The 225,472-nt window shown below is 72.3% G+C and carries 204 protein-coding genes, 6 pseudogenes and 1 riboswitch (1 of these 211 only partly in view); of the genes and pseudogenes, 119 read left to right on the top strand and 91 right to left on the bottom strand.

Translation table 11 applies throughout. From position 1 onward, the window contains the following. On the bottom strand, positions 1–1,038 hold the 5' portion of the coding sequence (locus tag Srubr_RS27510; RefSeq protein WP_189993996.1) for an SWIM zinc finger family protein. It extends 318 nt beyond the left edge of the window; 1,038 of the gene's 1,356 nt are visible here — the first part of the coding sequence; the start codon lies at positions 1,036–1,038; its stop codon lies off the left edge, out of view. 132 nt (positions 1,039–1,170) lie between these two features. Between Srubr_RS27510 and Srubr_RS27505 the strand changes: the two genes are divergently transcribed. From Srubr_RS27505 to sucD, 5 genes are all read left to right on the top strand, one after another. Continuing rightward, a complete protein-coding gene (locus Srubr_RS27505; RefSeq protein ID WP_189993994.1) occupies positions 1,171–2,301 on the top strand; it encodes an ATP-binding protein in 1,131 nt (376 codons plus the stop codon). Next, positions 2,298–5,078 (top strand): DUF5682 family protein, encoded by a 2,781-nt coding sequence (locus Srubr_RS27500; protein WP_229926624.1) that lies wholly within the window; start codon positions 2,298–2,300, stop codon positions 5,076–5,078. The genes Srubr_RS27505 and Srubr_RS27500 overlap by 4 nt, the downstream gene beginning before the upstream one ends. Continuing rightward, entirely contained in the window at positions 5,075–6,298 is a 1,224-nt protein-coding gene (locus Srubr_RS27495; RefSeq protein ID WP_229926623.1) for a VWA domain-containing protein, read from the top strand. Before Srubr_RS27500 ends, Srubr_RS27495 begins: the two co-directional genes overlap by 4 nt. A gap of 323 nt (positions 6,299–6,621) precedes the next feature. Then, positions 6,622–7,797, top strand: coding sequence for an ADP-forming succinate--CoA ligase subunit beta (sucC, locus tag Srubr_RS27490; protein WP_030789386.1), 1,176 nt, complete (start codon positions 6,622–6,624; stop codon positions 7,795–7,797). 26 nt (positions 7,798–7,823) lie between these two features. Continuing rightward, a complete protein-coding gene (gene sucD / locus Srubr_RS27485; RefSeq protein WP_189993993.1) occupies positions 7,824–8,708 on the top strand; it encodes a succinate--CoA ligase subunit alpha in 885 nt (294 codons plus the stop codon). 156 nt (positions 8,709–8,864) lie between these two features. On the opposite strand, the gene Srubr_RS27480 is transcribed toward sucD, so the two are convergent. Further along, a complete protein-coding gene (locus Srubr_RS27480) occupies positions 8,865–9,659 on the bottom strand; it encodes an RNA polymerase sigma factor (protein ID WP_373313464.1) in 795 nt (264 codons plus the stop codon). A gap of 273 nt (positions 9,660–9,932) precedes the next feature. Here Srubr_RS27480 and Srubr_RS27475 point away from each other — a divergent pair, with 273 nt between their 5' ends. After that, the gene (locus tag Srubr_RS27475; protein WP_229926621.1) at positions 9,933–11,873 is read left to right on the top strand and encodes a cell division protein PerM; all 1,941 of its coding nucleotides are present in this window, start codon (positions 9,933–9,935) and stop codon (positions 11,871–11,873) included. 19 nt (positions 11,874–11,892) lie between these two features. Here Srubr_RS27475 and Srubr_RS27470 read toward each other — a convergent pair whose 3' ends face one another. Continuing rightward, positions 11,893–12,921 (bottom strand): hypothetical protein, encoded by a 1,029-nt coding sequence (locus Srubr_RS27470; RefSeq protein WP_189993989.1) that lies wholly within the window; start codon positions 12,919–12,921, stop codon positions 11,893–11,895. A 283-nt stretch (positions 12,922–13,204) separates the two neighbouring features. Here Srubr_RS27470 and purN point away from each other — a divergent pair, with 283 nt between their 5' ends. Beyond that, entirely contained in the window at positions 13,205–13,843 is a 639-nt protein-coding gene (purN, locus tag Srubr_RS27465; protein ID WP_189993987.1) for a phosphoribosylglycinamide formyltransferase, read from the top strand. After that, the gene (gene purH / locus Srubr_RS27460) at positions 13,840–15,405 is read left to right on the top strand and encodes a bifunctional phosphoribosylaminoimidazolecarboxamide formyltransferase/IMP cyclohydrolase (protein WP_189993985.1); all 1,566 of its coding nucleotides are present in this window, start codon (positions 13,840–13,842) and stop codon (positions 15,403–15,405) included. The genes purN and purH overlap by 4 nt, the downstream gene beginning before the upstream one ends. A 93-nt stretch (positions 15,406–15,498) precedes the next feature. On the opposite strand, the gene Srubr_RS27455 is transcribed toward purH, so the two are convergent. Further along, the gene (locus Srubr_RS27455; RefSeq protein WP_189993984.1) at positions 15,499–16,158 is read right to left on the bottom strand and encodes an RDD family protein; all 660 of its coding nucleotides are present in this window, start codon (positions 16,156–16,158) and stop codon (positions 15,499–15,501) included. 230 nt (positions 16,159–16,388) lie between these two features. Here Srubr_RS27455 and Srubr_RS27450 point away from each other — a divergent pair, with 230 nt between their 5' ends. From Srubr_RS27450 to Srubr_RS27435, 4 genes are all read left to right on the top strand, one after another. After that, entirely contained in the window at positions 16,389–17,243 is an 855-nt protein-coding gene (locus Srubr_RS27450; protein WP_189993982.1) for a bifunctional methylenetetrahydrofolate dehydrogenase/methenyltetrahydrofolate cyclohydrolase, read from the top strand. Then, positions 17,233–17,718 (top strand): DUF3017 domain-containing protein, encoded by a 486-nt coding sequence (locus tag Srubr_RS27445; protein WP_189993980.1) that lies wholly within the window; start codon positions 17,233–17,235, stop codon positions 17,716–17,718. The genes Srubr_RS27450 and Srubr_RS27445 overlap by 11 nt, the downstream gene beginning before the upstream one ends. Before the next feature lie 198 nt (positions 17,719–17,916). Then, positions 17,917–19,398, top strand: a complete 1,482-nt coding sequence (locus tag Srubr_RS27440) for a helix-turn-helix domain-containing protein (RefSeq protein ID WP_189993978.1) — start codon at positions 17,917–17,919, stop codon at positions 19,396–19,398. 325 nt (positions 19,399–19,723) lie between these two features. Further along, entirely contained in the window at positions 19,724–20,713 is a 990-nt protein-coding gene (locus tag Srubr_RS27435) for a malate dehydrogenase (RefSeq protein WP_189993976.1), read from the top strand. Between the two features lie 219 nt (positions 20,714–20,932). Here the strand turns inward: Srubr_RS27435 and Srubr_RS27430 are convergent, their stop codons facing one another. Further along, positions 20,933–21,754 (bottom strand): serine hydrolase domain-containing protein, encoded by an 822-nt coding sequence (locus tag Srubr_RS27430; protein WP_189993975.1) that lies wholly within the window; start codon positions 21,752–21,754, stop codon positions 20,933–20,935. Positions 21,755–21,870: 116 nt separating this feature from the next. Further along, a complete protein-coding gene (locus Srubr_RS27425) occupies positions 21,871–23,268 on the bottom strand; it encodes an MFS transporter (protein WP_189993973.1) in 1,398 nt (465 codons plus the stop codon). A gap of 100 nt (positions 23,269–23,368) precedes the next feature. Here Srubr_RS27425 and Srubr_RS27420 point away from each other — a divergent pair, with 100 nt between their 5' ends. The 6 genes from Srubr_RS27420 (at position 23,369) to Srubr_RS27395 (ending at position 31,941) form a co-directional block, all read left to right on the top strand. Beyond that, on the top strand, positions 23,369–24,286 hold the full coding sequence (locus Srubr_RS27420) for a LysR family transcriptional regulator (RefSeq protein ID WP_189993971.1): 918 nt from the start codon (positions 23,369–23,371) through the stop codon (positions 24,284–24,286). Positions 24,287–24,461: 175 nt separating this feature from the next. Beyond that, entirely contained in the window at positions 24,462–25,982 is a 1,521-nt protein-coding gene (locus tag Srubr_RS27415; RefSeq protein WP_189993969.1) for an aldehyde dehydrogenase family protein, read from the top strand. A gap of 149 nt (positions 25,983–26,131) precedes the next feature. Further along, entirely contained in the window at positions 26,132–27,667 is a 1,536-nt protein-coding gene (locus Srubr_RS27410; RefSeq protein WP_189993967.1) for a GMC family oxidoreductase, read from the top strand. Continuing rightward, positions 27,664–29,037 carry a quaternary amine ABC transporter ATP-binding protein gene (locus Srubr_RS27405; protein WP_229926620.1) on the top strand — a complete coding sequence of 458 codons (1,374 nt, stop codon included), beginning with the start codon at positions 27,664–27,666 and terminating at the stop codon, positions 29,035–29,037. Before Srubr_RS27410 ends, Srubr_RS27405 begins: the two co-directional genes overlap by 4 nt. After that, the gene (locus Srubr_RS27400; RefSeq protein ID WP_189993965.1) at positions 29,037–30,989 is read left to right on the top strand and encodes an ABC transporter permease; all 1,953 of its coding nucleotides are present in this window, start codon (positions 29,037–29,039) and stop codon (positions 30,987–30,989) included. The genes Srubr_RS27405 and Srubr_RS27400 overlap by 1 nt, the downstream gene beginning before the upstream one ends. Before the next feature lies 1 nt (position 30,990). Continuing rightward, entirely contained in the window at positions 30,991–31,941 is a 951-nt protein-coding gene (locus Srubr_RS27395; RefSeq protein ID WP_189993963.1) for an ABC transporter substrate-binding protein, read from the top strand. Positions 31,942–31,995: 54 nt separating this feature from the next. Here Srubr_RS27395 and Srubr_RS27390 read toward each other — a convergent pair whose 3' ends face one another. The 3 genes from Srubr_RS27390 to Srubr_RS27380 are packed head-to-tail and all read right to left on the bottom strand — an operon-like array spanning position 31,996 to position 33,649. Continuing rightward, positions 31,996–32,712, bottom strand: coding sequence for an isocitrate lyase/PEP mutase family protein (locus tag Srubr_RS27390; RefSeq protein ID WP_189993961.1), 717 nt, complete (start codon positions 32,710–32,712; stop codon positions 31,996–31,998). Further along, positions 32,709–33,152 (bottom strand): carboxymuconolactone decarboxylase family protein, encoded by a 444-nt coding sequence (locus tag Srubr_RS27385; RefSeq protein WP_229926619.1) that lies wholly within the window; start codon positions 33,150–33,152, stop codon positions 32,709–32,711. Before Srubr_RS27385 ends, Srubr_RS27390 begins: the two co-directional genes overlap by 4 nt. Next, the gene (locus Srubr_RS27380) at positions 33,149–33,649 is read right to left on the bottom strand and encodes a carboxymuconolactone decarboxylase family protein (protein ID WP_189993959.1); all 501 of its coding nucleotides are present in this window, start codon (positions 33,647–33,649) and stop codon (positions 33,149–33,151) included. The genes Srubr_RS27385 and Srubr_RS27380 overlap by 4 nt, the downstream gene beginning before the upstream one ends. 47 nt (positions 33,650–33,696) lie before the next feature. Here Srubr_RS27380 and pdxR point away from each other — a divergent pair, with 47 nt between their 5' ends. The 3 genes from pdxR to Srubr_RS27365 all read left to right on the top strand — a co-directional run bounded on the left by pdxR (position 33,697) and on the right by Srubr_RS27365 (position 36,810). Beyond that, positions 33,697–35,088 (top strand): MocR-like pyridoxine biosynthesis transcription factor PdxR, encoded by a 1,392-nt coding sequence (gene pdxR, locus Srubr_RS27375; RefSeq protein WP_189993957.1) that lies wholly within the window; start codon positions 33,697–33,699, stop codon positions 35,086–35,088. Between the two features lie 86 nt (positions 35,089–35,174). Beyond that, on the top strand, positions 35,175–35,612 hold the full coding sequence (locus Srubr_RS27370; RefSeq protein WP_189993955.1) for a hypothetical protein: 438 nt from the start codon (positions 35,175–35,177) through the stop codon (positions 35,610–35,612). A 13-nt stretch (positions 35,613–35,625) separates the two neighbouring features. Beyond that, positions 35,626–36,810: a glutathionylspermidine synthase family protein gene (locus tag Srubr_RS27365; protein ID WP_189993953.1), complete on the top strand. Its 1,185-nt coding sequence runs from the start codon at positions 35,626–35,628 to the stop codon at positions 36,808–36,810. Here Srubr_RS27365 and Srubr_RS27360 read toward each other — a convergent pair. After that, complete coding sequence (locus Srubr_RS27360; protein WP_189993951.1) at positions 36,807–37,379, bottom strand: TetR/AcrR family transcriptional regulator; 573 nt, start codon at positions 37,377–37,379, stop codon at positions 36,807–36,809. The genes Srubr_RS27365 and Srubr_RS27360 overlap by 4 nt on opposite strands. 102 nt (positions 37,380–37,481) lie before the next feature. Between Srubr_RS27360 and Srubr_RS27355 the strand changes: the two genes are divergently transcribed. Then, positions 37,482–37,943 (top strand): nuclear transport factor 2 family protein, encoded by a 462-nt coding sequence (locus Srubr_RS27355; protein ID WP_189993950.1) that lies wholly within the window; start codon positions 37,482–37,484, stop codon positions 37,941–37,943. Here the strand turns inward: Srubr_RS27355 and rocD are convergent, their stop codons facing one another. Continuing rightward, complete coding sequence (gene rocD, locus Srubr_RS27350) at positions 37,944–39,155, bottom strand: ornithine--oxo-acid transaminase (RefSeq protein WP_189993948.1); 1,212 nt, start codon at positions 39,153–39,155, stop codon at positions 37,944–37,946. It abuts the gene before it with no gap. Between the two features lie 100 nt (positions 39,156–39,255). Beyond that, positions 39,256–39,344, top strand: a riboswitch (ZMP/ZTP riboswitch). A gap of 32 nt (positions 39,345–39,376) precedes the next feature. Between rocD and Srubr_RS27345 the strand changes: the two genes are divergently transcribed. The 3 genes from Srubr_RS27345 to Srubr_RS27335 all read left to right on the top strand — a co-directional run bounded on the left by Srubr_RS27345 (position 39,377) and on the right by Srubr_RS27335 (position 42,676). Then, entirely contained in the window at positions 39,377–40,831 is a 1,455-nt protein-coding gene (locus Srubr_RS27345; protein ID WP_189993946.1) for a glycine hydroxymethyltransferase, read from the top strand. Between the two features lie 101 nt (positions 40,832–40,932). Next, the gene (gene trpS, locus Srubr_RS27340; protein ID WP_189993944.1) at positions 40,933–41,946 is read left to right on the top strand and encodes a tryptophan--tRNA ligase; all 1,014 of its coding nucleotides are present in this window, start codon (positions 40,933–40,935) and stop codon (positions 41,944–41,946) included. A 148-nt stretch (positions 41,947–42,094) separates the two neighbouring features. Continuing rightward, positions 42,095–42,676: a 2'-5' RNA ligase family protein gene (locus tag Srubr_RS27335; RefSeq protein WP_189993943.1), complete on the top strand. Its 582-nt coding sequence runs from the start codon at positions 42,095–42,097 to the stop codon at positions 42,674–42,676. Between the two features lie 18 nt (positions 42,677–42,694). Here Srubr_RS27335 and Srubr_RS27330 read toward each other — a convergent pair whose 3' ends face one another. Beyond that, positions 42,695–43,450, bottom strand: coding sequence for an SDR family NAD(P)-dependent oxidoreductase (locus Srubr_RS27330; RefSeq protein ID WP_189993941.1), 756 nt, complete (start codon positions 43,448–43,450; stop codon positions 42,695–42,697). Between the two features lie 85 nt (positions 43,451–43,535). Here Srubr_RS27330 and Srubr_RS27325 point away from each other — a divergent pair, with 85 nt between their 5' ends. Beyond that, positions 43,536–44,453, top strand: coding sequence for a YihY/virulence factor BrkB family protein (locus Srubr_RS27325; RefSeq protein WP_189993939.1), 918 nt, complete (start codon positions 43,536–43,538; stop codon positions 44,451–44,453). On the opposite strand, the gene Srubr_RS27320 is transcribed toward Srubr_RS27325, so the two are convergent. Beyond that, complete coding sequence (locus tag Srubr_RS27320) at positions 44,401–45,672, bottom strand: D-alanyl-D-alanine carboxypeptidase family protein (RefSeq protein ID WP_351327445.1); 1,272 nt, start codon at positions 45,670–45,672, stop codon at positions 44,401–44,403. The two genes, Srubr_RS27325 and Srubr_RS27320, sit on opposite strands and share 53 nt — an antisense overlap. On the opposite strand from Srubr_RS27320, the gene Srubr_RS27315 reads away from it, so the two are divergent. Next, positions 45,671–45,910, top strand: coding sequence for an SCO4848 family membrane protein (locus tag Srubr_RS27315; RefSeq protein WP_030641438.1), 240 nt, complete (start codon positions 45,671–45,673; stop codon positions 45,908–45,910). The two genes, Srubr_RS27320 and Srubr_RS27315, sit on opposite strands and share 2 nt — an antisense overlap. 70 nt (positions 45,911–45,980) lie before the next feature. On the opposite strand, the gene Srubr_RS27310 is transcribed toward Srubr_RS27315, so the two are convergent. The 10 genes from Srubr_RS27310 to Srubr_RS27265 all read right to left on the bottom strand — a co-directional run bounded on the left by Srubr_RS27310 (position 45,981) and on the right by Srubr_RS27265 (position 53,100). Next, on the bottom strand, positions 45,981–46,568 hold the full coding sequence (locus tag Srubr_RS27310) for a Uma2 family endonuclease (RefSeq protein WP_189993935.1): 588 nt from the start codon (positions 46,566–46,568) through the stop codon (positions 45,981–45,983). Positions 46,569–46,657: 89 nt separating this feature from the next. After that, the gene (locus Srubr_RS27305) at positions 46,658–47,404 is read right to left on the bottom strand and encodes a TetR/AcrR family transcriptional regulator (protein WP_189993932.1); all 747 of its coding nucleotides are present in this window, start codon (positions 47,402–47,404) and stop codon (positions 46,658–46,660) included. Positions 47,405–47,415: 11 nt separating this feature from the next. Further along, the gene (locus Srubr_RS27300; RefSeq protein ID WP_189993930.1) at positions 47,416–47,934 is read right to left on the bottom strand and encodes a DUF393 domain-containing protein; all 519 of its coding nucleotides are present in this window, start codon (positions 47,932–47,934) and stop codon (positions 47,416–47,418) included. Next, positions 47,931–48,338: a hypothetical protein gene (locus Srubr_RS27295; protein ID WP_189993928.1), complete on the bottom strand. Its 408-nt coding sequence runs from the start codon at positions 48,336–48,338 to the stop codon at positions 47,931–47,933. The genes Srubr_RS27300 and Srubr_RS27295 overlap by 4 nt, the downstream gene beginning before the upstream one ends. Positions 48,339–48,426: 88 nt before the next feature. Beyond that, positions 48,427–48,837, bottom strand: a complete 411-nt coding sequence (locus Srubr_RS27290) for a VOC family protein (protein WP_189993926.1) — start codon at positions 48,835–48,837, stop codon at positions 48,427–48,429. A gap of 112 nt (positions 48,838–48,949) precedes the next feature. Continuing rightward, positions 48,950–49,729, bottom strand: coding sequence for a succinate dehydrogenase iron-sulfur subunit (locus Srubr_RS27285; RefSeq protein WP_189993924.1), 780 nt, complete (start codon positions 49,727–49,729; stop codon positions 48,950–48,952). Next, positions 49,729–51,483 (bottom strand): succinate dehydrogenase flavoprotein subunit, encoded by a 1,755-nt coding sequence (sdhA, locus tag Srubr_RS27280; protein ID WP_189993922.1) that lies wholly within the window; start codon positions 51,481–51,483, stop codon positions 49,729–49,731. The genes Srubr_RS27285 and sdhA overlap by 1 nt, the downstream gene beginning before the upstream one ends. A 19-nt stretch (positions 51,484–51,502) precedes the next feature. Continuing rightward, complete coding sequence (locus Srubr_RS27275; protein WP_030789512.1) at positions 51,503–51,985, bottom strand: succinate dehydrogenase hydrophobic membrane anchor subunit; 483 nt, start codon at positions 51,983–51,985, stop codon at positions 51,503–51,505. Between the two features lie 5 nt (positions 51,986–51,990). Continuing rightward, positions 51,991–52,371, bottom strand: a complete 381-nt coding sequence (gene sdhC, locus Srubr_RS27270; protein ID WP_189993920.1) for a succinate dehydrogenase, cytochrome b556 subunit — start codon at positions 52,369–52,371, stop codon at positions 51,991–51,993. Positions 52,372–52,551: 180 nt separating this feature from the next. After that, entirely contained in the window at positions 52,552–53,100 is a 549-nt protein-coding gene (locus Srubr_RS27265; RefSeq protein WP_229926618.1) for a 2-oxo-4-hydroxy-4-carboxy-5-ureidoimidazoline decarboxylase, read from the bottom strand. Between the two features lie 221 nt (positions 53,101–53,321). Between Srubr_RS27265 and Srubr_RS27260 the strand changes: the two genes are divergently transcribed. The 4 genes from Srubr_RS27260 (at position 53,322) to Srubr_RS27245 (ending at position 57,336) form a co-directional block, all read left to right on the top strand. After that, on the top strand, positions 53,322–54,932 hold the full coding sequence (locus tag Srubr_RS27260) for a beta-N-acetylhexosaminidase (RefSeq protein ID WP_189993916.1): 1,611 nt from the start codon (positions 53,322–53,324) through the stop codon (positions 54,930–54,932). A gap of 204 nt (positions 54,933–55,136) precedes the next feature. Then, the gene (locus Srubr_RS27255; protein WP_189993914.1) at positions 55,137–55,853 is read left to right on the top strand and encodes a DUF4328 domain-containing protein; all 717 of its coding nucleotides are present in this window, start codon (positions 55,137–55,139) and stop codon (positions 55,851–55,853) included. A gap of 180 nt (positions 55,854–56,033) precedes the next feature. Next, positions 56,034–56,507 (top strand): hypothetical protein, encoded by a 474-nt coding sequence (locus Srubr_RS27250; protein WP_229926617.1) that lies wholly within the window; start codon positions 56,034–56,036, stop codon positions 56,505–56,507. A 214-nt stretch (positions 56,508–56,721) separates the two neighbouring features. Next, on the top strand, positions 56,722–57,336 hold the full coding sequence (locus Srubr_RS27245) for an RNA polymerase sigma factor (RefSeq protein WP_189993912.1): 615 nt from the start codon (positions 56,722–56,724) through the stop codon (positions 57,334–57,336). A gap of 220 nt (positions 57,337–57,556) precedes the next feature. On the opposite strand, the pseudogene Srubr_RS27240 reads toward Srubr_RS27245, so the two are convergent. Next, positions 57,557–57,712, bottom strand: a pseudogene (locus Srubr_RS27240) (MerR family transcriptional regulator); the annotation flags it as partial. Positions 57,713–57,980: 268 nt separating this feature from the next. Here Srubr_RS27240 and Srubr_RS27235 point away from each other — a divergent pair. Further along, positions 57,981–58,643 carry an RNA polymerase sigma factor gene (locus Srubr_RS27235; RefSeq protein ID WP_189993910.1) on the top strand — a complete coding sequence of 221 codons (663 nt, stop codon included), beginning with the start codon at positions 57,981–57,983 and terminating at the stop codon, positions 58,641–58,643. Continuing rightward, positions 58,643–59,833 (top strand): hypothetical protein, encoded by a 1,191-nt coding sequence (locus tag Srubr_RS27230; protein ID WP_189993908.1) that lies wholly within the window; start codon positions 58,643–58,645, stop codon positions 59,831–59,833. The genes Srubr_RS27235 and Srubr_RS27230 overlap by 1 nt, the downstream gene beginning before the upstream one ends. A 213-nt stretch (positions 59,834–60,046) precedes the next feature. Here Srubr_RS27230 and Srubr_RS27225 read toward each other — a convergent pair whose 3' ends face one another. After that, positions 60,047–60,946: a L,D-transpeptidase family protein gene (locus Srubr_RS27225; RefSeq protein ID WP_189993906.1), complete on the bottom strand. Its 900-nt coding sequence runs from the start codon at positions 60,944–60,946 to the stop codon at positions 60,047–60,049. A 191-nt stretch (positions 60,947–61,137) separates the two neighbouring features. Between Srubr_RS27225 and Srubr_RS27220 the strand changes: the two genes are divergently transcribed. Both Srubr_RS27220 and leuE read left to right on the top strand, forming a co-directional pair. Next, positions 61,138–62,718: an acyl-CoA mutase large subunit family protein gene (locus Srubr_RS27220; RefSeq protein WP_189993904.1), complete on the top strand. Its 1,581-nt coding sequence runs from the start codon at positions 61,138–61,140 to the stop codon at positions 62,716–62,718. A gap of 110 nt (positions 62,719–62,828) precedes the next feature. Then, positions 62,829–63,479 carry a leucine efflux protein LeuE gene (gene leuE, locus Srubr_RS27215; protein ID WP_189993902.1) on the top strand — a complete coding sequence of 217 codons (651 nt, stop codon included), beginning with the start codon at positions 62,829–62,831 and terminating at the stop codon, positions 63,477–63,479. Between the two features lie 2 nt (positions 63,480–63,481). Here the strand turns inward: leuE and Srubr_RS27210 are convergent, their stop codons facing one another. Further along, positions 63,482–64,858: an FAD-dependent monooxygenase gene (locus Srubr_RS27210; RefSeq protein WP_189993900.1), complete on the bottom strand. Its 1,377-nt coding sequence runs from the start codon at positions 64,856–64,858 to the stop codon at positions 63,482–63,484. A gap of 71 nt (positions 64,859–64,929) precedes the next feature. Between Srubr_RS27210 and Srubr_RS27205 the strand changes: the two genes are divergently transcribed. From Srubr_RS27205 to Srubr_RS27195, 3 genes are all read left to right on the top strand, one after another. Continuing rightward, the gene (locus tag Srubr_RS27205) at positions 64,930–65,580 is read left to right on the top strand and encodes a TetR/AcrR family transcriptional regulator C-terminal domain-containing protein (protein ID WP_189993898.1); all 651 of its coding nucleotides are present in this window, start codon (positions 64,930–64,932) and stop codon (positions 65,578–65,580) included. Between the two features lie 114 nt (positions 65,581–65,694). Then, positions 65,695–66,681, top strand: a complete 987-nt coding sequence (locus Srubr_RS27200) for a glycosyltransferase family 2 protein (protein WP_189993896.1) — start codon at positions 65,695–65,697, stop codon at positions 66,679–66,681. Then, a complete protein-coding gene (locus Srubr_RS27195) occupies positions 66,678–68,027 on the top strand; it encodes a polysialyltransferase family glycosyltransferase (protein ID WP_189993894.1) in 1,350 nt (449 codons plus the stop codon). Before Srubr_RS27200 ends, Srubr_RS27195 begins: the two co-directional genes overlap by 4 nt. A 25-nt stretch (positions 68,028–68,052) precedes the next feature. Here Srubr_RS27195 and Srubr_RS41030 read toward each other — a convergent pair. From Srubr_RS41030 to Srubr_RS27185, 3 genes and pseudogenes are all read right to left on the bottom strand, one after another. Continuing rightward, positions 68,053–69,189: pseudogene (locus tag Srubr_RS41030) on the bottom strand (acyltransferase family protein); the annotation flags it as partial. 189 nt (positions 69,190–69,378) lie between these two features. Continuing rightward, entirely contained in the window at positions 69,379–70,731 is a 1,353-nt protein-coding gene (locus Srubr_RS27190; protein WP_189993892.1) for a polysialyltransferase family glycosyltransferase, read from the bottom strand. Continuing rightward, entirely contained in the window at positions 70,731–71,711 is a 981-nt protein-coding gene (locus Srubr_RS27185; protein ID WP_189993890.1) for a glycosyltransferase family 2 protein, read from the bottom strand. Before Srubr_RS27185 ends, Srubr_RS27190 begins: the two co-directional genes overlap by 1 nt. 198 nt (positions 71,712–71,909) lie before the next feature. On the opposite strand from Srubr_RS27185, the gene Srubr_RS27180 reads away from it, so the two are divergent. The 16 genes from Srubr_RS27180 (at position 71,910) to Srubr_RS27100 (ending at position 90,221) form a co-directional block, all read left to right on the top strand. After that, a complete protein-coding gene (locus tag Srubr_RS27180) occupies positions 71,910–73,220 on the top strand; it encodes a DUF6716 putative glycosyltransferase (protein WP_189993888.1) in 1,311 nt (436 codons plus the stop codon). A gap of 23 nt (positions 73,221–73,243) precedes the next feature. After that, complete coding sequence (locus Srubr_RS27175) at positions 73,244–74,473, top strand: N-acylneuraminate cytidylyltransferase (RefSeq protein WP_189993886.1); 1,230 nt, start codon at positions 73,244–73,246, stop codon at positions 74,471–74,473. A 12-nt stretch (positions 74,474–74,485) separates the two neighbouring features. Next, positions 74,486–75,424 (top strand): N-acetylneuraminate synthase family protein, encoded by a 939-nt coding sequence (locus Srubr_RS27170; RefSeq protein ID WP_189993884.1) that lies wholly within the window; start codon positions 74,486–74,488, stop codon positions 75,422–75,424. A 545-nt stretch (positions 75,425–75,969) separates the two neighbouring features. Continuing rightward, a complete protein-coding gene (locus Srubr_RS27165) occupies positions 75,970–77,067 on the top strand; it encodes a hypothetical protein (RefSeq protein ID WP_189994526.1) in 1,098 nt (365 codons plus the stop codon). 423 nt (positions 77,068–77,490) lie between these two features. Then, positions 77,491–77,931, top strand: coding sequence for a hypothetical protein (locus tag Srubr_RS27155; RefSeq protein ID WP_189993881.1), 441 nt, complete (start codon positions 77,491–77,493; stop codon positions 77,929–77,931). Between the two features lie 9 nt (positions 77,932–77,940). Further along, positions 77,941–79,746: an alpha/beta hydrolase gene (locus tag Srubr_RS27150; protein WP_189993879.1), complete on the top strand. Its 1,806-nt coding sequence runs from the start codon at positions 77,941–77,943 to the stop codon at positions 79,744–79,746. 15 nt (positions 79,747–79,761) lie between these two features. Next, a complete protein-coding gene (locus tag Srubr_RS27145) occupies positions 79,762–80,292 on the top strand; it encodes a hypothetical protein (protein ID WP_189993877.1) in 531 nt (176 codons plus the stop codon). Positions 80,293–80,530: 238 nt separating this feature from the next. Continuing rightward, positions 80,531–81,766, top strand: coding sequence for an amidohydrolase (locus Srubr_RS27140; protein ID WP_189993875.1), 1,236 nt, complete (start codon positions 80,531–80,533; stop codon positions 81,764–81,766). A 423-nt stretch (positions 81,767–82,189) separates the two neighbouring features. Next, on the top strand, positions 82,190–83,239 hold the full coding sequence (locus Srubr_RS27135; protein WP_189993873.1) for a BMP family lipoprotein: 1,050 nt from the start codon (positions 82,190–82,192) through the stop codon (positions 83,237–83,239). A 196-nt stretch (positions 83,240–83,435) separates the two neighbouring features. Then, positions 83,436–84,962 carry an ABC transporter ATP-binding protein gene (locus Srubr_RS27130; RefSeq protein WP_189994522.1) on the top strand — a complete coding sequence of 509 codons (1,527 nt, stop codon included), beginning with the start codon at positions 83,436–83,438 and terminating at the stop codon, positions 84,960–84,962. Next, positions 84,959–86,086 (top strand): ABC transporter permease, encoded by a 1,128-nt coding sequence (locus tag Srubr_RS27125; RefSeq protein WP_189993871.1) that lies wholly within the window; start codon positions 84,959–84,961, stop codon positions 86,084–86,086. The genes Srubr_RS27130 and Srubr_RS27125 overlap by 4 nt, the downstream gene beginning before the upstream one ends. Beyond that, a complete protein-coding gene (locus Srubr_RS27120; protein WP_189993869.1) occupies positions 86,086–87,372 on the top strand; it encodes an ABC transporter permease in 1,287 nt (428 codons plus the stop codon). Before Srubr_RS27125 ends, Srubr_RS27120 begins: the two co-directional genes overlap by 1 nt. After that, the gene (locus Srubr_RS27115; RefSeq protein WP_189993867.1) at positions 87,369–87,773 is read left to right on the top strand and encodes a cytidine deaminase; all 405 of its coding nucleotides are present in this window, start codon (positions 87,369–87,371) and stop codon (positions 87,771–87,773) included. The genes Srubr_RS27120 and Srubr_RS27115 overlap by 4 nt, the downstream gene beginning before the upstream one ends. 72 nt (positions 87,774–87,845) lie before the next feature. Further along, positions 87,846–89,129, top strand: a complete 1,284-nt coding sequence (locus Srubr_RS27110) for a thymidine phosphorylase (protein ID WP_189993865.1) — start codon at positions 87,846–87,848, stop codon at positions 89,127–89,129. A gap of 95 nt (positions 89,130–89,224) precedes the next feature. Further along, on the top strand, positions 89,225–89,809 hold the full coding sequence (locus tag Srubr_RS27105; protein ID WP_189993863.1) for a Uma2 family endonuclease: 585 nt from the start codon (positions 89,225–89,227) through the stop codon (positions 89,807–89,809). A gap of 55 nt (positions 89,810–89,864) precedes the next feature. Then, entirely contained in the window at positions 89,865–90,221 is a 357-nt protein-coding gene (locus Srubr_RS27100; protein ID WP_189993861.1) for an STAS domain-containing protein, read from the top strand. Here Srubr_RS27100 and Srubr_RS27095 read toward each other — a convergent pair. Next, positions 90,105–91,118: a sigma-70 family RNA polymerase sigma factor gene (locus Srubr_RS27095; RefSeq protein WP_189993859.1), complete on the bottom strand. Its 1,014-nt coding sequence runs from the start codon at positions 91,116–91,118 to the stop codon at positions 90,105–90,107. The genes Srubr_RS27100 and Srubr_RS27095 overlap by 117 nt on opposite strands. 245 nt (positions 91,119–91,363) lie before the next feature. Next, complete coding sequence (locus tag Srubr_RS27090; RefSeq protein ID WP_189993857.1) at positions 91,364–92,686, bottom strand: MFS transporter; 1,323 nt, start codon at positions 92,684–92,686, stop codon at positions 91,364–91,366. A gap of 63 nt (positions 92,687–92,749) precedes the next feature. Here Srubr_RS27090 and Srubr_RS27085 point away from each other — a divergent pair, with 63 nt between their 5' ends. Then, the gene (locus Srubr_RS27085) at positions 92,750–93,700 is read left to right on the top strand and encodes a LysR family transcriptional regulator (protein WP_189993855.1); all 951 of its coding nucleotides are present in this window, start codon (positions 92,750–92,752) and stop codon (positions 93,698–93,700) included. A gap of 241 nt (positions 93,701–93,941) precedes the next feature. After that, entirely contained in the window at positions 93,942–94,295 is a 354-nt protein-coding gene (locus Srubr_RS27080) for a hypothetical protein (protein ID WP_189993853.1), read from the top strand. Between the two features lie 31 nt (positions 94,296–94,326). Here Srubr_RS27080 and Srubr_RS27075 read toward each other — a convergent pair whose 3' ends face one another. Further along, complete coding sequence (locus Srubr_RS27075) at positions 94,327–95,088, bottom strand: dienelactone hydrolase family protein (RefSeq protein ID WP_189993851.1); 762 nt, start codon at positions 95,086–95,088, stop codon at positions 94,327–94,329. A 96-nt stretch (positions 95,089–95,184) separates the two neighbouring features. Between Srubr_RS27075 and Srubr_RS27070 the strand changes: the two are divergent. Together Srubr_RS27070 and Srubr_RS27065 are read left to right on the top strand one after the other, a co-directional pair. Then, a pseudogene (locus Srubr_RS27070) lies at positions 95,185–95,337 on the top strand (adenosine deaminase); the annotation flags it as partial. A gap of 150 nt (positions 95,338–95,487) precedes the next feature. Continuing rightward, positions 95,488–95,871 carry an ATP-binding protein gene (locus Srubr_RS27065; protein ID WP_189993849.1) on the top strand — a complete coding sequence of 128 codons (384 nt, stop codon included), beginning with the start codon at positions 95,488–95,490 and terminating at the stop codon, positions 95,869–95,871. Positions 95,872–95,968: 97 nt separating this feature from the next. On the opposite strand, the gene Srubr_RS27060 is transcribed toward Srubr_RS27065, so the two are convergent. The 5 genes from Srubr_RS27060 to afsQ1 form a co-directional block, all read right to left on the bottom strand. Beyond that, the gene (locus Srubr_RS27060) at positions 95,969–96,169 is read right to left on the bottom strand and encodes a PspC domain-containing protein (RefSeq protein ID WP_189993847.1); all 201 of its coding nucleotides are present in this window, start codon (positions 96,167–96,169) and stop codon (positions 95,969–95,971) included. 110 nt (positions 96,170–96,279) lie between these two features. Continuing rightward, the gene (locus Srubr_RS27055; protein ID WP_189993845.1) at positions 96,280–96,846 is read right to left on the bottom strand and encodes a VanZ family protein; all 567 of its coding nucleotides are present in this window, start codon (positions 96,844–96,846) and stop codon (positions 96,280–96,282) included. A gap of 240 nt (positions 96,847–97,086) precedes the next feature. Beyond that, positions 97,087–97,686 carry a hypothetical protein gene (locus tag Srubr_RS27050; protein ID WP_189993843.1) on the bottom strand — a complete coding sequence of 200 codons (600 nt, stop codon included), beginning with the start codon at positions 97,684–97,686 and terminating at the stop codon, positions 97,087–97,089. Continuing rightward, positions 97,683–99,317, bottom strand: coding sequence for a sensor histidine kinase (locus tag Srubr_RS27045; RefSeq protein ID WP_373313460.1), 1,635 nt, complete (start codon positions 99,315–99,317; stop codon positions 97,683–97,685). The genes Srubr_RS27050 and Srubr_RS27045 overlap by 4 nt, the downstream gene beginning before the upstream one ends. Beyond that, a complete protein-coding gene (gene afsQ1, locus Srubr_RS27040; protein ID WP_106980762.1) occupies positions 99,314–99,991 on the bottom strand; it encodes a two-component system response regulator AfsQ1 in 678 nt (225 codons plus the stop codon). Before afsQ1 ends, Srubr_RS27045 begins: the two co-directional genes overlap by 4 nt. A 249-nt stretch (positions 99,992–100,240) precedes the next feature. On the opposite strand from afsQ1, the gene Srubr_RS27035 reads away from it, so the two are divergent. Beyond that, on the top strand, positions 100,241–100,978 hold the full coding sequence (locus Srubr_RS27035; protein WP_189993841.1) for a SigE family RNA polymerase sigma factor: 738 nt from the start codon (positions 100,241–100,243) through the stop codon (positions 100,976–100,978). A 193-nt stretch (positions 100,979–101,171) separates the two neighbouring features. Here the strand turns inward: Srubr_RS27035 and Srubr_RS27030 are convergent, their stop codons facing one another. After that, positions 101,172–101,807 carry a uridine kinase family protein gene (locus Srubr_RS27030; protein WP_229926615.1) on the bottom strand — a complete coding sequence of 212 codons (636 nt, stop codon included), beginning with the start codon at positions 101,805–101,807 and terminating at the stop codon, positions 101,172–101,174. A 126-nt stretch (positions 101,808–101,933) separates the two neighbouring features. Here Srubr_RS27030 and Srubr_RS27025 point away from each other — a divergent pair, with 126 nt between their 5' ends. Further along, entirely contained in the window at positions 101,934–102,335 is a 402-nt protein-coding gene (locus Srubr_RS27025) for a hypothetical protein (protein WP_189993839.1), read from the top strand. A gap of 90 nt (positions 102,336–102,425) precedes the next feature. On the opposite strand, the gene Srubr_RS27020 is transcribed toward Srubr_RS27025, so the two are convergent. Genes Srubr_RS27020 through deoC form a run of 3 tightly spaced genes read right to left on the bottom strand, consistent with a single transcriptional unit; the run spans position 102,426 to position 105,696 of the window. Continuing rightward, positions 102,426–103,310 (bottom strand): aldehyde dehydrogenase family protein, encoded by an 885-nt coding sequence (locus tag Srubr_RS27020; RefSeq protein WP_189993837.1) that lies wholly within the window; start codon positions 103,308–103,310, stop codon positions 102,426–102,428. After that, positions 103,303–104,733: an aldehyde dehydrogenase family protein gene (locus Srubr_RS27015; RefSeq protein WP_189993835.1), complete on the bottom strand. Its 1,431-nt coding sequence runs from the start codon at positions 104,731–104,733 to the stop codon at positions 103,303–103,305. Before Srubr_RS27015 ends, Srubr_RS27020 begins: the two co-directional genes overlap by 8 nt. 3 nt (positions 104,734–104,736) lie before the next feature. Continuing rightward, positions 104,737–105,696 (bottom strand): deoxyribose-phosphate aldolase, encoded by a 960-nt coding sequence (gene deoC, locus Srubr_RS27010; protein ID WP_030789653.1) that lies wholly within the window; start codon positions 105,694–105,696, stop codon positions 104,737–104,739. Between the two features lie 337 nt (positions 105,697–106,033). Between deoC and Srubr_RS27005 the strand changes: the two genes are divergently transcribed. Then, the gene (locus Srubr_RS27005) at positions 106,034–106,735 is read left to right on the top strand and encodes a PH domain-containing protein (RefSeq protein ID WP_189993833.1); all 702 of its coding nucleotides are present in this window, start codon (positions 106,034–106,036) and stop codon (positions 106,733–106,735) included. 84 nt (positions 106,736–106,819) lie between these two features. On the opposite strand, the gene Srubr_RS27000 is transcribed toward Srubr_RS27005, so the two are convergent. The 3 genes from Srubr_RS27000 to Srubr_RS26990 form a co-directional block, all read right to left on the bottom strand. Further along, a complete protein-coding gene (locus tag Srubr_RS27000; RefSeq protein WP_189993831.1) occupies positions 106,820–108,451 on the bottom strand; it encodes a phospho-sugar mutase in 1,632 nt (543 codons plus the stop codon). Between the two features lie 130 nt (positions 108,452–108,581). Next, a complete protein-coding gene (locus Srubr_RS26995) occupies positions 108,582–109,406 on the bottom strand; it encodes a purine-nucleoside phosphorylase (protein WP_189993829.1) in 825 nt (274 codons plus the stop codon). Positions 109,407–109,531: 125 nt separating this feature from the next. Then, complete coding sequence (locus Srubr_RS26990; protein WP_030789665.1) at positions 109,532–109,969, bottom strand: gamma-glutamylcyclotransferase; 438 nt, start codon at positions 109,967–109,969, stop codon at positions 109,532–109,534. A 96-nt stretch (positions 109,970–110,065) separates the two neighbouring features. On the opposite strand from Srubr_RS26990, the gene Srubr_RS26985 reads away from it, so the two are divergent. After that, positions 110,066–111,514 (top strand): NAD(P)H-quinone dehydrogenase, encoded by a 1,449-nt coding sequence (locus tag Srubr_RS26985; RefSeq protein WP_189993827.1) that lies wholly within the window; start codon positions 110,066–110,068, stop codon positions 111,512–111,514. Positions 111,515–111,681: 167 nt separating this feature from the next. Continuing rightward, a complete protein-coding gene (locus tag Srubr_RS26980; protein WP_455432503.1) occupies positions 111,682–112,626 on the top strand; it encodes a DeoR/GlpR family DNA-binding transcription regulator in 945 nt (314 codons plus the stop codon). A gap of 159 nt (positions 112,627–112,785) precedes the next feature. Here Srubr_RS26980 and Srubr_RS26975 read toward each other — a convergent pair whose 3' ends face one another. Next, positions 112,786–114,558 (bottom strand): acetyl/propionyl/methylcrotonyl-CoA carboxylase subunit alpha, encoded by a 1,773-nt coding sequence (locus Srubr_RS26975; protein ID WP_189993823.1) that lies wholly within the window; start codon positions 114,556–114,558, stop codon positions 112,786–112,788. A gap of 379 nt (positions 114,559–114,937) precedes the next feature. On the opposite strand from Srubr_RS26975, the gene Srubr_RS26970 reads away from it, so the two are divergent. Then, positions 114,938–115,525, top strand: a complete 588-nt coding sequence (locus Srubr_RS26970) for a hypothetical protein (protein ID WP_373313459.1) — start codon at positions 114,938–114,940, stop codon at positions 115,523–115,525. Here Srubr_RS26970 and Srubr_RS26965 read toward each other — a convergent pair. The 4 genes from Srubr_RS26965 to Srubr_RS26955 form a co-directional block, all read right to left on the bottom strand. Further along, positions 115,497–116,114: a Maf family protein gene (locus Srubr_RS26965; RefSeq protein WP_189993821.1), complete on the bottom strand. Its 618-nt coding sequence runs from the start codon at positions 116,112–116,114 to the stop codon at positions 115,497–115,499. The genes Srubr_RS26970 and Srubr_RS26965 overlap by 29 nt on opposite strands. Before the next feature lie 32 nt (positions 116,115–116,146). Continuing rightward, positions 116,147–116,275: a morphogenic membrane protein MmpB gene (gene mmpB, locus Srubr_RS41470; RefSeq protein ID WP_268257578.1), complete on the bottom strand. Its 129-nt coding sequence runs from the start codon at positions 116,273–116,275 to the stop codon at positions 116,147–116,149. A gap of 84 nt (positions 116,276–116,359) precedes the next feature. Further along, complete coding sequence (locus Srubr_RS26960) at positions 116,360–116,575, bottom strand: acyl-CoA carboxylase epsilon subunit (RefSeq protein ID WP_189993820.1); 216 nt, start codon at positions 116,573–116,575, stop codon at positions 116,360–116,362. A gap of 24 nt (positions 116,576–116,599) precedes the next feature. Beyond that, the gene (locus Srubr_RS26955) at positions 116,600–118,201 is read right to left on the bottom strand and encodes an acyl-CoA carboxylase subunit beta (RefSeq protein ID WP_189993818.1); all 1,602 of its coding nucleotides are present in this window, start codon (positions 118,199–118,201) and stop codon (positions 116,600–116,602) included. Positions 118,202–118,310: 109 nt separating this feature from the next. On the opposite strand from Srubr_RS26955, the gene Srubr_RS26950 reads away from it, so the two are divergent. From Srubr_RS26950 to hutH, 5 genes are all read left to right on the top strand, one after another. After that, positions 118,311–119,171: a biotin--[acetyl-CoA-carboxylase] ligase gene (locus tag Srubr_RS26950; protein WP_189993816.1), complete on the top strand. Its 861-nt coding sequence runs from the start codon at positions 118,311–118,313 to the stop codon at positions 119,169–119,171. A gap of 496 nt (positions 119,172–119,667) precedes the next feature. After that, positions 119,668–120,783, top strand: a complete 1,116-nt coding sequence (locus tag Srubr_RS26945; protein ID WP_189993814.1) for an adenylate/guanylate cyclase domain-containing protein — start codon at positions 119,668–119,670, stop codon at positions 120,781–120,783. Positions 120,784–121,496: 713 nt separating this feature from the next. Further along, a complete protein-coding gene (locus tag Srubr_RS26940) occupies positions 121,497–122,291 on the top strand; it encodes an enoyl-CoA hydratase/isomerase family protein (protein ID WP_189993812.1) in 795 nt (264 codons plus the stop codon). A 113-nt stretch (positions 122,292–122,404) separates the two neighbouring features. After that, positions 122,405–123,547 (top strand): GGDEF domain-containing protein, encoded by a 1,143-nt coding sequence (locus tag Srubr_RS26935; RefSeq protein ID WP_189993810.1) that lies wholly within the window; start codon positions 122,405–122,407, stop codon positions 123,545–123,547. A gap of 112 nt (positions 123,548–123,659) precedes the next feature. Beyond that, positions 123,660–125,198, top strand: coding sequence for a histidine ammonia-lyase (gene hutH, locus Srubr_RS26930; RefSeq protein WP_189994513.1), 1,539 nt, complete (start codon positions 123,660–123,662; stop codon positions 125,196–125,198). Positions 125,199–125,246: 48 nt separating this feature from the next. Here hutH and Srubr_RS26925 read toward each other — a convergent pair whose 3' ends face one another. Then, positions 125,247–126,041 (bottom strand): hypothetical protein, encoded by a 795-nt coding sequence (locus Srubr_RS26925; protein WP_229926612.1) that lies wholly within the window; start codon positions 126,039–126,041, stop codon positions 125,247–125,249. Positions 126,042–126,083: 42 nt separating this feature from the next. Then, positions 126,084–126,413 (bottom strand): LAETG motif-containing sortase-dependent surface protein, encoded by a 330-nt coding sequence (locus tag Srubr_RS26920; protein WP_189993808.1) that lies wholly within the window; start codon positions 126,411–126,413, stop codon positions 126,084–126,086. A gap of 109 nt (positions 126,414–126,522) precedes the next feature. Here Srubr_RS26920 and Srubr_RS26915 point away from each other — a divergent pair, with 109 nt between their 5' ends. The 3 genes from Srubr_RS26915 to Srubr_RS26905 all read left to right on the top strand — a co-directional run bounded on the left by Srubr_RS26915 (position 126,523) and on the right by Srubr_RS26905 (position 131,951). Continuing rightward, positions 126,523–126,867 (top strand): hypothetical protein, encoded by a 345-nt coding sequence (locus tag Srubr_RS26915; protein ID WP_189993806.1) that lies wholly within the window; start codon positions 126,523–126,525, stop codon positions 126,865–126,867. A gap of 230 nt (positions 126,868–127,097) precedes the next feature. Beyond that, complete coding sequence (locus Srubr_RS26910; protein WP_189993804.1) at positions 127,098–128,348, top strand: L,D-transpeptidase; 1,251 nt, start codon at positions 127,098–127,100, stop codon at positions 128,346–128,348. Positions 128,349–128,645: 297 nt separating this feature from the next. Further along, positions 128,646–131,951 carry a S8 family peptidase gene (locus Srubr_RS26905; protein ID WP_189994509.1) on the top strand — a complete coding sequence of 1,102 codons (3,306 nt, stop codon included), beginning with the start codon at positions 128,646–128,648 and terminating at the stop codon, positions 131,949–131,951. Positions 131,952–132,029: 78 nt separating this feature from the next. On the opposite strand, the gene Srubr_RS26900 is transcribed toward Srubr_RS26905, so the two are convergent. Then, the gene (locus Srubr_RS26900) at positions 132,030–132,941 is read right to left on the bottom strand and encodes a helix-turn-helix domain-containing protein (RefSeq protein ID WP_189993802.1); all 912 of its coding nucleotides are present in this window, start codon (positions 132,939–132,941) and stop codon (positions 132,030–132,032) included. 169 nt (positions 132,942–133,110) lie between these two features. Between Srubr_RS26900 and Srubr_RS26895 the strand changes: the two genes are divergently transcribed. Then, the gene (locus Srubr_RS26895) at positions 133,111–134,154 is read left to right on the top strand and encodes an NAD(P)-dependent alcohol dehydrogenase (RefSeq protein WP_189993800.1); all 1,044 of its coding nucleotides are present in this window, start codon (positions 133,111–133,113) and stop codon (positions 134,152–134,154) included. 150 nt (positions 134,155–134,304) lie between these two features. Here Srubr_RS26895 and Srubr_RS26890 read toward each other — a convergent pair whose 3' ends face one another. From Srubr_RS26890 to Srubr_RS26860, 8 genes and pseudogenes are all read right to left on the bottom strand, one after another. Beyond that, positions 134,305–135,030, bottom strand: coding sequence for a type 1 glutamine amidotransferase family protein (locus tag Srubr_RS26890; protein ID WP_189993798.1), 726 nt, complete (start codon positions 135,028–135,030; stop codon positions 134,305–134,307). Between the two features lie 92 nt (positions 135,031–135,122). Then, positions 135,123–135,408: pseudogene (locus tag Srubr_RS41025) on the bottom strand (transposase); the annotation flags it as partial. Positions 135,409–135,554: 146 nt separating this feature from the next. Continuing rightward, positions 135,555–136,961 carry a caspase family protein gene (locus Srubr_RS26885; protein WP_268257577.1) on the bottom strand — a complete coding sequence of 469 codons (1,407 nt, stop codon included), beginning with the start codon at positions 136,959–136,961 and terminating at the stop codon, positions 135,555–135,557. Continuing rightward, a complete protein-coding gene (locus Srubr_RS26880) occupies positions 136,948–137,313 on the bottom strand; it encodes an effector-associated constant component EACC1 (protein ID WP_189993794.1) in 366 nt (121 codons plus the stop codon). The genes Srubr_RS26885 and Srubr_RS26880 overlap by 14 nt, the downstream gene beginning before the upstream one ends. A 202-nt stretch (positions 137,314–137,515) precedes the next feature. Next, positions 137,516–138,181, bottom strand: a complete 666-nt coding sequence (gene msrA, locus Srubr_RS26875) for a peptide-methionine (S)-S-oxide reductase MsrA (RefSeq protein WP_189993792.1) — start codon at positions 138,179–138,181, stop codon at positions 137,516–137,518. 88 nt (positions 138,182–138,269) lie between these two features. Continuing rightward, the gene (locus Srubr_RS26870; protein WP_189993791.1) at positions 138,270–139,394 is read right to left on the bottom strand and encodes a hypothetical protein; all 1,125 of its coding nucleotides are present in this window, start codon (positions 139,392–139,394) and stop codon (positions 138,270–138,272) included. Between the two features lie 152 nt (positions 139,395–139,546). Further along, a complete protein-coding gene (locus Srubr_RS26865) occupies positions 139,547–141,178 on the bottom strand; it encodes a M48 family metalloprotease (protein ID WP_189993789.1) in 1,632 nt (543 codons plus the stop codon). Positions 141,179–141,558: 380 nt separating this feature from the next. After that, positions 141,559–142,677, bottom strand: a complete 1,119-nt coding sequence (locus tag Srubr_RS26860; protein WP_189993787.1) for a hypothetical protein — start codon at positions 142,675–142,677, stop codon at positions 141,559–141,561. 177 nt (positions 142,678–142,854) lie between these two features. Here Srubr_RS26860 and Srubr_RS26855 point away from each other — a divergent pair, with 177 nt between their 5' ends. Continuing rightward, positions 142,855–144,009, top strand: a complete 1,155-nt coding sequence (locus Srubr_RS26855) for a cystathionine gamma-synthase (RefSeq protein ID WP_189993785.1) — start codon at positions 142,855–142,857, stop codon at positions 144,007–144,009. 9 nt (positions 144,010–144,018) lie between these two features. Here Srubr_RS26855 and Srubr_RS26850 read toward each other — a convergent pair whose 3' ends face one another. The 3 genes from Srubr_RS26850 to Srubr_RS26840 all read right to left on the bottom strand — a co-directional run bounded on the left by Srubr_RS26850 (position 144,019) and on the right by Srubr_RS26840 (position 145,987). Next, entirely contained in the window at positions 144,019–144,267 is a 249-nt protein-coding gene (locus tag Srubr_RS26850) for a hypothetical protein (RefSeq protein ID WP_189993783.1), read from the bottom strand. Positions 144,268–144,877: 610 nt separating this feature from the next. Next, positions 144,878–145,381 carry a sigma factor-like helix-turn-helix DNA-binding protein gene (locus Srubr_RS26845; RefSeq protein ID WP_189993781.1) on the bottom strand — a complete coding sequence of 168 codons (504 nt, stop codon included), beginning with the start codon at positions 145,379–145,381 and terminating at the stop codon, positions 144,878–144,880. A gap of 99 nt (positions 145,382–145,480) precedes the next feature. Then, positions 145,481–145,987 carry a MarR family winged helix-turn-helix transcriptional regulator gene (locus tag Srubr_RS26840; RefSeq protein ID WP_189751292.1) on the bottom strand — a complete coding sequence of 169 codons (507 nt, stop codon included), beginning with the start codon at positions 145,985–145,987 and terminating at the stop codon, positions 145,481–145,483. A 161-nt stretch (positions 145,988–146,148) separates the two neighbouring features. Here Srubr_RS26840 and ilvA point away from each other — a divergent pair, with 161 nt between their 5' ends. From ilvA to Srubr_RS26825, 3 genes are all read left to right on the top strand, one after another. Further along, on the top strand, positions 146,149–147,378 hold the full coding sequence (ilvA, locus tag Srubr_RS26835) for a threonine ammonia-lyase (RefSeq protein ID WP_189993779.1): 1,230 nt from the start codon (positions 146,149–146,151) through the stop codon (positions 147,376–147,378). Positions 147,379–147,684: 306 nt separating this feature from the next. Then, the gene (locus Srubr_RS26830; RefSeq protein ID WP_189993777.1) at positions 147,685–148,722 is read left to right on the top strand and encodes an ATP-binding cassette domain-containing protein; all 1,038 of its coding nucleotides are present in this window, start codon (positions 147,685–147,687) and stop codon (positions 148,720–148,722) included. Continuing rightward, positions 148,719–149,576 (top strand): ABC transporter permease, encoded by an 858-nt coding sequence (locus tag Srubr_RS26825; protein WP_189993766.1) that lies wholly within the window; start codon positions 148,719–148,721, stop codon positions 149,574–149,576. Before Srubr_RS26830 ends, Srubr_RS26825 begins: the two co-directional genes overlap by 4 nt. A 108-nt stretch (positions 149,577–149,684) precedes the next feature. On the opposite strand, the gene greA is transcribed toward Srubr_RS26825, so the two are convergent. Together greA and Srubr_RS26815 are read right to left on the bottom strand one after the other, a co-directional pair. Beyond that, complete coding sequence (gene greA / locus Srubr_RS26820) at positions 149,685–150,182, bottom strand: transcription elongation factor GreA (RefSeq protein WP_189993764.1); 498 nt, start codon at positions 150,180–150,182, stop codon at positions 149,685–149,687. A 194-nt stretch (positions 150,183–150,376) separates the two neighbouring features. Further along, complete coding sequence (locus tag Srubr_RS26815) at positions 150,377–150,775, bottom strand: DUF4307 domain-containing protein (RefSeq protein WP_189993762.1); 399 nt, start codon at positions 150,773–150,775, stop codon at positions 150,377–150,379. Between the two features lie 124 nt (positions 150,776–150,899). Between Srubr_RS26815 and mca the strand changes: the two genes are divergently transcribed. The 3 genes from mca to Srubr_RS26800 all read left to right on the top strand — a co-directional run bounded on the left by mca (position 150,900) and on the right by Srubr_RS26800 (position 154,149). Continuing rightward, entirely contained in the window at positions 150,900–151,760 is an 861-nt protein-coding gene (gene mca, locus Srubr_RS26810) for a mycothiol conjugate amidase Mca (protein ID WP_189994507.1), read from the top strand. Further along, the gene (locus Srubr_RS26805; protein WP_181794606.1) at positions 151,753–151,995 is read left to right on the top strand and encodes a hypothetical protein; all 243 of its coding nucleotides are present in this window, start codon (positions 151,753–151,755) and stop codon (positions 151,993–151,995) included. Before mca ends, Srubr_RS26805 begins: the two co-directional genes overlap by 8 nt. 129 nt (positions 151,996–152,124) lie before the next feature. After that, positions 152,125–154,149: a thioredoxin domain-containing protein gene (locus tag Srubr_RS26800; protein ID WP_189993760.1), complete on the top strand. Its 2,025-nt coding sequence runs from the start codon at positions 152,125–152,127 to the stop codon at positions 154,147–154,149. A gap of 57 nt (positions 154,150–154,206) precedes the next feature. Here Srubr_RS26800 and Srubr_RS26795 read toward each other — a convergent pair whose 3' ends face one another. Further along, positions 154,207–154,941, bottom strand: coding sequence for a Mut7-C RNAse domain-containing protein (locus tag Srubr_RS26795; protein WP_189993758.1), 735 nt, complete (start codon positions 154,939–154,941; stop codon positions 154,207–154,209). A 59-nt stretch (positions 154,942–155,000) separates the two neighbouring features. Beyond that, entirely contained in the window at positions 155,001–155,714 is a 714-nt protein-coding gene (trhA, locus tag Srubr_RS26790; protein WP_189993756.1) for a PAQR family membrane homeostasis protein TrhA, read from the bottom strand. A gap of 289 nt (positions 155,715–156,003) precedes the next feature. Between trhA and Srubr_RS26785 the strand changes: the two genes are divergently transcribed. Next, positions 156,004–157,827 (top strand): phosphoenolpyruvate carboxykinase (GTP), encoded by a 1,824-nt coding sequence (locus Srubr_RS26785; RefSeq protein ID WP_189993746.1) that lies wholly within the window; start codon positions 156,004–156,006, stop codon positions 157,825–157,827. A 374-nt stretch (positions 157,828–158,201) separates the two neighbouring features. Beyond that, entirely contained in the window at positions 158,202–158,357 is a 156-nt protein-coding gene (locus Srubr_RS26780) for a hypothetical protein (RefSeq protein ID WP_189993744.1), read from the top strand. Between the two features lie 172 nt (positions 158,358–158,529). On the opposite strand, the gene Srubr_RS26775 is transcribed toward Srubr_RS26780, so the two are convergent. Continuing rightward, positions 158,530–158,946, bottom strand: a complete 417-nt coding sequence (locus tag Srubr_RS26775) for an SCO4983 family protein (protein WP_189993742.1) — start codon at positions 158,944–158,946, stop codon at positions 158,530–158,532. Positions 158,947–159,034: 88 nt separating this feature from the next. Next, complete coding sequence (locus Srubr_RS26770) at positions 159,035–160,246, bottom strand: pyridoxal phosphate-dependent aminotransferase (RefSeq protein WP_189993740.1); 1,212 nt, start codon at positions 160,244–160,246, stop codon at positions 159,035–159,037. A 124-nt stretch (positions 160,247–160,370) separates the two neighbouring features. On the opposite strand from Srubr_RS26770, the gene Srubr_RS26765 reads away from it, so the two are divergent. From Srubr_RS26765 to Srubr_RS26755, 3 genes are all read left to right on the top strand, one after another. Beyond that, positions 160,371–161,141, top strand: a complete 771-nt coding sequence (locus tag Srubr_RS26765; RefSeq protein WP_189993738.1) for a hypothetical protein — start codon at positions 160,371–160,373, stop codon at positions 161,139–161,141. A gap of 96 nt (positions 161,142–161,237) precedes the next feature. Continuing rightward, positions 161,238–161,846, top strand: a complete 609-nt coding sequence (locus tag Srubr_RS26760; protein WP_189993736.1) for a DUF1707 SHOCT-like domain-containing protein — start codon at positions 161,238–161,240, stop codon at positions 161,844–161,846. 386 nt (positions 161,847–162,232) lie between these two features. Then, positions 162,233–163,096, top strand: a complete 864-nt coding sequence (locus tag Srubr_RS26755) for a S1 family peptidase (RefSeq protein WP_189993734.1) — start codon at positions 162,233–162,235, stop codon at positions 163,094–163,096. 7 nt (positions 163,097–163,103) lie between these two features. On the opposite strand, the gene Srubr_RS26750 is transcribed toward Srubr_RS26755, so the two are convergent. Next, a complete protein-coding gene (locus Srubr_RS26750; RefSeq protein ID WP_189993732.1) occupies positions 163,104–164,714 on the bottom strand; it encodes an N-acyl-D-amino-acid deacylase family protein in 1,611 nt (536 codons plus the stop codon). Positions 164,715–164,723: 9 nt separating this feature from the next. Further along, positions 164,724–165,995: an amino acid deaminase gene (locus tag Srubr_RS26745; RefSeq protein WP_189993730.1), complete on the bottom strand. Its 1,272-nt coding sequence runs from the start codon at positions 165,993–165,995 to the stop codon at positions 164,724–164,726. A gap of 123 nt (positions 165,996–166,118) precedes the next feature. Between Srubr_RS26745 and Srubr_RS26740 the strand changes: the two genes are divergently transcribed. From Srubr_RS26740 to Srubr_RS26720, 5 genes are all read left to right on the top strand, one after another. Continuing rightward, positions 166,119–167,186, top strand: coding sequence for a sugar kinase (locus tag Srubr_RS26740; protein WP_268257580.1), 1,068 nt, complete (start codon positions 166,119–166,121; stop codon positions 167,184–167,186). Next, entirely contained in the window at positions 167,183–167,947 is a 765-nt protein-coding gene (locus Srubr_RS26735) for an IclR family transcriptional regulator (protein WP_189993728.1), read from the top strand. The genes Srubr_RS26740 and Srubr_RS26735 overlap by 4 nt, the downstream gene beginning before the upstream one ends. Then, positions 167,944–168,354 (top strand): RidA family protein, encoded by a 411-nt coding sequence (locus Srubr_RS26730; RefSeq protein ID WP_189993726.1) that lies wholly within the window; start codon positions 167,944–167,946, stop codon positions 168,352–168,354. The genes Srubr_RS26735 and Srubr_RS26730 overlap by 4 nt, the downstream gene beginning before the upstream one ends. Positions 168,355–168,474: 120 nt before the next feature. Continuing rightward, positions 168,475–169,953, top strand: a complete 1,479-nt coding sequence (locus Srubr_RS26725; protein ID WP_189993725.1) for a GntP family permease — start codon at positions 168,475–168,477, stop codon at positions 169,951–169,953. 65 nt (positions 169,954–170,018) lie between these two features. Then, the gene (locus Srubr_RS26720; protein ID WP_373313457.1) at positions 170,019–170,642 is read left to right on the top strand and encodes a hypothetical protein; all 624 of its coding nucleotides are present in this window, start codon (positions 170,019–170,021) and stop codon (positions 170,640–170,642) included. Positions 170,643–170,645: 3 nt separating this feature from the next. On the opposite strand, the pseudogene Srubr_RS26715 reads toward Srubr_RS26720, so the two are convergent. From Srubr_RS26715 to Srubr_RS26690, 7 genes and pseudogenes are all read right to left on the bottom strand, one after another. Next, positions 170,646–171,149, bottom strand: a pseudogene (locus Srubr_RS26715) (M14 family zinc carboxypeptidase); the annotation flags it as partial. A 24-nt stretch (positions 171,150–171,173) separates the two neighbouring features. Then, positions 171,174–171,530: pseudogene (locus Srubr_RS41020) on the bottom strand (Scr1 family TA system antitoxin-like transcriptional regulator); the annotation flags it as partial. Positions 171,531–171,587: 57 nt separating this feature from the next. Beyond that, positions 171,588–172,844: a DUF1266 domain-containing protein gene (locus Srubr_RS26710; RefSeq protein ID WP_189993723.1), complete on the bottom strand. Its 1,257-nt coding sequence runs from the start codon at positions 172,842–172,844 to the stop codon at positions 171,588–171,590. 629 nt (positions 172,845–173,473) lie between these two features. Next, positions 173,474–178,204 (bottom strand): putative T7SS-secreted protein, encoded by a 4,731-nt coding sequence (locus tag Srubr_RS26705; RefSeq protein WP_230426668.1) that lies wholly within the window; start codon positions 178,202–178,204, stop codon positions 173,474–173,476. After that, on the bottom strand, positions 178,204–178,854 hold the full coding sequence (locus Srubr_RS26700) for a hypothetical protein (protein ID WP_189997490.1): 651 nt from the start codon (positions 178,852–178,854) through the stop codon (positions 178,204–178,206). The genes Srubr_RS26705 and Srubr_RS26700 overlap by 1 nt, the downstream gene beginning before the upstream one ends. Beyond that, the gene (locus Srubr_RS26695) at positions 178,851–179,333 is read right to left on the bottom strand and encodes a hypothetical protein (protein WP_229926828.1); all 483 of its coding nucleotides are present in this window, start codon (positions 179,331–179,333) and stop codon (positions 178,851–178,853) included. Before Srubr_RS26695 ends, Srubr_RS26700 begins: the two co-directional genes overlap by 4 nt. A 140-nt stretch (positions 179,334–179,473) precedes the next feature. Further along, complete coding sequence (locus Srubr_RS26690; protein WP_189997489.1) at positions 179,474–181,192, bottom strand: chitinase; 1,719 nt, start codon at positions 181,190–181,192, stop codon at positions 179,474–179,476. Between the two features lie 247 nt (positions 181,193–181,439). Between Srubr_RS26690 and Srubr_RS26685 the strand changes: the two genes are divergently transcribed. From Srubr_RS26685 to Srubr_RS26610, 16 genes are all read left to right on the top strand, one after another. After that, the gene (locus tag Srubr_RS26685) at positions 181,440–182,363 is read left to right on the top strand and encodes a hypothetical protein (RefSeq protein ID WP_189997488.1); all 924 of its coding nucleotides are present in this window, start codon (positions 181,440–181,442) and stop codon (positions 182,361–182,363) included. A gap of 59 nt (positions 182,364–182,422) precedes the next feature. Further along, positions 182,423–183,127 (top strand): Flp pilus assembly protein CpaB, encoded by a 705-nt coding sequence (cpaB, locus tag Srubr_RS26680; protein ID WP_189997487.1) that lies wholly within the window; start codon positions 182,423–182,425, stop codon positions 183,125–183,127. 9 nt (positions 183,128–183,136) lie between these two features. Beyond that, complete coding sequence (locus Srubr_RS26675; protein ID WP_189997486.1) at positions 183,137–184,372, top strand: AAA family ATPase; 1,236 nt, start codon at positions 183,137–183,139, stop codon at positions 184,370–184,372. An 8-nt stretch (positions 184,373–184,380) separates the two neighbouring features. Further along, complete coding sequence (locus Srubr_RS26670; protein WP_189997485.1) at positions 184,381–184,761, top strand: TadE/TadG family type IV pilus assembly protein; 381 nt, start codon at positions 184,381–184,383, stop codon at positions 184,759–184,761. Between the two features lies 1 nt (position 184,762). Continuing rightward, positions 184,763–185,149, top strand: coding sequence for a TadE/TadG family type IV pilus assembly protein (locus tag Srubr_RS26665; RefSeq protein WP_373313587.1), 387 nt, complete (start codon positions 184,763–184,765; stop codon positions 185,147–185,149). A gap of 20 nt (positions 185,150–185,169) precedes the next feature. Then, a complete protein-coding gene (locus Srubr_RS26660) occupies positions 185,170–186,507 on the top strand; it encodes a CpaF family protein (protein ID WP_189997484.1) in 1,338 nt (445 codons plus the stop codon). A gap of 10 nt (positions 186,508–186,517) precedes the next feature. Beyond that, on the top strand, positions 186,518–187,462 hold the full coding sequence (locus tag Srubr_RS26655; protein WP_189997483.1) for a type II secretion system F family protein: 945 nt from the start codon (positions 186,518–186,520) through the stop codon (positions 187,460–187,462). A 12-nt stretch (positions 187,463–187,474) separates the two neighbouring features. Then, positions 187,475–188,362: a DUF5936 domain-containing protein gene (locus Srubr_RS26650; RefSeq protein WP_189997482.1), complete on the top strand. Its 888-nt coding sequence runs from the start codon at positions 187,475–187,477 to the stop codon at positions 188,360–188,362. A gap of 17 nt (positions 188,363–188,379) precedes the next feature. After that, the gene (locus tag Srubr_RS26645; protein WP_373313589.1) at positions 188,380–189,915 is read left to right on the top strand and encodes a sensor histidine kinase; all 1,536 of its coding nucleotides are present in this window, start codon (positions 188,380–188,382) and stop codon (positions 189,913–189,915) included. Positions 189,916–189,926: 11 nt separating this feature from the next. Beyond that, on the top strand, positions 189,927–190,691 hold the full coding sequence (locus Srubr_RS26640) for a response regulator (RefSeq protein WP_189997480.1): 765 nt from the start codon (positions 189,927–189,929) through the stop codon (positions 190,689–190,691). Positions 190,692–190,804: 113 nt separating this feature from the next. Continuing rightward, positions 190,805–191,002 carry a Flp family type IVb pilin gene (locus Srubr_RS26635; RefSeq protein WP_189997507.1) on the top strand — a complete coding sequence of 66 codons (198 nt, stop codon included), beginning with the start codon at positions 190,805–190,807 and terminating at the stop codon, positions 191,000–191,002. Next, positions 190,999–191,715, top strand: a complete 717-nt coding sequence (locus tag Srubr_RS26630; protein ID WP_189997506.1) for a pilus assembly protein TadG-related protein — start codon at positions 190,999–191,001, stop codon at positions 191,713–191,715. The genes Srubr_RS26635 and Srubr_RS26630 overlap by 4 nt, the downstream gene beginning before the upstream one ends. Positions 191,716–191,732: 17 nt before the next feature. Next, complete coding sequence (locus tag Srubr_RS26625) at positions 191,733–192,314, top strand: hypothetical protein (RefSeq protein WP_189997479.1); 582 nt, start codon at positions 191,733–191,735, stop codon at positions 192,312–192,314. 7 nt (positions 192,315–192,321) lie between these two features. Further along, complete coding sequence (locus Srubr_RS26620) at positions 192,322–192,945, top strand: OmpA family protein (RefSeq protein ID WP_189997478.1); 624 nt, start codon at positions 192,322–192,324, stop codon at positions 192,943–192,945. A 264-nt stretch (positions 192,946–193,209) separates the two neighbouring features. Next, positions 193,210–193,791 (top strand): TetR/AcrR family transcriptional regulator, encoded by a 582-nt coding sequence (locus Srubr_RS26615; protein ID WP_189997477.1) that lies wholly within the window; start codon positions 193,210–193,212, stop codon positions 193,789–193,791. Between the two features lie 48 nt (positions 193,792–193,839). Next, positions 193,840–194,709 carry an SDR family oxidoreductase gene (locus Srubr_RS26610; RefSeq protein WP_189997476.1) on the top strand — a complete coding sequence of 290 codons (870 nt, stop codon included), beginning with the start codon at positions 193,840–193,842 and terminating at the stop codon, positions 194,707–194,709. 319 nt (positions 194,710–195,028) lie between these two features. Here Srubr_RS26610 and Srubr_RS26605 read toward each other — a convergent pair whose 3' ends face one another. Further along, on the bottom strand, positions 195,029–195,424 hold the full coding sequence (locus tag Srubr_RS26605; RefSeq protein ID WP_189997475.1) for a DUF192 domain-containing protein: 396 nt from the start codon (positions 195,422–195,424) through the stop codon (positions 195,029–195,031). Positions 195,425–195,474: 50 nt separating this feature from the next. Between Srubr_RS26605 and Srubr_RS26600 the strand changes: the two genes are divergently transcribed. The 6 genes from Srubr_RS26600 to Srubr_RS26575 all read left to right on the top strand — a co-directional run bounded on the left by Srubr_RS26600 (position 195,475) and on the right by Srubr_RS26575 (position 203,329). Beyond that, complete coding sequence (locus tag Srubr_RS26600) at positions 195,475–196,383, top strand: LLM class flavin-dependent oxidoreductase (protein ID WP_268257593.1); 909 nt, start codon at positions 195,475–195,477, stop codon at positions 196,381–196,383. A 274-nt stretch (positions 196,384–196,657) separates the two neighbouring features. Beyond that, a complete protein-coding gene (locus tag Srubr_RS26595; protein ID WP_189997473.1) occupies positions 196,658–197,437 on the top strand; it encodes a class I SAM-dependent methyltransferase in 780 nt (259 codons plus the stop codon). A gap of 714 nt (positions 197,438–198,151) precedes the next feature. Further along, a complete protein-coding gene (locus Srubr_RS26590) occupies positions 198,152–198,925 on the top strand; it encodes an isoprenyl transferase (RefSeq protein WP_189997472.1) in 774 nt (257 codons plus the stop codon). Positions 198,926–199,274: 349 nt separating this feature from the next. Further along, positions 199,275–200,600: a PhoH family protein gene (locus Srubr_RS26585; RefSeq protein WP_189997471.1), complete on the top strand. Its 1,326-nt coding sequence runs from the start codon at positions 199,275–199,277 to the stop codon at positions 200,598–200,600. A gap of 400 nt (positions 200,601–201,000) precedes the next feature. Beyond that, the gene (locus Srubr_RS26580) at positions 201,001–201,726 is read left to right on the top strand and encodes an aggregation-promoting factor C-terminal-like domain-containing protein (protein ID WP_189997470.1); all 726 of its coding nucleotides are present in this window, start codon (positions 201,001–201,003) and stop codon (positions 201,724–201,726) included. Between the two features lie 151 nt (positions 201,727–201,877). Further along, positions 201,878–203,329: an AI-2E family transporter gene (locus Srubr_RS26575; RefSeq protein WP_229926827.1), complete on the top strand. Its 1,452-nt coding sequence runs from the start codon at positions 201,878–201,880 to the stop codon at positions 203,327–203,329. Between the two features lie 21 nt (positions 203,330–203,350). Here Srubr_RS26575 and Srubr_RS26570 read toward each other — a convergent pair whose 3' ends face one another. Both Srubr_RS26570 and Srubr_RS26565 read right to left on the bottom strand, forming a co-directional pair. Then, positions 203,351–203,884: an alkyl hydroperoxide reductase gene (locus Srubr_RS26570; RefSeq protein ID WP_189997469.1), complete on the bottom strand. Its 534-nt coding sequence runs from the start codon at positions 203,882–203,884 to the stop codon at positions 203,351–203,353. A 3-nt stretch (positions 203,885–203,887) separates the two neighbouring features. Beyond that, entirely contained in the window at positions 203,888–204,442 is a 555-nt protein-coding gene (locus Srubr_RS26565) for a peroxiredoxin (protein WP_189997468.1), read from the bottom strand. A 140-nt stretch (positions 204,443–204,582) separates the two neighbouring features. On the opposite strand from Srubr_RS26565, the gene Srubr_RS26560 reads away from it, so the two are divergent. Next, positions 204,583–205,530, top strand: a complete 948-nt coding sequence (locus tag Srubr_RS26560) for a LysR substrate-binding domain-containing protein (RefSeq protein WP_189997505.1) — start codon at positions 204,583–204,585, stop codon at positions 205,528–205,530. Positions 205,531–205,691: 161 nt separating this feature from the next. On the opposite strand, the gene Srubr_RS26555 is transcribed toward Srubr_RS26560, so the two are convergent. The 5 genes from Srubr_RS26555 to Srubr_RS26535 all read right to left on the bottom strand — a co-directional run bounded on the left by Srubr_RS26555 (position 205,692) and on the right by Srubr_RS26535 (position 210,613). Beyond that, complete coding sequence (locus Srubr_RS26555) at positions 205,692–208,025, bottom strand: ABC transporter permease (RefSeq protein WP_189997467.1); 2,334 nt, start codon at positions 208,023–208,025, stop codon at positions 205,692–205,694. Continuing rightward, positions 208,022–208,711: an ABC transporter ATP-binding protein gene (locus Srubr_RS26550; RefSeq protein ID WP_189997466.1), complete on the bottom strand. Its 690-nt coding sequence runs from the start codon at positions 208,709–208,711 to the stop codon at positions 208,022–208,024. The genes Srubr_RS26555 and Srubr_RS26550 overlap by 4 nt, the downstream gene beginning before the upstream one ends. Further along, positions 208,708–209,232 carry a PadR family transcriptional regulator gene (locus Srubr_RS26545; RefSeq protein WP_030616502.1) on the bottom strand — a complete coding sequence of 175 codons (525 nt, stop codon included), beginning with the start codon at positions 209,230–209,232 and terminating at the stop codon, positions 208,708–208,710. The genes Srubr_RS26550 and Srubr_RS26545 overlap by 4 nt, the downstream gene beginning before the upstream one ends. A 221-nt stretch (positions 209,233–209,453) precedes the next feature. Then, a complete protein-coding gene (locus Srubr_RS26540; protein WP_189997465.1) occupies positions 209,454–209,705 on the bottom strand; it encodes a type II toxin-antitoxin system antitoxin in 252 nt (83 codons plus the stop codon). After that, complete coding sequence (locus Srubr_RS26535; protein WP_189997464.1) at positions 209,702–210,613, bottom strand: SPFH domain-containing protein; 912 nt, start codon at positions 210,611–210,613, stop codon at positions 209,702–209,704. Before Srubr_RS26535 ends, Srubr_RS26540 begins: the two co-directional genes overlap by 4 nt. A gap of 216 nt (positions 210,614–210,829) precedes the next feature. Here Srubr_RS26535 and Srubr_RS26530 point away from each other — a divergent pair, with 216 nt between their 5' ends. Continuing rightward, positions 210,830–213,154 (top strand): transglycosylase domain-containing protein, encoded by a 2,325-nt coding sequence (locus Srubr_RS26530; protein WP_189997463.1) that lies wholly within the window; start codon positions 210,830–210,832, stop codon positions 213,152–213,154. A 69-nt stretch (positions 213,155–213,223) separates the two neighbouring features. Here Srubr_RS26530 and Srubr_RS26525 read toward each other — a convergent pair whose 3' ends face one another. From Srubr_RS26525 to Srubr_RS26515, 3 genes are all read right to left on the bottom strand, one after another. Beyond that, a complete protein-coding gene (locus Srubr_RS26525) occupies positions 213,224–215,326 on the bottom strand; it encodes a SpoIIE family protein phosphatase (RefSeq protein WP_189997462.1) in 2,103 nt (700 codons plus the stop codon). A gap of 268 nt (positions 215,327–215,594) precedes the next feature. After that, positions 215,595–216,284: a cytidylyl-2-hydroxypropylphosphonate hydrolase gene (fomD, locus tag Srubr_RS26520; protein ID WP_189997461.1), complete on the bottom strand. Its 690-nt coding sequence runs from the start codon at positions 216,282–216,284 to the stop codon at positions 215,595–215,597. Between the two features lie 82 nt (positions 216,285–216,366). Next, complete coding sequence (locus tag Srubr_RS26515; protein ID WP_189997460.1) at positions 216,367–217,764, bottom strand: class II fumarate hydratase; 1,398 nt, start codon at positions 217,762–217,764, stop codon at positions 216,367–216,369. Positions 217,765–217,867: 103 nt separating this feature from the next. Here Srubr_RS26515 and Srubr_RS26510 point away from each other — a divergent pair, with 103 nt between their 5' ends. Beyond that, positions 217,868–219,391, top strand: coding sequence for a ricin-type beta-trefoil lectin domain protein (locus tag Srubr_RS26510; RefSeq protein ID WP_189997459.1), 1,524 nt, complete (start codon positions 217,868–217,870; stop codon positions 219,389–219,391). Between the two features lie 54 nt (positions 219,392–219,445). On the opposite strand, the gene Srubr_RS26505 is transcribed toward Srubr_RS26510, so the two are convergent. After that, the gene (locus Srubr_RS26505; RefSeq protein ID WP_189997458.1) at positions 219,446–221,140 is read right to left on the bottom strand and encodes a fumarate hydratase; all 1,695 of its coding nucleotides are present in this window, start codon (positions 221,138–221,140) and stop codon (positions 219,446–219,448) included. A gap of 145 nt (positions 221,141–221,285) precedes the next feature. On the opposite strand from Srubr_RS26505, the gene Srubr_RS26500 reads away from it, so the two are divergent. Both Srubr_RS26500 and Srubr_RS26495 read left to right on the top strand, forming a co-directional pair. Next, positions 221,286–221,963: a DUF1707 SHOCT-like domain-containing protein gene (locus Srubr_RS26500; RefSeq protein WP_189997457.1), complete on the top strand. Its 678-nt coding sequence runs from the start codon at positions 221,286–221,288 to the stop codon at positions 221,961–221,963. Between the two features lie 176 nt (positions 221,964–222,139). Next, positions 222,140–222,514 carry a WhiB family transcriptional regulator gene (locus Srubr_RS26495; protein WP_189997456.1) on the top strand — a complete coding sequence of 125 codons (375 nt, stop codon included), beginning with the start codon at positions 222,140–222,142 and terminating at the stop codon, positions 222,512–222,514. Positions 222,515–222,577: 63 nt separating this feature from the next. On the opposite strand, the gene glpX is transcribed toward Srubr_RS26495, so the two are convergent. Next, complete coding sequence (gene glpX / locus Srubr_RS26490) at positions 222,578–223,612, bottom strand: class II fructose-bisphosphatase (protein WP_189997455.1); 1,035 nt, start codon at positions 223,610–223,612, stop codon at positions 222,578–222,580. A 127-nt stretch (positions 223,613–223,739) separates the two neighbouring features. Between glpX and Srubr_RS26485 the strand changes: the two genes are divergently transcribed. Both Srubr_RS26485 and Srubr_RS26480 read left to right on the top strand, forming a co-directional pair. Then, on the top strand, positions 223,740–224,267 hold the full coding sequence (locus tag Srubr_RS26485) for a DUF4245 domain-containing protein (RefSeq protein ID WP_189997454.1): 528 nt from the start codon (positions 223,740–223,742) through the stop codon (positions 224,265–224,267). Between the two features lie 83 nt (positions 224,268–224,350). Then, positions 224,351–225,427 (top strand): erythromycin esterase family protein, encoded by a 1,077-nt coding sequence (locus Srubr_RS26480; protein WP_189997453.1) that lies wholly within the window; start codon positions 224,351–224,353, stop codon positions 225,425–225,427. The last annotated feature ends 45 nt before the right edge of the window (positions 225,428–225,472 follow it).

Genomic DNA, 225,472 nt, shown 5'->3' with positions numbered 1-225,472 from the left:
GCGGAACGCGGCCGGCGCCGGCGCGGCGAACCGCTCGCCCAGGGCGGCCCGGGCCCGGCCCCCGCCCGGATATGTCGTCAGCTCCGCCTCCAGGGCCAGACCGACCGGCAGGGACAGCTCCGGACCCCGGCCCGCCGCGCCGTAGGACAGCAGCTGCCGGGTTTGGCCGGAGGCGGCGCCGTGCAGCCATATCCGGCGGGTCGTCAGTTTCGGGTCCACCACGTCGTACTGCGCGAGGACCAGCCAGCGGTCGCGCAGCGGCGGGCCGTCCGGCGTCGCGGGCAGGCCGATCCGGGAACGGACCGTGGCCGCGAGGGCGTCCGGCAGCCGGGTCCGGCGCAGCCAGCCCTGGTCGAGCAGGTGCAGCAGCGCGCACTCCTCCAGCAGCCGCGCCGGCCAGCCGGCGCCGGACGCCGGGACGGCCCCCAGCTCCCGGACGCGCGCGGCCAGGCCCGGCGCCTGGGCGTCGACCATGCGGGCCGCCGTCTCGTCCCACCATCCGTACCCCGCCTGCTCGGCCGCGGCCAGGCCGCCGCGCAGCAGGTCCGCCAGGCGCTGCTCCAGCTCGGTCGCGCCCGCCGTGACCCGCTCGGCCCGGCGCTCGGCCCGCCGCCGGGCCGCCTCCGGATCGGCGGGACCACCGGCCGAACCGCCCTCGGTCCCGGTCTTCTTGGCGTCCTCCCGGCCCCGCCGGCCCGCGAGCCACTGCCCGGCCCAGTCCGGCGGCCGCTCGCCGGCCGGCACCGCGTCCTCGTCGCCCGCCCACAGCAGGAGCAGGCCGAGCGCGTGCTTGCACGGGAACTTACGGCTCGGGCAACTGCACTTGAATCCCGGACCGGACGCGCCGGCCAGGTCCACCACCGTCTGGTACGGCCTGCTGCCACTGCCCTTGCACAGCCCCCACACCGTCCCCTCTCCGCTCCCGGTCCCGGACCACGGCCCGGCCACCCCGAGCTTGCTCCCCGCCCTGCGTGACGCGGCGTCAGGCGCCAGTGCCAGCACCTGCTCCGCGGTCCAGCGCACCCCCTGCTCAGTCATGCCACCGACGGTAGGCCCCGCCACTGACAATCGCCCCGGCGAGCGCGTTCGCGCAGGTCACAGCGATTGTCAGTGGCGTGGTGCACGGTGGATGCCAGAACCGAACCGGCCGAGCTGGAGGGGGCCTCAGCCATGACTGTGTCCGTGGAACCGACGACCACCACACCCCACCGCGACCAGACCGAGCAGGCGCTGCGACCGCACGCCGAACAGGCCTTCGCGGCCGAACTCGCCGCGCTCGCCGCGCAGGACGACCGCCCGCGCCCGGCCCGCTGGAAGCTGTCGCCGTGGGCGGTGGCGACCTATCTGCTCGGCGGCACCCTGCCGGACGGCACGGTGATCACACCCAAGTACGTCGGCCCGCGCCGCATCGTCGAGGTCGCCGTCACCACGCTCGCCACCGACCGCGCCCTGCTCCTGCTCGGCGTCCCCGGCACCGCCAAGACCTGGGTGTCCGAGCACCTGGCCGCCGCCGTCAGCGGGGACTCGACGCTGCTGGTGCAGGGCACCGCCGGCACCCCGGAGGAGGCCATCCGCTACGGCTGGAACTACGCGCGGCTCCTCGCCCACGGCCCGAGCCGTGACGCCCTCGTGCCCAGCCCCGTCATGCGGGCCATGGCCGAGGGCATGACGGCCCGGGTGGAGGAACTGACCCGGATCCCGGCCGACGTTCAGGACACGCTGATCACGATCCTGTCCGAGAAGACCCTGCCCATCCCCGAACTCGGCGAGGAGGTCCAGGCGGTCCGCGGCTTCAACCTCATCGCCACCGCCAACGACCGCGACCGCGGGGTCAACGACCTCTCCAGCGCCCTGCGCCGCCGCTTCAACACCGTCGTGCTGCCGCTGCCCGAGAGTGCCGACGCCGAGGTGGACATCGTCACCCGCCGGGTAGAACAGCTCGGCCGCTCACTGGACCTGCCGGCCGCGCCCGACGGCATCGAGGAGATCCGCCGGGTCGTCACCGTCTTCCGCGAGCTGCGCGACGGCGTCACGGCCGACGGCCGCACGAAACTCAAGTCCCCCAGCGGCACGCTGTCCACTGCGGAGGCCATCTCCGTCGTCACCAACGGCCTCGCCCTCGCCACCCACTTCGGCGACGGCGTGCTGCGCGCGGGCGATGTCGCCGCCGGCATCCTCGGCGCCGTCGTCCGCGACCCGGCGGCCGACCGGGTCGTCTGGCAGGAGTACCTGGAGACGGTCGTGCGCGAGCGCGAGGGCTGGACCGACTTCTACCGCGCCTGCCGGGAGGTGAGCGCGTGACCGGCGCCCGGGAGAGCACGGCCTATGACGCCGGGCCGCTGCTGCTGGGCGTACGGCACCACGGGCCCGGTTCCGCGCGCGCGGTGCGGGCCGCGCTCCAGGCCGCCCGGCCCGCCGTCGTCCTCATCGAGGGCCCGCCCGAGGCCGACCCGCTGATCCCGCTCGCCGCCGACCCCGGGCTGCGGCCCCCGGTCGCCCTGCTCGCGCACGCCGTGGACGAGCCCGGCCGCTCGGCGTTCTGGCCGTTCGCCGAGTTCAGCCCCGAGTGGGTGGCCATCCGCTGGGCCCTGGACCACGACGTCCCGGCCCGCTTCATCGACCTGCCGGCCACGCACACGCTGGCGTGGGCGGAGGAAGCGGGGGAATCCGGGGCCGATGGGGGTGTGGGGGGCGGCGGCGACCATCCGACCGATGCCGAGGACCATCCAACCGGTGCCGACGACCACGCGTCCCGTGCCGACGACCACGCGTCCCGTGCCGACGGCCAGGCAGCCCGTCCCGACGGCCACCCGTCCCGCGCCGACGGCCATCCGTCCGTTCCCGACGGTCACGCGTCTGGTCCTGAGGAGCAGGCGTCCGGTCCCGGCGGCCGTCCGTTCGGTACCGGCGACGCCGGGGAAGTCCGTGTCGATCCGCTCGCCGTGCTCGCCGAGGCGGCCGGGTACGACGATCCGGAGCGCTGGTGGGAGGACGTCGTCGAGCACCGGGGGCCGGGCGCCGACGACCCCTTCGCGCCGTTCACGGCGGTGGCGGAGGCCATGACGGCACTGCGCGAGCGGTACGGCGCCGGCGGGCACCGGGACCTCGTCCGCGAGGCGCACATGCGGGTGCGGCTGCGGGCGGCGCGCAAGGAGTTCGGGCACGCCGTGGCGGTGGTGTGCGGGGCCTGGCACGTACCCGCGCTGCGCGAGAGGACCACCGTCGCCGCCGACCGGGCCCTGCTCCGGGGCCTGCCCAAGGTCAAGACCGACATGACCTGGGTGCCGTGGACGCACCGCAGGCTCGCCCGGACCGGCGGGTACGGCGCGGGCATCGACTCGCCCGGCTGGTACGGGCACCTCTTCCGGGTTCCCGACCGGCCGGTGGAGCGGTGGCTGACCAAGGTGGCCGGACTGCTGCGCGAGGAGGACCGGATCGTGTCCTCCGCGCACGTCATCGAGGCCGTCAGGCTCGCGGAGACGCTGGCCGCGCTGCGCGGCCGCCCGCTGCCCGGCCTCGGCGAGACCACGGACGCCGTGCGCGCGGTGCTGTGCGAAGGCTCGGACGTGCCGCTGGCGCTGGTGCACGACCGGCTGGTGGTCGGGGACGTGCTGGGGGAGGTGCCCGAGTCGGCGCCCGCGGTGCCGTTGCAGCGGGACCTGGCCCGGCAGCAGCGCTCGCTGCGGCTCAAGCCCGAGGCGCTGGAGCGCGACCTGGAGCTGGACCTGCGCGGCGACACCGACGCCGGCCGCAGCAGGCTGCTGCACCGGCTGCGGCTGCTCGGCGTCGGCTGGGGCGAGCCGGCCCGGTCCCGGGGTGGTACCGGCACCTTCCGGGAGACCTGGCGGCTGCGCTGGGAACCGGAGCTGTCGGTGCGGGTCGCCGAGGCGGGCGTGTGGGGAACGACCGTACAGGCGGCGGCCCGGGCCAAGGCCGAGGCGGACGCGGCGGCGGCGCGCACCCTGGCCGACGTCACCGCGCTCGCCGAGCAGTGTCTGCTGGCGGGGCTGCCGGAGGCGCTGCCCGTGGTGATGCGGGTGCTCGCCGACCGGGCCGCCCTGGACACGGACGTCGGTCACCTGGCCCAGGCCCTGCCCGCCCTGGTCCGCTCGCTGCGCTACGGCGATGTGCGCGGTACCGACACCGGGGCGCTGGCCGAGGTCGCCGCGGGGCTCGCCGAGCGTGTCTTCGTCGGCCTGCCTCCGGCCTGCGCCGCCCTCGACGCGGACGCCGCGGAGGAGATGCGCGCCCATGTGGACGCCGTACACACGGCGGTGGGCCTGCTGACGGAGAGCCTGGCCGCGACGAGCGGGGAGGCCGGTGGCGCGTCCACCGGAGGCGGACGGTCCGGCGGCGCGGCCACCGGGGACGGGCCAGCGGACGGAAACGGTGGCGATCAAGACGCCGGTCAGGAGGAAGACGACCGGTCCCCCGGCAGGGGCGGCGCGGTTCCCGGGGGCGGGGGCGGGCCGGGGCGTGCGGTCGGTGGCGGGTTGCGGGAGCGCTGGCGGGGGGTGTTGCGGGCGTTGTCGTCGCGGGACACCGCGCCCGGTGTCATCCGGGGCCGGGCCGTACGGCTGTTGCTGGACGACGGCGCGTTGCCGCCCGAGGAGGCGGCCCGGTTGATGGGGCTCGCGTTGTCGCCGGGCACGCCGCCCGCCGCTGCCGCCGCCTGGATCGAGGGCTTCGCCGGCGGCGGGGGCGGACTGCTGCTGGTCCACGACGAGCGGCTGCTCGGCCTGCTCGACACCTGGCTGACCGGGGTGCCGGCGGACGCCTTCACCGACGTACTGCCCTTGCTGCGGCGCACCTTCGCGGCGTACGAGCCGGGAGTGCGCACAACCCTCGGCGAACTGGTCCGGCGCGGCCCCGGTGACCGTCCGGGCGGTGCCGCCCAGGCGGCGGTCCCCGGCTTCGCCGCCGAACCGGACACCGCGCGCGCCGACGCCGTGCTGCCCGTGCTGCGGCTGCTGCTCGGCCTGGTGGCGGACGACGGCCCGGACACGGCGGACCCGACGGTCACGACGGACCCGACGGAGACGACAGACCACGACAGCCTCGCGGGGGTGGGGACATGACGGACACGACGGCCGGACAGACGGCGGCACTGGTGCGGGCACCGGCATCGGCACCAGTACCAGTACCGGCGGCCGACCCGGCGCGGGAGCGGCTGCGGCGCTGGCGGCTGGTGCTCGGCGGGGACCAGGCCGACGGCACCGGATGCACGCTGTCCGGCCGGGACGCGGCGATGGACGGCGCGCTGGCCGCGCTCTACGGCAAGGGGGACAAGGCGCAGCCGGGGCGGGAGCGTTCGGCCGGGCTCGGCGCGTCGGCGCCGTCCGTGGCGCGCTGGCTCGGCGACATCCGCGACTACTTCCCGTCGTCCGTCGTCCAGGTCATGCAGCGCGACGCCATCGACCGGCTCGGCCTCGCCTCCCTGCTGCTGGAGCCGGAGATGCTCCAGGCGGTGGAGCCCGACGTGCACCTGGTCGGCACGCTGCTCTCGCTGCACAAGGCGATGCCCGAGACGACGCGGGAGACGGCCCGCGCGGTGGTGCGCAAGGTGGTCGAGGAACTGGAGAAGCGGCTCGCCACCCGCACTCGGGCCACCCTCACCGGCGCCCTGGACCGCAGCGCGCGCGTCCAGCGCCCGCGCCACCACGACATCGACTGGAACCGCACCATCGCGGCCAACCTCAAGCACTACCTGCCGGAGTACCGCACGGTCGTACCCGAGCGGCTGATCGGCTACGGGCGGGCCGCGCGGTCGGTGAGGAAGGAGGTCGTGCTCTGCGTCGACCAGTCCGGGTCGATGGCGGCGTCCGTGGTCTACGCGTCGGTGTTCGGCGCGGTCCTCGCCTCCATGCGGTCGATCAGCACCCGGCTCGTCGTCTTCGACACGGCGGTCGTCGACCTGACCGACCAGCTGGACGACCCCGTCGACGTGCTCTTCGGCACCCAGCTCGGCGGCGGCACCGACATCAACCGGGCGCTCGCCTACTGCCAGGAGCGGATCACCCGGCCGGCCGAGACCGTGGTCGTGCTGATCAGCGACCTGTACGAGGGCGGCATCCGCGACGAGATGCTCAAGCGGGTCGCCGCGATGAAGGCGTCCGGGGTGCGGTTCGTGGCGCTGCTCGCGCTGTCGGACGAGGGCGCGCCCGCGTACGACCGGGAGCACGCGGCGGCGCTCGCCGCGCTCGGCGCACCGGCCTTCGCCTGCACCCCCGACCTGTTCCCCGAGGTGATGGCGGCGGCCCTGGAGAAGCGCCCGCTGCCCATACCCGACCCGGCCTGACCCCGGACGGCCGCCCGCCCTCACCGGGCCCGTCCCCGCCCGGTGAGAGCGGGCGGACCGCGCAGACCACCCGTGGGCACGCAACCGCACCCATACGGCGGCACCCCGTGCCAGTGAACGCGGCATCATGTGACAGGTATCACCGCGCGTGTGTGACCCTCGATTTAGGGAGCCCCCTCAAGCGGCGATAACCTGCGAGACGGACATGCCGCGCGCTCGGACACCGTGTGCGCCTCCCTTGTGACAAGCGGACGTCACGTTGCCCTTCGCGGCACGCCCACGCATCCAACGAACCGCGAGATCACTGATAGGGACGGAAGCGCGTGGACCTGTTCGAGTACCAGGCGAGGGACCTCTTCGCCAAGCACGATGTACCGGTGCTGGCCGGTGAAGTCATCGACACGCCTGAGGCGGCGCGCGAGATCACCGAGCGGCTCGGCGGCAAGTCCGTCGTCAAGGCGCAGGTGAAGGTCGGTGGCCGCGGTAAGGCCGGTGGCGTGAAGCTGGCCGCCACCCCGGACGAGGCCGTTGCCCGTGCGACGGACATCCTCGGCATGGACATCAAGGGCCACACGGTCCACAAGGTCATGATCGCCGAGACCGCTCCGGAGATCCTCGAGGAGTACTACGTCTCCTTCCTCCTCGACCGCGCCAACCGCACCTTCCTCTCCATCGCGTCCGTCGAGGGCGGCATGGAGATCGAGGAGGTGGCGGCCACCCGCCCCGAGGCCGTCGCCAAGATCGCGATCGACGCCATCGACGGTGTGGACGAGGCCAAGGCCCGCGAGATCGTCGAGGCCGCCAAGTTCCCGGCCGAGGTCGCGGACAAGGTCGCGAACGTCCTGGTCAAGCTGTGGGACACCTTCATCAAGTCGGACGCCCTCCTGGTCGAGGTCAACCCGCTGGCCAAGGTCGCCTCCGGTGAGGTCATCGCCCTCGACGGCAAGGTGTCGCTGGACGACAACGCCGAGTTCCGCCACGACTGGGACGAGCTCCACGACAAGGCCGCCGCCAACCCGCTCGAGGCGGCCGCCAAGGAGAAGGGCCTCAACTACGTCAAGCTGGACGGCGAGGTCGGCATCATCGGCAACGGCGCCGGTCTCGTCATGAGCACCCTGGACGTCGTCGCGTACGCCGGTGAGAAGCACGGCGGCGTCAAGCCCGCCAACTTCCTGGACATCGGTGGCGGCGCCTCCGCCCAGGTCATGGCGAACGGCCTGGAGATCATCCTGGGCGACCCGGACGTGAAGTCCGTCTTCGTGAACGTCTTCGGTGGCATCACCGCCTGCGACGAGGTCGCCAACGGCATCGTGCAGGCCCTGAAGCTCCTGGAGGACCGCGGCGAGAAGGTCGAGAAGCCGCTCGTCGTCCGCCTCGACGGCAACAACGCCGAGCTGGGCCGGAAGATCCTCACGGACGCCAACCACCCGCTGGTGCAGCGCGTCGACACCATGGACGGCGCGGCCGACAAGGCCGCCGAGCTGGCCGCCGCCAAGTAAGTACGAGGACGAGGACTCAAACCACCATGGCTATCTGGCTCAACAAGGACAGCAAGGTCATCGTCCAGGGCATGACCGGCGCCACCGGCATGAAGCACACCAAGCTCATGCTCGGTGACGGAACGAACGTCGTGGGCGGCGTGAACCCGCGCAAGGCGGGTCAGACCGTGGACTTCGACGGCACCGAGGTACCCGTCTTCGGCACCGTCAAGGAGGCCATCGAGAAGACCGGCGCCAACGTCTCCGTCATCTTCGTGCCGGAGAAGTTCACCAAGGACGCGGTCGTCGAGGCCATCGACGCCGAGATCCCGCTGGCCGTCGTCATCACCGAGGGCATCGCCGTGCACGACACGGCCGCGTTCTGGGCGTACGCCGGCAAGAAGGGCAACAAGACCCGCATCATCGGCCCGAACTGCCCCGGCATCATCACCCCGGGCCAGTCGAACGTCGGCATCATCCCGGGCGACATCACCAAGCCGGGCCGCATCGGCCTGGTGTCGAAGTCCGGCACGCTGACCTACCAGATGATGTACGAGCTGCGCGACATCGGCTTCACCACCGCCGTCGGCATCGGTGGCGACCCGATCATCGGCACCACGCACATCGACGCCCTGGCCGCGTTCCAGGACGACCCCGAGACCGACCTCATCGTGATGATCGGTGAGATCGGCGGTGACGCCGAGGAGCGTGCCGCGGCGTTCATCAAGGAGAACGTGACGAAGCCGGTCGTCGGTTACGTCGCGGGCTTCACCGCGCCCGAGGGCAAGACCATGGGTCACGCCGGCGCCATCGTCTCCGGCTCCTCCGGCACCGCACAGGCCAAGAAGGAGGCCCTGGAGGCCGCCGGCGTCAAGGTCGGCAAGACCCCGACCGAGACGGCGAAGCTGGCCCGGGAGATCCTCTCGGCCTGACCGGCCCGGTCACTCGTCGGCAGGCCCGCCCCGTCGCCCGGGGCGGGCCTGCCGGCGTTTCAGCGCACGCACCGAAGGGGCCGCCAGGCCCGTACATCCGCCGCCCGGTCGTACAGCCGGATGCCCGGTCCGGCCGGACAGCCGGGTGGCCCGTGTTCACCGTGCCTCCGGAAACACCCTCTCCGGTCCGTTGGTCTCCGCTCGCCTCAGCTTCTCGCGCAGCTCCCGTTCCTCCCGCGACAGCGGGCCCATTCCGCTCACCGCGGGCACCCCCCGCACCGCCTGTGCCGGGGCGATCGGCGGTTCGTAGCGCGTCGGCGCCGTCCGCAGCGTGAGCGTCGTCGCGCCGACGATCGTCACCGTGAAGGCGATGGCCGCCCTGGTCCAGAAGACGTTCCGGCGCTCGGAGCCGGTGCGCACATGGGTCGGCCGGGCCGAGCCGAGCCGCTCGGCCGAGGCCAGTTCGAGCAGCCGGCGGTGGAGCGCGGCGGGATCGGCCAGCTCCGGCAGCCGCACGGCCACCGCCTCGCGCGCATGGGTCAGCCGGCTGGCGGCGGCCGGGGTGCTCGCCTCCGTCTCCGCCGCAGTCTCCGGCAGATCGAGCCCCACACCGTCGTACAGGACGAGCGTGCGCCGGTACGCCGGCGGCAGTGTGAGCAGCGCGTGCAGCAGTTCCCGGTCGGCCGGGTCGGCGGGCGGGGGCTCCGGGGACCGGTGGCGGGGGCGGAAGCGGTGCCAGGGGGAGAGCGCCCAGTCGTACGCCACCGCGCGCACCCAGCCGGCCGGATCCCGGTCCCGGGCCACGTCCGGCCAGCGCTGCCAGGCCAGCTGGAAGGCCCGTTCCACCGCCTCGCGGGCCAGTTCCCGGCGCCCGGTGAGCAGATAGGTCTGGCGTACGAGGGCGGGGGCGCAGAAGGCGTAGAGGGCGTCGAAGGCTTGATCGGGTGTCAACTGCCGTGACGGGTCGGACGGGACATCGGGCGACTCGGTCCGTCGGCCGGGTTCCGGGTCCGCGGCGCCGGGGGCCGTCCGCTCGTCGGGCTTCTGAACCTGCGTCAGCGGCCGGGACCGGCGCGGACGTCGGCGGCTGCCCGACGGTGGCGGGCCGGCAGGGTTCTGCGTCGTCACCATGCACCCTTTCGTACGAAAAAGAACATAAACACATATTGGGCGACACATCGGTGGTTCGCCTGTTACACCGGGAAAGCGCGTGTCGTTGGGAGCATGGCGTGCGTGATCCGGATGACCGTGCGCCCCTCGTCGTCACCCGCCCTCTCCCGGCTGCGCGACCGCTCGCCCGGACTCGCCGCGAGCCTGCTGGCCGGAGCCGTCGCGGCCGGCCTGGGCCTCGGCGCCACGGCGGTCCTCGTCATGGCGCTGTGGGTCAGCTCGCCGTACCCCGACAGCGGACCGGCCGGCGCGCTGCACGTCACCGCCGCCCTGTGGCTGCTGGGGCACGGGGTCGAACTGGTCCGCACCGACACCCTCTCCGGCACCCCCATGCCCGTCGGCATCACCCCGCTGCTGCTGCTCGCCTTGCCGGTGTGGCTGCTGTACCGGGCGGCGCGGGACGCCACCGACGCGCCCGCCGAACCGGACGGCCCGCCACCGGTGCCCGCGCGCACGGCGTGGACCGGCGTGGTCCTCGGCTATCTGGGCGTCGGCGTCGCCACGGCGCTGTACTGCTCCGGCGGCGAACTGCGCCCCCACTGGGGCTGGCTGACGGTATGTCTCCCGGCCGTGGTGGCGAGCGCGGCCGGTGCCGGGGTGTGGGCGGGCCACGGCTGCCCCGCCGAGCCCCTGTTGCGCGTGCTCGCGGTGGTGCCGGAACGGGTGCGGCGACCGGTGTTCGGCGCGGACGAGCGGGCCCGGCTGGGCGCGGCGGCACGGGCCGCCGGTGCCGCCACCGCCGTGCTGCTCGGCGGCGGCGCCCTGCTGGCCGGGGTGTCGCTGGTGTGGCACGGCGCGGCGGCGCGGACGTCGTTCCTCCAGCTGACGGAGGGCTGGACGGGCCGGTTCGCCGTGCTGCTGCTCGGCATCGCGCTGATCCCCAACGCCGCGGTGTGGGCCGCCTCCTACGCCCTCGGCCCCGGGTTCGCCCTCGGCGCCGGACACCTGGTCGACCCGTTCGCCTCCGACCCCGCCCCGCTGCTGCCGCCGTTCCCGCTGCTGGCCGCGGTGCCGGAACCGGGTGCCGGTACGCCGCAGCACTGGGTGGTGGGAGTCATCCCGGCGGTGGCCGGGATGACGGCGGGGTGGTTCGTGGCGCGGGCGGCGGTACGGCCGCCGGGACCCGGGGAGCCGGCCCGGGCCCGCTGGTCGGCCGGCCAGACCGCCGGGGTGGTGCTGCTGACGGGGGCGGTCTGCGCGGTGGCCGTAGCCCTGCTCACCGCGCTGGCCGGCGGCCCCCTGGGCGTTGCCACGCTGTCCCGCCTCGGCCCGCCGTGGCCGCGCGCCGGGGGAGCGGCCGGGCTCTGGACGCCGGTGTTCGCGCTGCCGGTGGCACTGATCTCCCGCGCCTGGCGGCTGCTGCGCGGCCGGCGTCCGGGGGCCGTCGGGGGACCGGCGAAGGGGGCGGGGAGTACGGCGCCGAAGGGGGGCCGAGGGGACAAGGACAGCGGCGAGGCGGTGGCCGCGGCGTCCCCCGGCCCGGCGAGGGCGGCCGAAGAGACGCCGGACCCGGGCGGGACGGCGGAAGCGGACCTTGGCCGGACGGCGGAAGCGCATCCGGGCACGGGCGCCACCGGGGCTCCCGCCCGGGCCGGTGCGGTGCCGGGGCCGGGCGGCCGTGGGGACGGCGCCGGTGCCGGATGGCGGGCCTGGGGCAGGAGGAAGGTTCCCGCGCAGGCGGAGGCCGCGGCCGAGGCCGCCGAGGAGGACCTCTACGACTTCCTCCCCGCCGAGGACCCGTTCCCCACGCCGTTCGGCGAGTCCCGCGCCGGTGACTGGCACGACGACGTGGCCCGCGCCTCCCGCTGGGCGGCCCTGAGGCGGGCCGCGTCAGGACCGGCGGCCACACCGGCCACCGACCCGCCGCTCGCCGGGCAGTCCGCCGGCGGGCAGTCATCTGCCGGACAGCCCCTCGCCGGGCAGCCGTCCGCCGACCCGGAGGGACCGGAGCCCCGCCCCGACTCCTTCGGGCGAGCGACCCCGGGCGAGAGGTGACCTCAGCCGTCCTGTGACCTCAGTCGTCCTGGTCGCCCAGTACGCCCCGCAGCTCGTTCGGCAGCAGGGTCTCGCAGGACTGCTTGGCCTCGTGGGTGAGGGCGTCGCCGACGCAGGTGTAGTAGTCGCGGTAGACCAGCTGCACCGTGAACGTGGAGGCCACCAGGACCAGCGCCAGGGACGCCGTGATCAGGCCGCCGACGGCCGCCGTCGTCTGCGGCCGGCCGGGCGGGGCCGCCGGGGCGTCCGGGGCCTGGGAGCGCGGCTTGGCGCGCAGCGCGCTGCTGCCCCAGTACAGGGACAGCGCGCCCAGCAGCAGCGCCACGTAGGGCCAGCTGAACAGGACGAAGAAGACGGACCACATGCCGGACAGCAGGGCGTACCGCGCGCGGCGCTGGGCCGGGTCGCTCGGGTCCCAGCGCATGCCGGGACCGGCCGGTCCGCCGGGCCCCTGCGGTCCGCCGCCGGGCCGCTGGCCGAAGCCGTCGGGGGAGCGGCCGGGCTGCCGGTCACTCCACTGACTGCCCCAGGGCGCCCCGCCCCCGGGACCCTGCCCCTGACCTGGGCCCTGCCCCTGACCGGGACCCTGACCCGCACCGGCCCCCGGCCACGGGGCGTACCCATGACCCTGGCCCTGCTGCCCCGCGCCGGGCCCCTGCCCCGGCCCGTACCCGGGTCCGCCCGCGCCTCCTGGATCTCCGGCATTTCCCGGATTCCCCGGGGTCCGGGGCCGCCAGGGCCGGTCCGGAGCGCCCTCCGGCGGCGGCGCGAACGGATTGTCGTCCTGCCGCTCGCCGCCCTGCCCGGAGCCACCGTGCCCCGAGCCGCCGGAACCGCCCCGTCCGGAGCCACCGTGCCCCGAGCCGCCGGAACCGCCCTGTGCGGTACCGCCCTGTCCGAAACCGCCCCGCCCGGAGCCGTCGCCCCCGCCTCCCGGCGTGTGGGCCGGCGGCGAGGACGGGCGCTCGCGCAGCAGTGCGGCGCCCCGCTCGCCTCCCCGGGCCGGGCGCGGCGGGAACGTGAGGTGTCGCAGGCTGCGATCGGGCATCAAAAGAGCGTCTTCCCCTAGGTGACTACGGCAGTTCCGTCGTGAGCTTCCTCTTCCGTGAACGCACCGCACGACGACCGCGTTCCCGAGGTTGCTCTTTCGTGATTCCCCGCGAACGCTACCGTCCGGCCGGACACCCGTCCCGGGGGGCCCGTCCGGAGTGCCGGTATCGTTGCTGACGGCCGGCCGCTTCGTAGACTTCCCCGTATCCGGGGGCGTGAAGCATTCGTACGACCGTACAAACCGGCCGAACACGGATCGCAACCCGAGAAAGGGCCCCATCGTGGCCGCCACCTCCGCCGGCCCGGCAGTCAAGCGCCTCGTCGTGCTGGTCTCCGGCTCCGGCACCAATCTGCAGGCGCTGCTGGACGAGATCGCCGCCGTCGGCCCCGAGGCGTACGGCGCACAGGTCGTGGCCGTGGGCGCCGACCGCGAAGGCATCGAGGGACTGGCCCGGGCCGAGCGCGCCGGCATCGCCACCTTCGTGCGGAAGGTCAAGGACTACGGCACCCGCGAGGAGTGGGACGCCGCCCTCGCCGCGGCCGTCGCCGCCCACGAGCCCGACCTCGTGGTCTCCGCCGGGTTCATGAAGATCGTCGGCAAGGAGTTCCTGGCCCGGTTCGGCGGACGTTTCGTCAACACCCACCCCGCCCTGCTCCCCAGTTTTCCCGGCGCCCACGGCGTCCGCGACGCGCTCGCGTACGGCGCCAAGGTGACCGGCTGCACCGTCCACTTCGTCGACGACGGCGTCGACACCGGCCCGATCATCGCCCAGGGCGTGGTCGAGATCCGCGACGAGGACGACGAGAGCGCGCTGCACGAGCGCATCAAGGAAGTCGAGCGAAGGCTGCTCGTAGAGGTCGTGGGACGGCTCGCCCGCCACGGCTATCGCATTGAGGGACGAAAGGTAGTTATCCAGTGACCGCCGAGAGCAACGCCAAGCGGGCCATCCGCCGTGCGCTTGTCAGCGTCTATGACAAGACCGGGCTCGAAGAGCTGGCCCGCGGGCTGCACGAGGCCGGTGTGGAGCTGGTCTCCACCGGCTCCACGGCCGGCCGGATCGCCGCCGCGGGCGTCCCCGTCACCAAGGTCGAGGAGCTGACCGGCTTCCCCGAGTGCCTGGACGGCCGGGTGAAGACCCTGCACCCCAAGGTGCACGCGGGCATCCTCGCCGACCTGCGCCTGGACAGCCACCGGGAGCAGCTCGCCGAGCTGGGCGTGGAGCCGTTCGACCTGGTCGTGGTGAACCTCTACCCGTTCCGCGAGACCGTCGACTCCGGCGCCTCGCCCGACGAGTGCGTGGAGCAGATCGACATCGGCGGCCCCTCGATGGTCCGCGCCGCCGCCAAGAACCACCCGTCCGTGGCCGTGGTCACCAGCCCGGAGCGGTACGCCGACGTCCTCGCCGCCGTCAAGGACGGCGGCTTCGACCTCGCCGCGCGCAAGCGGCTGGCCGCCGAGGCGTTCCGGCACACCGCGGAGTACGACCTCGCCGTCTCCTCCTGGTTCGCCGCGTCCTACGCCCCCGCCGACGACTCCCGCTTCCCGGACTTCACCGGCACCACCTACACACGCAAGGCCACCCTGCGCTACGGCGAGAACCCGCACCAGGACGCCGCCCTGTACGTGGACGGCACCGGCGGCCTCGCCGAGGCCGAGCAGCTGCACGGCAAGGAGATGTCGTACAACAACTACACGGACACGGACGCCGCCCGCCGTGCCGCGTACGACCACGACGAGCCCTGCGTCGCGATCATCAAGCACGCCAACCCCTGCGGCATCGCGGTCGGCGCGGACGTCGCCGAGGCGCACCGCAAGGCGCACGCCTGCGACCCGGTTTCCGCGTACGGCGGTGTGATCGCGGTGAACCGGCCGGTCAGCAAGGAGATGGCCGAGCAGGTCGCCGAGATCTTCACCGAGGTCATCGTGGCCCCGGACTACGAGGAGGGCGCGCTGGAGGCGCTCGCCAAGAAGAAGAACATCCGCGTGCTGAAGGCCCTGGGCGCCCCCGCCAACGCGGGCGAGGCCAAGCACATCGACGGCGGTGTGCTGCTCCAGATCACCGACCGGCTCCAGGCCGACGGCGACGACCCCGCCAACTGGACGCTGGCCAGCGGCGAGGCGCTGTCCGAGGCGGAGCTGAGGGAACTCGCCTTCGCCTGGAGGGCGTGCCGCGCGGTGAAGTCCAACGCGATCCTGCTCGCCAAGGACGGTGCCTCGGTCGGCGTCGGCATGGGCCAGGTCAACCGCGTCGACTCCTGCAAGCTGGCCGTCGAGCGCGCCGGTGAGGAGCGGGCCCGGGGCGCCTACGCGGCCTCCGACGCCTTCTTCCCCTTCCCCGACGGCCCGCAGATCCTGATCGACGCCGGCGTGCGGGCGATCGTCCAGCCGGGCGGCTCGATCCGTGACGAGCAGGTCGTGGAGGCCGCCAAGAAGGCGGGCGTGACCATGTACTTCACGGGCACGCGCCACTTCTTCCACTGATCCCCGCACCCGCCCCGCCGGGCGGGGGCGGGAGTGAGTACACGCGGAAGCCGTGCACCCTCAAGGGTGCACGGCTTCCGTGGGCGCGTGCGGTCAGTTCTGGATGACCATGGTGCTCGCGGCCTTGTCGTGCCAGCCCTGCTGGCGGCCGGACTTGTCCCAGAACGGGGACAGGTAGACGACCAACTGGCCGATTCCGCAGGCGAAGCTGCCCACGATGGGGATGATCCAGCGCAGGAACGACTTGCCCAGGCCCGGCTTCTGGCCGTTCTCGACCTTGACCACGCGGATGCCGACGGCCAGCTTGCCGAGGGTCGCGCCGCACAGGCCGGTCATCAGCCACTCGTAGACCAGGCCGATCACCGCCATGACACCGATGGCCGCGGCCAGGCCGCCGGCGATGCTCGAACCGGCGTCGTCCATGCAGGCCTCGTAGCCGATCGACGACGGGTCGCACTTCTCGGCCTCGCCGACCATGCCGGCGACACCCACCGCGATCAGGATGCCGTAGATCACGCCGAACACGACGGCGTCGATCAGACGGGCGCCGAAGCGGCGGCCCATCGAGGCCACGCGCGGGGCCGGGCCACCCGGGAAGCCCGGTGCCTGGGGATAGCCGTAACCGCCGTCCTGCGGCGGGAGGCCGGGTGCCTGCGGGTAGCCGTAACCGGGCTGGCCCTGCTGCGGGTAGCCGTAGGGCTGCTGGGGGTCCTGGGGCGGACCGAAACCGGGGTTGGGCGAGCCGTAACTCATGACGGATTTCCTCTGTTAACGCTTCGGGGACGGCGCGGAAGGCACGGAGGAACGTCAGGAACTGAGCGGCTTGCCCCCCACCAGACCGCGGTACTGCGCCGATCATCGTCCTGGCAAGAGTCGACATTTGTCCAGCCGGTGACCTCAGGTGTTGTGCAAGTGCAACATCAACGACCGAGACGTGACACCCGGATTGGAACCGGGGCCGGGTCATCCGCGAGGATGGGGGCATGACCGCCCAGATTCTCGATGGCAAGGCCACCGCAGCCGAGATCAAGTCCGATCTGACCGCCCGCGTGGCGGCGCTGAAGGAGAAGGGCGTCACGCCCGGCCTCGGCACGATCCTGGTCGGGGACGACCCCGGCAGCCAGAAGTACGTCGCCGGCAAGCACCGCGACTGCGCCCAGGTGGGCATCGCCTCCATCCAGCGCAAGCTGCCCGCCACGGCCACCCAGGAGGAGATCGAGGCGGTCGTCCGCGAGCTGAACGAGGACCCCGCCTGCACCGGCTACATCGTCCAGCTCCCGCTGCCCCGGGGCATCGACGAGAACCGCGTCCTGGAGCTGATGGACCCGGCGAAGGACGCCGACGGCCTGCACCCGATGAACCTCGGCCGGCTGGTCCTGAACGAGCCCGCCCCACTGCCCTGCACCCCCAACGGCATCCTCACCCTGCTGCGCCGCCACGGCGTGGAGATCAAGGGCGCCGAGGTCGTGGTCGTCGGCCGCGGTGTCACCATCGGCCGCCCGATGCCGCTGCTGCTCACCCGGCGCAGCGAGAACGCCACCGTCACCCAGTGCCACACCGGCACCCGCGACCTGTCCGCCCACCTCAAGCGCGCCGACATCGTCATCGCGGCGGCCGGCTCCCCGCACCTGATCCGCGCCGAGGACGTCAAGCCCGGCGCGGCCGTCCTGGACGTCGGCGTCTCCCGCAACGCCGAGGGCAAGATCGTCGGCGATGTCCACCCCGACGTGACCGAGGTGGCCGGCTGGATCTCCCCGAACCCCGGCGGTGTCGGCCCGATGACCCGGGCCCAGCTGCTGGTCAACGTGGTCGAGGCGGCGGAGCGCAGTGCCGGCTGAGAACGCCCGTGGGCACGCGGAACCCACCCCGCGGGAAAGGGGCGCCGGGCCGGGCCGCGCGCGCCGCTTCCCGCGCGGCGGCGCCGGGCGGATACCGCCCAGGAGATGGCGTACGAAGGACACCGCCCGGCCCGAGGGCGGCGGCCGGGCCGCGCCCGGCGACGCCCCGGCGCCCGCCCGGCAGTGGCCGCTGCTCGCGGTCGTCGGCCTGGTCGCCCTCGGCCTGCTGGTGACCGCGCTGGACGCGTTCCGCGCGGGCACGCTGATCATCGGTCTCGCGCTGCTGGGCGGCGCGGTGCTGCGCTGGCTGCTGCCCGACGTCGGCATGCTCGCCGTACGCTCCCGCTTCACGGACATCGCCACGTACGGTTTCCTGGGCCTGGTGATCGTCCTGCTGGCGCTGATGATCCAGCCCGACCCGCTGCTGAAGCTGCCCTTCCTGAAGGACATCCTGCACTTCACGCTCACCAAGTAGCGCCCGCCGTACGCCAGGTGGCCCGCGCCCCCCGCCCGGGAGCGCGGGCCACCTGCCGTATCCCCCCGTCCCCGCACGGCCGTCGGCCTTCGCGTGTGTGCGTCCGGCTCCGGGAACTGGGATCCTTGGTCAGCGCATCCCTGTGGGTGGCCGGGGTGCGCGGGATCGACAGCACGACCGGGGGAAGAGGGGGAACCCATGCCTCGATGGAAAGCCTTGCCGGACGATCTGGACCCGCAGATCAGGGAGTTCACCGACGAACTGCGGCAACTCGTGGACCGCAGCGGTCTGGGCATCGCGGCACTGGCCGACCGGACGGGCTACGGCGCGACGTCCTGGGAGCGTTACCTGGGCGGCCGGCTGCTGGCGCCCAAGGGCGCGGTCATCGCCCTCGCCGAGGTCACCGGCACCCCTACGGGCCCGCTGACCACCCTGTGGGAACTGGCCGAACGCGCCTGGCGCCAGGCGGAGTTGCGGGACGGCAGCACGTTGCAGGCACTGCGGATCGCGGAGGGCCAGAGCGACCGGAAGAGCGCCGGCCAGGGCGCCGGCGCGAGTCTCGGCAGGGGCGTGGGCCAGGCTGCCGGGAAGGGGGCCGGCGTCAGCGCCGGACAGGGTGTCGGCAAGGGGCTCGGCAAGGGCCCGGCGAAAGGTTTCGGGAAGGGCGGAGCCGGTACCGGCGTGGTGCCGGGGAGCGGCGGCCCCGGCTGGGTGAAGCCCGCCATCCCGGCCCAGCCGTCGGCCCGGGACGCCGACACCGGCGGGGGCGCGGCCGGCGGCGAGGGGTCCGGTGGGCGTACGGCCGGTGCCGACACGGGCACGCTCTCCCGGGACGGCTCCGGCTCCGGCGCGGTGAGCGGTGGCGGCTTGGGCGGGGGCACGGCCGGTGACGGCGGCTCCGGTGCGCGTACGGCCGACGGCGGCAAGGCCGGCGGCGCGGACAAACCCGTCAAGAACTCCTGGGGCGTGGCCGGTTACCGGGGTCCGTCCCCGGCGAGCGCCCGGCCGGGTGCCCGGTCCCCGGGCCGGCCGAACGCGGCCGCGGCCGCCACCCCGGCCCCGCCCGGTGCCGTCGGCGGCCCGGCCGGTCTCGACGCCACCCGCGCCCTGGACGCGCCGCCCGCCGGTGCCGTGCCCGGTCCCGCCCGTACTCCCGAGGGGCGCCCCGCGCCGGGGGAGCGGTGGTCCGCGCGCCGTCAGCAGGTGGTGATGTTCTTCGCGGGGCTGGTCGGCGTGCTCGCCCTCATCGGCGGGGTCTTCTACCTCACCCACCGCGACGGCGACGGCTCGGCCGCCGGGGCCAAGTCGCCCTCCCCGTCGGCCTCCGCCCCGGCCACCCCGCCGCCCGGCGTCAAGTGCGCCGGGTCCGCCTGCACCGGCAAGGACGCCGAGGCCATGGGGTGCGGCGGCGACCTGGTGTCCACCGCCAAGACCGCCACCGTAGGCACCACCACCCTGGAGGTCCGCTACAGCAAGGTGTGCGGCACCGTCTGGGGCCGGATCACCAGCGGCGAGCCGGGCGACAGCGTGCGGGTCACCGCGGGCAAGGAGCGGCAGACGGGCGACATCACCGCCGTGGGGGACACCATCGGGTACACCCCGATGGTCGCCGTACGGGACCCGGCCCAGGCCAGGGCGTGCGCCACGCTCGCGACGGGCCAGACCGGCTGTACGGAGTGAAAAATTCCGGTAGGCGCGCATAGACGGCCCGGATCCCGGGCACGCGGACCGTACCCCCACGGGAGTCCGGAACTCCGGCCCCCACCGGCGGCCGCCGTCGTCCCACCTCTCCCGGACGGCGGACGGCCGCCGTTCGTTCTCTCGTGCGCACCGCCGGCCAGGCGTTACGCCCCACTGGTCCCCTTGTGGGGTGAGCCACACGGCCCCGGGGGTCTCACATGCCGGATGCGCGATAGCCTGACCGCTGATCTCTCTTGATACCAAGAGATCGATCATCCGCCCGGGGCAGGGACGCCCCACCGCCAGCTGTCATACGGAGAACGCCATGACCCGCACTCCCGTGAACGTCACCGTCACCGGCGCGGCCGGCCAGATCGGTTACGCCCTGCTCTTCCGCATCGCCTCCGGCCAGCTGCTCGGCGCGGACGTGCCGGTCCGGCTGCGCCTCCTGGAGATCACCCCGGCGCTCAAGGCCGCCGAGGGCACCGCGATGGAGCTGGACGACTGCGCCTTCCCGCTCCTTCAGGGCATCGACATCACCGACGACCCGAACGTGGCGTTCGACGGCGCCAACGTGGCCCTGCTGGTGGGCGCCCGCCCGCGCACCAAGGGCATGGAGCGCGGTGACCTGCTGGAGGCCAACGGCGGCATCTTCAAGCCGCAGGGCAAGGCCATCAACGACCACGCGGCGGACGACATCAAGGTGCTCGTCGTCGGCAACCCGGCCAACACCAACGCGCTCATCGCGCAGGCCGCAGCGCCGGACGTCCCGGCCGAGCGCTTCACCGCGATGACCCGCCTGGACCACAACCGCGCGCTGACCCAGCTCGCGAAGAAGACGGGCAGCTCGGTCGCCGACATCAAGCGCCTGACCATCTGGGGCAACCACTCCGCCACCCAGTACCCGGACATCTTCCACGCCACGGTCGCCGGCAAGAACGCCGCCGAGGTCGTGAACGACGAGAAGTGGCTGGCCGACGACTTCATCCCGACCGTCGCCAAGCGCGGTGCCGCGATCATCGAGGCCCGGGGCGCCTCGTCGGCCGCCTCCGCCGCCAACGCCGCCATCGACCACGTGCACACCTGGGTCAACGGCACCGCCGAGGGCGACTGGACCTCCATGGGCATCCCGTCGGACGGCTCCTACGGCGTCCCGGAGGGCCTGATCTCCTCCTTCCCGGTCACCTGCAAGGACGGCAAGTACGAGATCGTCCAGGGCCTGGAGATCAACGAGTTCTCCCGCGCCCGCATCGACGCCTCCGTCAAGGAGCTGGCGGAGGAGCGCGAGGCGGTCCGCGGCCTCGGCCTCATCTGAGCGTCCGGATGTGACTCCGGCGGCCGGTGTGGGCTATAGTTGATCACACACCGGCCACCGGAACTCCCGGAAGCCGACTGTGCGTTGGTGGTCCAAGGAAAGACGCCCCGCTTCCTGCGGGGAGATGCAGGTGCAAGGCCTGCCCGGCGCTCCATACACGAAGCCCCTTCCGCTGCGGCGGGAGGGGCTTCGTGGTTCCCGGCCTCGCCGGTCGCGGCCCTACGCCCGCCTCAGCAGCGCGATCCCGGCCCGGTCGGTGTCGTCCGGCCGCCCGTTCAGCCGGTGCACCACGGCCCACCGCCCGTCCGCCATCGCCCCGGCGAACACGGACGCGTCCCGGGTCGCGCCGTTGTGCCAGGACAGCGGCCCCGCCGACTGCCACCCCGGGCCCGGCTCGCCCAGCCGCCGTTCCACCAGCAGGGCCACGACGAGCGCGGCCACCGCGCGCGGTGTCGCCCACAGGCCGCCCGCCGGGAGGATCGCCCCGTCCATCGTCCAGGGCCTGCGCCGCGTCCCCGGCAGCAGGCCGGGTGCCGTCAGCCGCCGCTCGGGGGCCGGGCGGACGGTCACCTCGGTGACGCCCGCCGGCCGCAGGACGTACTCCTCCAGCAGTTCCTCGTAGGCCGCCCCGCCCGCGGCGGCCAGGGCGGCACCGAGGACGGCGTACCCGAGGTTGGAGTACTCCTCGTCCCCCGGCGGGCGCACGGCGAGGGTGTCCAGGCCGCGCACCAGCCGCTCCAGCTCCGCGTGGCCGAAGGCCGCGTACGGGTCCCGGCGGCCGAGGCCGGGCGGCAGCCGGGGCAGTCCCGAGGTGTGCCGGGCCAGGTGCAGCAGGGTGATGCCGGTGCCGGGCGGGGCCGAAAGCCACCGCTCGACCGGGTCGCCGGGTGCGGCCACGCCCGCCTTTGCCAGCCGGGCCAGCAGGGTGCCGGTCAGCGCCTTGGTGAGGGAACCTATCTGTACGAAGCGGTCCACCGCGTGTCCGCCGCTCGCCCGGGGCGGGGCCGCGTCGGTCAGCACACAGGTCGGGATACGGCGCACGGCGGGTCCTCTCGGTCGGGTCCCGCATTGTGTGCCGCCACCCGGGAACCGACGGACGTTTCAGGCCACCGGCCGCGCGCCCCAGCGGATGCGTCGTCCGGTCGGCCGGAGCCTCCTCAGACCACCGGCTCCCGAGTCGCGGGGGCCGCCACGGCCGTGCGGGCCGGTCGGCCGGAGGAGCGGTGGCCGATGACGACCAGGGCCGTGACCGCCAGGACCGTCAGCCCCACCACCCGCAGCGCCGGGCCCATGCCGCTCGCGAAGTCGGCGTGGCCCGCCAGCGCGGTACCGGCGACGGCGACGCCGAGGGCGGCGCCGATCTCGCGGGCCGAGGTGCCGAGACCGGAGCCGAGGCCCGCCTGGTGCGCGGGCAGGGACACCACCACGCCCAGGGTGAGCGCCGGCATGGCCAGACCCGTGCCCGCCGAGATGACCAGCAGCCAGCAGGCGTACAGCGGGTAGGGGGTGTGGGCGTCCGCCGTGGACGCGGCCAGCAGGCCGAGGCCGATCAGCGCCAGCCCTGTGCCGACCACCGGACGCGGACGCGCCGACCAGCGGGCCGCGAACCTCGGGACCAGGGCCATGCCGACGATCAGCGGCACGATCGCGACCCCGGTCACGGCCGGGCCGTAGCCCTTGACCTGTTGCAGGTACTGCGAGTTGACGAAGAACAGCGCGAACAGGCCGAAGAAACCCGTGGCCAGGCCCAGCGTGGTCGCCCGCAGTCCGGCGGAGCGGAACACCCGAGGGTCGAACAGCGGGGCGCGCGAGCGCAGGGCGTGCCCGGTGAACGCGGCCAGCAGCAGGGCGCCCGCCGTGAACGCGGCCAGGATGCGCGCCGAGGTCCAGCCGTGGCCGGGCCCCTCGATGATGCCGAACAGCACCGCGACCAGACCCGCGGTGAGCAGCAGGGTGCCGGCCGGGTCCGGGCTGCCCTGCGCCGAGCGGGCGGTGCGCGGGGTGGTCACCGCCACCGCGGCGGCGAGCACGGCCGCCAGCGGCACCATCGCGGCGAACAGCGCCCGCCAGGACAGGTACTGGCCGGCCAGCCCGCCGCCCAGGTTGCCCGCCATGCCACCCAGCCCGATGGCCAGCGTCCAGGACGCCATCGCCCGGGCGCGGCGCTCCGGCCCGGCCAGGTGCACCAGGATCGACATCGTCGCCGGGGTGATCAGCGCGGCCCCGGCCCCGGACAGGCCCCGGCCCGCGATCAGCAGGGCCGGGCCGGGCGCCAGCGCGCTGGTCGCGGCGCCCGCGGCGAACAGGGCGAGGCCCGCGAGCAGCGCGCCCTTGCGGCCGTGGCGGTCACCGAGCGCGCCGGCCGGGACGAGCAGGCCCGCGAAGACGATGACGTAGGCGTCGACCGTCCACAGGACCTCGGTGTGCGAGGGGTGCAGGCCGGACGAACTCAGTTGCGGTATCAGCAGGTTGACGGCCGCGACCATGCTCTGCGCGACCAGGACACAGGCGCACAGGGTGAGCAGGACGGGGCGGGTCAGGGCGTGCGCGGGCACGGCTCCTCCCGGGAGCTGGTGGGTGGTGTGGGATGCGTCCTCACCGTAGGCTCGCCACCGTCATTACTTCCAGTGCAACCTTCGCAAGGAATACCTGCACATGACGCAATCCACCGACCTGGACCTGAACCTGCTGGTCGCGCTGGACGTGCTGCTGGAGGAGGAGAGCGTGCGGGGCGCCGCCCGTCGGCTGCACCTGTCCGAACCGGCCATGAGCCGCACCCTCGGCCGCATCCGCAAGGCGCTCGGCGACCCGGTGCTGGTCCGCGCCGGCCGCCGGATGGTGCCGACACCGCGCGCGCTCGCGGTACGCGCCGAGGTCGGCGCGGTGGTCGAGCGGGCCCGCGCCCTGTTCGCGCCGGGCCGGGACACCGACCTGCGCACGGTGACCCGCACCTTCACCGTCCTCGGCCACGACATGATCGCCGCCACCCACGGCGCCGTCCTCCTCGCCCGCGCCGCCCGCGAGGCCCCCGGCATCCGCCTGCGCTTTCTGAGCGAGAGCCACACGGACGCCCCGTACCTGCGGCAGGGCATCGCCGACCTGGAGGCCGGGGTGATCGACTCGGCCGCGCCCGAGGTGCATGTGGAGACCGTGCACGAGGACCGCATGCTCGGCGCCGTACGGGCCGGACACCCGCTGCTGGAGGGCGAGGTGACGCCCGAGCGGTTCGCCGGGACGGCGGGACATCTCGTCGTCTCCCGGCGCGGCAGACAGCGCGGCCCGGTCGACGACGCCCTGGCCGGACTCGGCCTCCAGCGCAGGGTGGTGGGCAGCGTCGGCAGCTACCCGGCCTCCCTGTTCGTGCTGCGCGACACCGACCTCATCGGGCTGATCCCCGAGTGGGGCCGCCCGCTGGCCGACGCCCTCGGACTGGTCGCCTTCGAGATCCCGCTGCCGCTGCCCACGATGACGGTGGGGTTCGCCTGGCACCCGCGCCACGACGCCGACCCGGCCCACGCCTGGCTGCGCGGCTGCGTACGGGAACTGCTGACGTCGGGGCCGGCGGGCGGGTAGTCGGCGCCGGCCTTCCGTTTTCTTCCGTTATCACCCCCGTTTTCCGTGACCCCGAGCACGTTCGGCCACGGATTCCGCATGCCGGGCCGGGGCCCTGGGCAGGCGGCGACGGTCCCTGAGCGTGACACGCGTGTGACACAGGGGTACCGAACAGGAACGGAAGGCAACACCGATCATGGCGGACAGAACGGAACGACAGCCCCAGGCCACCATCCACGCGGACGGCGCGTGGCTGGCAGCGGTCTCCGGCGCCACCCGGGAGATCCTCGACCCCGCGGACGCCCGGCCGTTCGCCGTGGTCGCCGAGGGTGACGAGCAGGACGCCGACCGCGCGGTGGCCGCCGCCCGCCGGGCCTTCGACCACGGCCCCTGGCCCGGCACCCCGGTCGCCGAACGCGCCGCGCTGCTGCGCCGCGTCGCCGACCTCCTCGTGCGCGACCGCGAGGAACTCGGCCTGCTGGAGAGCCGGGACGCGGGCAAGACCGTCGAGGAGGGCCGCGTCGACATCGACTGTGTCGCCGACGCCTTCCGGTACTTCGCCGACCTGGTCGCCGCCGAGGCCCCCGGCCGGGTGGTCGACGCGGGCTCGCCCGACATCCACAGCGTGGTCGTGCACGAACCGGTCGGCGTCTGCGCGCTGATCACCCCCTGGAACTACCCGCTGCTCCAGGGCAGTTGGAAGATCGCCCCGGCGCTCGCGGCCGGCAACACCTTCGTGGTCAAGCCCAGCGAGATCACCCCGATGACCACCATCGCGCTGATCGAGCTGCTCACCGAGGCCGGTCTGCCCGCCGGGGTGGCCAACCTCGTCACCGGCCCCGGACGCACCGTCGGCGCCCGGCTGGCCGAGCACCCCGATGTCGACCTGGTCTCCTTCACCGGCGGCCTGGCCAGCGGGACCAAGGTCGCCCAGGCCGCCGCCCCCACCGTCAAGAAGGTCGCCCTCGAACTCGGCGGCAAGAACCCCAACGTGGTCTTCGCCGACGCCTGCGCCACCGACGAGGGCTTCGACACCGCCGTGGACCAGGCCCTCAACGCGGCCTTCATCCACAGCGGCCAGGTCTGCTCGGCCGGCGCCCGGCTCATCGTCGAGGAGTCCGTCCGCGAGCGCTTCGTCGCCGAACTCGCCCGCCGCGCGCAGAAGATCCGGCTCGGCCGCGGCACGGCGGACGGTGTCGAGTGCGGTCCGCTCGTCTCCGAGCAGCAGCGCGCCAAGGTCGAGGCGTACGTCGCCTCCGCCCTTGCGGAGGGCGCCGTCCTGCGCTGCGGCGGCAAGCGGCCCGAACCGTCACCCGAGCGCCCCGCGACCGGCTGGTTCTACGAGCCCACCGTCCTCGACGCCTGCCACCGCGCGATGCGCGTCGTCCGCGAGGAGGTCTTCGGCCCGGTCCTCACCGTCGAGACCTTCCGCACCGAGGAGGAGGCCGTCCGCCTCGCCAACGACACCGAGTACGGCCTGGCCGGCGCGGTCTGGAGCGCGGACACCGCGAAGGCCCGCCGGGTGGCGTCCCGGCTGCGGCACGGCACCGTCTGGATCAACGACTTCCACCCCTATCTGCCGCAGGCGGAGTGGGGCGGCTTCGGCAGGAGCGGCACCGGCCGCGAGCTGGGCCCCGCCGGGCTCGCCGAGTACCGCGAGACCAAGCACGTCTACGAGAACCTCGCGCCGAAGCCGGTGCGCTGGTTCGCCGGCTGAGCCCCGGCTCACCGGCCGAGCCCCGGCTCACCGGCCGAGCCCTTCAGCCGACCGGCCGGCCCCCGTCAGCCCGTAGGCCGATCCCCTCGCCTCACCGGCTGGTCCTCCGTCAGCCCGCATCGAGTCCGAGTCCCTGGAGTAGTACCCCCATGTCCGACAGCACCCCCCACGTCTACGACTACGTCGTCATCGGCGGCGGGACGGCAGGCTCCGTCATCGCCTCCCGCCTCACCGAGAACCCGGATGTCACCGTCGCCGTCATCGAGGGCGGCCCGAGCGACGTCGGCCGCGACGACGTCCTCACCCTGCGCCGCTGGATGGGCCTGCTCGGCGGCGAACTCGACTACGACTACCCGACGGTGGAGCAGCCCCGCGGCAACTCCCACATCCGGCACAGCCGCGCCCGCGTCCTCGGCGGCTGCTCCTCGCACAACACCCTCATCTCCTTCAAGCCCCTGCCCTCCGACTGGGACGAGTGGGAGGCCGCCGGCGCCAAGGGGTGGGGCGCCGTCCCCATGGAGGCGTACTTCGCCCGCCTGAAGAACAACATCGTCTCCGTAGACGAGAAGGACCGGAACGCCATCGCCCGCGACTTCGTCGACGCCGCCCGGTCGGCGCTCGGGGTACCCCGCGTCGAGGGCTTCAACCGCGCACCGTTCACCGAGGGCGTCGGCTTCTTCGACCTCGCCTACCACCCCGAGAACAACAAGCGGTCCTCGGCGTCGGTGGCGTACCTCCACCCGGTGATGGACGAGCGGCCCAACCTGACGATCCTGCTGGAGACCTGGGCGTACAAACTCAAGCTGGACGGCACCCGCGCCGAGGGCGTGCACGTGCGCACCAAGGAGGGGGAGGAGCTGCTGATCCGGGCCCGCCAGGAAGTCGTGCTGTGCGCGGGCGCCGTCGACTCCCCGCGCCTGCTGCTGCACTCCGGCATCGGCCCCCGGGCCGACCTCGAAGCGCTCGGCATCCCCGTCGTGCACGACCTGCCGGGCGTCGGCGAGAACCTGCTCGACCACCCCGAGTCGGTCATCGTCTGGGAGACCCACGGCCCGATCCCGGAGAACTCGGCGATGGACTCCGACGCGGGCCTGTTCGTGCGCCGCGACCCGGAGCACGCCGGACCGGACCTGATGTTCCACTTCTACCAGATCCCGTTCACCGACAATCCGGAGCGACTCGGCTACGAGCGGCCGGAGTTCGGGGTCTCGATGACCCCCAACATCCCCAAGCCGAAGAGCCGCGGCCGGCTGTACCTGACCAGCGCCGACCCCGCCGTCAAGCCGGCCCTGGACTTCCGGTACTTCACCGACGAGGACGACTACGACGCCCGGACCCTGGTCGACGGCATCCGCATCGCCCGCGAGATCGCCAGGACCGAGCCGCTGGCCGGCTGGCTCAAGCGCGAGGTGTGCCCCGGCCCGGAGATCACCGGTGACGCCGAGCTGAGCGAGTACGCCCGCAAGGCGGCCCACACCGTCTACCACCCGGCTGGCACCTGCAAGATGGGCGCCGCCGACGACGAACTCGCCGTCGTGGACCCCGAGTTGCGGATCCGAGGGCTCGACGGCATCCGCATCGCCGACGCGTCCGTCTTCCCGGCCATGCCCGCCGTCAACCCGATGATCGGGGTGCTCATGGTCGGGGAGAAGGCCGTCGACCTGATCGGAGGTGACCTGCGATGACCCTCACCGTCCCCACCCGCAAGCCGCCCACCACCGCCGAGCCCGTCTTCTCGGTGTCCGGCCTGTGGAAGGTCTTCGGCCCGAAGCCCGAGCGCGTCCCCGCCGACCCGGAGCTCAGCGCCCTGGCCCCCGCCGAGCTGCGCTCCCGCACCGGCTGCACGGCCGCCGTCCGGGACGTCTCCTTCGACGTCCGCAAGGGCGAGGTCTTCGTCGTCATGGGCCTGTCCGGCTCCGGCAAGTCCACCCTGGTGCGCTGCCTGACCCGGCTGATCGAGCCGACGGCGGGCACCATCGCCATCGACGGCGAGGACGTCCGCGCGATGGACCGGGCCCGACTGCGCGAACTGCGCCGGCACCGGGCCGCGATGGTCTTCCAGCACTTCGGGCTGCTGCCGCACCGCACGGTCCTCGACAACGTCGCCTACGGCCTGGAGATCCAGGGCGTCGGCCGCTCCGAACGCCGCGAGCGCGCCGCCGAGTTCGTCGCCAAGGTCGGCCTGGCCGGCATGGAGAAGCGCCGCCCCGGCCAGCTGTCCGGCGGCCAGCGCCAGCGGGTGGGCCTGGCCCGGGCCCTGGTGGTGGACCCCGAGGTGCTGCTCTTCGACGAGCCGTTCAGCGCCCTGGACCCCCTCATCCGCCGGGACATGCAGGACGAGGTGGCCCGGCTGCACCGGGAGGAGGGCCGCACGATGGTCTTCATCACCCACGACCTGAGCGAGGCCCTGAAACTCGGCGACCGCATCGCCCTGATGCGCGACGGCCGCGTGGTGCAGCTCGGCACCCCCGAGGAGATCGTCGGCGCCCCGGCCGACGACTACGTCCGCGAGTTCGTCCGGGACGTCCCCCGCGAACAGGTCCTGACCTGCCGTACCGCCATGCGCCCGGCCTGCGCCGAGGACGCCGCGCACGGCCCGGCCCTGCGCCCCGAGGCCACGGTCGCCGAGGCCATCGAGGCGGTGGCCCGGGCGGGCGCCCCGGCCCGGGTGATGGACCAGGGCCGCTGCCTGGGCGTGATCGACCACGACCGGCTGCTGGGCGTCGTGGCGGGCGTCACCCCCGAAGCCCCGGCCGGAACCGCGCCGGCCGCCACGGCGGTGGGCGACGCTCCCGCCCCGGCCGGAACCAGCACGGCACCCGCCATGACGGCCGGCGACGCCCCCACCCCGGCCGCGGGCACTCGTACCGCAGGGAACGCCCCCGCCCCCGCCCCCGCCGCAGAATCCGCGCCCGCCACGCGCGAAACCGCACCCGGCGAACACCGGCCCGCACCGGGCGGACACCGGCCCGCACCGGGCGAACACCGGCCCGCACCCGGCGAGCGCCGCCCGGCGTCCGAGGCCCCGGCCGGCGGCACCCGGGAGGCCGTCTGATGGCAACGCTCAGCCTCCCGTCCGCCCGGACCAAGACCCCCCGCCTGCTCAGGAACCGGGCCGCCGCCAAACTCCTCCTGCTCGCCCTGCTGACCGCCGTCCTCCTCCCCGTGCTGAACCGCTGGGGCAACGGCACCTGGCCGCACGCCCTGACCGTCAGCCTGGACAAGCCCCTCGCCTCCGCCAGCGACTGGGTCATCGACAACCGGGACAGCCACCCCCTGTTCCTGTACTTCTTCGGCCACCTCAGCAACGCGGTCGTCATCGCCGTACGCGCCGTCTACCTCACCCTCCTCACGGCGGGCTGGGCCGGCGTCACGGTCTTCGGCGCCCTGCTCGCCTGGCGCCTCGCCGGTCTCCGCCTGGCCGCCGGCACGGCCCTCGCCTTCCTGGCCTGCGGGGCCCTCGGCATGTGGGTGCCGACCATGCAGACCCTCGCCCTGATGGTCGTGGCGGTCCTCGCCTCCGTCGCCGTCGGCGCGCTCCTCGGCCTCGCCGCGGGCCTCTCCGACCGGCTGGACCGCGCGCTGCGCCCGGTCCTGGACACCATGCAGGTGCTCCCGGCCTTCGCCTACCTCCTCCCCGTCGTCCTGGTCTTCGGCATCGGCGTGCCCGCGGCCGTCCTCGCCACCGTCGTCTACGCCGCCCCGCCGATGGCCCGCCTCACCGCGCTCGGCCTGCGCGGAGCCGACCCCGAAGTCCTGGAGGCCGTGGAGTCGCTCGGCGCGACCCGCCGCCAGCGGCTGCTGACCGCCCGCCTCCCGCTGGCCCGCCAAGAGCTGCTGCTCGGCCTCAACCAGACGATCATGATGGCGCTGTCCATGGCCGTCATCGCCGCCGTCATCGGCGCCGGCGGCCTCGGCGACCGCGTCTACCAGGCGCTGGCCTCGGTCGACGTCGGCGCGGCCCTCGCCGCCGGCATCCCCCTGGTGCTGCTCGCGATCGTGCTGGACCGGCTCACCTCAGCGGCGGGCGACGGCACCGCCCGCCCCCGGGCCGGTGGCCGGCCGAGGCTGATCGCCTGGGCCCTCACCCTGGCCGGCACCGTCGCCGCCGCCCTCGCCGCCCGGCTGCTCGGCGCCACCGAATGGCCCGCCGGCCGGACCCTGGACATCGCCGGGCCGGTCAACCGGGCCGTCGACTGGATGACCGATCACCTGTACTCCGGCGTCCCGGTCGTCGGCGGCACCGCCGACTGGGCGGGGCACTTCACCACCTGGGTCCTGGACCCGGTCCGCGCCGGACTGCAAGGGATGCCCTGGTGGTCGGTGCTGCTCGTGGTCGCCGCCCTGGCCTGGCCGATCGGCACCTGGCGCACCGCGCTGACCGCCGTCCTCGCCATGGCCGCGACCGGCGTGCTCGGCGTGTGGGAGCCGTCGCTCGACACCCTCTCCCAGGTGCTGGCCGCCGTCGCCGTCACCCTCGTCCTGGGCCTGGCCACCGGCATCGCCGCGGCCCGCAGCGCCCGCGTCGACCGCGCCCTGCGCCCGGTCCTGGACGTCTTCCAGACCATGCCGCAGTTCGTGTACCTGATCCCGGTCGTCGCCCTGTTCGGCGTCGGCCGCGCCCCCGCCGTCGCCGCGGCCGTCGTCTACGCCCTCCCGGCCGTCGTCCGGATCACCGCGCAGGGCCTGCGCCAGGTCGACGAGGCCGCGCTGGAGTCCGCGCGCTCGCTCGGCGCGACCGGACGGCAGCAGCTGTGGCAGGTGCAGCTCCCGCTGGCCCGGCGCGCGCTGCTGCTCGCCGTCAACCAGGGCGTGGTCCTGGTCCTCGCCGTCGTCATCATCGGCGGTCTGGTCGGCGGCGGCGCCCTCGGCTACGACGTCGCCTTCGGCCTCGCCCAGGGCGACCTGGCCACCGGCCTGGTGGCCGGCGCCGCCATCGTCTGCCTGGGCCTGATGCTCGACCGGGTGACCCAGCCGGCCCGGCACCGCGCGGGGAAGGGAGCCTGACATGCGCCGTACCGCGATCACGGCCGCCGTGGCCGCCCTGGCCCTGACCACCGGCTGCGGCGCCGCCGACATGACCAAGCAGGCCAGCCCGTTCGCCAACGCCCGGGGCGCGAAGACGGTCACCCTGTCCGTGCAGTCCTGGGTGGGCGCGCAGGCCGACGCCGCCGTCGCCCAGTACATCCTGGAGCACAAGCTCGGCTACCGCGTCGACACCGTCCAGGTCGACGAGGTGCCCGCCTGGGACGCGCTCAGCCAGGGCCGGGTCGACGCCCTGCTGGAGGACTGGGGCCACCCGGAGCAGGAGGAGCGCTACGTCCGCCGGAAGGGGACGGTCGTCTCCGGCGGCGGCCTCGGGGTGACCGGTCACATCGGCTGGTTCGTGCCGACGTACCTCGCGAAGCGGCACCCGGACGTCACCGACTGGCGGAACCTCGACAAGTACGCCCCGCTGTTCCGCACCGCGGAGAGCGGCGGCAAGGGACAGCTGATGGACGGCTCCCCGTCCTACGTCACCAACGACAAGGCCCTGGTGAAGAACCTGGGACTGGACTACCAGGTCGTCTTCGCCGGCTCCGAGGCCGCGCAGATCACCCAGATCAAACGGTTCGCCAAGGAGAAGAAGCCCTTCCTGACGTACTGGTACGCACCCCAGTGGCTGTTCGAGAAGGTGCCGATGACGGAGGTGAGGCTGCCGCCGCACAAGGAAGGCTGCGACGCGGACCCGGACAAGGTCGCCTGCGGCTACCCGCACACCCCGCTGAAGAAGTACCTCAACGCGGACTTCGCGAAGTCCGGCGGCGCGGCGGCGGCCTTCCTGAAGAAGTTCCGGTGGACCACCGAGGACCAGAACGAGGTGTCCCTGATGATCGCCGAACAGAAGCTCTCCCCGGCCGAGGCGGCGAAGAAGTGGGTGGACAGCCACCCGTCCGTGTGGAAGAAGTGGCTGTCCTGACCGGTCGCCCACGGCCCGCGGCGGCGGTCCTGGCCGGCTCCGCCGCGACAGGGCCTACGGCAGCAGCCCGGCCGCGATCTCCCGCAGCGCGGCCGTCGCCCGCCGCTGGAGACCCGGCCCGAACGTGACCCGGGTGGCCCCGAGTTCGCCGAGCTCGGCGGGCGCGGGGCCGTCCGGCCGGGCCAGCAGGTTCAGCGGGCCCTCGATCCCCGACCGCAGCAGCGGCACCACGTCCGCCGGGGCGAGGATCGGGTACACGCAGTCGGCGCCCGCCGCGCGGTACAGCGCGGCCCGCTCGATGGCCCGCTCCGGATCGCCGTCGCCGTGCGCGAACACGTCGACGCGGGCGTTGACGAACAGCCGGTCGGCGGCGGCCTCGCGCACCCCGGCGAGGAACTCGGCGTGCGCGTGCGGGTCCTTGAGGACACCCCCGTCCGAGTCCTCGAGGTTGCAGCCCACCGCACCGGCCTCCAGCAGCCGTTCGACCAGCTCCTTCGGCGCGAGCCCGTAGCCGCCCTCCACGTCCGCCGAGACCGGCACGTCCACCGCCCGCGCGATCCGGGCGACGGCCGCGAACATCTCGTCGGCCGGGGTCGCCCCGTCCTCGTACCCGAGGGAGGCGGCCACCCCGGCGCTCGGCGTGGCCAGCGCCGGGAACCCGGCCTCCGCGAAGACCCGCGCGGCGGCGGCGTCCCACGGACCGGGCAGCACCAGCGGGTCCCCCGGGGCGCGCCCCCGGTGCAGGGCCCGGAACTCCTCCGCCTTGCTCATGGCTGCCGGCCTCCCGGGGGCACACGGCGGCTGACCATCAGGCGGTTCCAGCCGTTGATGACGGTGATCAGGGCGATGAGGTGGGCGAGGGCCGCCTCGTCGAAGTGCTTGGCGGCGGCCTCGTACACCTCGTCGGGCACGAAGCCTTCCGTGAGCACGGTGACCGCCTCGGTCAGCGCCAGCGCGGCCCGCTCCCGCTCGCTGTAGAGGTCCTCGGTCTCCTCCCAGGCGCTGAGGAAGTGGATACGGTCCTCGGACTCCCCGTGTTTGCGGGCCAGGCCCAGGTGCATGTCGAGGCAGAACGCGCAGTGGTTGATCTGCGAGGCGCGGATCATCACCAGTTCGGCCAGGGCCGGGTCGCCGAGGCCCTTCTTGGCCGCCGCGCTGACCGCGGCCATCGCCTGGAAGACCTTCGGGTCCAGCAGCTGGGTACGGTTCACTTGTGCTGCCCCGGGTGGTAGTGGCCCGCGGGCGTCCGGGTGGACACGCCGAACCGGTTCCAGGCGTTGATCACGGCGATGGCGGCGATCAGCTGGGAGAGCTCGGCCTCGTCGAAGTGCTTGGCGGCCCGCTCGTAGACCTCGTCCGGCACGAATCCGTCCGTCAGCACGGTGATGGCGTCGGTCAGCTCCAGCGCCGCCAGCTCCTTCTCGGTGTAGAAGTGCCGGGACTCCTCCCACGCGCCGAGCTGGATGATCCGCTCCACGCTCTCGCCGGCCGCGAGGGCGTCCTTGGAGTGCATGTCGAGGCAGCGCGCGCAGTGGTTGACCTGGGAGGCACGGATCTTGACCAGCTCGCGCAGCCGGGGGTCCAGGCCCTGGTTGGCGACGGCGTCGAGCTGGATCATCGCCTTGTAGACCTCGGGCGCGTGCTGGGCCCAGCGCAGCCGCGCCGGCTCCTCGGGGGCGTAGGTGACGGGTTCTTCCTGAGTGCTCATGTCCTCGACCCTAGAACCGAGGCAGCCCAGGGGTATGGTCCATTCCCATGGCGGAATCCTGGGCCACTTTGGGCGTCGACCTGCATCTCGAACCGGCTCTCGCGGGGGGCCTGCGCCGGGGCCTGACCGACGCCCTGCGGGACGCGGTGCGCACCGGCCGGCTCGCCCCCGGCACCCGGCTGCCGTCCTCCCGGACCCTCGCCGCCGACCTCGGCATCGCCCGCAACACCGTCGCCGAGGCGTACGCCGACCTGGTCGCGGAGGGCTGGCTCACCGCCCGGCAGGGCTCCGGTACCCGGGTCGCGGACCGGGTGGTGGCCCCGCCGCCCGCCGCGGCCGGGCCGGGCCGCCGGGAGCCCGGCCGCCCCGCCCACAGCCTGGTCCCCGGCACCCCCGACCTCGCCGCGTTCCCGCGCGCCGAGTGGCTCAAGGCCGCCCGCCGGGCGCTGGCCACCGCCCCCTTGGACGCCCTCGGCTACGGCGACCCGCGCGGCCGGCGCGAGCTGCGCACCGCCCTCGCCGGATACCTCGCCCGGGTCCGGGGCGTGCGCGCCACCCCGGACACCGTCGTGATCACCGCCGGTACCTCGCACGCCCTGCGGGTCCTCGGCGCGATGCTGCGGGCGCGCGGGGCGGACACGGTCGCGGTGGAGTCCTACGGCCTCGACGTCCACTGGCGGCTGCTGCGCGCGGCGGGCCTGGCCACCCCCGCGCTGCCCTACGACGCGCTCGGCACCGACCCGCGCGCACCGGACGGCGCCGCGGCGGTCCTGCTCACCCCGGCCCACCAGTTCCCGACGGGCACCCCGCTGCACCCCGACCGGCGGGCCGCCGTCGTGGACTGGGCGCGGCGCACCGGCTCACTGGTGCTGGAGGACGACTACGACGGCGAGTTCCGCTACGACCGCCAGCCCGTCGGCGCCCTCCAGGGACTGGACCCCGACCGGGTGGTCTACCTGGGCACCGCCAGCAAGTCCCTCGCGCCCGGGCTGCGGCTGGGCTGGATGGTGCTGCCGCCGGCCCTGGCGGAGGAGGCGGTGGCGGCCAAGGGGCACACCGACACCTGCGGGTCGCTGGACCAGCTGACGCTGGCCGAGTTCCTCACCTCCGGCGCCTACGACCGGCACGTCCGCTCCGCCCGCCTGCGCTACCGGCGCCGTCGGGACGCCCTCGCCGCGGCCGTGGCGGACCGGGCGCCGTCGGTGCGGGTGACGGGCATCGCGGCCGGACTGCACGCGGTGCTGCGGCTTCCGCCGGGCCTGGAACAGCCGGTGGTCCAGGCGGCGGACCTCCAGGGCCTGGCCCTGCACGGCCTGACCTACTACCGCCACCCCGACGCCCCGGCCGACCCCTCGGACGCCCTGGTGGTCGGCTACGGCACCCCGTCGGACAGCGCGTGGACGGGCGCCCTGGAGGCACTGTGCCGGGTGCTGCCGTAGGGCGGCGCGGGCACCCCCGGTTGGGCGCGGGCGCGCCCTGTCTCTAGGCTGACCGCCGAACATCCGTCCGACGGGGGAGACACACCATGGCGCACAACCGGAAGCAACTGCGCTCCGGAACGGTCGTCCTGGGCGGCATGGGCCTGCTGGCCGCCGCCCTCACGGCCTGCTCGTCCGACCCGGACAAACGCTGTGTGGACCGCGACAGTTACGACGTCTCCAAGGGCTACAAGGTCGTCTCCGACAAGGACTGCAAGACGGCGAGCGGGAGCGGCGTCTCCTCCTCGGGCCGGAAGAAGCCCGTCAAGAAGGGCGCCAAGCGGCCGGTCGACGCCGCCTGGTACTACGACGGCAAGGAGAGGAACGGCTGGGTCGACGGCGGCTCCTTCACCAAGTCCGGTGGATCGGGCGGCGGTTCGGGAAGCTCGGGAGGCTCGTCGTACAACGACGGGACGAGCGCGGGAAGTCACGGCGGGGTCAGCCGCGGCGGCTTCGGCGGCGGCTCGGGCAGCTCCGGCGGCTGACCGGACGACGCGCATGGAACGCCGCACCACGACCCCCCGCCCCGGCTGGCAGCAGACCGTCGAGGCCCAGGGCCTGATCTACCCCCTCACCCGCCACCCCGACGACTCCCTGCGGCCGTACTGGGACGAGAGCGCCTACTACGTCTTCTCCCTGGAGGAGGTCGAGGCGCTGGAGGAGACCGTCGCGGAACTGCACCGCATGTGCCTCGCGGCGGCGGACCACATCGTGGCGGAGGACCGGCTGGCCGACCTCGGCATCACCGACGCGCGGGTGGCCGCCGCGGTCACCGAGTCCTGGCGCCGCCGGGCCGAACTGCCGTCCCTCTACGGCCGTTTCGACCTGCGCTACGACGGCACCGGCCCGGCGAAGCTGCTGGAGTACAACGCCGACACGCCCACCTCGCTGGTGGAGGCGGCCTCCCCGCAGTGGTTCTGGATGGAGGAACGTTTTCCCGGCGCCGACCAGTGGAACTCCCTGCACGAACGGCTGGTGGACGCCTGGCGCGCCCAGGCCGCGCTGCTGCCGCCCGGCGCCCCGCTGCACTTCGCGCACTCCGCCGCCGACGAACTCGGCGAGGACCTGATGACGGTGGCCTATCTGAAGGAGACGGCGGAGCAGGCCGGCCTCGCCACCGACTGGCTGGCCATGGAGGAGATCGGCTGGGACTCCCTCTCCGGCCGCTTCGTGGACAACCGGCTCCGCTTCATCCGGGGCATCTTCAAGCTCTACCCCTGGGAGTGGCTCACCACGGACGCCTTCGGTCCCCAGGTCCTGGACACCCTGGACAACGGCGGCGGCACCGGCAGCACCCTGTGGATCGAGCCCGCCTGGAAGATGCTGCTGAGCAACAAGGCCCTGCTGGCGATCCTCTGGGAGCTGTACCCCGGCCACCCCAGCCTCCTGCCCGCCTACCTCGACGGCCCCCGCGACCTGGCCACCACCACCGGCTACGTGGCGAAGCCCCTGCTGGGCCGCGAGGGCGCGGGCATCACGGTCCACGAGCCCGGCACCCCGCCGGCCCTCCGCGAGGACCCCTGCTGCTACCAGCAGTTGTCCCCCCTGCCCGCCTTCGACGGCAACCACGTCGTCCTCGGCACCTGGGTCGTCGCCGGTGAACCGGCGGGCCTCGGCATCCGCGAATCCACCGGCCTGATCACCGACGAGTACGCCCGCTTCCTGCCGCACGTGATCCTCTAGGCGCCCGCGCCCCCGAGCAGCGCCTCCACCGTCCTCCGCGCGTGCCCCGCCGCCGACGGGTCGCCCGTGATGCCCGCCGTGACGATGGCTCCCTCGGCCAGGAGGCAGACGGGTTCGGTGAGCGGGAGCCCCGTGGCCCGGACCCAGGACGCCAGTTGGCCGTGGAAGGCGCGCTTGTGGGCGCGCACCTCCCGCAGGACCGCCTCCGAGGTCGCGCCCAGTTCTCCGTGGGCGTTGATCCAGGCACAGCCGCGGAAGCCGGGCTCGGCGAACCACGCGGCGAGCCAGTCGAAGACCGCCAGCACCCTCTCGCGCGGGTCGGCGACGCGCTCCACGTGCGCGGCCAGGCTCTCCCGCCAGCGCCGGTCGCGCCGCCGGAGCACGGCGACGACCAGGTCCTCCTTGGTCGCGAACAGCCGGTAGATGCGCTTCAGGGGCAGCCCGGACGCCTCCCGGACCCGGTCCATGCCGACCGCCTGGATGCCGTGCGCGTAGAAGAGCGTCTCGGCGGTGTCCAGCAGGCTCTCGCGGTCCAGGCGGTCGCGTTCCTCGGTGGCGGGGGCGGGCATCCGGGCTCCTCATCTCCTTGACGTCGAGAACGGCCGTTCTCTACCTTAGCCGCAGCGCTGGAGAACGACCGTTCTCGACTGGCTCGCCACAAGGAGACCACCGTGCCCGAATCCCGCCCGCCCCACCCGCCGTTCACCCTGGAAACCGCCCGGCAGAAGGTCCAGGCCGCCGAGGACGCCTGGAACACCCGCGACCCCCACCGGGTGGCCCTCGCCTACACCGAGGACTCCGTCTGGCGCAACCGCGACCGGTTCCTCACCGGCCGCGAGGAGATCGTCGCCTTCCTCACCGAGAAGTGGCGCCGCGAACTGGACTACGCGCTGCGCAAAAGCCTGTGGAGCTTCCACGAGAACCGCATCGCCGTCCGCTTCCAGTACGAGTGCCGCGACACCGACGGCCAGTGGTGGCGCTCCTACGGCAACGAACTGTGGGAGTTCGACGAGTACGGCCTGATGCGCCGCCGCGAGGCGAGCATCGACGACGTGGCCATCGAGGAATCCGACCGGCGCGTCTTCGGACCCCGGCCCGCCGGCGAGCACGGCACCGACCTCCCGGTGCGCTGATCAGGCCCCGAGCAGCACCGCCCGCAACTGCTCGACGCCCCAGTCCAGATCCTCCTCGCCGATCACCAGCGGCGGAGCGATCCGGATCGTCGCCCCGTGGGTCTCCTTGACCAGGACCCCACGGGCCAGCAGCCGCTCGGCGACCTCCCGCCCGGTACCCACCGCGGGGGCGACGTCCACCCCGGCCCACAGCCCCCGCCCGCGCACCGCCGTCACCCGGCCCGTCCCGGCCAGCTCGCCCAGCAGCCGGTGCAGCCGCTCGCCCAGCCGGGCCGCCCGCTCCTGGTACTCCCCGGTCCGCAGCATCGCGATCACCTCCAGCGCCACCGCGCAGGCCAGCGGATTCCCGCCGAACGTCGACCCGTGCTCACCCGGCCGGAACACCCCGAGCACCGCCGCGCTCGACACCACCGCCGACACCGGCACGATCCCGCCGCCCAGCGCCTTGCCCAGCACGTACACATCCGGCACGACCCCCTCGTTCTCGCACGCGAAGGTCCGCCCGGTCCGGCCCAGCCCCGACTGGACCTCGTCGGCGACGAAGAGCACGTTCCGCTCCCGGGTCAGCTCCCGCACCCCCGCCAGATAACCGGCCGGCGGCACGATCACCCCCGACTCGCCCTGCACCGGCTCCAGCAGCACCGCCACCGTGTTCTCCGTCAGCGCCCCCCGCAGCGCGGTCAGGTCGCCGTACGGCACGATCTCGAACCCCGGCGTGTACGGCCCGAAGTCCGCCCGCGCTTCGGGATCCGTGGAGAAGCTGATGACGGTCGTCGTGCGGCCGTGGAAGTTGCCGCCCGCCACGACGATCTTCGCCATCTCCGCGGGCACCCCCTTCACCCGGTAGCCCCACTTCCGGGCCGTCTTGACCGCGCCCTCCACCGCCTCCGCGCCGGTGTTCGCCGGCAGCACCATCTCCATCCCGCACAGCTCCGCCAGCTCCGCGCAGAACGCCGCGAACCGGTCGTGGTGGAAGGCGCGGGAGGTCAGCGTCAGCCGCTCCAGCTGCCGCCGGGCCGCCTCCACCAGCCGGGGATGGCCGTGCCCGAAGTTCAGCGCCGAGTAACCGGCCAGCAGGTCCAGGTACCGCCGCCCCGACACATCCGTCAGCCACGCCCCCGCACCGGTGGCGAGCACCACCGGCAGCGGCGCGTAGGTGGGCGCGCAGTGCGCGTCGGCGAGGGCGATGAGGTCTTCTTCGGCAGCGGTCACGGACACTCCCGGCTCGGCCCGGATACGGCGATGTCCTCCTTCTTAACCCCGCTCGCATGGTGGACGCGGGATCTTCCGCCCGGCGCGCCCGGTAGGCTGACACCCGGGCCGTGACTGGCGCGCTGGGATGGGACAGACCATCAGGGAGCGGCCCGAGCGGTAAGAGTGCCGTGCGCCTGGGCCGAACGTGAACGCTGTACGCACACCGTCCGGAGGTCCCCATGCCCGAGAACGCCGCCCCCCTCTCCACCGAGTCCACCGCCTTCCGCGCGGCCCTCGACGTCATCCGCGCCGTGGAGCCGCGCGTCGCCGACGCCATCGGCCAGGAGGTCGCCGACCAGCGCGGGATGCTCAAGCTGATCGCGTCCGAGAACTACGCCTCCCCGGCGACCCTGCTCGCGATGGGGAACTGGTTCAGCGACAAGTACGCCGAGGGCACCATCGGCCGCCGCTTCTACGCCGGCTGCCGCAACGTCGACACCGTCGAGGCCCTCGCCGCCGAACACGCCCGCGAACTCTTCGGCGCCCGCCACGCCTACGTCCAGCCGCACTCCGGCATCGACGCCAACCTCGTCGCCTTCTGGGCCGTCCTCGCCGACCGCGTCGAGGTGCCCTTCCTGGAGAAGGCCGGCGCCCGCCAGGTCAACGACCTCACCGACGCCGACTGGGCCGAGCTGCGCCAGGCCTTCGGCAACCAGCGCATGCTCGGCATGTCCCTGGACGCCGGCGGCCACCTCACCCACGGCTTCCGCCCGAACATCTCCGGCAAGATGTTCGACCAGCGCTCCTACGGCACCGACCCGGCCACCGGCCTGATCGACTACGACGCCCTGCGCGCCCAAGCCCGCGAGTTCAAGCCGCTGATCATCGTCGCGGGCTACTCCGCGTACCCCCGGCTGGTGAACTTCCGGATCATGCGGGAGATCGCCGACGAGGTCGGCGCCACCCTCATGGTCGACATGGCCCACTTCGCCGGACTGGTCGCCGGCAAGGTGCTCACCGGCGACTTCGACCCGGTCCCGCACGCCCAGATCGTCACCACCACCACCCACAAGTCGCTGCGCGGCCCGCGCGGCGGCATGGTGCTGTGCGACGACTCCCTCAAGGACCAGGTGGACCGCGGCTGCCCGATGGTCCTCGGCGGCCCGCTCCCGCACGTCATGGCCGCCAAGGCCGTCGCCCTCGCCGAGGCCCGGCAGCCCGCCTTCCGGGACTACGCCCGGCGCATCGTGGACAACTCCCGCGCCCTCGCCGAGGGCCTGACGCGGCGCGGCGCCACCCTCGTCACCGGCGGCACCGACAACCACCTCAACCTGATCGACGTCGCCACCTCCTACGGCCTCACCGGCCGCCAGGCCGAGGCCGCCCTGCTCGACTCGGGCATCGTCACCAACCGCAACGCCATCCCGGCCGACCCGAACGGCGCCTGGTACACCTCCGGCATCCGCGTCGGCACCCCCGCGCTGACCACCCGCGGCCTCGGCACGGCCGAGATGGACGAGGTCGCGGCCCTCATCGACCGCGTCCTGACCACCACCGAGCCGGGCACCACCAAGTCCGGCGCCCCCTCCAAGGCGAGCCACGTCCTGGACGAGAAGGTCGCCGACGAGATCGCCCGCCGCGCCACGGACCTGGTGGCGGGCTTCCCCCTCTACCCGGAAGTAGACCTCGGCTGAACCGCCCCTGAAAGGGGCGCGGGGAACTGCGCGACCGGCCCCCACCGGCCCGCAGTTCCCCACACACCGAACCACCCCGTCTCTCTGCGACAATGAGGGGTATGGCTTCAGACCGACCTCGCGTGCTCTCCGGTATTCAGCCCACCGCCGGCTCGTTCCACCTCGGCAACTACCTCGGCGCCGTCCGCCAGTGGGTGGCCCTCCAGGAGTCCCACGACGCCTTCTACATGGTGGTCGACCTGCACGCGATCACGGTCCCGCAGGACCCGGCGGAACTGCGTGCCAACACCCGCCTGGCCGCGGCCCAGCTGCTGGCCGCCGGTCTGGACCCCGACCGCTGCACCCTCTTCGTGCAGAGCCACGTCCCCGAGCACGCCCAGCTGGCCTGGGTCATGAACTGCCTCACCGGCTTCGGCGAGGCCTCCCGCATGACCCAGTTCAAGGACAAGTCCGCCAAGCAGGGCGCCGACCGGGCCTCCGTCGGCCTGTTCACCTACCCGATCCTCCAGGTCGCGGACATCCTGCTGTACCAGGCCCACGAGGTGCCGGTCGGCGAGGACCAGCGCCAGCACATCGAGCTGACCCGGGACCTCGCCGAGCGCTTCAACGGCCGCTACGGCGACACCTTCACGATCCCGAAGCCGTACATCCTCAAGGAGACGGCGAAGATCTACGACCTCCAGGACCCGGCGGTCAAGATGAGCAAGTCGGCGTCCACGCCGAAGGGCCTGATCAACCTCCTGGACGAGCCGAAGACCACGGCCAAGAAGGTCAAGAGCGCCGTCACCGACACCGACACGGTGATCCGCTACGACGCCGAGAACAAGCCGGGCGTCTCCAACCTCCTCACCATCTACTCCACGCTCACCGGCAAGACCGTCGCCGAGCTGGAGCAGGAGTACGAGGGCAAGATGTACGGCGCGCTCAAGACCGACCTCGCCGAGGTCATGGTCGACTTCGTCACCCCGTTCCGCGAGCGCACCCACCAGTACCTGGACGACGCCGAGACGCTGGACTCGATCCTCGCCAAGGGCGCCGAGAAGGCGCGGACCGTCGCCGCCGAGACCCTCGCGCAGGCGTACGACCGCGTGGGCTTCCTCCCGGCCAAGCACTGAGGCGTACGACCGCACGGGCCCGCGCGGGCAGAGCGCTGCACATCACTTCCGCCGCGCCTGCCCACGGGGCACCCGTGGCCGTACAGTCGATGCCAACGGCCGGGCCCAGGCGGCCGAGACGACGACAGACGCGACGACAGGAGACGACGTGGGGACCGTAACGATCGGCGTGTCGATCGCGGTCCCGGAGCCTCACGGCAGCCTGCTCCAGGAGCGGCGCGCGGGCTTCGGCGACGCCGCGGCTCATGGCATCCCCACCCACGTCACCCTGCTGCCGCCGACCGAGGTGGACGAGGCCGACCTGCCCGCGGTCGACAAGCATCTGACCGAGGTCGCCGCGGCGGGCCGGCCGTTCCCGATGCGGCTGTCCGGCACCGGCACCTTCCGCCCGCTGTCGCCGGTGGTCTACGTCCGCGTGGTGGCGGGCGCCGAGGCGTGCACCCGGCTCCAGCAGCGGATCCGGGAGGCGTCCGGACCGGTGGCGCGTGAACTGCTCTTCCCGTACCACCCGCACGTCACCGTCGCGCACGGCATCGACGAGGCCGCGATGGACCGCGCCTTCGAGGAGCTGGCGGACTACGAGGCCGAGTGGCCGTGCACCGGCTTCGCGCTGTACGAACAGGGCGCCGACGGCGTCTGGCGCAAGCTGCGCGAGTACACGTTCGGGGGGCCGGTCGTACCGGTCCAGCCGGGGCACGCGCAGGTGTGCGCCCCGCGCGTCGCGCCGTGACGCGCCCCCGGCGGGGCGCTACAGCGGCAGGCGCCTGAACAGCGCCCGGGGCGCGTGCCGCAGGGCCGTCGTCAGCAGGCGGAGCGAGCCCGGCACCCACACCGTCTCCGCGCCGCGGCGCAGGCCCAGTTCGACGGCCGTGGCCACCGCCTCCGGGGTGGTGGCGAGCGGGGTGCGCGGGCGACCGGCCGTGGCGCGGGTGCGGACGAACCCGGGGCGTACGACCATGACCCGCGCGCCCGTCCCGTACAGGGCGTCCCCGAGACCCTGGGCGAACGCGTCCAGGCCGGCCTTGCTGGAGCCGTAGATGAAGTCGGCGCGGCGGGCGCGTTCGGCGGCGGCGGAGGACAGCACCACGAGCCACCCGTGGCCCTGGGTCTGCAGGGCGCGGCCCGCGACCAGCCCCGCCGAGACGGCCCCGGTGTAGTTGGTCTGGGCGACCTGGACCGCGCGGACCGGGTCCCGTTCGTCGTGCGCCTGGTCGCCGAGGATGCCGAAGGCGAGCAGCACCATGTCGACCGGCCCCTCGGCGAACACCTTGCCGAGGACGCCCTCGTGGGATTCGGGGGCGAGCGCGTCGAAGGCGACCGTGCGGACGTCCGCGCCCAGCGCCCGCAGGCTCCCGGCCGCGTTCTCCAGCGCGAGGGAGGGGCGCCCGGCCAGCCACACCGTGCGGGTGCGGCGGGCGATCAGTCGGCGCGCGGTGGCCAGCGCGATCTCGGACGTGCCGCCGAGGACGAGCAGGGACCGGGGCAGTTCGGAGGCATCCTTCATGACAGATGACCGTATCGCCCCCATATGACCGTTCCGGCGGCGAAACGCGGTGTTGACACCCCCGCGCAGCGGGCAGAGACGGATCATGGACTGGCTGAAGAGGCTGCCCGGCATCGGGCCGATCGTCACCCGCCTGACGATCACCCACGCGTGGCGGTGCTACGAACGGCTGGACCGGGTGAAATGGGCCCGGCTGGCCGCCGCCATGACGTTCGTCAGCTTCGTGGCGCTGTTCCCGCTGCTGACCGTGGCCGCCGCGGTCACCGCCGCCACCCTCAGCCCGGCCCGCCAGAAGACCGTCGAGGACCGGATCGCCGACCAGTTCCCGGGCCTGTCCGACCAGTTGGACCTCACCTCCCTGGTGCAGAACGCGGGCACCGTCGGCGTCATCGCGGGCGCGGCGCTGCTGTTCACGGGCATCGGCTGGGTCGGCCAGGTGCGGGACTGCCTGCGCGCGGTGTGGGAGCTGCCGGACCAGGGGGACAACCCGGTGCTGGCCAAGGTGAAGGACACCGTGATCCTGCTCGGTCTCGGCGGCGCCCTGCTGCTCACGCTCGCCGCCTCCACCCTCGCCTCGGCCGCCGTCGGGCTGGTGTCGAGGCAGTTCGGCCTGGACGAGCACGGCTGGGGCACCGCGCTGCTGCAGCTCGCCGCGTTCGCCGTCGCCGTGCTCGCCGACTTCCTGGTCCTGCTCTACGTCCTGACCCTGCTGCCCGGGGTCGAGCCGCCGCGCCGCCGCCTGCTGATCGCCGCCCTGCTCGGCGCGGTCGGCTTCGAGCTGCTGAAACTGCTGCTCAGCGGCTACGTACAGGGCGTTGCCGCGAAGAGCGTGTACGGCGCGTTCGGGGTCCCCGTCGCCCTGCTGCTGTGGATCAACTTCACCGCGAAACTCGTGCTGTTCTGTGCCGCCTGGACGGCGACGGGCAGCAAGGAGACCGAGGTCGCCGAGGTCAGGGACGGGACCGGCGGCGCATCAGGTCCGGCAGCGGCCACCGGCGGTTGACCAGGAACGCCCCGCCGCCGAGCAGTACCAGCAGCCCGCCCGCGATGGCCAGGGCGGTCCCGACGCCGCTGGAGCCGGAAACGGCGGGGGCGCTCGCCGTCGCCTTCGCCCCCGTCCCGCCGCCCGCGCCGGGCGACTGCCGGGGGCTCGCCCCGGAGGTGGAACCGGCCGTCGCGGCGCTCCGCGGCGGCACCAGCTCGCCCACCGGGTTCACCTTGCCGACCGCCTGGAAACCCCAGTCGAACAGCTTCGCGGTCTCCTTGTAGACCTCGTTGTGGTCGTGCTTCTCCGGGTTCATCACCGTGACCAGCAGCACCTTGCCGCCGCGCTCGGCCACCCCGGTGAAGGTGGCGCCCGCGTGGGTGGTGTTGCCGTTCTTCACGCCCGCGATGCCCGGGTAGACCGGCACGTCGCTGTCGCCGGCCAGCAGCCGGTTGGTGTTGCGGATCTCGGTCGCGCCGATCTTGGCGCTGACCGTCGAGCAGTAGTCGCGGAAGTCCTTCTTCTGCAGACCCGAGCGGGCGATCAACGTCAGGTCGTACGCCGAGGAGACCTGGCCCGGCGCGTCGTAGCCGTCGGGCGAGACCACCCGGGTGTCCAGCGCCTGGAGTTCCTCGGCGTGCTTCTGCATGTCCTCGACGGTCCGCCGCACCCCGCCGTTCATCGCGGACAGCACGTGCACCGCGTCGTTGCCCGACTTCAGGAACACCCCGAGCCACAGGTCGCGCACGGAGTAGGTGACCCCCTCCTTGATCCCCGCCAAGCTGGAGCCCTCGCCCATCCCCTTGAGGTCGGCCGGGGCCACCTTGTACCGGGTGTCCTTGGGGAACCGGGGCAGCACGGTGTCCGCGAACAGCATCTTCAGCGTGCTCGCCGGGGGCAGCGCCCAGTGCGCGTTGTGCGCGGCCAGGACCTGGCCCGACTCGGCGTCGGAGACGATCCACGACCGGGCGGTCAGCCCCTTGGGCAGCACCGGGACCCCGGGCGCCAGATTGACCTGCGTACCGGGCATGCCGAGCCGGGCGCCGCCGAGGGTGGACATCTGCGCCGGGGGCGTGGCCGTGGGGCTCGTGGTGGGGGAGGGGGCGGCGAGGGCGGCGGGCGCGGTGACGGAGAGGGAGAGCGCGGCGGCGGAGACGACCAGCAGGGACCGCCGGGGGAGCGTACCGGCCCCACCCCCGGCACGGACCCGGGCCCCGGACGGCGATACTGGACTCATGAAGCTCAGCCGCCCTGTCTCCTGGTTCCTGCTCGCCTTCGGGGTGTGGAGCTGGGTCATCTGGGTCACTTTCGTCAAGAATCTCGTCAAGGACAGCAGCGGGCTGGCCTTCGACGACGGTCACCCGACCGCGTACTTCTGGGTGCACCTGCTGCTGGCGGTCGTTTCCTTCGTATTGGGGACGGTCATCGGCGTCATCGGGTTGCGCGGACTGCGCGCACTGCGCCGAAACTCATAGCGGACACACGGAAACCCCCGCGTCCGGGTGAGGCGCGGGGGTGTTCGGGCTGGGGCCGACGGGCGGCGGGTCAGCTCTGGCCGGCTTGCAGGAGTCGGGTCACGTCCAGGGTGACCTTGCCGCCGACGGACTCGGGAAGTGTCACGAGTTCGCCGGGTGTGTGGATGCCGTGGCTCTGGTAACGGTCGGCCACCGGGCTGGTGAGGAGGTGGATACGCTGGTGGTGGCGATCGATGATGACGTAGACCGGGACACCGGCCCTGGCGTAGCAGGCGACCTTGTCGCGTAGATCCGTTCGCCAGTTGCTGGAGGTGACCTCCATGACCAGACGGAAGCAGACCGGGTCGTAGCAGATGTTCTCCACCAAGTGGTCGCGGTAGTCGTCATCGACCACCGACAGGTCGGGGATGACGTAGTCCTCCGGGCCGGTGGGCAGCCAGAGCCCGATTCCCGGGAGTGCTCTCACGAGACCCAGTTGCTGGAAGGGAGCCGCGAAGAGCATCAAGGCCTCGGAGTGCGGGCCGTCCGGCGCTGGGCTCACGAGAATCTGGCCTCCGATGATCTCGGCACGAAGACCCGGGAGACGCTCCATGATCTGGTTCGCCTCGGCGATCTGCGACCAGTCGTCGTGAGGCCGCTCGACAGCAGCTGCGGACATCGGGTGCCTCCTGTGGGCGGTGTCGAGAACAGCATCGTAGGCATCCGCGGCGCCGGACGTCCTGTCCCCGCGCCTTCACCCGAAAGTGATCACTCGTTCTCCCGCCCCCCGCGCCCCGGGTCCGGCAGGACCCTCGTCATGCCCGGCAGGAAGTCCGTGAACAGCTCGTGGACCTCCATGACCAGCGGCCGCAGCACCCGGAAGCGGGCCAGGGCCACCCCGCGCGCGGTCAGCCGGGCCCCGCGCCGGGCCAGCCGGTAGCTGCGCTCGCGGTCCTCCGTGCGGTCGAAGATCCAGTACAGCACCAGGCCCATCTGCGAGAGCCACATCAGCTCCGGCAGGACGTCCCGCAGTTCCGGGGCCACCTTGGCCTTGGAGCCGGCCAGTACCTCCCGGTGCACGCTGATGGCCTGCTCGCGGGCGTGCTCGCTCTCCGGGGAGAAGGGGCTGAGCGGGCTGTCGGGGTCGGCGGCGTTCTTGAAGAACTGCACCGCGAACTCGTGGTACGGCCGGGCGATGTCCAGCCAGGCGGTCAGCACCCCCGCGAGCCGCGCCTCCAGGTCGGTCTCCCGCTCCAGCACCGACCGGACCGCAGCCTGGTGCTCGGCGGCGATCCGGTCGTAGAAGCCCTGGATCAGGTGTTCCTTGCCCTCGAAGTAGTAGTAGGCGTTGCCGACGGAGACCCCGGCCTCCTTGGCGATGGCCCGCATGGTCGTCTTGTCGTAGCCGCGCTCCTGGAACATCCGCATCGCGGTCTGGAGGATCAGCGCGCGGGTCTGCTCGGACTTGCTGCTGTGGGGGCCGGCCGCCTCGGGGCCGTCGTTCTTCGCGGGCACGGTAGAAGAGCCTAACGACTGGCCGGGGCGGCCCCCGCCCGGGACGGCGGCGCGTAGGTCCAGCCGGTGAGCGGGTGATAGGACCAGCCGTCGGCCCGCTGGTGGACCCGCCCGCCCCACGGGGTGCCGGGCCGCCGCGGGCCCCGCCACTTCGCCGCGGTGAGGACGGCGTCGCGGGCCGCTGCGGCGCCGGCCGGGCCGGCGAGCCGGTGGGCGAGCGGGCGGTGCTCGCGCAGGGCCCACAGCAGGACGATCCAGGCGCTCGGGCCCCGGTAGACCTGCCCCGAGTCGCCGACCAGGGTGATCTCGTCCAGGGGGTCGCCGGGGCCGAGCCCGGGGAAGCGGGCGCGGGCCGCGGCCGAACCGGCCGGCAGCGGCTCCAGCGGCACCAGCCGGGGCCGGCGCGCCAGCCAGTCGCGCAGGTGGAGGCCCACGGCGGTCCGGTCGTCGTACAGGACGGTCAGCCCGCGGACCGGGGCCCCGGCGGGGTCCCGGTCCGGTGCGGTGGTCGTGGTGGTCACGCCGGTCACGCCCCGGCCCTCGGCGCGATCCACTCCTGCGGGCGGACCGGGGGCACCTGCTCCCGCTCCAGCATCCCGCGCCGGCGGATCCGGTTGAGGACGTACACGTTGCCCAGGTGCATCGCGCCGAGGACCAGCAGCACCACGCCCAGCTTGGTGGACAGGGCCTCGAAGATGCCGCGGGTGTCCTGGACCGTGTCGTCATCGCTCAGGTACAGCGCCACGAAGCCGAGGTTGACGAGGTAGAAGCCGACCACCAGGAGGTGGTTGACGGCGTCCGCGAGCCTCTCGTCGCCGCGCAGGACGTCGGCCAGGAAGATCCGTCCGTTGCGGCTGAGCGTGCGGGCCACCCAGACGGTCAGCGCGATGCTGACGACCAGGTAGATGACGTAGGCGATGACGGTGCGGTCCATGCCCCACCCCTTCTTGAACGCGTTCAAAACGCTGACGGGGATGACTGTAGACCTGTTTTTGAACGCGTTCAACCGGGGGGTGGGGGACTCAGCCCCTGCGGGCCAGGGCCGGGCGCTTGGTGTAGTCCGTGAAGCCCAGGAGGTTGCCCCAGGGGTCGGCGATCTCCACCGTCCAGCCGGTGACGCCCTGGGTGATCTCGTCCAGCGGCGGGATGCCGGCGGCGGCCAGCTCCCGCGCCGCCGCCCGCGCGTCCGGCACCTCCAGCCAGACCCGCGGCGAGGGCCAGTGCGGCGGCCGCCGGCCCAGCCCCTCCTCGGCGCGCAGCAGGATGCCGGGCGTCTCCGCGCCGACCTTCAGCAGCGCGATGCCGGCCTCGTCCAGCCGGAAGCCCACGGTGAACCCGGCCCGCTCGTAGAAGGCGACGGCCTCGCCGAGGTCGCCGACGGGGAGCAGCACGTTGTCGAAGCCGAGCAGTTCGTACGACTCTTCGTCTGACATGTCGTCAGATTAGGATCCCGGCACCCGGGAAGCGAGGAGCCCCACCGGACCGTACGCACAAGGGCCCCCGCTTCCCGGAGGAAGCGGGGGCCCTTGGCGGTGCCTCGGCAGGTCAGTAGCGGCGCGTGATGAGGGCGCGCTTGACTTCCTGGATGGCCTTGGTGACCTCGATACCGCGCGGGCAGGCGTCCGTGCAGTTGAAGGTCGTGCGGCAGCGCCACACGCCGTCGCGGTCGTTGAGGATCTCCAGGCGCTGCTCGCCCGCCTCGTCACGGCTGTCGAAGATGAAGCGGTGGGCGTTCACGATCGCGGCCGGGCCGAAGTACTGGCCGTCGTTCCAGAACACCGGGCAGGAGGAGGTGCAGGCCGCGCAGAGGATGCACTTCGTCGTGTCGTCGAAGCGCTCGCGGTCCTCCGGGGACTGGTAGCGCTCCCGGGTGGGCTCGTTCGTCTCGTTGACGACCAGGAACGGCATGACGTCCCGGTACGCCTGGAAGAACGGCTCCATGTCCACGACCAGGTCCTTCAGGACCGTCAGGCCCTTGATGGGCTCGATCGTGATCGGCTTCTCGGGGTTGATGTCCTTGATCAGCGTCTTGCAGGCAAGGCGGTTCTTGCCGTTGATCCGCATCGCGTCCGAGCCGCAGATGCCGTGCGCGCACGACCGGCGGAAGGTGAGGGTGCCGTCGATGTCCCACTTGATCTTGTGCAGACCGTCGAGGACCCGCTCCTTGGGGTCGATCTCCAGCTGGAAGTCTTCCCAGGTCGCCTCGGCCGAGACCTCCGGGTTGAACCGGCGGACGCGGAAGGTGACGGTGATGTAGGGGGAGTCGGCGAAACCGGGCTCGGGCCGGCCGGCCGCGTCCGCCTTGTCCAGAACAGGGGTAGCCATCAGTACTTACGCTCCATCGGCTGGTAGCGGGTCTGGACGACCGGCTTGTAGTCGAGACGGACGGTTTCCGAGCCGTCGGCGCCGACCTCGCGGTACGCCATGGTGTGGCGCATGAAGTTGACGTCGTCGCGGTTCGGGTAGTCCTCGCGGTAGTGACCGCCGCGGGACTCCTTGCGGGCGAGGGCCGAGACGGCCATGACCTCGGCCAGGTCGAGCAGGTTGCCCAGCTCGATCGCCTCAAGGAGGTCCGTGTTGAAACGCTTGCCCTTGTCCTGGATCGCCACGTTCTGGTAGCGCTCCCTGAGCTCGGCGATCTTCTCGACCGCCGTCTTGATCGTCTGCTCGGTGCGGAACACCATGACGTTGGCGTCCATGGTCTCCTGCAGCTCGCGGCGCAGCGTCGCCACCCGCTCGTTGCCGGTGGAGGTGCGCAGCCGCTCGATCTGCTCGACGACGAAGGACTCCGGGTTCTCCGGCAGCTCGACGTAGTCGGCCTTGGCCGAGTACTCGGCGGCGGCGATGCCCGCGCGGCGGCCGAAGACGTTGATGTCCAGCAGCGAGTTGGTGCCGAGCCGGTTGGCGCCGTGCACGGAGACACAGGCGACCTCGCCGGCCGCGTACAGGCCCGGGACGACCGTGGTGTTGTCCGCCAGGACCTCACCCTCGACGTTCGTCGGGATGCCGCCCATCGCGTAGTGCGCGGTCGGCTGGATCGGGATCGGGTCCGTGTACGGCTCGATGCCCAGGTAGGTCCGCGCGAACTCGGTGATGTCCGGCAGCTTGGCGTCCAGCTGCTCCGGCGGCAGGTGGGTCAGGTCCAGGTACACGTGGTCGCCCTCGGGACCGCAGCCGCGGCCCTCGCGGATCTCCGTGTAGATGGAGCGGGACACGACGTCACGGGACGCCAGGTCCTTCATGACGGGAGCGTACTTCTCCATGAAGCGCTCGCCGTCCTTGTTGCGCAGGATGCCGCCCTCGCCGCGGGCACCCTCGGTGAGCAGGATGCCCATGCGCCAGATGCCGGTCGGGTGGAACTGGAAGAACTCCATGTCCTCCAGCGGGAGCCCGCGCCGGTAGACCGCCGCCTGCCCGTCACCGGTCAGGGTGTGGGCGTTCGACGTCACCTTGAAGAACTTGCCGCAGCCGCCGGAGGCGTAGATGACGGCCTTCGCCTGGAAGATGTGGATCTCGCCGGTGGCCAGCTCGTACGCCACCACACCGGCGGACTTCTTGACGCCGTCGACCTCGGTGATCAGCTGGTCCAGGACGTAGAACTCGTTGAAGAACTCCACGCCCTCCTTGACGCAGTTCTGGTACAGCGTCTGGAGGATCATGTGGCCGGTGCGGTCCGCGGCGTAGCAGGACCGGCGGACCGGGGCCTCGCCGTGGTTGCGGGAGTGACCGCCGAAGCGGCGCTGGTCGATGGTGCCGTTCGGGGTCCGGTTGAACGGCAGGCCCATCTTCTCCAGGTCGAGGACGGCGTCGATGGCCTCCTTCGCCAGGATCTCGGCGGCGTCCTGGTCGACCAGGTAGTCACCGCCCTTGACCGTGTCGAAGGTGTGCCACTCCCAGTTGTCCTCCTCCACGTTGGCGAGCGCGGCGGCCATGCCGCCCTGCGCGGCGCCCGTGTGGGAGCGGGTGGGGTAGAGCTTGGTCAGGACCGCGGTGCGGCTGCGCTTCGTCGCCTCGATGGCGGCGCGCATGCCCGCGCCGCCGGCGCCGACGATGACGGTGTCGTACTTGTGGATCTTCATGATTCTCGCAGCCCCGTGCCTAGCGGATGTTCGGGTCGAAGGTGAAGATCACCAGCGTGCCCAGCAGGATGGTGAACACCGTGGCGGTGTAGAGCAGTGCCTTCAGCCACAACCGGCTGGTCGGCCGCTCGGCGTAGTCGTTGATGACCGTGCGCAGGCCGTTGGCGCCGTGCAGCATCGCCAGCCACAGCATCACCAGGTCCCAGACCTGCCAGAACGGCGACGCCCAGCGGCCGGCCACGAAGGCGAAGCCGATCTTGGAGACACCGCCGTCCAGCACCAGCTGGATCAGCAGGTGGCCGAGGACGAGGACGACCAGCACGATGCCGGACAGGCGCATGAACAGCCACGCCGCCAGCTCGAAGTTGCCCCGGGTCGACTTCGGGGTCTTCTTGGTGCGCTTGCGCGGGGCCTCGATCAGCGGCGCCGGGTGGTCGACGGTGTAGACGGGGGCGCCCTCCACGGGGCCGACTCCGGAAGCGGGGGTTTCAGTCGTGGACATCGGCGTCAGCTCCCAAAGAGTGCGCGGTACGCGTGGCCGAGGACCGGGTAGATCGCGCCGGCCATCAGGACGATCCAGACACCCATCACGGTCCAGAACATCTGCTTCTGGTAGCGCGGGCCCTTCGACCAGAAGTCGACGGCGATCACCCGCAGGCCGTTGAGCGCGTGGAAGAGGATGGCGGCGACGAGGCCGTACTCCAGCAGCGCGACGATCGGCGTCTTGTACGTGGCTACGACCTTGTCGTAGGCCTCGGGGGAGACACGCACGAGAGCGGTGTCCAGCACGTGAACGAACAGGAAGAAGAAAATGAGGACGCCGGTGACTCGGTGAGCCACCCAGGACCACATTCCTTCCCGGCCGCGGTACAGCGTTCCAGCCGGCACGGAAGAACCCTCCGGGAGCGGGGACTAGGGCCGCGCCGGCTTCTCTGTCGGTCGGGCCCGGCCGGGTACGGTCCACCGGCCCCCAGCATCGTAGCGAGGCGACGCGCTGTGCCTTACGGGGGGCCTACCGGTGTGATCAAAGTGGCACGCGGTTGGGCTAGCCCGGTGCGGTGTGTCCGGTTATCTACCGGGTGCGGGTGCGTTGGTGCTGGTCGCGCGGTTTCTCGCGCCCTTGAGAAATGCCGCGATTCTCCCTTTCGCCAGGCGCCGGAGCTGCTCCGCCGCCACCACCCGCTCGTCCTCCGGATCGTTCGCCAATCGTGATCGGATCGCCTGGAGGATGTGGTCGATGACCTCGTCCGCGGGGATGTCGCCCACGTAGATGATGAACGTGTGGCCGAAGCGGGCCTCGTAGGCGGCGCGGGCGGCGCCGAGGGCCATGTGGGCCGCCGAGTACGTGTCCTCGGGGAGTTCGGGGAGGCGCTCGCCGGCCAGGGCCTCGGCGAGGTCGGCGGGGGAGAGGTCGTACGTCGCCTCGTCGGCCGCGGCGAGCAGGGAGTCCAGGTCGGGGTAGGGGCGGTGCGCGGCGATCCGGTCGGACCAGCGCGGGCTGCGCAGGCAGTGCAGCAGAAGGGTGCGCGCCTCGTCGGCGGGCGCGGTGTTGAAGGCGTCGAGCGGCTTGGGGAGATACGGCAGATGGTGGGCGGGCAGCGTCGGTCCTCGCGTCACATGTGGTGCGGCAGGGGATTGTGTGAAGGATGTGAGTGTCGTCAGGTTATCGAGAGTGGTCATACGGTGTCCGAGCGATAACGGAATTTCACTCGAACGGCAGAGTTTCGCTTCGTCCGGCTGACCGCCGGACCGGGGAACGGTCGTACGTTGGCAGGGTGACCCAGCACAGGCACAGGCGCCGGGGACCGGCGCGGCAGGTGATACGGAAGCGGGCGGTGATGGCCGCCGCGTTCGCCGGGACGGTAGCGCTCGGCACGGGCGTCGGCCTGTGGGCCGCGGCGGACGGCGGCGGCGCACCGCCGGGGAACGCGACGCGCCAGTCGGCCTCCGGCCGGGTGGCCGGCACCGGTACGGAGCCCACGGCACCGGGCACCCCGTCGGCGGCGCCGAGCCCGAGCCGGTCGTACCCGCTGTCGAAGACGCCGCGCACCATACCCGCGGTCCGCTCGCACACCCCGGAGCGCGGCCCCGGCTGGCGGCCCCGGCCCGGTGCGCGGGTGGTGGTGGCCGATCCGGCGCTGGCCGACGAGGCCCGGCTGACAGCCGGGGAGCTGGGGCTGGTGTACGCGGGGCAGAAGAACGACGCGCGGGCCGGTGACGTACGGCTCGCGCTCGGCGGCGGGGGCGGGAACCGGGAGTCGTACACGCTGACCGTCCGGGACGGGCGGGTCGACATCACCGGGCCCGGTGAGGCCGGGGTCTTCTACGGCACCCGCACCCTGAAGCAGGAGGTACGCGGCGGCGGCACGGCACCGGAGGGCGTCGTGCGTGACCAGCCGGCCAAGCCGGTGCGCGGGTTCATGCTGGACATCGCGCGCAAACCGTTCACCGCGTCCTGGATCGAGGACCGGATACGCGAGCTGGGGGACCTGAAGTTCAACGAGCTGGGCCTGCACTTCTCCGACGACCAGGCCTTCCGGATCGAGTCCGACAGCCACCCCGAGATCGTCTCCCCGGACCACCTGACCAAGGCGCAGGTCAAGAAGATCGTGGCGCTGGCGGAGAGCCGGCACATCACCGTCGTACCCGAGATCGACTCCCCGGGACACCTGGGCGCGGCCCTCGCCGCCCACCCCGACCTGCGGCTGCGCAAGGCCAACGGGGTGGTGCTCCGCGGCGCCGTCGACATCTCCAAGGACGCCTCCGCCCGGCTCGTGGACGACCTGCTGAACGAGTACGCCGGCCTGTTCACCGGCGGCCGGTGGCACCTGGGCGGGGACGAGTACCAGGCGCTGATGGCGCGCGACCCGCAGGCGTCGTACCCGCAGCTGGCCGCGGCGGCCCAGCGCAAGTACGGCCCCGGCGGCACGGTCGCCGACCTCACCACCGGCTGGCTGGACGACCGCGCCGCCACCGTCCGCGCCCACGGCAAGACCGTACGGGCCTGGAACGACGGCTTCTTCCGGGGCACCTCCGTACAGCCCGACCCCTCGCTCCAGGTCGCCTACTGGACCGGCAAGGAGATCGGCGCCCGGCCGCCCGCCGAGTACCTGAGCGCGGGCCGGCAGCTGCTCAACTACAACGACGAGTTCCTCTACTACGTGCTCGGCCAGCCGCAGACCTTCGTCTACCCGACCGGACAGCGCATCTACGAGCAGTGGAACCCAAGGGTGGTGCGCGGCACGACCGCCGTGCCCGCGCGCTACGACGGGCAGATCCTCGGCGGGTCGTTCGCCGTGTGGTGCGACTTCCCGCACGCGCAGACGCAAGGGCAGGTCGCCGCCGGAATCCGGATGCCGCTGCGGGCCACCGTGCAGAAGCTGTGGGACCCGGGCCGGCCCGCGCTGTCCTGGGCGGACTTCCGGAAACTGGCGGACCGGCTGGGCTGAGATCCGCGCGGCGGGCCGGCTGGGCTGAGGTCCGCGCGGCGGCCGGGCGGGCGCCGGAACCGGGTGGACGTGCGGGGACGTCCGGCCGTAAGTTCCGGTGTCCGCGCACGTCGGCGACGCACGTGCCGGTGCCGTCGGCGGCGCTCCGGTCCGGGGAGGACCACGCGCCGTCCCGCCACTCTTTCTTCTCGGGGGAACCTCGTCATGACCTCGCCCATGCCCGTGCCGCCGTACCCGCACCCGGCCCCGCCCGGCGCCTGGCCGCGCTCACCGGCCGCGCTCGCCCGGGCCACCGCCGTGCTGCTCGGCCTGGTCATCGCCACCGACCTGTTCGCCTGCTACGCGGACCTGCTGGAGATGGACGTCACCAAGGACCTCGTCGACGGCGCCGTGGGCGGTGACATGGTGGACCGGGCCGACCGCGCGGACGACCTCTACGGTCTCTCCGGCATCCTGCAGGGCGTGGCGCTGGTGGCCACGATCGTCGTCTACCTGTGCTGGTTGTGGCGGGTACGGGTGAACGCCGAGGTGTTCGACGCCTCCCGGCACCGCATGAGGCGCGGCTGGACGATCGGCGGCTGGTTCTGCCCGGTCGTGAACCTGTGGTTCCCGCGCCGGATCGTCGCGGACACCTGGGACGCCAGCGGGCCCTGGGGCGCGCGGTCCGGGCACCCGCTGGTCAACGCCTGGTGGACGCTGTGGCTCGTCGACCTCTTCCTGGACCGGCTCGCCGACACGCGCTCCCGGCGCGCCGAGACGGCACAGGAACTGTACGAGGCCGCCAGGGTGATGCTGCTCTCCGACGCGCTCGACATCGTGGCAGCGGTCCTCGCCGTCCTGGTGGTCGTCCGGCTGAGCCGGTTGCAGGAGTGGAAGCTGCGCTCGGGCGAGATGCCGTTCCCGGCCCCGGCGCTCGGCTGAGAACCGACCGCTCGCGCCGGGCGCGCGACACGGCGGAAGCGGGGGTGCGGGCGGGCCTGTGACCTTCGTGCGAGGGTCGTAAGGCGGTCCTGCGGCGGTTGGCGAAACGTTTGGCGAAACCGGGCGGAACCCGGTGACGCGACCCCGCCCCGGAGCGCTCTTCCCTATGTGACAGCCCACATGACAGCCGAAGCGACAGCCCATGTGACCGCCCGCGCCGCCGGCCCGGTGCCGGCCGGTGCGCCAACCCGTCCGACGGCCCCCTACGGGCCGGCCCGGCAGGCGACCAGGCCGCGCGCCGTGGCGGAACCCGCGCGCTGGGCGGCGGACGCGGTGGCGACGATGCGCGAGGGCGCCCGGGTGCGGCTCGACTACTCGGCGCGGAGCCTGAGGCGGGTGGACCGGATGATCGAGGAGATACGCCGGGAGCGGGCGCCGTACGCGGCCGTCCGCAGCGTCCTGCGCGGCTTCGGCGCCTACGCCGGCGAGGTCATCGTCCGCCGGACCGGCGCCGAGTGGTGGGCGACGGGCGGGGAGTACTGGGTGCGCACCCCCGACGGCCGGTTGTGGGACCCCATCGAGGAGGCCCGCCGCTGCTACGGCGGCCACGGCTCGCTCCGGCTGCTGTGCCGGGACGCGACCGGCGAGATCTGAGGCCGGCCGGGCGGTCCCCGGGCTGAGCGGGGGCTGTTTCCGAGGCGAGCGGGAGCCGTTGCCGTGCCGAGCGGGGGCCGCCGTCCGGCTGTGACACTTCCGTCGGGGCCGACGCTGATGATCGTGGAGGACGGCCGGCACGGCGGGGGCGTGTCGCGACCGTGAGATCAGGCGTCACACAGTGGCCAGGAACCCGGCACGAACGAGGACGGTCTTGGGCCAGGGAGTCGGACCCCGCCGCCCGCGGCCGCGGGACGGGGAGCTGGGCGAGGCCGTGGCGCGGGCCCAGGACGGTGACGAGAGCGCCTTCGCGGTGGCCTACCGGATCGTGCACCCCGGGCTGCTGGGCTATCTGCGGGGCCTGGTCGGCGAGGAGGCGGAGGACATCGCCTCCGAGGCGTGGCTGGAGATCGCCCGGGGCCTCGGCCGGTTCCACGGCGACGGGGCCGGCTTCCGCGGCTGGACCGCGACCATCGCCCGGCACCGCGCGCTGGACCACCTGCGCCGGCAGCGGGCCCGGCCCCGGTCCGCGCCGCTGGAACAGCACGCCCTGGAACTGCCCGGCCGGCACGGCACCGACGAGCAGGCCCTGGAGTCGCCGGCCGGCGAGCGGGTGCTGGAACTGGTGCGCGCGCTGCCGCGGGACCAGGCCGAGGCGGTGTTGCTGCGGGTGGTCGTCGGCCTCGACGGCCCGGCCGCCGCCCGCGTCCTCGGCAAACGCCCCGGCGCCGTCCGCACGGCCACGTACCGGGGGCTGCGCAGCCTGGCCCGGCACCTCGCGGACACCGGTGCCGGGGACGGCGACGAGAGCGGGCGCGGTCAGGAGTAGCGCGTTCGGTGCCGGGGCGTCAGCCGCCGTGGGCAGCGGCGTACGCGGCGAACGAGGACTCCGTACCGGCGGCGAGGTCCGGCACGGCACCGGGCGTGTCGCCGGCCGCCGCCGTGTCCGGGACGAACCCGCACGGCGGCCAGGCGTACCAGCCGCTGATGCGCGCGATCCCGGCGGTCCGCTCCCGCCGTGGGCGCCGGCCGGGCCGAGGCGTGATCGATCAGCCCCGGGTCACCGGTGCCTGGAGTTCCGTCACCCAGTCGTCAAGGTTTTCCGGGCACTCCAGGCTGACCTCGCGGGGGTACCCGGCCGACCGGTAGCCGCCTGCGTCGATCCAGCGGGCCAGGGCCTGGGCGGTGGGGAGCACGGCATCCACCGGCCGAGAGACAACAAGGCAACGACCGGGGCCGCCACCCCCCACAGGAGAGGCCCCGGCCGTCGCGGGTACGGGTCGCGTGCGGCCCGTACTCTCTTCAGCGCCGTGCGTGGCGTTTCTGTCACACCCGGCCACATCCGGTCCTCACCGTGCGCGCATCCGTACCCGGTCACGAGTTAGTTGCATCTTCTATGGACATGGACGCGCGGCCCTTTCACGCCGTAACGTGCCTTTCGCGCCGACCGAGGACAGGCGTAAAGGGAGTACGGTGCTGGGGGACGACGCGGAGCTGACCGCCGCGGTGCGCGCGGCACAGGGCGGGGACGAGGCCGCGTTCCGCACGGTGTACCGCGCGGTGCACCCCCGGCTGCTCGGATATGTCCGCACCCTCGTCGGCGACCCGGACGCCGAGGACGTCGCCTCCGAGGCATGGCTCCAGATCGCCCGTGACCTGGACCGCTTCAGCGGCGACGCCGACCGGTTCCGCGGCTGGGCCGCCCGGATAGCCCGCAACCGCGCCCTGGACCACATCCGCATGCGTGGCCGGCGTCCCGCCATAGGCGGCGACGAGACCGAGCTGGCCGGCCGGCCCGCCGAGTCCGACACGGCCGGCGAGGCCATCGAGGCCCTGGCCACCGACAGCACCCTGTCCCTGATCGCCCGGCTCCCGCAGGACCAGGCCGAGGCCGTCGTCCTGCGCGTGGTCGTGGGCCTGGACGCCAAGACCGCCGCCGAGACGCTCGGCAAACGCGCGGGCGCCGTCCGCACCGCCGCGCACCGCGGTCTGAAGCGACTCGCGGAGCTGATCGGCGCCGATCCGGAATCGGCGGGCGGACTCGACGCCCTCCCGCCACAGCGAGAACCGCGCCGCGGCGCGGTGACGTCCGCAACTGTGACGCATACGCGTACGCGGACGCAGAAGGACATGTGATGGCCGACGAGCAGGACAAGTGGCTGGACCGTGGGACGGCGGAACGTCTGCTGCGCGGTGAGTCGCTGGAAGCCGTCGACCCCTCCGCCCGTGACCAGGCCGAACGCCTCTCCCGGGCGCTCGGCGCACTGTCCGCCGAGGCGGCCCCGGCCACCGGTGAACTCCCCGGAGAACAGGCCGCGCTGGCCGCGTTCCGCAAGGCCCGCGAGGCCGCCGAGGCGGAGCGCACCGCCGCCGCGCACGCCCCCTCCGCCGCCCGCGCGCCGGCGCCCGGCGCCGACGCGGGCCTGATCCGCATCGCCGCGCCGGCCCGTACCGGAATCCCGGCCCGGCGCCTCCGCCGGGGCCGCCCGGCACGTCTGGCGCTCGCCGCCGCGCTGGCCGTCGGCACGCTCGGCGGGGTCGCCGTGGCCGCGGGCAGCGGAGCGCTCCCGACGCCGTTCGGTGACGCCCGGCCCCGCCCCACCGCCACCGCCGGTACGGCCACCGGACGGCCGCTCGCCTCCCCGTCCGCGCGGGCCGCACCGGACGCCGGCAAGGGCACCGGCGCCCCCGGCACGGCGGGCACTCCGGGCGGCCGGGCCGAGGGGAGCCCTGACACCGGCCCAGGAGGGACGGGCGCAACCAGCGGGACCGGTGAAACCGGCAGACAGGGCGTCGGCACCGGACGCGACACCACGCCCGGCACCCCCTCCGCGATCCCCGGCACCGGATGGCTCCGCGACGCCGACGCCTGCCGCGCCTTGCGGGACGGCGAGGACCTGGACACCGGCCGCCGGCGCGCCCTGGAGCACCTGGCGGGCGGGGCCGCCCGCGTGACCCGGTACTGCGAGGTCCTGCTGTCCGCCGGCGGCCGTGCCCCCGGCCCCGGGCACGGGGAGGACGGGAACAGCGGCAAGGGCAAGAGGAACAAGGGCGAGAGGAACAAGGGCGAGAGGGGCAAAGAGGGCAACAGGGGTGAAGGGGGCAAGGGGCGAGGCAAGGGGAGCGGTGCCCGGCCCGGCCGTCCGGGCCCCGGTCACGGCGACGGCGGGCGCCGCGGCGGTGTCGCGCCCGCCCCCTCCCGCGCCGCCCCGCACCCCGGCGGCCCGGACCGCGCGGAGCGGGACCGCGGGCAGCCGGACCGGGAGCGGTCCGACCGCGCGCCGAACCCGGCACACTCCGCCCACTCCGTCCGCCTCGCGCTCTGACCGACCCCGCCGCATCCTGTGTGACCTGCGGTTTCACCAGAGCGAGAAACTGTTTCCGCGCCAGGTGTGACGTTTTCGGAGCCCGTGACGCAGTACTGAGTGAGCCGACTGGTCATCGGCCGTCGCACGGAGCCGGGTTCCCCCCGTACCCAAGGCTCGTGCACCTGGCGCGGGCGGGACACGTTCCCCCGGTCCCGTCCGCGCCCCGCAGCCTCACCGGGAGACGACGACCTTGTCGCCGACCCTCACCTGGGCGAACAGCCGCGCGATCGCCGCCTCGTCCCGCACGTTGACGCAGCCGTGCGAACCGCCCGCGTACCCGCGCGCCGCGAAGTCGGCGGAGTAGTGCACCGCCTGGCCGCCGCTGAAGAACATCGCGTACGGCATCGGGGAGTGGTAGAGCGTCGACACATGGTGCCGTGACTTCCAGTAGACCTTGAACACACCTTCGCGGGTGGGCGTGTACTGGGTGCCGAACCGTACGGACAGCGTGTCGAGCGTGTGCCCGTCGATCATCCAGCGCAGTGTCCGGCTGGCCTTGTCGATGCACAGCACCCGGCCGGTCGTGCAGCGCGCGTCGGGCGCGGCGGCCGGCTGACCGCCCATCGGGTACAGCTCCCACCGCGTCGGCCGGTGCGTCATGGCGAGCAGCCGCTGCCAGGTGACGGTGTCCAGCCTGCCGGTCGCCGGCAGTCCGCGCTTGCCCTGGAAGCCGAGGACGGCCCGCACGGTCTGCGGGCCGTACGTCCCCGTCGGCGTGGCGGACAGCCAGCCCACCTGGCGCAGCCGCGCCTGGAGTTCCCGTACGGCCGGCCCGCTGCTCCCGTGCGCCCACAGCACCCGGGGCGGGGGCGCGGGAGGCGCCGGGGGTGTGGCGGGGACGGCCGGCGTGACCGGTGCGGGGGTGGTGGCCCGTGGGGGTGGAGTGGCCGACGTGGTCCCCGCCGTCCCGGTGGGCGCGGGAGCGGGGCTGGAGGGTAACTGGACGCGGACCGGCAGGCCGTGCTTGGCGTCGGTGTCCTGCGGCTGCACGGTGCAGCCGGCCAGGGCGGCGAGCGCGGTGACCGCGGCGGCCGACGCGAGCAGGGCGGCGGGTCTCCCCGTAATCCTCATGCCGGGGATGCTTCCCCGCGTGGCAGCCGCCGAACTCCGTCCGCCCGCGCGACCGCCACCGGGGGATGTTTCCGGACCGTTCGCCGGACGACGTCCCCCGCGTGCCCGCCGCCGGACTCCCTCCCTCCCGTGACCGTAACCGGGTGACATGGCATGCCTGAGGGGGTACGCGTTGTAGCGCGGAGGCGGTCATGGCACGTGAGTCCGAATCGGGTCTGCCCATCGAGCCGGTCTACGGTCCGGCCGACCTGGCCGGGTGGGACCCTGGGCGGAAACTGGGCGAACCGGGCGCGTACCCGTTCACTCGGGGCGTGTACCCCACCATGTACACCGGCCGCCCCTGGACCGTGCGCCAGTACGCCGGGTTCGGCACGGCGGCCGAGTCCAACGCCCGCTACCGGCGGCTGATCGACCACGGCACCACCGGCCTGTCCGTGGCCTTCGACCTGCCCACCCAGATGGGCCACGACTCCGACGCCCCCCTGGCGCACGGCGAGGTCGGCAAGGTGGGCGTGGCCGTCGACTCGCTGGAGGACATGCGGGTGCTGTTCGACGGCATCCCGCTGGACCGGGTCTCCACCTCCATGACGATCAACGCCCCGGCGGCCCTGCTGCTGCTCCTCTACCAACTGGTCGCCGAGGAGCAGGGCGTCGGCGCCGACCGGATCACCGGCACCATCCAGAACGACGTGCTGAAGGAGTACATCGCGCGCGGCACGTACATCTTCCCGCCCAAGCCGTCCCTGCGGCTGACGGCGGACATCTTCCGCTACTGCACCGTGGAGACCCCGAGGTGGAACACGATCTCGGTCTCCGGCTACCACATGGCCGAGGCGGGCGCGTCCCCCGCGCAGGAGGTCGCCTTCACCCTCGCCGACGGCATCGAGTACGTCCGTACGGCGATCGCGGCCGGCCTGGACGTGGACGCCTTCGCGCCCCGCCTGTCCTTCTTCTTCGTGGCCCGTACGACGCTGCTGGAGGAGGTCGCGAAGTTCCGCGCCGCACGCCGGATCTGGGCGCGGGTGATGCGGGAGGAGTTCGGCGCGCGGAACCCCAGGTCGTGGATGCTGCGCTTCCACACCCAGACGGCCGGGGTCCAGCTGACGGCACAGCAGCCGGAGGTGAACCTGGTCCGGGTCGCCGTGCAGGCCCTGGCGGCCGTCCTCGGCGGCACCCAGTCCCTGCACACCAACTCCTTCGACGAGGCGATCGCGCTGCCCACGGAGAAGAGCGCGCGGCTGGCGCTGCGCACCCAGCAGGTGCTGGCCCACGAGACGGACGTGCCGGCGACGGTGGACCCGTTCGCGGGTTCGTACGCGGTCGAGCGGATGACGGACGGCCTGGAGGAGGCCGCGCTGGACCTGATGCGGCGGGTCGAGGAGACGGGCGGGGCGGTGGCGGCGATCGAGCGGGGCTTCCAGAAGGCCGAGATCGAGCGGAACGCGTACCGGATCGCGCGGGAGACCGAGTCCGGTGACCGGGTGGTCGTCGGCGTCAACCGCTTCCGGCTCGATGAGGAGGAGCCGTACGCGCCCCTGCGGGTGGACCCGGCGATCGAGACCCGGCAGTGCGAGCGCCTGGCCCGGCTGCGGGCCGGCCGGGACCGGCGGGCGGTGCGGGCGGCACTGGGCGCGCTGCGGACGGCCGCCGAGGGGGAGGACAACGTGCTGTACCCGATGAAGGAGGCGCTGCGGGCCCGGGCGACGGTGGGGGAGGTGTGCGGGGCGCTGCGGGAGGTCTGGGGGAGCCACGTCCCGTCGGACACGTTCTGAGCGGGGTGCCGCGCGTCGAGTCGCGTCCTGTCGGCGTACCCCGCGTGCCCCGCGTACCGTTCTTTGGACCGTCCGGGTCCGTTGTCGTACCCGCGTGCGACACTCCCCGCATGTTCGGTGTCATCGACCTCCCCACGTACCTCGCGGGCCTGATCCTGATCGTTCTGCTGCCCGGCCCCAACTCCCTCTACGTCCTGTCCGTCGCCGCCCGCCGTGGCGTACGGGCGGGGTACACCGCGGCGGCGGGCGTGTGGTGCGGGGACACCGTGCTGATGACCCTGTCCGCCGCCGGGGTGGCCTCCCTGCTCCAGGCCAACGCCGTGCTCTTCGGCATCGTGAAGTACGCCGGCGCCGGATATCTGACCTGGCTGGCGATAGGCATGCTGCGGGCGGCTCGGCAGACGTGGCGGACCCGCCACGCACCGGCCGCCGAGGACGCGCCGCCCGCGCAGGCCGCCGACGAGCGCCCGTTCCGCCGTGCCCTCGTCGTCAGCCTCTTCAACCCCAAGGCGATCCTGTTCTTCGTCGCCTTCTTCGTGCAGTTCGTGGACCGGGACTACCCCTACCCGGCCCTCTCGTTCGTCGTCCTCGGCACCTTCGCCCAGGTGGCGAGCTGCCTCTACCTCAGCGCCCTGATATTCGGCGGCACCCGCCTCTCCGCCGCCTTCCGCCGCCGCAAGCGCCTGACGGCGACGGCCACGTCGGCGGCGGGCGCGCTGTTCCTGGGCTTCGCGGTGAAGCTGTCGCTGGCGAGCGCGTGACGCTACGGCGCGGTCAAGGCGCCCACGCGTGAGGCGTACTCCGTCAGGCCCCCGGTCGTCTCGCCGGCCCAGCCCACGTACCCGTCCGGCCGGATCAGGAAGACGCCCGGGCCGTAGGACTCCGGGGCCGACGGGAGGGACCGGACGCCCGGCACCGACGCGCCGAGCAGGGTCCAGTGCGGCCCGCGGAACACGTCGAACAGCCGGGTGCCGGCCACCCGGCCGTCCGGGGCCCGGTCGCCCGCCCGGAGCCCCGCCGGGGCGGTGCGGCGCTCCACGCTGAGCGACGACTCGCGGTAGCCGAGGCCCAGCTGCACCGTCGCCGCTCCGCGCCGCACCTGGCCGCGGTGCACCGCCGTGGACAGGCCGAGCACGCCGGCCGCGGTGGCCCGGCGCTCCTCCTCGTAGGTGTCCAGCAGCGTCTCGGGCGCCCCGCCGCGCAGCACCGCGCCCAGCTTCCACCCGAGGTTGCAGGCGTCCTGGACACTGGTGTTCAGGCCCTGGCCGCCCGCCGGCGAGTGCACGTGGGCCGCGTCGCCGGCGAGGAGGACCCGGCCCACCCGGAACCGGTCCGCGAGCCCGGTGCGCGGCCGGAAGCCGGAGATCCACCGCAGCCCGGTCACGCTGTCGGCGTCCAGATGGGTGAAGGCGGCCACCAGTGACCGGACGCCGTCCAGGGTCTGCTCCGGTGCGGTGCCCTCCGGCAGGCGCGCCTGGAGCTGGAAGTCGTCCGTTCCGGCCAGCGGGCACAGCGCGAGGCCGGTCTCCCCGGCTCCCCGGAACATGTGCCAGTGGTCGCGGTCGAGGCCCTTGACCTGGACGTCCGCCACCAGGAAGGAGGCCGGGTCCACCGTCTCCCCGGTCATCCCCACGCCCAGCGCGCGCCGGACCGTGGAGCGTCCGCCGTCGGCCGCGACCACGTACGCCGCGCGGAGCGCCGTACCGTCCGCCAGGTCCACGGTCACGCCTTCGGTGTCCTGCCGCAGTCCGGTCACCTCGTGGCCGAAGGCGACCCGGCCGCCCAGCGCGGTCAGCCGGGCGTGCAGGATCTCCTGCGTCCGCCACTGCGGGATCATCAACGGCTCGGTGTACGGCGTGCCCTCGTCCGCCGGGACCGGGTCGAACATGGGCGCCGCGCCGAGGGGTTCGCCGTCCCGCCAGACCAGCCGGGGCGGGTAGGGGCCGCCGGCCGCGCGGATTTCGGCGAGGACGCCGAGGTCGTCGAAGACCTCCTGGGTGCGGGGCTGGACCCCCTTGCCGCGGGAGCCGGGGAACAGTCCGTCCGCACGCTCCACGACCAGCGCGTCGACCCCGCGTCGGGCGAGGTCGATACCGAGGGCCAGACCCGTCGGACCCGCCCCCACGATCAGGACATCCATCGCATCTCTCCTTAACGACGTTAAGCGCTGCCGTCCGCGAGCATGTCCTTAACGGCGTTAAGCTGTCAAGCGTGAAGCCGGAGAAACGCGCACCCCTGGACCGTGGACGAGTCGCCGGCACGGCGCTGCGACTGCTGAACGAGGTCGGCCTGGAGGGGCTGACCCTGCGGGCCATCGCACGCGAACTGGACGTGAAGGCGCCCGCGCTGTACTGGCACTTCAAGGACAAGCAGGCGCTGCTGGACGAGATGGCCACCGAGATGTACCGGCGGATGACCGCCGGGGCCGCGCTCGACCCCGCCGACACCTGGCGGGAGCGGCTGCTGAAGACCAACCGGGGACTGCGCGGCGCGCTGCTCGGCTACCGCGACGGCGCCCGGGTCTTCAGCGGCTCGCGCTTCACCGGCACGGAGCACGCCCGCGAGCTGGAGGCGAACCTGCGACTGCTCACGGAGTCCGGCTTCACCCTCGCCCAGGCCGTGCACGCGGGCCGCACGACGCACCTGTACACCCTCGGCTTCGTCACCGAGGAACAGGGGGTACGGCCGGTCCCGGACGAGCGCCGCGAGGGCTACGACATCGGCGAACGCGCCCGGCGGCTGGCCGACCACCCGCTGGCCGCCGAGGCCGGCAAGCTGCTCTTCGCCGACTACGACCAGCAGTTCGAGGAGGGGCTGGCGCTGCTGATCGAGGGGATCGCGGCGCGGTACGGGATCGGCTGAACAGGGACAGCCGCCACCTCGCGTTCACCCGGCGTTCCGACGGACGTCGCCCCCTGGCGTCGAGCGCTTTCTACGGTCGCAGCGACCCACCCCTGAGAGAGCCCAGGTGTCCGTGTGACCAACCGTTCCCCGCGACTGTCGGTGATCATCCCCTGCTTCAATGTAGAGGGCTATATCCCGGAGACCGTCGCCAGCTGCGCCAACAACGCCCGCGATGACTTCGAGTTCCTGTTCGTCGAGGACCGCTCGACCAAGGACCACACGTACGAGGCGTTGCTGGAACTGACGAAGCGGCTGCCGAACAGCACGGTGATCCGGCACGAGCAGAACGGCGGGCTGGCCACCGCGCGCAACACCGGCATCGACGCCGCGGAAGGCCGCTACCTCACCTTCCTCGACGGCGACGACTGGCTCGCCCCCGGCTACCTGGCCGACCTGGTGGAGTGGATCGAACGGCTGGACGTCGACTTCGTGCGCACCGACCACGTCCAGGTGACCGGCGTCAACCGCATGGTCCACCGGGCCCCGGAAGGCCGGCGGCACACCCCGCTCGACCCCCGCACCTCCATCCTCCCGGTGGACGACACGACGATGGTCGACTACCCCTACGCCTGGGCCGGCGTCTACCACCGCCGCCTCCTCGACCGCGGGATGCTGCGCTTCCACGACGGGCTGCGCACCGCCGAGGACCGGCCCTGGATCTGGGAGCTGCACCGCAGGGCCGAGTCCTACGCCGTCGCCAGCCTGCGCGGCGTCTTCTACCGCAGGGGCGTGGCGAGTTCGCTCACTCAGATCGGGGACGTGCGCCAGCTGGACTTCTTCCGCTCCTTCGACCTGGTCCTCGCCGAACTCGCCGACGACCCGGAGGCGCACCGGCTGCGCAAGAAGGCGCTGCGCAACTACTGCGTCGTCATCGCCCACCAGCTCCTCCAACGCGACCGGTTCGAGCGGAACGTCGCCGCCGAGCTGCGCCGCCGGGCCGCCGAGGTGCTGGGCCGGATGACCGAGGAGGAGCTGAACGAGGCCCTCCTCGGCATGGGCGAGCAGCGGGTCGACGTCCTGCGGCGCATACGCGGCGGCATGAGGGGAGTCGCGGCATGAGCGGCACCACCCAGATCTTCTTCTCGGCCACCCAGTACGCGGCCGCCACCGTCACCGCCGCCCTGCGCGCCGGACTCTTCGGCCCCCGCTCCGAGCACCGCCGGATTCTCGTCGTCAGCAACACCGCCGCCGTGCCCGAGGTCGGCACCCCGCTGGACCGGATGGCCGGATTCGAGCAGATACGCCCGGAGTTCGACGAGGTCCGCTCCTGGAACGAGTTCATATCCCCGCACCACCCGGCGGGCTGGTCACCGCGCGCCCAGGACCTGGTGATGTGGGAGAAGGCCGTACGCCTCGCCTGGAACCTCGGTGACGAGCCGGTCGAGATCGCCTGCGAGTCCATCCAGGCCAACCCCTCCCGCGCGGTCGCCGACATCTTCGCCGACAGCCCGATCCACGTGTACGCCGACGGCCTGATGAGCTACGGCCCCACCCGCAACCGCATCCCGCACGGCATGAGCAGCCGCATAGCGCGCGTGCTGCACCCGGACCTGATACCCGGGCTGCGCCCGATGCTCCTGGCCGAGTACGGGGTCCGGCCCGAACCCGTGCCGAACGAGGCCATCGTGGACGTGCTCGCCCGGATCGGGGAGGAGGGCGCCGGAATCCTCGCCGACCGCGTCCCCGCCGAGGGCCGCCCCACCGCCGTACTGCTCGGCCAGTACCTCTCGGCCATCAACCTGATCACCCAGGACGAGGAGGAGGAACTCCACGTCCGCATGGTGCGCGCCGCCGCCCGCGCCGGGCACCGCGCCGTGCTCTTCAAGCCCCACCCCAGCGCACCCGCCGTCTACAACACCTCGCTGGAGGCGGCGGCACGGGAACTCGGAATCCGGCTGACCGTCCTGAGCGAACCCGTGCTCGCCGAGACCGTCTTCGCCCACCTGAAGCCGGAACTGGTCATCGGCTGCTTCTCCACCGCGCTGATGACGGCCGCCGCCTTCTACGGCATCCCGGTCGCCCGGGTCGGCACCGAACTGCTCCTGGAACGCATCACGCCGTACGAGAACAGCAACCGCGTCCCGCTCACCATCATCGACGCCGCCCTGCCCGACGCCGAACGCGACACGATCGGGACCCCGCTGCCGCTGGAGGCGCTGGGCGGGGAACTGGGCCCGCTGGTGCGCACCGTCGGCTACTGCATGCAGTCCCGCAAGCACCCGGGCCTGCGCGAGGAGGCGGCCGCCTGGCTCACCGCCCACCTCGCCGGACACCAGCGGTACTTCAAGAAGCGCCGCCTGACCAGCCTGCGCCTGCCCGGCGGCAGCCCCGTACGGGCCGAGGCACTGCGCCGCCACCCCGCCGTGCGCAAGGCCGTGAGGCAGATCCGCGCACGCCGCCGGTAGGCGGGCGAGGGGCACCGGTACGGGCCCTGGCCGACGGCGCGGACAGCGCCCGCTTCAGCCACGGGCCCACCGGACGCTCCACGAACCGGTGCAGCAGCCAGGCCAGCCCCAGCAGCCCGGCCACCGTCACGCCGAGCGTCGGCCACGGGCCGAGGCCCAGGTCCTGGCGCACCACCCGGATGACGAACCAGCCCAGGTGCTCGTGGATCAGGTAGAAGGGGTACGTCAGCGCCCCCGCCACCGTCAGCCAGCGCCGGTCCGCCCACCGTGCCCAGCCCAGCGCCACCACCGCCACGGCCGCGAAGGCCAGCGTGACGACCGCCTGGATGACGTACGGGTCCCGGTGGAAGTCACCGCCCTGGGCGCCGGGGTGCCACAGGCCCGTCACGCTGTAACGCTGGCCGAGCAGCCAGGACACCGCGACGATCCCCCACAGCAGCGGGTCGCCGCCGTGGCGGTGGACGAGGTACAGCGCGAGCCCGCCGATGAAGAAGGGGGCGTGCTCGGGCATCACCAGCTCGTCGACGAGGGGAGCGTGGGCGACCCGGGCCAGCACGCCGGCCAGGGTCCACAGGCCGCAGAACAGCACCACCCTGCGGTAGGTGACCCCGCGCCGGACCACGCACAGGGCGAACAGCACGTAGAAGCGGGCCTCGACCCACAGCGTCCAGCACACGCCCAGCACCCGGGGCGCGCCCAGCGGCTGTTGCAGCATCGTCAGGTTGACCAGGAACTCGTCCGGCCGCGGCGGTCGCACCACGGCCGGCAGCAGCAGACAGGCGCCGGTGACCAGCAGCAGCGCGGCCCAGTACGCCGGGTACAGCCGGGCGACCCGGGACCGGAAGAACTGGCCGGGGGTCCGGCCCCAGCTGCTCATGCAGATCACGAAGCCGCTGATGACGAAGAAGAACTGCACGCCCAGACAGCCGTAGACGGCGGCCCGGGAGAGCGCGGGGAAGAGCCGGCCGGGGGACTCCTGCCACGCGGCGGCCACCGGGCCGCCGCGCCCGGCGAAGTGGTAGAGGCAGACCATCAGCGCGGCCAGCAGCCGCAGACCGTCCAGCGCCCGCAGCCGGGAGGCGGGCCGGTGCGGCCCGGCGCCGGAGGCGGCGGCAGCGGGGTCCTTCGGGGTGGCGGGCAGGGCGAGGTCGGACGCGTTCATCGCGGGACCCTCCGCGTGGGGGACGGGCGGAGCCCCGCACCGCGCGGGTACGAGGCGCCGGACCTCTACCCGGCAACGCGCGGTCCCTCTCGCCGACCGCACACCTGTCGCCGGGATGACGTAACGCACCCGGCGGTGACGCGGGAACGGAACGCCCCGGCCCCCGGTGTCCGGGGGCCGGGGCTCGGCTCAGCGTCTGGTGCGCGGGGTGAGCGCGCGGGCCCGGCGGGCGAGCCTGCGCACGGTCGCGTTGCGCGGGATGAACGCCAGCTGGGCGGGCACCGCGCCCGGCAGGGCCAGCGCGGTCAGCCGGCGGCGCTTGAAGTACCGCCAGGTGTCGGTGTCCAGGTGCCGGGCGAGGTAGTTCTCGGCGGCACCCCGCAGCCCCGGGTAGATCTTGGGCTGCATGGCGAAGCCCACCGCCCCGAGCAGCGCGGCCAGTTCGTCCACCCGCTCCCGCGAGGGCGGGCGCCAGCCGGACACGGCGGCGGCGTCACCGAGGTCCGGCAGCAGCGCGTCGGCGATCGTGACCGGGACCCGGTTGCTGTTCTGGTAGGGCGTGAGCCGGGCGAGGACGGTGTCCGTGCCGACCCGGGCGACGGGCAGGCCGTAGAAGGTGGCCGCCGTGAACAGCGCGGTGGAGAAGCAGCCGACGACCAGCGCGGGACGCAGCCGCTGGAAGGCCACCTCGGCGAGTACCGGCACGTCCAGCAGGGTCAGTTCGGCGCCGAGCCGGTCCGCCTCCTGCTGGAGCATCCGGGACCAGCGGGCGGGCGCCACCGGGTGCGGCTTGAAGACCAGTCTGCGGTGGCCGAGCGCGACCGCGCCGCGCACCATCCTCAGGTGCAGCTCCTCCTCCTCGGCGGCACCGAGGATGTCCAGCGCGGAGAGGTACTGGCCGAGCAGCAGGGCGGGCCGTGGTTCACCGGCGCCCGGCAACTCGGTCTCGTCCTCGGCGAGTTCGCCCAGCACCTTCAGGAAGGTCTCGGTGGGCACCAGCTCCGGGCGCACCCCGAACTCGGTGAGCAGCAGCGGGGTCAGCCCGGGGACCAGGTCCAGGTGGAGCAGGCGGTCGATGCGCGTGCCGACCAGCGGGTCGATCTTGTCGCGCGTGGGGCCATAGCTTATGAGGCCGTCCGCGTAGACGTCGACGGGGGCGCCGGTGAACAACTGGCACAGCGCGAGCGCCGGGTTGACCTGCACCGACTCCACGGTGAGCCGGACCTGGTCGTCACCGAGTCCCCACAGCAGCCGTACGTACCGCTCCCACATGGGGATGTCGTTGGCGCGCGGGCCCCAGCCGCTGGGGTGCAGGGGCGCGATGGCCTCGTTCCAGGACAGCACCTTGTCGAAGCGGTCGCCGATGCCCGCGAAGCCCGGCATCCGGTCCACGGACGGCGTGGTCTCGGGATTGGCCGCGTTGTTGGTGATCAGCAGCAGCCGGCGATCGGCCGGCCCGAACAGGCCGGCGTCGAGGGCGGCGGCCAGGGTGGCCGCGCCGTACAGCGTCGACGCGCAGAAGATGTGGGTGGTGCGGGGCATCAGACGCTCACCGTCCGGGCGGCCGTGGGCCGGCGCCGCAGCCGCCGCAGCCGGCCCGCGCGCTGCGCGTCCATCGAGTCCATGACCTGCGCCAGCACGTCCTGCGGGAGTCTCTTCAGCGCGGCCGCGCTCAGCGACCGCAATTGTCGGGCCACGGCGGGTTCGAACCTCTCGATCGATCCGAGGTGATGGGCCATGATGGCGCAATACGTGCGCACGGCCTTCGGCAGCAGCTTATCGGCCTCGGGATCGCGCGCCGTTTCCTCGATCACCTGGTCGAACGCGCGAATGAAATCCAATTGCCTGACGTCACCGATCTGGGTGAGTGACGAGGCGACGCCGCGCCGGTAGTACACGCCGAGCAGGCCGAGCGCGGCGAAGGATTCCGCCTCGCGGTGCAGTTTCCAGATCCACGGCCGGTCCTCGGCCGTGCGCAGCCCGTGGGTGAAGTGCAGCAGACCCCGGTCGACCAGGCGGCGGTGGTAGATGCCCGCCCAGGCGTACGCGTAGTCGACGGAGGTGGAGCGGTCGGCGGGCAGGATCGCCTCCCGCGGGTTCAGCACCACACCGCGGCGGCCCTGCGGCACCCGGTGGACGGCACGGGCCCGGCCGGTGCACTGGACGTGGTCGGTGCGGATGAAGTCGCAGCCCAACTCGTCCATGGCGGCGACCAGTTGGGGGTAGTAGCCGGGGGCGAGCCAGTCGTCCCCGTCGAGGAATGTCAGGTACTCCCCGCGGGCCCGGTCGATGCCGGTGTTGCGCGCGGTGGCCAGCCCTCCGTTCTGCTCGTGTCTGACCAGGACCGCGCCGGGCAGTTCGCGTTCCGCGCGCGCGAGGATCTCCGGTGTCTCGTCGCGCGAACAGTCGTCGACGAGCACGAATTCGAAGTCCTCACGCGCGTTCGCACGCAGGCTCTTCAGCGTGTCTGGCGCGTAGTGCTGGACGTTGTAGAAGGGCACGATGACCGAGAGCTTCACCACGCGGACGACGGTAGAGGCAAGCGCGGCCCGCATTCTGGCCGACTGCTTGATTTCCGGTGAACTACGCGTGGCAATGCCGTGAACCACACTGTTTTTTCACCCGATCGCGCGCCGGTTCGCCTTTCGGCGGTGTGCTGTTAACCGTTTGTTGTATTCCGGTTGGGCGGTTCCTCTCCCACGCTTCCTAGCGTCTTCGACGTGCCAGCAAGTACTCCGAAGTCCCTGCGGGTCGCCGTCCTCGCGGACTCCGACACCCGGTGGAAGTGGGGCGCGCTCACCGCGCGCCGGCTCACCCCGCCGGCTGCCGAGGTCCGGCTCGACGGCTACCTCCTGCGCGGACGCGCCACCCCGACCGCCCGCCAGCTGGAGGAGGTCGGCGTCCGCGCCGACTCCCTGCGCGAGGTCACCGGCGTCGAGTTCCTGCGCGAGATGGGCGGGGCGGCGCCCGACGTCCTCGTCCTCGCCCTGGTCGGCGGCGGCGTCCAGGCGATGCTGCACGGGCTGCGCGCCGCCTGGGGCTCCGGGAAGCGGCCCGTGGTCGTCACCGGCTACGTCGGCGTCGTCTACGAGAAGCTCGCCGACGGACTGCTGCTGCGGCACGGCGCGGACCTCGTCCTCGCCAACTCCCGCCACGACGCGGACCGGTTCCGGGCCGTGTACGAGGGCGTGGGCGCCGACGCCGCCGCGGTCACCGAGGTCGCGCTGCCCTTCCTCGGCGGGGCGCCGTACACCGGCGAACACGACCCGTACACCGTGGTGTTCGCCGCCCAGCCGTCCGTGCCGGACAACCGCCGCGACCGCACCTACCTGCTGGACCGCCTCATCGAGCACGCCCGCCGCCACCCCGAGCGGGACGTGCTGCTCAAGCTGCGTTCCAAGCCCGGCGAACACACCACCCACATCGAGGAACTGCCGTACCAGAAGCTGGTCCAGGGCAAGGACCTGCCCGCCAACTTCCGGCTTGTCTACGGCCACATGGGCGAGGTCCTCGACCGCACCGACCTGCTGGTCACGGTCAGCTCCACCGCGGCCCTGGAGGCCCTGCACCGCCGTATCCCCACCGCGGTCCTCACCGACCTCGGGGTGCGCGAGGTGCTCGGCAACCACCACTTCACCGGCTCCGGCTGCCTCGCCTCCTGGGACCAGCTGGACGCCGGGCACCGGCCGGTGCCCGACGAGGAGTGGGTGGCCCGCCAGGGGGTCGCCGCCGACGGCTCGTACGCCACCGCCTTCGACGCGGCCCGCGAACGCATCGCCAAGCTGCTGCAAAGGCCCGGCGGACTGCCGCCCCTCGCCCCCTACTACACCCCCGAGACCGCGCCCGGCTATCTGCCCGGCATCCTCGCCCGCCACCACCTCGGCCCCGACGGCGTCCCGCTGCCCGGCGCGCCCGCCGCCGACAAGTCGCCCGGCCCCGTCCGGCAGATCGTGCGCCGCGCCGCCCGCGGCGCCTACCGGCACGGCGTCCAGCGGGTCGCCCCCGTGATCCGGCGGATGGGCGAGCTGTGACCTCATCGCAAGGAGTAGAGCCCATGTCCCACTCGGAAACGGACCCGGGCGCCTCGGTCCGCCGGGTGCTCGCCGTCATCCCCGCGCGCGGCGGCTCCAAGGGCGTGCCCGCGAAGAACCTCGCCCCCGTCGGCGGTGTCCCGCTGGTGGCCCGCGCGGTGCGCGAGTGCCGGGCCGCCCGGCTGGTGACCGACGTCGTCGTGTCCACCGACGACCAGGCCATCGCCGCCGCCGCCCGGGAGGCCGGCGCCGAGGTCGTGCTGCGGCCCGCCGCGATCGCCGGGGACACCGCCACCTCGGAGGCCGCGGTCCGGCACGCCATGGACACCCACGAGGCACTGCACGGCTCGGCCGTCGACGCGGTCCTGCTCGTGCAGTGCACCAGCCCCTTCCTGCTGAGGGAGGACATCGACGGGGTGGCCGCCGCGGTCGTCGAGCACGGCGCCGACACCGCCGTCACCGTCGCCCCCTTCCACGGCTTCGTCTGGCGCGACGGCGACACCGAGGCCGAGGGCGGGGCGGGCGTCAACCACGACAAGTCCTACCGCCCGCGCCGCCAGGACCGCCCCCAGGACTTCCTGGAGACCGGCGCCGCCTACGCCATGGACGCGGCCGGCTTCCGCGCGCACGGCCACCGCTTCTTCGGCCGCACCGAGCTGGTCCGCACCGACCCCGCCCGGGTGCTGGAGATCGACGACCCGCACGACCTCGCCCGGGCCCGGGCCCTCGCGCCGCTCTTCGACGCGGACCGCCCCGGCGCGCTGCCGACCGCCGCCGACGTGGACGCGGTCGTACTGGACTTCGACGGCACCCAGACCGACGACCGGGTGCTGATCGACTCCGAGGGACGGGAGTTCGTCGCCGTGCACCGCGGCGACGGCCTCGGCGTCGCGGCCCTCCGCAGGAGCGGCCTGAAGCTGCTGATCCTGTCCACGGAACAGAACCCGGTCGTCGCCGCCCGCGCACGCAAGCTGAAGATCCCCGTGCTGCACGGCATCGACCGCAAGGACCTCGCGCTGAAGCAGTGGTGCGAGGAGCAGGGCATCGCGCCGGAGCGCGTGCTCTACGTCGGCAACGACGTCAACGACCTGCCCTGCTTCGCCCTCGTGGGCTGGCCCGTGGCGGTCGCGAGCGCTCACGACGTCGTACGCGGCGCCGCACGCGCGGTCACCACCGTCCCCGGCGGTGACGGCGCGATCCGGGAGATCGCCAGCTGGATCCTCGGCCCCTCTCTCGATTCCCTCCCCAAGTAAGGACACCCCCTGATGAGCACCCACTCCCGTCTGCGCACCTTCGGTACGCGCGAGGTCGGCCCCGGCAAGCCCGTCTACATCTGCGGCGAGATCGGCATCAACCACAACGGTGAGCTGGAGAACGCCTTCAAGCTGATCGACGTGGCCGCCGAGGCCGGCTGCGACGCCGTGAAGTTCCAGAAGCGCACCCCCGAGATCTGCACCCCCCGCGACCAGTGGGACATCGAGCGCGACACCCCCTGGGGCCGGATGACCTACATCGACTACCGCCACCGGGTGGAGTTCGGCGAGGACGAGTACCGGCAGATCGACGCGTACTGCAAGGAGAAGGGGATCGACTGGTTCGCCTCCCCGTGGGACACCGAGGCCGTCGCCTTCCTGGAGAAGTTCGACCTGCCCGCCCACAAGGTGGCGTCCGCCTCCCTGACCGACGACGAGCTGCTGCGCGCCCTGCGCGCCACCGGCCGCACGGTCATCCTCTCCACCGGCATGTCCACCCCGAAGCAGATCCGCCACGCGGTGGAGGTCCTGGGCAGCGACAACATCCTGCTCTGCCACGCCACCTCCACCTACCCGGCCAAGGCCGAGGAGCTGAACCTCCGCGTGATCAACACGCTGGAGAAGGAGTACCCGAACGTCCCGATCGGCTACTCCGGCCACGAGACCGGCCTGCAGACCACCCTCGCCGCGGTCGCGCTCGGGGCGACCTTCGTCGAGCGCCACATCACCCTGGACCGCGCCATGTGGGGCTCCGACCAGGCCGCCTCCGTGGAGCCGCAGGGGCTGCAGCGCCTGGTCCGCGACATCCGCACCATCGAGGCCTCCCTCGGTGACGGCGTCAAGAAGGTCTACGACTCCGAGCTGGGCCCGATGAAGAAGCTGCGCCGGGTCTCCGGTGTGGTCGCGGACGCCGAGATCGCCGCGGCGGCCGGCGAGCCGGTCACGGTGTGAATCCAGGTCACTGACGACGGGACGGTCGTACGCCGATGAGCCCCCGCGCCGGTCAGGCCGGCCACCCCGCCCGCACGCTCGCCTTCGTGGAGAGCCCGGTGCAGCTGCTGAACGTACTGGAATGGGCCCACCTGCACGCCGGCCGGACCCCGGCCGGCGCGCGGGAAGCGGAAGGAAGGGAAGCAGCGGAAGCAGCGGAGGGGCCGGACCGCGCGGCGCCACCGGGCACCCGCGGCGCGGAACGTCCGACGGCGGCCGGCCCGGACGGCACCGACCCGGCCAGGGCGGCTGGGCCGGGCGCTGCGGACGCGGCCACGGCGGCCCGTCCCGGCGGCGCGGATCCGGCCACGGCGGCCTGGTCGGGCGGCACGGCTGGGGCGAGTGGTGCTGCTGGGGTAAGTGGTGCTGCCGGGGCGAGAGGTGCGACTGGTGCTACGGCGGCCCGTCCCGGCGGCACGGACCCGGCCACGGCCGCTCGTCCCGTCGGCATGGATCCGGCTACGGCGGCCTGGCCGCCGGGCGACATCGATCCGGCCACCGCCCTGATGCCGGGGCAGGCCGCCCCCGCCCCGGCCCTGCCCGTACCCGCCGCGCTCGGTGCCGTGCCCGCGCAGTCCCGGCGGGCCGCGGTCCGCCGGGCGCTGGGCCGGCGGACGGCGGGGGACCGGGCGCCGACGGCCGGCGCGGACCTCACCGTCGTCGTGCTGGCCCCGACCGACCCCATGACCCGCGGCCAGCTGCGCCGCATGGCCGACCTGGCCCGCGAGGAGGGGCACCGGGTGCGCTGGGAGGAGGCGCGGGGCGGCACGACCGCGCCCTTCCACACCATCGGCGGACTGGCCGGCGTGCTGCGCCGGGCCGACCGCATCGTCATGGGAGACCCGTTCTCCCGCTACGTACAACTGCTGCTGACGATCACCCGGGCCAAGGACCTGGTCGTGGTCGACGACGGCACCGCGACGATGGAGTTCGTCGCCCAGCTCGCCCGCGGCGAACGCCTGGTCCGCTGGCACCGCAAGGGCGGCCGGCCCGGCGCCCGCGACCTGCTCTTCGCGCCGGTCTCCTCCTCCGCCCGGCGCCGCCTCACCCCGAGCGCCCGGCGGCGCGTCGAGGTGTTCTCCTCCATGCCGGTGTCCGACATCCCGGACGGCGTCACCTTTACCGCCAACGACTTCGCCTGGACCCGCGCCCGCTTCGGCCCACCCGCCGTCACCGCCGGCGCCGACATGGTCGGCACCTCGCTGGTGGAGACCGGGGTGGTGGACGGCGAGCGCTATCTGGAGGCCGTCCGCGCCCTGGCCAAGGCGCACGGCGCCACCCGCTACTTCGCCCACCGCCGCGAGCACCCCGACAAGCTGCGCCGGCTGGCCGCCGAGACGGGTCTGGAGATAGTGCGCCCGGAACTCCCGCTGGAGCTGGTCGCCCGGCGCGGACCGGTCGGCCGGACGATCCTCAGCTTCCCCTCCACGGTCGTCCACACCCTCCCGCTGGCCCTGGCCGGCACGGGAGTGCGCGTGGCGGTGTGCGACATCGACCCGTCCTGGCTCACGGACACCGCCTCCCCGCGCGCCCAGGGCTTCCTGTCCGGGGTGACCGGAACGGCCCGGGACGTGCACCGACTGGCGGCGGTGAGCCCGGCCTGACCGGCGCTACGGGTGTCGGGGCGTCGACGAAGGGGGCGAAGGCCCCGGCCGGGCACGTGAGAATCGTCCTGGCCGGGGTTCTGGAGTCGCGGATGACCCGGCCGCGTTCAGGGTCCGCCGAACCCCGGCGGGCAGGGTGCGAAGCGGGGCGTGGAACAGCGACCCGGGCCCGCCCGGACGGCTCCGTCCGCCGGAGCAGGTCGCGGAGCGGGAGGAAGAGCCGGGGGTTGCCACGCGGGCCGCGCCCGCGCCGCCGTCACCGCTGCAGGTATGAGTACGGATACTCAGGCACCCTGTCATCACATCTCGATAGCCTCCTTCACAACATCTCGGTACCCCTCTTCACGTCATGCACGGGACCCGCATGAGACGGCGGAGGGGCGCCGAAATCGGGGAGACGGGCAAACGGGGAGAACATCACGCATGGCGTGGGACGAGTGGGAGCGACTGAAGGCGGATGCCGCGGCCCGCGGCTCAACGGGGATGCAGCTGAACCACGCCGACCCCGTGGGTGTGGGTTACGACCGTCTGAAGTCGAACAAGAAGGCCTGGGCGACGGCCGGTGAGGGCGTCTCGGGCCTGCAGGACGACATCGGCAAGGCGCTGGCCAAGCTGGACGACGGGCAGTCGGGGCTGGGTGACACGTCCGGCTGCCAGTCGACGGCGGCGCAGCAGGAGCTGTACGACTCCTGGAAGCAGTACGTCGGCAAGGTGAAGGGCCGGTGCGCTGCGTTAGGGGGACTCCTCGAGCGGACGGGCCTCGACCTCGCTGTGACCGACACGGATGTGAAGTCGGAGCTGGACAAGATCAGCGCCGAGTACAAGGACACCGAGGCGGTCGGCGGCCGGGCGAAGGGCAGGTGATCGGAGGTTATGGACCTTGCGACCTTGAAGGCTTTCAAGCCGTCCGAGTACCAGGAGGCGGCGGACGGGTACCGGGCCGTGAGTGAGATGGCCGGCTCGGCCAAGGACACGGTCGACAACAAGGTCTCTGCGGGCATCCGCAACAAGCTCGAGGGCGCGGCGGCGAATGCCGCTCTGGCGGAGCTGGCGGAACTGTCGAAGGACTTCCACTACACCCAGACCGAGTGCGGGCTGGTCAGCACCGCGCTGAACGGTTTCGCCTCCGACATGGCGGCGGCCAAGCGGAAGCTCGAGGCGGCCATGGAGGACGCCAAGGCGGCCGGGTGCACGGTCGGCGCCGACGGCTCGGTCAGCTTCCCGGCAGGCGGCAAGGAGGTCGACGGGAAGGTGCCCGAGGGTGACACCGTGTCGCCCAGTACCAGTGCGACCGATCCGACGTCGGCGGCGATCGAGCGCCAGGCCGTCAACATGCACCCGAACCCGAACTTCGGCAAGGCCGTCGGGTTCGCCAACCGCATCGGTGACGCCTTGCAGGAGGCCGCCGAGGCGGACGCCAAGTGGGCCCCGAAGCTGCGCGCGCTGAAGGCGGACGACGACCTGAAGGTCTCGGACCGGGACTGGGCGGACGTCAAGTCCGACCAGGACGGCGTGAGCGACGCCGGCAAGAAGTACCTCGACTCCCTGCCGCAGCCGCCCAAGGACGGCAGCCCCAGGGACAACGCGTCCTGGTGGAAGGATCTGAGCGAGGAGCAGCGCGCGGCCTGGGTCTCGTTGCGTCCCGACAGCGTCGGCAAGCTCGACGGCCTCCCGTCCGCCGTCCGCGACGAGGCCAACCGGATCGTTCTGGACGAGACCCGGGCGCGCTACCAGTTGGAACTCGACTCCATGCCGAAGCCGCCGGCGAACGAGTGGACCTACATCCACGGCGGGGGCGGCTGGGCGTCGAAGGTGCACACCGACGAGTGGATGGACTGGTACAGAAAGTACGGCGAGCGGTACGACCATCTCAACCAGTCGCTCCACGGCATGCAGGCCATCCAGGGCCGTTTCGACAGGACTGGTGAGCGAGGGCTTCCCGAGGCGTACCTGCTGGGCTTCAGCACCGAGGGCGACGGTCGCGCGATCATTGCCAATGGCAACCCGGACACCGCGGACCACCAAGCCGTCTATGTGCCAGGTACGAAGGCGGATCTGGATGGCATCGAAGGCGATGTCAACCGGATGGTCAACGTCTGGCGCCGCGCCGACAACGAGGCGGACGGAAAGACCGTCTCCACGATCACCTGGCTCGGCTATGACGCACCGGACAAAGTGGTCAACGACGCGCCGTTCGAGCACTACGCCTACGACGGTGCTCCGGCGTTCAACCGTTTCCTGGACGGACTCGAGGCGTCGCATACGGGTGACACGCCGGCGCACCGCACCGTGATCGGCCATTCGTACGGAACGACTCTGATCGGCGCCGCTGCTGAGACGGGGACGCTGAACACCGATGACGTCGTCTTCGCCGGCAGCCCCGGCGTCAAGGTGTCGAACGCCGAGGAGATGGACGTCCCCAAGGGGCATGTGTGGAACGAGGAAGCCAAGGGAGACGTCGTTCCGGACTTCGGCCGCTGGGGCCACGGCGGGGATCGTTTCGTCATCCCGAGCGACCAGGAATTCGGCGCCAACCAGATGACCACGGGCACGGCAGGGCACAGCGGGTACTGGAACGAGGGCTCGGACAGCCTGAAGAATCAGGCGCTGGTCGTGGTTGGCAAGGGCGACAACGTGAAGCTGGAGCCGCCGCCCGACTACTGGGCGCACGTGAAATAGGAGAGACCCCCTGACGTGAAGATCAAACTGACCGCCTTCGCGGTCGCCCTGCCCCTTGCACTCACGACTCTGACCGGATGCGACATGACCGAGAACGAGTCCGACGACGTCACGTCGGCCGGCACCAGCACCTCGAGCGACGCCGCCGACGCGGTGGAGGGCATATCCAGCGGGATCTACGACCTGATCGGTGTCAAGGGCAAGGCGTCCGACAGCCGCTCGGGCGTCGAAGAGTGCGAGGGCAAGGACCGCGACACCTACTTCAAGATCTTCCACCCGTGGAGCTTCTATCCCGCGTCGGCGAGCGATCTCGATGACGCGATGCGGAACCTCAGGGAGAGGCTGCCCGAGCACGGCTGGAAGATCGTCCAGTACGGCCCGGACACCAGCAAGAACAGGAACATCGTCCTGATCGCCGACAACGACGAGCGGAAGGCCGGCGTACACATCGCCCAGATGGCGAAGAACGACCCGCCGAAGTTGAGTGTGGATGTCGTCTCCGGCTGCTACAAGGTCCCCGACGGCCAGAAGGTCGAGCACTTCTAGTCTCGGGGCGGGCAGGATCTCCCAAGGTCCGGCTCGTCGTGGTGCGGTTCCCGGACATCGCGCGCGTGATCCCGCCGAGGCGTGGTATCCGTGGAGGAGGAAAACAAGGGTTTTACCCGCCACAGTCCGACGCCATGCGTCCGCCGGTCAGATTTACGTCCCCTAACGGACTGAACTTTTGTTGTTCCGGGGGTAGTTGATCAGCGGACGTCCTACCCTTCAGAGGGTGAAGCAATTGATGTCCCTAGAGTCCGAGTCCGGCCTTTCGGGGGATGTGCTCCCCGGCGTGCTGAGCGAGTCCCTGCACGCCGAACTCGTCGCCTTCCGGCGCGACTTGCACATGCACCCCGAACTGGGCAACCAGGAGTTCCGTACGACCGCCGCCCTCAAGGAACGGCTGGAGCTGGCCGGGCTCAGGCCCCGGGTGCTCGGCAGCGGGACCGGACTCGTCTGCGACATCGGGCTAGCGGAGGGCGAGCGGCCCGAGGAGCCACTGCTCGCGCTGCGCGCCGACATCGACGCGCTGCCCATCCCGGACACCAAGGACGGCTGCCCGTACCGCTCGACCGTGCCGGACCGGGCGCACGCCTGCGGTCACGACGTGCACACCACCGTCGTCCTCGGCGCCGGGCTGGTCCTCGCCGACCTGCACGCCAAGGGCCTGTTGCCGCGCCCGGTACGACTGGTGTTCCAGCCGGCCGAGGAGGTGCTGCCCGGCGGCGCCCTGTCCTCCATCGCCGACGGCGTGCTGACCGACGTCGGCCGGATCCTCGCGGTGCACTGCGACCCGAGGGTGGAGGCCGGGAAGGTCGGGCTGCGGACCGGGGCGATCACCAGCGCCTGCGACTGCCTGGAGGTCGCACTCGACGGCCCCGGCGGGCACACCGCCCGCCCGCACCTGACCACCGACCTGGTCACCGCCGCCGCCCGGGTCGCCGTCGACGTGCCCGCGCTGATCGCCCGCCGGGTCGACACCCGCGTCGGCCTCGCCCTCACCTGGGGCCGGATCGAGTCCGGGCACGCGCCGAACGTGGTCCCGCAGCACGCGGAGCTGTCCGGGACCGTGCGCTGTCTGGACCTGGAGACCTGGCGGCAGGCCCCCGACATCGTGCACGCGGCCATCGACGAGGTCGCCACCCTGCACCGGGCCAAGTCCGAGATCACCTACGTGCGCGGGGTGCCGCCGGTCGTCAACGACCGGCAGTCCACCGAGCTGCTGCACCGGGCCATGGTCGCCCGGCGCGGCACCAAGGCGGTGGAGACCACCCAGCAGAGCCTCGGCGGCGAGGACTTCTCCTGGTACCTGGAGCACGTGCCGGGCGCGCTGGCCCGGCTCGGCGTGCGGCGGCCCGGCGAGCACCGGGTCCGCGACCTGCACCAGGGCGACTTCGACGCCGACGAGCACGCGATCACGGTGGGTGTGGAGATGTTCACCGCCGCCGCCTTCCTGGACGCGGCCACGGCGGAGAGGTGACGGACGGCCCCTGTCGGACGGCCCCTGTCGGACGGCCCCTGAGGGACGGCCCCTGAGGGACGGCCCCTGAGGGACGGCCACTGAGGGACGGCCCCTTGAGGGACGGCCCTGTCGGGCGGCCCCGACGGACAGGCCGTACGGGGGCCGGCGGGGCGGCCCCCGGGGCCGTTCCCCCCTCCGGCGCAACACGGACACGAGCCAATCGCGCACGGCCGGCGACACGGCCCGTATACGACCCGGAGACCGAGTTCAGACGGTGTTTGCCTCGAATCGATAACGGCTTCGCGAGAGGGTTTTTTGCGACATCTACGCGCGTTACGATGCCGCGAAGCCGACGCCGAAGGGGCGACTCGGCCGGAGCACTGACATGGTGCTCCCATCAAGCGCCGACATGGCGCTCAGGTCAGGTGAAGGAGCCTTCCCGTGCGCCGGGTAGCCAAGCTTTCTGCTGCGTGTATCGCGTCCGCAGCTCTCGCCGTGACTGCCACCGCCTGTGGCAGCACCTCCTCCGAGAAGGAGTCCTCGTCCTCCGGCAGCGGCAAGGGGGTCAAGGTCGGCCTCGCCTTCGACGTCGGCGGCCGTGGCGACCGCTCCTTCAACGACTCCGCCGCGCGCGGCGCCGACAAGGCGAAGGCCGAGTTCGGCGGCGAGATCAAGGAGCTGACCGCCAAGACCTCGGACACCGAGGCCGACCGCGAGCAGCGCCTGTCGGACCTCGCGGAGGCCGGCTACAACCCGATCGTCGGCATCGGCTACGCCTACGCCGCCTCCATGACCAAGGTCGCCGCGAGGTACCCGAAGACCAGCTTCGGCATCGTCGACTCGGTGGTGGACGGCAAGAACGTCAACAGCATCACCTTCACCGAGGAGCAGGGCTCCTACCTGGCCGGTGTCGCCGCCGCGCTGAAGAGCAAGTCGAAGCACGTCGGCTTCATCGGCGGTGTCGACGTCCCGCTGATCAAGAAGTTCGAGGCGGGCTACCTCCAGGGCGTCAAGGACACCGACCCGAAGATCAAGGTCGACACCCAGTACCTGTCGCACGGCTCGGACACCTCCGGCTTCGCCAGCCCCGACAAGGGCAAGGAGGCCGCGCAGGGCATGCTGGACAACGGCGCCGACGTCGTCTACACGGCGGCCGGCTCCTCCGGCAACGGCGCCATCGAGGCCGTCGCGGGCAAGAAGGGCGCCTGGGCGATAGGCGTGGACTCGGACCAGTACAACGTCCCGGGTCTGGCCAAGTACAAGAACTCGATCCTGACCTCGATGGTCAAGAACGTCGACCTCGGCGTGTACGACTTCGTCAAGTCGATCCACGACGGCAAGCCGCTGAGCGGCACCCACACCTACGCGCTCGCCCAGGACGGCGTGAAGCTGTCCCCGAGCGGCGGCTTCATCGACGACATCCAGGCCAAGCTGGACGCGGCGAAGAAGAAGATCGTCGACGGCTCCATCAAGGTCAAGTCCACCCCGTGACCTGACGGGTCCGCTCGGACCCCGGCTCGGCGCGGGGGCCTCCCCAGCCCCCCGCCGGGCCATAACAATGTGTCAACTCTACGCGTGTAGCGCGGAGTTGCCGCGCTAGCGTCGCCGACGCCTGCCCCCTCCCCGCAGCCTCTTTCCCCGAGGAGAGTGCGCCATCAACGCGTCCAGCCCGCCCGCTGCCGTCGAACTGCGCGGCATCACCAAGCGTTTCCCCGGCGTCGTCGCCAACCGCGACATCGACATCACCGTACGCTCGGGCACCGTCCACGCCCTGTGCGGCGAGAACGGCGCCGGCAAGTCCACCCTGATGAAGATCCTCTACGGCATGCAGCAGCCGGACGAGGGCACCATCACGGTCAACGGCGAGCAGGTCGTCCTGCACAACCCCGGCGACGCCATCGCCCGCGGCATCGGCATGGTGCACCAGCACTTCATGCTCGCCGACAACCTCACCGTGCTGGAGAACGTCGTCCTCGGCGCGGAGAAGCTGCACGGCATCGGGGGCCGGGCCCGCGCCCGGATCAAGGAGATCTCGGACGCGTACAGCCTGAACGTCCGGCCCGACGTCCTCGTGGAGGAGCTGGGCGTCGCCGACCGCCAGCGCGTGGAGATCCTCAAGGTCCTCTACCGCGGCGCCCGCACCCTCATCCTCGACGAGCCGACCGCCGTGCTCGTGCCGCAGGAGGTCGACGCGCTCTTCGACAACCTGCGCGAGCTGAAGGCCGAGGGCCTCACCGTCATCTTCATCTCCCACAAGCTGGGCGAGGTGCTGTCGGTCGCCGACGAGATCACCGTCATCCGGCGCGGCACCACCGTCGGCACCGCCGACCCGCGCACCACCACCCCCAAGCAGCTGGCCGAGCTGATGGTCGGCAGCGAGCTGCCCAGCCCGGACACCGAGGAGTCCACCGTCACGGACGTCCCGATGCTGGAGCTGTCGGGCCTGCACCTGACGCAGACCGGCCTCGACGGCATCGAGCGGGTCATCCTCGACGAGATCTCCTTCACCATCCACAAGGGCGAGGTCCTCGGCATCGCCGGCGTGGAGGGCAACGGCCAGTCCGAGCTGGTCGAGGCGATCATGGGCATGCGGCAGCCCGACGCCGGCGTCATCACGCTCGACGGCACCGACATCTCGCACGCCGTCACCCGCGACCGCCGCCTGGCCGGCATCGGCTACATCCCCGAGGACCGGCACCGCCACGGCCTGCTGCTGGAAGCGCCGTTGTGGGAGAACCGCATCCTCGGCCACGTCAGCGAGAAGCCCAACTCGCGCGGCGCGCTGCTCGACATCAAGGCGGCCCGCGCCGACACCGAGCGGATCGTGACGTCGTACGACGTCCGCACCCCCGGCATCGACGTGACCGCGGCCTCGCTGTCCGGCGGCAACCAGCAGAAGCTGATCGTCGGCCGCGAGATGAGCCACAACCCCAAGCTGCTGATCGCCGCCCACCCCACCCGTGGTGTGGACGTCGGCGCCCAGGCGGCCATCTGGGACTACATCCGCGAGGCCCGCCGCGAGGGCCTGGCCGTACTGCTGATCTCCGCCGACCTGGACGAGCTGATCGGCCTGTCCGACACCCTGCGGGTGATGTACCGGGGCCGTCTGGTCGCCGACGCCGACCCCGCCACCATCACCCCCGAAGAGCTGGGCTCCGCCATGACGGGTGCGGCCACCGGCCACCTGGAGCACACAGAGGACGACGAGCGATGAACAAGCTGACCTCACGCATCGACAAGGAGCGGCTGGCCCTGGGCATCGCCGCGCCGCTGCTGGCGGTCGTCGCCGCGCTCGTCGTCACCGCCCTGGTGATCCTCGCGACCGGCAAGAACCCCGGCGCCGCGTTCAGCGACATGATGAGCTACGGCTTCGCCAGCGACAGCCAGGTCTACATCCTGAACAAGGCCACCACGTATTACCTCGCCGGTATCGCGGTCGCCGTCGGCTTCCGGATGAACCTGTTCAACATCGGTGTGGACGGCCAGTACCGGCTCGCCGCGTTCATCGCCGCCGTCCTCGGTGGCGCGCTGGCCGTGCCCGGCTGGATCGCCATCCCCCTGATCATGATCTGCGCCATGGCGACCGGCGCCCTGTGGGCGGCCATCGCCGGTGTGCTGAAGGTGACCCGGGGCGTCAGCGAGGTCATCGCGACCATCATGCTGAACTCCATCGCCACCGCCGTCATCGGCTATCTGCTCCAGCCCGAGCGGCTCGGCGAACTCCAGCAGGGCGGCACCCTGGTCTCCACCGAGCCGCTGCCGTCGTCGTCGTTCTTCTTCAGCGTCGACACCGGCCCGGCCGGTGTGCTGGACGGCTTCATCGTCGTCGCCGTGATCGTCGGCCTCGCCTACTGGTTCGTGCTCGGCCGCACCCGGTTCGGCTTCGACCTGCGCACCGTCGGCCAGTCCGAGAGCGCCGCCGCCGCGAGCGGCGTGTCGGTGAAGCGGATGGTCGCCACCAGCATGATCATCTCCGGTGCGGTGGCCGGCCTGATCGGCATGCCCACGCTGCTGAACGAGAGCCACCAGTACGACAACAGCTTCCCCACCGGGATCGGCTTCACCGGCATCGCCATCGCGCTGCTCGGCCGCAACAACCCGATCGGCATCGCGCTCGGCGCCCTGCTCTGGGGCTTTTTGGAGCGCACCACCAACCACCTGGAGTTCCAGGGCTACGACAAGGAGATCCTCGGCGTGATCCAGGGCGTCATCGTCCTGTGCGTCGTGATCGCCTACGAGGTCGTCCGGCGCTACGGCCTCAAGCGCCAGCAGCAGCGGGTCGGCGCGGAACTCGCCGCCCAGGCCGCCGCCCCGACGAAGAAGCAGGAGGTGGCGTGATGACTGCCACGATGACCGACACGCCGCCGCCCGCGGCGCCCAAGGCACCCGGCGCGCCCCAGCGCTCGGGTCGCTCCCTCGGCCAGGTCCTCATGATCGTCGCCGGCGCCCTGCTGCTCCTCGCGGCCGTCCGGATGATCACCGACTCCAACCAGCTGGACTCCTCCGGCCAGGTCGCCGCCGCGCTCGGCCTCGCCGTGCCGATCGGCCTCGCCGGACTCGCCGGCCTGTGGTCCGAGCGGGCCGGCGTGGTCAACATCGGCCTCGAAGGCATGATGATCCTCGGCACCTTCGGCGCCGGCTGGGTCGGCTGGCAGTCCAGCCCCTGGCTCGGCCTGCTGTGCGGCATCGGCTTCGGCGTCCTCGGCGGCCTGGTGCACGCCGTCGCCACCATCACCTTCGGCGTCGACCACATCGTCTCCGGCGTCGCCGTCAACCTGCTCGCGCTCGGCGCCACCCAGTACCTCGCCAAGCTGTTCTTCGCCGACGGCGGTGCCGCGGAGGCGGGCGGCAACCCCAAGCAGTCCCCGCCCGCGGACTCGCTGCCCGACATCACCGTCCCCGGCCTGTCCGACGGCCTCGCCTCCATCGAGAAGCACCACTGGTTCCTGGTCTCCGACCTCGCCGGCATCGTCGGCGGCCTGGTCACCAACCTGTCCGTGATCACGATCGTGGCCGTGCTGCTGTTCGTCGGCAGCTGGTGGCTGCTGTGGCGCACCCCGTTCGGGCTGCGGCTGCGCTCCTGCGGTGAGAACCCGGTCGCCGCGGAGTCCCTCGGCGTCAACGTCTACCAGTACAAGTACGCGGCCGTCGCCGTCTCCGGCGGTCTGGCCGGCCTCGGCGGCGCGTTCCTCGCGCTGGTCACCTCGCACACCTACCTGGAGGGCCAGACCGCGGGCCGCGGCTACATCGGTCTCGCCGCCATGATCTTCGGCAACTGGCGGCCCGGCGGGCTGGCCATGGGCGCGGGCCTGTTCGGCTACTCCGACGCCCTCCAGTTGCGCAACGGCGGCGTCACCGTGCACGCGCTGCTGCTGCTCCTGGTCGTCCTGCTGGTGCTGCTGGCCGGCTGGAAGCTGTACAAGAAGGCCGTGGTCCAGGGCGTGGTCAGCGCCGTCATGGCCGCGCTGGTACTGGTCTGGTACCTGCTCACCGACGAGGTCCCGAGCGACTTCGTGGGCGCCACCCCGTACGTCGTCACCCTGCTGGTGCTCTCGCTGTCCGCGCAACGGCTGCGGATGCCCAAGGCGGACGGCATGCGCTACCGGAAGGGCCAGGGCAAGTGACCCGGGACGACGCCGCCTTCGACTGGGAGCCGCTGCGCGCCCGGGCGCGGGAGGCCATGTCCCACGCCTACGCCCCCTACTCGGGCTACCCGGTGGGGGTCGCGGCCCTGGTCGACGACGGCCGCACGGTCACCGGCTGCAACGTGGAGAACGCCTCCTACGGCCTCGGCCTGTGCGCCGAGTGCGGCCTGGTCTCCGAGCTCCAGCGCACCGGCGGCGGCCGGCTGACGCACTTCACCTGCGTCGACCGCACCGGCGCCCTGCTGGTCCCGTGCGGGCGCTGCCGCCAGCTGCTGTACGAGTTCGGCGGCCCGGACCTGCTGCTGGACACCCCCGCGGGCGTCCTGACGCTCGCCGAGATGCTGCCGCAGGCCTTCGGCCCGGACCACCTCACCCAGTAACGCCGTACGGCCCCCCTGCTCCGTCCGCAGGGGGGCCGCACACTTCGCACCTCCCGGAAGGAAGCCCCAGCCATGGCCATGGACGCCATCTCCGTCATCCGTACCAAGCGGGACCGCGGCGAGCTGACCGACCAGCAGATCGACTGGGTCATCGACGCGTACACCCGCGGCGAGGTCGCCGACGAGCAGATGTCCGCGCTCGCCATGGCGATCCTGCTGAACGGCATGAACCGCCGTGAGATCGCTCGCTGGACCGCGGCCATGATCGCCTCCGGCGAGCGCATGGACTTCTCCTCGCTGTCCCGCCCGACGGCCGACAAGCACTCCACGGGCGGCGTCGGCGACAAGATCACCCTGCCGCTGGCCCCGCTCGTCGCGGCCTGCGGGGCGGCCGTCCCCCAGCTCTCCGGCCGGGGCCTCGGCCACACCGGCGGCACCCTGGACAAGCTGGAGTCGATCCCCGGCTGGCGCGCCCTGCTGTCCAACGAGGAGATGCTGAACGTCCTGGACACCACCGGCGCGGTGATCTGCGCGGCGGGCGACGGCCTGGCCCCCGCCGACAAGAAGCTCTATGCGCTGCGGGACGTGACCGGCACGGTCGAGGCCATCCCGCTGATCGCCTCGTCGATCATGTCCAAGAAGATCGCCGAGGGCACCGGCTCGCTGGTGCTGGACGTCAAGGTGGGCTCCGGCGCCTTCATGAAGACCATCGAGGACGCCCGCGAACTGGCGTCCACGATGGTCGGCCTCGGCACCGACCACGGGGTGAAGACGGTCGCGCTGCTCACGGACATGTCCACCCCGCTGGGCCTGACGGCGGGCAACGCGCTGGAGGTCCGCGAGTCCGTGGAGGTCCTGGCGGGCGGCGGCCCGGCGGACGTCGTGGAACTGACGCTCGCGCTGGCCCGGGAGATGCTGGACGCCGCCGGGCTGAAGGACGCCGACCCGGCGAAGGCGCTGGCCGACGGCTCGGCGATGGACGTCTGGCGCCGGATGATCGCGGCCCAGGGCGGCGACCCGGACGCGCCGCTGCCCACGTCGAAGGAACAGCACGTGGTGAAGGCCCCCGCCACCGGTGTCCTGACCCGCCTCGACGCCTACGACATCGGCATCGCCGCCTGGCGCCTGGGCGCCGGCCGCGCCCGCAAGGAGGACCCGGTGCAGGCGGCGGCGGGCGTCGAGCTCCACGCCAAGCCGGGCGACCGGGTGACCGAGGGCCAGCCCCTCCTCACCCTCCACACCGACACCCCCGAACGCTTCGAGTACGCCCTCCAGGCGGTCACGGACGCCTACGACATCGCGACCCCGGACACCGCCTTCCAGCCCACCCCGGTGGTCCTGGAACGCATCGCCTGACCTGCGGTTTCCCCATTCGGGTGAACGGGACCGGTGGACCCGCACCGGTCCCGTTCGGCATGCTGGGATCGGTGACGCACCGATAGGAGACGGCCATGAGCGCACTCACCGTCAGCCACGACGCCGAGCAGAGCTGGGACGACCTCGTCCGGTTCTGGGAGGAGACGGAATGGCCTGAGGGCAGCAAGGTGGAGATCATCGAGGGGATCGTCACCGTGTCACCTGCTCCCGCGTTTCGTCACAACCTGATCGCGGCTCGCATCCAGCGTCGCCTTTATTCTGTGATTCCAGAGGACTGGGAGATCTTCCAGACCGAGGTCATCGCCGTCCCGTCGCGGCTGGGCATGTTCATTCCGGACCTATTGGTGGTGCCGGTGGAGGCACGCCAGGACTCGGATTCCCACACCCCCGCCGCCCTCGCCGAACTCGTCGTAGAGGTCACCTCCAAGTCCACCGCCCGCCACGACCGCGTCAGCAAGCCGGCCGCCTACGCCACCGCGGGCATCCCGCTCTACCTCCTCGTCGACCGCTGGGCCCCCGGAGGCCCCACCGCCACCCTGTACGGCGAGCCGAAGGGCGAGGTCTACCGGGTGCTGTCCGCCGTGAAGTTCGGCGATCCGATCAAGCTGCCGGAGCCGTTCGGGATCGTCATCGACACCGGTGAGTGGCCGGTGGACTGAGGTCCTTCAAGCCGGGCGGCGATGAGTTCCGGCCGCCCGGGCGGTCTACCCGCACGTGGATGCCAAGACGCCCGTCGCCGTGCTCGTGCTGACCGGTCCCGTTCGTCCCGGCGAGGTGGCGGGGTGGTGTGCCCGCGTGCGGGAAGCGCTCGCGGGCGTGACGGGCGGGGTGGTCGTGTGTGATGTGGGCGGGCTCGGGCCGCCGGGGCTGGCGGCCGTCGATCTGCTCGCCCGGCTGGAGCTGACCGCCCGCCGGGCCGGCGGGCGGATACGGCTGCGGGACGCCTCTCCCGCGCTAGTCGCCCTGCTGGGCCTCGTCGGCCTCCGCTTCCAGACGGAGGGGCAGGTCGAAGAGCGGGAACCACCGCTGGGTGTCGAGGAAGCAGTGGAAACCGGTGATCCGGCCGGCTGAGATCTCCAGCACCTGCACCGCCCACGGCGTGAACCCGCCGTTCTCCGGGTCCGGCTTGTAGTGCGCGAACGCCGGCAGGCCGTTGGCCTGGACCGGCACCAGCCGGGACCCGGCGCAGGAGGCCCCGATGGTGGTCATGAAGCCGGTGATGTCGGCCGTGCCGCGCAGCCACAGGTCGAACGGCGGCATCGTCATGATGGCGTCCTCGTGCAGCAGCGCCGTCAGCGCCGTCATGTCGTAGCCCTCGAACGCCTTGACGTACCGCTCCAGCAGCTTGCGCTGCTCCTCGTCCAGCGGATCGGACACCGCCCCCTCGGGCCCCGCGTCCGACCGCTCCGCGAGCGTGGCCCGGGCCCGCTGCAACGCGCTGTTCACCGAGGCCACCGAGGTCTCCAGCAGCTCGGCCACCTCGCTCGCCCTCCACGCGAGCACCTCGCGCAGGATCAGCACCGCCCGCTGCTTGGGCGGCAGTTGCTGGAGCGCCGCCATGAAGGCGAGCCGCACCGACTCCTTGGCGACCGCCGCCTCCGCCGGGTCCGCCACGGCAGGCAGCACCCGCGCGTCCGGCATCGGCTCCAGCCAGACGTGGTCCGGGCGCGGGTTGAGCGCCGCCCGCGCGAGCGGGGTGGCCTCGGACAGGTCCATCGGCCGGGCCCGCTTGTTGCCCGCGGACAGCATGTCCAGGCACACGTTCGTCGCGATCCGGTACAGCCACGACCTGAGCGAGGAACGGCCCTCGAACTTCTCGTGGTTCCGCCAGGCCCGGACCAGGGTGTCCTGCACCGCGTCCTCGGCCTCGAAGGAGGAGCCGAGCATCCGGTAGCAGTACCCGGTCAGCTCGGTCCGGTGCTTCTCCAGTGCGACTTCGAGGTCCGCCGTCGCCGTTCCGTTGCCCATCGTCCACCCACCCCTGTGGCCGTTCCCGTGGCGCACCGTCGCGCCCCAGCACATCGGAAGCTACCGCAGCCCACTGACAATGACGGCCGGAGTCGGAAAATGCCCGGTGCGCGGGGGTCGCCCCGCGCACCCGGGCGGCGCACGCCGACTCGGTGGGCGTGCGCCGCGTGCACCCTGCGGCCCGGCGGGTGCAGGGGGTTCCGCAAGGGCTTCCGCAAGGGCGCTTCGCCCCCTGTGCGGACGCCTCAGTGCGCCGTGGCCCGTACCGAAGTCCGCGCGGGGTTCCCCACCGACCGCCGTGCCGCCACCGAACCGAGCACGGTGATCGCCACCACGCCCAGCACCGCCAGCAGGCCGACGCCGACCGTGCCCGCCCAGCCGCCCGTGCGGAAGGCCAGCGCGCCGACCGTGCTGCCCACGCTGGAGCCGATGTAGTACGCCGACTGGTACAGCGCCGACGCCTGGGCGCGGCCGTGCGTGGCCGTCTTGCCGACCGCCGAGGAGGCCACCGCGTGCCCGGCGAAGAAGCCCGCCGTGATCAGCACCAGGCCCAGCAGGACCAGCGGCAGCGACGCGGCCAGCGACAGCAGCAGCCCCGCCGCTGTCGTACCGCCCGCCAGGTACAGCGCGCCCCGGCGGCCGAACCGGCCCACCAGCCGGCCCGCGGCCGAGGCCGACACCGTGCCCACCAGGTACACCAGGAAGATCGAGCCCACGATGCCCTGCGGCAGCCCGAACGGCGCCGCCGTCAACCGGTAGCCGATCACCGTGTAGACCCCGCCGAACACCGTCATGAACAGCGCGCCGATCGCGTACAGCCGGCGCAGCAGCGGGTCGGCGAGGTGGCCGCGGACCGTGCCGAGCAGGACCCGGGGCCGCAGCGAGCCGGGCGTGAAGTGGCGCGGGGCGGGCAGCAGCAGCCGGAACGCCACCGCGCACGCGACCGCGAGGGCGCCGATGACGCCGACCGAGACCCGCCAGCCCCACTCCTGCGCGACCCAGCCGGTGATCACCCGCCCGCTCATGCCGCCGACGCTGTTGCCCGCCACGAACAGCCCGATGGCGGTGACCAGCGCCTTCGGCCGGACCTCCTCGGCCAGGTAGGCCGTGGCCGAGGCCGGCAGACCGGCCAGCGCCGCGCCCTGCACACCCCGCAGCACCACCAGCGCGCCGATCGACGGCGCGAAAGGCACCAGCAGACCGACGGTGACGGCGACGGCCAGCGAGGCCGTCATCACCGTACGGCGGCCGAACCGCTCCGACAGGGCGCTCATCGGCAGCACGAACAGGGCCAGTCCGCCGGTCGCCGCCGCCACCGTCCAGCTCGCCTCGCTCGCCGCGACCCCGAACTCCCCGGAGATCAGCGGCAGCAGAGCCTGGGTGGAGTACAGCAGGGCGAAGGTCGCGACCCCGGCGAGGAAGAGGGCGAGGCTCATCCGGCGGTAGCCGGGGCCGCCCGGGGTCATACGGGAGTCGGAGCCGGTGACGTCGGAGCCGGAGGAGTCGGGGACGGGAACGGACGGTACGGCGCCCACGCTGGTGGACGCCCCGGTACTGGCGGGAGACATGCCTCGACGGTAAGGACGGCACAGCTCATGCGTCCAATGCATGGAACGGCCATAATCGTTCCCATGGCGCATCAGCGAAGCTCACAGGCTCGGCTGTCACCGTTCAGTGACACAGAAGACATGGCGCTGTCGCTCGCGCCCCGCCTCGCCTACTTCGCCGGGGTGGCCCGCACGGAGCACGTCACCCGGGCCGCGCAGGAGCTGAACGTCCCCCAGTCCACCCTCTCGCGCGCGATGGCCCGCCTGGAACGGGACCTGGGCGTCGAGCTGTTCGCCCGGCACGGCCGCACGGTCTCCCTGACCACCGCCGGGCGCACCTTCCTCGCCTCCGTCGAGCGGGCCCTCGCCGAGGTCGAACGGGCCGCCGAGGAGGTCCGCGCGGACGCCGACCCGGCCACCGGCAAGGTCGCCTTCGGCTTCCTGCACACCATGGGCGCGGAGACCGTGCCCGGCCTGCTGCACGCCTTCCGCGCCGACCACCCGCGCGTCCGCTTCAGCCTGGTCCAGAACTACGGCGAGGCGATGCTGGAGCGGCTGCGCGCCGGCGAGCTGGACCTCTGCCTCACCTCGCCGGTGCCCGACGCCCCCGACCTGGTCGCCCGCCGCCTGGACGAGCAGAAGCTGCGCCTGGTCGTCCCCGCGGACCACCGGCTGGCCGCCCGCCGCCGCATCCGCCTGGCCGAGGCGGCCGAGGAAACCTTCGTCACCCTGGAGCCCGGCTACGGCCTGCGCCGCATCACGGACGACCTGTGCCGCCGGGCGGGCTTCCGGCCGCGGGTCGCGTTCGAGGGCGAGGAGGCCGAAACCCTGCGGGGCCTGGTCGCGGCCGGTCTCGGCGTGGCGCTGCTGCCCCCGCCGACGGTCCCCCGCCCCGGCGTGGTCGAACTGACGGTGACGGCCCCGCGAGCGGTCCGGGAGATCGGCGTGGCGTGGCTGGCCGGCCGCCCGGACACCCCGCCGGTGGCGGCGTTCAAGAAGTTCCTGCTGTCGAGACGGGGCAACCTCCTGCCCTGAGGGGCTCCAGCCCGCGTGCGGGGACCGACCGTGACGGGAGTCCGGCCGCCTAGACACCGGCGGGGCTCCAACCCGCGTGCGGGGACCGAAGCCTCGACCTGCCGTGCACCCACCCGCAGCTGATGCAGCTTTCCGCGCGCGGCGACCGCAGGGGAAACCCGGTGGTCGCCGCGCGCCGGCCGTCGGTACCGTCGGCCCCGGCCGGCCGTACGACCGGTCGCCGTGACGAGGAGCGATTCCCATGACCAGCCCGCGAGCGACGACGACCCTGTGGCGCCCCACCGGCCCCAGGGAACTGGAACTGGTGCGCGAGCTGGACTGGCGTGCCTGGCCGCCCCGGCTTCCCGAGCAGCCGATCTTCTACCCGGTGCTCAACGAGGAGTACGCCGTGAAGATCGCGCGCGACTGGAACGTCAAGCACGACGGCGCCGGCTTCGTCACCCGCTTCGACGTCGACTCCGGCTTCCTGCGCAGGTACCCGGTCCGGCAGGCCGGCGGACGCACGATCCTGGAACTGTGGGTGCCGGCCGAGGAGCTGGACGAGTTCAACGCGCATATCGTCGGCCGGATCCGGCTGGTGCACGAGTTCCGCTGAGCCCCGGCGCCACCGTCGCAACGACCGCCCGCTACCGCCGCAACGACCGCCCGAACCCCGCCGCCAGCGGCATCCGCAGGCCGATCGGCGGGGGAGCCGCCAGGGCGTCCTCCACCGGGCGGGAGACGGGGTGGCCGAACAGGGCACCCAGAACGAAGTCGCAGGTGAGGGCGAGGACTTCGGAGCGGTGGCCGTGCAGTGCGTGGCCGTCGGAGTGGACCTCGAAGCGGCACACCTCGCGGTTCGCCTTCTTCGCCCGCGCCGCGTAGCGGAAGGACAGCTCCGGGTCGGTGCGCTCGTCGTTCGTGCCGTGGGCGATCAGGACCCGGCGGCCCATCAGTTGCTTCACCGGTTCGGCGGGAGCGGCCACGTCGTCCTCCGGGAGCCAGGGGGCCAGCGCCACCACGGAGTTGACGGCCTCGTGACCACCGGAGCGCAGTGCCGCCCGGCCGCCCATGTCGACGCCGACCAGGCACACGGGGACATCGCCGTAGCGGCGTACGACCTCTTCGGCGGCCCACTCGGCGTCCGCTGCCAGGTGCGCCTCGCCGCCGTTCCAGCCGCGGTAGCGGTAGCGGACGCGGTGCACCGCCAATCCCTCGGCGCGGCCCGCGCGGGCGAGGGCGCGGCCCAGGGAGCGGATCAGGGAGAGGGGCCGCACGGGGGACGGCGGACGGGTGGAGACCTCCTGGCCGTCGGGGAGCAGCAGCACCGCTCCGCACACCGGTGCCGGCGCCGGGCCGACCGCCTTCCCCAGCCTGGCCGTTCGCACCGGCGTCGCTTGCTGTCCCATGACAGAACAGTGTCAGAAGGGGCGGTATACGAAACCCGTACGGCGGGTCACCGTTGCGTATCGACGGAAAAGCGCCGGTCGGCGTTCCGCACGGTTTCCGTCAATGCGATGAAATCGGCGTTCATTCCTTTCGATGAAAGACTCGCGATGATCAACGGTGTCGTCACACCGGGATATGCCGAACTGAAATCCGAATGGCTGGTCCGGCAGACCGCGTCTACCAGCGGTTCCTGCCCCTCGGGGGACTGACCTCCGTAGGTCGGACGGTGTGGAACGCGGGCGCACCTTTCCGTGGTGTCCGTATTTCGGTGTTTGCGGTGGATGGTGTGCGGTGTTTACGGTCGTGGACCGCTCAGATCGTTCGTGATCCCCGTCTCCGCACGCAAGGACGCATGCACCATGAAGCAGTCTGCTGCCAAGACCCTCGGTGTCGCCGCCCTGGGCGCCGCCGTCGCCGCCGTCGGCGCGGGCGCGGCCAACGCGGCCCCGGCCGCCCCGGACGCCGCCCACACCCTGGACACCGTCACGAAGCTGCTGCCGCCCGAGCAGGTGGTGGACGCGCTGCCCGACAGCGGAGCGGTGAAGACGCTCAAGCCCCTGGCCAAGCGCGGTGCCGCCGCGGCGGTGCCGGCCGCCCGCAAGGGGCTGGTCGCCGCGCAGCCCGTCGCCGACCGCGCCGTGGCCGAGAGCCCGACCAAGCCGGTCGCCGGCCTGCTCGGCGGACTGCCGGTCAAGGGCCTGCCCACGAAGGGCACCCCGGTCAACGGGCTCCCGCTCGGCTGATCCCGGCCGCCGCGGGACACGCGGGGCGCTCCGGCAGGTCCGGACGCGCCCCCGTGGTGTGCTCGGGCCCCCACCGCTCACCGGGCGGGTCCGCGCGTCACCAGGCGGTGCGGGCCTTGTCCTCGGACGGCAGCAGCAGCCACAGCGCTATGTACAGCAGGAACTGCGGGCCCGGCAGCAGGCAGGACACCAGGAAGATCACCCGCATCGTCGTGGCCGACGTGCCGAAGCGCCGGGCCAGTCCGGCGCAGACTCCGCCGATCACGCGGCCTTGGGTGGGGCGGGAAAGGGCGGCCATGTCGGCTCCTCCGTGGGTCGTCGGCTCGCTCCCGAGCCGGTGGCGGGGCCCTGGGCGAGCCCCCTCAACTGCCATCCACGGTAGGCGGACGAAGGCGACGAAGCATCACTCTAAGGGGCGATCCCGACCCTGGGAATCGTCGGGGTACGGCCCTGAGACAGCTCCTCCGTGATGCTGACGGCCGGGCCGGCCGCGGCCGCCGGTTCCCGCTCCGCCCGCCGGCGCAGCCAGGAGCGGCCCGCCGGTACGACGGCCAGGTGGGCCAGCACGACCCCCGCCGTGTTCAGCAGCAGCGAGTCGACGTCCACCACCCGGCCCGGCACCCCGGTCTGCAACAGGGCGATGCCCAGGGAGATCAGCGCGCCGGCCGCGGCCGTCCTGAGCAGCGAGGCGAGCGGGGAGACGGTGAGCCTGCCGTGCGCCGCCGGCAGCAGCACGCCCAGCGGGGCGAGCAGCCCGAGCCCCTCGCCGAGCGGCCGGGCGGCCCCGGGCCAGCCCAGCGCCAGATCGGCCCGGATGCCGGCCAGCGGGCGCAGATTCGGGGGCGTCACCCAGGGGACGTCCAGGGGGCGCAGCATCAGCCAGGCGACGAGGGCTAGGTGCGTGGCGAGGAGGACACCCCCCGTCACACGGATGCGGATCGCGGCGTTGCCGCCGATGGAGCCTTGACGCTGCACGCCCCCCTAGACGCGGCCATGGGGCGGAACGGTTCCGGGTGGAAACGTTACGCCTCCGCCGCGACGACGTTCCGGCACGCCACACGCCACACGCCACACGCCACACGCCACACGCCACACGCCACACGCCACACGCCACACGCCACACGCCACGGCACGCCGACGGCCGCCGACATGCCCACACCGTCGGACACCCGTAGGGAAACACCCGTAGGGGTCGCCGGGCGGACCGCCCGCCTGCTACCCCGTGACCTCGCTGGACGGTGGCTGGGTGCCGGCCGGGCGCTCGCGGACCTCGTCCGTGCACTCGTACCGCCGTAGCGGGCCCGCGTCCGGGCCGCCCAGGATGACCGAGCCGTCGCCCTCGGTGGCCGCCGAGTCGGACAGCGTGCACACCAGCTGGGCCAGGGCGTAGGCGGTCAGGCGCGAGGGCGCCGTGCTGAGCCGGAGCGCGTCCTCGGGGTCCTTCGGGCCGGGCCCGCGCACGCCGAGTCCGCCCGGCACGTACGTCGTATAGCCCGCGGAGCGCTCCGCGGCCGACGGGGACGCGGCGAGCTGGTCCAGCAGCCCCTGTGCCACGATCACCCGGCGCTTGGCGTCCGGGGTGCCCTCCGGGACCGGCACCGTGCGGTCCACCGCGACCAGGGACGCCCCGCACAGCAGGAAGACCTGCACCGGCACTCCGTGCGAGGACTGCGTCGCACGGTCCGGTCCGGTCAGCGAGCACGGCACCCGGGACGGCGCCGCACCGAAGTCGGTCGGCACCTCCGTGGCCCGGATGCCGCAGCCGGTGAGCAGCGCGGCGAGGAGGGGCAGCGCCACCAGGCGTCGTATCGTCATGCCCGCTCCTTCCCCGCGCCGTCCCGCTCGGCCTTCGCGTCCTTGCCGCCCGTGCCGCCCGTGCCTTCCTTGCCGTTTCCGCCGCCTTCGCCGTCCTCGCCCTCCTGCTCGGTCAGCAGTGAGGCGTCCCGGGGCAGCCGGAGCGTGAACACCGCGCCGCCCTCGGCACAGTTGGCGGCGGTGATCTCGCCGCCGTGGATGTGGGCGTTCTCCAGGGCGATGGACAGGCCGAGCCCGCTGCCCTCGGAGCGCGGCCGGGAGGCGCTCGCCTTGTAGAAGCGGTCGAAGACGTGCGGCAGGACCTCCTGAGGGATGCCCGGCCCGTGGTCGCGGACCCGGATCTCCACCGAGTCCTCCGCCTCCCGCACCGACACCCGCACCGGCGACCCGCCGTGCTTGAGCGCGTTGCCGATCAGGTTGGCGAGGATCACGTCCAGCCGGCGCGGGTCCAGCCGGGCGTGGATGCCGCGCTCGGCGTCCAGCTCGACCGCGTCCAGCCAGGCCCGGGCGTCGATGCAGGCGGTGATCTGGTCGGCGACGTCGACGTCGTCCAGGACCAGCCGGGCGGTGCCCGCGTCGAAGCGGGTGACCTCCATCAGGTTCTCGACCAGGTCGTTCAGCCGCCGCGTCTCGCTGACCACCAGCCGGACCGCGGGCTCGATCATCGGGTCCATGCTGCCGGTCTCCGCCTCCAGCTCCTCCTCCAGCACCTCCGTGACGGCGGTGATGGCGGTGAGCGGGGTGCGCAGCTCGTGCGACATGTCGGCGACGAACCGGCGGGACGCCTCGTCCCGCGCGGCCATCTCCGCGACCCGTTTCTCCAGCGCCTCGGCCGCGTTGTTGAACGTCCGCGACAGATCGGCGAGTTCGTCGGTGCCGGAGACCCGCAGCCGGGTGTCCAGCCTGCCCTCGCCGAGCCGCCGCGCGGCCACCCCGAGCCGGTGCACCGGCTTCAGCACGGTCGTGGCGGCGGCCTGCGCGAGCAGCGCGGCGCCGATCAGCGCGAGCCCGGTGGCGATGCCCAGCGACCAGGCCAGCGAGTTGAGGTCCTTGGCCTCCGGCTCCAGCGACTTCGCCATGTAGCCGGTCGGGCCGCCGCCGATGACGCGCGTCCCGGCGACCAGGAACGGCGTGCCGTGGTCCACGACCCGCTGCCAGTACAGGTGGTACGGCTCCTTGTTCTGGTCGGTCACCCGCTGCCGCTCGGTCACCGCCGCGCGCAGCGACGACGGCACGTCCTCCAGCGCGAAGCCGTTGATGCCGCCCGAATTGCCGTACACCGTCTTGCCGTCGGCGTCCGTGGCGACCAGCAGCACGCTGAAGCGCTGGCTGCTGGCCGCCATCTGCCCCGCCGCGCGCTGGAGTTGGTCCTGGCTGGGGTGCTCGGGCAGCGCGCCCGCGCGGTTCTGCATCTCCTGCCGGAAGTCGCGCAGCACCGCGTCCTGGGCGCGGGTGAGCACCGCCTCCCGGTTCAGCCAGTAGGCGATGCCCGACGCCGACACCGCGGCGGTGAGCGCGACCAGCGCGAACACCACCACCAAGCGCAGCCGCAGACTGGTGAACCGCAGCCGCGACAGACTCTTGCCACGCCCCGCGGCCCAGCCGCGCAGCCTTCCTCGGGTACCAGTCACTGAGGGGCGTCCAGGCGGTAGCCGACACCACGGACGGTACGGATCAGCGTCGGGGACGACGGGACGTCCTCGACCTTGGCGCGCAGCCGCTGCACACACGCGTCGACCAGGCGCGAGTCGCCCAGGTAGTCGTGCTCCCACACCAGCCGCAGCAACTGCTGCCGGGACAGTGCCTGACCGGGCCGCCGGCTCAGCTCCAGCAGCAGCCGCAGCTCGGTCGGGGTCAGCTGGAGGTCCTCGCCGTTCTTCGTGACCGTCATTGCCGAACGGTCGATGACGAGGTTGCCGAAGGTCGCCGAGTCGCTGGACTCACGCTCGCCGCGCCGCAGCACGGCCCGGATCCGGGCGTCCAGCACCCGGCCCTGCACCGGCTTGACGACGTAGTCGTCGGCCCCCGACTCCAGCCCGACCACGACGTCGATGTCGTCGCTGCGCGCGGTCAGCAGGATGATCGGGAGCTGGTCGGTGCGCCGGATGCGGCGGCAGACCTCGAACCCGTCGATGCCGGGCAGCATCACGTCCAGCACGATCAGGTCCGGCCGCTGCTCGCGCAGCAGCTTCAGACCGTCCTCGCCGCTGGCAGCGGTGGCCACCCGGTGTCCCTGGCGCGTCAGGGAGAGCTCCAGGGCCGTGCGGATGGCGTCGTCGTCCTCGATCAGCAACAGGGAAGGCACGGCCTCATTCTGGCCCATGGACGGGGTGTCGTACGACCGGCCCGTACCCCTCCTCGCGCACCGCCACGCACCGTGCGCGACGGGTGACCGGCCCGGCCGGAGCACCGCCGGACCCCTGTGACAGGTCTGTGACAGTCGGCGGACACGGCCATGAAGTCGCTTCGGCAGGCTTTTCGTCACGGGCCGGACGGGGAGCCGAGCCGGTCCGGCAAGACCGATTCACCGGAAGTCCACGACGGGGAGCGCGAGATGAACACGCTGCACAGCATCAGCACCAGCGCAGTGGTCACGCGTCTGCACGACGTGCACCGGGGGTCAGAGAAGTCCGGTGCCGTGAGCGGGCGGGGGTGCGCTCGCGGCACCGGGCGTCAGCACCCGGCCTACATGTCGGTGGTTGACGCGCACACGGGGGAAACGCACGGGGGAACCGCGTACCGGGAGGTCCCGGGGGAGCGCCGTTCGCTGTCGGAGGCGGAGTTCACCGCCTACGTCCAGGAGCGCCGCGCCTCCCTGTACGCCACCGCCTACCACCTGACCGGCGACCGTCACGAGGCCGAGGACCTGCTGCAGAGCGCGCTGTTCTCGACGTACCGGGCGTGGGACCGGATCAGCGACAAGGCCGCGGTCGGCGGATACCTGCGCCGCACCATGACGAACCTGCACATCAGTGCCTGGCGGCGGCGCAAGCTCAACGAGTACCCGACCGAGGAACTGCCGGAGACGCCCGGCGAGACGGACGCGATGCGCGGCACCGAGCTGCGCGCGGTCCTGTGGCAGGCGCTGGCCCGGCTGCCCGAACTCCAGCGCACCATGCTGGTCCTGCGCTACTACGAGGGCCGCACGGACCCGGAGATCGCCGACATCCTCGGCATCAGCGTCGGCACGGTGAAGTCCAGCATCTGGCGCTCGCTGCGCCGCCTGCGCGACGACGAGGTCCTCAGCTTCGGCCGGGACGAGGAGACTGCCTTCGGCGAACTGGTCGCCTGAAGGCAGGGCCACCCGGGGAGTGGCCCGAGGGGGGAAACACGGGGGACACCGGGGGACCACTGGGGGTGGTGGGCCCACGGGAGAACACGGGGGAACACGGGGAGAAACAGGAACGGGACTGGCGGACCGGGGGGACCGGCCAGTCCCGTTTCGCATGCCCGCCGCCCGGCGGCCGCCGTGTCCGGTACGACGCTCAGGCCGGCGTCCGCTGCCGCACCTGACGGCCCGCCGCCGCTGCCGCCAGCCGGCCCAGCGCCTCGTCCCGGTCGCAGCGGTGCGCGCCGAGGGACACCTGGCGGGCGATGATCGACCGCTCCGCGCGCATCAGCCGCCAGCCGCGGCGCAGCAGGAACGGCACCGACTTGCGGCCCTCCTTCAGATCGCGCAGGAAGCGCCGCCGGAAGGTGGTGAAGGCGCCGCGCGACAGGCACAGCGCGTCCGCCAGCACCCCCAGCTCACGGCAGCGCCCGACGATCTCCGCGGCGAAGATGCCCTCCGCGATGAACAGCGGGGTACGGCCGATGCGCAGCGTCTCCTCGCCGGTACGGGCGCTCAGCGCGATGTCGTACACCGGCACCGGCGTCGACCCCGTGGCGCACAACCGGGCGATGGCCTCGACCGCGACGTCCGCGTCCCAGGACCGCGGGTGGTCCCAGTCGATGTCCGAACTCCCCTCCACCAGCGGCAGAGTCGGGTCGTCGCCCTCCTTGTAGAAGTCGTCCAGGCGCAGCACGGGAAGCCCGGAGCGGGCGGCGACGAGGGATTTGCCCGAGCCCGAGGGGCCGCACAGCAGCACGACACGGGCGGGAGACGGGGGATGAATGCTCACGGAACACCAGTTTGACGCATGCCGGCCCGCCTGCCGACCCCGCGGGTCGGCTTTTGAGCGTGAGCCCCGCCTCAACTACCCTTCGTGCCGACACGATTACCCAGTGCAGCAGAAGGTGGCACAACGATGGCACGACACGCCTCTCCCCAGCACTCCGCCGCGCAGCGCGCCCTGGTCGTCCTCGCCGCCGCCGGCGCGGCCCTGGGCGCGGGGGCGGCCACGGCGTCCGCCGAGACGGTCTCCGGCGCGGGAGTGACCTACCGCCCGGTCGACACCGGCAGCATCGACCCCGAGGCCGGCCTGCGCGCCCTGACGGGCATCGTCGGCTACGTCACCGGCCCGGTCGCCGGCCTCAAGCCCAACCCGCTGGCGGGTACGGGCGTCGACCCGCTGGACAACGGCGTCGGCACCCAGGTGGCCGACTTCCAGCCGGTCGGCACGCAGATGCTGACCCGCCCGCTGGCCCAGGCCCGGTCGCTGGGGAGCGTCCCCGTGCTGGGCCAGTTCCTGGGAGCCCTGGGTCACTGAAAGCGCCCCCGAAGGGGCGCGGGGAACCGCGCGACAAGCCACGAACGACCCGCACTCGACAGCCGGTCGCGGTTCCCCGCCGGGACCCCGTCAGTAGGAAGACCCTCCGGCACCCAGCGACCCCGTCGGGTGCCACACCGTCTTCGTCTCCAGGAACGCCGTCATCCGGTCGATGCCGGGCGTCTCGAAGTAGTCCACAGGCTGTGGACGCAGCACCCGCTTGAGGTTGTCGGCCGCCGCCATCTCCAGCTCCTTCGCCAGCGCCTCGTCCGCCCCCGCGAGATCGATCGCGTTGACGTCCTGGTGCGCGGCCAGGGGCGCCGCGAGCTCCGCCGTACGGCCGGACAGGACGTTGACGACACCGCCCGGGACGTCGGACGTGGCGAGCACCTCGCCCAGGGACAGGGCCGGCAGGGGGGCCTTCTCGGAGGCGATCACGACCGCCGTGTTGCCGGTGGCGATCACCGGGGCCACGACCGACACCAGACCGAGGAAGGACGACTCCTGCGGGGCCACGACGGCGACCACACCGGTCGGCTCCGGGGAGGAGAGGTTGAAGTACGGGCCCGCGACCGGGTTGGCGCCGCCGGTCACCTGGGCGATCTTGTCGGTCCAGCCCGCGTACCAGACCCAGCGGTCGACCGTCGCGTCCACGACGGCCGCCGCCTTCGACTTCGACAGGCCCTCCGCGTCGGCCACCTCGCGCGTGAACTGCTCGCGCCGGCCCTCCAGCATCTCCGCGACGCGGTAGAGGACCTGGCCGCGGTTGTAGGCGGTCGTGCCGGACCAGCCGCCGAACGCCTTGCGCGCGGCGACCACCGCGTCCCGGGCGTCCTTGCGGGACGAGAGGGGGGCGTTGGCCAGCCAGTTGTCCTTCGAGTCCGTCACCTCGTACACCCGGCCGCTCTCGGAACGCGGGAACTTCCCGCCGACGTACAGCTTGTAGGTCTTGAAGACACTCAAACGGTCAGACATCGAGGTACGCCTCCAGGCCGTGGCGGCCGCCCTCGCGGCCGAAGCCCGACTCCTTGTAACCGCCGAACGGCGAGGTCGGGTCGAACTTGTTGAACGTGTTGGACCAGACGACACCGGCGCGCAGCTTGTTCGCGACGGCCAGGATGCGCGAGCCCTTCTCGGACCAGATGCCGGCCGACAGGCCGTACTGGGTGTTGTTGGCCTTGGCGACGGCCTCGTCGGGCGTACGGAAGGTGAGGACCGACAGCACCGGGCCGAAGATCTCCTCCCGGGCGATGGTGTGCGCCTGGGTGACGTTCGTGAACAGCGTCGGGGCGAACCAGTAGCCGGAGGCGGGCAGTTCGCAGGCCGGGGACCAGCGCTCCGCGCCCTCCGCCTCGCCCCGCTCGGCCAGCGCGGTGATCCGGGCCAGCTGCTCGGCGGAGTTGATCGCGCCGATGTCGGTGTTCTTGTCCAGCGGGTCGCCGAGGCGGAGCGTGGACAGCCGGCGCTTGAGGGCGTCCAGCAGCTCCTCCTGGACCGACTCCTGCACCAGCAGGCGGGAGCCCGCGCAGCAGACCTGGCCCTGGTTGAAGAAGATGCCGTTCACGATGCCCTCGACGGCCTGGTCCAGCGGCGCGTCGTCGAAGACGATGTTGGCGCCCTTGCCGCCCAGTTCGAGCGTCAGCTTCTTCGCCGTACCGGCGACCGTGCGGGCGATCTCCTTGCCGACGGCCGTGGAACCGGTGAACGCCACCTTGTTCACGTCCGGGTGGGCGACCAGCGCGGCGCCTGTCCGGCCGTCACCGGTCACGATGTTGACCACACCCTTGGGCAGGCCGGCCTGGCGGCAGATGTCCGCGAAGAACAGGGCCGACAGCGGGGTGGTCTCGGCCGGCTTCAGGACGACCGTGTTGCCGGTCGCCAGTGCCGGGGCGATCTTCCACGCCAGCATGAGCAGGGGGAAGTTCCAGGGGATGACCTGGCCCGCGACGCCCAGCGGCCGCGGGTTCGCGCCGAAACCGGCGTGGTCGAGCTTGTCCGCCCAGCCCGCGTAGTAGAAGAAGTGCGCGGCGACCAGCGGGAGGTCCGCGTCGCGGGTCTCCTTGATCGGCTTGCCGTTGTCCAGCGTCTCCAGGACGGCCAGCTCGCGGCTGCGCTCCTGGATGATCCGGGCGATGCGGAACAGGTACTTGGCGCGCTCGGAGCCGGGCAGCGCCGACCACTTCTCGAACGCCTTGCGGGCGGCCTTGACCGCCCGGTCGACGTCTTCCGCGGTGGCCTGGGTGTACTCGGCGAGTACTTCCTCGGTGGCCGGAGAGACCGTCTTGTTGAGCTCCCCACCCGAGCTCTCGACGAACTCCCCATCGATGAACAGGCCGTACGACGGGGCGATGTCGACGATCGCGCGCGATTCGGGCGCGGGAGCGTACTCGAATGCCATGGTTCAGTCCACCGTTACGTAGTCGGGGCCGGAGTAGCGGCCCGTGGCCAGCTTCTGGCGCTGCATCAGCAGGTCGTTGAGGAGCGAGGAGGCACCGAAGCGGAACCAGTGGTTGTCCAGCCAGTCCGCGCCCGCGGTCTCGTTGACCAGCACCAGGAACTTGATCGCGTCCTTGCTGGTGCGGATGCCGCCGGCCGGCTTCACACCGACCTGGACACCGGTCTGCGCCCGGAAATCGCGCACCGCCTCCAGCATCAGCAGGGTGTTCGCGGGGGTCGCGTTGACGGCCACCTTGCCGGTGGAGGTCTTGATGAAGTCGGCGCCGGCCAGCATGCCGAGCCAGGAGGCGCGGCGGATGTTGTCGTACGTCGACAGCTCGCCGGTCTCGAAGATGACCTTCAGCCGGGCGCTCGTCCCGCAGGCCTCCTTCACGGCGACGATCTCGTCGTACACCTTCAGGTACCGGCCGGCCAGGAAGGCGCCCCGGTCGATGACCATGTCGATCTCGTCGGCGCCGGCGGCGACGGCCTCACGGACGTCGGCCAGCTTCACGTCGAGCGCGGCCCGGCCGGCCGGGAAGGCGGTGGCCACCGAGGCGACCTTCACACCGGAGCCGGCGACGGCCTCCTTGGCGACGGCCACCATGTCGGGGTACACGCAGACCGCGGCCGTCGTCGGGGTCGTACGGTCCGTGGGGTCGGGGTGGACCGCCTTGGCGCCGAGCGCCCGGACCTTGCCCGGGGTGTCCGCGCCTTCCAGCGTCGTCAGGTCGACCATCGAGATGGCGAGGTCGATGGCGTACGCCTTCGCGGTGGTCTTGATGGAGCGGGTGCCGAGGGACGCGGCGCGCGCCTCCAGGCCGACCGCGTCGACGCCGGGCAGCCCGTGCAGGAAGCGGCGCAGCGTGCTGTCGGACGCGGCGACGTCCGAGAGAACGTGGGCTGAGGATGCGGTAGTGGGCATGGTCACCAGACGAGCATATCTACGCGCGTAGCGGATGGGAAGCCCCGGGACGGCGGACACGGGGCGGGGCCTGCCACAGGGAGACGGAGGCGGCTGCCGCACGGGGGACGGCGGCGTTCGCCGCACGGGCGACCCGGGCGCCGGACGAGCCGCGCGGGGTGCGCAGGCGGAGGATTCCGGGCGGACCGGGTGCCGTCGGCGGGGGCGCCGGGTAAGGCCGGGGCGTGCTGTGAGCGGGCTCGGTGGTGTCCGGGCGAGGCCGGGGTGCCGTAGGCGGAGGCGGAGGGAATCCGGGCGGGGCTGGGGAGTGCCGTGGGTGTGGGGCAGAATTCGGCCCATGACCACCCCGGACCACCCGTCACCCGCGTCACAGCCTCCGGTGCCCGCAGGCAAGGACCGGATCTACCGCTCACCCCTGGGGCTCGCGGGGGGCGTGCTGCTGCTCCTGGTCGTGCTCTGGCTGGGCTTCGACGCGCTGTTCAAGGGCCATGGCCGCACCCCGTGGCTGGCGCTGGCCGGCCTGATCCTGGTCGTGCCGCTCATCCTCGCCTTCACGCTCCGCCCGGCGGTCTTCGCCAACGAGGAACGGCTGCGCGTACGCAACCCGTTCCGGGTGATCACCCTGCCCTGGGGGGAGGTCGCCGGTCTGCGCTCCGGCTACACCAACGAAGTCCTCACCAAGTCCGGCACCAAGTACCAGCTGTGGGCGATCCCGGTCTCGCTGCGCGCCCGCAAGAAGGCGGCCCGCCGGCAGCAGCGGGCGGCGGCGGACGCGGCCCGCGGCGGGACGCCGGGCGGCCGGGGCGGCGGGCTCGGGCCGGCCGGCCCGGGCTTCGGAGGGTTCTCCCTGCGCGGCCCGGACACGGGGCCGACCCGCGCCGAGACCGACAAGGTGATGGACGACCTGCGCGACCTCCTGGAACAGCACGGCGCTGCCGAATCCGCGCAAGGGGAGGCCGGCGTGCGGTGGGCTTACGAGGTGATGGCGCCGGCGGTCGCGGGAGCGGTGCTGCTGGCGATCCTGCTGGCGACCGGCTGAGCGGGACCGGACCTTCGGGTCCGCCGGGACGCAGCTGAGGGTGCCCGTGCCAGGAGGCGCGGGCACCCTCAGGCGCGTGGTGGCTCAGATGCCGGCGGCCGCCGACAGGTCGCGCTTGACCGCGGCCAGCAGCTCGTTCGCGCGGGCGCGGGCGGCCGGCAGGCCCTCCGGTGCGGAGACCGGGACGACGACCTCCAGGTAGCACTTCAGCTTCGGCTCGGTGCCGCTGGGGCGGACGACGACCCGGGCGCCGTCCAGGGTGTAGCGCAGGCCGTCGGTGGGCGGCAGGCTCTCGGAGCCGCGGGCCAGGTCCTCGGCCCGCACGACGGGCAGGCCGGCCAGCTCGGCCGGCGGCCGCTCGCGCAGCCGGCGCATCGCGTCCGCGATCAGCGACAGGTCCTTCACCCGCACCGACAGCTGGTCGGTGGCGTGCAGGCCGTGCTCCACGGCGAGGTCGTCGAGCAGGTCGAGGAGGGTGCGGCCCTCCTCCTTCAGCACCGACGCCAGCTCGGTGATCAGCAGCGCGGCGGTGATGCCGTCCTTGTCGCGCACGCCCTCGGGGTCCACGCAGTAGCCGAGGGCCTCCTCGTAGCCGTAGCGCAGGCCGTCCACGCGGGCGATCCACTTGAAGCCGGTCAGGGTCTCCTCGTAGGGCAGCCCCGCCTTGCCGGCGATCCGGCCGAGCAGCGAGGAGGAGACGATCGACTCGGCGAAGGTGCCGGTCGCGCCGCGGCGGACCAGGTGGGCGGCGAGCAGGGCGCCGACCTCGTCGCCGCGCAGCATCCGCCAGTCGGCGCCGTCCTTGACGGCCACCGCGCAGCGGTCGGCGTCCGGGTCGTTGGCGATGACCAGGTCCGGTCCGGTGGCCCGGGCCCGGGCGAACGCCAGGTCCATCGCGCCCGGCTCCTCCGGGTTCGGGAAGGCGACCGTCGGGAAGTCCGGGTCCGGCTCGGCCTGCTCGGCGACCAGCACCGGCTCGGGGAACCCGGCCCGGGCGAAGGCGGCCAGCAGCACGTCCTTGCCGACGCCGTGCATGGCCGTGTAGACCGTGCGGGCGGTGCGCGGGGAGTCCGCCGAGAGAACGGCGTCGGTACGGGCCAGATAGGCGTCCAGGACCGAGTCGTCCAGGACCTCCCAGCCGGCGTCCGGGCGCGGTACGTCGTGCAGGGAGGCGATGGCGTCGATCTCGGCGGCGATCTCCGCGTCCGCGGGCGGCACGATCTGGGAGCCGTCGCCCAGGTAGACCTTGTAGCCGTTGTCCCGGGGCGGGTTGTGGCTGGCGGTGACCTCCACGCCGGCCACCGCGCCGAGGTGGCGGATCGCGAAGGCCAGCACGGGGGTGGGCAGCGGGCGGGGGAGCACGGCCGCGCGCAGGCCGGCGCCGGTCATCACGGCGGCGGTGTCCCGGGCGAAGTCGGCCGACTTGTGCCGGGCGTCGTAGCCGATGACCACCAGGCCGTCGCCCTGCCCCTGCTTCCTCAGGTACGCGGCGAGGCCGGCGGCGGCGCGGATGACGACGCTGCGGTTCATGCGCATGGGGCCGGCGCCGAGTTCGCCGCGCAGGCCCGCCGTGCCGAACTGGAGCGTGCCGGCGAAGCGGTCCGCCAGCTCCGCCGTGTCGCCGGCGTCGATCAGCCCGGCCAGTTCGTCGCGGGTCTCCTGGTCGGGATCCTCGGCGAGCCAGGCCTTGGCCCGGGCGATGAGATCGTCGTGCACCTTGGGATCAACCTCTCCTAGTCGTCGCTCGGGGCTTCGCCCCCGGACCCCGTCCGCCCGCCCGTCCGGAACCGTCGGACGAGCGGGCGGACGGGGGTCCCGTCACCGGCGCCGCGGCGCCCGCGTCCGCTTACAGCTTGCCCAGCACCTGCGCCAGCAGCTGGCCCATCCGGGCCGCCGAGTCGCGGCCGGCCTGGAGGACCTCCTCGTGGTTGAGGGGCTCGCCGGTCATGCCCGCGGCCAGGTTGGTCACCAGGGAGATGCCCAGCACCTCGGCGCCCGCCTCGCGCGCGGCGATGGCCTCCAGGACGGTGGACATACCGACCAGGTCCGCGCCGATGACGCGGGCCATGCGGATCTCGGCCGGGGTCTCGTAGTGCGGGCCGGGGAACTGGGCGTAGACGCCCTCCTCCAGCGTGGGGTCGATCTCCTTGCACAGGGCGCGCAGGCGCGGCGAGTACAGGTCCGTCAGGTCGACGAAGTTCGCGCCGACGATCGGGGACGTCGCCGTGAGGTTGATGTGGTCGCTGATCAGCACCGGCTGGCCGGGGCGCATGCCCTCGCGCAGACCGCCGCAGCCGTTGGTGAGCACCACGGTCTTGCAGCCGGCCGCGACCGCGGTGCGCACGCCGTGCGCGACCGCCGCGACGCCACGGCCCTCGTAGTAGTGGGTGCGGCCCAGGAAGACCAGGGCGCGCTTGTCACCGAAGGAGTACGAGCGGACCTTGCCGCCGTGCCCCTCGACGGCCGGCGGCGGGAAGCCGGGCAGCTCGGTGACCTGGAACTCGGCGTCGGGGGCGCCCAGCGCGTCGACGGCCGGAGCCCAGCCGGAGCCCATCACGAGGGCGACGTCGTGGGTCTCGGCGCCGGTGAGGGCGCGCAGGCGCGCGGCGGCGGCGTCGGCGGCGGCGTAGGGGTCGCCCTGGATGTCGTCCGGAAGAAGAGATGCGTTCACGCCGATGAGGGTAACCGCTCTTCGCCTACGCGCGTAGATGACAGAGCACACGGGTTTGTGTCCGTTGCCTTGTCGTTTTCCACAAAGGGCGGACGAAACCGGAGGTAAGGGGCGGGGTGCCGGTCTCAGCAGGGGCGCTTGCGGAGTTCCATCACATAGTCGTGCGGGGCGCCCGCCGACTCCGCCGCGTCGGCGATCTCGCCCAGATAGCGCGCCGACGGCAGCCCGCCCTCGTAGCCGTTGAGGACGTAGGCCCAGGCCGGCTCCTCGCCGTCCAAGGTGTGCGCGCGCACCCGGACCCGGCGGTACAGGTCCAGCCCCACCCCTTCCCACCGGTCGAGCGACTCCTCGTCCATCGGCGCGATGTCGTACAGGCCGACGAACACCTGGGCCAGCGGGTCCTCGACGATCGTCGCCAGCGCGCCCTCCCAGCCGAGCTGCTCGCCGCCGAAGGTCAGCCGCCAGCCGTTGAGCCAGCCGGTGGCGCGCAGCGGGGAGTGCGGGGCGCGGCGGGACATCAGACGCGCGTCGAGATTGCCGGCGTAGGCGGCATAGAGCGACATGGGGAGAGGGTACGGCAGACGTCCCGCGCGCCCCGCCCGTCACAGGAGCGACCCGGCGGCGCCCCCGGGCAGTGGCACCTTGAAGCGTGCGGGACAATGGAGTACGTGACTCGGATCGTGATCATCGGTGGCGGACCCGGCGGATACGAGGCGGCCCTGGTGGCCGCCCAGCTCGGCGCGGAGGTGACCGTCGTCGACTGCGACGGTCTGGGCGGAGCGTCGGTGCTGACCGACTGCGTGCCGTCGAAGACCCTTATCGCTACGGCCGAGGTGATGACCACCTTCGACTCCTCCTACGAGGAGCTGGGGATCATCGTGGCCGACGACACCCCGCCGCTGGAGCGGTCGGCCCGGGTGGTCGGGGTGGACCTCGGCAAGGTCAACCGCCGGGTCAAGCGCCTGGCGCTCGCCCAGTCCCACGACATCACCGCGTCCGTCACGCGCGCCGGCGCCCGCGTCATGCGCGGGCGCGGCCGGCTGGAGGGCATGCAGGCCCTGGACGGGTCCCGCAAGGTCGTCGTCACCGCCGCCGACGGCACCGAGGAGACCCTCACCGCCGACGCCGTCCTCATCGCCACCGGCGGCCACCCCCGCGAGCTGCCCGACGCCCGCCCCGACGGCGAGCGCATCCTGAACTGGACCCAGGTCTACGACCTCACCGAGCTGCCGGAAGAGCTGATCGTGGTCGGCTCCGGCGTCACCGGCGCCGAGTTCGCCGGTGCCTACCAGGCCCTCGGCTCCAAGGTCACCCTGGTCTCCTCCCGCGACCGCGTGCTGCCCGGCGAGGACCCGGACGCCGCCGCCGTGCTGGAGGACGTCTTCCGGCGCCGCGGCATGAACGTCATGGCCCGCTCCCGCGCGCAGTCCGCCAAGCGCGTCGGCGACCGGGTCGAGGTGGCGCTGGCCGACGGCCGGGTCATCACCGGCACCCACTGCCTGATGGCCGTCGGCGCCATCCCGAACAGCGCGGGCCTGGGCCTGGAGGAGGCCGGCGTCAAGCTGCGCGAGTCCGGGCACATCTGGACCGACAAGGTGTCGCGCACCACCGCCCCCGGCGTCTACGCGGCCGGCGACGTGACCGGTGTCTTCGCCCTCGCCTCCGTGGCCGCCATGCAGGGGCGGATCGCCATGTACCACTTCCTGGGCGACGCGGTGGCCCCGCTGGACCTGAAGGCGGTCTCCTCCAACGTCTTCACGGACCCCGAGATCGCGACCGTCGGCTACACGCAGGCGGACGTCGACGCGGGCAAGATCGACGCGCGCGTGGTCAAGCTGCCGCTGCTGCGCAACCCGCGCGCCAAGATGCAGGGCATCCGGGACGGCTTCGTGAAGATCTTCTCCCGGCCGGGCACCGGGATCGTCGTCGGCGGTGTCGTGGTGGCGCCGCGCGCCTCGGAACTGATCCACCCCATCTCGATCGCCGTCGACAACAATATGACGGTCGAACAGATCGCGAACGCCTTCACCGTGTACCCCTCCCTTTCGGGGTCGATCGCGGAGGTCGCCCGGCAGCTGCACACCCGCAAGGCGAGCGCGGAGGGCTGACGGCTCCGGCCGGGGTTCCCGCCGGTCACGCGGGTCGGGGCGCCGACGGGTGGCGAAACCGCACCGATCGGCGCCCTATACCACTTCGCGTCCCACACTGCGAACAACTTCTGCTATTCGCCGCAAACTGCTGAAAGCAGACGGTCGCTGGGGTTACTGTCAGTTTCGTGTTCGCTGCTGAACGTCGCCAATTGATCCTCGAAATGGTGCGAGCGAACGGTGCCGTGTCGCTCCGTGAGCTCGCCCGCGTCGTCCAGACCTCCGAAGTGACCGTACGGCGGGACGTGCGCGCGCTGGAGGCAGAAGGACTCCTCGACCGCCGCCACGGCGGTGCGGTACTGCCGGGCGGGTTCACGCGGGAGTCCGGCTTCCCGCAGAAGTCGCACCTCGCGACCGCCGAGAAGACGGCCATCGCCGACCTCGCCGCCGGCCTCGTCGACGAGGGCGAGGCCATCGTGGTCGGGGCCGGTACGACCACGCAGGAGCTGGCCCGCCGCCTCGCGCGCGTGCCGGGCCTGACGGTCGTCACCAACTCCCTGCTGGTGGCCCAGGCGCTCGCCCACGCCAACCGGGTGGAGGTCGTGATGACCGGGGGCACCCTGCGCGGCTCCAACTACGCCCTCGTCGGCTCCGGCGCCGAGCAGTCCCTCCAGGGGCTGCGCGTCTCCAGGGCCTTCCTCTCCGGAAGCGGCCTGACCGCCGAACGCGGCCTGTCCACCTCCAACATGCTCTCGGCATCCGTCGACCGGGCCCTCGTCCAGGCCGCCGCGGAGGTCGTGGTCCTCGCCGACCACACCAAGCTCGGCACGGACACGATGTTCCAGACCGTGCCGACGGACCTGATCACCCGCCTGGTCACCGACGAGCCCCCGCCCCACGACGACCGCGCGGTCACCGAACTGCAGGCCCTCGCCGACCAGGGCGTCCAGATCGCCGTTGCGGGGGCGAGCGGAAACCCGGGGGGTGACCAGGTCCCGGCGGGCCGCCGCACCTCCCTGCCGGGACCCCGCAGGAGTCACGTACCGGGCGCCTCCCCGCTCCGCTCCACCACGGCGCTGCCCGAACCGACCCCGGCCGAACGCGGGCGCGTGGCGGATCTCCGACGGCGCTGACCGGCCCGGACGGCGAGGCCGCGGACGACGGTGGCCAGGGTGTGCGCCGCCGCCGCGCCGGGGCGGAGCGCCCCGGAACGCGGCCGGCCCCCGGCGACGTGCGCCAGGGGCCGACTCGGTTCACCGCCGTACGGCTGCGGTTCAGTCCTCGATCTCGGTTCAGTCCTTGATCTCGCAGATGGCGGCGCCGGAGGTGAGGGAGGCGCCGACTTCGGCGGTCAGGCCCTTGATGGTGCCGGCCTTGTGGGCGTTGAGGGGCTGTTCCATCTTCATGGCCTCCAGGACGACGACGAGGTCGCCTTCCTTGACTTCCTGGCCCTCCTCGACGGCGATCTTGACGATGGTGCCCTGCATGGGAGAGGTCAGGGTGTCGCCGGAGGCGACGGGGCCGGACTTCTTCGCCGCGCGCCGCTTGGGCTTGGCCCCGGCCGCGAGGCCGGTACGGGCCAGGCTCATGCCCAGGGACGCCGGGAGGGAGACCTCCAGGCGCTTGCCGCCGACCTCGACCACGACCGTCTCGCGGGCCGACTCCTCGTCGGTCTCGGCATCGGCCGGGGCGGTGAAGGGCTTGATGTCGTTGACGAACTCGGTCTCGATCCACCGGGTGTGGACCGTGAACGGCTCGTCGGAGCCGGTCAGTTCGGGGGCGAAGGCGGGGTCGGTGACGACCTTGCGGTGGAAGGGAATGGCGGTGGCCATGCCCTCGACACGGAACTCCTCCAGCGCGCGGGCGGCCCGCTCAAGGGCCTCCTTGCGGGTGCGGCCGGTCACGATCAGCTTGGCCAGCAGCGAGTCCCAGGCCGGGCCGATCACACTGCCTGCCTCGACACCGGCGTCCAGCCGCACACCGGGGCCGGAAGGTGCCTCGAAGGTGGTGACGGTGCCGGGGGCGGGCAGGAAGCCCCGGCCCGGGTCCTCGCCGTTGATCCGGAACTCGAAGGAGTGACCGCGCAGCACCGGGTCGTCGTAGCCCAGTTCCTCACCGTCGGCGATGCGGAACATCTCGCGCACGAGGTCGATGCCGGCGACCTCCTCGGTGACCGGGTGCTCGACCTGTAGGCGGGTGTTGACCTCCAGGAAGGAGATCGTGCCGTCCTGCCCGACGAGGAACTCACACGTGCCCGCGCCCTCGTAACCGGCCTCCTTCAGGATGGCCTTCGACGCCCGGTACAGCTCCGCCATCTGTTCCTCGGACAGGAACGGGGCGGGGGCTTCCTCGACCAGTTTCTGGTGGCGGCGCTGCAGGGAGCAGTCACGGGTGGAGACCACGACGACGTTGCCGTGCTTGTCGGCCAGGCACTGCGTCTCCACGTGCCGCGGCCGGTCCAGGTACCGCTCGACGAAGCACTCGCCACGCCCGAACGCGGCGACCGCCTCGCGGACGGCGGAGTCGTAGAGTTCGGGGACTTCTTCGAGGGTGCGGGCGACCTTCAGGCCGCGCCCGCCGCCGCCGAAGGCGGCCTTGATCGCGATCGGCAGGCCGTGCTCGCGGGCGAAGGCCACGACCTCCTCCGCACCCGACACCGGGTCGGGTGTACCGGCGACCAGGGGGGCGCCGGCACGCTGGGCGATGTGGCGGGCGGCGACCTTGTCACCCAGGTCGCGGATCGCCTGCGGCGGCGGGCCGATCCAGATCAGCCCGGCGTCCAGCACGGCCTGCGCGAACTCGGCGTTCTCGGACAGGAAGCCGTAGCCGGGGTGGATCGCGTCCGCGCCGGACTCGCGGGCGGCGTTCAGGATCTTGTCGATGACGAGATAGCTGGTGGCCGGGGTGTCACCGCCCAGGGCGAACGCCTCATCCGCGGCGCGGACATGCAGAGCGTCCCGGTCCGGGTCGGCGTAGACGGCCACGCTCGCGATCCCGGCGTCCCGGCAGGCCCGGGCCACGCGGACAGCGATTTCGCCACGGTTGGCGATGAGCACCTTGCGCACGATTGAGGCTCCCTCCTTGAAACAAGCCGAGTTTAGGGACTGCCGACACGGCACTTCGACCCGTCCCCAATGGTGAGCTTGCCCACACGGAGCGTGATCCGAGGCTCGCCCGACCAGAGAAAGCCCATGTCGCACCTGGGTACGCAGGACTCCTGGGGGAAACCCTAGCCCCGCCATGTGGTCAAGGTCTCTGTGCGGGCGTGCTGCGGCCCACTCCGATTCTTTGTCGAGTCCCTACGAATGGCCCAATGATTCTTTGCTTCGGTCGGAACCCTTGTCCCGTGGTTTACCCGTTAGTAGCGTGCCCGGTGTCTCGGACGTACCTGGGGTAACAGGCTGTCGGCGTGAGAGTGGGTGGGGCCCGGTGGTACGCAGACCGGTGGCATGGGTCGTGGCGGTCGTCCTCCTCGTGGAGGCGCTGTCCGTCGTGGCGGTGAACTGGCTCCTCGGCGTCGTCGTCGACCGGCAGAAGATGTCCCTGGCCGGCCTCGACCCCGACGTCATGGCGACGTCTTCGAAGGTCGGCGGAGTCGTCTTCGGGCTCTACTTCGCGCTGTGCGCGCTGGTGGCGGCGGTCGTCGCGGTGCGCGACCGTGCCCCGGCCGGCTTCGGCCGTGTGGTGCTGATCAGCGCGGCCGTGGTGCACGCCCTGCTCGGCGCGTTCGCCTGGGGACTGTTCGGCGTGGCCGCGTTCGTGTTCATGGTCGCCGTCCTCGGGCTGATCGTGCTGCTCCTGATGACGTACGACCGTGCGGCGGGCCCGCAGGGCGCGGTCCCCGGCGGCACGCCCGGGCCGGGGGCCGGGCCGGCGGCGGGTCCCGAGCCGGGTGCGGAACCCGTCGACGGGGACGCGCCGGCGGACCGTACGCACGGACCTCAGGACGGCGACGAGGAACCCCAGGACGCCGTCCCGCCGCAGGGCTCCGCCCACGCCCGGGTCAGCGCTCCGGCGCCCACAACTCCGTGATGCCGACGCCCAGTTCCGCCAGCAGCCGGCGGATCAGGGGCAGGCTGATGCCGATCACGTTGCCGTGGTCGCCGTCGATGCCGTCGATGAACGGTGCCGAACGGCCGTCCAGGGTGAAGGCCCCGGCCACGTGGAGGGGCTCCCCGGAGGCCACGTAGGCGGCGATCTCGGCGTCGCTGGGCTCACCGAACCGGACGACGGTGGAGGCGGTCGCCGACACGTACCGCTTGGCCTCCGTGTCCCACACGCAGTGCCCCGTCTGGAGCACCCCCGCCCGTCCGCGCATGTTCTTCCAGCGGGCGGTGGCCTCCTCGGCATCGGCCGGCTTGCCGAGCGCCTTGCCGTCCAGCTCCAGCACCGAGTCGCAGCCGATCACCAGGGCGCCCTGCACCTCGGGCCGCGCCGCGACCACCGAGGCCTTCGCCTCGGCCAGGGCGAGCGCCAGCTCCGCCGGGGTGGGCGCGGTGACGGCGTCCTCGTCGACGCCGCTCACGATGACCTCGGGGTCGAATCCGGCCTGCCGGAGCAGGCCCAGCCGGGCGGGGGACTGGGAGGCGAGCACGAGTCGCCTGCGGCGATTGGCAGTCATGCGGTCAGGTTAGCCACGGTGCGCCGGGCGGCTCACCTCAGGCCGATCACGATCATCGCCAGGATCATGGCCAGCGCCATGAGGAGACCGAGCCGCCGGAGCATGTTCTGCGCCTCGCGCAGTTCCTCGGGCGGCTCGTTCTCCGGATCTGACCACAGCATGCCCCCCAGCGTGCGGCCGGACCGGGTACGGGTGCCTGAGTAGGCGTACTCAATTCGGCACCCGGGGTTCCGGTCGGCGGGCGGTCAGCCCCGGCCCGGCCAGTAGGTGCGCGTCCACGACGCCGGGCCCGGCGCCGGGACGTGCCGGGCGGCGACGCGGGCCGGGTCGGACCACGCGTCCCGCGGGCCCCGCGCGCCGGACGGCGCGGCGGCCGCCGCCGCGGCGCGGGCGCGGACCACCGCCAGGGCGGCGGCCAGCTCCTCCGGGGTCGGGTTGCCTCGTACGACCTTGATGTTCATGACCGCTCCCGGGGTCGGCGGGGCCTACAGGGGGATGTTGCCGTGCTTCTTCGGAGGCAGGGATTCCCGCTTGGTGCGCAGCTGACGCAGGCCGCGGACGATGTGCGCGCGGGTGTCGGACGGCATGATCACCGCGTCGACGTAACCGCGCTCGGCCGCGACGTAGGGGTTGAGGAGGGTGTCCTCGTACTCCTGGATCAGGCGGGCCCGGGTGGCCTCGGCGTCGTCCGCTTCGGCGATGGTGCGGCGGTGCAGGATGTTGACCGCGCCCTGGGCGCCCATGACGGCGATCTGGGCGGTGGGCCACGCCAGGTTGAGGTCGGCGCCCAGGTGCTTGGAGCCCATGACGTCGTAGGCGCCGCCGAAGGCCTTGCGGGTGATGACGGTGATCAGCGGGACGGTGGCCTCGGCGTAGGCGTAGATCAGCTTGGCGCCGCGCCGGATGATGCCCTCGTGCTCCTGGCCGACGCCGGGCAGGAAGCCGGGGACGTCCACGAAGGTCAGCACCGGGATGTTGAAGGCGTCGCAGGTGCGCACGAAGCGGGCGGCCTTCTCGGAGGCGGCGATGTCCAGGCAACCGGCGAACTGCATCGGCTGGTTGGCGACGACGCCGACCGGGTGGCCCTCGACCCGGCCGAAGCCGGTGAGGATGTTCGGCGCGAACAGGGCCTGCGTCTCGAAGAACTCGGCGTCGTCCAGGACGTGCTCGATCACCGTGTGCATGTCGTACGGCTGGTTGGCGCTGTCGGGGACGAGCGTGTCCAGCTCGCGGTCCTCGTCGGTGACGGAGAGGTCCGCCTCCTCGGGGAAGACCGGGGGCTCGGAGAGGTTGTTGGACGGCAGGTACGACAGCAGCTGCTTGACGTACTCGACGGCGTCCTTCTCGTCGCCGGCCATGTGGTGGGCCACGCCGGAGGCGGTGTTGTGGGTGCGGGCGCCGCCCAGCTCCTCGAAGCCGACGTCCTCGCCGGTGACGGTCTTGATGACGTCCGGGCCGGTGATGAACATGTGCGAGGTCTGGTCGACCATGACGGTGAAGTCGGTGATGGCCGGGGAGTAGACCGCGCCGCCCGCGCAGGGGCCGACGACCAGACTGATCTGCGGGATGACGCCGGAGGCGTGGGTGTTGCGGCGGAAGATCTCGCCGTAGGCGCCGAGGGAGGCGACGCCTTCCTGGATGCGGGCGCCGCCGGAGTCGTTGATGCCGATGACGGGGCAGCCGGTCTTCAGGGCGAAGTCCATCACCTTGACGATCTTCTGGCCGTAGACCTCGCCGAGGGCGCCGCCGAAGACGGTGAAGTCCTGGGAGAAGACGGCGACCGGGCGGCCGTCGACGGTGCCGTAGCCGGTGACCACGCCGTCGCCGTAGGGGCGGTTGGCGTCCAGGCCGAAGTTCGTCGAGCGGTGCCGGGCGAACTCGTCCAGCTCGACGAACGATCCCTCGTCCAGCAGCAGTTCGATCCGCTCACGGGCCGTCAGCTTGCCCTTGGCGTGCTGCTTTTCGACGGCGCGTTCCGAACCGGCGTGCGTCGCCTCGTGGATGCGCCGCTGGAGATCCGCGAGCTTCCCCGCGGTCGTGTGAATGTCGATCCCTTGGATCTCGTGACGCTCTTCCGGCTCGGACATCGGGATGCGGCTCCCTGCCTGCTCAAAAGGGGGACGGTTACTCATTCGAAGAGTAGTGGTGGGGCTGCCGATCAGCAGTGCGTCGTTTACCACACCTAGGGTGGCTTGCATGACGCCGCAGAATCCATCAGACGACAGCCGCTGGTCCGACCTCGAACGCCCACCCCTGAACGCCGCCGCGCTGCGGCGCGGGCTGGTCCGGGACGGGGGCCTGTACCGGGACATCGAGGTGGTGCCGCGCACCGGTTCCACCAACTCCGACCTCGTGGCGCGGGCCGCCGCCGGGGAGGTCGAGGAGGGGGTGGTACTGGTCGCGGAGGAGCAGACGGACGCGCGGGGGCGGCTGGACCGGCGGTGGAGCGCGCCGCCGCGGTCCGGGCTGTTCTTCTCCGTGCTGCTCAGGCCCCGTGAGGTGCCGGTGGCACGGTGGGGGTGGCTGCCGCTGCTGACCGGGGTCGCGGTGGCGACCGGGCTGGCGCGGGCGGCGGGCGTCGACACGGCGCTCAAGTGGCCGAACGACCTGCTGGTGACCGTCGGCGGCGAGGAGCGCAAGGCCGGGGGGATCCTCGTGGAGCGGGCCGGGGACGACGGGGTCGTCATCGGCGTCGGCGTCAACGTCAGCCTGCGGTCGGACGAGCTGCCGGTTCCGCGGGCGGGGTCGCTGGCGCTGGCCGGGGCGGCGGGGACGGACCGGGATCCGCTGCTGCGGGCGGTGCTGCGGGCGCTGGAGGACTGGTACGGGCGGTGGCGGGCGGCGGGGGGTGATCCCTCGGTGTGCGGGTTGCAGGAGACGTACACGGCCGGGTGCGCCACGCTCGGGCGGACGGTCCGGGCGGAGTTGCCCGGGGACCGTTCGGTGGTGGGGGAGGCCGTGGCGCTGGACGGGGACGGGCGGTTGGTCATCGCCACGGGGGAAGGGGTACGGGAGCCGGTGGGGGCGGGGGACATCGTTCATCTGCGTCCCGCGTGACCCTGGCCTGGGGCTAGGCGGGGACGTAGCTTCGGTGCCTGCGGCGCCTGCGTTGTGGTTCCCGTGCGTGGTGTCTCGGGTGCTGGTGGGGGGCCTGATGCCTGCGGCGCTTGTGCGGGTGCGTTGTGGTTCCCGCTCGTGTCGACGCGCCGACCGCTGCGGGCGGACACCCCCGACACGTTCCTTTCCCGCCGTGCGCGGCCTCCCCGCCGTCTCGCGTCGAGGCCGACGGCGACCGGGGCGCCCCAAAGGGGCGCGGGGAACTGCGCGACCGGCCATGGCCGGCCCGCGGTCGGCGGCGTCGGGAGCCACCTCGGACCCGGTCCGTCCAGGGGTTCGGGGGCGGAGCCCCGTGGCCTCGGCACTGATGCCGGTGGGTGTGACCGGTGCGGGAAGGGTCCTCTCGGTCCAACCCGACGGAGTGAGCTGGCGCACACCTGCCGTAGAGTTGAGGCCGGTCGATACCTGACCGCGGCAGATCGGAAGGGCAGCAGGCGTGACCGTCGACGACACGGGCTCCGGCGCTGGCGGGGACGGCCGGGTGGATCCCCACGCCCCCGACAACGGCGAGGACCCGCTGGCCCTGCGGCTCGAACAGCTCATCCTGGGTGCCGAGCGCCGTTACACGCCGTTCCAGGCGGCCCGTAGCGCCGGTGTCTCCATGGAGCTGGCGTCCCGGTTCTGGCGGGCCATGGGGTTCGCGGACATAGGGCAGGCCAAGGCCCTCACCGAGGCCGACGTGCTGGCCCTGCGGCGGCTCGCCGGTCTGGTGGAGGCGGGGCTGCTCAGCGAGGCCATGGCGGTGCAGGTGGCCCGGTCCACCGGGCAGACCACGGCCCGGCTGGCCGAGTGGCAGATCGACTCGTTCCTGGAGGGGCTGACCGAGCCCCCGGAGCCGGGCATGACCCGTACCGAGGTGACGTACCCGCTGGTCGAGCTGCTGTTGCCGGAGCTGGAGGAGTTCCTGGTCTACGTCTGGCGCCGCCAGCTCGCCGCCGCCACCGGCCGGGTCGTGCAGGCCGCCGACGACGAGGAGATGGTCGACCGCCGGCTCGCCGTCGGCTTCGCCGACCTCGTCGGTTTCACCCGGCTCACCCGCCGGATGGAGGAGGAGGAGCTGGGCGAGCTGGTCGAGGCCTTCGAGACCACCGCCGCCGACCTGGTCGCCGCCCGTGGCGGCCGGCTGATCAAGACCCTCGGTGACGAGGTGCTGTACGCGGCGGACGACGCCGGTGTGGCCGCCGACATCGCGCTGCGCCTGGTGGAGACGCTGGCGAACGACGAGACGATGCCCGAACTGCGGGTCGGCATGGCCTTCGGCACGGTGACCACCCGGATGGGTGATGTGTTCGGTACGACGGTCAACCTCGCCTCCCGGCTGACCTCGATAGCGCCCCGGGACGCCGTCCTGGTGGACAGCGCCTTCGCCGAGGAGCTGATCCGCACCGGTGAGGCGCCCGTCTCCGAGGCGGAGGCCGCGGCGGCCGAGAAGGAGGGCGAGGAGACGCCCTCGTACCGTTTCGCCCTTCAGCCGATGTGGCAGCGGCCGGTGCGCGGGCTCGGTGTCGTCGAGCCGTGGCTGCTCACCCGTCGTGAGGGTCAGTCCTCCTGACCGCGTTCGCCGGGTCACCCGGTACGTCCACGCAGAGGGCGATCACGGGCAGGCACAGCCCGGCCGGTGCCGGGGCCATCCTGTCCGGGGTTGGGGTTGGGGTTGGGGTGGGGGGCGCGGTCGCTGTCGGGGGTGGCGGTGGCGGCTCGGGGGGCCTGAGGGTGGGTGCCTTCGGCCTGGGGCGCGTGGTGGTGCTGGTGGTGTGCCGGGGCGTTGGAGGTGTCGGCGTCGTCCGGCGTGCCCGGGGTGTGGGCGGGGGTGTCGACCGTCGTGCGGTGGCGGTCGGGGATGTCGGCGGTGCTGTTCCGGTGACCGGGACCGGGCGGGGGGCTGCCCTGGTCGTGCCGGGGGTTTGAGGGGTGGGGTCCGGTGTGATGCGGACCAGGGCGAGGAGGGCCGCGGCCAGGGTCAGGCCGGCGGCGGTGAGCAGCAGGCGGCGGGGGCGGGGCTTGCGGTGCCGGCCGCGGCGTGCGCCCGGCGCGCTCGCCGGCGTGTGCTCCCCCTGCGTGCCGGACCGTACAGGTGTCGATGGCATGGTTCCCTCCCCGCCGCGCGCCATGGCCAGCGCACGCTATGCGCTGCCGTGGGCGGTGTGCGGGGGGACGGCCGGGATGTCACTCGAACGGGTGTGGCCCCCCGGTCTTTTCCGGGATCGGGTACGGCTGCGATGATCGGTCCCACAGTGTGTTAACCCGCGTTAACCGGAGGGTGTCATGAGCGAGGAGCGGTACGGGGAGTTCGTGCTGGTGCGGCGGCACGGGCACGTCGCGGAGCTGGTGCTGGACCGGCCCAAGGCGATGAACGCCGTCTCCACGGAGATGGCCCGCTCCCTCGCGGGCGCGTGCGCCGCGCTCGCCGGTGACCCCGCCGCGCGGGTGGTCGTGCTGACCTCGTCGCACGAACGGGCGTTCTGCGTCGGGGCGGACCTGAAGGAGCGGAACTCCTTCACCGACGCCGACCTGGTCCGGCAGCGGCCGGTGGCGCGGGCGGCGTACACCGGGGTGCTGGAGCTGCCGATGCCGACGATCGCCGCGGTGCACGGCTTCGCGCTGGGCGGCGGTTTCGAACTGGCCCTGTCCTGCGACCTGATCGTGGCCGACCGTACGGCCGTGGTGGGGCTGCCGGAGGTGTCCGTGGGCGTGATCCCGGGCGGCGGCGGTACGCAGCTGCTGCCCCGGCGGGTCGGGGCCGCGCGGGCCGCCGAGCTGATCTTCTCGGCCCGGCGGGTGGAAGCGGCGGAGGCCGCCCGGCTGGGGCTGGTGGACCAGGTGGTGGAGGAGGGCCGGGACCGCGAGGAGGCGCTGGCGCTCGGGGAGCGGATCGCCGGGAACTCGCCGGTGGGGCTGCGGGCCGCCAAGCGGGCGCTGCGGCTGGGCCACGGGCTGGATCTGCGGGCCGGTCTGGAGGTCGAGGACGCGGCATGGCGTTCGGTGGCCTTCTCGGGCGATCGCGCGGAGGGCGTGGCCGCCTTCAACGAGAAGCGCAAGCCGGAGTGGCCGGGGGCGTAAAGGGGGGCCGGGCAGCTGGCCGGGGGCGTGAAGGGGGCCGGGCAGGTGTGGGCCGGCCACCTGATCGCCGCATCGATGTCCCTTGTGTCCCCATTACTCCCTAACCTGGAGTAATGGGTGAGGACAAGCGGCTCGCCGCGGTCGTGGCGCTGGCTCAGGGCATGGCGGCGGCGCACACCCCCCGGGAGTGCTGGCAGGCCGCCGCCCTCGGCGCCTGTCACGCGCTGGACGGCAGCTTCGCCGCGCTGTCGGTCTGGGAGCGCGAGCTGGGCCGGCTCCGGGTCCTCGTGAACGTGGGGGACCGGGCCGCGGACGAGGAGGAGTTCCCGGAGGCCGAGACCTACCCGGTGCACCAGTTCCCGGAGATCACCGAGTTCCTGCACGAGCGGTGGGCCGGCGGCGAGGGGCCCAACGCCTGGGTGGAGACCGCCGAGGGCGCCGCCGCCGGTACCGCCGGGTACTTCCACCAGCGGGTCACGGCCCTGCGCCGCCGGGGGCGCGGGTGCTGTGTCGTCGCCCCCGTCGTGCTGCACGGCCGGGCCTGGGGCGAGCTGTACGTGGCCCGCGCGGCCGGAGCGCCGGTGTTCGCGCGGGCCGACTCCGACTTCGCCACCGTGCTCGCCGCCGTCGTGGCCGCCGGCATCGCGCAGACCGAGCGGCTGGAGGAGGCCCGCCGGCTCGCGTACACCGACGCCCTCACCGGCCTGGCCAACCGCCGGGCCGTGGACGTGTGCCTGGAGGAGGCCGTCGAGCGGCACCGCGCGGAGGGCGCGGTGGTCAGCCTGGTCGTCTGCGACCTCAACGGGCTCAAGCGGGTCAACGACACCCTCGGGCACGCCGTCGGCGACCGGCTGCTGGAGCGTTTCGGCTCGGTGCTGTCGCTGTGCGGGGCGATGGTGCCGGGCGCGCTGGTCGCCCGGCTCGGCGGTGACGAGTTCTGTCTGGTCGCGGTGGGGCCGCCCGCCGACGACGTGGTCAAGGCGGCGGACGAGCTGTGCCGCCGGGCCGGGGAGCTGGAGCCGGGGGAGGGGGTGGCGTGCGGGGTCGCCTCGACCGCGGAGGCGATCGGCGAGGTGCGCGACGCCCGGCGGCTGTTCCGGCTCGCGGACGCCGCCCAGTACCGGGCCAAGGCGCTGCGCCTGGACCGGCCGGTGGTGGCCGGCCGGGAGGGGCCCGGTGATCCGGTCGTCCGGCTGGCCGACGCGCCGCCGCCCTCGCGCGCCGAGCGGCGCCGGTTCCGCGGGCGCCGGCCGTGACACCCGGGGAGGCGCCGGCCGTGAGGCGAAACCCACACCCTGAGGTAAGGGGTGACTCCGGCGCCCACTAGTGACACCACCGCATTCAATGCGTACGCTCCTGAATATGGATATGCACACTGTGGTGGTGGGGACGTCCGGGGTCACGGCGTCCGACGTTCTCGCCGTGGCGCGCGGCGGTGCCCGCATCGAGCTGTCGGCCCAGGCGGTGGCGGCCCTCGCGGCGGCCCGGGAGATCGTGGACGCGCTGGCGGCCAAGCCCGACCCGGTCTACGGCGTCTCCACCGGCTTCGGCGCCCTGGCGACCCGGCACATCAGCCCGGAGCTGCGCGCCCAGTTGCAGCGCAACATCGTCCGCTCGCACGCCGCCGGCATGGGCCCCCGGGTGGAGCGCGAGGTCGTACGGGCCCTGATGTTCCTGCGGCTGAAGACCGTCTGCTCGGGGCACACCGGGGTGCGGCCCGAGGTCGCGCAGACCATGGCCGACGTGCTGAACGCCGGGATCACCCCGGTCGTGCACGAGTACGGCTCCCTGGGCTGCTCCGGCGACCTGGCCCCGCTGTCCCACTGCGCGCTCACCCTCATGGGCGAGGGCGAGGCGGAGGGCCCCGACGGGCGCGTCCGGCCCGCGGGCGAGCTGCTCGCCGAGCACGGCATCCGGCCCGTCGAGCTGCGCGAGAAGGAGGGCCTGGCCCTGCTCAACGGCACCGACGGCATGCTCGGCATGCTGGTCATGGCCCTCGCCGACCTGGACACCCTCTACAAGTCCGCCGACGTCACCGCCGCCCTCACCCTGGAGGCACTGCTCGGCAGCGACAAGGTCCTCGCGCCCGAGCTGCACGCCATCCGCCCGCACCCCGGTCAGGGCGCCAGCGCCGCCAACATGCTCGCCGTGCTGAAGGGCTCGGGGCTCACCGGGCACCACCAGGACGACGCCCCGCGCGTCCAGGACGCCTACTCCGTGCGCTGCGCCCCGCAGGTCGCCGGCGCCGGACGCGACACCGTCGCGCACGCCCGCCTGGTCGCCGACCGGGAGCTCGCCTCCGCCGTGGACAACCCCGTGGTGCTGCCCGACGGGCGGGTGGAGTCCAACGGCAACTTCCACGGCGCGCCGGTGGCCTATGTGCTGGACTTCCTCGCCATCGCCGCCGCCGACCTCGGCTCCATCGCCGAGCGCCGCACCGACCGGCTGCTGGACAAGAACCGCAGCCACGGCCTGCCGCCGTTCCTCGCCGACGACGCCGGTGTGGACTCCGGGCTGATGATCGCCCAGTACACGCAGGCCGCGCTGGTCAGCGAGCTGAAGCGGCTCGCCGTACCGGCCTCCGCGGACTCCATCCCGTCCTCCGCCATGCAGGAGGACCACGTCTCCATGGGCTGGTCGGCCGCGCGCAAGCTGCGCACCGCCGTGGACAACCTCACCCGGATCATCGCCATCGAGCTCTACGCGGCCACCCGCGCCATCGAGCTGCGCGAGGGACTCGTCCCGGCGCCCGCCACGCGGGCCGTCATCGACGCCGTGCGCGCCGCGGGCGTGCGGGGCCCGGGCCCGGACCGGTTCCTGGCGCCCGACCTGGCCGCCGCCGACGCCTTCGTGCGCGGCGGGGAACTGGTGGCGGCCGTGGAGAAGGTCACCGGCCCGCTCCAGTGAACGACGGCGGGGCCCCGGCCGGGGCCCCGCCGCATGGATGACACACCGTCACTTCAGCTTGGCGGCCTGCGCCTTCACGACGGCGGCGGAGACCGTGTAGGGCTTCTTGGTCATCATCGCGCCGATGTTGACCGTGGTGTACACCGCGAGGGTCCTGCCGTGCCGCACCACCTCGGAGTGCAGCGGCAGGGCGCCGTCCTCGCCTTCCTCGTCGGTCGCGGTGAAGGCCACCGACGCGTCACCCACGCCGGACGACTTCTCCTCGGCGACCTTGGTGAACTTGCCCTTCTCGCCGTCCTGTTCGCCGGAGAAGCCGCCCGCGCACGCCTTGACCGCGTCCTTGACCGAGGCCAGGGCCCGCTCGGCGCCGTCCCCGTCGTACGAGGCCAGGGTGACCACCGTGACGTCCAGGTCCATGGCCTTGCTGAACTCGTCCTTGAGGGCGCCCTCGGTCAGGTCCTCCGGGGAGCTGGGCGCGCCGGTGGGGGCCTTGTTCTCCTGCGTGGCCATGCGGCTGGTGTTCGCCGCCGGGGTGCCGGGCGCGATGCCGGTGAAGGCCTGGAGCACCGGCTCGCACTTGGCGTCCCCGGCCTTGACCTTGGAGCGGTCCGGGACGCCGCCCTCCACCGGACCGACCTCGTGCCCGGGCACGTCCCCCTTGGCGATGACCAGCTTCTGCAACTCCGCCGCGCTCAGCGTCTTCGCGGCCGGCTTCGCGGCGTCCTTGCCCGAGGCGTTCCCCGAGCCCTTCGACTTCTCGTCGCCACAACCCGTGACGAGGGCGAGCGACAGCACGCTCACAGCTGCGGTGGCGCACAGCCGCACGCCCGATGATCTCTTCATGAGCGAACTATGTGCGGACTGTCAAGACTTAGTCAAGACAAATCAAAAACCCGTACGTTCGCGACGCACCGAATACACGACGAAACCGGCGCCCACCGCGAGGAACAGGCTCCCGCCGATGACGTACGGGGTGGTGTCGAAGCCGCCGGTGTCGGCCAGTTCGGCCTCCACGGCCGTCCGGTCCGTGCCCGCGGCCGGCGCCGACACCGCTCTGGCCTGCGCGACGTGCGCGACCCGGGTGGGCGTCGAGGCGGTCGCCGTCTCTCTCGCGGGGGTGTTCTGCGAGGCGTTCGCGGACGGGACGAACCACAGTGCGCACAGGAGGGTGCCCGCGGCGGTGGCGGTCAGCAACGGGCGGCGAGCGGATGACACGGAATATCGATCCCCTTGTGACGCTGGCGAATTGGCCGTGTGGGGCGATGTTAGTGAAAGGCGCGGGTCACGGGAAAGTCACGGGAGGTTTCGGCCGTACGCTCCCGTCATGAGCGCAGAAGAGACATCACGTTTTGTGCGGCTTCGGGTGGAGCTGGTGCTGGAGGTGCAGGACGAGGACGAGGTGACCAAGGCCGCGCTGGGCCGCCTCGCCGGGGACACCGGGCTGCCGGAGGCGGAACGGGCGCACGCCGAGTCCGCTGTGACGGAAGACACCGCGGAGGCCCTGGCCTATCTCGTGGATCCGTTCGACCTGGTCAGCGAGGTGCCCGGGGTGGAGCTCCAGCAGGCGTCCTGGTCCACCGAGCGCGTCGACTACGACCCCGATTCGCCCGAGTGGGACCTGGACGAGGATGATGGGGACGACGACGAGGAAGAGGACGGCATCGGCTGAGCGTCCCGGGGCACCCAGGGCCCCGGACGGCACCCGCCGTCCGGGGTTTTCGTCGTCCCAGGGGACGTACGGACCGGTGTCCGGCCCACCCGTGACGAAGGAGCGCGCCGCGGACGTGGGATGCCCCACAGATCCACGGGGCGGGAACGGGACGAACCGGCCGTAGCGTTGATGGTTCTTGACGGGGGACTCGGGGTTTTCGCGACTCGGCAACGATGGAGAAGCTTGTGATGACGGACAGTAAGCGGCGCGGGCGCCTGGCGGCCGCTTCCGCTCTGCTCGGCGGTGTGCTGGTGCTCACGGCGTGTTCCGGCGGCGACGCCGACGCCTCCGGCAGCGGTGACGGCGACACCTCGCAGGCCAAGGTCGACGAGGCGGCGGCCAAGAAGTCCTCCGAGGCGCAGATCACGATCACGCCGAAGGACGGCTCCGCCAACGCGTCGATCAACAACTCCGCCGCCGTCACGGTGAGCAAGGGCACCCTGACCGGCGTCACCATGACCACCCAGGACGGCAAGCCCGTCGCCGGGCAGCTGGCCGCCGACAGCAAGAGCTGGAAGCCCAGCACCCCGCTGGAGCGGTCCACCACCTACAAGGTCGCCGCGGAGGCCAAGGACTCCGAGGGCCGCATAGCCCACGAGAACGCCTCCTTCACCACGGTCTCCCCGGCCAACAGCTTCATCGGCACCTTCACCCCGGACAACGGCTCCACGGTCGGTGTCGGCATGCCCGTGTCGATCAACTTCGACAAGGCGATCACCAACAAGGCGGCCGTGCAGAAGGGCATCACGGTCAGCTCCAGCAGCGGCCAGGAGGTCGCCTGCCACTGGTTCAACGCCAACCGCATGGACTGCCGCCCCGAGGAGTACTGGAAGGAAGGCTCCACCGTCACCCTGAAGCTGGCGCTCGACGGCGTCCAGGGCGCGAGCGGTGTCTACGGCGTCCAGCAGAAGACGGTCACCTTCCACATCGGCCGCAACCAGGTCTCCTACGTCGACGCGAAGACCAAGCAGATGAAGGTCACGCAGGACGGCAAGGTCGTCAAGACCATCCCGATCTCCGCCGGCTCCCCCGACAACAAGACGTACGAGGGGCAGATGGTGATCTCCGAGAAGTTCAAGCAGACCCGCATGAACGGCGCCACGGTCGGCTTCACCGACGACGACGGCAAGGGCGAGTACGACATCAAGGACGTGCCGCACGCCATGCGCCTGACCACCTCGGGCACCTTCATCCACGGCAACTACTGGGGCGCGCCGTCGGTGTTCGGCAGCGCCAACACCAGCCACGGCTGCGTCGGCCTGCGGGACGCGAAGGGCGCGAACGACCCGAGCACGCCGGCGGCCTGGTTCTACAACAGCACGCTGATCGGTGACGTCGTGGTCGTCCAGAACACCGGCGACAAGACCGTCTCGCCGGACAACGGCCTCAACGGCTGGAACATGGACTGGGCGCAGTGGAAGGCCGGTTCGGCCGTCTGACGCTCCGTCACCACTGCGCGCGATGCCGCTCCTCCGGGGGCGGCATCGTTCGTTGTCGGCCCATAACACCCTTTGGTTCCAAGGGACTTCGCGGTTGTGTAACGGTGTCCCGGACGGCACGTAACATTTTCCTGTCGTGCTTTCTCACGGTTCTCTCATCTATTGAGTGCCTGATCGCCTCCCGGAATACTGCGGTGCCCGGGAGGCTGACGCGCACGTGTGCGAGTCGGCCCCCGGCCGGGTGAACGGGGAATTCGCCCGGTACCTCATCTCCAGGGGGAGAACTTGCACGCACAAGTGAAAAAAGCGGCTGCGGCCACCGTGGCAACGGCCGCGGCAGTCGCCCTCGCAGCGGGTATGACCAGCCCCGCGTCGGCGAAGCCCGCCCGCACCTCCGCGGGTGCCTCCGCGGGTGCCTCCGCGGGCGCCTCCGCGCTCACCGCCCGACACCACGTCACCCTGATCACCGGTGACCGCGTCGCCCTCGACGCCAAGGGCCGGGTCGTCGGCCTGGAGCGGGCCGAGGGCCGCGAGCACATACCCTTCCAGGTCCGCAAGGCGGCCGGGCACACGCTGGTGATCCCCGCGGACGCGGGCCGCCTGGTGGCCTCCGGCACGCTGGACCAGCGCCTCTTCGACGTCACCGAGCTGAACAAGGCCGCCACCCGCAAGGCCCAGAAGAACGGCCTGAAGGTGATCGTCGGCTACCGCGGCACCGCGGGCGCCGCCAAGGCCGGGGTCCGCGACGCGGGCACCCTGCGCCGCAGCCTGACCGCGCTCAACGCGGACGCCGTGCAGACCCCGGCCGAGGACACCGCCGGGCTGTGGGACGCCGTCACCAACGACGGCAGGACCGCCTCCGGCATCGCGCACGTCTGGCTCGACGGCGTCCGCGAGGCCAGCCTCGACAAGTCCGTGCCGCAGATCGGCGCCCCCACCGCGTGGAAGGCCGGTTACACCGGCAAGGGCGTCAAGGTCGCCGTCCTGGACACCGGCGTGGACACCCGGCACGCGGACCTGAAGGACCAGGTGATCGGGTCCAAGAACTTCACCTCCGCCGCCGACGCCACCGACCACTTCGGCCACGGCACGCACGTCGCCTCCATCGTGGCCGGCACCGGCGCGAAGTCGGGCGGCAAGTACAAGGGTGTGGCCCCGGACGCCAAGCTCCTCAACGGCAAGGTCCTGGACGACAGCGGCTTCGGCGACGACTCCGGCATCCTCGCCGGCATGGAGTGGGCGGCCGGGCAGGGCGCCGACGTCATCAACCTCAGCCTCGGCGGCTACGACACCCCCGGGATCGACCCGCTCGAAGCCGAGGTCAACAAGCTCTCCGCGGAGAAGGGCGTCCTGTTCGCGATCGCCGCGGGCAACGACGGCCCCCAGTCGGTCGGTTCGCCGGGCAGCGCGGACGCAGCGCTCACCGTCGGCGCCGTCGACGACAAGGACGAGCTGGCGGACTTCTCCTCCACCGGCCCGCGCGCCGGCGACGGCGCCGTCAAGCCGGACGTCACCGCGCCGGGCGTCGACATCACCGCCGCCGCGGCCGCCGGCAGCGTCATCGGCAAGGAGGTCGGCGAGAAGCCCGAGGGCTACCTCACGATCTCCGGCACCTCGATGGCCACCCCGCATGTCGCGGGCGCCGCGGCCATCCTGAAACAGCGGCACCCCGACTGGGGTTACGCCGAGCTGAAGGGCGCCCTGACCGGCTCCACCAAGGGCGGCAAGTACACCCCCTTCGAGCAGGGCTCGGGCCGTATCCAGGTCGACAAGGCCATCGGCCAGTCGGTCGTCGCCGACCCGGTCTCGCTGAACTTCGGCGTGCAGCAGTGGCCGCACACCGACGACGCGCCGGTCACCAAGAAGCTGACGTACCGCAACCTCGGCGACAAGGACGTCACGCTCACCCTGGCGAGCACCGCCACGGGCCCCAAGGGCGCGGCGGCCCCGGCCGGCTTCTTCACGCTCGGCGCGAACCAGGTCACCGTCCCGGCGCACGGCACGGCCGCGGTCGACCTCACCGTGAACACCAAGCTGGGCGGCACCGTCGACGGCGCCTACTCCGCGTACGTCACGGCGACGGGCGACGGGCAGAGCGTCCGCACGGCCGCCGCGGTGCAGCGCGAGGTGGAGTCCTACGACGTCACGCTGAAGTTCATCGGCCGTGACGGCAAGCCGGCCCCGTACTACGACGCCGGCCTCACCGGCGTGACGGGCCTGGCGGTCGGCACCTCGGCGAACCCGTACGACAAGTCCGGCACGGCGAAGGTACGCGCGCCCAAGGGCACGTACATCCTCGACACCACCGTCTACCGCGACCCGGAGAACTCCGCCAAGGGCGTCGACTGGCTCGTGCAGCCGAAGCTGACCATCGACAAGAAGCAGACGGTCACCCTCGACGCGCGCAAGGCCAAGCCGGTGGACATCACCGTCCCCGGCTCGGGCCTGAAGCCCGCGTTCGCCGCGCCGAGCTTCGGCATCACGGTCGGTGACAGCGAGTACGCCTACTTGATGTTCCTGGACTCGTACAAGAACTTCCGCACCGCCCACCTCGGCCCGCAGCCGCCCGCCGGCTCGCTGACCCAGCAGTGGGACGGCCACTGGACCAAGGGCGCGACCGAGGAGTACGCCGTCACCTCCGGCGGCCCGGTCAAGCAGCTCGCCACCGGCTACACCCGGCACTACAAGGCCGGCGAACTCGCCACGGTGAAGGTCCGGATGGGCGCGGCGGCCCGCGGCAAGAAGGGCACCGTCGACGCCCTCGGCTGGCTGCCCGGCAGCTCCGGCGCCTCCTCCATCAGCGTCCCGCAGAACCTGCCGGGCACCCGCACCCTGCACCTGTCCACCACGGGCGGTGTGCGCTGGGGCCTTGAGTTCGCCCAGCACGCCGGGGACGACCTCGACGCCGGCTACTCGCTCGGCGAGTCCACCTTCAAGGGCGGCAAGACCTACACCAAGACGGTCAACACCGCCGTCTTCGGCCCGCATCTGACCAAGGACACGGGGCTCTTCCGGGAGGGCGACGAGATCTTCGGCGCGCTGCCGCTGTTCGCCGACTCGGCCGGGCACGCCGGGTACTCGGACTTCGACTCGGTGAGCACCACCCTGTACCGCAACGGCACCAAGGTCGGCACCAACAAGGACCCGCTGTTCGGCGGGGAGAGCTTCAAGGTCCCGGCCGGTGACGCGGCGTACAGGCTGACCACCTCGGTCAAGCGGAAGGCGACGGTGTCCGCGGCCTCCACCCGGATCGACGCGGCCTGGACCTTCCGCTCCAAGAAGCCGTCCGGCGACATGGTCCAGCTGCCCGCCTCCACGCTGCGCTTCGGTGCCACCACCGGCCTGGACAGCCGGGTCGCGGCGGGCAAGAAGGTCACCTTCCCGGTCACCGTGGAGGGCGCCGCGGCCGGCCGCAACCTGAAGTCCCTCGCCGTCTACGTCTCCTATGACGGCAAGAACTTCAAGAAGACCGACGTCAGGAACGGCAAGATCACCGTGAAGAACCCGGCGAAGAACAAGGCCGTCTCGTTCCGAGCCAAGATCACCGACAAGAAGGGCAACACGTCGGAGATCACGATCTACAACGCGTACTCCGGCAAGTGATCCCTCGCTAGCCGACCGTCCGCACGAGCGGCCCGCGGCGGGTACCCACCCGCCGCGGGCCGCTCGCCCGTTTCCGGGCTACGCCGAGGGAACCGCCCGGGTCGCGTCCGTGCCCCAGCTGGCCAGCAGGCGCAGGGACTCGGCGGTGGGGGAGCCCGGCTCGGCGTGATAGGTGACCAGGGACTGCTCCGAGCCGTCCGTCAGGCGGAAGCTCTCGAAGTTCAGCGCGAGGTCGCCCACCAAGGGGTGGTGCAGGTGCTTGACGCCATGGCTCTTCTCCTTGACGTCATGCGTGGCCCACAGCCGGCGGAACTCCTCGCTCTTCACCGACAACTCGCCCACCAGCGCCGACAGCTTCGGATCGTCCGGATGGCAGCCCGCGTCCATGCGCAGCGCGCACACGATGTCGATCGCCTTCTGCTCCCAGTCGACGAACAGCTCCCGGTACTCCGGGCGCAGGAACACCAGCCGGGCCCAGTTCCGCTCGGCCGGCGGCACCTCGCCCCAGTCGCCGAAGAGGGCCGCCGCCATCCGGTTCCAGGCGAGGATCTCCGAGCGCCGGCCCACGACGTACGCCGGCACGGACTCCATGGTCTCCAGCAGTTGCCGCAGCGCCGGGCGCACCTGCTGCTGGCGCGCCACCTGCTTCTTCTTCAGCGCCTTCGGCTTGGCCAGGTGCGTCAGATGGGCGTGCTCGGCGTCCGTCAGCCGCAGGGCCCGCGCGATCGCGTCCAGCACCTCCGCCGACACGTTGCGTCCGTTGCCCTGTTCGAGCCGGGTGTAGTACGCCACCGACACCCCGGCCAGCTGCGCCAGCTCCTCCCGGCGCAGCCCCGGCACCCGGCGGTGCCGTCCGAAGCCGGACAGTCCCACGTCCTCCGGCTTCAGCCGGGCCCGCCGGCTGCGCAGGAACTCGCTCAGCTCCGCCCGCCGGTCCAGGGCCCGGCCGGTGGTGGCTGTGGTGTCCGGCTGCTCGTCCCTGCTGTCCATGCGTCCAGTATTCCTGGTCGTATGCCGGCGAGCCTGATCTCGCTGGTGGTACGCACAGCGGTCGTACGCAAAGGCGTGGTCTGGGTACGCCGCCCGACGTACGGCAGGCTGGACGCCGTGCCCGGCACCAGGAGCCGGGCGCGCGAACGACCGCTAGGAGAACCCCGGCATGACCACTGTTGCCGCATACGCCGCGCCCGCCGCGAAGGCTCCGCTGGAGCGCACGACCATCGAGCGACGCGCGGTCGGTGAGTACGACGTCCTGATCGACATCAAGTTCGCCGGTATCTGCCACTCCGACATCCACCAGGCCCGGGAGGGCTGGGGCGAGGCGATCTTCCCGATGGTCCCCGGCCACGAGATCGCCGGCGTCGTGTCGGAGGTCGGCTCCGGCGTGACCAAGTTCAAGGCCGGCGACCGGGTGGGCGTCGGCTGCCTGGTCGACTCCTGCCGCGAGTGCGAGAACTGCCGGGCCGGGCAGGAGCAGTACTGCCTGAACGGCGGCTTCGGCTCCACGTACAACGCCATCGGCCGGGACGGCACGCCCAACCACGGCGGCTACTCGCAGAAGATCGTCGTCGACGAGAACTTCGTCGTCCGCATCCCCGACGGGCTGTCCCTGGACGTGGCCGCTCCGCTGCTGTGCGCCGGCATCACCACGTACTCCCCGCTGAAGCGCTGGAACGCCGGCCCCGGCAAGAAGGTCGCCGTCCTCGGCATGGGCGGCCTCGGCCACATGGGCGTGAAGATCGCGCACGCGCTCGGCGCCGAGGTGACCGTGCTGTCGCAGTCCCTGCGCAAGAAGGACGACGGGCTCAAGCTGGGCGCCGACCACTACTACGCCACCAGCGACCCGAAGACCTTCGAGGAGCTGCGGGGCACGTTCGACCTGATCCTGTCCACGGTGTCGGCCCCGCTGGACTTCAACGCCTACCTGTCGCTGCTGAAGACGGAGGGCGCGCTGGTGAACGTGGGCGCCCCCGAGGAGCCGGTCTCGCTCAACCTCTTCTCGGTGATCGGCGGCGGCAAGACCCTCGCGGGCTCCATGATCGGCGGCATCCGCGAGACCCAGGAGATGCTGGACTTCTGCGCGGGGCACGGCATCGGCGCCGAAATAGAGCTGATCGCCGCCTCCGAGATCAACGAGGCGTACGAGCGGGTGCTGGCCAGCGATGTCCGCTACCGCTTCGTGATCGACACCGCCACGATCTGACCTGCGGTCCGCCGGGCCGTAGTCCTGGCCGGCCGCAGCCCTCGCCGGGCTGCGGCCGGATCGTCTGCCTGCCGGGGGTTGTCCGCCGAGTGCGGGTCCGTCGTGGTTGTTCGCGCAGTTCCCCGCGCCCCTTCGGGGTGCGCTTCCGCCTTACCGCAGGGCGAAGCCCTCCCCAGCGCCGTACGCCCGTACCGTCACGCCCCCGTCCGGGGCGGGACGCACCACGTGCACCCGTCCGGCGCCGGACACCCGGGCCTCGCCGTCCCGGACGCCGAGCAGCGTGTCCTCGTCCACGGCGACCCCGTACGGCGCCTGCCGCCGCCCGACCACCGCGACCAGCCGGGCCAGCGTCCCCCACTGGGCGGCGTGCACGTCCACCGCGAACGGCACCAGCCCGAGCCCCGCCCGGACCTCGACCTCCGCCAGATCCTCCCCGGTCTCCTCCGGGCACACCGGCACCCCGTCCACCAGCCAGCCGCCGACCACGGCCCGCCGCGCGGCCACGGCGGCACCGGCGGAGAAACCCGCGTACGGCAGGCCGCGCCCGGCCAGCAGCTCCGGCAGCCGCTTCAGGCACTCCGCGAGCGCCTCCTGGTACGCGGGCGTGAGCCCCCCGCACACCAGCAGCCCGTCGATCCCGTCCAGCGCGGCCTCCGGCTCGAACCGGCCGCCGAGCGGTACGAGCAGCGGCACCGGCACGCACGCCGGCCCGGCCTTCGACAGCACCCCCGCGTACCGCTCGAACTGCGCCGCCCCGTCCCCCTCGTCGACGATCAGACACCCGACCCGCCGCGCGCCGCGCACCTGGCGCAGAAACGGTTCGTACACCTCGGCGCGGTCCCAGCCCCCACCGATCAGAAACACCGGACTGCCCATGCCCTCCCCTTCACCAGACGTAAGGGGCGAATGTACGGGCCGCGAGCCGGGGCCGTCGCCATATTTACGCCGGTGACCGGGGAGGGCCTGCTCCAGCGGTAGGGACCCAGCCCGGTGCCGTGCGGCGTCCCCCGGTGGGCAATGGCCGGCAGGATGCCCCTCTCGCTGACCTGATCGTGGTATAGGTCGTAGCCGCGGACGGCGAAGAGCGGTTCCGGCTCGTGGCAGGGACGACCGGCCTTTCCGCGGACCGGTGGGTTGCGTCGAGCAAGGGCAGCATCTGGGCTACGTCATTTCGGTTGCCACCGGTCAGCAGGAGCGCGAGAAGGTCTGCTTGTCGGTGGTCAGGAGATGCTTCGAGCCGGCCCGGCCCCGGTCGGCGAGCAGTATCTCGTGCAGCCACCAGCTGTCAGACACCGCCTTCTCACAGTCCAACGGGGCCGATCCACCCATCGCGTTAGTTGGCGGAAGCCTTGGACTGGAAGCGTTGCAGGGAAAACACCATCCCGCTGTCAGCGGCTGCTTTACTCCATCCTTGTCACCTTCGCGATCGGTGCGTATTTAAGTAAAAGCCTCTTGGGTTTCCCGTCTCCGAAGTCGACGGTGGCCTCGGCGGAGCCTCCACTATTGTTGGTCGACAGTACGACACCGCGCCCAAACGCATCGTGATCTATCTCGTCGCCAATGGCAAGGATAGTGAAGTTTGATTCTCCGGATTTACGAGGTGCAGTAACGCTCCGGTCGCCCCGGGGTGGGGTGGGTTCGATGGTGGTTGCCTGAATTTGGCACTCTATATCCAATTCTTCAGAGATGGCCCGTTTGAGGACTGTCTCGGAGCCGGAGCCTACGTAGTTGTCAAGGCCTCCCTGGTTGGAAAACCCGAGGTGCAGTTTGTCTTCGGTGAACTCGATGACTGTTGCATTCTGGCTGAGTAGGATCCAGGTGAACCTTCTGTAGTTCTTTACTGCCTCGAGTATTGCAGGCCATCGTTCCCGCAAAGATTGCCTGTTCGGGGTGGGATGCGCTTCATCGGTGTTCGAGGCCGACTGGGTCGATTTCCCTACGGTCTGTTTCGAGGGAGGGGGCAGTTCAATAAAGGGCAGCGGAAGGGGGGTCTCCGGTGCGGTGATGGCTGTATTTACGGGCGCCTGGTCGGAGTTTGCACTCGCTGCATGGAGTTTATTCAGTTGCTGTTCCATCCATTGCCGATTCCAGGCGATGGCCAGGGTTCCGGGAGAGTTCCGGACCCTTCTCTGGGGCGTGGGGAGTGATTTAGCTCGCAGTGCCTGGGTCAGCTGATTGAATACAGTGTCTAGGTCCAGCAATGCCAGGTGGGCGTCGGGCGTTCCGTTGCGCAATATGTTGATTAGCTCCCCGGTGAACGCGGTAAAGCCGTTCTCGCCATCTGATCTAGCGGGCTGTGTTTCGCCGGCGGCTGCGATCAGATACGTCCCCTCGATCAGTGCATAATCCGCTAGGGATTGAGTTGGGTCGGCCATAATGCCGAGCGCGCTGCCTGCGTAACAGCAATCAAGAATGACGATGCGCCGTCTGGCTGAGGAGTTGAGCAAGATGTCACGGATGTCATCGTAGAGGGTCGCCGTATAGGGGGCGCCCGGACGGGACGAGGTGCTCGTCAGGCGCAGTTCACCTCGGTTGTGGCCTTTTACTCCGTGCCCGGCGTAGTAGAGGAGAAGTGTGTCCTTGGCTGCGTTAGCAGATTCCAATATGGGATCTACTAGTTCTTCGGTGTTCCGGGGGTCGTGGATGGCGATGCAATTCTGGAATGGTAGGTTCCATGACGCTGCTCCAGTCAGTGAATATCTCAGAGCTTCCACGCTGTTTCGCACTGTGGGCAGCTTTGGCATCGTCGTATAGTTGCTGACGCCTACGAGTATGGCGCGCGACTGATGCGGGTCAGGAAGGATCACGATGCTCCTGCTCGGTCATCAATGCGCTGACAATTCGCTGTGCAGCCTGCTCGTCGTTTCCCTCTATGGTGACTATTGTGTCATTGTGCTCAATGGTTATCGTCGAAGCTCTGTATCTGGTGCGACGCCAAGTGGTAAACGCTAAGGCGAAGGTGCTGACCTGCCAGAAGTTGTCGGTAACAAGCTGGAGGACGTCGACCGTATCGCCGCCCATTTCGTTGAGAGTTGGTGGTCTGGCAACCCAGGATATCTCGCAGTGTTGACGGATTTCGGGCGTCTCCAAGAGCCATGTTCGGAATGATCGCAACTCGTCGATCTCGCTAGGCCCCGCCATGCCGATCCGAAGAATCACTCAGACACACCCCTTACCCCAAGTCGCCGTCAGTCTAGGTCACTTGAGTGTTAGTCGGGTGTCTGCCACGGCACCCGCGGAGTCGCGCCGAGTGGGCAGCACTGGTGTTGTCCGCTCGGCACGTCGCGGTGTTGGACCGTGGGAGCGGCCACTACTTGCTGCTCACCCTGCGCTCGTCTTCCCCCAAGCCCAGTCGCTTGGATCAGCCGTTCGCCCTGGCCACGCCGACCGGGCAGGACACGCCGGTGCCGCCCAGGCCGCAGTAGCCCGCCGGGTTCTTGTCCAGGTACTGCTGGTGGTAGGCCTCGGCCGGGTAGAAGGCACGACCCTCGGCCGGGAGGATCTCCGTGGTGATCTCGCCGTAGCCGGAGGAGGTCAGGACCTTCTGGTAGGCGTCGCGGGAGGCCTTGGCCGCCGCGGCCTGCTCCGGGGTGTGCGTGTAGATCGCCGAACGGTACTGCGTGCCCACGTCGTTGCCCTGCCGGAAGCCCTGCGTCGGGTCGTGCGACTCCCAGAACGTCTTCAGCAGGTCGTCGTACGAGATCTGCCGCGGGTCGAACACCACCCGGACCACCTCCGTGTGACCGGTCAGGCCCGAGCAGACCTCCTCGTACGTCGGGTTCTCCGTGTAACCGCCCTGGTAACCGACCAAGGTCGTGAACACGCCCGCCGGGAGCTGCCAGAACTCGCGCTCGGCGCCCCAGAAGCAGCCCAGGCCGAAGTCGGCGGTCTCCAGGCCCTCGGGGTAGGGGCCGAGCAGCGGCGTGCCGAGCACGGTGTGGCGTTCCGGGACCGCGAAGGCGAGCGCGGGGCGGCCCTTGAGCGCCTGCTCGGGGGTGGGCAGCTGGGGCGTGCGGCCGAAGAGCATCGGGTCTCCCTGTCGGTCGGGGCTGGGCGCCGGCCGCCTCGGCGGCGCCGGCACCCCTACAACGCCTCTCGCGCCTCGCGCATTCCGGTCAGACCCCCGCCGCCGCCGTCTCCTCCGCCAGTTCGACCGCCGTGTTGCGGACCCGGCAGTAGTAGTCGGCCATGTCACCGCGGTAGCGCCACGGCAGCGCGTTCACATGCCCGTCGACCAGCCGGAACTGCTCCAGCGCCGCCTCGTTGCGGCCCTGCAGGTGCAGGTAGTACGCCAGCAGGTGACGCAGTTCCGGCAGCCGCGGATGGGACGGGTCGGCCGCCGCCGCGTCCGCGAGCGCCGCCTCGACCCGGGCCCGCATCTCCGGCGTGTTGTCGGCCTCGGTGTCGTCCGACTCGTCGTGCTCGAAGTGCGCGATCAGCGGCAGCGCGGTCAGCAGGCTGCCCAGCGGCGCGCCGGCCGCCGCCCGCTCGGCGAACTCGCGGGCCAGCCGCTCGGAGCCGCGCCACTTCGCGCACCAGTACTGCAGCGCCGAGAAGTGCGCCTCGTAGTGGTGCGGGGCACGCGAGGTGATCTCCGTCCACAGCTCGTCCATCCGCGCGTTCGGGTAGCCGAGGCCCAGCGCCACCCAGATCTCCGCGACGAACGGGGTCGGGTCGTCGGGGTTCAGCGCCGCCGCCCGCGCGATCTCCTCGCGGGCGGAGACCAGCGTGCGGTGGAAACCCTCGGCCTGCTCCTGGGTCGTGTACTTCGCCGTCTTCGCGCCCCTGATCTTCCAGGCCAGGATCACCGTGCTGCGCGCGCGGACCACGGCCGCGTCCGGGTCGTCGGGCCGGGCCGCCTCCCAGGCCAGCAGCCACGCGTCCTCCTCGGCCGCGCGGTCGGCCAGCAGATAGGCGAGCGCCGAGCGGCGCTCCCAGTCCCGGCCCACCGCCCCGAGCAGGTCGGCGGCGGGCCGCCAGTCACCGCCGCGCACGGCGGCCAGCGCCGCCGTCCACGGCTCCGGCAGCGGCGCGGCGAGGTCGGTGTCCTGCCGCTCGGCAGGCAGCAGACCGAGCTTCGCGGCGGCCTTGGCGGCCTGCGCGGCCTCGGCTTCGGCGTCGGTGTCACCCTCGTCGGGGCTCGGCGAGAAGAGTTCCTTCAGGAACACCCAGAGCAGCCACAGCAGGAAGATCGCCGTAGGGACGGCCAGGATCCCGAGGATCCAGAAGAGGACGGTCATGCGGGTCGGTCCGTTCGTGTCGAATGGGGCTTGCGGGGCCGGTCGGGCCCGCGGGACCCGCGGGCCAGGTGAGACTGGCGGGCCGTGAGGGTCTGGCGGGCGGCGCGGGACTGGTGGGTCTGGGGGCCCTGCGGGGCGTGCGGGTGAGGCGGTCAGGCGTTCCGGACCGCCGGCGGCAGCAGGGCGCGCAGCCGGCCGGTGTCGGGGTGGTCGGCGACCGCCGCCTCCAGGGCCGCGTCCAGCTCGGCCTCGGGGCTGTCGTCCCCGGTGCCCGCCTCCCAGCCGGGCAGCCGTACGGTCGCCGGGCTGGTCCAGGAGAACTCCCAGCTCAGCAGTGAACAGGCGCTGAACTCGGCCAGCACCATCGTGCGCAGCGAGCGGAGCAGCGTCGGCCGTACGAACTCGCGGAACGCCCGCCCCTTCGCGGCCGCCGCCTCCTCCGACAGCGGCAGCCGCTCCGCCAGCCGCCACAGCCGGCCGTCGTCGATGACGTCCAGCAGCGCGGACAGGGTGGCCGGCTGTCCGGTGTACGCGGTCAGCGCCCGGTGCAGCGGGGTCTGGGTGGTGGCCAGGCCGGCGGCCATCGAGGCGTTCAGCAGTTCCTCCCAGCCGGCGGCGCGCGGGCAGGCGAGCAGTTCGTCCAGGAGGACGGCGTCCTCCAGCGCGCCCAGGGTGCGTTCCGGGTCGGTCAGCAGCGCCAGCGCCGCGCCCCGGGCCTCGTCGGTGCGCCCGTCGGCGGGCAGCGCCTCGATCCGCCGTACCCGGTCGGCGATCGGCGGGTGGGAGTCGTACGGCCCCGCAGGCGTCTCCGGCAGCTCCGCGCGCAGCCCCGCCAGCTCCAGCTCCCGGGCGGTCAGCAGCCGGCCGAAGCCGCCGAAGAACTCGCCGCGCGGCGGCAGCAGCCGGGCGTGCACACCCAGCGTGGCGTAGGAGTCCAGGTAGAAGTCGTGGGAGGCGGACAGCGCCGGGATCTCGCGCAGCGCCGACGCGGTCGCGTCCCGCCCGGCGATCCGGGCGGCGGTCAGGTCGGCGGCGTACTCCTGGCCGCGCGCGGTGGACAGGGAGGCACGCAGATAGAGCTTGCCGTAGGCGGTGTAGATCCGCGCCATCGTCCGGTACGTCGCCCCGACACCGGTGGTGTCGATCTCCTTGGCCTTGCGGCCCTTGGCGACCCGCTTGGCGGACGCCTGCTCCTGCCGGGCCCGGTCGGCGGCCACCTTGCCGTCCGCCTTGGCGTGGAACTGCCCGATGACCCGGCCGATCTGCACGCGCCCGCGCACCACCAGCGCGGACAGCCGGGTGTCGCCGCCGGTGAAGTGACCGAACTCGTGGGCGAGCACGGAGCGCAGCTGGGCCTCGGTCAGGCCGGTCAGCAGCGGCACGCCGAGCGTGAGGCGGCGCGGGCCGGGCAGCAGGCCGAGCAGCCGCGGCTCCTCGCTGACCGAGGCGTTGACCTCGCCGGTGAGCAGGAGGCGGTCGGGGGCGCGGGTGCCGGCCGCCGCGGCCAGCTCGCGCACCAGCGCCCACAGCCGGGGTTCATCGGTGTCGGTGACCGGGAGGCCGGGCGGGTCCTCGCCCTTCGGGGTGCGCAGCATCAGCATGCCCCGGACCACGGGGATGGCCAGCAGCACCGTGACGAAGCCGACCTTCGCCGTGAGCGCGCCGTGTCCCCAGCTGAAGACGAGGACGTCGACGCCGGCCAGCGCGGCGAGCAGGACGAGGCTCAGCAGATAGAAGCCGAGCAGCAGAACGAGAGCGCGCAGTGCGCGCAGCGTTGCGCCCATCGGGCAGATCCCCCCACAGGACCCCGGAAAAGGGACATGACGAAGCGGTGAAAAAGGACATGAAGGCCGCACCGGCCGATGGCTGGTCGGCGCGAGCGGTGTTGGTAGTGCGTGTGGTGCGGGTGGTGCTTTTGCGGCCGGTAATGCGGTGTGGGGGGAAGCGGAGTATGCCTTACCGCAGGTCAGGAGGGCAATGTGAGGGGTGCGTAAAGGAGGACGGGTGCGGCTGTGGGTGAGGAGGTGGGTGTGGTTGGGGATGCGCCCAGCGTCGATGGACGACTGTCGGGCAGGCTCAGGGCGGCGGGCCCGGTGTTCGCTCGCTCGGGCAGGCTCAGGGCGGCGGGTCCGGTGTTCGCTCGCTCGAGCAGCCCCGTGCTTCCTCAGCCGGGCAGGCTCGCCGGGCTGCCGCCGTTGGCCTCGTAGCCCGCGACCGCCAGTGCGCGGTGGAGGGCGAACGCGGCGGCCGGGTCCTCGGACAGGGTCCACGGCAGCGCGCCCACATGCCCGTCGACGTGTATGAGCTGGTCCATGGCCTCCGCCCAGCGCTCGGCGCGGACCAGGAAGAAGACCAGCAGGTGCCGGACGTGGGGGAGGGTCGGGTCGTCGGGGACGGCCGAGTGCACCGCGTGCAGCGCGCCGTGGATCGCCTTGGCGACGACCTCGCTCTGGTAGAAGCTCGCGACCAGGTTCACCTCCGGGAGGTGCTCGAACACCGCGAACAGCGGCAGCGCGGCGAGCAGCGAACCCTCCGGGGCGCGGGCCGCGGCGCTCTGCGCGAAGGAGTACGCCTGCTCACGGGAGCCGTGCCACTTCTCGCACCAGTAGTGCAGCGCGGCCAGATGCGCGCCCATGTGATACGGGGCCCGGTCGAGGATCTTGGCCCACAGCTGCTCGAACTCGGCGTGCGAATAGGCCAGCCCGCGTGCGACGGACAGCTCTATGACGTACGGCACCGGGTCCCCGGGCGCCAGCAGGGCGGCCTCCGCGCAGGTCTTGCGGGCCTCCTCCATGATGATCCGGAACTCGTTCGTGCCCGGCGTCGCCGTCCGCCAGGCCTGCTGCACCAGGAACTCCGCGTGCACGGCGGCACCGCCCGCGTCCTTGGGCTGCTCGGCCCGCCACACCCGCAGCCACTGGCCGCCCGGCGTCTCGTGCACCCCGCCCGGCCGCTGCCGCAGCTCCAGCGCGGCGGCGCCGGCGAAGGCCTGCACCCGTTGCCAGCGCAGCTCGCCGTCGGCCCCGGTGCCGGCCAGCAACTGTGCGGCGGCCCGGTAGTCCTGCGTGCGCTGCACCAGTTCCAGGGTCCGCAGCAGGTCCTCGTCCGGGCCGGGCAGGCGCACGTCCAGTTCTTCCTCGCGCAGGAAGCCGTAGGCCGCCGGGTCGGCGGCGTCCGGGTGCCCCGCCGGAACCCGCTGGATCCCGCCGCGCCCGCGCCGCAGGACCAGGAGCAGGACGAAGCTCAGCATGAGCAGCGCCATCAGCAGCCAGAGAATCGCCATGTCTCAAGCGAACCAGAACCCGCCGACAATTAGCCAACCCCGCCGCGAGCCTGTGGAAAACTCTCGATCAGAGCATGACAGCAACTCCGGTCACAGCGTGACATCAACATTGCAGAACCTGGCGAACACCTCTCGCCGGGCGCCGGGAACCGGCCGGGCGCATTACGCTCGATGCACATGAGCGACAGGCACATCAGCGACCACTTCGAGACCCTCGCAATCCACGCGGGCAACACCGCGGACCCCCTCACCGGCGCGGTCGTCCCGCCGATCTACCAGGTTTCGACCTACAAGCAGGACGGCGTCGGCGGGCTGCGGGGCGGCTACGAGTACAGCCGCAGCGCCAACCCGACCCGCACCGCGCTGGAGGAGAATCTCGCCGCGCTGGACGGCGGTCGCCGCGGCCTCGCCTTCGCGTCCGGCCTGGCGGCCGAGGACACGCTGCTGCGTACGCTCCTCGGCCCCGGTGACCACGTGGTGATCCCGGACGACGCCTACGGCGGCACCTTCCGGCTCTTCGCCAAGGTGGCCACCCGCTGGGGCGTGGAGTGGTCCGTCGCCGACACCGCCGACCCGGCCGCCGTACGGGCCGCGATCACCCCGAAGACGAAGGCCGTGTGGGTGGAGACCCCCTCCAACCCGCTGCTCGGCATCACCGACATCGCCGCCGTCGCCCAGGTCGCCCACGACGCGGGCGCGAAGCTCGTCGTCGACAACACCTTCGCCACCCCCTACCTCCAGCAGCCGCTGGCACTCGGCGCGGACGTCGTCGTGTACTCGCTCACGAAGTACATGGGCGGCCACTCGGACGTGGTCGGCGGTGCGCTGGTCGTCGCCGACCAGGCGCTGGGCGAGGAGCTGGCCTACCACCAGAACGCGATGGGCGCCGTGGCCGGCCCCTTCGACTCCTGGCTCGTGCTGCGCGGCACCAAGACCCTCGCGGTGCGCATGGACCGGCACGGCGAGAACGCCACGAAGGTCGCCGACATGCTGACCCGGCACCCGCGCGTGACGCAGGTGTACTACCCGGGCCTGCCCGACCACCCCGGCCACGAGGTCGCCGCCAAGCAGATGAGGTCGTTCGGCGGCATGGTGTCGTTCCGCGTCGCGGGCGGCGAGGAGGCCGCGCTGGAGGTGTGCGCCCGTACCAAGGTGTTCACCCTCGGTGAGTCCCTCGGCGGTGTCGAGTCTCTGATCGAGCACCCCGGCCGGATGACGCACGCCTCCGTGGCCGGCTCCCAGCTGGAGGTCCCCGCCGACCTGGTGCGCCTGTCCGTGGGCATCGAGAACGTCGAGGACCTGCTGGAGGACCTCAAGCAGGCCCTCGGCTAGTCACCGGGGTCACCGGCCGGTGACCGGTGGAGTCGTCCGCGAGGGCGGCTCCGCCCAGGGGCGGGCGTCGGCCGCCCACACGGTGAACGTGAGGACCGCCGCGCACGCCAGCAGCCACAGCGCCCGGCGCGCGAGCCGCCTGCGCCGCAGCAGACGGTCCCCGCGGAGCACCGCGTCCGCGCACAGCCCGGGCGGCACCGGCACCACGGCCCGCTCCATGACCGCCCGCACGGCGGCCTCCCGCTCTTCCCGCCTCACCAGGACCTCCGGCGCCGGCCGGGCGGGAACGTCGGCGACACCGCACCGGCGGCCGGGCGGAGCGGCGGTAGGGCACCGTTCGCGGGTGGGGGCGGCCCGAGGGCACCGTTCCCGGGTGCGGGCAGCGGTACGGCACCGTCCGCAGGCCCGGGCGACCGTGCGGCACCGCCCGCGGGCCCGGGCGACCGTGCGGCACCGCCCGCAGGTCCGGGTGGCCGTGCGGCACCGTCCGCAGGTCCGGGCGGCCGTGCGGCACCGCCCGCGGGCCCGGGCGACGTCAGCTCACCGTCCGCAGGTCCGGGCGGAGATACGACGCCGTCCGCGGGCCCGGGCGGCGGTGCGGCGGCACCGTCCGCACGTCCGGGCAGCGGTACGCCGGCGCCGTCCGTGGGCCTCCCCGCGCCCAGGCACGCGCACGTGGGGCGGTGGTGAGCCCGCGCCGCCGCGCGTTCCGCGCCACCGGCGACGGCGCATCCCGCCACCGGCCTCAGGAAGCACCCACACACCCGTCCGCCTGCCGCGGAACGGCCGGGCAGGCGATGGTGGCCGGTTCCGGCGGTGCCCGTCATGGCGGAGCCGGTCATGACGGAGCGGGTCATGACGGAGCCGGTCATGACGGGGCCGCCTTCGTGACCGTCCGGTCCGCCGAACCCGGCCGGGCGGGGTGCAGGACGGTCGCCGTCGCGCGGTCGCAGATGGTGTGGACGCGTTCCGCGGGCAGACCGAGCAGCGCCGCCGTCCGTTCCTCGGCCACCCCCTCGTAGATCCGCAGGACCAGTACCAGCCGCTCCCGCGGGGTGAGCCCGGCGAGCGGCCCGCGCGCACCGGTCCGGGCGGGGCCGAAGGCGCCGTGGCGGTGCCAGGCGGTGTGCGCGAAGCGGGTGACGAGGTACCGGCGGGCACAGTCGTACGGGTCGTCGCCGCGCAGCCCGTCCCAGCGGGCGTAGGTGTGGGCCAGAGCGAGCGTCAGCAGGCGCCGCGCGCGCGGGTTGGCGTCCGGTGCCTCCGCGGTGAGCAGCGTGGCCGCGTGCAGTAGGCGTCCCGCCGCGCCCGCCACGAACGCCTCGAACTCCCGGGACCGGCGCTCACCGCGGGCCGACTGCCGATCACGCACCGCGCCTCCCCCCGACGGGGCCCGTCCGGACCCGGTCTCATATCAAGCCAGGGGCGGCCCGGGGTCAAGACGTCGGACCTCTCGGGTGCGACGCGCGGCTCAGGAGGCCGAAGGCTGCTCCGCCGCCGGAACGCCCTGCACCGCCATCCGCGCCGAGAGCGCGTGATTGAAGCGGGTCAGGAGCGTGCAGAACTGCTCGCGCTCCTCCGGCGCCCAGTCGTGTGTCAGCTCGGCCATGAGCTGACGCCGGGACGAGCGCACCTCCTCCAGCCGGGCGGCACCCCGCGGCGACAGCTGGAGCACCACCGCCCGCCCGTCCTCCGGGTGCGAGGTGCGCTTGACCAGCCCGGTGTCGACCAGGGGTGCCACCTGCCGGGTGACCGTGGAGGAGTCGATGCCCATGCTCGCCGCGAGCGCCTTGACCCCCATCGGGCCTTCCTTGTCGAGGCGGTTGAGCAGCAGATACGCGGCACGGTCCATGGAGTTGCGCACCTGACCCAGGCCGCCGAGCCGCGTCTGCTCGGCACGGCGGGCGAACAGCGCCACCTCGTGCTGAAGGGTGTCGAGAAGACCGGTGTCACCGACGGTCGTCATGTCCATCGACATTCCTGGTGTTGTGGGCATGGCCGGAGGCTCACTTCATGAGGCTGCTGGGGTTGGGGGACAGGGTACGCGGCCGGGAGCCGGGCCGTACCGGCGCTGTGCGAACCGGTCTCGCAGCTTGGTCACATCCGTCGTGCGCGAATGTGAACTGCGATGCTGGTGATATGAGCTACCGCACGGCCGATTCCTTGCGTTCCGTCACCCTCGACGATGTGCGCGGCGCCCGGAAGATGCTGTCGGGCGTGGCCCGGGTGACCGCGCTGGAGGGCAGCCGGTACCTGTCCCGGCTGGTCGGCGCGCCGGTGCACCTGAAGTGCGAGAACCTCCAGCGCACCGGCTCGTTCAAGCTGCGCGGCGCCTACGTGCGGATCGCCGGGCTGCTGCCGGAGGAGCGGGCCGCCGGTGTGGTGGCCGCGAGCGCCGGCAACCACGCGCAGGGCGTGGCGCTGGCCTCCTCGCTGCTGGGCGTGCACGCCACGGTGTTCATGCCGCAGGGCGCGCCGCTGCCGAAGGTGAGCGCGACCCGGGACTACGGCGCCGAGGTGCGCCTGCACGGCCAGGTGGTCGACGAGACGCTGGCCGCCGCCGAGGAGTACGCGGCCCGGACCGGCGCGGTGTTCATCCACCCCTTCGACCACCCGGACGTGATCGCCGGTCAGGGCACGGTCGGCCTGGAGATCCTGGAGCAGTGCCCCGAGGTGCGCACGATAGTCGTCGGCATGGGCGGCGGCGGGCTCGCGGCGGGGATCGCGGTGGCGGTCAAGGCGCTGCGGCCGGACGTCCGGATCGTCGGCGTGCAGGCGGAGGGCGCTGCCTGCTACCCGCCCTCGCTGGCCGCCGGGCGCCCGGTGTCGCTGCGGAACCCGGCGACGATGGCCGACGGCATCAGGGTGGGGCGGCCCGGCGTGGTGCCGTTCGGGATCGTCGGCGAGCTGGTCGACGAGGTGCGCACGGTCAGCGAGGACGAGTTGTCGGCGGCGCTGCTGCTCTGCCTGGAGCGGGCCAAGCTGGTCGTGGAGCCGGCCGGGGCGAGCCCGGTCGCCGCGCTGCTGGCCGCGCCGGAGACCTTCGAGGGACCGGTCGTCGCGGTGCTCTCCGGCGGCAACGTCGATCCGGTGCTGATGCAGCGCGTGCTGCGGCACGGTATGGCCGCGCAGGGCCGCTATCTGGCCGTACGGCTGCGGCTGACGGACCGGCCGGGTGCGCTCGCCACGCTCCTCGGGGTGCTGTCGGCGGCCGACGCCAACGTCCTCGACGTGAGCCACGTCCGCACCGACCCGCGCCTCGGGCTCACCGAGGCGGAGGTGGAGCTGCACCTGGAGACCAAGGGCCCGGCGCACTGCGCGGAGCTCGGCCGGGCCCTGCGGGACGCCGGCTACCCGGTCATCGCCTGACGCCTGACGGCTGACGGCTGACGTCTGACGCCCGGTGGCCCGCCCCGACGGCCGGCCCGGTCGGCCCCGGTCGGCCCCGGCGACCGACCCCGACGGCCAACCACCCTTTCGGGTGAAGGCTCTTGAGAGACGCGATACATCGCGTTACGGTATCTCGTGTGGGTGCCGGACCGTCCGTTCGTGCCCATGCCGGGTGGCGCCCCGTGCCGGTGAGAGAAAAGGGCGCGCGCCTCCAGGCGAACACGCCTAGCTTTTGCGAAGAGTCCGTCCCGAAAATCCGCGATCCCCGACGAGGTGGAGACAGACATGCCAGGGGCCATCTATGCCGAAGGCCTGGTGAAGACCTTCGGCGACGTAAGGGCGCTGGACGGCGTCGACCTGGACGTGCCCGAGGGCGCCGTCCTCGGCCTGCTCGGGCCGAACGGCGCCGGCAAGACGACGGCGGTCCGCTGCCTGACGACGCTGCTGCGCCCCGACAGCGGCAAGGCGGTCGTCGCGGGCGTGGACGTGCTGCGCCACCCCGACGCCGTGCGCCGCTCCATAGGCCTGTCCGGTCAGTTCGCGGCGGTGGACGAGTACCTGACCGGCCGGGAGAACCTGCAGATGGTCGGGCAGCTGTACCAAATGAGGGCGAAGGCGGCCAAGGCCCGCGCGGCGGAGCTGCTGGAGCAGTTCCACCTCGTGGACGCCGCCGACCGCCCCGCCAAGACGTACTCCGGAGGCATGCGCCGCCGGCTGGACCTCGCCGCCGCCCTCGTGGTCTCCCCGCCGGTGATGTTCATGGACGAACCGACGACGGGCCTCGACCCGCGCAACCGCCAGCAGCTGTGGGAGGTCATCAAGCAGCTGGTCTCCGGGGGTACGACACTGCTGCTCACCACGCAGTATCTGGAGGAGGCCGACCACCTGGCCCATGACATCGCGGTCGTCGACCACGGCCGGGTGATCGCCCAGGGCACCTCCGACGAGCTCAAGGCCCGCACCGGCGGCGAGCGCGTCGAGGTCGTGGTGCAGGACCGGGAGCGCATGGCGACCGCGGCGGAGGTGCTGCGCGGCTTCGGCAAGGGCGAGACCGCAGTCGAGGAACACACCCGCCGGCTCACGGTGCCCGTCACCGGCGGCGCCAAGCTGCTCGCCGAGATCATCCGCGAGCTGGACACGCGCGGGATCGGGATCGACGACATCGGGCTGCGCCGCCCGACCCTTGACGACGTCTTCCTGTCCCTGACCGGACACGCGGCCCAGGGCGCCGACGGGGACCAGCCGGACGCGCCGGGCGAGCGGAAAACCCGCGACGAACGAAGCGAACGCAACGAACGGAACGGCAAGGAGGCCGTGAAATGAGCGCCGTCACCGAGGCCGCGCCCGCCACCGCACCCGGCAACGCCGTCGGCCGGTCCGTCAGGGACTCGCTGATCGTTGCCCGGCGCAACTTGATCCGCATGTCCAGAATCCCTGAAATGTTAATTTTCGGGCTGATCCAGCCGATCATGTTCGTGGTGCTGTTCACCTACGTGTTCGGCGGCTCCATGAAGATCGGCGCCAGCACCAGCGCGCTCGACTACAAGAACTTCCTGATGGCCGGCATCTTCGCGCAGACCGTCACCTTCGCCACCGCGGGCTCCGGCGCCGGCATCGCCGACGACATGCACAAGGGGCTCATCGACCGCTTCCGCTCCCTGCCCATGGCGCGCGGCGCGGTGCTGACCGGCCGCACCCTCGCCGACCTGGTACAGACGGCGCTCACGGTGCTGGTCCTCGCGATCGTCGCGCTGCTGGTCGGCTGGCGGACCGGCTCCGACGGCGGCACGAACCCCGGCCGCGTCCTCGCCGCGTTCGGACTGCTGCTCCTGCTCGGCTACGCCTTCACCTGGATCGGCGCGCTGATCGGCCTGAGCGTGCGCACCCCGGAGGCGGCCACCTCCGGCGGGCTCGTCTGGCTCTTCCCGGTCACCTTCATCTCCAACGCGTTCGTGGACACCGCCAACATGACGCCCTGGCTGCGCCACATAGCCGAGTGGAACCCGTTCAGCGCCACCGTGCAGGCGGCCCGCGTGCTGTTCGCCAACCCCGGGCAGTCCGCCTCGGGCGCCTGGCCGATGCAGCACCCGGTGTGGGCCTCGCTGATCTACTCGGTCCTGATCGTCGTCGTCTTCCGCACCCTCGCGGTACGCAAGTACCGCTCCGCGACCGCCTGACCACCTGCCCGGCGGCGGCCACGGGCCCCGCTCCCCGGGCCCGCACATGACAAAGCCCCCGGCCATCCCGAAGGGCGCCGGGGGCCCGAAGCCGACCAGGGGCCCGGGTCAGCCCGTGTAGGGCTCGGCCTTCAGAATCCGCACGGAGGCCTTCTTGCCGTTGGGCAGCTCGTACTCCGCGTCCTCACCGACCTTGTGGCCGATGACGCCCCCGCCCAGCGGGGACTGGGGGGAGTAGGTCTCGATGTCGGCACTCGCGTACTCGCGGGAGGCGAGCAGGAACGTCAGCGTGTCGTCCTCGTCACCGTCGAAGGCGATCGTGACGACCATGCCCGGGGCGACGGCACCGTTCGCGGCCGGCGGCTCGCCGACCTTGGCGTTCTCGAGGAGCTGGGTCAGCTGGCGCACGCGCAGCTCCTGCTTGCCCTGCTCCTCCTTGGCCGCGTGGTACCCGCCGTTCTCGCGCAGGTCGCCCTCCTCACGCGCAGCCGCGATCTTGGCGGCGATCTCCGTGCGCGCAGGACCAGTAAGGTACTCAAGCTCGTCCTTGAGCTTGTTGTACGCCTCCTGGGTCAGCCAGGTGACGTTCTCGCTGGTCTGGGTCACAGGGTGCTCCTCGTCGGTACTGGGAATACAAAGCATCGCCCTACCCAGAAGAATGTTCCCTCATGGATGGGCGAAACCACGAGCCTAACAATTCATGGGCGAAAGGGGGAGGACATAAGCCGTGTAAATCTCGTCAACGCAGGTCAGGAGCCGCGTATTCCGGGTGGCGCCGGGGAGTGTCCGCCGGTCGGCCGTCAGTCGGCGTGGCAGCCCAGCAGCTCGGCCGTCGTCCCCTGGGCGGTCGTACGGAGCGTGACGACCTTGTCGATGCGCGTGTCCGGCCCGGAGAACCGGAAGTCGGCCCGGCCCACCTCGGCGCCGTCCTCCGACTGGGACCGCACGGTGCAGTAGCCGGACGTGCCGGCGTCCTTGTGGACCTCCAGGTGGACCTTCACCTTGTCGTCGGACGCCTGGAAGGTGATGACCTGGGCGCTGATCTCGCTCCGCGCCACGTAGTGGTAGGCGAAGTAGCCGACCAGGGCCAGCAGGGCCGCCCCCAGCACCGAGGCGGCGATCCTGAGCTTGCGGTCGGCGCGCTCGTCCGAGGAGCGGCCGTAGCGGCCCTCGGGCAGCCGCGTGCTCGCGGTACTCATGATCGTCCTCTCCGCGGAATTATTCGCCCCCCGATTGAGTCACTATAGAAGCCGCCGACTGCGCCCGGAGCCACGGGGGCGCCGAGTTACCGAGGATTGAGTCTTGACTGATCAGTTGCGACTGATGGCCGTTCACGCGCACCCCGACGACGAGTCGAGCAAGGGCGCGGCCACCATGGCGAAGTACGTGTCCGAGGGGGTGGACGTGCTGGTGGTGACGTGCACCGGCGGAGAGCGCGGTTCCATCCTCAACCCCAAGCTGCAGGGTGACGCGTACATCGAGGAGCACATCCACGAGGTGCGCAAGAAGGAGATGGACGAGGCCCGCGAGATCCTCGGCGTCAAGCAGGAGTGGCTGGGGTTCGTGGACTCCGGGCTGCCGGAGGGCGACCCGCTGCCGCCGCTGCCCGAGGGCTGCTTCGCCCTGGAGGACGTCGACAAGGCGGCCGGCGAGCTGGTGCGGAAGATCCGTTCCTTCCGCCCGCAGGTGATCACCACCTACGACGAGAACGGCGGCTACCCGCACCCCGACCACATCATGACCCACAAGATCTCCATGGTGGCGTTCGAGGGCGCGGCGGACACCGCGAAGTACCCCGAGGACGAGTACGGGCCCGCCCACCAGCCGTTGAAGCTGTACTACAACCAGGGCTTCAACCGCCCCCGCACCGAGGCCCTGCACCAGGCCATGCTCGACCGCGGCCTGGAGTCGCCGTACGGGGACTGGCTCAAGCGCTGGGACGAGATGGAGCGCACCGAGCGCACGCTGACCACGCACGTTCCGTGCGCGGACTTCTTCGAGATCCGTGACAAGGCGCTGATCGCGCACGCCACGCAGATCGACCCGGACGGCGGCTGGTTCAAGGTGCCGCTGGAGCTCCAGAAGGAGGTCTGGCCCACCGAGGAGTACGAGCTCGCGAAGTCTCTGGTCGATACCTCCCTCCCCGAGGACGACCTCTTCGCGGGCATCCGGGACAATGCCTGACATGAGCGCAAGCGTGAGCCTCGCAATGACGCACCTGGTCCCCCTCGCCAAGGAGGTGGACCAGAACAAGGTCACCCCCGGTGTCCTCGGTTTCATCGTCTTCGCGGTGATGGCCGTGGCCGTCTGGGGCCTGATGAAGTCGATGAGCAAGCACATGCAGAAGGTCGACTTCAAGGAGGCCCCGGACACCGGGGCGGAGCCGGCCGGGAAGCAGGCCGGCTCCCCGGCACAGTAGGGCCGGCCGGGCTCACCGCCACACCGGCACCGCCACACCGCCGACGCACGGCCGTGGCGGTCCGGTCCTCCCCGCGCGCCGGTCGCCGTGGGCGCCACGCGCCGCCGGAGCCCGTGGGAGAGTGGAACGGTGAACCGACTGGCCCATGAGACGTCCCCGTATCTGCTCCAGCACGCCGACAACCCCGTCGACTGGTGGCCGTGGTCGGCCGAGGCCTTCGCCGAGGCCCGCCGGACGAACAAACCCGTCCTGCTGAGCGTCGGGTACAGCAGTTGTCACTGGTGCCACGTCATGGCCCACGAGTCCTTCGAGGACCAGGCCACCGCCGACTACCTCAACGACCACTTCGTCAGCGTCAAGGTCGACCGCGAGGAGCGGCCGGACGTGGACGCGGTGTACATGGAGGCGGTACAGGCGGCGACCGGGCACGGCGGCTGGCCCATGACCGTGTTCCTCACCCCCGACGCCGAACCCTTCTACTTCGGCACCTACTACCCACCCGCCCCGCGCCACGGCATGCCCTCCTTCCGGCAGGTGCTGGAGGGCGTCCAGCAGGCCTGGACCACCCGGCACGACGAGGTCAGCGAGGTCGCCGGGAAGATCGTCCGGGATCTCGCCCAGCGGGAGATCGTCCGGCAGGCCGCCGAGGCGCCCGGGGAGCAGGAGCTGGCCCAGGCCCTGCTCGGCCTCACCCGCGAGTACGACCCGCAGCGCGGCGGATTCGGCGGCGCGCCCAAGTTCCCGCCGTCCATGGTGCTGGAGTTCCTGCTGCGCCACCACGCCCGCACGGGCGCCGAGGGCGCGTTGCAGATGGCCGTGGACACCTGCGAGCGGATGGCGCGGGGCGGGATCTACGACCAGCTCGGCGGCGGGTTCGCCCGGTACTCCGTCGACCGCGACTGGATCGTGCCGCACTTCGAGAAAATGCTCTACGACAACGCCCTGCTGTGCCGGGTCTACGCCCATCTGTGGCGGGCCACCGGTTCGGACCTCGCCCGGCGGGTCGCGCTGGAGACCGCCGACTTCCTCGTCCGCGAGCTGCGCACGCCCGAAGGCGGGTTCGCCTCCGCCCTCGACGCCGACAGCGACGACGGCACCGGACGGCACGTGGAGGGGGCGTACTACGTGTGGACGCCCGCGCGGCTGCGCGACGCCCTCGGTGACGACGCCGAGCTCGCCGCCCAGTACTTCGGCGTGACCGAGGAGGGCACGTTCGAGCACGGCCAGTCGGTGCTGCGGCTCCCGCAGACGGAGGGCGTGTTCGACGCGGAGAAGATCGCGTCCGTCCGGCGCCGGCTGTTCGACGACCGTGCCCGGCGGCCCGCCCCCGGCCGGGACGACAAGGTCGTCGCCGCCTGGAACGGGCTCGCCGTCGCCGCGCTCGCCGAGACCGGCGCCTACTTCGGCCGGCCCGACCTGGTCGAGGCCGCGCTCGGCGCCGCCGACCTGCTCGTCCGCGTCCACCTGGACGAGCACGCCCGGCTCGCGCGCACCAGCAAGGACGGCCGGGTCGGCCCCAACGCGGGCGTGCTGGAGGACTACGGTGATGTGGCCGAGGGCTTCCTGGCGCTCGCGTCGGTCACCGGCGAGGGCGTCTGGCTCGACTTCGCCGGACTGCTGCTCGACCAGGTCCTGGCCCGGTTCACCGACCCGGACACCGGCGCCCTGTTCGACACCGCCTCCGACGCCGAGCGACTGATCCGCCGCCCCCAGGACCCCACCGACAACGCCGCCCCCTCCGGCTGGACCGCCGCGGCCGGGGCCCTGCTCGGCTATGCCGCCCACACCGGTTCCGAGGCCCACCGGGTGGCCGCCGAGCGGGCGCTGGGGGTCGTGAAGACCCTCGGGCCGCGGGTGCCGCGGTTCATCGGGTGGGGGCTGGCCGTCGCCGAGGCACTGCTCGACGGGCCGCGCGAGGTGGCCGTCGTGGGACCCGGCCCGGACGACGAGCGGACGGCCGCCCTGCACCGTACGGCCCTGCTGGGCGCCGCCCCGGGGGCCGTCGTCGCCTGCGGCACCCCGGAGGGCGACGAGTTCCCGCTGCTGGCCGGCCGCACCCTCATCGACGGCGCCCCGGCCGCGTACGTCTGCCGGGGCTTCGTCTGCGACCTGCCGGTGACCGACCCGGAGGCGCTGCGGGCGAAGCTGGCCTGAACCCCGCGCGGGCGAGCGGGCGTCGGCGTCGTACGGTTCCGCCGGGCTGAGCGGGCGTCAGCTTCGTACGGCTCCGCGCCGGTTCAGGGCGCGTTCCACGATGGCCTCCAGCTGATCGTGGTGCGCGCCTTTCCAGTACGCGCGACCGCACTCCGCGCACTGGGCGAACACGTCGTAGGTGCGCCGGGTGCCGCCCTTGAGCTGGTCGGCGACCTCGTCCTTGGCGGCTTCCCGCAGCAGGCCGTTGCACGCGGTGCAGCGGGTCCAGGGCCGCAGCCCGGGGTCGAAGCGGTCCAGGATGTCGTCGAGCTGGTCGTCGGGGCGGGTGCTGTAGACGAACGCGCCGGCCCACAGCTCCCGGCGGCGCAGCAGGCCCCGGTCGCGGCTGAGCATCACCCGCTTCTCGGCCGCCGAGCGGGCGGCGAGCGCCGGGTCGCCGATGTCCGTCGACTCGTACGCCGTGTCCACGCCGAGCAGCCGCAGTCGGCGGGCGAGCGTGCCGAGATGGACGTCGAGGAGGAAGCGCAGCGGCGCGCCCGGCACCCGCTGGGGGCGCTCCACCGGGCGGACGACGACCCGCTCGGCCGCGCCCGGGACGTGCCCGGGCAGGACCGGGCGGCCGTCCACGATCAGGGCGCCGACCTCGGTGAGCGGGATGCCGAGGGACTCGATGACGTGGCCGAGCGTCGAGACGCCGTCCGTGGCCAGCGCCGTGGCCCCGTGCCGGCGGGCGGCCGGTACGAACAGATGGAGCGCGGGGTCGACTTCGACGTGGATCTCGGTTGCGTTCACCCGGCCAGCATCGCACGGGACCCCGCGCGGACCTCTGCGGTTTTTCTCCAGGGGGCGGCTTACGCGTGCTGGTAGGCGACCAGCGAGATGCCGACGTAGTGCACGACGAACGCGGCGAGGGTGAGGGAGTGGAAGACCTCGTGGAAGCCGAACCAGCGCGGTGACGGGTTCGGGCGCTTGATGCCGTAGATCACGCCGCCGGCGCTGTACAGCAGGCCGCCGACCACCACCAGGACCAGGACGGCGATGCCGCCGGCGCGCAGGAAGTCGGGCAGGAAGAACACGGCCGCCCAGCCCATCGCGATGTAGCAGGGCGTGTACAGCCAGCGAGGGGCGCCGACCCAGAAGACGCGGAAGACGATGCCGGCCGCGGCGGCGGCCCAGATGCCCCACAGCAGCCAGCGGCCCTTCCCGCCGGGCAGGAGCAGCAGGGTCAGCGGGGTGTAGGTGCCCGCGATGATCAGGAAGATGTTGGCGTGATCCAGGCGGCGCAGCACGCCGTCCATGCGGGGGCTCCAGTTGCCCCGGTGGTACAGCGCGCTGACGCCGAAGAGCAGACACGCCGTCAGGACGTAGATGCCGCAGGCTATGCGGCCTCTGGTCGAGTCGGCGAGGGCGGTGAGCACGAGGCCCGCGATGAGTACGGCCGGGAACATGCCGAGGTGCAGCCAGCCGCGGAGGCGGGGCTTGACCGGATGCGGCAGGGAAAGCGCGACGGGACCGCGGCCGGCGGCCGGCGTGTCCGTGGGCGCGTCGGGGACGGACGCAGTCATGCGGGGCATGGTACCGACGCCTCCGTAAGCCGACCGTCAATGCGCGCGCATCCACGTCACTCTCGCGCGCTTGGCAAAAAGTCCTTCAGCTGAACCCAACGTGGACGCAAAACAACCTGGACATCGTGGGATTCCTCACGCCGCTCACTTGTGATGCCCTCTGGACAGATGGGCACTAGACTCGGATGATCAAATGAGTGCGGTCGGCACCGGATGAGCGGCTACGAAGCGTCCGGGTCGCGGCCCCCACGGGGCGAACACACCTGAAAACCCTCACTTAGGAGCAATCGTGGCGCGCGACAACGCGGCTCCCACCGTCGTCCCCACCAACCACCGGGAACTGATCTCGTGGGTCAACGAGATCGCCGAACTGACCCAGCCGGACAGGGTGGTCTGGTGCGACGGCTCCGAGGCCGAATACGAGCGGCTGTGCGAGGAACTGGTCGCCAGGGGAACGTTCAAGAAGCTGGATCCGGTCAAGCGCCCGCACTCCTACTACGCCGCCTCGGACCCGACCGACGTCGCGCGGGTCGAGGACCGGACCTTCATCTGCTCCGAGAAGGAGGAGGACGCGGGCCCGACCAACCACTGGAAGGCCCCCGCCGAGATGCGGGAGATCTTCACCGGCGACCAGGGCCTGTTCCGCGGCTCCATGCGGGGGCGCACGATGTACGTCGTCCCGTTCTGCATGGGCCCGCTCGGCTCCCCGCTGTCCGCGCTGGGCGTGGAGATCACCGACTCCGCGTACGTGGCCGTCTCCATGCGCACGATGACGCGCATGGGCCAGGCCGTCCTGGACGAACTGGGCGAAGAGGGCTTCTTCGTCAAGGCCGTTCACACGCTGGGCGCCCCGCTGGAGCCGGGCCAGGAGGACGTCCCCTGGCCCTGCAACCAGACCAAGTACATCTCGCACTTCCCCGAGACCCGCGAGATCTGGTCCTACGGCTCCGGCTACGGCGGCAACGCCCTGCTCGGCAAGAAGTGCTACGCGCTGCGTATCGCCTCGGTCATGGCGCGTGACGAGGGCTGGCTGGCCGAGCACATGCTGATCCTGAAGCTGACCCCGCCGCAGGGTGAGGCCAAGTACGTCGCCGCCGCCTTCCCCTCCGCCTGCGGCAAGACCAACCTCGCCATGCTGGAGCCCACGATCTCCGGCTGGACGGTGGAGACCGTCGGCGACGACATCGCCTGGATGCGGTTCGGCGAGGACGGCCGCCTGTACGCGATCAACCCCGAGGCGGGCTTCTTCGGTGTCGCGCCCGGCACCGGCGAGCACACCAACGCCAACGCGATGAAGACCCTGTGGGGCAACGCGGTCTTCACCAACGTCGCGCTCACCGACGACGGCGACGTGTGGTGGGAGGGCATGACCGAGGAGCCCCCGGCCCACCTGACCGACTGGAAGGGCAACGACTGGACGCCGGAGTCCGACACCCCGGCCGCCCACCCCAACGCCCGCTTCACCGTGCCGGCCTCGCAGTGCCCGATCATCGCGCCCGAGTGGGAGGACCCCAAGGGCGTGCCGATCTCGGCGATCCTGTTCGGCGGCCGGCGGGCCACGGCCGTGCCGCTGGTGACGGAGTCCTTCGACTGGAACCACGGCGTCTTCCTCGGCGCCAACGTGGCCTCCGAGAAGACCGCGGCGGCCGAGGGCAAGGTCGGCGAGCTGCGCCGCGACCCGTTCGCCATGCTCCCGTTCTGCGGCTACAACATGGGCGACTACATGGCCCACTGGATCGACGTGGCCAAGGACAAGGACCAGTCCAAGCTGCCGAAGATCTACTACGTCAACTGGTTCCGCAAGGACGACGAGGGCCGGTTCGTCTGGCCGGGCTTCGGCGAGAACTCCCGTGTCCTGAAGTGGATCGTGGAGCGGCTGGAGGGCAAGGCCGAGGGCGTCGAGACCCCGATCGGCATCCTGCCGGCCAAGGGGGCGCTGGACACCGACGGGCTCGAACTGCCCGAGTCCGACCTGGACTTCCTGCTCACCGTGGACAAGGACGTCTGGCGCGAGGAGGCCGCCCTGGTCCCCGAGCACCTGAACACCTTCGGCGACCACACCCCGAAGGAGCTGTGGGACCAGTACCACGCGCTGCTGGACCGCCTGGGCTGAGCCCCGTACCCGCAAGACTCCGCGGCCGGTCCGGATGTGCCCTGACCAGCGATCGTCACGACCGGCCGCGGTGACCACCCGCCCGGGGCCCCGCACAACGGCGTGCGGGGCCCCGGGTCTTCGGCTTCCGGGACCCTTCGGCATCCGGGGTGTCCGGCCCGGCCGGCCCGGTGGGGCAACAGGGGTGTCCGGCCGCTCCGGCGCGGCGGGGCGGGCGGGGCCGGTCAGGCGGGTCGCCGGGGAGCAGGGTGACCGAGTGCCGCACAGTGGGTGTATGCGGCGTGACGGTATGCGACGCGCCTCGGAACCGGGCGCCTTCCTGCCCTCCCGCCGGCACCGGCTCCGGCCGCGGGACGTGGGGCTGCGCCCGCTGGGTGCCCGCCGCCAGGTACCGGGACTGCGCCGGGAGCACCCTGGGCGAGGAGGTCATGGACCTTCCGGCCGACCCGGGGCAGCGTCTGGTCGTCCTCGGCGCCGAACCGGGCTCGGCGTCCGAGGAGGCGCTGCGGCTCCTCGCCGCGTCCGCCTGACCGCGGCGCGCGGGACGGCCGTCCGTTCGTGTTCCGTGCTGCCTGCTCCCGGAGGTGTACCGGGCGCGGCGAAGGCACCGGCCGGAGCCGGCGGTGAGGTGGATGGCGCCCGGTCCGCGCGTCGCTGCGGGTGCGCGCGGACCGGGGCCGACAGGGGGACCCCTCGGCGGGGTCAGTGGGCCGGGCTGAGCGTCTTCGGGTCGGTCCCGGCGGCGTGGGCGTCCATCCGCTCGGCCGTGAGGATCGCCACGGCGGTGTCCGCGCGGGAGGCGGCGACCACGAGGGCGCGTCCGGCGAGCGTGTGCGCCCGCCGGTGCAGTGCGGCCGGGTCGCCCGCCGCGGCCGGTGCCGCGCGCAGCGGCGTACGGCCGCCGCGCAGCCGGGCCACCTGGGCCGCGAGGCGTTCCGCGGCGGTGTCCAGGTCGGCGGACGGGGTCAGGGCGCGCAGTTCGTCGGTGACCGCGAGCAGCGCGGCGAGGTGTCCGGCGAGCTGGATGTCCAGCTCCTCCTCGCGCGACCGGTGGGGGAAGTCGCAGGAGGTGCCGGCCATCGTGCTGTGGACCGACTTGGAGCGGATCGGTTCGTACATGGGGATGGCCTCCTGTGCTCTGACAGGAAACCATCCTACATTGGATTTCGTCTAAAGTTGATTCGAGTCACGGAACGCGGTCCGCCGGTTACGGCTGGCCGTATCCGTCCAGGAAGGTGCCGATGCGGGTGACGGCGTCCCGGAGGTCGCCGACCGTCGGCAGGGTCACCACCCGGAAGTGATCGGGCTCCGGCCAGTTGAAGCCGGTGCCGTGGACGACCATGATCTTCTCCTGCCGCAGCAGGTCCAGGACCAGCTGCCGGTCGTCCTTGACCTTGAAGACCTTCGGGTCGAGCCGGGGGAAGAGGTACAGCGCGCCCTTGGGCCGTACGCAGCTGACGCCCGGGATCGAGGTGAGCAGGTCGTAGGCGACGTCCATCTGCTCCTTCAGCCGCCCGCCCGGCAGCACCAGGTCGTTGATCGACTGACGCCCGCCGAGCGCGGCGACCACCCCGTGCTGACCCGGCATGTTGGCGCACAGCCGCATGTTCGCCAGGATCGTCAGGCCCTCGATGTAGGAGTCGGCGTGGGCGCGCGGGCCGGAGACCGACATCCAGCCGACGCGGTAGCCGGCCACCCGGTACGCCTTCGACATGCCGTTGAAGGTGAGGGTGAGCAGATCGGGGGCGACCTTCGCGGTCGGGGTGTGCGTGGTGCCGTCGTAGAGGATCTTGTCGTAGATCTCGTCCGAGCAGACCAGCAGGTTGTGCCGGCGGGCGATGTCCGTCAGCCCCTTGAGCACCCCCGCGTCGTACACCGCGCCCGTGGGGTTGTTCGGGTTGATGATGACGATCGCCTTGGTGCGGTCGGTGACCTTGCGCTCTATGTCGGCCAGGTCGGGCATCCAGTCGGACTGCTCGTCGCAGCGGTAGTGCACCGCCGTTCCCCCGGACAGGGAGACGGCCGCCGTCCACAGCGGATAGTCCGGGGCCGGCACCAGGACCTCGTCGCCGTCGTCCAGCAGGGCCTGCATCGCCATCACGATCAGCTCGGAGACGCCGTTGCCGATGAAGACGTGCTCGACGTCCGTCTCGATGCCGATGGTCTGGTTGTGCATCACGACCGCGCGGCGGGCGGCGAGCAGACCCTTGGCGTCGCCGTAGCCGTGCGCCGTGGAGACGTTGCGGAGGATGTCCTCCAGGATCTCCGGGGGGCACTCGAAGCCGAAGGCGGCCGGGTTGCCGGTGTTGAGCTTGAGGATGCGATGGCCCGCCGCCTCCAGCCGCATGGCCTCTTCGAGAACCGGGCCCCGGATCTCGTAACAGACGTTGGCGAGCTTGGTCGACTGGATCACCTGCATGTCCGTGAGCTTACGGCCCCCTCGTGCCTCATGGGCGGTGTTTTCCACCACCCGGGACACGGGGATGCCCGGAGGGCGCCGCCGAATGTCTTCCAGGGGTCTTGCGTCCCTAGAATCCGCTGACATGTCCACGGAACGGGAGTACGAAGCGGAGGCGCACGTGCCGCAGGGAGCGGGCGGCGCGCTCGGTGTCCGGCCGAACGTGTACCACCCGCTGCCGGCTCCGGCCCCCGCGTACGAGCAGTACGCCGACCCGGCCGCCGCGCACGGCTGGCAGAACGACTACGACGCGACACGCGAGCTGCCTCCGGTGGCCGGGGTGCCCGGCGGCCCGGCCGAGCCCGCGCCGCCGGAACTCGCGGGGGCCGGGGCGCGCCGGGCCGGGCGTGGGCGGGCGCGGCGGCGCGCGGGCGGACGCCGGCGCGCGGTGGTCGGCGGCGGTGCCCTCGCGGCGGTGGCCGGCACCGTCGCGGTGATCGCCGCGCTGTCCGGTTCCGGCTCCCCGGACGGGTCCCGCCACGCCGGCGGCGGCCGGACCGCCGACGCCCCCACGAAGCACGACGACGGCACGGACGGCGAAGGCGAGGGCACGGGCGGCGCGGGCGCCGGTGCTGCCGTGCCCACCACCGCGCCGCCCGCGTCGGCTCCGGCCACCGCGACCCGCCCCGCCGTGGCCGTGCCGTCGAGCGCGCCCGCCCGCCCCGCCGCCCCGCGCCCGAGCACCACCGCGAGCGGCCCCGACGGCGGCCGGCCGGCCACCACCGAGCCCTCTGTCACCCGGTCCGCCGCCCCCACGGCCTCGCCCACCGCATCACCCACCGCCTCGCGGACCTACCGCCCGGGCGGCCCCCACCACGGCCACGGCGGCCATAGGTGGCCTCGCTGGACGGAGTGAGCAGGGGCGCGTCCGGCTCTCTGTGTGCAGTACGGCGTCCCGCGCGCCCAACGGCTGTGCCGTCCAAGGGAGTTGCCCACATGGGAGAGTGTCCCCATGGGTGAACATGCGTACGGCCCCGACCGTGCCGGGCAGGCGGGACCCGGTCGCGACGTGCTCGTCTCCGAGGAGGAGCGGGAGCGGGTCGTCGAGCGGGTGCGGGACGCCGTGGCGGACGGCCGGCTGCCGCTGGACGAGCTCGACGGCCGGCTCGACCGGATCTACGCCGCCCGGACGCGGGGCGAACTGCGGGCTGCCGGGAGCGGATTGCCCGCGCCCGGGCCCAGGGACGCGGCAGTGGGGGACGGCGCACCGGCGTCCGGGTTCGCGCTCGGCGTGTTCGGCGGGTTCCGGCGGGACGGCGGGTGGGTCGTGCCGCCCCGGTTCACCGCCTGGTCGATGTGGGGCGGCGGCCGGCTCGACCTGACCGAGGCCCGTTTCGCCGCGCCGGAGACGGTGATCCGGGCCGTGGCCCTGTGGGGCGGCACCGAGATCGTGGTGCCGGACGACATCGACCTCCAGGTCAGGGGGTTCGGTCTGTTCGGGGTGTTCGGCGGACGCGAGGCACGGGCGCGGCGTGACACGGCCGGTCCGGCCGCCCCGCGTGTCGTCGTCAAGGGCCTCGCCCTGTTCGGAGCCGTCGTCACCACGTCGCGCCGGAAGTGAGCCGACCGCCACACCCGGCGGGACTTCCGTCGCGCGGCCAGGAACCCCCCTCGCGCGACTCGGCGGAGCCGCCGTCACCCGGCTTGACGGAATCTTCGTCGCGAGGCCGAGGTGATCCCCTGTCCCGCAGTCGACCTGATCCTTCGTCGCCTGGCTGACGTGCTTCCCCGTCACACGGCAGACCCGATCCCCCCACCGTCCCCCCTCCCGGTGTGAACGCCCCCCCCACGGCCGGCGCAAACCTCCGGTGTGCGGTCCGAGGGAAACCCCTATGGCCTGTCGTGGCTTCTTGTCGGCACCCTTCCGTGCTGCCGACAATGCGCATGACAACCGTGTGGGCGGCCGGACAACCTCCGGTCGCCCCCGTCGTAAGAGGGGACCCCCACGTGAACAAGCCTCTCCTTGCCGCGCTCTCGGCCGTGGCGACCGTCGGCCTGGGCGCCACCCCGGCGCTGGCCGCCCCGCACAGCTCCGCCCCGCAGACCACCGCCCCGCACTCCGCCAAGGCCGCCGCGGTCACCGTCGACTTCGCCGGCACCGTCTCGCTCAGCAACTGCTCCGGCTCCGTCATCCGCTTCCCGGGCTCCGCCGACACCGACCCGGCCCTCGTGCTGACCAACGGCCACTGCCTGGAGACCGGCATGCCGAGCGCCGGCCAGGTCATCACCGGCCAGTCCTCCAGCCGTACCTTCGGCCTGCTGAACTCCGCCGGCACCAAGATCGCCACCCTCCGTGCGAACCAGATCGTCTACTCGACCATGACCGACACGGACGTCACGATCTACCGCACCACCACCACGTACGCGGCGATCAAGAGCTCGTACGGCATCAGCCCGCTCACCGTGCAGGACACCCACCCGGTGGCCGGCACCGCCATCAAGGTGGTCTCCGGCTACTGGAAGCGGATCTACTCCTGCAACGTCGACGGGTTCGTGTACCGGCTGAAGGAGGGCGACTGGACCTTCAAGGACTCGGTCCGCTACACCTCCGCCTGCAACACCATCGGCGGCACCTCGGGTTCCCCGGTGATAGACGCCACCACCGGCAAGGTCGTCGCCGTCAACAACACCGGCAACGAGGACGGCGAGCGGTGCACGGTGAACAACCCGTGCGAGGTCGACGCGAGCGGCAACGTCACCGTCCGCCAGGGCATCAACTACGCCCAGCAGACCTACAACATCCCGGCCTGCTTCACCACCGGCAACAGGCTCAACCTGAGCGCCGCCGGTTGCACGCTGCCCAAGCCGTAGACGCGGTTCACAGCGGTGTACGGCGGACGGACCGGCCCGGCAGGGCATCCGTCCGCCGGCCGTCCTCGATGACGAACCGGCCGTCGACCAGCACGTACGGTATTCCGGTCGGCAGCCGGCGCGGCTCGGCGAAGGTGGCGCCGGGCGCGACCGTCCGCGGGTCGAACAGCACCAGGTCGGCCCGGTACCCCTCGCGCACCAGCCCGCGGTCCGGCAGCCGCAGCCGCGCCGCCGGCCGGGAGGTGAGGTGGGCCACGCACTCCTCCAGCGTCAGCACCCCCAACTCCCGCACGTAGTGGCCGAGGTAGCGCGGGAACGTGCCGTACGCCCGCGGGTGCGGCTTGCTGCCGCGCAGGATGCCGTCGGAGCCGCCGGTGTGCGCCGGATGCCGCATGATCGCGCGGACGTTCTCCTCGTGGCCCACGTGCTGGAGGATCGTCGTACCGAGCCGGTCCCGCACCAGCAGCCGGCGGGCGGTTTCCCAGGGGGCCTCGCCGCGCAGGTCCGCCGACTCCCGGACGGTACGGCCCACGAAGTCGCCGAGGGCCGGGTCGCTCACCCCCGAGATCTCGATCGTCTCCCACTCCACCGGCACGCCGTGGCAGCCGTCCGAGCCGGTGACCTCCAGGTCGTGCCGGATCCGCCCGGCCGTCGCCGGGTCGGTGAGCCGGGCCAGGATCTCCTCCGGGCCGCCCTCGCTCGCCCAGCTCGGCAGCAGCGCGGCGAGGGTGGTGCAGCCGGGGGTGTAGGGATAGGTGTCCAGGGTGATGTCCGCGCCCGCCTCCAGGGCCCCGTCCAGCAGCGCCAGCAGCTCGGGCGCCCGGCCCTTGTTCACCCCGAAGTTCATCGTCGCGTGCGCCAGGTGCAGCGGGCAGTCCGCCTCCCGGGTGAGGGCGACCATCTCGGCGTACGCCTCCAGCGCGCCGGCGCCGTAGGAGCGGTGGTGCGGGCAGTAGTAGCCGCCGTAGGAGCCCACCACCCGGCACAGCTCGGTCAGTTCGGCGTCGCGCGCGTACATCCCGGGGGTGTACGTCAGCCCCGACGACAGGCCCACCGCGCCCTGCTCCAGCCCCTCCGCGACCAGCCGCCGCATCCGGTCCAGCTCCCCGGGGGTGGCCGCGCGGTCCTCCCAGCCGACCACGAGCGCCCGGACCGTGCCCTGGGGGATCAGGTAGGCGGCGTTCACGGCGATGCCGCGGTCCAGCCGGTCCAGGTACCCGCCCACCGACCGCCAGTCGAAGTCGATGTCGTCGCCGTACCCGTTCCACCCGGTGATCGCCCGCCGCACCTCCTCCAGCGTGCGGTCGTCCACCGGGGCGTACGACAGGCCGTCCTGGCCGAGGACCTCCAGCGTGACCCCCTGCGCGGCCTTCGCGCTGTGGTCGGGGTCGCGCAGCAGGGCCAGGTCGGAGTGGGCGTGCATGTCGATGAAGCCGGGGGAGAGGACCAGGCCCTCCGCGTCGATCTCCCGCCGGGCGCGCGGGCGTTGGCAGCCCGCGGCGGCGGCCTCCTTGACGATCGAGACGATGCGGCCCGTGTCGATCACGACATCGGCGCGGTACGCGTCCGCCCCGCTGCCGTCGACGACGTCGGCGTCCCGGATGACCAGGTCCTCCACGTGGGCCTCCTAGAAGAACGTACGGATGTAGTCCACGACCGTGCCGTCCGCCTCGGCCACCGGGATCAGCTGCCACTTGTCGAACGACGTGCACGGGTGGGACAGGCCGAAGCCGATCCGGTCGCCCACCTCGACGTCCGCGCCCGGGGCCGTGCGCAGCCAGGTGTGCTGGTCGGACAGCCCGGTGACGGTGATGCCGGTGGCCGGGCGCTCCTCGCCGTCCCGGCGTACCACCTGGGCGACCGGCAGGTCCAGGTCGTAGGCCGCGTCCCGCTTGCCCGCGTTGGCGAAGGCCTGCTCGGGGGAGGGCCGGGAGACGACCTGCGCCCACAGCCGGAAGGCGGACTCCAGCGCGCCCTCCTCGGGGACCCGGCCGAACGGGGTGATCCTGCGGTAGTGCCCGTCGTCGTGCGAGACGTAGGCGCCGGAGCGCAGCAGCTTCAGCACGGGCTTCGACAGTTCCGGAACGTCGGCGAAGACATCGGTGACCGCGTCGAACCAGGCGCTGCCGCCCGCGCTCACCACGATCTCGTCGGCCTCGCCGAACCGCCCGGCCCGGTCCAGCCCGGCGGCCAGCGCCACCAGCCGCCGCAGATACGACCGCACCCGCTCGGGATCGGCCTCCGGCACCTCGCCCTCGTACCCCGCCACGCCGACCAGGCGCAGGGTCGGTACGGCGGCCACGGCGGCGGCGACCTCCCCGGCCTCCGCCTCCGTACGCACCCCGGTGCGCGCCCCGTCGCCCGCGCCCAGCTCGACCACCACGTCCACCGGGCGGACCGAGCCGCGCAGGGCCGCGTCCATCAGCTCCACACCGCGCACCGAGTCGACGTAGGCGACGAGCCGGAAGTCCGGGTCGGCGGCCAGTTCGGCGGCGATCCAGCGCAGGGCGGGGGCGTCCACCAGTTCGTTGGCGAGGAAGACCCGCCGGATGCCGAACGCGCGGGCGACGCGCACCTGGTGGGGCACCGCGAGGGTGATCCCCCAGGCCCCGTGCTCGATCTGGCGGTGGAAGAGCTGCGGGGCCATGGAGGTCTTGCCGTGCGGGGCGAAGGCCAGCCCGTGCCGGGTGGTGTACGTCTCCATCAGCGCGAGGTTGTGCTCCAGGCGCTCGGCGGACAGCGCGAGGACCGGGGTGGTGAAGCCGTCGGCCTCCCGGAAGAGATTGCGGCGCTGGGCGGCCAGCTCGGCGACCGTCAGGCCGTAGGCGTCCGGCGGGAGGCCCTTGAAGCGGTGGTCGACGTGTTCCTCGGCGAGGCGGGTGAGCGCTTCGGTGCCCATGAAGCCCCTCTCAGGCGTTGCGTATTCTGCAACGACCATTGCGTCTAGTGCTTACTGGTGTCTAGCATCTCGCCGAACACCGGGTCAACGGATCCGCCGCCCTGGCGATCGACAGGAGTCATCATCAACGACGCTGCTTACGCCTCGGTCGTCGCGCCCACGCGGCCCGTCACGGACGCGGACGTGGCGGCGCTCGGCGAGTCCATGGTCACCTTCCTGCCCAGCCACCCCGGCCGCCTCGCCGACGTCCCCTCCTTCCACCGGGCCATCGGCGGCGCCGAGTCCAACGTGGTCTGCGCCCTGGCCGCCTTCGGGCACACGGCCCGCTGGGTCAGCCGGGTCGGCGCGGACGGCTTCGGCGACCACCTGGTGGAACGGATCGCCGGGTACGGCGTCGACGTCACCGCCGTCCGCCGGGACCCCGGCCGGCCCACCGGCGTGTACTTCCGCACCGCCGGAGACCGGGGCACGGGCGCGCACGAGGTCGCGTACTACCGGGCCGGATCGGCCGCCTCCGCGATGTCCGTACGGAACGTGGACCTGACGGCGGCCCGCGCGGCACGGGTGCTGCACCTGTCCGGGATCACGGCCGCGCTGTCGGCGCGGTGCCGGGAGCTGCTGTACGAGCTGACGGCCCCCGGCCCGGGACGCCCGCTGGTGTCCTTCGACGTCAATCACCGTCCGGGGCTGTGGCGGGACGGCGAGGGCGCCGAGGTCCTGCTGGAGCTGGCACGGCGCGCGGACATCGTGTTCGTGGGCGAGGACGAGGCGGACCACGCCTGGGGGATCACCGGCGGACCGGCCGCCGTCCGCCGGCTGCTGCCCGAGCCGCGCGTACTGGTCGTGAAGGAGGGAGCGCGCGGCGCCACGGCCTTCACCCGGGACCGGCCCGACGGCACCTTCCAGCCCGCCCTGCACACCGCCGTCGTGGCCACCACCGGCGCCGGAGACGCCTTCGCCGCCGGCTTCCTCTCCGCCACCCTGCGCGGGCTCCCCGTCAAGACCCGCCTGAAGTACGGCCACCTCTTCGCCGCGGCCGCCCTCACCACCCCCGGCGACCTGGCCGCACCCCCCGCCCGCGACCACGCCGACCGCCTCGCCGCCCTGGACGACGGCGCATGGGGGAGACTTCGACTCGGCCCCGGCTGGACACGAGCCGAGCAGGCCGAGGAGGAGGCGAACATCCCATGAGTCAGACCGTCGACCGCGCCCTGAGCATCCTGCCGCTGCTCGCCGAGGGCCCCGCCGACCTGGGGCAGGTCGCCGACCGGCTCGGCGTGCACAAGTCCACCGCCCTGCGCCTGCTGCGCACCCTGCACGAACACGGCCTGGTCTACCGCCAGTCCGACCAGCGCTACCGCCTCGGCGCCCGCCTCTTCGCGCTCGCCCAGGAGGCGATGGAGAACCTCGACATCCGCGAGATCGCCCACCCCCACCTCGTACGGCTCAACGAACAGTGCGGCCACACCGTCCACCTCGCCGTGTACGAGGAGAACGAGGTGCTGTACATCGACAAGGTGGAGAGCCGCTACCCGGTCCGCATGTACTCCCGGATCGGCAAGCCGGTGGCCATCACCGTCGCCGCCGTCGCCAAACTGCTCCTCGCCGACCTGCCCGAAGCCGAGCGCCGCGCCCTCGCCGAGCAGCTCGACTACCCGCTGTACACGGCCCGTTCGACCCCCCACGCCGAGGCCTTCCTGAAGGAACTGGCGACGGTGCGCGAACAGGGCTGGGCCACCGACCTCGGTGGCCACGAGGAGTCCATCAACTGCGTCGCCGCCCCCGTGCGCGGCGCCGACGGCCGGGTGGTCGCCGCCATGTCGGTCTCCGCGCCGAACGTGGTCGTCACCGCCGAGGAACTCCTCAGCCTGCTCCCGCTGGTCCGCCGCACGGCGGACGCCATCAGCGGCGAGTACTCCGGAAGAACGCCAGTGAAGGGCACCCCCGCATGACCGACAAGATCGCGCTCACCCCCAAGACCCACACCACCCCGCCCGCGAAGTTCTCGCACGGCGTGAAGAAGGGCAACATCCTCCAGGTCGCCGGCCAGGTCGGCTTCCTGCCCGCCGAGGAGGGCAAGCCCCCGACGCCGGCCGGCCCCACCCTGCGCGAGCAGACCCTCCAGACCCTCGCCAACGTCAAGGCGATCCTGGAGGAGGGCGGCGCGACCTGGGACGACGTGATGATGATCCGCGTCTACCTCACGGACGTGGACCACTTCGCCGAGATGAACGACCTCTACAACGCCTACTTCGAGGAACAGGGCCTGACCCAGCCGCCCGCCGCCCGCACGACGGTCTACGTCGGTCTGCCGGCCGGCCTCCTCATCGAGATCGACGCGCTCGCCGTACTGGGCTGACGCGCGCCGCCCCCCTTCCCTTTCCCTTACGTACGTCCGCACGGCACGGCACTCCCCGGGGAGCCGTGCCGCGCTCCCCCCTGCCCGAAAGCGTCATGCATTTACGAAGAGGACCCCCGTATGTCCTTTCCGCTCGCCGCGCCCGTCCCCACCGCGCCACCCCACACCGGGGGCCTGCTCCTCCTGATCGACGGCACGCCCGGCCTGCTCACGGTCGCCGCCCTCGGCATGGCCCTCCTGCTCTTCCTGATCATCAAGGTCCGGCTCCAGCCCTTCGTGGCCCTCCTCGCCGTCTCCATAGCCGTCGGCCTGCTGGCCGGCCTCTCGGTCACCGAACTCTTCGGCACCGTCCAGCGCTCCGACGCCGTCTCCACCATCGAGTCCGGCATGGGCGGCATCCTCGGCCACGTCGCCATCATCATCGGCCTCGGCACGATGCTCGGCGCGATCCTCGAAGTCAGCGGCGGCGCCGAGGTGCTGGCCGCGCGCCTGCTGGCCCTGTTCGGCGAACGCCGGGCCCCGCTCGCCATGGGCCTGACCGGCCTGCTGTTCGGCATCCCGGTCTTCTTCGACGTGGGCATCTTCGTCCTCGCGCCCCTCGTCTACGCGGCGGCGAAGCGGTCCGGCAAGTCGGTGCTGCTCTACTGCCTCCCGCTGCTCGCCGGCCTGTCCATGACCCACGCCTTCCTGCCGCCGCACCCCGGCCCGGTCGCCGCCGCCGGACTGCTGCACGTCCAGCTCGGCTGGGTCGTCCTCATGGGCATCGTCTGCGGCCTGCCCGCCGTACTGGCCGCCTGGGCGTACGCCGCCTGGGCCGGAAGGCGGATCTTCGTCCCCGTACCGCAGGACATGGCGGAGGCGGCGGAGGAGGCGAAGCGGGCGGTGGCCGCCGAGCAGCGCGCACAGGGCGTGACACCGAAGGAGACCCCGGTGCCCCTGGCCACGGTCCTGACCATCATCGGCACACCACTGCTGCTGATCCTGGCGGCCACGTTCTCCTCGATCGCCCTGGATCCCTCTCCGGCGCGCTCGGTCCTGGAGTTCTTCGGCAACCCCTTCGTGGCCCTCACCCTCGCGCTGCTGCTCGCCTACTACCTCCTCGGCATCCGCCGCGGCTGGTCGCGCAAGTCGCTGGAGACGGTGTCGACCGCCTCCCTGAAGCCGGTCGGCAACATCCTGCTCGTGGTCGGCGCCGGTGGGATCTTCGGCGCCGTGCTGAAGGCCGGAGGCGTCGCCCAGGCCCTGTCGGACACCTTCCACGACGTCGGCCTGCCGGTGATCGTCCTGGCGTACCTGATCGCGCTCGTCCTGCGGGTGGCCCAGGGCTCGGCGACGGTGGCGATCGTGACGACGGCGGGCATCGTGGCTCCGTTGCTGGCGGAGGGCGGGCACTCGCAGGCGTTCTCCGCGCTCGTCATCATGGCCATCTCGGCGGGCTCCATCTTCGCCTCGCACGTCAACGACGGCGGCTTCTGGATGGTGGCCAAGTACTTCGGCATCAGCGAACGGGACACCCTGCGCTCGTGGACGGTGCTGGAGTCGGTGTTGTCGCTGGCGGGGTTCGCGGTGGCGGCGGTGGCCGGGGTGTTCGTGAACTGACCGGTTCCACGGCGTGTTCGTGAGCTGACTGGTTACGGCACAGGGAAGTCGTCCATACTGCCGCCGTGGAGCAGCGCATAGGATCGAGCAGCAAGCCGACCGGGGCCGGGGAGCCGTTGAAGGCCGAGCCGGTGAAGGCGGAGCCGTTGACGGGTGGGCTGGTGAAGGGCGGGCCGGTGAAGGCCGAGCCCGTGTTGGGCGCCGGTTTCGACCCGGCCTTCGTACCCGGGATCACGGGACCGACGCCGACCGAGGCGGGCCCGGTGTCCAAGGAGCCGTCGGGCCCGGAGGCCGCCGGGGAGGCTCTCGGGGAAGCTTCCGGGGAAACCGGCGCGGAGACGCCCGAGGAGTCCGTCGAGGAATCACCGGAAGCCGGGGACGGCGACGGGCCGGACTCCGACGAGCCGGACGGGCCGGTCTTCGAGGCGGCGGACCGCCGGGCGCGGATCGTGGCCGACCGCAGGGGCGTCCGCCTCAGCCTGGACGAGGAGGCCTGCGACTTCCGCTGGGACGAGATCGCCGCGGTGGAGACGGAGACGCCCCGCTTCGGCAAGCGGTACACCGTCACCGTGCACACCCCTGACCGCCGCTGGTTCCCGATCGAGATCGAGGCGCCGGCCAGGGCGCGCTTCAAGGAGTGGGACGAGCAACTGGACGCGGTGCTCGACGCCTACTTCGAGGAGGCGTAGCCGCTAGGAGCAGTACTGGGCGGCCTTGCCGATCGACCGGTACATACAGTCGGCGTTCTCCAGCAGCTGCAACACGGCGTCCTTGTTCCGGGAGGTCTCCCGCTCGATGACTTCGTCGGGCGGGTAGAACCCGCCCCCGGAGGACGAGGCCGGGTACATCTCGAAGGTGTAGCTGAAGATCTTCTGCGTACCCCACAGATAGTCGTCGATCGTGCCGTCCGTGATGTACAGGTCGCTGGACTGCTCGGCGGTGTACCCGTTGCTGGCGGCCATCTTCCGCCCGACGGCCTGGAACGCGGCGGCGTCGTCGGCGGTCATCCCGGCGGCGGTGTCCGAGTAGGTGTACCCGAACGGCCACAGCACCAGCTCGCTGTAGGTGTGGAAGTCGATCCCGGCCGTGATCTGCTGCTTGCCGCCGACGACCCGGCCGCGCACGAAGTCGGCGACGACCTTCACCTCGGGCGCGGACTCGGCGGCGGACCCGCGGTAGGTCTCGGAGGAGATGGATAGGTGGGGGTGGATGAGGTCGCGCGACCGCTCGGGGGTCAGCGCCTCTTCCCTCACCCTACGGAAGAGCTTGCGAAAGTGCTCCAACTGCGCTTCGGAGTCGATGAACGCCGTGCCGTGCGGGGCGTCCCGTACGACGGTGTCCAGCCGGGGAACCGCTCCGCCCAGGTGCACCATGGTGCTTCCGGCGCCCGCGAAGTCGTCCAGCACGAAGGGAATGACCCGCACGGTGACGTGGTCGGCCTCGGACACCTCCAGAATGCGGCCGAGCTGAGCCCGGGAGGCGGCGCGTCCGGCCACCCTGATGCGGAGCGCCGCTGCGTGCATCACGGTCTCGTACGGGATCGGGTTCGGACCGTCGATGACGACTTTCCGCTTCATCCGGGACCGGGGGAAGTACGTGTGGTGTGAGTTGCCCGCCTGCTGAGTAGATGACCGTCAGCGGAACGGAATCGTGAGCCACGGGCTGCCGGGGTCGGACATCAGGATGCGATGCGCCTCGACCATGTTCTGGTACCAGTCCCCGAACTCCTCGTCGTCGAAGTGCAGGCAGCGGCCGAGGATGTAGCCGGCGGAGAAGTCCTGCCAGGACTTGTAGGACAGGGCGGCGGCCCGGCCGGCCTGGAGGACGGCGGCCTCGGCCTCCTTGAGCGTGCCGAGGCGGGCGCCCAGCCCCCACCGGGCCATTTTCGAGGCGCGGCCGAGATCCCAGGCGTCCACGGACGAGACGTACTGGTTGCCGTCGAGTACGCCGTCGGCGCGCATCCGGGCCTCGTAGCGGGTGATGCGCCCGATGAGCCGCTGAACGCCCTCGATGTGGGCCTCGACCTCGGACTCGGGCCGGGGTTCGGTCTTGGTGACACCGTCCTCACCGACCACGACCGACCCCTCGGATCTGGCGCGGATGACGTTGGCGGCGGCCTGGCGCCAGTAGCCGACGTCGACGTGGCCGCCGAAGTCACGGGCGATGGTACGGCGCAGGCCGAGGGCGAAGTCCCAGACGGAGCTGTGCTGTTCGCAGGCGAGGAGGTCGCGGAGGTAGTACTGCCACTGCTCCCGGGTGGTGATGCCCCACCACTCGTTCAACCGCTTCCGCTCGTCCGGATAGCCGGTGCCGTGCCAGGCCATGGCGTTCCAGAAGGAGCCGTTGTTGACGCAGAGGAGGGCACCGCAGGCGAGCCCGTGGGCGACGGGGCCGTGCAGGGGACCGCCGACGCGGAGCGTACGCAGCCGCATCGACCGCTCGCGAGGCGGGGTTTGTTCCCCGTACTGTGCCCAGGCCGCGGAATGCGGCGGCGCGGAGGGGAGGAACGCCTCGCAAGGGCTCCCCGGATTGACGACGATCATCGGCGGATCGGTCGGCTGCCACACCTTGGCGAACCACTCCAGGTGGTTCCAGTCGAACACCCGGTGCGGCTCCGGGGCGGGCAGCATGCCCTCGGTGTACACGGCCCAGATCCGCCCACCGGCGACGCGCGGGTCATACCCGAACACGGCGTACGTGGCCCTGGGCGTGGCATCCGCCCCGCCCTTCTCTATCTCGAAGAACAACCGATCCTGCGCCAACGCCCCGAAGTACGCGGCCCAGTCCCCCCGCCCCTTGGCCTCGAACAGGGCCTGCTCGATCTCCGAGGGAGGAGTCCAGGCGGGAGCGGCGACAGGAGAGAACCCGGCAGGTGGCGGCCCGAACGACATGAAACCCTTCCGCTCCTCTGTCCAGCTGTGGCGAGCCCAGCGTACTGGCGAGTCCCGACCGGCGAGGTGCCCTGTCTCCGTCAGGAGCCACCAGGGAGGAACTTCTCCTCCAGGACCCAGTACTCGCTTCCTTTCTTCTCCGCGCGTAGACCGGATTGCAGGATGTGATGCCAAGGAAACTGGTGACACCCTGGAATCTCGGAATTGCCAATTCCGTTATATTTCCGGCGCGGGGATCTGTTGGAGATGTCGGATAATCAAGTCAAGGTCGGAGAGTGCCTTGAGGCAGAACTCCTGATCTTGGGTGTTAATAGAATGAACGACCTCCGAAAAGGCGGGGTCTTCGAGTCCTTGCGCCTCGCGCAAGAGTCGGCTTGGCAGCAGGATCCAGTTTCGTCTCGTTCTGTCAAGTGTCCATTCGACTTGAGTGTGAACCTCCCTCACGGCATCGTCGATGTATTGGCCGATACGTTCGCGAGGGGACACGTAGCGCCATCCCAGGTATGGAACTTGATGGTATCCATAAACATCGTTATGCTCAGTGGGCAATTTGAACCAAGCCAACTGCCCGAACCTGCTGAGGGCTTCGATGGCGTCTGCATTCCGGCTCGACATAGGTATAGTCTCCCTTACCAGAGGGGTCCGGAGTACCCGCCATTCGCTACTACTACTTTCTTTCCTGGATTGGTTAGCCGAATGGCTCGCTCGTAGTCCCCATAGGGAATCGGGTCCTTGCTCATCGCGGGGTCGTATACATAGCGTCCGTCGGTGTAGACGTCGTGGTAGCGATATGTGACCAATTCTTGCCCCATTTTTTCGGGGATTACAATTTCCTTGCTTCCGTGCGCCGTGAAGTTGATGATCTTGCCTCGCCCTCCCGTTTCTCGAAGAATATATTCGGCGATTTCCGAGCAGTCTACATTTCCGCCAATCGGCGCGGACCTCATAACGGCTGTTGCGGCTTCGTCTGCGGGGTGGTCGGGATTGGGGGTTCTGAAGTCAAAAGGCCCTCGCTGCTCTTCCTTTTCGGGGCATTCCGGTGCGAGTCCGAGTGAGTCGGAGAGTGTGTGAGGGTTGACGGTGTACGTGGCAGGGTTGGGGGCGGGAACAAGCCCCAGGGGATCGGGAGTGAGATAGCGCGCTGTTTCGGGGTCGTAGTGGCGGAAGTAGTTGTAGTGGAGGCCGGTTTCGGGGTCGTAGTACTGGCCTGGGAAGCGTAGGGGGGTGTAGGTGGTGCTGTTTGTCGACCACGCCGTTGTGCCCCAGAGGGTGCTGCGGGTGTGCCAGGCGATTTCACCCTGTTCGTCCAGCAGTTCTGTGGGGGTGCCTACGAGGTCGGTGACGATGGCGAAGAAGCGGGAGTCGATCTCCTCTTGGGGCGCGTCGGCTGCGGTGATGCGTTCCGTTTGGGCCAGGGGGCGTAGGCCCTGGTGGTCCCAGGTCAGGGTGATCGGGTGGGGGAAGGCTTCGGATGTTGTGGTTTGTTCGCAGAGCGTTGTGCCGTCCCAGGTGAAGTCCACTCGCTCCACGACTGTTTCGCCGTCCTCGGCCAGGCGGAGTTTCGCGGTGCGGCGGCCCAGGGGGTCGTAGGTGTAGCGCCAGCGAGTGCCGTCGGGGGTGACCACTGAGGTCAGGCGGTCTTCGGTGTCCCATTCGTAGTGCCAGGTGTCCGGCTTGCGTGAGAGGCGGGTTTTCTGGCGGAGGGTGATGCGGCCGAGGGCGTCGTGTTCGTAGCGGACGTTGCCGGCTCGGGTGATGCGGGTGCCGGTGTAGGTGCGGGGGCCTGTCGACTCCGCTCCCGGGTGGGTTGCCGGCCAGGCGGCTTCGGTTTGGTTGCCTGCTTCGTCGTAGGCGTAGCGTTCTGTCCAGCCGGCTGCGTGGACCGCTGTCACGCGGCCGGTGGCGTCGAGGTCGAAGCGGCGCGTGCCGGACAACTCGTCCTCGATGGCGGTCAGGTTGCCGTCGGCCCGGTAGGTGAACGTTCGGTGATGGACTCTGCGGCCTCCTGCGCCGGTGACCGACTGGGTCGTCAGGCGGCCCATCGTGTCGTAGGCGTGTTGCAGGGTGATCGTGTCGCCGACCAGGCGCCTCAGTTCGTGTCCGGCCTCGTCGTAGGAGAAGTCGATCGTCCGCCCGGATGCCGTCATGCCTGTGCGGCGGCCTGCCTCGTCGTAGGACCAGGTGGTCTTCGCCCCGGTCGGGGTCACCCGGCTCGTGCGGCGGCCTAAGGCGTCGTACGTGTACGTCACCGTGCGGCCGCCGACCGTTTCCGAGCGCAGGCGGCCGTGGCGGTCGCGGAGCAGGGTGAGGGTGGTGCCGTCGGGGCCGGTCGCGTGGGCGAGTTGGTCGGTCAGGTCGTAGGCGTAGGTCGTGACCCCGCCCGCCACGGTCTTGCGGAGTACCTGGCCCAGCGCGTTGCGGTCGAACCTCGTTTCCTCGCCGAGTGTGTTCCGTCGTGCCGCCAAGCGGCCTGCCGGGTCGTACTCGTACGTCAAGGTCCGGCCGTCGAAGTCCGTCTCCCGAGCCAGGTGGCCTGCGGGGTCGTACTCGTACGTCCAGGTCAGGCCCTGCGGGTTGGTGACCTTGGTCAGACGTAACTCGGTGTCGTGAGCGAACTCGTAGCGGACGCCGTCCGGGCCCGTGCGGGCCGACAGCAGGTCGAAGTGGGTGTACTCGAAGCGGGTGACGCCGCCGAGGGGGTCGGTGTGGGTGGTGCAGTTGCCCTCGCCGTCGTACGTCCACGTCTCCGTGGTGCCGTCGGGGGCCGTGCGGCGGGTCAGCTGTCCTTCGACCGACCACTCCAGACGGGAGACACCGCCGAGTGGGTCCGTGATCGCTGTCGGGAGGCCGAGGGCGTTGCGTTCGTAGTGGGTGGTCGCGCCCAGGGGGTTTGTCATCTGCACGGGGAGGCCCGTGCGGTCGCAGACGACCGTGGTGGTGTTGCCTAACGGGTCCGTCACCGAGGTCAGGTGGCCCGCCTCCGTGTAGGTGAAGCGGGTCGTCTGGCCGGCCGGGTCCGTCACCGACGTGCGGTTGCCCCGATCGTCGTAGGTCTGGTGGAACACCGTGCCGTCCGGGTTCACCACCTTCACCGGCAGGCCGAGAGCGTTGTACTCGGCCCTCGTCTCGCGGCCGTCCGGGCGGATCGCACGGGTGACGTTGCCCGTCTCGTCGTACTCGAACGCCGTCGTGTGGCCCAACGGGTCCGTCGTGGACAGCAGACGGTGGTGGCGGTCCCGGCGGTAGTGGGTGGTCGCGCCCAGCGGGTCGGTCTCCGCGACCACCTGCCAGGCGTCGTTGACCAGGTAGCGACGGATGTGTCCCTCGGCCGTCGTCACCGTGGTCGTCCGCAGGCCCGTCTCCGGGTCCGGGTCGCCGTAGCTCAGGCGCAGGGCCATGTGGCCCGCCTCGCCGGCCTCCGCGACGCAGCGGTCCTGGTCGTCGTACTCGTAGATGTAGCCGCGGTCGTTCGTGTCCGTCCAGGACGTGACGCGGCCGGCTTCGTCGTACGTGAAGCGGAGCGGCAGACCGGAGGAGTTCACGACCTCCGTGAGGTTGCCGTCCGTGTAGCCGAAGCGCTTCAGTTCCTCGCCGGTCGCGGTCAGGTGGTACGCCGTGACGCGGTTCGAGGCGGTGGTGATGCGGACGCCTTGGCCGGCGCTCGTGTATACCCCGAGCGGGGTGCCCTCGGTGTCGTACTCGAAGGTGATCCAGTTGCCGTTGCGGTCGTCGATCTGCTCCAGGACGGCGAGGTCCGGGCCTCGGTCGGCGAAGTGGCGTACCCGGCCGGTGTGCGGGTCCGTGATCGTGTAGCCGCCGTCCACCCGGTCCAGGGGCAGGCGGGGGCCGTGGCTCGCCAGGGTGGGCAGGCCGGGTGCCGGGTGGGGGTACGGGAGGAGGAGGCCGTCCTCCGTTACGTAGACGACTCCCTCCGCGTCGATCTCCAGGCGCTCGTCCAGGGTGGAGGACCAGGAGGGGCCGAACCAGCGGCCAAGGTGGTAACCGGACTCCACCCGGCGGGTCAGCAGCAGGGGGAGTACGCCGGGGAGGGTCACGTCCGTCTGTGACAGGTACATCTTGCCGGTGGCCACGTTGACCGGGTCGCCGCAGCCCTTGGTGCTGTTCTGGTCGTGCGAGTGCTTCGGCGGGTCGTTCTCGACAGTGCCCCGGGCCGAGTCCCCCGCCGCCTTCTCCGCCCCGGCCCGGGTCTCCCGGGTCGCCGTCTGCGCGGCCTTCCGGGTCAGGCCCGCCGCCTCTCTGGCCAGCCCCGCTTCCGCGCCGAGGCCCTTGGTGCCGAGGAGTTCGGGCAGGAACCGGCCGCCGGATTCGGAGGGGTCCTTGCGGAACTCGTCCCACATGGTCTTGGCGGTGCGTTCGGGGTGGGCGGCGGTGGAGACCAGCCCCGAGAGCGTCATGCTGACGTTCTGCATGTACGCGGCGGGGTGGTTGAGGTTGTAGGGGTCGATGGGGTTCAGGCCGCGGACGAAGGTGCCCAGGCCGGCCGTGCCCTTGACGACGCCCCCGGCGAAGTGGGTCAGCTCGATGCCGGCGGACAGGACACCGTCGGACAGGTTGTTCTTGATGCGGTCCAGCGGCGGGGGCTCGGCCGGAGCATGCGCGAGAGCCGTCCTGACCTTGCCCTGGGCTTCGGCGGCGGCGGTGTTGCGCTGCTTGCGGGCCTGGGCCAGCTGATGGAGCGCGGCCTGGACATCGGCCTTGCCCGGGTCCTGGAACTCGGCGGGCCGGGGGCCGGGGTCCTCGCCCGCCTGCGCCTTCTCGTTGTAGGCGGCGACCTTCTCCTTGTGGGCCTCGAACGCCTCCTTGGACGCCTTCACGCCCTTCTTGTACAGGCGCACGGCTTCCTCGGCCTGTCCTTGCGCCCACTTCACCGTGTCGGCGTACGACTCCAACGCGCCGGCCGCCGTCTCACACGCCTGGGCGGCCTGCGCCCACTTGACCGGGTGCACACCGAACTTCTCCCGGAACGCGTCCCCGCCCTCACCCCTCCAGCCGGAGGAGTCGACCTTCTTCAAGCCCTGGCCGACCTTGTCGAAGGCGCTGTGGAAGTCCCGCAGGTGCTTCGCGCTCTGCCGGATCTTGGCCGGGTTGCCGTGGACGAGCTCGTTGGCCTCCTCACTCTCACCGAGCTGCTGCTCACCCGGGGTCGCCCCCAGATCGGAGGCGACCCCGTCGCCCCAGTCCTCCACCACATCGGCCCACTTGTGCGCCCCGACGTAGTCCAGACCGTCACCGATCTTGTCCGTCGTGTAGTCCACGCCCTTGCCGACGAGCTTCTTGCCCCGGTCGACCAGATCCTCCCCGCCGCTGAGGAGCTTGTTGGTCACATCCCCGATCCCCATCAGCCCTCCTGGCCCTGCTGCCCGGCAGCTTCGGCGCGGGCCTCGGCAGAGGGACCGAACGCCTCGTCCAGCATCTGGTCGTAACGCTCCCGCGAGACACCGACAGCACCCGCCACGTCGGCCGGTCCCACGCCCGGCACAACCGAGGAGCGCGAGGTCAGCGCATCACGGGCCGCGTCCTTCCAGCCCTGCTCACTGTTCGCCCACGCCTGGCGGAACGACTCCCCGCTGTAGTCCGTACCCCCGCCCGATGCGGCGATCTCCCCCCAGCCCATCTTCTGCACCTCCTCCTCGGAGGCGTACGGATTCCCGACGGACGCGTTCACGGCGACCTTGAAGGCACCCTTCACATACTGGTCCGTCTCGTAGTACGTGCCCGCCGCCAGCCCCGCCTTCTCCGCGAAGGCGTTGCCCTCGGCGACCAGCGCCCGCACCCCCCACTCCCACCGCTCACAAAACGACGAGAACTCGCCCGTCAACCCCTCATGTCCCAGCTCCAGACCGGACAACGCGACATCACCGAAACCACGCCCGGCCCCCGCCTCCCCGGCCATACCCAGCTCCCGCAACTCCCCCAACGCCTCGGTCAGACCCTTCGCGATCAGATCCAGACCCCGCGTCGCCAGGTCCTTGCCCCCGCCACCGCTCACCGGACGTCCCCCGTCCCGCCGTCGACATCCACCGCCACCGCATCCGGCACGACCCCCCGCACCGGAGGAAAGAGCATCCCGCCCTCACCGTCCGCACAGTCCAGCGCCACCCCGCACGGCACCCCCACCGCCGGCACCGCCGCATCCAGCAACCGCGCCCCCAGCCACCGCTGAAACACCCACTCACGCGCACCCTCACCCCGCGCCAGAGCGAAACGCGCCAACGCACCCTCGTCCGAGAACGCGTAGAACCAACGCACCCCACCGAAATCCGCCGTCAAAGGCGCGCCGTCCTCGTCCACCGGCACGAGCACCGCCGTACGCCGGAACTCGCCCAGCAGCACCGCGAACTCACGCTTGCCGCGTGCGGCCCCCTCGGCCTGCTCCGGCCGGCCGGGCCCGGGTGGGTCCAGGTAGTCGTACAGCCGTGACCTGCGCGCATGCTCCGCGGAGACGGTTTCTCCCCCGTGTTCGGACATGACCGGGATCATCACACCCGTCCCGTAGCGGGTCCAACGCGACAGCCGGCCGAGGGATCGAGACCGGCCACCCCAGGGGCTTACGCGTCGGCGCCCGGACCGTGGGGTGGTCCGGGCGCCGGGGGAGGGGACGGGGTCGGTTACGGCAGGGCGTGGACGTGGGCTCCCACGCTGTTGGACCAGGCGTTGCCCGAGGCCGCGTCCCAGTTGGTGGACCAGGTCATCGCGCCGCGCAGGTCGGGGTAGGTCTTGGACGGCTTGAAGGTGCCGCAGTTGACGGCCTTCGTCAGGCAGTCCAGAGCGTTGTTGACGACCGTCGGGGAGACGTAGCCGCCGCCGGCCGCGCGGGTGGAGGCGGGGAGGCCGAGGCCGACCTGGGACGGGGACAGGCCGCCCTCCAGCTGGATGCAGGCCAGCGCGCTGAGGAAGTCGACCGTGCCCTGGCTGTAGACCTTGCCGTCACAGCCCAGCATCGAACCGCTGTTGTAGTACTGCATGTTGACGACCGTCAGGATGTCCTTGACATTCAGGGCCGTCTGGAAGTAGGAGTTCGCCGTCGACTGCATGTCGATCGTCTGCGGGGCCATCGTGATGATCAGGGACGGGCCCGCCTTCGCCGACAGCGACCGCAGGGCCTGCGTCATGTACGTCGCGTTCAGGCCGTTCTCCAGGTCGATGTCGACGCCGTCGAAGCCGTACGTCTGCATCAGGCCGTACACGGAGTTCGCGAAGTTCGTGGCCGAGGCGGCGTCGTTGACCGACACCGAGCCCTTCTCGCCGCCGACCGAGATGATGACCTTCTTGCCGGCCGCCTGCTTGGCCTTGAGGTCCGCCTTGAACTGGTCGACCGTGTAGCCGCCGAGGCCGGCCGAGTCCAGGTTGAAGGTCACCGCTCCCGGCGTGGACGTGGCGTCCGCGAAGGACACCGCGATGATGTCGTAGGCCGCCGGGACGTCCGACAGCTTCTGGACCGTGGCCCCGTTGTTGAAGTTCTGCCAGTAGCCGGTCACCGCGTGCTTGGGCAGGGAGCCGCCGCCCCCGCCGCCCGAGCCGGCGGTCGTCGTGCCCTTGACCGCCGCCGACTTCGCCGACTCGCCCGCCGCGTTGGTCGCCGTCACCTGGAAGGAGTACGACGTCGAGGCCGCGAGGCCGGTCACCGTCGCCGACGTGCCCGACACCGCCGTCACCTTCGTGCCGTCGCGGTAGACGTTGTAGCCCGTCGCACCGGACACCGCCGACCAGGACAGGGAGACCGAGGAGGATGTCGCGGAGGACACGGCGAGGCCGGACGGGGCCGCCGGGATCGTCGGGTTCGGGTTGCCGCTCCCGCCGCCGTCGGGGCCGTAGACGGAGAGGTCGTCGGCGTAGTAGGCCGCCTGCCCGTACCAGCCGTGGGTGTAGACCGTGACCGAGGTGGTGGAGGAGCCGGTGGTGAACGACGTCTGGAGCTGCTTCCAGGACGGCGTGTCCGGGGTCCAGGTGGAGACGTCCGTGGTGCCCGTGCCCGTCACGCCCAGGTAGGTGTAGCCGCCCTGGACCCACGCGCTCAGCGTGTACGTCGAGTTGGGCTTGACGGCGACCGTCTGCGAGCACTTCGCGGTGTCCTGGCCCGCCGGGGTCGCCTTCAGGGCGCTGGTGCCGCCGTGCACGGGGGACGTGACCGTCGCGCCGCTGCCGGCCGTGCACGTCCAGTCGGCGAGGCCCGACTCGAAGCCCGCGTTCCGCACGTTGTTCACGTCCGCCGCCGAGGCGGGGGAGGCCGCGGCGAGGCCCGCGACCGAGAGGGCCAGGGCGGTGGCGGCGGACCATGCCGCGAGGCGTCGTCCGGTGGGTCTGGGTATGCCTGGTGCGCGGTCCACTGAAGCCTCCGGTGGGGAGTCGGACGGGGAGAGAGTGGGGAGAGAGAGGACGGTGGCCACCGCTCGCCCTACAAGTTGGTCCAGACCAATCGGGGGTGTCAAGAGGTCCAGACCGGATTGGTTCCGGGCCGTCCGCTCAACCTGTCCTGGTTTGGCGGGGCTTGCGGCGGGAGAGTTCCCCACCGGCTTGCCTCACGCTGTTCTCCCGGTCATACGGCCGTGGATACAGTGCTCGGGTAGTCACGCAATGAAGTCGTCCCGGCGCACCGGAGTGACCCCCGGTGGGCCGACGGATGTGAAGAGCGGAGAGCTGCGCGTGCCAACAGCCATTGCCGTGACCAGCGCCGACATGGCGCTGCCGGCGCAGGACGAGCGGACCGTGCCCGCCGTCGTGCTGACCGGACTCGACCGCGGGCCGCTGGACGAGGGCCTCGCCGGACTCCACCGGCTCACCGAGCAGCACGGATACGTGGTCGTCGTCTGTTCCGAGGCCACCCCGGAGCCGGTCGTCCGGCGGCTGCACACCCTGCGCGCGCTGCTGGAGAGCGACCGCGTCGCCCTGTTCCGGCCCGCCCTGCCCCCGCTCGGCGTCGCCGTCCTGGCCCGGCAGTTGCGCCAGCTCGCCTCCTGCGACCTGAGCCCGGGCGTGCTCGCCTGCGCCGGACGGCTGCTCACCCACTACATCCACGCCGGCGCCGTCCTCGGCTCGGTCGCCCGGCTGGACCGGGTCCCGGTCGGGCTGAAGGCGCACGCCAGGTCATGGGTGCCCGGCAGCCAGTTCGCCGTCCTCGCCCACCCCGAACCGCAAGTGGTCCGGGTCGGCCCCGAAGCCACCCTGAAGGGGCCGGAGTTCGGCACCTGGATGCTGGTCGCCCAGGGGCAGTCGCACAGCGACTGGGTCGCCGGCCTCGGCACCCGGTGGGGCGTGCACGGACTGCGCGAGGCCCCGCTGCCCGCCGAGTCCCCGCTGTGGTGGGGGACCGGCCGCCTGGTCGAGTTCTGCGGCTACCTCGCCGACCTGTCCGTCCTCTACCAACTGGTCACCTCCGTACGGCAGACCCGCTGTCACTGGTGCGGCCTCGACGTCATCGGCGACCGCTGCGTCTTCTGCCGGGCCACCGCCCAAGACCCTGCGTCACCCCGCGCCCTGGAATCGCGAACGCCCGCCTGACCTGCGCGAACCTGACCCGTCCCGCTCGAGTCGATTCCCCCGATGAGGTAGCACGGTCCATGAACTCCCGTCAGCGCCGCGGCGTGTTACTGCTGATCCTGTCGGCCCTGTGCGCGCTGGGCGCGTTCGCCGGCGTGCTCTCCTTCGTCCACGACGTGAACACCAAGGTCGGCCCCGAGACCACCGCCTACCGGGTCAGGTCCGAGGTGAAGCCGTACACCACCCTGGACGCGGACCAGTTCGAGAAGGTCGAGATGCCCAGGCGGTGGCTGTCCGGCAACGCCGTCACCGACCTGGCGCAGATCCGCGGCAAGATCGCCGTGACCACCCTGCGCGCGGGCTCCCTGCTCCAGACCGACATGATCGTGGACCGGCCCGCCCTCCAGCCCGGCCAGCAGGAGGTCGCCATCATGGTCGACGCGGCGACCGGCGTGGCCGGGAAGATCACCCCCGGCTCGCGCGTCAACGTCTACGCCACTTTCGAGGGACGCAAGGAGGGCGACCCCGACCAGTCGAAGGTCATCGTCACCAACGCCCGGGTCCTCGACGTCGGCCGGATCACCGCCCTCGACCCCGACGACGACAGCCGCCGCCGGCCCACCGACGCCGTCCCCATCACCTTCGCGCTGTCCACCCTCGACGCCCAGCGCATCACCTACGCGGAGTCCTTCGCCCAGCGCGTCCGGCTCGCGCTCGTCGCCCCCGGCAGCGAGACCAGCGTCCCCGACCAGGACCGCACCTACGAACTCGCGACGGACAAGTGAGAGGCGGCCATGCCCACCAGGATCCTCCCGGCCGGCGCGGACCCGGACGCCGTCCGCTCCCTCACCACCCTGCTCAGCCAGCTTCCCGACGCCGAACCGCAGCCCCCGGTCACCGACTCCACCCAGCTGGTGGACACCCTCGCCCGGCTGGCCGCCGAGTCGGTCGAGGAACTGCCCGAGGTCGTCGTCGTCCACGAACGCATCGGCCCCGTACCGGCCCTGGAGCTGATCCGCGAGGTCGCCCTGCGGTTCCCGGCCGCCGGCGTCGTCCTCGTCACCAGCGACGCGAGCCCCGGCCTGTTCGCCGCCGCCATGGACTCCGGCGCCCGCGGCCTGGTCGGGCTCCCGCTGTCGTACGAGGAACTGGCCGGCCGGGTGCAGGCCGTCGCCCAGTGGTCGGCGGGGGTACGACGCCACCTCGGGCACGGCGCCGAGACGCCCGCCGGGCCCGGGGGCACCGTCGTCACGGTCAGCGGCGCCAAGGGCGGCACCGGCGCCACCCTGACCGCCGTCCAGCTGGCCCTCGCCGCCCAGGCCGCCGGCCGCGCCACCGCGCTGGTCGACCTGGACCTGCAGAGCGGCGACATCGCCTCCTACCTGGACGTCCAGTTCCGCCGGTCGGTGGCCGACCTCGCCGCCATCACCGACATCTCGCCGCGCGTCCTGGCCGACGCCGTCTTCCGCCACGACACCGGGCTCGCCCTGCTCCTCGCGCCCGCCGAGGGCGAACGCGGCGAGGAGGTCACCGAGCGGGCCGCCCGGCAACTGGTCGGCGCCCTGCGCTCGCGCTACGAGGCCGTCGTCGTGGACTGCGGCGCCCAGCTGAGCGGCGCCGGCGCGGCGGCCGTCGAGACGGCCGACACCGCGCTGCTGGTCACCACCCCCGACGTGATCGCCGTACGCGCCGCCAAACGCACCGTACGGATGTGGGACCGGCTCCAGATCCGCAAGGCCGAGGAGACCACGGTCGTCGTCAACCGGCACACGCGCGGCGCGGAGATCCAGCCCGCGCTGGTGCGGCGCATCACCGGCACCGCGCTCGCCCGGACCGCCGTACCCGCCGCCTACAAGGAGCTGCAAGGGGTCGTGGACGCCGGACGGCTGCACGATCTCGACGGCAGGAGCACGGTGAAGCAGGCGCTGTGGGCGCTCGCGGCGGAGCTGGGGCTGGCCGAGGCGGGACAGCAGCCCTCCCACCGGGGCACCGGCCGGGCAGCGGTGACCTTCCGGCGGCGGAAGGAATGAGCGGCGCCATGAGAAGACCGGACGGGGACCGGGGACAGGTCAGCGTCGAGTTGCTCGGCATGACCCCGCTGATCCTGCTGACGCTGGTGCTGATGTGGCAGGCCGTGCTGGTGGGCTACACCTTCACGCTCGCCGGGAACGCCGCCGACGAGGCGGCGCGGGCCGCCACGGCGGCACCCCGGGGCGGCGCCCGGCAGGCCGCCTGCGCCGAGGCCGGGCTGAGGCACCTGTCGGGGGCGTGGCGCGGGGACGCGTCGGTGCGGTGCAGCACCTCCGGGTACGTCACCGCCGACGTCTCCGTCGAGGTCCCGGTCCTCTTCCCGGGCGTGATCTCCTTCCCCGCCACCGTGCACGGCCACGCCGGGGCCGTGGAGGAGGTGACACGCTGAGATGCCGTACCGCCGAGCGCCCGCCGGGATGCCGTGCCGTCGGTCAGACACCGGGAGACGGCCCCGTGACCGGGGCCAGGTCGCCCTCGAATACCTCGGTTTCATCCCCGTCCTGCTGATCGTCGCCTTGGCCGGTCTCCAGCTCGGTGCCGTCGCCTACGCCGCCGAACAGGCCGGCACGGCGGCCCGGGCCGGGGCCCGGGCCGCGGCCCTGGACCAGTCCTACGCCCGGGCCTGCGCCGACGCGGTGAGCGGCGTGCTGGACGTGTCCTGCTCGGCCGCCGAGGGCGACGACACGGTGACCGTCACCGCCACCGTCCACATCCCCGCCCTCGTGTGGGACCTGGGCGATGCCACCAAGTCCGCGACCATGCCGCTCGACCACTGACAAAAGGAGGCGACAGACCCATGAGCCTGCGGGCACGCATCAGCGCTCCGGAGGAGCACGGCAGCCGGGGCGAGGACGGACGCCTGGTCGCCTCCTACCGGGCCAAGCTGCTGGAGGAGATCGACCTCGCGGAGATGAGCGCGCTGGCCGCCGCCGAACGCCGGGCGCGCCTGGAGCGGGTGCTCGGGCACATCATCAGCCGCGAGGGACCGGTCTTGTCCACGGTCGAACGGGCCCAGCTGATCCGCCGGGTGGTGGACGAGGCGCTGGGCCTCGGCATCCTGGAACCCCTCCTGGAGGACGCGTCCGTCACCGAGATCATGGTCAACGGCCCCGACGCGATCTTCGTGGAGCGCGGCGGCCGGGTCGAACAGCTGCCCCTGCGGTTCGTCTCCGCCGACCAGCTGATGCAGACCATCGAGCGGATCGTGTCCACGGTCAACCGCCGCGTGGACGAGTCCAACCCGATGGTGGACGCCCGGCTGCCCTCCGGCGAGCGGGTCAACGTCATCATCCCGCCGCTGTCCCTGACCGGCCCGGTGCTCACCATCCGCCGCTTCCCGCGCTCCTTCACCCTCCAGGAGCTGATCGGCTTCGGCTCGCTGGACGAGCACATGGTGTACCTGCTGGCCGGCCTGGTGCAGGCCAAGTTCAACATCATCGTCTCGGGCGCCACCGGCACCGGCAAGACCACCCTGCTGAACGCCCTGTCCGGGCTGATCCCGCCGCACGAACGCATCATCACCATCGAGGACTCCGCCGAACTCCAGCTCCAGCAGAGCCATGTGGTCCGCCTGGAGTCCCGCCCGCCGAACGTCGAGGGCAAGGGCCAGGTCACCATCCGCGACCTGGTCCGCAACTCGCTGCGCATGCGGCCCGACCGGATCGTGGTCGGCGAGGTCCGCGGCGGCGAGTCCCTGGACATGCTCCAGGCCATGTCCACCGGCCACGACGGCTCACTGGCCACCGTGCACGCCAACAGCGCCGAGGACGCCCTCACCCGGCTCCAGACCCTCGCCTCGATGTCCGACGTCGAGGTCCCCTTCGTCGCCCTGCACGACCAGATCAACAGCGCCGTCGACGTCCTCGTCCAGCTCACCCGGTTCGCCGACGGCGCCCGCCGCATCACCGAGATCGCGCTGCTCGACAGCCACGGCGGGGAGCCGTACCGGCTGGCCACCGCCGCCCGCTTCGAGGCCCGTCCGATGACCCCGGACGGCCGGGTGCACGGCGCCTTCCGGCACTTCCCGCTCCCGCGCCGCACCGCCGACCGCCTCTACATGGCGAGCCAGCCCGTCCCGCAGGCCTTCGGCGTGGCCCGCTCCGCCGACCAGCTCGCCACCCGAGAAGCCAGGTAGGACCCCCACCATGTCACCGAGCACCCTCGCCCAGCTCGCCACCGGCGCGACCCTGCTGGCCTGCGTCCTGGCCGTGGCCGGCGTGCACGCCTACGCCTCCGGCCGGGCCCGGCGCGCCGCCCTCGTCGACCGCCTCGCGCACACCGGAGCGCCCGCCGCGACCGGCCGCGTACGCCGCTTCGCCGCCCTGGACCGGCGGCTGCGCCGCACCCGCTTCGGCCGCTGGCTGGAGCGGCGCCTGGCGGCCACCGGCCTGAGCGTCACCCCCGGCGAGTTCTTCGCCGCCATGCTCGCCGCCGTCGCCGCGCTGTGGCTGATCGGCCAGGCCACCCTGGCGCCGTTCTTCGGCCCGCTCGCCGGACTCCTCGGCGTCGGCGCGGCCCTGCAGTTCCTCAACTGGCAGCGGCAGAAGCGGATCGAACGCTTTATCGGCCAACTCCCCGAGCTGGCCCGCATCCTGGCCAACGCCACCCATGCCGGCCTCGCCCTGCGCACCGCGATCGGCATGGCCGCGGAGGAGCTGGAGGCCCCGGCCGGCGAGGAACTGGCCAAGGTCGCCGACCAGTTGGCCATCGGCCACTCCATGGAGGACGCCCTCGGCGAGCTGGCCGACCGGCTGCCCTCCCGGGAACTGGTCGTCCTGGTCACCACGCTGGTGCTGTCCAACCGGGCGGGCGGACAGGTGGTCTCGGCGCTGCGCAACCTGACCGAGACGCTGGAGGAGCGCAAGGAGACCCGGCGCGAGATCCGCACCCAGCTCTCCCAGGTGACCATGACCTCGTACGCCGTACCCGTTCTCGGGGTCGGCGCGTTGTTCCTGATGAACGGCGTCAAGGACGGCGCGCTCGACCGCATGACCGGCTCCCCCGTGGGCCAGGCGTGCGTGCTCGTCGCGTTCGTCATGTACGCCGTCGGCTTCGTCCTGATCCGCCGGCTCAGCCGGATCGACGTCTGAGGGAGGTGACCCGTGGAGTTCCTGCTCGCCCTGCTGACGGGCGCCGGCGTCTGGGGCGTCTTCGCCGGCCTGCGCATGTACCGCGCGGACGCCCGGCTCCCCGCCGACCTCGCCGTCGCCCTGGAGGTCGGCGCCACCCGCACCGGCGTGGTCGGCTCGGTCGTCGACCGCCTCGGCATGCGCTGGGCACCGCTGGTGCTGCGCCTGATGGGCCCGCGACTGGTCGCCCGCTACCGCCGCAGGATCGACCTCGCGGGCAACCCCGGCGGCCTGACCATCGACCGCTACGCGGCCCGCCGGGCGGTCTACGGCGTGCTGGGCGGCGTCGGCTTCCTGGTCTTCCTGCTGCGCGGCCAGTGGTTCGTGGCGCTGCTCCTGCTGGCCTTCGGGGCGCTGTGGACCGAGGTCGGCCTCTGGTCGGCGATCCGGGTCCGCAGACACGTCATCGAACGCACCCTGCCCGACTTCCTGGACGTGCTGGCCGTGGTGGTCAGCGCGGGCCTCGGCTTCCGTCAGGCCCTGGACCGGGTCGCCACCCGCTACGAGGGCCCCTGGGCGGACGAACTGCGCATCACCCTGCGTCAGATGGACCTCGGCATGAGCCGCCGCCAGGCCTTCGCCGAGCTGCGCCGGCGCAACGACTCCGAGCAGGTGGCGATGTTCGTGACGGCGTTGCAGCAGGGCGAGGAGCTGGGCGCGCCCATCGTGGACACCCTGGTCTCCCTGGCCAAGGACATGCGCCGCACGGACGCGCAGAACGCCCGCCGCAAGGCCGCGCGGGCGGTGCCCAAGGCCACGCTGATGATCACCACGTTCATGGTCCCGGCGACGATGCTGCTGCTGGGCGCGGGCCTGCTGCTCGGCTCCGGCGTCGACTTCGGCTCGCTCACCGGGAAGTGAGGACGGACGTGACGACGATGGGGGTGGCGGGCAGGGGGGCGCGCTTACTGGAGCGGTTACGAGGCACGGGCGGCGGCCACCGCCGGGAACGGTCAGGTTGTGCTGGTGTCGAAGGCGCTGAGGGGCGGCCGGGAGGTCCCGGTGCCGGTGCGTCCGAGGGGCGGCCGGGGGATCTTGGTGCCGGAGCCTTTGGGGCGCGGCCGGGGCGTCCCGGGGGCAGCGGCCTTTCCGGCCTCTTCAGACTCAAACGTCACCCGGTCCGGCCGCGGCGGGCGGCGCACCCGAGCGTTCCGTCGGCCGAGCCCTCCGAGAAGCTCCAGGTCAGCGCCCTTCAGGCGATGTGCCGACAGGTCTTCGGGTTCCGGCTCGCCATGATCGTCGTAGCGGCACCCGCCGCCCTGCTCAACGCGGCCCCTGGCCTGGGCGTCCGCCTGGCCGGCGCGGCCGTGGTCGTCACCGTCATGGTGTCCTACGTCCTCTTCCGCGACTGGGAGCGCTTCGGCCCCCTGCTGCTGCGCCACCCCAGCCTGCTGGCCGCCGACACCCTCTTCGGCTCCTTCCTCCTGGTCTCGGCAGGCCCGGACACCACCCTCGCCTATGTCAGCGTCTGCACCCCGCTGCTGGCCGGCCTGGTCTACAGCTGGCGCGGTGCGGCCTGCTTCGCCTCGCTGCAAGCCCTGATCCTGCTCCTGGTCCACACCACCCTGAGGGCCGGCCGGCCCGAGCCCGTCGCCGAGGCCCTGCTGCTGCCCGGCCTGTGCGTCGTCGCGGGCGCCATGGGCTCGACCCTGCGCAACCTGATGCTCCGCTTCGGCGCCGCCACCGAGGCCCTGACCACGGCGCGGGCCCGGCTCGCGGCGGCGGAGGCGGTGAGCGCCGAACGCGCCCGGCTGGCCAGGGAGATGCACGACTCCGTGGCCAAGACCCTGTACGGCGTGGCCCTCGCCGCCGACGGACTGGCGGCGACCGCGTCGGCCGGCGCACCGGACCCCGCCCGCATCCGGCAGCAGGCGGAACTGGTGTCCCGCTCGGCGCGCCGGGCGGCGGCGGAGTCCCGGGAACTGCTGGCCGACCTGCGCCGGGACCCGGTGCGGGCGCCGGAGGAGATCCCGTTCTGGCGACTTCTGGCCCACCGCGCCCAGGAGTTCGCCCGGCGCACCGGCCTGAAGGTCACCTGCCACTGGCCGGCGGACCACCCCGCCCCCTTCCCGCCCCTGCCGCCGCCCGTGGCCCGGCACGTCCTCGCCATCGCCACCGAGGCCCTGGAGAACGCCCACCGCCACGCGTCCGCCGATCGGGTGGACGTACGGGCGACGCTCGACGGACACCTGCTCGGCCTCGCGATCCACGACGACGGCACCGGCCTGCCTCCCGGCACCACCTTGGAACGGCTGCGCGACCAGGGGCACTTCGGGCTGCTCGGCATGGTCGAGCGGGCCGCGCAGGCGGGCGCCCGCATCCGGATCGGCAGGGGCACGCACGACCGGGGCACGGAGGTACGCCTGGACATCCCCCTGCCCCGGCCCGCGCCCCGGACCCCCGTCACCCCCTGAGAGGAGGCACCATGCGGCCCTTGCCCAGCACGTCCCGGCCCGGCTTCCCGCCGCCGGCCCCGGCCGCCCCGCCGCTGCGGCTGCTGATCGCCGACGACAACCCCGTGGTCCGGGCCGGCCTCGCGGCCCTGCTCTCGGACGGCTCCGGGACCACGGTGGTGGCCGAGGCGCGGGACGGCCGGGAGGCGTACGAGGCGGCGCTGCGGCACCGGCCGGACGTCATCCTGCTCGACGTCCGCATGCCCGGCGTGGACGGGATCTCGGCGCTGCCCCACCTGGTGCGGCTGGCCCCCGTCATGATGCTCACCTACAGCCACGAGACGCAGACCGTACGGGAGGCGCTGCGGCTGGGGGCGGGCGGATACCTGGTGCACGGCGAGTTCACGACGGAGCAGCTGGTACGGGCGGTGCGGGACGTACGGGAGGGGCGCCCGCAGGTGACGCCCGGAGCGACCAGGGCGTTGCTGACAGTGCTCCGGTCCGATGCGTCTGCACATTCCGAGCCCAACTCCCCTGAGGAATCGGCGATTTCCAACCCCCAGGCTCTTTCGCAATTGCAATCACCTGTGGGACAGTCGTTCCGCTCGCGGTTCCGGCTGAGTGAGAGGGAGGCGGAGATCATGGACCTCATCGCGTCCGGCATGACCAACCAGCAGATCGCCGCCGCCTGCTTCATCACCGAGAAGACGGTCAAGAACCACATCAACCACATCTTCGCCAAGCTCCACAGCACCACCAGGTCCCAGGCGACCGCCAAGTGGCTGGGGGTGGCGTGAGATGGCGGTGCGGCGGAGCGAATGGGTCCGCGGCTGGGCCCTGGGGCCCTTCGGGGGCGGGAGCGACCGGCCGTACGGTGCCCGGACCGGAGGCGAAGCTGGAGGGGAAGACCGTGAGCAAATGGTTCCGCACCACCGTCGCGTATCTGCGATCCCGGGCCGCGCGCGGCGACAGGGGACAGACCGCGGTGGAGTACCTCGGCATCATCGCGGTGGTCGTCGCGATCGTCCTGGCGATCACCGGCACGAGCATCGGCCAGTCGATCTACGACGCGATCACCAACAAGATCGCCGAGGTCACCGGCGGCTGATCCGCGCACGGCACGACACGGGGCAGGCCTTCCCCATCTACCTGACGGTGGTGGCGGGCCTGCTCTTTCTCGCGTTGGCGTACCTCGCGGTCGGCCAGGCGGCCGTGAACCGCGGCGGCGCCCAGACCGCGGCGGACGCGGCGGCCCTGGCGGCGGCGCAGGAGACCCGCGACCAGCTGGCGGACCTGTGGCGGGAGAACCTGGACGACCCGGCGAGCTGGCGGGCCATCTTCGAGGGGGCGGGCGCCGGGGATTCCTGCTGGCGCGCCGACCAGCTCGCCGCGCTGAACGACGCGGCGGTGCGCTGCGCGTTCGACGCGCCGCTGAGCTATGTGGTCGACGCCCGGACGAACAAGTCCGTGGGCGACTCCGTCGTACCCGGCACCGAGAACGTGCACGCCACGGCGCACGCCAGGGCCGTCATAGAACCGCTCTGCACGCCGCCCGAGACACGGCCCGGGCCGCCCGGGGAGCCGACGGCGCCACCCGGAGAGGGCTCCGCGCCGCCCGGAGGGGGCTCCCCGCCACCCGGAGAGGGTTCCCCGCCGCCCGGGGACGGGCAGGAGCCGCCCGCGCCCGACGACTCCCCGCTGCCCCCGCTCACCTGCGAGGACAAGGTCTGGCACCCCCAGCCCGACGACACCACGGACCTGCCGGGGCCCGAGGACCTCTTCGACGTCCACCTGGCCGACTCCCCGGCGAACGACCGATGACGAAGGAAGCGACAGTGATGAGCATGCGGTTCACCGCGAAGGCCCGCAGAGGGCTGGTCGCCTTGACCGTTGCGGCCGGTCTGGCCGTCGGGGTGACCGGCTGCGGGGGAGACGGCGACGGGGACGGAAAACCGAGCGGACCGGCGTCCGCCGCCACCACCGCCGACCTCGGACCGAGCACCCAGGAGGGCGACTCCGAGCAGCCGCTCGCCGAACTGCGCGGGTCGGACGGTCTGCTCCTGCAAGTCACCTCCGCCCGACGCGACTCGGGTGGCTTCGTCACGGTCAACGGCACGCTGAAGAACGACGGGGCCCGGACCGCCGTCATCCCCTCCGCGCTGAGCGGCAACGAGACCGAGATCATCAAGAACGGCAGATCGCTCGGCGGGGCCACGCTGGTCGACCCGAAGGGCAAGAAGCGGTACTACGTGCTGCGGGACACCGAGGGCCGGCCGCTGACGACCACCGGCTTCACCACCCTCAAGTCCGGCGCCACCCTGGCCGTCTTCATGCAGTTCCCGGCGCCTCCCGCCGACGTGACCGAAGTGGACTTCCAGCTGCCGACGTTCACCTCCGCCGGCATCAAGGTCTCCGGGTGAGGCACACGTGACCACCACGCCCCGCCTCGCCCTCGCCGGCGCCCTGCTGCTGTGCGTCCTGACCCTGCCCGCCGCCCCGGCCGCCGCCGACGGCACCGGCCCCGGCGAGCCGCCCCTGACCGAACCCACCGCCGCCGCCCCCGTCGACGTCGACCCCACCGACCCCGACCTCAAACTCCCCGAAGGCGCCACGCTCGCCGAGGCCAAGGTGCTGGACATCAAGCTGGTCGTGGAGGAGCAGAGCGGGGACGAGCGGCGCGAGGACACCAACGCCGACGTCACCTTCGCCCTCCAGTCCGAGGTGCTGTTCGGCAAGGACAGCGCCAGTGTCGGCGAGGAGGCCAAGATCCGCATCGCCGCGATCGCCGAGGAGATCAGGAAGCAGCGCGCCACCAGGGTCCGCGTCTTCGGCTTCACCGACAGCCTCGGCACCACCACCCACGGCGTCGCCCTGTCCAAGCGGCGCGCCAACGCCGTACAGGCCGTGCTGGACCAGGACCTGAACACCCCGTCCATCACCTTCGACGTGCGCGGCTACGGCGAGCAGTACCCGATCGCCGACAACGCCACCGAGGCCGGCCGCAAGAAGAACCGCCGCGTCGAGGTGTCCTTTCCGCGCACCGGCCAGTGACCGGACCGTCGGCCACCGGTCACCCCTGCAGCTCCAGGAACGGCCTGCCACGGCGCGGTGTCCGTCACCGATCACGTACCCCTGAAGCCCCTGCGGCACCGGCCGGCATGGCCCTTGAGGGTTCACGTGCCCACCGGCTTGGTCCTGCGGCGATCCGCCACGAGTCGCCACGCATTAGGCGCTCACCCACCGAAATGGGGCACCGATGGCCCATTTCGAGGAGATGATTGCCAGTTATGGGTCAGCGACTGCTAGGTTGGGACTATGGCGAACAGCATCCGGGAGACCGGAGCCCGCAGTCGTACGCGACGGGCGATTCTCAGCGCCGCGGCGTCCGTGCTGTCCCGTCGGCGTGATGCGACCCTGGCGGACATCGCGGCGGCCGCGGACGTCGGACGCAGCACGCTCCAGCGCTACTTCCCGGACCGGGAGGAGCTGATCTCGGCGGTCGTCGAGCACTCGCTGCGGCGGCTCGACGAGTCGCTGGAGGGGGCGCGGACCGACGAGGGACCGCCGCTGGAGGCGCTGCGCCGGCTGGTCGCCGCCATGCTCGACGCCGGCGACCACGTGCTGTTCCTGTATGGCGACCCGCGGATCACCGACGCGCTGGCGGCCCGGGGCGGACCGGACCCGGCGGCCGAGGAGATCAGACGGCTGATTCGGCGCGGCCAGGAAGAGGGCGTCGTCGACCCGGACGTGAGCAGCGACTGGATCGAGCACGTGCTGTGGGCCCATGTCTCCGCGGGCTGCACGGCGGTCAGCAGGGGAAAGGTGCCACGCCACGGCGCCTCCGCCTGGGTCATCCGCACGCTGGAGAACGGCATCGGGACGCGCACGACGAACTGACGCATCCGCACGACACCCTGACGGAAACCGACACACGAGGGGCGATCCATGACGATTCTGGTGACGGGGGCGACCGGCAACGTCGGGCGGAACGTCGTCCGGCAGCTCGTGGCCAAGGGGCACGACGTACGGGCCCTGACCCGCAGGGCGCAGCCCGGGGTGTTCCCCGACCAAGTGCGGGTCCACGAGGGCGACCTCACCCGGCCCCAGACGCTGCCGGACGCCCTGGAGGGTGTCGAGGCGCTCTTCCTCTTCCCTGTCCCGGCGACCGCCGAGGAGGTGGTCGGCCTGGCGAAGAAGGCGGGCGTGCGCCGCATCGTGGTGCTCTCCTCCGGTGCGGTCACCACCGGGTTCGACAACGACTTCCACCTGCCGGTGGAGCGGGCGGTGGAGGCTTCCGGGCTTGAGTGGACGCATGTACGGCCGGGCGAGTTCGCGATGAACAAGCTGGAGCTGTGGGGGCCGCCCATCCGCGCGGAGCGCGTGGTGCGCGAGCCGTTCCCGGACGTCGCCTGGTTCCCCGTCCACGAGCAGGACATCGCCGACGTGGCCGTGCTCGCCCTGACCGAGGACGGCCACCGGGGACAGGCGTACACCGTGAACGGTCCGGAATTCCTCTCGCGCCGCCGCCAGGTGGAGCTCATCGCCGAGGCGATGGGAGAGGAGATCCGCCTTGAGGTCGTCAGCCCCCAGGAGGCCCGGGAGATCTATCTCGCGCAGGGCGGCTTCGCGGCGGACAACGCCGACTTCCTCCTCGGTTTCGAGACCTATGGCGGCGACGAGTCGGACCCCTCCGAGATGGAGACCTTCGACTCCTCAGCCCTCGGCCCCATGCCGACGGCTGAGGAGGTCACCGGGCGGCCCGCCCGCACCTTCGCGCAGTGGGCGAGGGACCACGCCGACGAATTCCGCGCCTGACCGGTCTCGGTCCGCTGCCGGGCGCAACACCGGCAGCGGATGCCCGTCGAGGTGTCAGGTATTCCTCACTGAGGTCGGTCTCGGTGTCACCGTGTGTGGCTGCCGGGGGCGTATCGGCCCCGTGTGCCGCCGGTCGCCGGTGCCCACGGCCATGGGTGGGCCTTCACGTGGGCCGCGAATGCCCTCACTGTGTTTTCCCGGCCCTCGACGGTGGTCCGGGCCGGATTCCGGGCGAGCTGCTGGTTGACGAAGCCGGTCAGCATCGCCGCGAAGACCTGAACGCGGACGCCCGCTGAAACTGACCCCCTCCCTGGATCTGTCACGAAGCGCGAGACTCTGCACACCCCTCCACCGCCACCTCCACCCGTACGCCCGCCGTTATCCCCCACCCCGCCATCGCCCCGGCCGCCGCCTCCAGCACGTGCCGGGCGCGCGGGCGCGGCAGGCCCAGGCGGCCCGGGGGCATCGTGCGCACGGCGATGACGGTGAGGCGGCGGTCCAGGTACGCCACGTCGATCGGGATCCGCATCCCGAACGTGTGCACCCCGCTCGCCGGTGACAGCAGCATCGCCCCCTCCACCGCGTCCCGGCCCAACAGGCCCCTGGTACGGGCCCGGTAGGAGGCCGAGATCTCCAGGGGGACGGAGGCGGCCGGCACCTCCCCGGTGTCCGTCCGCACGGTCAGCAGCCCCCGCCCGTCCCGCCAGCGCCCCATACCCGCCCTCCGCTTTCCGTGACCGCCAACTTCCCACGCGCGTAATTGCGTTGTCCTTTCCCGTCCTCCCCACTAGGAAGGGCGTTATGACAGGACTCGGTGCCGTATTCCGCCCCCAGCTTCCTCCCGAGCGACTCCGGGCCGTCGCCCGCGTCGCGGACGAGACGGGGCTCGACGAACTGTGGCTGTGGGAGGACTGCTTCCTGGAGGGCGGCGTGTCCACGGCCGCCGCCGCGCTCGCCTGGACCGAACGGGTGCGGGTCGGCATCGGGCTGCTGCCCGTGCCGCTGCGGAACGTGGCCGTCACCGCGATGGAGGCGGCCTCGCTGGAGCGCATGTTCCCCGGGCGGGCCGTCCTGACCGTGGGACACGGCGTGCAGGACTGGATGGGGCAGGTCGGCGCCCGCGCCGCCTCGCCGCTCGGCCTCCTCGGCGAACACCTCGACGCCCTGCGCGCCCTGCTGCGCGGGGAGCGGCTCAGCGTGCGCGGGCGGTACGTCCAGTTGGACGACGTCGCCCTCGACTGGCCGCCGCCGCGCCCGGTCGACGTCCTCGCGGGCGCCACCGGACCCCGTACGCTCCGGCTCTCCGGCGAGAAGGCCGACGGCACCCTCCTCACCTCCGCCACGCCGCCGGACGGCGTACGGCGGGCCCGGGAACTGATCGAGGAGGGGCGCCGGTCGGCCGGCCGCACCGGCGCGCACCGGATCGTCGTCTACCTCCTGACCGCCACGGGCGCCGGCGCCGAGTCCCGGCTGCGCGCCGAGCTCACCGCCGAGGGCCTGGCGTCGGTGCCGGACCTGGGTGTCGCCGGGGACGCGGAAGCGGTGGCCGACGCGGTACGGCGCCTGGCCGAGGCCGGCGCGGACACCGTCGTGCTCCAGCCGACGGCCGACGAACCCGACCCGGAGGGCTTCGTACGCTTCGCGGCGGAGCAGGTCGCACCACTGATCCACTGATCCACTGACCCACTGTCCCGGCCGGAGCCGTCGCCGCAGGCCGGGGCCGGTGGCCAGTGGCGCGTGTCACAGTGCCCCGCATGACCGACGGGCCGAGCGAGGGCACCGGGTCCGTGGTCGCGCCCCCGCGGCGCCCCCCGGCCGGCCGTCGCTACCCGGGTCACCCCGACGGGCCGCTGTCCGGGCACGGGCCGCCGCCCCGTCCGGGCCGCGGAGGTCGTCCGGCACGGAAAACCCGCAGGCGCCCGCGCCGCTTGCCTGGGATCATGACCGTATGAGTACCGAACGTTCCTTCGAGGACCTCGTGGCCGAGGGTGTCGCCGTGCCCACCGAGGGGTGGGACTTCTCGTGGTTCGAGGGCCGGGCCAGCGAGGCCCGGCCGTCGTGGGGGTACGCCCGGTCGGCGGGGGAGCGGCTGGCGACGGCCGAGGCCGCGCTGGACATCCAGACCGGCGGCGGGGAGGTGCTGGACTTCGCGCTGGGGCGGGCGGAGCCGGCCCGGCCGGCGCTGGTGGCGGCGACGGAGGGCTGGCCGCCGAACGTGGCCAGGGCCACCGCCCTGCTGCGGCCCCGCGGCGTCGTCGTGGTGGCGGCCCCGGAGGACGCGCCGCTGCCCTTCGCCGACGAGGCGTTCGACCTGGTGCTCAGCCGGCACCCGGTGCGGCCGCACTGGACCGAGATCGCCCGGGTGCTGCGGCCCGGCGGGACGTACTTCGCCCAGCACGTGGGGCCCGCCAGCGTCTTCGAGCTGGTCGAGTACTTCCTCGGGCCCCAGCCGGAGGAGGTGCGCCGCGCCCGTGACCCCGAGCGGGAGCGGGCCGACGCCGAGGCGGCGGGGCTGGAGGTGGCCGGTCTGCGGGCGGAGCGGCTGCGGATGGAGTTCCACGACATCGCCGCCGTCGTCCACTTCCTGCGCAAGGTCGTCTGGATGGTCCCGGGCTTCACGGTCGAGGCCCATGAGCCACGGCTGAGGGCACTGCACGAGCGGATCCGGAACGAGGGCCCGTTCGTCGCGCACAGCACCCGGCACCTCTTCGACGTACGCAAACCGTAATGCTGAGGGAACCGGGTTTCCACATTGTTATCCCCCGGGGTTCACAGGCGCCCCACTGGTCACGTAAGTTCAGACCAAGGTAATTCGCGTCGGCAAAGCCGCGCGGTCGGCACCGCGCGGTGGAGGGGGCCGCGCGGTGCCGTGAAGCCGCCTCGGGCCGCCGCCGGGCACCGGCGCCCGGCCTGGCGCCGTAGCGGAACGGTCAAGTCCGCCCCACGACGGAGGGGTCGCCCGTCGGGGGGACCCGGGATGACATCCCGCTGATTCCCCCAGGACGGCCTAACCCCTGCGAATCCATTTGCATCCGGCTGGATTTTCCTGGGAATCCACTGTGAACCGCCCCGGGAACGCCGCTGAAACCCGCATTCCATGACCGCCTCGGTGTCGTCATGCGATTCCGGAGAGTAGTTGTTGGGCGCCGATGCACCCATCAGCCCTTACGAAGGGTTATGGTGGAAACCCCCCCTCGGGCCGGTCCGTCTCCCCCCCACGGACCGGCCCGTTTTTTCATGGCGCCGGCACGGCCGGGTTCCGGAACCGCCCGGACCCGTCCCGGCGTCCCCCCGAAGGGGTGCGTCCCCCGGCGGCGTACGACACCGCCGCGCGGCCAAACCCCGGACCGGACCGGGCCTCCGGCAGCGGTAGGCTCAACGACTCCGGCTCCCCCTACGGCTCCGGCACCCCCTACCCCGCGCCCAACCCCCGGAGGGTCACGTGAACCTGCGCGACAAGCTGCGCGGTCTGCTCGTCAGGCTCTACGCACGCCGGGTGGAAGGTCACCTGGATCACAGCCAGGTGCCCAAGCACATCGGCGTCATCGTGGACGGCAACCGCCGCTGGGCGAAGGCGTCCGGCTCCAGTACCGAGCACGGGCACCGGGCCGGCGCCGACAAGATCACGGAGTTCCTCGGCTGGTGCTCCGAGACCGACGTCGAGGTGGTCACGCTGTGGCTGCTGTCCACCGACAACTTCGAACGGCCGCAGGCGGAACTGGTCCCCCTGCTCGGCATCATCGAGGACGTCGTGCGCACCCTCGCCGCCGACGGCCGCTGGCGGGTGCACCACGTCGGCGCGATGGACCTGCTGCCCGCCGGCATGCAGCGCACGCTGAAGGAGGCCGAGGAGGCCACCGCCCACCACGACGGCATACTCGTCAACGTGGCCATCGGCTACGGCGGCCGGCAGGAGATCGCCGACGCCGTGCGCTCCATGCTGCACGAGGCGCGGGACCGGGGCGTGTCGATGGAGGACCTCGCCGAGTCCGTCGACATCGACATGATCGGCCGTCACCTCTACACCGGCGACCAGCCCGATCCGGACCTCGTCATCCGCACCAGCGGCGAACAGCGGTTGTCCGGATTCATGCTCTGGCAGACCGCTCACTCCGAGTACTACTTCTGCGAGGTCTTCTGGCCGGCCTTCCGGAAGGTCGACTTCCTGCGCGCCCTGCGCGACTACGCCGCACGTCACCGCCGTTACGGCGGCTGACCGTCCTCGCACCGCCCCGTCGCCGCCCGGTGACGGGGCGTCGTCGTGTCTCCCGATTGGCACGGACGTAACAAGGAGTTCACCGGGCCGCCGGTGGCCGCATTTGCATGGCGGCGCGCGTCCGAGGGCATAAACCCAACAGGTCGACACCCGAACCACGGGCGTCGGTTCTCAGCGGGCGGCTCGGGGCCGTCCGCCCGGGAGGCCCTTTGCACCAGCCCGACCGTGCGGTCACGGCACGGAATCAGCCGCGGAGGGCCGGTTCACGGCCCGCCGTGCGCGGGGGCCAGACACCGGTCCAGCAACTCCTCGTCGCTCCCCGACCACATCCGAGGGGGTACGTCCTTCCGTGGTGACCAGCACAAAGCGCCACAAGCCCGACCGGCGCACCTATGTTCTCGACACCAGCGTCCTGCTGGCCGACCCGAACGCCCTGACCCGCTTCGAGGAACACGAGGTCGTGCTCCCCGTCGTGGTGGTCACGGAGTTGGAGGCCAAGCGGCACCACCCCGAGCTCGGTTACTTCGCCCGGCAGGCCCTGCGCCTGCTGGACGACTACCGGGTCCGGCACGGCCGCCTCGACGCGCCGATCCCGACCGGGGACCTCGGCGGAACGCTCCGGGTCGAACTCAACCACTCGGACCCCAGCGTGCTGCCCACGGGCTACCGACTGGGCGACAACGACTCCCGCATCCTCGCGGTGGCCCGCAACCTCCAGGCCGAGGGGTACGACGTCACCGTCGTGTCGAAGGACCTGCCGCTGCGGATCAAGGCGTCCTCCGTCGGGCTCCTCGCCGAGGAGTACCGGGCCGAACTCGCCATCACGGAGAACTCCGGCTGGACGGGGATGTCGGAGCTCACCCTGCCCGGCGAACAGGTGGACATCCTCTTCGAGGAAGGACACGTGTACGTCCCTCAGGCGGCCGGGCTGCCCGTGCACACCGGCCTGACCATCCAGTCCGAGCGCGGCAAGGCGCTCGGCCGGGTCACCGCCGAGGGCAACGTCCGCCTGGTGCGCGGCGATCGGGAGGCGTTCGGCATCAAGGGCCGCAGCGCCGAGCAGCGCATCGCGCTCGACCTGCTGCTGGACCCGGACGTCGGGATCGTCTCGATGGGCGGCCGGGCCGGCACCGGCAAGTCGGCGCTGGCGCTGTGCGCGGGCCTGGAGGCGGTGCTGGAGCGCCGTCAGCACCAGAAGGTGATGGTCTTCCGGCCGCTGTACGCCGTCGGCGGGCAGGACCTGGGCTATCTGCCGGGCACCGAGGCGGAGAAGATGAGCCCGTGGGCGCAGGCCGTCTTCGACACCCTCTCCGCGGTCACCAGCCGCGAGGTCATCGAGGAGGTCACCGCGCGCGGGATGCTGGAGGTGCTCCCGCTGACCCACATCCGCGGCCGCTCGCTGCACGACGCGTTCGTGATCGTGGACGAGGCGCAGTCGCTGGAGAAGAACGTCCTGCTGACCGTGCTGTCCCGGATCGGCGCGGGCTCCCGGGTGGTCCTCACCCATGACGTGGCCCAGCGGGACAACCTGCGCGTGGGCCGCTACGACGGAGTGGTCGCCGTGGTGGAGAAGCTGAAGGGGCACCCGCTCTTCGCCCACGTCACGCTGACCCGGTCCGAGAGGTCCCAGATCGCCGCACTCGTGACCGAGATGCTGGAGGACGGCCACATCTGATCCGGCCCCGCCGCCAGTTGGCGCCGTCCGGCAAAGGCTCAAGAGCCTAGCCGGGCGGCGCCGTCGTGCGTGGGACTTTCCTGAAATACCCAGGGCCAAACGGGATGTGAGCTTTCACACGCAACACAGAATTGCCACGCGGCGTCCGGTTACGGCAAAGTCTCGTTCCTGTCAGGCCCCGCATACGACACAGTCGTGCCCCCAGCGGCACGGCGCCCCGCAGGCCCCACCAACTCCATAGAGTCGTCGTATGCCGCCCGCGCACCACGCGGCGCTCCCCGCAGGGGAGTTGCCCACCGGGCCCGTGCCTCCCGTGACCCCGCAGTTGGGAGGCCTGTGTCAGGGGCACGATCGCGTCCGCCAGGGTCACCGAAGCGGGCGATGCTGGAAGGAAAACCGTGTGAGCCGGATTTCGGTCCGGGGATTCGCAGTGGCCTCGGCCACCGCGGTCACCGCTGTCGGAAGCGTCGTCGGCGTTGCCTCGGGCAGCACCGCGCAGACCAACGACGCCGCCGAGGCGACGGCAGCCGACACCACGCTCCTCGCGGATATACCCGCGGGTCAGCAGGCGCAGGTGCAGACCGCGTCCCTCACGCAGCAGGCCGACGCACAGGCCATCGCCGCGGACACGAGTGCCAAGAAGGACGCCGAGGAGGCGGCCCGCAAGGCAGCCGCCGAGACCGCGATCGCGAAGAAGAAGGCCGCTGAGGAGAAGGCGGCCGAGGAGGCCAAGGCCGCCAAGGAGGCCAAGGAGCGTCTTGAGGCCAAGGCCGCGGCCAGCCGTGGCGGGACCGACGTCCGCGACTCCTCCAGCTTCCCGGTCCAGGGCAGCTACAGCGTGGCGCAGATCCAGGCGATGGCGCGCCAGATGGTGGCCGGCGGCCAGTTCCAGTGCTTCAGCAACATCGTGGACCACGAGTCCAGCTGGAACTACCAGGCGGTCAACGCCTCCTCCGGTGCCTACGGTCTCTTCCAGGCCCTGCCCGCCGGCAAGTACGCCTCGGCCGGCGCCGACTGGCGGACCAACCCGGCGACCCAGATCAAGTGGGGCATCAACTACATGAACGAGCGGTACGGCAGCCCCTGCCAGGCCTGGTCGTTCTGGCAGGCCAACCACTGGTACTAGGCCACTCGCCGGCCCGCCCGGCCCCGGCTCGGCCTCGCGCAGCCCTTCCCCGTCCTCAGGGGAGGGGCTTTCGCCCTGTACGGTCTTACGCGGACGACTCCACGGGGGAGTGGTGGCGAGTACGCGGGGACGCGGGGGAAGAGGACGGAGCATGGCGCGAGTGCCACGATGGCTGGGCCGGATCGGACGTGGTCTGGCCGAGATGAGCGAGCGGCTGGACGAGCGGCGCGCGGAGGCGGAGAAGGAGCGGGACGAGCCCGGCCCCGGGCCGGCGGCCGGGGTACCCGCCGCCGAGCCGGCGGACCCGCCCGCCCGCCGGACCGCGCCGCCCGTCCGCCGGAGCGTGCCAGGCCGCCGGCCGGATCCCGCCGAGGCCGTGCCCTGGGGTGTCCGGGTGGCCGCCGAGGCGGGCTGGCGACTGCTGGTGCTGGCCGGCACCCTGTGGGTGCTGATGCGGGTCATCAGCGCGGTCCAGCTGGTGGTGTTCGCCTTCGTCATCGCCCTGCTGGTCACCGCCCTGCTCCAGCCGACGGTCGCCCGGCTCACCCGGCGCGGGGTGCCGCGCGGCCCGGCCACCGCGCTCACCGCCATCAGCGGCTTCGTCGTCATCGGCCTCATGGGCTGGTTCGTGACCTGGCAGGTCATGGAGAACATCGACACGCTCTCCAACCAGATCCAGTCCGGCATCGACGACCTGCGCAACTGGCTGCTGAAGAGCCCCTTCCACGTCACCGACAAGCAGATCAACCAGATCGCCAAGAACCTCCGCGAGGCGATCGGCGCCAACGCCGACCAGATAACGTCCGCGGGCCTGGAGGGCGTCCAGGTCATCGTGGAGGCCCTCACCGGCATACTGCTGGTGTTCTTCTCGACGCTCTTCCTGCTCTACGACGGCAAGCGCATCTGGGAGTGGTTCCTGAAGCTGGTGCCCGCCGCCGCCCGCCCGGGCGTGGCCGGCGCCGGCCCGCGGGCGTGGAGCACGCTGACGGCCTATGTGCGCGGCACGGTGCTGGTCGCCCTCATCGACGCGATCTTCATCGGCATCGGCATCTACTTCCTGGACGTGCCGATGGCCGTCCCGCTGGCCGTGTTCATCTTCCTGTTCTCGTTCATCCCGCTGGTCGGCGCGGTGGCCTCCGGCGCGCTCGCGGTGATCGTCGCACTGGTCACCCAGGGCGTGTTCACGGCCCTGATGACGCTGGTGGTGGTGCTCGCGGTGCAGCAGATCGAGGGCCATGTGCTGCAGCCGTTCATCCTCGGCCGCGCGGTCCGGGTGCATCCGCTGGCCGTGGTCCTGACCGTGGCCGCCGGCGGCATGGTGGCCGGCATCGGCGGCGCCGTGGTGGCCGTACCGCTGGTCGCGGTGACGAACACGGTGGTGGGGTATCTGCGGACGTACGCGCAGCAGCAGTCCGGCGCGGCCGTGGAGGACGTGGCCGCGGGGGAGGAAGAGGGTGCTCCGGCCCCTGGCGAGGGCCCCGGGAAGTCCGTCGGCAAGGACGCCGAGGATGCCGAGGACACCGGTGACGCCCAGCGCAAGGGCACCGAGAGCGCCGAGGGCAAGGGCGCCGGGGACGACGAAGACCCCGCCCACAAGGAGTGAGCGGGGTCTTCGACAGGGGTCCTACTCGGCCAGGACGGCCTCGGTGTCCACGGTGACGGCGATCGCCTGCACCACGGAGGCGATCTTGAACGCCTCCTGGACGGTCTCGCGCTCGACGCCGGCCTTGCGCAGCACCTGCTCGTGCGAGTCCAGGCACATGCCACAGCCGTTGATCGCGGAGACCGCGAACGACCACAGCTCGAAGTCGACCTTCTCCACGCCCGGGTTGCCGATGACGTTCATCCGCAGGCCCGCGCGCAGGGTGCCGTACTCGTGGTCGGACAGCAGGTGCCGGGTGCGGTAGAAGACGTTGTTCATCGCCATGATGGCGGCGGCCGCCTTGGCGGCCTGGTACGCCTCCGGCGACAGGTTCGCCTTCGCCTCCGGCTCCAGCTCACGCAGCACGATCGGGGAGCGGGAGGCGATCGCGGTCGCCAGCACCGTGCCCCACAGCTGCTGCGCCGGCAGCTCCGAGTTGCCGATGACCGAGCCCAGGTTGAGCTTCAGGTCCTTGGCGTAGTCCGGGATACGGGACTTCAGGGAGTCGATCGACACGGGTCACTCACCAGCCAGCAGCGCGACCGGGTCCAGGGTCTCGTCGCCCTTGGACCAGTTGCACGGGCACAGCTCGTCGGTCTGCAGGGCGTCCAGCACCCGCAGGACCTCCTTGGGGTTACGGCCCACGGAGCCGGCGGTGACCATCGTGAACTGGATCTCGCGGTTCGGGTCGACGACGAAGACGGCGCGCTGGGCGTAGCCGTCCTCACCCTCGATGCCGAGGTCGCGCATCAGCTCGTGCTTGGGGTCCGCCATCATCGGGAACGGCAGGTCGGTCAGGTCCGGGTGGTCCTTGCGCCAGGCGTGGTGGACGAACTCGGAGTCACCGGAGAAGCCGAGGATCTGGGCGTCGCGGTCGGCGAACTCGTCGTTCAGCTTCCCGAACGCGGCGATCTCGGTCGGGCACACGAACGTGAAGTCCTTGGGCCAGGCGAAGACCACGAGCCACTTGCCCTCGTAGGACTTGTGGTTGATCTGCTCGAACTCCTTGCCCTTCTCGAGCGAGACGCAGGCGGTCAGATCGAACTCGGGGAACTTGTCACCGACAGTGAGCACAGGCTCTCCTTGCAGCGAAGAAACTTCCCTTTTGGGGCGTTTCCCATGGGGGTTGGACTCTGCCGATGGTGGCACAGGGTGCATTGATTAGGGAAATAGCTACACTCGGTCGTGTTGATTGGAGGTGCTTATCAGTGACGATGGGCAACGGAAAGCGACGGCAGCCGACCCTGTCGCAGCTGCGGGCGTTCGTCGCCGTCGCCGAGCATCTGCACTTCCGGGACGCGGCGGCGGCCATCGGGATGAGCCAGCCCGCCCTGTCCGGCGCCGTCTCCGCGCTGGAGGAGACCCTCGGGGTGACCCTCCTTGAGCGTACGACGCGCAAAGTACTGCTCTCGCCCGCGGGGGAGCGGCTGGCCGTGCGGGCCAAGGCGGTGCTGGACGAGGTCGGCGCGCTGCTGGAGGAGGCCGAGGCGGTCCGGGCGCCGTTCACCGGTGCCTTGCGCCTCGGGGTGATCCCGACCGTCGCGCCGTATCTGCTGCCGGCCGTGCTCCGGCTGGTGCACGAGCGCTACCCGCAGCTCGACCTCCAGGTGCACGAGGAGCAGACCGCCAGCCTGCTCGACGGCCTGCTCTCCGGCCGGCTCGACCTGCTGCTGCTCGCGGTGCCGCTCGGTGTCCCCGGCGTGGTCGAACTCCCGCTGTTCGACGAGGACTTCGTGCTTGTCACCCCGCTCGACCACTGGCTCGGCGGCCGGGAGGGCATACCCCGCGAGGCCCTGAAGGAGCTGCATCTGCTGCTCCTGGACGAGGGCCACTGCCTGCGCGACCAAGCCCTCGACATCTGCCGGGAGGCGGGCCGCGAGGACGCGCCGGTCACCACCACGGCCGCCGGGCTGTCCACGCTGGTGCAGCTGGTGGCGGGCGGCCTCGGCTGCACGCTGCTGCCGCGCACCGCGCTGAAGCTGGAGACCTCCCGCAGCAGCCAGCTGCTCACCGGGTACTTCGCCGACCCCGCCCCGAGCCGCCGGGTCGCCTTCGCCATGCGCGCGGGCGCGGCCCGCGCCGCCGAGTACGAGGAACTGGCGGCGGCGCTGCGAGCCGCGCTGCGGGCTTTGCCGGTACGGGTGCTGGACGGCGCCGACTAGCGCTCCGGGGAGGGCGGTCGTGCGGTGCGCGCGGCCGCGGGCCGGTGGGGGCTGGTCGCGCGGTTCCCCGCGCCCCTTCGGGCGCGGGTCCGCATCGGCATGCGGCTCCGCCGCGCGGGCGCGACCGGCCACCACGGAGCCGCACCCGACCGACGGCGGATTCACTCCGTACGCAAGCCCTCAGGCCGCATCATGCGCAGCAGCGGCGGCAGGCTCAGCAAGGTGACCACCAGGACCACTCCCGCGCCCGCGCCGGCCATCGACAGGACGCTCGCCCAGTCCACGGACACCGCGGTGTCCGTCATCTTCAGCAGCACCGAGCCGAGGGCCAGGCCCACCGACGAGGCCAGCAGCAGCCCGAGCGAGACAGGTACCGCCGTCTGCCACAGCACCGACAGCCCCAGCGTGCGGCGCCGGGTGCCGAAGGCGACCAGCGACGACAGCAGCTTGCGCCGCTCGCGCAACTGCTCCAGCTGGGAGACCAGCAGGCTCGCCCCGATCAGCACCAGCACGCAGACCGCGCCGACGAACAGGCCGGTGCGCAGGGAGGTGTACTTCCGGGACTCGGTGGTCGCCGCCCAGTGCCAGACGGACGCCAGCCGGTCCACTCGTGCCGCCGTGTTGCGCACGTACTGGTCCGCTTCCGGCACCGACATGTCGAGGCGGATGTAGACCTGGTGGTACAGCGTCGACGCGGCCCCGGACGGCAGCGCGGAGGGAGTAACCAGCAGGCCGTTGACGTTCGACTGGAGCGCGTCCTCGCGAACGGTCACCCGGCGCGTTCCGGCCGGTACCGTCCAGGGGATCTCGCGCCCGCGCACGCCCTCCGAGTAGGTGGCGTCGAAGAAGCCGTGCCGTCCCGGCCGCATCAGGGCCAGCTCGTCGGCGGACTCGTACGGGCCCGGGACGGCGAACACGTCACCGTCCCGGCAGGACGGCAGCCGGGCCAGTTCGCGCAGCGCGGCGCAGTCGCCGACGGTGATGCCCACCGTGGTGCCGGGGTCGTAGCGCCGGTCGCCCATCGATCCGGAGGAGATCGCCACCGCCGCCCGTACGCCCTTGGTGCGCGGGAACTCGCGGGCGGCCGCCGGCAGCACGGACCCGTCCGAGAGGTCGACCTGCACCGAGGCCCGTTCGGGGTCCTGGCCGGTGTCCTTGGTGTACTGGTCCTGCACGCCCGTGAAGAGCATCTGCAACGCGATCGCCCCGGCCACCGCCACGGCGATGCCGTTGACCATGCGGGCGGCCGTACCGCTGCTCAGCTGAAGTCTGCGCACGGCCAGTTGCCAGGAGAGCGGACCCGAGCCGAGCCGGGCCACGACCGCCTCCACCAGCCAGGGCAGCAGTGCGGTGACGCCGACCAGGAGCAGCAGCACGCCACCGACGACCAGGTACTTGTTGAAGTCGCCGTGGGACCGGCCCTTGCCGATCATCGGGTACAGCAGCGCGAGGCCCACCAGGGGCAGCAGCAGCCGCCACCACAGGCGCCGCCGGGCCTGCTTGGCCGTGCGCACCACGCCGAGCGGTTCGACGGCCACCCCGCGCATCGCGAACAGTGTCACCGCCACCGCGGCGGCCGGGACCGCCACCGCGACCAGGACGACCAGCGCGAGGGAGGGGTCGAGATAGCTCGGGAAGATGCTCACGCCGAGCACTTCCACCGAGCCCACCGCCTGCCGTCCGATGAGGAAGAACACCGTACCGACGGCCAGGCCGAGCACGGCTCCGGCCAGTGCCTCGCCCGCCGCGATCCGGCGGGTCATCCGGCGGTCGGAGCCGACCAGCCGCAGCGCGGCCAGCCGGCGGTCGCGCCGCTCGCCGCCGAACCGCACGGCCGCGGCGATGAACACGGCGACCGGCGTGAGCAGGGCGACGAACACCACCAGCGTCATCATGATGAGCACCGGGTCGGCCCGTTCGGGGGTCGGGCGCCGGTCCCCGAAGGCGGTCAGCCGCACCACGCGGGCGCTGCCGGGCTTTGCCTCCAGGTGGTCGGCGCCCGCGTAGAAGGCCAGCTCGTGCGAGCCGATCAGCCCGGGCTCGCCGATCGTGCCGGTGATCCGCTCCGTTAGCCGCTCCCGCAGCAGCCGGCCCTCGTCGGAGGTGAGCAGTTTCTTCAGCGCGGGGGAGACCACCATCTCGCCCGGCGCGGGGAAGCGGTCCACGCCCGGCGGCAGCGGCGCCCGCGGGCCCTCGGGCTTCAGGAAGCGTCCCCGGACCTCCTTGTCGTGCCACTTGGTGTCACCCAGGCCGACCAGCACGGTGTTCTCGCCCTTCGGCGGCACCTTCTCGCTGTAGGTGAGGTCCGTCCGGGCCTCCTCGCGCTGGTGCCGTGCCGTCAGCACGTTCGGCAGCGCGGTCGTCAGCAGCAGCAGCGTCACGCCCAGGCCGACGCCGACCGCCGTCAGCACCATCCGCACCCAGCCTTCGCGCCCGCCGGTGACGGCGAACCGGACGCCCATGCCCAGGTCCCTGGACCACTGCCGGAGGTTCATATGGCGCGCTCCATGTCCCGGGACCTGCCGTCGCGTACGACGATCTCCCGGTCGGAGTAGGCGGCCACCCGGGCCTCGTGGGTGACCAGCACGACGGCCGCGTTGGTGGAGCGGGCCGCGTCGGTCAGCAGCTCCATCACCCGTTCGCCGTTGAGGGAGTCGAGCGCGCCGGTCGGCTCGTCGGCGAACACCACCCGGGGGCCGGTGACCAGCGCCCGCGCCACGGCGACCCGCTGGCCCTGGCCGCCGGAGACCTCGCCGGGCCGCTTGCCCTTGAGGTCGTCCACCTCCAGGCGCTCCATCCAGGTGAGCGCGGCCCGCTCCGCCTCCTTGCGGGAGCTGCCGTTCAGCCGGAGCGGCAGGGCCACGTTCTCCACACAGGTCAGCTCCGGGACCAGCTGGCCGAACTGGAACACGAACCCGAAGTCGCTGCGGCGCAGCGCGCTGCGCTCGGTGTCGCTCAGGCCGGAGAGTTCGCGGCCGTCGTAGGTGATGGAGCCGGAGTCGGGCGGCACGATGCCGGCCAGGCAGTGCAGCAGCGTCGACTTGCCGGAGCCGGAGGGGCCCATCACGGCGACGACCTCGCCGGGGTGGATGGAGAAGCCGGCGCCGTCGAGGGCGACCGTGGGGCCGAAGCTCTTGCGCAGGTCCTCGGCGACGAGCAGGGAGCCGGGGGGAGGGGTCATCGGGTCACCGCCGCACGGAGCTTGTCGAGGCGCGCGGCGGTGAGTTCCAGCCAGCGCAGGTCGGCCTCCAGGTGGAACAGGGCGTGGTCGCAGATCAGCTGGTCGGCGAGGTCGCCCTTGCGCTTGCGGTCGGTGAGGATGCGCATGCTGCGCAGGTGCTCGGACCGCTGCGTGTCGAGGATGTCGGCGGCGTCGCGGTGGGTGAGGAGGGCGAGGACGACCTTGGTGTAGAGGGTCGACTGGAGGTACTCCTCCGGCTTCTCCGGGGTGGCGAGCCAGCGTTCGACGTCGGTGATGCCGGCGTCGGTGATGGCGTACCGCTTGCGCTCGGGGCCGCCGCCGGCCTCGATGCCGTCGACTTCCACGAGACCGTTCTTCAGCAGCCGGGACATCGTGGAGTAGACCTGGCCGTAGTGCAGCGGCCGGTCGTGGCCGAACTTCTCGTCGAAGGCGCGCTTGAGGTCGTAGCCGTGGCGCGGGCCGGACTCCAGGAGTCCGAGGAGGGTGTGACCGATGGACATGGCGGCACTCTACACAGCGTGTATACCCACCATGTATACACCCGGTGCAGAGTGAGCCCTCAAGAGCGCGTCGGTGCAGGTGAGGGGTCATTGTCAGGGTTTCGTAACAGCCACGGACGCCTGATACGCCGTCACGGCCGCGAGCAACGGCCGACCCGCCGGTACGACGACGGCCGGGCCCCTGACGCGACGACGGCCGGGCCCCTGGACGAGGGCCCGGCTCAGGCCGGCGGGGTGCCGGGACCGGAGTCGCCGGGCGGCCGGCCCCGGCGGGGCAGCGGGCCCGCGTCACCCGGCAGCCGTCCCGCCTCCGCGAGGGCGCGCCGCAGCAGGAACTCGATCTGCGCGTTCGCCGACCGCAGCTCGTCCCCGGCCCACCGGGCCAGCGCCTCGTACACCGCCGGGTCCAGCCGCAGCAGCACCTGCTTGCGCTGCCGCGGCCGGTTCCCGGGGGTCCGTTCCGGGTCGGTCACTGGTAGAGGGTTCCGGTGTTCAGTACCGGCTGCGGGGCCCGGTCACCGCACAGCACCACCATCAGGTTCGACACCATCGCCGCCTTCCGCTCCTCGTCCAGGTCCACGATGTCCGCCTCCGAAATCCGGGCCAGCGCCGCCTCCACCATGCCCACGGCGCCGTCGACGATCTGCCGCCGGGCCGCGACGACCGCGCCCGCCTGCTGCCGCTGGAGCATCGCCGAGGCGATCTCGGGAGCGTACGCGAGGTGCGTGAACCGCGACTCGACGATCTCCACTCCGGCGGTCTCCACCCGCGCCTGGAGCTCGCGGGCCAGCTTCTCGGTGATCTCCTCGGCGTTGCCGCGCAGCGAGAGGCCGTCCTCGTCGTGCGAGTCGTAGGGGTACTCGATGGCGATGTGCCGCACGGCCGTCTCGGTCTGGGTGGCGACGAACTCGGCGAAGTCGTCCACCTCGAAGGTGGCCTGGGCGGTGTCGCGCACCTTCCACACCACGACCGCGGCCAGCTCGATCGGGTTGCCGTAGGCGTCGTTGACCTTCAGTACGGCGGTCTCGTGGTTGCGCACCCGGGTGGAGATCCGGGTGCGGGAGGTGAAGGGGTTCACCCAGCGCAGGCCGTCCTGCCGGATCGTGCCCCGGTAGCGGCCGAAGAGCTGGACCACCCGCGCGTCGCCCGGCGCGACCGTGTTCAGACCGCACAGTCCGATGAGGGCCGCCAGCAGCACGACGGCGCCGGCGGCGATGAGCCCGCCCCGGGCGCCCGCCGAGGAGGTGGCCCCGGTGGCCGCGAACAGCAGGGCCGCGACGACGACTCCGGCCAGGCCGCACAGCAGCGCGATCCCGCCGCCCATGCTGCGGGCCGGGAACTCGCGCACACGCGGGGTGGGCATCTCGGGTATGTCGGACATGGGTGTTCCCCGTTCGTTGGAGCGTCTAGCGTTGGTCTAGCTAAGTGATATCACTTTTTCGGATGCGGGCAACCTTGAACTGCCCTCGAACGTCGGTTCCTTAGGGATGGGTGCTGATTGTCACGTCCGTAAAAGACCGGATCGGTCGCCCTTTGTCATATAGACGGGTGTTAGCTTTCGGAGCTGACCCCGAGACGGAAGCGAGCGTAGGGACCCATGGGACGAGCGGAAGAGAGACGAGCGCGACAGCGCGGCGGTCACCGCGCGGCGCCCAAGCGCCGCCGCTCCGAACCCGCGGCGGCCGGCAAACCCAAGAGCCTCCTGCGCCGGATGTTCACCTGGAAGAAGATCCTCGGCACCGTCTTCGGAGTGTGCCTGCTCGCCATCCTGGGCTTCGTCGGCCTGTACATGTACGTCGACATCCCCGAGGGCAACGCCGCCGCCCGGCAGCAGAGCAACGTCTACAAGTTCAGCGACGGAACGCTGCTGGCCCGCAGCGGCAAGGTCAACCGCGAGATCGTCGACCTGTCCAAGGTGCCCCGCAAGGTCCAGCTGACCTTCGTCGCCGCCGAGAACAAGAGCTTCTACAGCGACTCCGGCGTCGACTTCAAGGGCACCGCGCGCGGCCTGCTCAACACCCTGCGCGGCCGGGGCAAGCAGGGCGGCTCCACGATCACCCAGCAGTACGTCAAGAACTACTACCTCAACCAGGACCAGACCGTCACGCGCAAGCTGAAGGAGATGGTCATCTCGTTGAAGGTGGACCGCGAGAAGTCGAAGGACGACATCCTCGCCGGCTACATCAACACCAGCTACTACGGCCGCAACGCCTACGGCATCCAGGCCGCCGCCCAGGCCTACTTCGGCGTCGACGCCGAGGACCTGACGGTCGAGCAGGGCGCCTACCTCGCCGCGGTGCTCCAGGCGCCGAGCCAGTACGACTGGGCGGTGGCGACCGACACCGGCAAGCGGCTGGTCACCGAGCGCTGGAACTACGTACTGAACAACATGGTCGAGGAGGGCTGGCTCACCAAGGACCGGCGCGCGGCCATGCGCTTCCCCAAGATCAAGGAGCCCAAGGGCGCCCCCGGCCTCGACGGGCAGAAGGGCTATCTGGTCGACCTGGCCAACCAGCAGCTCGAACAGCAGCTCATGGCGCAGGAGGGCCTGACCCAGTCGCAGGCGGAGAACGCGGTCGTGGGGAAGGGCTGGACCATCACCCTCAACATCGACCGCAAGAAGCAGGCCGCGCTGGAACGGGCCGTCCGCAGCGAGCTGACCAGCAAGCTCGACAAGACCAAGCGCAAGGTCGACGGCGACATCCAGCCCGGTGCCGTCTCCGTGGACCCCAAGACCGGCAAGATCGTCGCGCTCTACGGTGGCCAGAACTACTACGAGCACTACTACAGCAACGCCACCCGCAGGGACTACCAGCCGGCCTCCACCTTCAAGCCGGTCATCCTCGCCGCCGCCCTGGAGCGCGAGGCCACCACGCAGGACGGCAAGCCCATCACCGCCAACACCCTCTACGACGGCGGCAACCGGCGCCCGGTGGTGGACCACGGCCGCCCGGTCGGCTTCGCCCCGCCCAACGAGGACGAGGCCGACTACGACAAGATCACCGTCCAGGAGGCGATGAACAAGTCCGTCAACTCCGTCTTCGCGCAGATGGGCGTGGACGTCGGCATGGACAACGTCATGAGCACCGCGAGCAGCCTCGGCATGGACACCAAGGGCATGCCCGCGGTGCCCGCCCAGACGCTCGGCTCGATGGGCGCGAGCCCCCTGGAGATGGCCGGCATCTACGCCACCTTCGCCAACCACGGCCACAAGGTGACCCCGACCATCATCAAGTCGGCGGAGAGCCAGGGCCGCTCGGTGGACATGCCGGACCCCGTCGGCGGCACGGTGCTCAGCCGCACGGCCGCCGACACGGTCACCTCGGTGCTCACCGGCGTGGTGGACGACGGCACGGCCAAGACGTCCGTGGCCGACAACCCGCTGCGCGACGGCCAGCAGGTGGCCGGCAAGACCGGCACCTCCGACGAGAACAAGTCCGCCTGGTTCACCGGCTACACCCCCGACCTGGTCACCTCCGTCGGCCTGTTCGGCGAGGACCCGAAGACCCACGGCCACGTGTCCATGGAGGGCGCGACCGGACTGATCCCGGGGCGCGGCCGGATCAACGGCGGCGGCTACCCGGCGGAGATCTGGGCCGCCTACACCTTCGGCGTCACCGACCGGTCCGCGTTCGACCTGGACACCACCCAGGGCGCGGCCGTCGCGCCGCCCCCGCCGCCGACCAGCAGCGCGCCGCCGACCCCGTCCACGACGCCGTCGCAGACGCCGTCCGAGACGCCGAGCGAGACGCCGTCCCGCACGCCGTCGCAGACGCCGTCCGGGACGCCGAGCCAGTCGCCGTCCCGCACGCCGTCGCAGACGCCCTCCCAGTCGCCCAGCACCGGACTGCCGACGCAGCCCACCACCGAGGGCCCGCCCGACCCGGACGATGACGACGACGGCTTCCACTTCGGCCAGTAGGGCCCGCACACGCGAAGGGACGCCCGGAGGAGACTCCGGGCGCCCCTTCGCGTCGTAGCGGCCGACGGCTCAGCGGTTCAGCTCGAACCAGACCACCTTGCCGGTGCTCAGCCGGGTCGCGCCCCAGCGCCGGGCCAGCTTGTTGACCAGGTACAGCCCGCGCCCGCCCTCGTCGGTGGCCCGGGCCTGCCGCAGGCGCGGGAGCTGCGGCACGTCGTCGCCGACCTCGCAGCGCAGCACGTCCGTGCGCAGCAGTCGCAGCGTCACCGGCCGCGACGCGTACCGCACCGCGTTCGTCACCACCTCGCTGACCAGCAGCTCCACCGAGTCCGACAGGTCCTCCAGGTCCCACCGGGCGAGCGCCCGGCGGGCCAGCCGGCGGGCCTGGCCGGGAGCGGTGCGCTCCGGCTCCAGCGTCCAGTACGCGACATCGCTCGGCGCGATCCCGTCGAACCGGGCCGCCAGCAGCGCGATGTCGTCGTCCCGGTCGCCCGGACCGAGCATGTCCAGCACCTCGTCGCACAGCGCTTCCAGCGGCGGCGGATGGTCCGGCCCGGTCAGCCGGGCCGTCGCGGCCAGCCGCTCCCGCAGCTGCTCTATGCCGGTCCACACGTCCCGCAGCCGGGACTCCACCAGCCCGTCGGTGTACAGCAGCAGGGTCGCCCCGGCGGGCGCGTCCAGCTCCACCGCCTCGAAGTCCACCCCGCCGACCCCGATCGGCGCGCCCGGCGGCACCCGCAGCACCTCCGCCCGGCCGCCCAGGTGCAGCAGCACGGGCGGCGGATGGCCGGCGTTGGCGATCGTGATGCGGTGCGTCACCGGGTCGTAGACCGCGTACAGGCAGGTCGCCATGCGGTCGGTGCCCAGGCGCTGCGCCTGCTCGTCCAGGTGGTGCAGCACCTCCTGCGGCGGCAGGTCGAGCCCGGCCAGCGTCTGCGCGGTGGTGCGCAGCTGGCCCATGATCGCCGCCGAGGTCATCGAGTGGCCCATCACATCGCCGACGACCAGGGCGACCCGGCTGCCCGGCAGCGGGATCGCGTCGTACCAGTCGCCGCCGACCCGCGCGGTCTCCGCCGCCGGAAGATACCGCGAGGCCAGCCGGACACCGGTGGGCCGGGGCAGGGTCTCGGGCAGCATGGTGCGCTGCAACTCGTCGGCGATGTACGCCTCCCGGCCGTACAGCACCGCCTTGTCGATGCCCAGCGCGCTGTGCGTGGCCAGTTGCGCGGCCACCAGCAGGTCGTCCGCCTCGAACGCCGGCTGGTCCGGGCGGCGCAGGAACAGCGCCGCGCCGATCACCCGGCGCCGGCCGCGCAGCGGCGCGAGGATCGCGTGCTGCCCGCCCGGTACGACGCCTTCCCCGCGCTCGCCGAGCAGTTCGGGCAGCGCGGCCCGGGCGGCGGGTGCGTCGGCGAACACCGGGCGCACCCCGCGCAGCACCTCGTTCAGCGCGCCGCCCGGCCGTACCTCGCACAGCTCGGTGGTCAGCGCCGACAGGTCCGCCAGCACCGACGGCTCCGGCTCCGGCTCGAACGCCGCCGGCAGCAGCACCCCATCGGTGTCCCGCTCGTCCGGTATCCGGTCGGTGCGGCGCAGCCGCAGCACCACCGGGCCGGTGGGCCGCTCGTCGCCGACCGGCAGCGGATCGCGCAGGTAGACCAGGATCGCGTCGGAGAACGTCGGCACGGTGGCCCGGCACAGGCCCATCACGATCTCGTCCAGGTCGAGCCCGCGGGCGATGCGCCGGGTGGCCGCGCCCACGAACCTGAGCCGGTCGCCGTCCCGCCGCATGGGCATCGGCCGCCCCGACGGCGCCGCCCGTCCGGTACGGCGCTCCGGGCCGCCCGGCGCGCGCTCCGGGTCGGCGCCGGGCTGGGCCGGGATGCCGTCCGGCGCGGGCCGCGGGCGCAGCGCGCCGGGTTCGGTGATGGCGGGCTGGGAGTGTTCGGGGCCGCCCACCGGGTGCTCCTTCCCCATGCCGTCCTCTCCCTCGCCACGGGGCGTGGCCGTGCCCGGGCCGGCGGGCGTGGTGTCGGCACGGGCCTGTGCCGGTAAGGCCGGCTCGACGGGTTGCCGCGCGGACTGCTCCGGGGCACACAGGAACGCCCCGCGGGCCTCCGCGGGGTCGGCGCCCGGCTGGGGGCGCTCGATGGAGGTGGGCTGCTCCGTCACGCGTGTCGCATCCGTCCGTCCGGGGCTGCGCGCCGGATGCGCCGGGCGCGCAGTTGGTCCCGCCGAAGTCCCGATACCCGCAATACGTGCCCAGGGAACGGGATTCCCGCGGGGCCGGCTTTCGTGGTGGTGCCCTGGTACCCCTCGCTCACGTCCTGCCGTCCCTCGGTGACGATCGGTCAGCCCCGGCGCATGCTCCGGTAGTTGCGTTCACGCGCCCTTGCGGAGGACGATCCTACGTTTCTCGCCCGGGGGCGCATCAAGGGTCTCATGAGGACACATGCGCGGGCGTGCGGTCCCAGTCCTCGGGTAGAGAAGGTACTCCCCAGGAGGGATCCGGGCGCCAGTTCTGCCAGCCGTCAGGGAACGGCGGCCCCCACGCTCGGATCACGTCGACCGCCTCCCGGCCCGCCGCCCGCACCCGTTCGGCGGTCGCCGGGTCCATCAGCCCGTCCCGCTGGGCCTGCGCGAACTCGTCCTCGTCCCGCCAGCGCCAACTGCGGTCCGGGCCTACGGTGATGTCCAGGAAGTGGTCCTCGGAGTCCACCCCGCCCGCCCAACGCGCAAGCGGCTGCTCCAGGTTGACGTACCAGTTCTTGAACCGCCAGCCGGGCTCCCAGAACAGCCACACCGACCAGGGCCGGCCGGGCTGGGCCAGCTTCAGCACGCCGGTGCCGAACCAGCGGTCCCGCTGCACCGCGCGCGGCTTGGTGTAGCGGGACTCCAGCGGCTCCAGGTGCACGGGCGTGCCGTCGGCCAGGACCGGTCTCACGCACTCGGTGCCTGGGGCCAGCCACACGGCCAGCAGGTCGGCGTCGTCACGTACGACGGTGACGGGCCGGGCGATGTGGAACTGCTCGCCCCCGTTCTCCCGGTAGCGCCACAGGATGTGCGTCCCCGGGGTCCAGTGCGCCGCCGCTCCCGCCGTCACTCGTGCCATCGCTCCGTCGTCCGTCATGGACAGATTTTAGGTGCCGTCGGCATGCGTCGCTGCGGCGCGCGTCACGGCCGCCCCGGGTGGCCGGAAACGTCCGCCGCGGTCAGGGGCGCGTCATCCGCAGGACGTCCAGCGCCTCGTCGAGCTGCTCCAGCGTCAGGTCGCCCCGCTCCACGTACCCGCTCTCCAGGACGACTTCGCGGATCGTCCTGCGCTCGGCGAGGGACTTCTTGGCGACCTTCGCGGCCTCCTCGTAACCGATGTACTTGTTCAGCGGGGTGACGACGGACGGGGACGACTCGGCGTACTCGCGGGCGCGTTCGCGGTCGGCGGTGATGCCGTCGACGGTCCGGTCGGCCAGCAGCCGGGAGACGTTGGCGAGCAGCCTGATGGACTCCAGGACGTTCTTGGCGAGGACCGGGAGCATCACGTTCAGCTCGAAGTTGCCGGCGGCTCCGGCGGTGGTGATGGTGGCGTCGTTGCCGATGACCTGCGCGGCGACCATCAGCACGGCCTCGGGGACGACCGGGTTGACCTTGCCCGGCATGATCGAGGAGCCGGGCTGGAGGTCGGGCAGCCGGATCTCGGCCAGCCCGGTGCGCGGGCCGGAGGACATCCAGCGCAGGTCGTTGGCGATCTTCGTCAGGCCGACCGCGATGGTCCGCAGCTGCCCGCTGGTCTCCACGATGCCGTCGCGGGCGCCCTGGGCCTCGAAATGGTCGCGGGCCTCGGTGAGCGGCAGCCCGGTGACCCGGGCGACCTCCTCGATGACGGCGGCGGAGAAGCCGGGCGGGGTGTTGATGCCGGTGCCCACCGCGGTGCCGCCCAGCGGCAGCTCGGCAAGGCGGGGCAGGGAGGCGTGCAGGCGCTCGACGCCGTGGCGGACCTGCGCCGCGTACCCGCCGAACTCCTGGCCGAGGGTCACCGGCGTGGCGTCCATCAGGTGGGTCCGCCCGGACTTGACCACGTCCGCGAACTCGGCGGACTTGCGCTCCAGGGCCGCGGCCAGGTGCTCCAGGGCCGGGATCAGATCGTGGGTGACGGCCGCGGTGGCCGCGATGTGGATCGAGGACGGGAAGACGTCGTTGGACGACTGCGAGGCGTTGACGTGGTCGTTGGGGTGCACGGCACGGCCGAGCCGCTCGGTGGCCAGCGTCGCGATGACCTCGTTGGTGTTCATGTTGGACGAGGTGCCGGAGCCGGTCTGGAAGACGTCCACCGGGAAGTGCTCGTCCCAGCGGCCGGCGGCGACCTCCTCGGCGGCCTCCTGGATCGCCCGCGCGATGTCCTCGTCCAGCACTCCGAGCTCGGCGTTGACCTTGGCCGCCGCCGCCTTGACGCGGGCCAGGGCCTCGATGTGGGCCCGTTCGAGGCGCTGTCCGGAGACGGGGAAGTTCTCGACGGCACGCTGGGTCTGCGCGCGCCACTTGGCGTGGGCCGGGACCCGGACCTCGCCCATCGAGTCGTGCTCGATCCGGTACTGCGGCTCTTCGGTCGTCATCGTCGTACCTCCGAAAACATGAGCACGTGTCGCGTCACGCGTATTCCCTATCTGACTACCCGCCAGTAAAAACCGTGGGTAACACCTGCTTCGGGGAGGCGTCATGAAACGCGTCGGATCCATCGGGTCCAGGATCAGAGGTACGGCCGCCGCTGTCGCGACGGCCGCCACCGTGTTCGCGGGCCTCGCGGCCCCCACCGCCCACGCGGCCCCCGCCGCCGCGGCGGCCACCCCCCTCCCGCCCGACCTGGAACGCGTCCGGGCCGCCGAGGCCACCGCCCTCTACGGCGACCCGGCCCAGCGGCCCCTCGCCGACCGCAAGACCTCGCTCATCTCCCTGGGTGACAGCGAGATATCCGGCGAGGGCGTCGGCACGTACGAGCCGGGCACCAACGGCCCGGACAACTGGTGCCACCGCTCGCCCCAGGCCGCCATCCACCGCACCGGCATCCCGGCCGACGTCACCTACAACGTCGCCTGCTCGGGCGCCTACACCGGCAACATCCGCATCGGCGGCGCCAGGCAGTACGCCGACGAGCTGGTCCAGAGCGACAGCCTCGCGGTCAAGGCCCGCACCACCCGGATCAAGATGATCGTCCTCGTCGCCGGCGCCAACGACGACCTGCAGTTCGGGCCCGTGATGACCGACTGCGTCACCCGCTACCTCACCCTCCAGGGGACCTGCGAGCCGAAGTACGCGCCCGGCTGGCAGGCCCGGGTGGACGCCCTCGTGCCCAAGGTGGAGGCCACCGTCGCCGACCTGAGGACGGTGATGCGGGACGCGGGCTACGCCGACGGCGACTACAAGCTGGTCCTCATGGGCTACCCCAGCCCCATCGGCCCCGACATCCACGACAACCCCGACTTCCCGGGCAAGCTCCCGGGCGGCTGCACCGGCTACGACTCCGACAGCGCCTGGGGCCGCGACAGCGCCGTCCCGCTCTTCGAACGCGGCATGCGCGAGGCGGCCCGGCGCAGCGGCGCCTCCTACCTGGACAACTCCCGGCTCTTCCACGGCCACGAGGTCTGCATGGAGGACACCTGGGCGCGGGGCCTGTACGTCGACCTGGCCAACCCCTTCCCGGCGGACGCCAACTCGGTCCGGCAGTCCTTCCACCCCAACGCCCGCGGCCACGCCGCCTTCGCCGCGTGCCTGACCCGGTTCTACGGCTCCGGGCTGCGCGAGGCGGGCTGTGCCGACCCGGCGAGCACCGGCACCCCCGAGCTGTACCCGGGCGCCTGGGACGACGCGTTCCGCCCGCTGACCGGCCAGGCCACCGGCGCCTGCCTCGACGCCTCGGGCGGAGCCAGCGCCAACGGCACCGAAATCCTCGGCTGGGACTGCCACGGGGGCCGCAACCAGGGCTGGTGGTACGACACCGGGCGGGGCGCGCTGCACCTGGAGCTGACCCACGACCGCTGCCTGGACGTGCCGGACGGCTCCTACACCGCCGGCACGGGCCTGGTCCTGTGGAACTGCCACGGCGGCGCCAACCAGCGGTTCGTCCGCCAGTCGGGCACCCTGCGCCCGGCGGCGGCACCGGGCCTGTGCCTGACCCTGACGGCGGCGAAGGAGCGGGTCAGGCTCCAGACCTGCGACGGCTCGGCGGCCCAGCGCTTCAGCTGACCGCCGGCCCGGGGCGGGCACCCCGCGTCCGGCGCCCGCCCCGGAACCCGCGTACTAGGCCAGCCCGGGACCCCGTACCGGAATGGAGGTGAACGTCGGCTGGGGGGCCGGGTCCTGGAAGAAGTCGTTGCCCTTGTCGTCCACCACGATGAACGCCGGGAAGTCCTCGACCTCGATCTTCCAGACGGCCTCCATGCCCAGCTCCTCGTACTCCAAAACCTCCACCTTCTTGATGCAGTCCTGGGCCAGGCGGGCGGCCGGGCCGCCGATGGAGCCGAGGTAGAAGCCGCCGTGCGCCGCGCACGCGTCGGTGACCTGCTTGCTGCGGTTGCCCTTGGCGAGCATCACCTTCGAGCCGCCCGCCGCCTGGAACTGCTCCACGTAGGAGTCCATGCGGCCGGCCGTGGTCGGGCCGAAGGAACCGGAGGCGTAGCCCTCGGGGGTCTTGGCCGGGCCGGCGTAGTACACCGGGTGGTCCTTCAGGTACTGCGGCATCTCCTCGCCCGCGTCCAGCCGCTCCTTGATCTTGGCGTGCGCGATGTCACGGGCCACGACCAGCGGGCCGGTCAGCGACAGCCGGGTCTTGACCGGGTACTTGGTCAGCTCGGCGAGGATCGTGTCCATCGGCTGGTTCAGGTCGATCTTCACCACGTCGGACGACTCGTCCAGGTGCTCGTCCGTGGTGTCCGGCAGGAAGCGCGCCGGGTCGGTCTCCAGCTGCTCCAGGAAGACGCCCTCGGGCGTGATCTTCGCCAGCGCCTGGCGGTCGGCGGAGCAGGACACGGCGATGGCGACCGGGCAGGACGCGCCGTGCCGGGGCAGCCGGACCACGCGGACGTCGTGGCAGAAGTACTTGCCGCCGAACTGCGCGCCGATGCCGATCTTCTGCGTCAGCTCGAAGACCTTCTCCTCCAGCTCCTTGTCCCGGAAGCCGTGGCCGAGCGGCGAGCCCTCGGCCGGCATGTTGTCCAGGTAGTGCGCGGAGGCGTACTTCGCGGTCTTCAGCGCGAACTCCGCGCTGGTGCCGCCGACGACGATCGCCAGGTGGTACGGCGGGCAGGCGGCCGTACCGAGCGAACGGATCTTCTCCTCCAGGAACTTCATCATGGAGGACTCGTTCAGGACGGCCTTGGTCTCCTGGTACAGGAAGGACTTGTTGGCCGAGCCGCCGCCCTTGGCCATGAACAGGAACTTGTAGGCGCCGCCGTCGGTCGCGTACAGCTCGATCTGGGCCGGCAGGTTGGAGCCGGTGTTCTTCTCCTCCCACATGGTGAGCGGAGCCATCTGCGAGTAGCGCAGGTTGAGCTTGGTGTAGGCGTCGAAGATGCCGTGCGAGAGGTGCTTCTCGTCCTCGCCGGCCGTCAGCACGTTCTGGCCGCGCTTGCCCATGACGATCGCGGTGCCGGTGTCCTGGCACATGGGCAGCACGCCGGCCGCCGCGATGTTCGCGTTCTTCAGCAGGTCCAGCGCCACGAACTTGTCGTTCGCCGACGCCTCGGGGTCGTCGATGATCCGGCGCAGCTGCGCCAGGTGGGCCGGGCGCAGGTAGTGCTGGATGTCGTGGATGGCCTCCTCGGCCAGCTTGCGCAGCGCCTCCGGCTCCACCTTGAGGAACGTCCGGCCGTCCGGGCCCTCCACGGTGGAGACGCCCTCCGACGTGACCAGCCGGTACGGGGTGGTGTCTTCTCCCTGGGGAAGCAGTTCGGTGTACGCGAACGCTGGGCGGGCGGGGGGGGAAGTACGCGGCATCTCAGCCCATTCCTCACTCTGACGGACGGCGGCCCGCCGACGCTGGCGAGCCTCCCCAGCGTAGAACCTGCCGCCGGCCGTGAACCTGTGAGGTGGCGCTCAGTCAGGGGTGTCGCGATCTATCGTGTTTGGGTACGCTGCCGTCGTGGACCTTCACAAGCAGACCGCACCCACACCCGCGACCGAGCTGCGCGCCTCGGACGCCGACCGCGACCGGGTCGCCGACATACTCCGCGAGGCCCTGGCCGAGGGCCGGCTGACCGCCGACGAGCACGCCGAGCGCGTGGACGGTGTGCTGCACGCCAAGACGGTGGGCGAGCTGGAGGGCTTCATCCGGGACCTGCCCGCCGCCTACCGGCCCCCCGCCGCCCCCGTCCCGCCGCGCCCGGAGCCGGGCGCGATACCGGCGGCGGCCGACGCCAACGTGGTGGCGGTGTTCAGCAGCGCCGTGCGCCGGGGCCGCTGGCGCGCCGGGCGCAGGCTGCACGCGTACGCGGTGTTCGGCAGCGTGGAGATCGACCTCAGCGAGGCGCTCTTCGAGTACCAGCACGTGGTCGTCAAGGCCGTCTCCGTCTTCGGCGAGGTCCGGATCAGGGTCCCGGAGAACGTCTCGCTGCGCGGCACCGGGGGCGGGGTGCTCGGCAAGTTCGAGGTGAGCACGCTGGACTCCGCCGACCCCGCGGCGCCGGTCGTCTACGTCGACGGCTGGGCGGTGCTCGGTGCCGTGGAGGCGTGGCCCCGGCGCGGCCGGACCGTCTCGGACATCCTGGAGCGCGTCCAGGCCAAGGTCGACCGGAAGCTGAGCAAGTACCTGGGCCGCTGACGGTCGCGAATCCGCCGGTGACCGGAACGTCCCGGTCCGTCGGCGACGCCGAGGACGAGGGGCGGGAACGAGCCGCCGTGGGCTCGCCGGTGCCAACGCTGTGCATAGGCGCACGCACAGCGGGTAGGCCTTGCTGCATCGTCTCTCGCTCGCGAAGCCGTCGTCAGGAGTAGACCGTGCTGCAACCGCCGCATTCGTCCCTGCAGGTAGCTGGCGTTCCGGTCCAGCGGGTGCCGGCGCGAGACAGGGACCAAGACGCACCCTGGCACACCGAGGCGGTGTGCCGGCGCGACGAGGCCGGGCTGTTCTTCGCCCCGTCGAAGGAGCCGACCGCCGCCCGGCTGTCCCGCGAGGAGGCGGCCAAGCGGGTCTGCGCCCGCTGTCCGGTCATGGTCGAGTGCCGCGAGCACGCCCTGCTCCAGCCCGAGCCCTACGGCGTCTGGGGCGGCCTGACGGCGGCCGAGCGCCGGGTGGTCCTGGCGCGCCGGCGCCGCCGCGAGGTGGAGCTGAAGAAGGCGGCGCGGGCGGCGGCGAACCGCATGGCGGGCTGAGACGTCAGAAGAAGGGGCACCCTCCGCGTGGCGGGGTGCCCCTTCTGCCGGGTTCGGCGTTCCCTACTTGGCCCGGTCGAAGTCGATCGCGCTGTAGGCCCGCAGCTTCCTCAGCCGGTGCTCGGAGTCGATCCGGCGGACCGTCCCCGACTTCGACCGCATGACGATGGACTCGGTCAGCGCCGTCTCCGAGCGGTACCGGACCCCGCGCAGCAGCTCCCCGTCGGTGATGCCGGTCGCGACGAAGAAGACGTTCTCCCCGGCGACCAGGTCGTCCGTGGTGAGCACCCGGTCCAGATCGTGCCCGGCGTCGATCGCCCGCTGCCGCTCCTCGTCGTCCTTCGGCCACAGCTTGCCCTGGATGGTCCCGCCCAGGCACTTCACGGCACAGGCCGAGATGATGCCCTCGGGGGTGCCGCCGATGCCGAGCAGCAGGTCGACGCCGGTGCCCTCGCGCAGCGCGTACACCGAACCGGCCACATCGCCGTCGGAGATCAGCTTGATGCGCGCGCCGGCCTCCCGGACCTCCCGGATCAGACCCTCGTGCCGGGGCCGGTCGAGGATGACGACGGTGACATCCTCCGGCGCGGACCGCTTGGCCTTGGCGATCCGGCGGATGTTCACCTCGACGGGCGCGTTGATGTCGACGAAGTCGGCCGCCTCCGGGCCGGTGACCAGCTTGTCCATGTAGAACACGGCGGACGGGTCGAACATCGCGCCGCGCTCGGCGGCGGCGAGGACGGCGATCGCGTTCGGCATGCCCTTCGCGGTGAGCGTGGTGCCGTCGATCGGGTCGACGGCGATGTCCACCTCGGGGCCGGTGCCGTCGCCCACGTGCTCCCCGTTGAAGAGCATCGGGGCCTCGTCCTTCTCGCCCTCGCCGATGACGACCACGCCGTTCATCGACACGGTGGAGACGAGGGTCCGCATGGCGCGCACCGCGGCACCGTCGGCGCCGTTCTTGTCGCCGCGCCCCACCCAACGGCCCGCGGCCATGGCGGCGGCCTCGGTCACCCGGACCAGCTCCAGGGCGAGGTTGCGGTCGGGAGCCTCCGAGGGAACATCGAGCTCGGACGGCAGGTGATGGTGTTCGGTCATCGGAGCGCACCTTTCTGATACGACGACGGCCGGATGAGGGTCTTGGCCTCGACTCTATCGTTAGGCATACAAAATGAGCAGGGGACCCCACGGATGAGCGCTTGGGGCACCTGCGACGATAGGGGGCGTGGCAGGTTCGAACCGCAAGCAGAAGACGGCCCGGGACATGGTGCTCTCCCTGGCCCTGATCGTCATCGCGTCGCTGGTCGTGTACTTCTTCACCATCCCGCACGACGATCACGCTCCCGAGATCCAGCGGGTCGACTACCGGGTCGAACTGCTCACGGCCCGCCGCGCGGCGAGCTACCCGGTGGCCGCGCCCGAGGGCCTGCCGAGTACCTGGAAGCCGACCTCCGTACGCTCCGAGGGCAAGGACGTCAACCGCTGGCACCTCGGCTTCCGGACCCCGGACGGCCAGTACGCGCAGGTCGAGCAGTCCACGCGCAAGCGCACCGACTTCATCGCCACCGCAACCCAGGGCAGCTCGGCCACCGAGCGGACCGAGCGGATCGACGGCCGCACCTGGACCCGCTACACCGGCGGCCGGTACGACGCCCTGGTCCTGGAGGACACCCCCGGCTCCACCACGGTGGTGGCCGGCACCGCCTCCTTCAAGGACCTGACGACCCTGGCGGCGGCCCTGAAGGCGGAGTGACCGCACGCGCGCTTCGGTGGCATCGCCGCGAACCTCGACGCCGGCGGTAGTGTCGTCGGGCGCGGCGACGGAGGGGGAAGGCCATGTCCGACGAGGTGACGCGTTTCCTCGTCGAAGAGATGGGGTTCTCGGTCCTGGCCATGGAGGCCAGCGCATCGGCCGGCCCGGCCGTGGACGCCTACGTCCGCCAAGGCGTCGGTGACGCCGCGGGAGTGCTCGCCGGACTGGGGTTCTGGACCTGGCGGACCCGTGAGGTACTCGGGATGATCGAGTGGATGCGCGCGTACAACCGGGGGCGCCTGGAAGACCAGAAAGTGCGTTTCGTAGGCGTCGACCCGCAAAAGTGCGGCGGATCCCTGGCCGTACTCGGCTCCTTCCTGCGCCAGGTGGCACCGGATCGCGAGGCAGGTCTTCTCGCCCCGCTCCGCGTGCTCGCCGAGGCGCATCCGGGAGCGCACCCCGATCCTCGGCGGCGCCTGGTGCGCGACGCGGAAGAACTGCTGGGGTTCCTCCGCGGACACGGCCCCGACGCGGCCGACGCGCTCCGACACGCCCGCATTCTGGTGCGGGCCGCCGACCTGGTGACGGGGACCAGGCAGCACACGAACCCCGAGCGGACCGTGTTCGCCGCGCGCGACCGGTACATGGCCGAGGCCGTCGGGGAACTCCTCACCGACCCATCCACCAAGATCGCCCTCTGGGCTCACAACGGGCACATCACCAAAGGCCGTTACGGTGGCGCGGTACCGGCGATGGGGCAGCACCTGCACGCACGGTTCGGCGACGCCTACTACGCACTCGGCCTGCTGTTCGGCAGCGGCTCCTTCCGCGTCCGCCGGATGTGGCCCGGCCCTTGGTCCCGTCCCGGAGCCGGCGCCCTCGGCACCCACCGGATCGGCCCCGCCCACCCGGGCACCGTGGAAGCCCGGCTCGCCACGGCCAACCCGGGCGACCACGTCGTGGACCTGCGCGGCGCGGCCACCGCGCCGACGGCGGTACGGGAATGGCTCGGAGGCCGGCATCACACGCGGAGCTTCGGCGCCGTGGTACCGCGCTGGACGTATCGCTTCCACCTGAGCCCCGTCTCCCCGGCCGAGGAGTACGACGGACTGGCCTACGTGGCGGTGTCGACCGCCTCCCGGCCCCTCCCGGCCTCCTGAAGGGGGCGGAGCCGGCATCGGCGAGTTCCGGTCCCGGCAGGCACT

The organism is Streptomyces rubradiris, assembly GCF_016860525.1.
In the GTDB taxonomy this organism is placed as follows: domain Bacteria; phylum Actinomycetota; class Actinomycetes; order Streptomycetales; family Streptomycetaceae; genus Streptomyces; species Streptomyces rubradiris.
Note: the sequence above shows the minus strand (reverse complement) of the source record. Positions and strands in the feature narration are given on the sequence as shown.

Excerpts from the sequence above, each read along its gene's own strand:
- Srubr_RS27050 (WP_189993843.1), bottom strand. The coding sequence starts at position 97,686 with ATGACGATACGACGCCTGGTGGCGCTGCCCCTCCTCGCCGCGCTGCTC.
- sdhA (WP_189993922.1), bottom strand. The coding sequence starts at position 51,483 with ATGAAGATCCACAAGTACGACACCGTCATCGTCGGCGCCGGCGGCGCG.
- Srubr_RS26915 (WP_189993806.1), top strand. The coding sequence starts at position 126,523 with ATGAGCGCAGAAGAGACATCACGTTTTGTGCGGCTTCGGGTGGAGCTG.
- Srubr_RS27325 (WP_189993939.1), top strand. The coding sequence starts at position 43,536 with ATGGACTGGCTGAAGAGGCTGCCCGGCATCGGGCCGATCGTCACCCGC.
- Srubr_RS26515 (WP_189997460.1), bottom strand. The coding sequence starts at position 217,764 with ATGACGACCGAAGAGCCGCAGTACCGGATCGAGCACGACTCGATGGGC.
- Srubr_RS26985 (WP_189993827.1), top strand. The coding sequence starts at position 110,066 with ATGGAGTACGTGACTCGGATCGTGATCATCGGTGGCGGACCCGGCGGA.
- Srubr_RS26860 (WP_189993787.1), bottom strand. The coding sequence starts at position 142,677 with ATGGCGATTCTCTGGCTGCTGATGGCGCTGCTCATGCTGAGCTTCGTC.
- Srubr_RS27210 (WP_189993900.1), bottom strand. The coding sequence starts at position 64,858 with ATGGATGTCCTGATCGTGGGGGCGGGTCCGACGGGTCTGGCCCTCGGT.
- Srubr_RS26870 (WP_189993791.1), bottom strand. The coding sequence starts at position 139,394 with ATGACCGTCCTCTTCTGGATCCTCGGGATCCTGGCCGTCCCTACGGCG.
- Srubr_RS26950 (WP_189993816.1), top strand. The coding sequence starts at position 118,311 with ATGACGCCGCAGAATCCATCAGACGACAGCCGCTGGTCCGACCTCGAA.
- Srubr_RS27095 (WP_189993859.1), bottom strand. The coding sequence starts at position 91,118 with ATGGGCAACGGAACGGCGACGGCGGACCTCGAAGTCGCACTGGAGAAG.
- Srubr_RS26710 (WP_189993723.1), bottom strand. The coding sequence starts at position 172,844 with ATGTCGTTCGGGCCGCCACCTGCCGGGTTCTCTCCTGTCGCCGCTCCC.
- ilvA (WP_189993779.1), top strand. The coding sequence starts at position 146,149 with ATGAGCTACCGCACGGCCGATTCCTTGCGTTCCGTCACCCTCGACGAT.
- Srubr_RS26935 (WP_189993810.1), top strand. The coding sequence starts at position 122,405 with ATGGGTGAGGACAAGCGGCTCGCCGCGGTCGTGGCGCTGGCTCAGGGC.
- Srubr_RS26660 (WP_189997484.1), top strand. The coding sequence starts at position 185,170 with ATGAGCCTGCGGGCACGCATCAGCGCTCCGGAGGAGCACGGCAGCCGG.
- Srubr_RS27090 (WP_189993857.1), bottom strand. The coding sequence starts at position 92,686 with ATGTCTCCCGCCAGTACCGGGGCGTCCACCAGCGTGGGCGCCGTACCG.
- Srubr_RS27365 (WP_189993953.1), top strand. The coding sequence starts at position 35,626 with ATGGAACGCCGCACCACGACCCCCCGCCCCGGCTGGCAGCAGACCGTC.
- Srubr_RS27420 (WP_189993971.1), top strand. The coding sequence starts at position 23,369 with ATGACGCAATCCACCGACCTGGACCTGAACCTGCTGGTCGCGCTGGAC.
- Srubr_RS26745 (WP_189993730.1), bottom strand. The coding sequence starts at position 165,995 with ATGGGCACCGAAGCGCTCACCCGCCTCGCCGAGGAACACGTCGACCAC.
- Srubr_RS27175 (WP_189993886.1), top strand. The coding sequence starts at position 73,244 with ATGTCCCACTCGGAAACGGACCCGGGCGCCTCGGTCCGCCGGGTGCTC.
- Srubr_RS26770 (WP_189993740.1), bottom strand. The coding sequence starts at position 160,246 with ATGCAGGTGATCCAGTCGACCAAGCTCGCCAACGTCTGTTACGAGATC.
- Srubr_RS27125 (WP_189993871.1), top strand. The coding sequence starts at position 84,959 with ATGAACAAGCTGACCTCACGCATCGACAAGGAGCGGCTGGCCCTGGGC.
- Srubr_RS26955 (WP_189993818.1), bottom strand. The coding sequence starts at position 118,201 with ATGTCCGAGCCGGAAGAGCGTCACGAGATCCAAGGGATCGACATTCAC.
- Srubr_RS26765 (WP_189993738.1), top strand. The coding sequence starts at position 160,371 with ATGTCCACGGAACGGGAGTACGAAGCGGAGGCGCACGTGCCGCAGGGA.
- Srubr_RS27360 (WP_189993951.1), bottom strand. The coding sequence starts at position 37,379 with ATGCCCGCCCCCGCCACCGAGGAACGCGACCGCCTGGACCGCGAGAGC.
- Srubr_RS27255 (WP_189993914.1), top strand. The coding sequence starts at position 55,137 with ATGACCTCGCCCATGCCCGTGCCGCCGTACCCGCACCCGGCCCCGCCC.
- Srubr_RS26615 (WP_189997477.1), top strand. The coding sequence starts at position 193,210 with ATGGCGAACAGCATCCGGGAGACCGGAGCCCGCAGTCGTACGCGACGG.
- Srubr_RS26865 (WP_189993789.1), bottom strand. The coding sequence starts at position 141,178 with ATGGGCGCAACGCTGCGCGCACTGCGCGCTCTCGTTCTGCTGCTCGGC.
- mca (WP_189994507.1), top strand. The coding sequence starts at position 150,900 with ATGGCCGTTCACGCGCACCCCGACGACGAGTCGAGCAAGGGCGCGGCC.
- Srubr_RS26895 (WP_189993800.1), top strand. The coding sequence starts at position 133,111 with ATGACCACTGTTGCCGCATACGCCGCGCCCGCCGCGAAGGCTCCGCTG.
- Srubr_RS27155 (WP_189993881.1), top strand. The coding sequence starts at position 77,491 with ATGGCGTGGGACGAGTGGGAGCGACTGAAGGCGGATGCCGCGGCCCGC.
- msrA (WP_189993792.1), bottom strand. The coding sequence starts at position 138,181 with ATGCTCTTCGGCCGCACGCCCCAGCTGCCCACCCCCGAGCAGGCGCTC.
- Srubr_RS26610 (WP_189997476.1), top strand. The coding sequence starts at position 193,840 with ATGACGATTCTGGTGACGGGGGCGACCGGCAACGTCGGGCGGAACGTC.
- Srubr_RS27395 (WP_189993963.1), top strand. The coding sequence starts at position 30,991 with ATGCGCCGTACCGCGATCACGGCCGCCGTGGCCGCCCTGGCCCTGACC.
- Srubr_RS27105 (WP_189993863.1), top strand. The coding sequence starts at position 89,225 with ATGAGCGCACTCACCGTCAGCCACGACGCCGAGCAGAGCTGGGACGAC.
- mmpB (WP_268257578.1), bottom strand. The coding sequence starts at position 116,275 with ATGCTGTGGTCAGATCCGGAGAACGAGCCGCCCGAGGAACTGCGCGAG.
- Srubr_RS27450 (WP_189993982.1), top strand. The coding sequence starts at position 16,389 with ATGACCGCCCAGATTCTCGATGGCAAGGCCACCGCAGCCGAGATCAAG.
- Srubr_RS26480 (WP_189997453.1), top strand. The coding sequence starts at position 224,351 with ATGTCCGACGAGGTGACGCGTTTCCTCGTCGAAGAGATGGGGTTCTCG.
- Srubr_RS27025 (WP_189993839.1), top strand. The coding sequence starts at position 101,934 with ATGGCACGACACGCCTCTCCCCAGCACTCCGCCGCGCAGCGCGCCCTG.
- Srubr_RS26605 (WP_189997475.1), bottom strand. The coding sequence starts at position 195,424 with ATGGGGCGCTGGCGGGACGGGCGGGGGCTGCTGACCGTGCGGACGGAC.
- Srubr_RS27475 (WP_229926621.1), top strand. The coding sequence starts at position 9,933 with ATGGCGTGCGTGATCCGGATGACCGTGCGCCCCTCGTCGTCACCCGCC.
- Srubr_RS26990 (WP_030789665.1), bottom strand. The coding sequence starts at position 109,969 with ATGTCGCTCTATGCCGCCTACGCCGGCAATCTCGACGCGCGTCTGATG.
- Srubr_RS27195 (WP_189993894.1), top strand. The coding sequence starts at position 66,678 with ATGAGCGGCACCACCCAGATCTTCTTCTCGGCCACCCAGTACGCGGCC.
- Srubr_RS27505 (WP_189993994.1), top strand. The coding sequence starts at position 1,171 with ATGACTGTGTCCGTGGAACCGACGACCACCACACCCCACCGCGACCAG.
- hutH (WP_189994513.1), top strand. The coding sequence starts at position 123,660 with ATGCACACTGTGGTGGTGGGGACGTCCGGGGTCACGGCGTCCGACGTT.
- Srubr_RS26805 (WP_181794606.1), top strand. The coding sequence starts at position 151,753 with ATGCCTGACATGAGCGCAAGCGTGAGCCTCGCAATGACGCACCTGGTC.
- Srubr_RS27020 (WP_189993837.1), bottom strand. The coding sequence starts at position 103,310 with ATGTCTGACCGTTTGAGTGTCTTCAAGACCTACAAGCTGTACGTCGGC.
- Srubr_RS26890 (WP_189993798.1), bottom strand. The coding sequence starts at position 135,030 with ATGGGCAGTCCGGTGTTTCTGATCGGTGGGGGCTGGGACCGCGCCGAG.
- Srubr_RS26550 (WP_189997466.1), bottom strand. The coding sequence starts at position 208,711 with ATGACCCCTCCCCCCGGCTCCCTGCTCGTCGCCGAGGACCTGCGCAAG.
- Srubr_RS27285 (WP_189993924.1), bottom strand. The coding sequence starts at position 49,729 with ATGGCTACCCCTGTTCTGGACAAGGCGGACGCGGCCGGCCGGCCCGAG.
- Srubr_RS27250 (WP_229926617.1), top strand. The coding sequence starts at position 56,034 with ATGACAGCCGAAGCGACAGCCCATGTGACCGCCCGCGCCGCCGGCCCG.
- trhA (WP_189993756.1), bottom strand. The coding sequence starts at position 155,714 with ATGACTGCGTCCGTCCCCGACGCGCCCACGGACACGCCGGCCGCCGGC.
- trpS (WP_189993944.1), top strand. The coding sequence starts at position 40,933 with ATGGCTTCAGACCGACCTCGCGTGCTCTCCGGTATTCAGCCCACCGCC.
- Srubr_RS26705 (WP_230426668.1), bottom strand. The coding sequence starts at position 178,204 with ATGGGGATCGGGGATGTGACCAACAAGCTCCTCAGCGGCGGGGAGGAT.
- Srubr_RS26670 (WP_189997485.1), top strand. The coding sequence starts at position 184,381 with ATGAGAAGACCGGACGGGGACCGGGGACAGGTCAGCGTCGAGTTGCTC.
- Srubr_RS26910 (WP_189993804.1), top strand. The coding sequence starts at position 127,098 with ATGACGGACAGTAAGCGGCGCGGGCGCCTGGCGGCCGCTTCCGCTCTG.
- glpX (WP_189997455.1), bottom strand. The coding sequence starts at position 223,612 with ATGACCGAACACCATCACCTGCCGTCCGAGCTCGATGTTCCCTCGGAG.
- Srubr_RS27120 (WP_189993869.1), top strand. The coding sequence starts at position 86,086 with ATGACTGCCACGATGACCGACACGCCGCCGCCCGCGGCGCCCAAGGCA.
- Srubr_RS27110 (WP_189993865.1), top strand. The coding sequence starts at position 87,846 with ATGGCCATGGACGCCATCTCCGTCATCCGTACCAAGCGGGACCGCGGC.
- Srubr_RS26760 (WP_189993736.1), top strand. The coding sequence starts at position 161,238 with ATGGGTGAACATGCGTACGGCCCCGACCGTGCCGGGCAGGCGGGACCC.
- deoC (WP_030789653.1), bottom strand. The coding sequence starts at position 105,696 with ATGCCCACTACCGCATCCTCAGCCCACGTTCTCTCGGACGTCGCCGCG.
- Srubr_RS26730 (WP_189993726.1), top strand. The coding sequence starts at position 167,944 with ATGACCGACAAGATCGCGCTCACCCCCAAGACCCACACCACCCCGCCC.
- Srubr_RS27405 (WP_229926620.1), top strand. The coding sequence starts at position 27,664 with ATGACCCTCACCGTCCCCACCCGCAAGCCGCCCACCACCGCCGAGCCC.
- Srubr_RS26825 (WP_189993766.1), top strand. The coding sequence starts at position 148,719 with ATGAGCGCCGTCACCGAGGCCGCGCCCGCCACCGCACCCGGCAACGCC.
- Srubr_RS26840 (WP_189751292.1), bottom strand. The coding sequence starts at position 145,987 with ATGTCGATGGACATGACGACCGTCGGTGACACCGGTCTTCTCGACACC.
- Srubr_RS27085 (WP_189993855.1), top strand. The coding sequence starts at position 92,750 with ATGGCGCATCAGCGAAGCTCACAGGCTCGGCTGTCACCGTTCAGTGAC.
- Srubr_RS27470 (WP_189993989.1), bottom strand. The coding sequence starts at position 12,921 with ATGCCCGATCGCAGCCTGCGACACCTCACGTTCCCGCCGCGCCCGGCC.
- Srubr_RS27380 (WP_189993959.1), bottom strand. The coding sequence starts at position 33,649 with ATGAGCACTCAGGAAGAACCCGTCACCTACGCCCCCGAGGAGCCGGCG.
- Srubr_RS26535 (WP_189997464.1), bottom strand. The coding sequence starts at position 210,613 with ATGTCCGACATACCCGAGATGCCCACCCCGCGTGTGCGCGAGTTCCCG.
- Srubr_RS26575 (WP_229926827.1), top strand. The coding sequence starts at position 201,878 with ATGGCGCGAGTGCCACGATGGCTGGGCCGGATCGGACGTGGTCTGGCC.
- Srubr_RS27005 (WP_189993833.1), top strand. The coding sequence starts at position 106,034 with ATGACCACCCCGGACCACCCGTCACCCGCGTCACAGCCTCCGGTGCCC.
- Srubr_RS27310 (WP_189993935.1), bottom strand. The coding sequence starts at position 46,568 with ATGTCCGCAGCTGCTGTCGAGCGGCCTCACGACGACTGGTCGCAGATC.
- Srubr_RS26775 (WP_189993742.1), bottom strand. The coding sequence starts at position 158,946 with ATGTACGAACCGATCCGCTCCAAGTCGGTCCACAGCACGATGGCCGGC.
- Srubr_RS26725 (WP_189993725.1), top strand. The coding sequence starts at position 168,475 with ATGTCCTTTCCGCTCGCCGCGCCCGTCCCCACCGCGCCACCCCACACC.
- Srubr_RS26625 (WP_189997479.1), top strand. The coding sequence starts at position 191,733 with ATGAGCATGCGGTTCACCGCGAAGGCCCGCAGAGGGCTGGTCGCCTTG.
- leuE (WP_189993902.1), top strand. The coding sequence starts at position 62,829 with ATGTTCGGTGTCATCGACCTCCCCACGTACCTCGCGGGCCTGATCCTG.
- Srubr_RS26960 (WP_189993820.1), bottom strand. The coding sequence starts at position 116,575 with ATGAACATCAAGGTCGTACGAGGCAACCCGACCCCGGAGGAGCTGGCC.
- pdxR (WP_189993957.1), top strand. The coding sequence starts at position 33,697 with ATGGCGGAATCCTGGGCCACTTTGGGCGTCGACCTGCATCTCGAACCG.
- Srubr_RS26695 (WP_229926828.1), bottom strand. The coding sequence starts at position 179,333 with ATGTCCGAACACGGGGGAGAAACCGTCTCCGCGGAGCATGCGCGCAGG.
- Srubr_RS27225 (WP_189993906.1), bottom strand. The coding sequence starts at position 60,946 with ATGAGGATTACGGGGAGACCCGCCGCCCTGCTCGCGTCGGCCGCCGCG.
- Srubr_RS27440 (WP_189993978.1), top strand. The coding sequence starts at position 17,917 with ATGCCTCGATGGAAAGCCTTGCCGGACGATCTGGACCCGCAGATCAGG.
- sucD (WP_189993993.1), top strand. The coding sequence starts at position 7,824 with ATGGCTATCTGGCTCAACAAGGACAGCAAGGTCATCGTCCAGGGCATG.
- Srubr_RS27170 (WP_189993884.1), top strand. The coding sequence starts at position 74,486 with ATGAGCACCCACTCCCGTCTGCGCACCTTCGGTACGCGCGAGGTCGGC.
- Srubr_RS27410 (WP_189993967.1), top strand. The coding sequence starts at position 26,132 with ATGTCCGACAGCACCCCCCACGTCTACGACTACGTCGTCATCGGCGGC.
- Srubr_RS27165 (WP_189994526.1), top strand. The coding sequence starts at position 75,970 with ATGCCGGGGCAGGCCGCCCCCGCCCCGGCCCTGCCCGTACCCGCCGCG.
- Srubr_RS27230 (WP_189993908.1), top strand. The coding sequence starts at position 58,643 with ATGGCCGACGAGCAGGACAAGTGGCTGGACCGTGGGACGGCGGAACGT.
- Srubr_RS26595 (WP_189997473.1), top strand. The coding sequence starts at position 196,658 with ATGAGTACCGAACGTTCCTTCGAGGACCTCGTGGCCGAGGGTGTCGCC.
- Srubr_RS26510 (WP_189997459.1), top strand. The coding sequence starts at position 217,868 with ATGAAACGCGTCGGATCCATCGGGTCCAGGATCAGAGGTACGGCCGCC.
- Srubr_RS27260 (WP_189993916.1), top strand. The coding sequence starts at position 53,322 with ATGGCCGCCGCGTTCGCCGGGACGGTAGCGCTCGGCACGGGCGTCGGC.
- Srubr_RS26675 (WP_189997486.1), top strand. The coding sequence starts at position 183,137 with ATGCCCACCAGGATCCTCCCGGCCGGCGCGGACCCGGACGCCGTCCGC.
- Srubr_RS26655 (WP_189997483.1), top strand. The coding sequence starts at position 186,518 with ATGTCACCGAGCACCCTCGCCCAGCTCGCCACCGGCGCGACCCTGCTG.
- Srubr_RS27275 (WP_030789512.1), bottom strand. The coding sequence starts at position 51,985 with ATGTCCACGACTGAAACCCCCGCTTCCGGAGTCGGCCCCGTGGAGGGC.
- Srubr_RS26965 (WP_189993821.1), bottom strand. The coding sequence starts at position 116,114 with ATGACTGCCAATCGCCGCAGGCGACTCGTGCTCGCCTCCCAGTCCCCC.
- Srubr_RS27065 (WP_189993849.1), top strand. The coding sequence starts at position 95,488 with ATGAAGCAGTCTGCTGCCAAGACCCTCGGTGTCGCCGCCCTGGGCGCC.
- Srubr_RS26545 (WP_030616502.1), bottom strand. The coding sequence starts at position 209,232 with ATGTCCATCGGTCACACCCTCCTCGGACTCCTGGAGTCCGGCCCGCGC.
- Srubr_RS26505 (WP_189997458.1), bottom strand. The coding sequence starts at position 221,140 with ATGCCGCGTACTTCCCCCCCCGCCCGCCCAGCGTTCGCGTACACCGAA.
- Srubr_RS26815 (WP_189993762.1), bottom strand. The coding sequence starts at position 150,775 with ATGAGTACCGCGAGCACGCGGCTGCCCGAGGGCCGCTACGGCCGCTCC.
- Srubr_RS27035 (WP_189993841.1), top strand. The coding sequence starts at position 100,241 with ATGAACACGCTGCACAGCATCAGCACCAGCGCAGTGGTCACGCGTCTG.
- Srubr_RS26555 (WP_189997467.1), bottom strand. The coding sequence starts at position 208,025 with ATGAACCTCCGGCAGTGGTCCAGGGACCTGGGCATGGGCGTCCGGTTC.
- cpaB (WP_189997487.1), top strand. The coding sequence starts at position 182,423 with ATGAACTCCCGTCAGCGCCGCGGCGTGTTACTGCTGATCCTGTCGGCC.
- Srubr_RS26830 (WP_189993777.1), top strand. The coding sequence starts at position 147,685 with ATGCCAGGGGCCATCTATGCCGAAGGCCTGGTGAAGACCTTCGGCGAC.
- fomD (WP_189997461.1), bottom strand. The coding sequence starts at position 216,284 with ATGACGGACGACGGAGCGATGGCACGAGTGACGGCGGGAGCGGCGGCG.
- Srubr_RS27320 (WP_351327445.1), bottom strand. The coding sequence starts at position 45,672 with ATGAGTCCAGTATCGCCGTCCGGGGCCCGGGTCCGTGCCGGGGGTGGG.
- Srubr_RS27370 (WP_189993955.1), top strand. The coding sequence starts at position 35,175 with ATGGCGCACAACCGGAAGCAACTGCGCTCCGGAACGGTCGTCCTGGGC.
- Srubr_RS26925 (WP_229926612.1), bottom strand. The coding sequence starts at position 126,041 with ATGAAGAGATCATCGGGCGTGCGGCTGTGCGCCACCGCAGCTGTGAGC.
- Srubr_RS27415 (WP_189993969.1), top strand. The coding sequence starts at position 24,462 with ATGGCGGACAGAACGGAACGACAGCCCCAGGCCACCATCCACGCGGAC.
- Srubr_RS27455 (WP_189993984.1), bottom strand. The coding sequence starts at position 16,158 with ATGAGTTACGGCTCGCCCAACCCCGGTTTCGGTCCGCCCCAGGACCCC.
- Srubr_RS27075 (WP_189993851.1), bottom strand. The coding sequence starts at position 95,088 with ATGGGACAGCAAGCGACGCCGGTGCGAACGGCCAGGCTGGGGAAGGCG.
- Srubr_RS26735 (WP_189993728.1), top strand. The coding sequence starts at position 167,183 with ATGAGTCAGACCGTCGACCGCGCCCTGAGCATCCTGCCGCTGCTCGCC.
- Srubr_RS27220 (WP_189993904.1), top strand. The coding sequence starts at position 61,138 with ATGGCACGTGAGTCCGAATCGGGTCTGCCCATCGAGCCGGTCTACGGT.
- Srubr_RS27290 (WP_189993926.1), bottom strand. The coding sequence starts at position 48,837 with ATGTCAGACGAAGAGTCGTACGAACTGCTCGGCTTCGACAACGTGCTG.
- Srubr_RS27295 (WP_189993928.1), bottom strand. The coding sequence starts at position 48,338 with ATGGACCGCACCGTCATCGCCTACGTCATCTACCTGGTCGTCAGCATC.
- Srubr_RS26560 (WP_189997505.1), top strand. The coding sequence starts at position 204,583 with ATGGGCAACGGAAAGCGACGGCAGCCGACCCTGTCGCAGCTGCGGGCG.
- Srubr_RS26640 (WP_189997480.1), top strand. The coding sequence starts at position 189,927 with ATGCGGCCCTTGCCCAGCACGTCCCGGCCCGGCTTCCCGCCGCCGGCC.
- Srubr_RS26665 (WP_373313587.1), top strand. The coding sequence starts at position 184,763 with ATGCCGTACCGCCGAGCGCCCGCCGGGATGCCGTGCCGTCGGTCAGAC.
- Srubr_RS26685 (WP_189997488.1), top strand. The coding sequence starts at position 181,440 with ATGAAGTCGTCCCGGCGCACCGGAGTGACCCCCGGTGGGCCGACGGAT.
- Srubr_RS26940 (WP_189993812.1), top strand. The coding sequence starts at position 121,497 with ATGAGCGAGGAGCGGTACGGGGAGTTCGTGCTGGTGCGGCGGCACGGG.
- Srubr_RS27190 (WP_189993892.1), bottom strand. The coding sequence starts at position 70,731 with ATGCCCCGCACCACCCACATCTTCTGCGCGTCGACGCTGTACGGCGCG.
- Srubr_RS27315 (WP_030641438.1), top strand. The coding sequence starts at position 45,671 with ATGAAGCTCAGCCGCCCTGTCTCCTGGTTCCTGCTCGCCTTCGGGGTG.
- Srubr_RS26855 (WP_189993785.1), top strand. The coding sequence starts at position 142,855 with ATGAGCGACAGGCACATCAGCGACCACTTCGAGACCCTCGCAATCCAC.
- Srubr_RS27400 (WP_189993965.1), top strand. The coding sequence starts at position 29,037 with ATGGCAACGCTCAGCCTCCCGTCCGCCCGGACCAAGACCCCCCGCCTG.
- Srubr_RS27015 (WP_189993835.1), bottom strand. The coding sequence starts at position 104,733 with ATGGCATTCGAGTACGCTCCCGCGCCCGAATCGCGCGCGATCGTCGAC.
- Srubr_RS27435 (WP_189993976.1), top strand. The coding sequence starts at position 19,724 with ATGACCCGCACTCCCGTGAACGTCACCGTCACCGGCGCGGCCGGCCAG.
- Srubr_RS27390 (WP_189993961.1), bottom strand. The coding sequence starts at position 32,712 with ATGAGCAAGGCGGAGGAGTTCCGGGCCCTGCACCGGGGGCGCGCCCCG.
- Srubr_RS26530 (WP_189997463.1), top strand. The coding sequence starts at position 210,830 with ATGGGACGAGCGGAAGAGAGACGAGCGCGACAGCGCGGCGGTCACCGC.
- Srubr_RS26645 (WP_373313589.1), top strand. The coding sequence starts at position 188,380 with ATGGGGGTGGCGGGCAGGGGGGCGCGCTTACTGGAGCGGTTACGAGGC.
- Srubr_RS26900 (WP_189993802.1), bottom strand. The coding sequence starts at position 132,941 with ATGGACAGCAGGGACGAGCAGCCGGACACCACAGCCACCACCGGCCGG.
- Srubr_RS27345 (WP_189993946.1), top strand. The coding sequence starts at position 39,377 with ATGCCCGAGAACGCCGCCCCCCTCTCCACCGAGTCCACCGCCTTCCGC.
- Srubr_RS27140 (WP_189993875.1), top strand. The coding sequence starts at position 80,531 with ATGTCCCTAGAGTCCGAGTCCGGCCTTTCGGGGGATGTGCTCCCCGGC.
- Srubr_RS27060 (WP_189993847.1), bottom strand. The coding sequence starts at position 96,169 with ATGGCCGCCCTTTCCCGCCCCACCCAAGGCCGCGTGATCGGCGGAGTC.
- Srubr_RS27080 (WP_189993853.1), top strand. The coding sequence starts at position 93,942 with ATGACCAGCCCGCGAGCGACGACGACCCTGTGGCGCCCCACCGGCCCC.
- Srubr_RS27330 (WP_189993941.1), bottom strand. The coding sequence starts at position 43,450 with ATGAAGGATGCCTCCGAACTGCCCCGGTCCCTGCTCGTCCTCGGCGGC.
- Srubr_RS27495 (WP_229926623.1), top strand. The coding sequence starts at position 5,075 with ATGACGGACACGACGGCCGGACAGACGGCGGCACTGGTGCGGGCACCG.
- Srubr_RS27150 (WP_189993879.1), top strand. The coding sequence starts at position 77,941 with ATGGACCTTGCGACCTTGAAGGCTTTCAAGCCGTCCGAGTACCAGGAG.